Consider the following 195,427-nt stretch of genomic DNA (forward strand, 5'->3'; position numbering starts at 1 on the left):
CTTGTTCCTATCGTCGGTCTAGGCCAGATGCATTCTTTATCGGCGCTTGGGTGAAAGGAGGAGGGGTGAAATCTCCCACGGTCTGTACTGCGGCTAACAGTCAGAATCGAGCTTTGTCCCTCCTCCTCCCTTCAAGTCCTACCATACAAGCGAGCTTGCTCGCGATGAGGCCGGCACATCCAACATCACCGCAAACTGACACACCGCCTCCGCGAGCAAGCCCGCTCCCACAGGAAAAACACGGTCCCACCAAGAACCAGGTCGGCTCTAAGGCCGCCTCGCGGTGGACGTTGATCTCGGCGCCCCGTTAACCACGCTGGCCGAACGCAGGCATTGCGCAGTGGGCATCCCGGCATGGATGCCGGGATAGCCGCGCTGGGCCATGGATGGCCCTTCGCGGCGGCCCACGGAGCAATGCCGGAGTGAGGGCACACCGAGCCTAGGCGAGGTGCCAAGTGGTGGGGCAGAAGCGTTTTGGTTACTTTTGCGCTTCTCAAAAGTGACCCGCTGTAAGAGCGGAACCATAAGCAGCCGTTACCTAAATAACGGATATACACACCAAAGCAACAAAACCAAAAAAAAACGGCGCTTCCCATTTCTGAAAGAAGCGCCGTTTTTCCTAAGTGAACAGCATTACGTACAAGACAGGCCTCGAATTCAAATCGAGCAATCAACCCGCGATGGCGCGATCGACCGACAGCTTGCCCGCCCCTTCGATCAGCACGGCAATACTGCCCGCCAGCAACGCCAAGGCGAACTCATAACCGTTGTTGGCCATGAACAAGCCGTTACCGATGTGCACAGAGAAAATCGCTACCAGCGACAGGAACGCCAGGCCCAGTGCCGCAGGACGCGCCAGCAGGCCGATGACCAGCGCCAGTCCGGCGAAAAACTCCGTACCACCCGCCAGTGTCGCCATCACGTAGCCCGGGGTCAGGCCGATGCTTTCCATCCACTGCGCCGTGCCTGCCAGGCCGTAGCCACCGAATAGGCCGAAGAGTTTCTGTGAGCCGTGGGCGGCGAAAATAATGCCAACAACAACGCGCAGGACCGTCAGGCCGTAGCCTGCGCGGGTAAACAAGACTTTATTGATCAACGAGTTCATGCGGGTTCATCCCAAGGTGTGTGGTTGTTGGTCGCCATATTAATCAAAAAAATCTGTACAAAAAGCGCAAAAACCGCGAGATAAAAATCGAAATTATCGATTATTTTCGCTGGGCGACCTTCTGATTTCCAGGCTCCAGCGACTCTCGCTCACGATCAAAGGCCAAGTAGTACTTATTGACACTATTAACGTAGCTGACGGCGCCCATTCCCACCTGCTCCATGGCAATGCGCTCGACCTGGAAAAACCACTGGTTGGGGTTCAGTCCCCGCCGCCGGGCCTCGGCTCGCATACCTTGGACCCGCTCGGGGCCCATGTTGTAGGCGGCCAGGACGAAGGCCATGCGCTCACGCTCGTTGAGCTTGGGGCTGGCAAAGAACTTGCGGCGAATAAGGGCCAGGTACTTGGCGCCAGCCTGCACATTGGCATCCAGGTTCTGGATGTTATCGACTCCGACCCGCCGAGCCGCCGAGGGGGTTATCTGCATCAGGCCGGTGGGGCCTTTGCCACTGCGGGCGTTGGGTTGCAGGGCTGATTCCTTGAAAGCCAGCGCGGCCAGGTTGAGCCAGTCCATGCCTTGGGCATCGGCATGTTTTTGCAGCACTGGACGCAGTTTCTCCAGGCGCTTGCGATTGGCTCGGGCCAGCGGATAGTGGACCCGGTACAAACGCCGATAGATGCGCAGGAATGCCGCGTCCTGATTGGAAGGCACTTTGTAGGTCACCAGGAAACGGTCGATGCTCGCCCGCAGCATGGCGGCATCACGACGAACGAACCAATACTCATCACCCGGCTCGCCGATCAGCACCTGCCGGTCCAGACGCAACTTGGGCAAGATTTTGCCCCAGCGCTCGGCGATAGGCCGCTCGACGATGGTCAAATGAAAAATCCCGCCCTGGACCATTTCCAGGACATCCTCCACAGCCAGAGTGGGATCGACCCATTCGACCTTCACCGGCGGCAGTTTGAGCAGCGCCAGTTTCTGGTTGATCTGGCTCACGGCGTCCCCCGCCGCGCTGCCGTTGGGCAGGGCCAGGGTCTTGCCGGAAAGTTGCTCCACGCGGGTGTAACGCTTCTCGCCCTTGATTCCCACCAGCAGCAACGGCACGTCGGTACGGATCGGATCGCTGGCGCTGACCGCAAGGCCGGCCTTGGGCTCGAGCAATTCACCCGGCGCCACGAGGTCGCCCTCCCCGCGCTGCAAGGCGCCGAGCAGTTGGTCCTTGGCCATGGGGATGATCTTGAGGGTGATTTCCTGGCCATCCCGGGCGTGGCCGTTGAGGTATTGCTCGAAGGCTCGCAGCCGATGGTATTCGACGCCAATGGGTTGGCCCTGGACTTCACCGGAACTGTTGCGGCTCTGGTTGACCAAAACCTTCAACACGCGACTGCTGCGGATTTGCGCCAGGTCGCGCACCGTGCCCGGCGCCACCGCCTGCACCGGCCCAGGCAGCCGCGCCTCGGCCGGCATTGGCAACAACAGCGAACAACACAACAGTAGCAATACCTGGGGACGTGTCATCCACTCTCCGGAAGGAATACTGCGAACCGCCTCCCTTGAAAAACGAGGCTGAGTCCACAGAAACAGAGCGCCTGGGGCGCTGAAAAAGTGCGAAAGACTGGCACAGAGATGGCTTTTATACCAACCCGATGTGTCTCGCGGCCTTAACAGACAGCCTCAACTCGTTGTAGTTCTTGGCTTTTCTTATAAATCCACAGCTCTGATATGCTTTCCGGCCTTTGGGTCGAGGTAGCACCATGCAACTCATCGATATCGGCGTCAACCTGACCAACCCCAGTTTCGCCGACAAACATCAGGCGGTGCTTGAGCGCGCCTATGAGTCCGGGGTCTGCCAACTGGTCTTGACCGGCACCAGTCTTGAAGGCAGCGAACAGGCCCTGGAACTGTGCCAAAGCCTCGATGACACTGGCGAGCGATTGTTTTCCACCGCCGGTATTCACCCTCACAGCGCCAGCGAGTGGACCGCCGATAGCGCCCGGCACCTCAAGGATCTGCTGATGCACAGCCGCGTGCGCGCGGTGGGTGAATGCGGGCTGGATTTCAACCGGGATTTCTCCCCCCGACCGCAGCAGGAAAAAGTCCTTGAGGAACACCTCGCCCTGGCGGTCCAATTGCAATTGCCGGTGTTCCTGCATGAACGCGATGCCGACCAGCGCTTGCTGGACATCCTCCGGGATTTTCGCGATCAGTTGCCGGCGGCCGTGGTGCACTGCTTTACCGGTGAAAAAAAGGCGCTGTTCAGCTACCTCGACCTGGACCTGCACATCGGCATCACTGGCTGGATCTGTGACGAACGCCGGGGCACGCACCTGCACCCGTTGGTGCGCGAAATTCCCCGCGGTCGGCTGATGCTCGAAAGCGACGCGCCGTACCTGCTGCCCCGCACGCTGCGGCCCAAACCCAAAAATGGCCGCAACGAACCGGCCTACCTGACGGAAGTCTTGCGTGAAGTGGCCTTGCACCGGGGCGAAACCCAGGATGACCTGGCAGCCCACAGCACCGCGTGCGCCCGAGCGTTTTTCGGATTGCCCACCATTTCCGAATAAACACGCATCCCCCCTGTGGGAGCGGGCTTTCTCGCGAATGCGTTGGAGCAGTCACCGCTGTATTGCTGATCCACCGCATTCGCGAGCAAGCCCACACCAGGGATCTGGTGGCCTGTTGGTCTCTATCAAAATCCCCGGCACCGGTATTGCCTGTTGACCCACATCAAAATTCCGTCACCTGAATAGCGGCAAAATAATGGCACCTTGCCAATGTTGTTTCCGCTATCAGAGAAGACCTTCCATGGGTGCCTGGCTTAGCAATATCTCGCTGAAATACAAATTCTGGGCGGTCAATGCGGTCGCCTTTGTCACCACCTTGCTGCTGGTGCTCTACGCAGTGCACCTCGAACAGCAGTCGCGCAACCACGCGGCCCAGGCGAACGCCCAGGCCCAGGCACATCTGCTGGATGCCTGGCCGGCCGGAACGCCCCTGCCCAAGGTCGACTATCTCCTGGCATTGCAGCGCGACCAGGTCCCCGTTCTCAACGAGCAACCGTTGCCTTCGCTGGCCCAGGCCAACGGCTGGGTCGAACTCGACACCGGGCGGCTGTTTGGCGACGACCCGCTGCTGGGCGCCCAAGTGATCCGTCGAGGTGACGGCCAACAACTCGCCGTGTTGGCCCAAGGTGTGAGCCTGAGCCAAGTGTTCGGTGAACGCTTCAGCCAATATGCCGTGGCCGTGTTCGTGTTGATGCTGGCGATGCTGGGCGCATCCCAGTTGTTGATCCGTTTCTTGCTCAGCCAGCTCAATACGCTCAAAGACGTAATGCTGCACGTGGAAAAAACCGGCGACCTGGCCGCCCGCGTGCCCCTGGCCTGCAGGGACGAAGTGGGCCAGATGGCGGCGGCGTTCAACGCCATGCAGGCCGGTTATCAACGGGTCGTCGACACCGTTGCCAGCACCGCCCGGCAGTTGGACAGTGGTGCCGCGCGTCTGGCGTCGAGCATGAACGAGGTTCGCCATGGCATGCTCGGCCAGCAAAGCGAAACCGATCAGGCGGCCACGGCGATCAACGAAATGTCCGCCACGGTTTATCACATCGCCCAGCATGCCGGCGCCACCCGCGACCTGTCGAAAACCGCCGACACCCTGGCCGGCAACGGTCAGGAAGTGGTCGGTCGGGTGCAACAGTCGATCACCGGGTTGTCTTCGGGTGTGCAGCAGACCGCCGAAATGATCCAGCGCCTGGCCGAAGACAGCCAGAAGATCAATGGCGTGGTCAGTGTGATCCACAGCATCGCCGAGCAAACCAACCTGCTGGCCCTGAACGCGGCTATCGAAGCGGCGCGGGCCGGGGAAATGGGCCGGGGCTTTGCCGTGGTGGCCGACGAGGTGCGCAACCTGGCCAAGCGGGTACAGACCTCCACGGACGAAATCACCACCATGGTTTCGGCCCTGCAGGCCGGGACCCGGGACGCAGTGGACTTCATGCAGGAGAGTTCGCTCAAGGCCGACGATTGCGTGCAACAGGCCCGCGAGGCCGGCGACGCGTTGGCACAAATCACCGCAGCGGTGGCGCAAATGCGCGAGAGCAACACCCAGATCGCTGTCGCGGCCGAACAGCAAAGCCACGTCGCCGAGGAAATGAACCGGGCAGTGGTGAGCATTCGCGACGTGACTGAGAACACCGTACGCCAAACCGTCGACTCAGCCACCACCAGCGATGAACTGGCGACGTTGGCGGGCGAGTTGAGCAAGGCGATTGGGCAGTTGAAACTGTAGAAGGCTGGCTTGCCTGGGGCTTCTGTGGCCAGACTCCCGCTGGGCCGTGCTGTAGGAGCTGTCGAGTGCAACGAGGCTGCGATCTTGCCCCAGACACTTGAATCTCAAGCGAGAGATCAAAAGATCGCAGCCTTCGGCAGCGCCTACAGAGGCCAGCGGGAGCAAGCACCTTTGCACAACAGCAAAACTGTATGGCCACCTATCGCTTCGATAGCCAACCGCCATTCGCCGCCCCGCCCGCCCGGACCTATCCTTGGGTTATTCGGTTTTATTCAAGGAACAGCATCATGGGCAAGCGTCACCCCAATCTTCCGGCCTGGCAATGGCGTGTCTACCCAGACAATCATCGCCCCCCCACCCACCTGGTGTTGCACCTGATTGCCGTGCCGCTGTTCATCATCGCGTTTCTGCTGATTGTGTCGGGCGTGTTCAGCTTGAGCCTGGGCGATGTCGCCATCGGCACCATCGGCCTGCTCGCGGCACTCGGCTTGCAGCGTCACGGACACGTAGAGCCTTAACCGAAGATAGTGACCGTCTGCCGGCTCAGGGCGATCAAGCGGCCATCGGCGCTCCAGAACTTCGCGGCGACATGGCCGTAGCCGTCCTGGGCATGTTCGATCTCGGCCAGGTACTTGCACCAGTCCAGCGTCGTGAGCTCCAGCAACGGCTGGACGAACTCGATGGTCCACGTGAGCGTGCTGCCCGGGGCCATTTGCGGAAGGTGAGGCAACAAGGCCGGCGGCCAGGCGTCCACCAAGGCCAGGATATGACTTTCGTTCAGCGGCTCCTCCTGCACATCGCCGCGCAAGCGCACCCAGCCGCCCATGCTCCGGGACTTGTTGCCGCTGAACGGCAAGCCGCCAACGCTCCAGCGCATCGCCAGGTGCCGCATGAATTCCGGGGTCATGCCCTTGACGTAAGGCAGTTCCTGGCATTGTTCCACGCTTTTGAATTCTGGCGCGGGATCGGCCTGCACCGCCACCACGGATGAGCGCGATGCGCCGAAACTGCCTTGCACCACGGTTACCACCTGGCCGTTCTGCACCGCGCGCCCCAACACCTGGCTCACGGCCTTGCCTTCACGCAACACGTCGACTTCGAAACTGACAGGCACGTTGGGCTCGACCGGGCCGACAAAGGTGATCGCCAGCGAGCGCACCGGGCGGTCCGCCGGCACTTTGGCACGCATCGCCTCATATTGCAGCGCCGCCACCAACCCGCCAAAGCTGGCCCGCCCCTGGCCCCACTCAGGCACGATGGTCACCGCACCTGGCTGCCGGCGCACGGCATCGATCAAATCGGAAAAGCGCATGACGACCTCGAAAACAGGGAAAAAAGATGAAGGGATCTTAACCAGCCCGGGACGGCGGCACAGGGCTCATTCCGGCCAAAGAGGCTGACAGAAAAGCCGCGAGCCTGAATCCCACAAATATCTTATGTGGGAGCGAGCCTGCTCGCGATAGCGCTGGATCAGGTGATAAGTCTGCAAGCTGACCCACCGCTATCGCGAGCAGGCTCGCTCCCACAGGGATTATGGGTGAGGTCAGGATTATTTGAAGCAACTGGCAATCAGCTTGTCGAGCACCCTGTCGGACTTGGCCTCAGCCTTTTCCATCGCGGCGTGCCAGGTGGGCACACAAACGTGTAAATCGGTTTCTTGCTTGGCCCTGGCCAGCCATTGCCAGCAATCGTGCCAGTTGCCCAGCGCGGCCTGGGCGGACTTGAGCCGGGGCATGGCGGCTTCGGGCAGGCGGTCAAGCTCAGGGTAGGCTTCGATGGCGTAACGCACGCGCTTGATCAGCAAGCGCAATCGATGGCGGTCATGGGCCGGATCGCGCAGGGCTTCGCCGAGTTTCTTCCACTGTTTGTCCAGGCGCTTTTCGATACGTTTGCGCAAGCCCTTCAGCAGCCCCTCGCGCTGGGCGGCGCGAATGAAGCGCGGGAAGGCATCGAGGATCATCAACAACTGCGCCAGTTCAACACTCGCGGCCACGGCGGGATAGGCATGGGCCATTTGCACCTGGCGTCGCCGCGCCGCCTCGGCCTGACCATGCTGCTCCAAGTAAGCGGCCAACACTTCCCGATCGCGCAAGGGCGTGGTCAGGGTGCCGATCGCCGAAGCAGCCGATTCCAGCTGTTCGACGCCGGGCAACCCACGCAATGGACGCAGCAGGCTGCGCAAACGGCGTACCGTGGTGCGCAGGTCATGCAGCGCTTCGCTGTCGGTATGGGCATTCAAACGGGCCTGACAGGCCAACAGGCGGACTTCCAGGCCCAGTATCCGGGCCACCAGCCGATCAATCATGGACGTACTCCGTACACAGCGTTGAGCGTCAAGCCGCAAGCTACAAGTGGAAAACGATTTTGCATCCTTCCCTTGTAGCTTGCCGATGATTGCTTGTCGCTGCCTTTATCGTCCGGCGCGGGACTCGCGGATGTAGAAACGCGCCTTCTCGGCTTTCTTGGTGCAGCCTTCGAATGCTTCGAATTGCTGCTGGGTCTTGGCGCCCGTCAGCAGGGACAGGGCCTTGGAGTAGCTGACCGTGCCGGCAAAACCTTCGGCCTTGGCCAGGTCCAGTTCACGCCAAGCGCTGTCGAGCTGGCTGCCGCAACTGTCGCGGTAAGCGGTTTTGCCTGCGCAACCGGCCAGGGCCAGAACCATCAAAGATGCCACCAAGGGCAGGCGGATCCGGGCTTTCATTGATTACACCTCAAGTCAGGAAAACAGTCGTGCAGGTAAGACGGTTACGCCGGCAAAAAGTGCCAAGACCCGACCGTGTAAATTCAGTGTGGATGAGAATACGCAAATGCCACGCCGGCGTGTCAAATAACGACGCGTGCGCCACAACGATTGAGCCAAGCCGTCGATGGGTGCATTGTTGAAGTCTGTTCGACAAGAGGCCGGGTCATGACAAAACGTGTCGCATTGGTATTGGGCTCGGGTGGCGCCCGGGGCTATGCCCATATCGGGGTGATCGAAGAAATCGAACGACGTGGCTACGACATTGCCTGCATCGCCGGTTGTTCCATGGGCGCGGTCGTGGGTGGGATCTATGCGGCGGGCAAGCTCGAGGAGTACCGCAACTGGATCGAAAGCCTGGATTATCTGGACGTCCTGCGCCTGGTAGACGTCAGTTTTCGCCTGGGGGCGATCCGTGGCGAAAAGGTCTTCGGGCAGATCCGCAAGATCGTCGGCGAAATCAACATTGAACAATTGCGCATCCCCTACACCGCCGTCGCGACCGACCTGACCAACCAGCAGGAAATCTGGTTCCAGGAAGGTTGCCTGCATCAGGCAATGCGCGCCTCGGCGGCGATTCCCAGCCTGTTCACACCGGTGATGCAAGGCAACCGCATGCTGGTCGATGGCGGCCTGCTCAACCCGTTGCCGATCGTGCCGGTGGTGTCGAGCCACTGCGACCTGATCATCGCGGTCAACCTCAACGCCACCAACCAGAAACAATACCAATTACCGGTCATCCAGCGTCCCGCCGCGTTCCGGCGGCGCTTCGACACCCTGGTCAGCTCCCTGGGCTCGCGCCTGCCGTTTCGCCGCAAGCAGGCCGAGCAGTTGTTGCTGCTGGAACAGGAAGCCTTGAAGGCCGAGGCCGCCGACATCAACCCGTGGATCGGCTCGGCCGAGCCCGAAGGCCAACAACCGGCCGCCGCGCCAGAGAACGAAGGCGCACCGAAATCCGCCACCGGTTCGTTCATCATCGACAACGTCGGCCCGGCGTCGTTGCTGGACTTGATCAACCAGAGCTTCGAAGTGATGCAGACCTCGCTCGCCCAGTACAAGATCGCCGGTTACCCGCCGGATGTGCTGATCAACGTGCCGAAACGGGTGTGTCGGTTCTTCGAGTTCTACAAGGCGCCGGAGTTGATCGCGTTGGGACGGGAGATTGCCAGCGATACCTTGGATCGGTATGAGAATGAGCAGAACTGAATGTGATCACTGGCCTCCTGTGGGGAGGGGATTTAGCGAAACGTCGCACCGCACCGCTGGGCCGTAGGAGCTGACGAGTGCAACGAGGCTGCGATCTTTCCTCAGACGCTTGAGTCCCAAGTGAAAGATTAGAAGATCGCAGCCTTCGGCAGCTCCTACGGGGCGGGGCGACGTTTGACTCCCCCCTCATAGCAGTGCTTGGCTTGAAACTTTGTGGCTAAACAGCACCCTCCCCCAACAACCGATACCCCACCCCCGCCTCGGTCACAATGAACCGCGGCCGGGTTGGGTCGTCGGCCAGTTTCTGGCGCAGGTGGCCGACCACGATCCGCAGGTAGTGGCTGTCTTCCGTGTGGGTCGGGCCCCAGATGTCCTTGAGCAGTTGCTGCTGGGTAATGACCCGCCCCGGGTGCCGCGCCAGTTGCGCCAGTACCGCGTACTCCTTGCGGGTCAGGGCCACCTCGGTGCCGTCCAGCAGCACCCGTCGATACGCCAGGTCCACCGTCAACGGACCGAACATCAGCGCGGCTTCCTGTGGCTCGCCCGCCGGGGCCTGGCGCAACAAGGCGCGGATGCGGGCGAGAAACTCCTGGATGCCGAACGGCTTGGTCACGTAATCGTTGGCACCGTTGTCCAGCGCCTCGACCTTCTGCGCTTCGCTGGCCCGCACCGAGAGCACCAGCACCGGCACCGTCGACCATTGGCGAAACTCGCGCAACACTTGTTGGCCGTCCATGTCCGGCAGGCCCAGGTCGAGCACCAGCAGATCGGGTTTGTTCAGCGCCGCTTGGGCAAGGCCTTCAGCGCCGGTGCCGGCTTCCAGCACCTTGTAGCCTTGGGAGCTCAAGCTGATGCGCAGGAATTTGCGGATCTGCGGTTCGTCATCGATGACCAAAAGGGTCGCGGTCTGGCTCATGGCGCTCGTTCGTTGCAATCAGGTGAAAAGGCAAGCAGGTGGGACGAAAGAGTAACCCAGGGCCGCTCAGGCTTCATCGTCCATGCCCGGTTGTGCCTGTAAGGGCAGGTGCAACGTGAGGCAGGTGCCGCGCCCGTCGAGGCCATCGGCCACGCTGATTCGCCCGCCATGGGCACCGACCATGCCCTGGCAGATGGCTAATCCCAACCCCGTGCCCTGCCCGCCCCGATCACCGCGCGCAGCGGTATAGAACATGTCGAAGATTTTCTCTCGCTCTTGTTCAGGGATCCCGGGGCCCTCGTCGGCCACGGCGAAAAACACTTCGCCGTCCCTCGTACCCGCGCTCAGCAGCAGCCGCCCATGGGCCGGTGAAAAACGTGCGGCGTTTTCCAGCACGTTTACCAAGGCCTGCTCGATCAGCGCCGCGTGGACATATAGCAACGGCAGGTCAGCAGGCACCTCGACGCCGACCGCCAGGGGCGCCAACACCGCCCGCAAGCGGTTCAGCGCGCTGCCGACGATATCGGCCGGCGACACCCAGTCCCGCGCCAGCTTCAGGGCGCCGTGCCCCAGACGGGTCATGTCCAGCAGGTTCTGGATGTAGCGATCCAACCGCTCGGCTTCATCGCGGGTGCCTTCGAGCAGTTCGCGACGATCGGCCAGTGGGATCGCCTCCCCCAGCGCCAGCAAGCTGTCGATGCTGCCGCGCATGGACGTCAACGGTGTGCGCAGATCGTGGGACACTGACGCCAGCAAGGCGCTGCGCAGTTGCTCGGTTTCACCGTGCAGGCGCGCTGCTTCCAGGTCCTGGGCCAGTTGCGCCCGGGCTAACGCCTGGGCCAATGGTTGACTGAGGGCCGCCAGCAAACGCCGACGCTGGCCGCTCAACGGCTTGCCTTCGTTCGGGCACACACCCAGCAACCCCAGTGGTCCGCCTTCCGCCGACAGCGGCCACCACCACCAGCGCCCAGACGGCAACGTCCCGGTGCCGGCACCAGCGGGCTGGTCGTGCTGCCAGGCCCAGTCGGCCGCCGCACGTTCGGCTTCGGTAAACGTCAACGGCTCGCCGGTCTCGACCTTCCAATCGCTCTGGCCGTCGCGATTGAGCAGGCAAAGCTGCAAGTCGTGCTGGCCGTTGAGTTGCTGCGCAGCGGCGCTGACCACTGCCTGGCGGTCGGTGGCGGCAGTGAGTTTGCGCGACAGGTCGAGCAGTTCGCCGGTTTCCTGCTGGGTGTCGCGCAGGGCCTGCAACTGGCGACGCTGGCGAGCGGCAAGGTTGCCGGTCAGGGCTGCCATGAGCAGGAAAAACACCAGCGTCAGCACGTCTTCTTCGCGCTGGATGGTGAAGGAAAAATTCGGTGGAATGAACAGGAAGTCATAGGCCAGGAACGACAGCGCCGCGCAGGCCAGCGCCGGGCCGAGGCTGCTGCGTACCGCCACCAGCAACACTGCCATCAGGAACACCAGGGAGATATTGGGAAGCGCCAGCCACCCTGAAATACCCCAGGCCAACGCGCTGGCCGCCACGGTCGCCGCCAGCGCCAGCACGTAGTCGAACCCGGTCTGGACGGCGCTCGAACGCACGCGGGTGGCACGGGGCTGTTCATCGCTGTCCAGCACACTGATTTCCAGTCCCCGGGCATCGCGCAGCAAGCGTGAAGCCAAGCCACCGCCCAACAGCCGCCGTCGCAAACGCGGCCTGGACTGGCCCACCAGCAGCAGCGTGGCGCGACGCTCGGTGGCGTGCTGGATCAAGGTCTTGGCGACTTCGCCGGCCCGCAACAGCACCACTTCACCGCCGAGACGTTCAGCCAACTGCTGGGCATTTTGCAGAGACTGTCGCGACGACTCATCGTGCGCGACGCCACTGTCTACGTGGACCAGGCTCCACGGCAAATGCCGACGCTGGGCGACGCGACTGGCGTGGCGCACCAGACGTTCGGCCTGCACGTCGGCGCCCACCCCCACCAGCAGGCGTCCGCGCACCGCGGGCGCGGCCTGGCCCAGTTGTCGATAACCCTGGGCCAGGTCATTGTCGACCTGGGCAGCGGCGGTCTGCATGGCCAGCTCGCGCAACGCGGTCAGGTTGGTCTGGGTGAAGAACGCATCGATCGCCGCCCGAGCCTGTTCCGGCACGTAGACCTTGCCATCACGCAGGCGCTCCAACAGCTCACGCGATGGCAGATCGATCAGCAGCAGTTCATCGGCCTCCTGCAAGACCCAATCCGGCAACGTCTCGCGCACCTGCACACCGGTGATGCCGCGCACTTGATCGTTGAGGCTTTCCAGGTGCTGGACATTGACGGTGGTGTAGACATCGATGCCCGCCGCAAGCAGTTCCTGAATGTCCTGCCAGCGTTTGGCATGGCGACTGCCCGGCGCATTGCTATGGGCCAGTTCGTCCACCAGGACCAGGTTCGGCCGGGCGGCGAGCAAGCCGTCGAGGTCCATTTCCTCGAGCGTCACACCGCGATACGTCGAGCGCACCAAGGTCTGCTGCACCAGGCCGCCGAGCAGTGCTTCGGTTTCGGCACGACCGTGGGTTTCCACCACCCCGGCGACGACTTTCACGCCTTGACGCAGTTGGGTGTGGGCCGCTTGCAGCATGGCGTAGGTCTTGCCGACACCGGGCGCCGCCCCCAGGAAGACCTTGAGCCGGCCACGGTCATTGCGGGGCAGATTGGCTAACAATGCATCGGCGCGGCCGGAGTCGCTCATGGCGTGAAAATCTCTTTCAAATATTGATCAAACACCCTGCGCGAAGGCGGACCTGTGGGAGCAAAGCTTGCTCGCGATGAACGATAACGCGGCTCATCAGTTGAACCGTGTCGCCTTGATCGCAAGCAGGCTTTGCTCCCACAGGTCCGGCTCCCACAGGTTTGCTGCAGCAAGCCTCGCCCCCACAGGCGCCACTCCCACAGGTTTTACAGTTTTTCCAGGGCCAGGTTCAGCGCCAACACATTCACCACGGGCGGACCCACCAGGGGTTGCTCAGTGTTGTCATCGAGCAGTTGCTGCAAGGTCGAGGCCGGCAGGTTGCGCGCTGCGGCGACACGCGCCAGTTGATAGGCAATCGCCGCCGGAGGCAAGTGCGGATCCAGCCCGCTGGCGGAGGTGGTCAGCAACGCCAGCGGCACCGGGCCCTGGCCGGGCACCTGGCGTTTTTGGGCGTCATCGATCACCCGCGTGGCCAGGGCCGGGTTGCTCGGGGAAAAGTTGCTGGCGCCGCTGGCGACCGTGGCAAAGGCGCCGGCCGATGGCCGTGGATGAAACCAGGCATCGCCGGTGAAATCCTGGGCAATCAGCGTCGAGCCACGGACCTTGCCGGCCGCATCGACGATCAGGCTGCCATTGGCCTGGACGGGAAAGGCGACTTGCGCCACGCCGGTGACCACCAGTGGGTACGCGACACCGGTGATCAGGGCCATCAGAAATAACAGGCTCAAAGCCGGGCGAATCAGAGTGGACATTTCAAAATCCTCGAATAAGAAACAGCTAACTTCCAGGCAAGGAACTTGCTCCCGCTGGCTCTGTAGGAGCTGGCGAAGCCTGCGATCTTTTGATCTTGATCTTGATCTTTCGCTTGGGATTCAAGTGTCTGGGGAAAGATCGCAGCCTCGTTGCACTCGACAGCTCCTACACAGCTCCTACAGAGCTCGGCGGGTGCAATCTTCCTGCAACAAAAAATGGTTCACCGCACGTCAGGCTCAAACCAGGTGCAACGCCGTCAGCAACATATCGATCGCCTTGATCCCCACGAACGGCACGACGATCCCGCCCAGGCCATAGATCAACAGATTGCGTCGCAACAGCGCCGCCGCGCTTGCCGCTTGCACGCGCACACCGCGCAGGGCCAGGGGGATCAGTACGACGATGATCAAGGCGTTGAAGACAATGGCCGACAAGATCGCGCTCCGGGGGCTGCTCAGGTGCATCACATTCAACACGCCGAGCGGTGGATAAATCGAAGCGAACAGCGCCGGCAGGATCGCGAAATACTTGGCGATGTCGTTGGCAATGGAAAAGGTGGTCAGCGCCCCACGGGTCACCAGCAGTTCCTTGCCGATCTGCACCACGTCCAGCAGTTTGGTCGGGTCGCTGTCGAGGTCGACCATGTTGGCCGCCTCCCGCGCGGCCTGGGTGCCGTCGTTCATCGCCATGCCGACATCGGCCTGGGCCAGGGCCGGGGCGTCGTTGGCACCGTCGCCGCACATGGCCACCAGCCGACCGTCATTTTGCTCATGACGGATACGCGCCAGTTTTTTCTCCGGCGTGGCCTCTGCCAGCACGTCGTCGACACCGGCCTCGGCGGCAATCGCCGCGGCGGTCAACGGATTGTCGCCGGTGACCATCACCGTGCGAATCCCCAGCTTGCGCAGCTCGGCAAAGCGCTCGCGAATGCCGGGTTTGACCACGTCCTTGAGGTGGATAGCGCCGAGCAGCTTGCCGTCCACGCACACCAGCAGCGGCGTGCCGCCACTCTGGGCGATCTTGTCGACCTCCCGCGCCAGTGCCGACGGCAATTCATTGCGTGCAAAGCCGATGAAATCCAGCAACGAGTCCACGGCGCCCTTGCGGTAGATACGGCCCTGATAGTCGACCCCGGACAAACGGGTTTCAGCACTGAACGGCACCGCCGTCAGCGCTTCGACGCCGGGCTCAGACTGTGGATGCAAACCTCGCAGGTACTCGACGATGGACTTGCCCTCGGCGGTGTCGTCAGCCAACGAGGCGAACAGCGCGCCTTCGGCCAGTTCCTTGGCACTCACACCGGGGGCGGCATAGACCGCTGTACAGCGACGATTGCCAAAGGTGATGGTGCCGGTCTTGTCCAGCATCAGCACATGCACATCCCCCGCCGCCTCGACCGCGCGACCGGATTTGGCGATCACGTTCAGGCGCACCAACCGGTCCATCCCGGCAATGCCGATGGCCGACAGCAGGCCGCCGATGGTGGTGGGAATCAAGGTGACCAGCAGCGCCACCAGAAACACCAGCGGCAGGTTGGCGTTGGCGAAATGGGCGAACGGTTGCAGCGTCACCACCACCAACAGGAAGATCAGCGTCAGGCCGATCAACAGGATATCCAGCGCCACCTCGTTCGGTGTTTTCTGGCGCTTGGCGCCTTCAACCAAGGCGATCATGCGGTCCAGGGTGGATTCGCCGGGATTGCTGGTGATGCGTATCAGCAACCAGTCGGAGACCAGCCGTGTATTGCCAGTGACGGCCGAGCGATCGCCGCCGGACTCGCGGATGACCGGCGCCGATTCGCCGGTGATCGCCGCCTCATTGACCGCGGCGATGCCTTCGATCACTTCACCGTCGCCGGGGATCATGTCGCCGGCCTCGACACGCACCACATCGCCTTTACGCAGACGGGTGGCGGGGATGATTTCAAAGCCACTGGCGGTCTGGCGACGTGCGTTAAGGCCTTCGCTGCCGGCCTTGAGGCTGTCGGCCCGGGCCTTGCCGCGGCCTTCGGCCAACGCTTCGGCGAAGTTGGCGAACAGCACCGTGAACCACAACCACAACGCGATTTGCGCGGCGACAAAGGTCGGCACGGCGTTGTCGGGGATGAAGCACAACACAGTGGTGAGGATCGCAGTCAGCTCCACCACCAGCATCACTGGCGCGCGGCGCAACTGGCGTGGATCGAGCTTGATGAAGGCTTGCACCAACGCTGGCCGCCAGAGGGCCGACAGGTGGGTCTTCGGTTGTTCCGGTGCCTTGGCGGCGACGGTTTTGCTCATCGGCATATTCATCATCAGGTCCTCAGAAGCCCATGCTCAAGTGTTCGGCAATCGGCCCCAGCGCCAGGCTCGGCAGGAAGGTCAAGCCCCCCACCAGCAAGATGGTCACGGTCAACAACGTCACGAACAGCGGGCCATGGGTGGGAAAGCTGTTCTGGCCAATCGGCGCAGTTTTCTTCAAGGCCAGGCTGCCGGCCAATGCCAGCACCGGCAGGATGTAGCCGAACCGGCCGATCAACATGCCCAGGCCCAGCATCAGGTTGTGGAAAGGGGTGTTGGCGCCGAACCCGGCGAATGCCGAACCGTTGTTCGCTCCCGCCGAGGTGTAGGCGTACAACAACTGGCTGAAACCGTGGGCGCCCGGGTTGCTCACCGCTGCGGCCGGCCCGGGCAGGCTTGCGGCGACCGCCCCCAGCACCAGCACGCTGACAGGCATCACCAACAGAGTTGCCACCAACAGTTGCACCTCCCGGGCGCCCAGCTTCTTGCCCAGGTATTCCGGGGTGCGACCGATCATCAAACCAGCCAGGAACACCGCGATCAGCACGTTCAACAGCATCCCGTAGAGCCCGGCCCCGACGCCGCCGAAGATCACCTCGCCGACCATCATGTTCACCAGCGACACCATGCCGCTGAGTGGGTTGAGACTGTCGTGCATACCGTTGACCGAGCCGTTGGAGGCCGCCGTGGTGGTCACCGACCACAGCACCGTGGCGGTGGTGCCGAAGCGCGCCTCCTTGCCTTCCAGCGGTGCCGCTTGCTCGACGGCCGGGTTGTTCAGGGCCGGGTTGGGCTGGTATTCGGCCCACAGTGACGTGGCGCCGCCAATCAGGAATAGGGCAAGCATGCAGGCGATGATCGCCCGGCTCTGGCGCAGGTCCTTGACGTAATGGCCGAAAGTGAACACCAACGCGGCGGGAATCAGGATGATCGAAGCGACTTCGAACAGGTTGCTCCAGGCCGTCGGGTTTTCGAAGGGATGCGCCGAGTTGACGCCGAAGAAACCGCCACCATTGGTACCCAGTTGCTTGATCGCGATCTGGCTGGCGGCCGGCCCCAACGGAATGACCTGGTCGGCCCCCTGCAGCGTGACCCCGTGCACATAGTGCGCAAAGGTCTGCGGCACGCCCTGCCAGACCAGGAACAACGCCAGTAGCAGGCACAGCGGCAACAATCCATAAAGGGTGGCGCGGGTCATGTCGACCCAGAAATTACCCAGCGTCGCAGCGGACTTGCGCCCGATCCCGCGACACAGCGCCACCAGTACGGCCAGGCCGGTGGCGGCGCTGACAAAGTTCTGCACGGTCAGGCCGACCATCTGGCTCAGGTAGCTCAGGGACGCTTCACCACTGTAGGACTGCCAGTTGGTGTTGGTCGTGAAACTCACGGCCGTGTTGAACGCCTGGGTCCACTCCATGCCGGGCAGTTGCTCGGCATTGAGGGGCAGATATCCCTGCAACAGCAGAATCACAAACAGCAAGAAAAAACCCGCCAGATTGAACGCAAGCAAGGCCAGGGTGTATTTCTGCCAGCTCTGCTCAACCGTGGCGTCGATACCGGCCAGGCGATAGCAACCAAGTTCCACCGGGCCGAGGATCGGCGAAAGCCAGGTGCGTTGGCCTTCCATCACTCGGTAGTAAAACCGCCCCAGAAACGGCGCCGGAATCAGCACCAGGGCGAAAAAGGCGAGGATCAGCCCGAAATCATAACCGTGCATAACCGCTCCTAGTTCCGATCGGCGCGCAACAGCGCAACCAGCAAATAAATGAACAGCGCCCCTGCCAGCAGCAGCGACACCCCGTCCAGAACACTCATAGGATTTCTCCGTGGTACGGCGTCGTGCCGTGTGGGGAGTGATTGTCGGCAGGGAGGCTGTAAAGGAACGAGATCGAGAGCGGGGCTGGGGGGTAAAGAATCTGTAAAGAATGGGTTGTGGGTTGACTGGACTGGCGTCATCGCGAGCAGGCTCGCTCCCACAAAGGTTCTGTTGTGAATACGGAATCCGTGCCCACTGAGGATCTCCTGTGGGAGCGAGCCTGCTCGCGATGACGCCAAAACAGGCAACCTCGCCCTCAACTGGGGCACAAAACCCAGCCATCCGGCAGCGAACATCCCCGATACGACACGATTTCACCCATTACGACCGCCCTCGCCACACTGGCACGCCCACTGCACTGCCCCTCCCCAGCGCTTTTGCTATGGATCGAGGGGAGCCACCGATGAACACACAACTCAAACCCACCCTGGGCGCCCTGCATTTATGGGGCATTGCCGTCGGCCTGGTGATCTCCGGCGAGTACTTCGGCTGGAGCTACGGCTGGGGCGTGGCCGGAACGCTGGGCTTTTTGGTGACGTCATTCATGGTCGCGGCCATGTACACCTGCTTCATCTTCAGTTTCACCGAGCTGACCACCGCCATTCCCCACGCCGGCGGGCCGTTTGCCTACAGCCGTCGAGCCTTCGGCGAAAAAGGCGGGTTGATCGCCGGGCTGGCGACGCTGATCGAATTCGTCTTCGCCCCGCCGGCCATCGCCCTGGCCATCGGCGCCTACCTGAACGTGCAATTCCCGGCCCTGGACCCGAAACACGCGGCGGTCGGGGCCTATATCGTGTTCATGGGCCTGAACATCCTCGGGGTGAAACTGGCCGCGACGTTCGAGCTGATCGTCTGCGTCCTGGCGGTGGCCGAACTGCTGGTGTTCATGGGCGTCGTGGCCCCGGCGTTCAGTTTCAGCAATTTTGCCCTGAACGGCTGGGCCGGTTCCGATGTGTTTGGCGCACCGGCCATTGCCGGCATGTTTGCCGCGATTCCCTTCGCCATCTGGTTCTTCCTGGCCATCGAAGGCGCGGCCATGGCCGCCGAAGAAGCCAAGGACCCGAAACGCACGATTCCCAAGGCCTACATCAGCGGCATCCTGACTTTGGTGTTCCTGGCCATGGGCGTCATGTTCATGGCCGGCGGTGTCGGCGACTGGCGCACCCTGTCGAACATCAACGATCCCCTGCCCCAAGCCATGAAAACCGTGGTCGGCGAAAGCTCCGGCTGGCTGCACATGCTGGTGTGGATCGGCTTGTTCGGCCTGGTGGCGAGTTTCCACGGCATCATCCTTGGCTACTCGCGCCAGTTCTTCGCCCTGGCCCGCGCCGGCTACCTGCCCGCCTCCCTGGCCAAACTGTCACGCTTCCAGACGCCGCACCGGGCCATCATCGCCGGCGGACTGATCGGCATCGCGGCGATCTACAGCGACGGCCTGATCAACCTCGGCGGCATGACCCTGACCGCCGCCATGATCACCATGGCCGTGTTCGGCGCGATCGTCATGTACATCATGAGCATGCTCAGCCTGTTCAAATTGCGTAAAACCGAACCCAACCTGGAGCGCACCTTTCGCGCGCCGGGCTATCCGCTTGTACCCGGCATCGCCCTGGTATTGGCAGTGGTGTGCCTGGTGGCGATGGCGTGGTTCAACGCGCTGATCGGGCTGATCTTCCTCGGCTTCATGGCGGTGGGTTTCGTCTACTTCATCCTCACCGCACAACTGCGCGCGGACGCTCCCGCCGATGCGATGCTGACCGGGCTTTGAGGTGAAGCCAACCGAACGGGCGTAGTATGGAACCACTGCGAACAACCTTCGCTCATAAGTGGTAGGTGCGATGGATCGGCGAAACGTTCGCCCGTCCATCGCCCCCCCCTCAAGGAGAACCCTATGCCCTGGTATGCCTGGTTGATTCTGATCGTAGCAATCGGCTCGATCGTGGGTGGCCTGATGATGCTGCGCGACACCGCCCACAAGGTCGAGTTGACCGATGAGCAACGCAAGCGCGTTGCCGAACGCAATGCGGAAATGGATGCGAAGGAAGCCAAGGATCGTTGATCTGCTTGTGTGGCAAGGGAGCTTGCTCCCGCTGGGTCTGTAGGAGCTGTCGAGTGCAACGAGGCTGCGATCTTTCTCCTATCAATTGAGTCTGGAGCGAAGATCAAAAGATCGCAGGCTTCGCCAGCTCCTACAAAGCCAGCGCCTACTGCATCACCTTTCCCAATCCGCCTTGGCAATCTGCAAGCCATGCAGCCCCTTGTACGCCGCCCGCTCAGGCTGGCTCCAGCCCGCCAGCAATGAATCCTCCAACCGATAGATCTCCACCCCCAACGGACGACAGACACTCAGGGGATCCTGCGCATCCGGCCCCCACATCGCCAGCGACAGATCACCACCGGGGCAAGTGGACAAGGCACACAGCAAATCGATCTCGGCAAAAAACTCCAGGTAATCGCCCTTCTGCGCCGGACAGGCCTTCATGAAGTACATGTCGTCATGATTGAGTCCAGTACACTGGAAAATATTCAGCACATCGTGCACATCGAACTCGGTCAGGCCATGGGGTAATACCGCACGGGTCAGGTTCGAATGGCAATGATGGTGAAAATCCTCGCCGGTCAGCATCCTGTTCACGTACGGATCACAGCGCGTACCCAGCAGATCGTGCAACCGTCCACCATGCTCGTCGATGCCATAACCGGCCAGACTGTCATCGGTAATGGTCACCAACGGCCGCAAAAACGGCAGGTTCGACCACAACCGGTCATGGGTGCTGACGTGAGCACCCTGGAGCTGACGCGTGCGCGCCGCCCACAGACGCTCCCGTGGATCGTGGGCATTCCAGACGTTGAAGTCCCCCACCTGCGGGCCCACGGGGGTCGTGACGCGGAACACATGACCGGCAGGTACGTGCCAAGCGCGGCCGGTGCGGATGGGGACCTCGAACTGTTCGATCAGGGTGCGCTTGTCCTGCTGGGTGCGGATGCGGTCGTAGAAGGGTTTGTCCACTTGCAGGGCCGAGCCTTTGCTGACTTGGTAGGCGGCTGGGTAGTTTTTGTGCATGACAATGAACTCCTTGATCAGTGGCGAGATTGAGCAACTTGAATGTAGTTGCTCGGAGTCGTTGAGGTAGAGGCTCATCGCTTGGCATGCCAGGCGCTTGCCCTCTTGGTCAGCTAGCCATAGATTTGCCAGTCACGAATAGATCCGCTGTCAACGACCAGCCATGATGCTGGTGCATAGCTTTAATCGGCTGGTGGACAGGGAAGTTCTACTGCCCATGGTCCACGTCTTGTTCAGTAGTCAGTGCGCATCGGCCATTCAAATTTTACGTCCAGCCGCCCCTTTAATCTTCACGGCCTAGCACCACACTTCGAACGCCACTTTCTCAGCTTGATTCGCTATGGGCCACAAGCCTCGAAATCTGCGATACTACTGAGACAGGCAATTCCATGTCGTATGATAGCGCTATATTAACTTAAGTATAATTAACTCCGAGCAAGAAAACTCATGCATCGAATAGATTCCATTGACTACCTGAGAGGCATTCTTGCCTTGTGCGTAATGATTTATCATTTCATGAGTTGGAGCATAGGAACCCCCGACAGCAGTACCACTCTAGGTAGACTTGGGGTGTATGCCGTATCAACATTCTATATCATCAGCGGCATCTCTCTCTACATCGCTTATTTTGACCTAAAGCTATCCAATCAGAAATTACTTGACTACCTTATCAAACGAATACTAAGAATTGCTCCACTTTACTGGATAGCCACACTTCTAACAGGTTTTTATCTATACCTAGCAACACCAAATTTTGTTATTGATTGGGGTAAATACATATCTAATCTCACCCTTGCTTTTGGATTTTACTCACCCAAGAACTATATACCTGTAGGTGGCTGGTCAATCGGAAACGAAATGGTTTTTTATGCTTTATTTCCACTTCTCGTCATATTGGCAAAACGGAAAATTCTCTATCTCTGCGCAAGCTTGGTCCTTGGCCTCATGTACTTTTATATTTCAAGCTATTCACTCGTCACCACACAGACCTTAGCTCAACAATGGGGAACATATATAAATCCATTTAATCAAGCATTTCTTTTCTCTATAGGCGTTGGAATCGGAATTATTAGAAAATCACATACACCCGCAAACAATCTATACCCTCTGATCGCGCTCGTTGGTGCCTGCATAGCTTTTGCATATTGGCCCGTCGACGGCAACCAAATAAACATCGTCACAGGACTCAATAGAGCAGTCTTTACTTTGATATGCGGAATAGCTTGCTGGTCCGTCTTGAGTTTGGACAAAAAGCCACAAAAATATATTGCAAAAACACTGAAGCTCATGGGTGACATTTCATATTCAACCTACCTACTCCACGGCGCAGCAGTTTTTTATACTTCAAAATATGCTCTGCCTTTATTTTTTAGCGCGCCTTCGCCGCATGAAAAACTACAGTTCTTCTGTATTATCACCCTACCAATCACAATCATTTTAAGCTATTTCGTTCATAAGCTAGTTGAGATACCCTTCATTAATTTTGGGAAGCGCTTAACCACCCGATCGAAGCAGAATCTTTTCTCGCAAGGACGGCCACGGAGCGACGAGCTGTTAAGGAAATAGTCATACGAAAAAGGCCGATCATTTTGATCGGCCTTCTCTACTCATTACGGCTCAGTTAACTTCCAGCTTGTCACGATTCCTGTCGAGAATCGCCTTGCCAATCCCCTTGACCTCCAGCAACTCCTCCACCGAAGAGAAGGCTCCATTACTCTCGCGATATGCAACAATCGCTTCTGCCTTGGCCTTGCCTATCCCCGCCAGTTCGCGTTGCAGCATCGCGGCGTCCGCCACGTTCAGATCCACCTTGGCGCCTTGCGGTTTAGCCGAAAGTTCCAATGCCTGCGGCGCAGCCGTCGTCTCGGGCTTGACCGCGGGCGCAGCGATAACAGCTATAGAGGCGCTGGTCAGAAGGGCAAAAACCAGAGAGTAGAAATAGCCTGTACGCATAAGTGACGCTCCATGACATCGTTAAGAGAGAAGCAGCTTTTCCGAAGCTGCTCCTCAAACTTAGGCAATGATGGGGGGCTGTCAAAAGTGTGTACGTTACAGGGTGTGTAACAATCAGGGTTCCAGGCGACGTTGCTGGTAGATCCAGTCGACGATCTCGCCGTCCGGGGCGTAGCCACTGACGGTATCGCGCAGCAATTGACGGACTCTGGCGTAGTCATCGTGTTCGATGGCAGCCAGCAGCTCCGCCAGCCGGACCTTGAGCACATCCCATGGTAGGTGATCTTCGTTGGCGCTCATGATCATCGGATGCGGGGTCGCGACAACGTTATCGCCAATCAGCAACTCCTCGTAAAGCTTCTCGCCAGGACGCAGCCCCGTGAACTCGACTGAAATGTCGCCATGAGGGTTCTTTTCCGAGCGAACACTCAAGCCAGACAGGTGAATCATCTTCTCCGCCAGCTCGACAATCTTCACCGGTTCGCCCATGTCCAGTACAAACACATCTCCCCCCAAGCCCATGGAGCCGGCCTGAATCACCAACTGTGCGGCCTCAGGAATGGTCATGAAATAACGCGTGATCTTGGGATGCGTAACGGTTAACGGCCCGCCGGACTTGATCTGCTTATGGAACAACGGAATAACCGACCCTGACGAGCCCAGTACATTTCCGAACCGGACCATGGTGAAGCGGGTTTTATTAACGCGTGAGACATTGGCCGTATCGCCAAACAGTACTGGCGCCAGTTCACGGCTCAGGGCCTGCAAGGTCAGCTCTGCAAGGCGCTTGGTGCTGCCCATCACGTTGGTGGGGCGCACGGCTTTGTCGGTGGAAATCAATACAAAATTCGATACGCCCGCCTGCAATGCGGCTTGTGCGGTGTTCAACGTCCCGATTACGTTGTTCAAGACACCTTCGGCAATATTGTGCTCAACCATGGGCACATGCTTATAAGCGGCGGCGTGATAGACCGTGTCGACATTCCAAGTCTTCATCACGTCCAGTAACTTGTGCTGATCGCGCACCGAACCCAGGATAGGCAGCAAGCGGACAGACAACGATTCCCGAGCAATTCGCGGCTCAAGTTCAGACAGAATACTGTAGAGATTGAACTCACTATGCTCGAACAGCAGCAGCGTAGTGGGCTTGAGGGCGAGAATTTGTCGACAAAGCTCAGAACCAATCGAACCTCCCGCCCCCGTCACCAAAACCGACTGTCCGGCGATGCAATGCTCAAGCAAATCAGCTTGTGCAGGCACAGGATCGCGCCCAAGAAGATCCGCAATATCCACTTCCTGGATGTCATCAACCTTGACCCGGCCACTCGCCAGATCCATGAAGCCGGGAACACTGCGCACATGCAGCGGAAAACCTTCCAGCAACGTCAATATTTCACGCCGACGCCCCCGTGACGAAGACGGGATCGCCAGCAAAATCTCTTGCGCACCAGTCGCATCGATCATCTTTTGAATATGTTTAGGTTGGTAGACCTGCAGGCCGGCGATCACTCGGTCTGCGATGCTGCGATCATCATCGATGAACGCGACCGGACGCATCACCCGCCCCATACGCAAGGCGGCGACGAGCTGGTTACCAGCGGCACCGGCACCGTAAATAGCGACTTTGGGTAAGCCGTCGTCACGGTTGGTGAAGGGTACATGCTGGGCTGCGGTGAACCAGTCTCCCAGAAAGTATTGACGCATCATGAGGCGCAAGCCGCCGATCATGATCAGGCTCAGCCACCAATAGTTGAAGATGATGGAGCGCGGGACCACGTTGGTGTGGTTGCTGTACCAATACACTACCAGTGCCAATAGCAAAGCCGAGAGGCTGACTGCCTTGCAGATAGTGATCAACGCATCGTTACCAAAATAACGCATGACAGCGCGGTACATGCCAAAGCGGATGAAAATCGGGATAGCGATCAGGGGAGCGGATGCAAAAAGCCATAGATGCGTTTCGATCGGGCTCGCCAACGCCTCGACACCCAGTCGGACGACGAATGCCAGCCATAAGGCGGCCCAGACCAAAACCACATCTGTGGCTACCTGGATTGCGCGTTTGTGACGCCTTGGCAGCCCCAACAAAGCCGATCTTATTTTATCCATAACCCCTTCACGCACCTTGGCCAGCTCCTAAAACATATGCATTCCTAAAGCTCGCAATATATTTCCGTCTGTTAGACAACCAACAAACGGAAAAACGCGAACCTTACCCTGAAATCAGGCCTTCTCCAGCTCTCCAGCATGAAACCTGAGGGCAAGCAGCACCAACGGAACATAGGCGACTACCAACGCCAACGCGCCATCCAGATCCCACAATACGACACATGCCGCCAGCGGCAAAAGCCAGAACACGTTGATCGCCGCCACAGCCAATGTCACCGGCATATGCCGACCATACTGACGCGAAGCGAATTGGTACGCATGACTGCGATGGGCCTCATACACCTTATCGCCTCGTAGCAGGCGTCGTATCAAGGTGACGGTTGCATCGACGATGAAGACACCCAACAAAATCAGCCACACCCAAAACAATTTGGATGAAGCCCAGGCTGCCTGCAACGACAACAGACCGAGGAGAATGCCCAGAAACCCACTTCCTGCGTCTCCCATGAAAATTCGAGCGGGAGGGAAATTCCAATACAGGAAACCCGCTACCGCCATTGCCAGTACCAAGGGGACAACTATCAAGCTGTCAAAACCAGCCAGCCAGTACAACAGGCACGCACCAAGGCAGGCGCAAATGGCCTCGACACTTGCAATACCGTCGATGCCGTCCATGAAGTTGTAGAGGTTGAGCATCCAGACCAGGTAAAAAACGGCAAGGACGTGCCCTAGCCAAGCCAATTCAAGCTCCAGGCCGAAGAACGTAAGGGAGGGCAAGCCACCCAACCAATATAACGCCCATACCGACGCCGTAAAGTGCCCGAGCAAACGCCAGCGGGCCGCAATGTGTCCATGATCGTCAAGAAAACCGAGAACAGCGATGGCCGTGCCGGCTCCCAGCATGGCCCACATGGTCGGCCACGGTAGAAAATCGGCAAGTGCCAATAAGGGCAAGGCCAACAGAAAACTCAGGACTATTGCCAGGCCGCCACCGCGTGGGGTTGGGACCGTATGTGAGCTGCGGGCGTTGGGGACGTCGATGATGCTTCGGGCCAATGCATAACGGCGCAGCAGCCAAGTCGTCAAAAAAGATACCGCTACTATGACTACTAAACCTTGCCAGACCATTATTTACCCTGTTCCACAAAATGACTGATTGTCTTGGCCAGCCCTTGATCAACACTGATCTCTGGAGACCAGTTCAACAATGCGCGTGTTTTACTGATATCGACCTGAAGCGAACCACATAATCGCTTCGAAAAATCACCTTTACCCAACAAGCGCGCAACAAGGTTAAGCGCCCAAGAGGGAACCGGAATCAATCGGGAAGGTTTTTTCAGCGCTTGCGAAATACGAGCTAATAACTGAGTGGTCGATAGATCTTCCCCGTCGCTGACAAGAAAGACCTGATTGGCAGCCGCTGGATGGTCCACACACGTCACAATCAAACTAACCAGATTGTCTAAGGCAACCAGACTGCGTGCGTTATGAATGGCTCCCAATGGCAGCGGAACCCCTTTGTCAAGCCAGCGCATCATACTGAGGAAATTCGCTTTGACCCCAGGACCGTAAACCAGAACGGGTCGAATCACGACCACTTCCATTTGTACTTCTTCCGCCAGTTCAAGCAGCGCATTCTCGGCTTCCATTTTTGAAACGCCGTAAGGATCAAGCGGATGCGGGACATCATCCGGCTTGTAAGGTTTTCCCGGCTCGGTGCCCTCACCGTTTACCTTGATCGAACTCAGGAAAACAAAGCGCTGTACTCCAGAAGCGGCAGCTTGGCGAGCCAGATTCAGCGTTCCTTCGACGTTAACCTTTCTGAACTCGGTCAACGGATCGCTTGAAAAGTCGCGCATTACATGAACACGCGCAGCGGTGTGGACAACCACATCCATACCGTCAAGCGCCGTCGACCAAGAAGTTTCAGCGTCCAGACCCGGTACACGGTGGGTATGAATACCTGGCAATTGTCGTTCATCACGAACAGAGACGCTGACTTCAAACCGCCCATCGCGTTTGATTTTTTCAGCCAGCGCAGCCCCAACAAACCCGGTCCCCCCCGTCACTAGCACACGAGTCATTGGACGTAACCTTTTGGACGCCGGATATATTCAAACAACTTGAAGGGTATCTTGCTCAGCACCATCAAAATATTGGTATAAACGCCATTTCTGCGACAGGCCTGCACAATTTCCTTATTCAGGTGCAGGCTACTTCTGACACCCGAAGTACTGACGCCACCGGCGCGCATGCGAACCAATATCTTCTCAAGTCGGGCGAACTTGAACTTATGGACCAATAGCAAACGAACAAACATTTCATAATCCGCAGAAATCTTATATTCCACGGAATAAGGGCCTATTGCCTTGTAAGCGTCAGTTCGTACGAATGTTGCCGGATGTGGCGGCATCCAACCAAAACGAAGTTTCCAGGGACGAAAGTGCCCGGCACCATAAAAACGGGTCACGGTGTTCAGGTCATCAGCGTTTACAAACACAATGTCGCCGAAAACCAGTTGACTCTCTGGAGAAGAGTCAAACGTTTTTACAACAGAATCAATCACATCATTGGCTTCAAAGAAATCATCAGAATTAAGAATTCCGACCACATCCCCTGTAGCCAATGCAATACCCTTATTCATTGCATCATAGATGCCTTTATCGGGCTCACTGACGATTTTTGCAATCCTGTCGCTGTACTCGTTGACGATAGCCATGGTCGAATCTTTGGAGGCGCCATCCACTACAATATATTCAATATTCTTATAACTCTGAGATAAGACCGACTCAATAGTGTCACGTATTGTCGCCGCACTGTTATAAGACACGGTAATAATTGAAATCTTCAAGCCATCATTCCTTTACACGACCATATCTGTCTTCAAAGCGAACAATATCATCTTCGCCCAGGTAAGTGCCTGACTGCACTTCAATCAACTCCAAAGGAATGACGCCGGGGTTTTCCAGCGCATGGACCTGACCAATTGGTATATAAGTCGACTGATTTTCCGTCACCAAATAGGTTTTATCCCCATTTGTCACCCGCGCCGTTCCACTGACCACTATCCAGTGTTCCGCGCGATGATGATGCATCTGCACCGATAGCTTAGCACCTGGATTAACGGTAATGCGTTTGACTTGATAACGCAGGCCATTATCGACCGAGTCGTAAACACCCCATGGACGATAAACTTCACGATGGCTGGCATATTCAGAACGTTTACAGCTCTTCAGCTGTTCAACAATTTTCTTCACGTCCTGCACATGGTCCTTGCAGGCTACAAGCACCACATCCTTGGTTTCGACGATCACGAGATTATCAATCCCGATAGTCGCTACAAGCCGATGGGTGGCATGCACATAGCTGCTGCTCGTGCGTTCGGTGAGTACGTCGCCTTTAAGCACATTGCCATCTGCGTTCTTGTCGCCCGTGTCCCAAAGCGCCGACCATGACCCGACATCACTCCAGCCTGCATCGAGCGGCACCATGACGGCATCAGCGGTGTGCTCCATCACTGCGTAGTCAATGGAGTTCTCGGGACAGGCAGTAAAGGCTTCAAGATCGACCCGGGTAAAATGCATGTCCTGCTGTGCACCCTTAAAGGAAGCGCGGCAGGCACGGAGAATATCCGGTGCAAAACGCTCAAGCTCCTGCAGATAACGACTGGCCCGGAACATGAACATCCCGCTGTTCCAAAAATATTGGCCACTGTCGAGGTACATTTGCGCCGTGTCTGAGTCAGGCTTCTCCACAAACCGGCTGACGGCGAAACCGCCGTGGCCAAGCGCGTCGCCCTTTTCCAGATAACCAAAACCAACCTCAGGATGGGTTGGTACGATTGCAAACGTCACCAGCTTACCTTCTTCAGCCAGGGCCAACGCCCGACCGATACTGGCGTGGAAAGCTTCAACATCCTGAATAAGATGATCGGCGGCCAGTACCAGCAGGATCGGATCGTCGCCCAGGGCGGTGGCTTGCAATGCCGCCAAAGCAATCGCCGGGGCGGTGTTCCGCCCTACTGGCTCCAGCAAAATCCGGGCTTGCTCCATTTCCATCTGGCGTAACTGTTCAGCGGCTAGGAAGCGGTGTTGCTCGTTGCAGATCAGTATCGGCAGATGATGATCAAGCCCTTCCAGACGCGTGATTGTCGCCTGGAGCAATGATTGCTCGGAATCAACCAAAGGCAAAAATTGCTTGGGATTGAGCTGGCGAGACAACGGCCAGAGGCGAGACCCCGAGCCACCCGCCATGATTACTGGAAGAAACATACAAAATCGTCCTTTGCTGCTATCGATGTGGCCGTTAAGTTCTTTTTATTCATAGGCTTATTACATCAATAGCCTGATAAATCCAATCCGCAGTGCATTAATCCCTGGCTTCCAGCCGATGCTCTACAAACCAGCGATAAGCATCGCCCAGCCCTTCTTCCAGATCTATCGTCGCCTGCCAGCCCAGCGCACGAAGTCGCGAGACATCCATCAACTTGCGCGGAGAACCATCAGGCTTGCTTGCATCAAAAGACAGCAGCCCCTTGAAGCCGGTGACCTTGGCGATGGTCTGCGCAAGCTCACGGATCGTACAGTCTTTACCAGTCCCTACGTTGATGTGCGACAGCATTGGCTGGGTGTTGGCCTGATAGGTAGCACCATCAAGCTCCATCACATGCACACTGGCCGCTGCCATGTCATCGACATGCAGGAATTCACGCATCGGATTGCCGCTGCCCCAGATTACCACTTCGGCCTGATCGGCCTGCACGGCCTCATGGAAGCGGCGAAGCAATGCCGGAATCACGTGGCTGTTTTGTGGATGGTAATTGTCATGAGGCCCGTAAAGATTGGTCGGCATAACACTTCGGTAGTCACGTCCGTGTTGGCGATTATAGCTCTCGCACAACTTGATCCCGGCAATCTTGGCGATCGCATAGGGCTCGTTGGTTGGCTCCAGAATCCCCGTCAGCAACGCGTCTTCCTTCATAGGCTGAACCGCGTGCTTGGGGTAGATGCAGGAAGACCCAAGAAACAACAGCCGCTGAACGTCCGACGCGTGAGCCGCCTGGATCACGTTCGCCTGGATCATCAAGTTGTCGTAGATGAAGTCAGCGGGGAGCGTATTGTTAGCGTGAATCCCTCCCACCTTGGCCGCCGCCAGATACACTTGATCAATTCGGTGCTCGGCGAAGTAGGCGCGTACCGCCCGCTGGTCCAGCAGGTCCAGTTCGTCCCGCCCGGCACACAGAATGGAGCGATAACCCAGGGCCTGAAGACGACGCACGATGGCCGAGCCGACCATGCCGCGATGGCCGGCGACAAAAATGTTCTGGTTCAATTCGCGGGACATCATTAGTTCTCCACAGCAACCGGAACTTCATGACCGTGCTGCTTGAGCAAGGCATGACGCTGAGCGGCCTTGAGGTCTTCACGGACCATTTCGGCACACATCTCTTGCACAGTGATTTCCGGTACCCAACCAAGGTTCTTCTTGGCTTTGCTCGGATCACCCAGCAAGGTTTCAACCTCGGCAGGCCGGAAATAACGCGGGTCGACACGTACGATCACATCCCCGACATTCAACGCCGGTGCCAACTCGCCGTCAATGCGCTCGACCACAGCCCGTTCTTCTACCCCCTCACCTTCAAAACGCAAGGTAATCCCCAGCTCAGCTGCGGACCAGCGCACAAACTCACGTACCGAATATTGAACACCTGTGGCGATCACGTAGTCTTCCGGTTGATCCTGCTGCAGCATCATCCACTGCATGCGCACGTAGTCCTTGGCATGCCCCCAATCGCGCAATGCGTCCATATTGCCCAAGAACAGACACTGCTCCAGCCCTTGAGAAATGTTCGCCAGAGCCCGGGTGATCTTGCGTGTTACGAAAGTCTCGCCACGACGTGGGGACTCATGGTTGAACAAGATGCCGTTACAGGCATACATGCCGTAGGCCTCACGGTAGTTCACTGTGATCCAGTAGGCATACAGCTTTGCCACGGCATACGGGGAGCGCGGGTAGAAAGGAGTCGTTTCCTTCTGCGGCGTTTCTTGCACCAGGCCATACAGCTCAGAAGTCGATGCTTGATAAAAACGGGTTTTTTTCTCGAGCCCCAACAAACGAATGGCTTCAAGAATTCGCAAGGTGCCCATCGCATCGACATCAGCGGTGTATTCAGGAGACTCGAAACTCACGGCAACGTGAGACTGGGCACCTAGGTTGTAGACCTCATCCGGCTGAACCTCCTTGATGATTCGGGTGAGGTTCGAGGAGTCGCTCAGGTCGCCGTAATGGAGGACAAAATTGCGGTTATCGACATGTGGATCCTGATAGATATGATCTACACGCTGAGTATTGAAGGAGGAAGCTCGACGCTTGATGCCGTGGACTTCGTAACCTTTTTCGAGCAACAACTCTGCGAGGTAGGAGCCGTCCTGACCAGTAACTCCAGTAATTAGTGCTTTTTTCATAACCATGCCTCTATCAATTAAGATCCGTTACCAACTCACCATAAGAAGAAATTCTAGCGAGCTCTTTTAGGTGTAAGGCTTTATCTTCTTCGCGCTCAAATCGATAGCGAATGACCTCTGCAGGAATACCTGCAACGATCGCAAAAGGTGGGACATCACGTGTTACTATAGCTCCAGCCGCAACAATGGCTCCACATCCAATATTTACGCCAGCAATGACTTTCGCAGACATGCCTATCCATACATCATCGCCTATTACTGTCTCGGAAATAATTTCTCTACCAGAAAAACAGATAGGAGTTCCAATTTTTCGATACTCATGATCGCCACCCAAAATTGAAACCTCTGGTGCAATAAGTACAAACCTGCCGGCCTTCACCTTCGGGTAAATTGTACAATCCCGACCGACAAACCCATACTCACCAATACTAAAATCCTTGGCAATATATTTTTGCTTAGCGACTACCCAAGTGGTAACTGGCACACCAGTCCAACCATAGCGAATTTTTCGATAGCGCATTATTGCTTCGCGCACTTTCAAATAAAGCTCTCTATTAGACTTAATATAACGCTTAATATTCATAACCGTTCTTCCAACGAAGAAACCAAATAAAGTTCAGGCCTAAAGTAATTCACAAAAATCGCATAAAACAACAAAGGAAACAACAAGTAATCAAACAGCCCAAAAAGATAAATAATATCAAAAAAAGCTCGAAACAGAAACAACAACGCCACTACTAAAAGCATATACCGCCCATCAACAAACAACTTCAGAAGCGAAACAACAAATAGACACAACAACGGAAACACCGCCAACCCATAATATGAATGCAACAAAATGAAAGCATTGTGAGGATTTTTACCATATTCCAAAATAATAGGAACACGCCCAACATCCACACCAAAGAACAGACCCATCACATCAAGTGCATTAGCATATTGCTCCAACATTTCAGAACGCGGACTCTCTATACCTGCCGAAAAATTAGTTGCCCCATAAATATAACCTTCTATACTACCCAAACTAAATATCACACCAACGACTCCACACAACCCAAACAGCGCCGCCAACTTAATACTTTTATGACATAAAACAGCTAGCACTAAAGCAAAGGCCATAGCAATCCCACTGCGGCCATACAAAGGAAAGCTTGAGACAAGAACCAAGACTAACAACAACAGAGAAATTTTTTTATCCCTATACACCCTCGAAAAAATGTACCCTCCTGCAAAAGCCAATAAAATAGCGGAATATCCGTTTCGACTATAGCCACTCAGAACTGTATTAAATTCAGCAGGACCATACCCAAAGCCCAAAAAAAGAATTAAAGTCCCCCCTAAAACAAAATAAAAAGGAAGCTCATACAGATAAAAAGTAGAATAACTTGCAATTGAAAACCAACAAATACCAAGCGCCCCCAAAAAGACCAACACAGCAAATAGGCTACGCCCTTCTGTTGATTGCAAACTAAAAATTGAAAACGCAAAAATAACCAAAACAACAAAAACCAACATTTGCGCTAATCGAAGACCACCTATATCAGTCTTGGTAGTCATGTACAGTAAAACAGAACACCCTATAAAAGCTGCAACCGCTCTATAACCGAACGAACCATAAACCACACTTAAAATGGAAAAAACCAAATAAACAAATGCAACACCTATAAGAAAACTACGCACCCTCATAATTCATCAAACTCTTCAATTGTCGCTCGAGGAAAAGCATCAATATAAGTTTTACTGCTCAAATTATAAACGACCGCCCCCCTATAGCTCGCATATAGAGCCAGTATTTCATAGATTTTAAACACCTTCCCCCAGCGAATAAACAGATCACCTATTGTAAAAAACTCGCTCCCATCTTTATAAACTGGTTTCCGCTCCGCCTCATTATCATAAAAATGTTTCTGCGCAACCAAAACCCCCTCTCCATCTACAAAGCTCAACTCTTCATGCCAAGAGTGGTCGGCCCCCAAAACAAAAATTTTCTTATAGCCGTTAGCAATAGATAACGTTAATGCGGCTATCAGCACATTAAATGGAGGCGGCATCCCAACTCTATAGTCGAACAATCGAAACTTCATGCAATCGAACCCATCCACGGGGGTTCGATTATAAAACTCAAAAGCAACAAATTGTGATGTCGCATCATTTAACTTAAAAGTTTGCTTTGCTTCAACAGGCAACATCACCCGCATCGGCCAGGTCACCTTATTGACCAATATATCTATCAGTCGTTCTCGCCGAACATGCAGCTCCCCTATAACGCCCTCTTTCCAATAATTGGGATCAGCCAATACATAAAAACATGGACGAATCTTAAAAAAAGCGTCAGAAAAAGCGAAGTCATTGACAACACACACATCAATATAACTATTACTGCTCAGTTTAACGACAGCCTCAAGATCAGTCCGTAATGAAGGGCCATTCCCTAGAACAATAACTTTCTCGCTTCGGTTCGATTTTTTTTCAAAAACAGTTCTCCGAGAGAAAAACAATATAAAAACCAATGAAACAAACGTACTCAAACACTTCTCAAAAAAACGCAAGAGCATTTTTATTTTTTGCTTCAACTAGCCACCCCCATACGTATTTAACATCACTGACTTAATTCTACTCCCCATCTATATCAGCACTTCTAACCGGGCTATATTGCGAAACATCTCTCGCTACGGTTCTACCAATAAGATCGCCCAGATTCTTAGGTGCGAGTCCAAACCCAGGACGTACGCTTCTAATCGAGTCACTTGTGATCCTTTCGCCCGATTTCAAATCCTTTACAAAATACAATGACCGCCGAAACTGCACATTCCCTTGCTCGCTAGACTTCCGCCCATAATCAACCTTACCCAGCGCAGCCCATGCAGTCTTACTATCCCGACACAAGGCTACCAGTTCCGCAGGCTCAAGTGAGAAACTGTCATCGGGGCCACCCCCGCTCCGATCAAGAGTAAAATGTTTTTCAATGATTGAAGCCCCCAGCGCAACACTTGTTATTGCAGTAGTATTGTCCAATGTGTGATCCGATAAACCAGTCACCAGCCCATGACGCTGGATCATGTCGGGTATTGTACGCAGGTTGTAATCATGTGCTGGGGCAGGATAACCGCTTACACAATGAAGTATTGCCAGTTCCTTACACCCCCCCTCACGAGCAGCCTCAATAGCTTCTGCTATCTCTTCGGCGTCAGCCATCCCGGTGGAAATAATCATGGGTTTACCGGTACTGGCGACATACTTGATCAGAGGTAAGTCAATAGCCTCAAATGACGCAATCTTATAGGCTGGAGCATTTAACCCTTCCAGCAGATCGACTGCCGTACTGTCGAAGGGCGAACTAAAAATCGTAATATCTAATTTACGCGCATAATCAAAAAGCGGCGCATGCCATTCCCAAGGCATGTGAGCCTCTTGATAGAGTTCATAAAGCGTCCGTCCATCCCAGAGCCCGCCACTGATTTTGAAATCCGGAGAGTCACAATCCAGCGTAATGGTATCGGCAGTATAGGTTTGCAACTTGATCGCGTCAGCACCAGCCTTTTTTGCTTCTTCGATAATTCTCTTCGCGGTTTCATAGTTACCGTTATGATTAGCAGACAACTCGGCTATAATATACGGCGGCTCATCAGCCCCAATTTTTCGACCTGAAATAGTAATACTAGGATTCGGCATATTATTGATTCCCATCTTCTGGCTGCCATTCATTGCTCAATAAACCAAAGCAGATGACCGCATGATAATTTTCGCCATCGTAGTGCTGATCGCGCAGAGTACCTTCCTGCTGAAATCCCAAACCATGATGAAACTGAATTGATCGCTCATTGAACGCGAGTGACTGACCACAGACCTTATGCAGATTGAGGTTATTAAAAGCATACCCTAGAGCTGCTTTTCCCAACTGGCGACCAGTACCTTTAACAGCATCCGGTGCAATGTAGAACCCCCAGTCCGCCACTCCGTGCGAACTCAGCTCCGTAATATTCACAAAGCCTTGAGGTTTTTTATCTATCTCGAAAACCAGTAGGTGTTTGTGTGAATCTTGAGAAGCACGCTTAAACCACGTGCGATGCTCTTCGATTGAGATTTCATGTTGGGTGTACATATAACGACGAATGTCGGGATGATTACGCCATCCAAGGACAACATTCAGATCATCCGCTGTCATTTTACGTATCGATAAATGCACTGCCTGCGAATTATCCATTCGTATCACCCATTTGCTTGATAACTTTCTGAACCCCCAAGCCATCGCAGATTCTGCGTGCATTCTCACTCAGTTCTGTCAATGTTCTCTCGTTCGCCAAGGCACGTATGGCGGCTGGCAATTTCCTGGGAATATCCCGAACCTGTTCGATCAGCTCAACACATCCAGAACTTAACAGTGCCGCAGCGCCTGATTTTTGATTGTCTGCCAATACCACCATTATTGTGGGAACTCCCAGACAGCATCGCTCCCAAGAAGTAGCTCCGGCTGCCCCGATAACGAGGTCCGCCGATACCATTCGCTCGCCCATATCGGTAACATTAACCAGCACTTCGGTTAACCATGGCATATTGGTCGCAGCGTCAGCTACATCTGCCAAGTTAGGTGCTTTGAGACCCATCACAACGCTAATTCGGCAGTTCGCTGGCAAAGGACATGTTTTCAAGGCTTCCAACGTCACTCGAGTAGCATTCGCCTGATCAACTCCCCCCATAGTAATCAAAATATGTTGGAGCTCTGGGGAGTGTCGCCGCTCCAGACTTTGTTCGCGGAGTCTGGCGAATTCGGGTCGCAGCAGCGCGTATTGCGGACCGACCATCAACCGGCAATCATTAGGTACCAATGTCGAGTAATCCCGCTCCGTGTGTCCCAGATTCTGGTCAAGTAATAAATCACAGACATGTGTGCGATCAGCCAGATCGTCAATCACCAAAAGACGGGGAGCAAACGCTTGGAGCGACGTTTCCCATTGCGCATCCAAGGCATAATGATCGACCACTAGCCAGTCAGGTTTTAAGTCCTCAAGAATCTTACGACAGGCTTCCGCATCCTGTAATTGAGTGACACCTAACCAATGAGTATGTGCTGGCTCATCAGATTGTCGAACCGGACCGCCCGAGGAGCCAGTGCTGTCAACCGTGCTCAAACGATGGATATTGAATCCCTTGCCACGAATAAAATCCAGCAAGTGTCCTGGATGCTCACGGCAAATGAAGTGGCATTCAGCCCCCTCAAGCCGAAGAGCATCGGCCAACGTCAGACAACGCATGACGTGCCCGCTACCTATTAGCAGCGACGCGTCCACTCGGAAAGCCACGGTGGTCTTGTTCACCATGCCGTCCAACCACCGTCCACTACCACGTTAGTACCGTTTACAAAAGACGCCGCCGAGGAGGCAAGAAACAGGATCGGTCCCATTATCTCTCTGGCTTGGCCAATACGTCCCATAGGGACTTTCTGTGCGAGTTTGGCAATAAACTCCGGAGCGGCCTGTTGGACTTGGATTGACGGAAATGGACCAGGTGAAATTGAGTTGATACGGATACCCTCCTTACCAAACTCACATGCTGCGTATTTGCTCCAGTGGATCATTGCGGCCTTGGCTGCACCGTAAAAAGGAGGATTGGTTCCCGCAGCAGTGTCATAAATTCGAGCATCCGGGCTGACTACGCCATACATCGACCCGACATTGATGACCGATGCTTCGCCCGCGGAGCACACAGCTCGCCGCATCGCCGGCAGGGCGCACTTTAGGACGTTATGAGCAGCCACCACCGATACTTCATAAGCATCGAGATAATGCTCACCGCAGCTGGTTTCCACCGTTCCACCGCTCCCTGCATAGGCATTATTGATCAATACGTGCAGCTCACGCGGGGCAAATCCGTCCATAAACTCCCGCACTTGTATTTCGTCGCCCACATCGAATACCGCCAACTCAGCGGAAAAACCTTGGCTCGACAACTCCTCAACTAGCAAGGTACCACGCTCAAAGGAACGGGAATTAACCAATACATGCGCGCCTGCAGCAGCCACAGCGTTGCTCATCGCTGAGCCCAAGTACCCCGTCGCACCAGTTATCAGTACCGTTTTGCCCGTCAATGAAAACAGCTCTGTTCCTTTGCTCAATCTCACCCCCTCAACCAACATGCCGGATTCAATGCCTGCTCCGTCAACAGAGGGCGGGAAGCCAACAGCGTTGATATTTGCCAAGGCTCTAACGACGGTTGGCAGAACAGATCCAGATTTTCCAATAGCTGTTCAGTATTCTCCATTCCAACGGCAATTCCATCGACCCAAGTCAATGCACGCAAGTAGGCGAAACAAAGATCCACAATGCTGTTGCGCCCTAAAGTCGAAACCTGACTCTCCAACCATTCACGCACCGTTGCCGAATCATCCACATGAGCTGAGCGCCAACTAGCCTCATTGTCATTTACCAGTAGTCCCTGTAACAAGGCGCTACGCACATGGACGATGAGCGACCGGCCTTGTTTGGCTTCCTCAATGAGTGGTATCGAGTCGTCCCAACGCCAGTCCAGAAGGTTGCAGGGTAGCTGGATATGGCTGACCAGCGGCTCTACCAAAGCTCGGTGCAGCTCTGCCGGGTTCTGCACAGAAACACCTAATGCCGCGATGACGCCTTGCTGCCGTAACTCGCCGAGTCTTTCCCAAGCCGCCCCTTGCCATTGAACAAGCTGGGCAGCACGGTGCAGCATGACTACATTCAGCGTCTTTGTTTCCAAGTGGTGGCATGACTCGAAAATACTGGCATCTACAGCCGCTCGCACCCACAAGGGATCAGCATCATCTGGACAATCGGCCAAAGGACTGAGTTTGGTAATGACAGTGGCGCGCCCTTCCCACCCGCCCTTGAAAGCAGTCCCCACAACGGTCTCGCTAGAGCCATAAGCCCGCGCGGTATCGATATACTTGACGCCGTTGGTCACTGCTATACGAAGCATTTCACAAGCCTGGACGAGATCAGGACGACCGAATTTATTGCTCACTCCGTAATCCAGCCCTAGCTGCACGGTACCAAATACCAGCTTGTCAGGCGTTTGAACTACGATCGGCCGGTCCGGTGAAACCTCCAACCGTTGCATCAACTCTTCACAGGGTACGCTCACAGCGTCTGTAACCGAGCTGAACACCCTTTGGACCAGCAGATAATCGTCTAGGTTGTCGACTGTGCAGCGCAACAGTCCCAGTCTGCGAGATTTATAACGCTCAAAATAACGACGACCAAAACGTCTGATGATCAAAGGCGTTACATGCTCGGTATCAAAAGCATCAACGGCATTGTCCAACGCCCAGCGCAGGTGCCCGAGCCGCGTAACTTCGGCGCTGACTCCGTAAGGCAAGCCGGACTCTATACCGTTGCAACAGAGGTATTCACATCCGCCCTGAACGAAGGCCTCTTCGATTTCGTCTAGCAAGCGACCATCGGGAAAGACATTGTCTGCAGTCAAACGAAAAACAATGGCCTCATCATGGTAGGCGTCCAATGCTCGGACTATACGTTCCAGGGGGTTTTCCAGACTTCCCCGAAAGCAACTCAAGCCATGAGCCTTGAGCACGTCGACGAGCGCATCATCACTAGCCAAGCAGGAAGTTGCAACGATCACTTCCCGCCCGGTGTTAGCCGCGCGCTTCGCTGCCAATACCGCCAGCGGAATGCCATTAACAGGCAATAGCACTTTGCCAGGAAGGCGAGATGAGGTAGTCCTCGCCTGCAATACTGCAATGCTTGTCATGAAACGGCCTTTCGCAACGAAGCAACTACCTGATCCTGCTGTTCATCACTCATGGTCTGGAACATCGGGATGCTGATGGCTTCACGGTAGTAATCTTGCGCTGCCGGAAAGTCCTCGGGCTTGAAGCCCATCTGCGCATAGTAAGGCTGGGTGTGAACCGGAATGTAATGCAGGTTCACACCAATCCCTTGCTCACGCAGCGATTCAAACACCTGGCGATGAGTCTTGCTGATTTTATCCAGCTGCAGACGAATCACATAAAGATGCAGACCCGAGTAGCTGTCGGCATGTTGCCAAGGGATTGTGACTGGCAATGCCGCCAACAGATCGTTGTAGCGCGCAGCCAATTGATGGCGGCGAGCGATGTATTGATCCAGACGCTCCATCTGACTGACGCCCAAGGCAGCCTGCAGCTCGGTCATTCGGTAATTGAAACCCAAATCAATCTGCTGGTAATACCAGGGACCATCCGACTCATGGGTCATCTGTTGCGCATCGCGGGTAATGCCGTGGCTACGCAGCAGAGCCATTTTATTGGCCAGTTCGGCGTCGTTGGTCAAAACCATGCCGCCTTCAGCGGTGGTAATGATCTTTACCGGGTGAAAACTGAATACAGTAATGTCGCTGTATTTACCGCTACCAATAAACTCGCCTTGGTATTTGCCGCCGATGGCGTGAGAGGCGTCCTCGATTACTTTGAAGCCATAGCGCTGGGCCAATACGTGGATCGCCTGCATGTCGCAGGGCTGACCACAGAGGTGGACAGCCACAACAACCTTGGGCAACGCATCTTCTCGTTTGGCCTGCTCCAGCTTGCGCTCCAGCGCCAGCGGGCAAAGGTTGTAAGTGCGTGGATCGATATCAACGAAATCAACCTGCGCCCCGCAGTACAAACCGCAGTTGGCAGAAGCCACGAAGGTAATGGGGCTTGTCCACAAACGGTCACCTGGGCCGAGACCCAGTGCAAGACAAGCGATATGCAGCGCGGACGTCGCGCTGTTCACCGCTAAAGCATGGCTGGCACCCACATGCTGGGCAACCTGCTGTTCGAAGCGGGGCACCATAGGGCCTTGGGTGAGGAAGTCGGATTGCAACACCCCAATCACCGCATCGATGTCAGCTTGGGTTATGTCCTGGCGACCGTAGGGGATCATGTATCAGATACTCCCGATCTTGGCTTCGTTGAGGGTGATCCAGTTTTTCAGATCTTCATCGCTCATCCACTCAGTGTTGTTGTCACTGGCGTAAACGAAGCCTTCAGCGACCTTCTTGCCGTCTTTGATACGTTTAGGGCAGGTTGCCCATTCGTTGATAACAGGCAGGATCTTGAAGTGTTCAGGATACTCGTACGTGTAGTAAGAGTCTTCGGCGCTGATCATCTGCTCATGCAATTTTTCGCCAGGACGAATGCCGACGATCTTTTGGGTAGCGTCAGGTGCAACGACACGAGCGAGGTCTGTCACTTTCATCGACGGAATCTTCTTCACATAAATCTCGCCGCCTTCCATGTCTTCGAAGGCATGCCAGACCAGTTCGACGCCCTCTTCCAAGGAAATCATGAAACGGGTCATGCGTTCGTCGGTGATCGGTAATTCACCTTTGTCTTTGATCGACATGAAGAACGGAATTACCGATCCGCGCGACCCCATCACGTTGCCATAACGCACAACCGCCATGCGGGTTTCATGGCCGCCGGCGTAGGAGTTACCGGCAACAAACAGTTTATCGGACGCCAACTTGGTGGCGCCGTACAGGTTGATCGGGCTGCTGGCCTTGTCGGTGGACAACGCAACTACGCGCTTGATGCCTTTGTCGATGCAGGCATCGATCAGGTTCATCGCGCCATTGATGTTGGTCTTGATGCACTCGAAGGGGTTGTATTCCGCGGTTGGCACGATCTTGGTCGCCGCTGCGTGAACCACATAATCAACACCGTCCAGTGCCCGGTACAAGCGCTCCTTGTCGCGGACGTCGCCGATGAAAAATCGAACGCGGGAATCACCCTCGAATTTCTTCGCCATGTCCCATTGCTTCATTTCATCTCGGGAAAAGATGATGATCTTTTTCGGGTTGTATTTGGCCAGGGTCATCGGCACAAACGTGTTACCAAAAGAGCCGGTACCGCCGGTGATGAGAATGGTTTTATTGGTGAACATTGACGCGTCCCTTGGTTGCTTCCTGCACGAAGTCAGGATTGAAATAAACGGTAAGGTGCCGGGGTGAGGCGATAGAAGCTCCACGATTTCCAGCACAAAACGACAAAAAAGCTAACGCACAGCCCCTGCGGTACTGCGAGAAGAGGCCAAGCCTGCGCAAAAATCCAGGTCGCCAGAACGAAAATGATCAAACTGGCTATGTGGCTATGAATGATCGGCCTATCACGACCTTGGGCATATAACCCAAAGTGGGGAATCATGCCAATAGCGTAGAAAACAGTCGCAAGAAGGATCCAGACGAAAAGTCCTTGCTGCTCACTGTAAATCGGCTTGCCTAGCCAAGCCAGCAATGGGCCTATCGTCACCAGTGCGGTTACAGAAAAAAAGCCGCAAAGACCAACGGTCTGCAGCAATAATTTGCGTATACCTTGATGAAAACCGACTGGATTGTGCTGCTGGTAGGCGGTGATCAGCCCTGGATAAATAAATGCAAAGACACCTGCATCCAGAAATGATATCAACGCCATGCTGACGCCCATGAACAAAACATAGGCCCCCAGCACGTCCAATCCCGCCAGGTCCTGGAACCAGTAGCGATCCAGGGTGAAGACCCCCCGAATGGCCAAGGTCGCAATCAGCAACGCGGACGCTACCCTCAATCCCTTTATGATCCAGATCCAGTCAACAGCCTGCCGCCACCCAGATAAACCCATACATTTTACACGGTATATACCCAACAAAAGCGCTGTCGCCGACCCCAGTGTCCAGGCGCCAAATACCATGTCCAGGTTTCGCGTATCAGGTTCGAAGAACATCAATCCCGTGATCAGGACGGCCCAGACCCCCGAACGAAAAAACAATACCAGGCTCGCAAAGAGTTGATCCGAAACCGCGATCAGCAAACGACCCAACTCCTGAGTCAGATGCTCAAGTATCAGTAAGGCGAAGAACCAACCGACAACCTTCATTGGGAGCAAGCCTCTGATAAAAACAAGGCTGAGCAATGGCAAAAAAATGACGTAGAGCACCAAGGTCAGCGCTCCTTGGGCCTTGAGTAGCCCACCCCACTCACCACGCTCGCGTTTGAGCAGTTCACGAGTGCTATAGGTATAAAAATCGAACCCGAGCAAATACAGCGAATAGCCAATGGTCGCGGCCAGAAGACCATAGATGCCTAGCTCAGACGGCTCTAGAAAACGGGCAAGAAAGAAAATCAGCAGAAATTTGCTGACAAGCGTCAAACCACGAATTGCAATATTGGAAAGCTGTAAAAAATTTCGAGCTAGCATTAAGTTGGTCTATTCATGTTCATACCTGATTGCAGCTGCATAAAAAGCGCTTCTCATCCCTGTATTGGGTCTTTGGCACGCTACCGATCACCTGCTCCACTCAACCCATTCTGATTCAATGAAACAGCTGTCACTCTGCTCCTCCCTGCAATCACCGAGCAGCCCACCCTAAGCCAGCAACCACACGGGAGGCACATTCAGCCTACCCGTATTATGCCTGCTCTTGAGCAAAATGACTTTAAGGGTCATCCACGTAAAGGCCTGGCTTTCTGGCTATATCAATATCAATGACAGCCAGAACCCGTTTACGCTGAGCAGTTTATCTTTTTTGGCACAAGACATGACCACCGAGGCGACCAAACACATCGCTAAAGCGCAGAGTATTCCTTGCGCACCAAAAAGCCTGTCACAGGGAGAACACTCCTTATAGACAGGCTCGATGAAAACCGAACAGAGATCACTCACTATCAATGATTGACAACTATCAACCATGACTCCTGCGAATGAGATGTCACTCAGCCGCGACCGGCTTGCCTGCCTCGCTACTCTTCTAAATTACGATTCAATACAAACCGGATCAAAGCGATAAACCCGCCCAATAACAACCCAGCCAAAAACCCCAGCACTAGGATCAGGCCCTTTTTAGGTTTTATCGGACTCTCGGGCACCTCAACACTACCATCCTGCCGATAAACCGAAATACCTTCAGCGTCGATGTTCAATTTACGATAAAAGTTATATCTCATTTGCAACGATCGTAAATCTTTAATAAAAGCATCGTCAGAGGCCCTAGACTCCAGCGCATCAATCTCAGCCGCCAACGCCTTACTACCTCGCTGGTAGTCCATTTTATTTCCCGTTTCTACGGTGATATCTACTGCAGCGGTGGAGTTGATAGCAGGTGATGTTAGACCAATGGACTCAGCAACCTTCAACGCTTCCCGTAACTGCTGAATTCGATCCTCGCGTACACGCTGTGCATTCTCGCGCAAGCTGACAATTCGTTGCTCCAGGTTACGAGCCCTAACCGAAGCTTCAGCCCTGACGTTCTTGACCAACTCCGACTCAGCAGCCTCACTGGCACGCTGCACATAGCTCCTTGCCCATTCCGCGGTTTGAACAGGATCCACACCCTGAACAGTAATCGAAAAGCGATCAGGGGTATCCTTACCAGGCCCCTTTATCGCCAGCACTCGGGAAAAACGCTCGTATAAACGATCAAGCGCCCCCTTTCGCTCAGCCTCATCAAGCGAAGGCAGGTAGACATCATTAAAAAACTTCTGACGAAGAGACTCACCCTGAAGATTTCGCGCAAATACATCGTAAACATACTTGATCGAATAAATATCCAGCTCCGTACTTTTCCCACGACCATAATTCAACTCAGCAATATCATTCTGAGTAGGCGGCATGATAAAAAGCTTGGTTTCATAGACAGGCTTGCTAAGGAACGCGTAAAGGCCAGCGCCAACAGTAACTAGAAGAGTGACACCTAGAATCAGCCATTTCTGAGTCCACAGCCCCCGAACAAGTTCGACCAGATCAATTTCATCATCGGGACGCTCATTAATACGATCATTTTGCATGGGAAGCCTCGCTTGGCATCACGTTCGTGTACACACCAAACGCATCAAAAGGCAAGACGGGCAAGGCCACGTCGGGCACAGCGGCAAACTGAGCTAGATTAAATACGAACAAAACGCACCCAAAGTCAGAAAAATTGCAGATAGTGATCCTTACCAAGACTTCCGGGCCACACATCCATTTATTTAAAGCGCCTGCGCGCCCCCACAAACCACGCGAGTAACGGGCCAGCCATCATACCAGCGAGAAGCGCCAGAATCACGAAAACCGAGACAGGAAGCTGCGGAGCTGACCATCCCAGAAACAGGAGTGCCACCGGCTGGTTGTTTTCAAGCACGAACAAGACGATAGCTGAAGCCACGAGCAGCGCAAGTACGACAAGGGCTAGGCGTTTAAAGTTTCGCATGAGAACTCCTTTGTTTTGGGGCTCCGTCAGAGCTCATCCCCCTCCTCCTCCTCATTCACACGATCCCTAAGCTCTTTGCCTGGTTTGAAATGAGGGACGAACTTTCCGTCAAGGCTGACGGACTGACCCGTTTTGGGGTTGCGCCCAACCCGCGGAGCGCGGTAATGCAGGGAAAAGCTGCCGAAACCACGGATTTCGATACGATCTCCCGTAGCCAGGCACTGGGACATTTGTTCAAGCATGGTCTTGATGGCCAGTTCCACATCCTTGGATGAGAGTAGCCCTTGATGGGTGACAATTCGTTCGATCAACTCCGACTTCGTCATATTTTTCCCTTCTTTTTCAAGCAGCTAGGAAAATCGCTTGAAAAGGTTTTAGCATGACCGGAGGGATTTGAACAGCCCAAGTATTGACATTCTTCTTGACTCCCCTACTGCCTCTTTCCGCGCAAGCAGGGAGATACTATCGACAGATGACCAGCATCGTGCGAGTCAGATAGCCAGCCGGATTGAAGCCAAAGGGGTACCAATCTTCGTCCTTCGCGTCGTCGGATCGAGTAATCACCTTGTAACCCGCCCCTTTGCACTCTCTTGCCGCTCTCTTATGGCACTTCTCCCAGCCGGAACCCAACCCCGAGCAGTCGACCTCGATACCACTGACACCACGCACTGCGTGGGTCTTGGCGCTTGTGGTGCAGCCGGCTAATGCTAGTAGGGCCAGTATCAGGAAGAGTTTGTTCATTCGCATCCTTTGATTGAGGACTTTGCGGCGTTTGCGCTTCAAGTATGGGGCAGGAATTGGACGAGCGATGATTTGCTTAACAAAAGAGACAGCCAGGCTTGAAGGTTGGTTTCGTGGCAAAGCCGAAAAGATCGCAGCCTTCGGCAGCACCTACAAGGAATCGCAGCCACAAAAAAGGGCGACCGAAGTCGCCCTTTTTCTATGGTCTGACAGAACTCAGTTCTGTTTTTCCATTTGTGCACGCAGCAGGTCGCCCAGAGTGGTAGGACCAGCAGCAATGTCAGCGGCTGGCTTGTCGCGCAGGCTCTGGATTGCTTCTTTCTCTTCAGCATCGTCTTTCGACTTGATGGAGAGCTGGATTACGCGGCTCTTGCGGTCAACGCTGATGATCTTGGCTTCTACTTCTTCGCCTTCTTTCAGAACGTTGCGCGCGTCTTCAACGCGGTCACGGCTGATTTCGGAGGCTTTCAGAGTCGCTTCGATATCGTCGGCCAGGGTGATGATGGCGCCTTTGGCGTCAACTTCTTTCACGATGCCCTTAACGATTGCGCCTTTGTCGTTCTCTTGAACGTACTCGGAGAACGGATCGCTTTCCAGTTGCTTGATGCCCAGGGAGATGCGTTCGCGCTCTGGGTCAACCGACAGGATAACGGTGTCCAGCTCGTCGCCCTTCTTGAAACGACGTACGGCTTCTTCGCCCACTTCGTTCCAGGAGATGTCGGACAAGTGAACCAGGCCGTCGATGCCGCCGTCCAGACCAATGAAGATACCGAAATCGGTGATCGACTTGATGGTGCCGGAGATTTTATCGCCCTTGTTGAACTGGCCAGAGAAGTCTTCCCATGGGTTGGACTTGCACTGCTTGATGCCGAGGGAGATACGACGACGCTCTTCGTCGATGTCCAGAACCATGACTTCCACTTCGTCGCCGACTTGCACGACTTTCGAAGGGTGGATGTTCTTGTTGGTCCAGTCCATTTCGGAAACGTGTACCAGGCCTTCAACGCCTTCTTCCAGCTCAGCGAAGCAGCCGTAGTCGGTGAGGTTGGTAACACGAGCGGTGACGCGGGTGCTTTCTGGGTAACGGGCTTTGATAGCGACCCATGGATCTTCACCCAGTTGCTTGAGGCCCAGGGAAACACGATTGCGCTCGCGATCGTACTTCAGAACCTTGACATCGATCTCGTCGCCAACGTTGACGATTTCCGAAGGATGCTTGATACGCTTCCAGGCCATGTCGGTGATGTGCAGCAGGCCATCGACGCCACCCAGATCGACGAATGCGCCGTAATCGGTGAGGTTTTTGACAATACCTTTGACCTGCTGGCCTTCCTGCAGCGATTCCAGCAGAGCTTCACGCTCGGCGGAGTTCTCGGCTTCCAGGACACTGCGACGGGAAACGACAACGTTGTTGCGCTTCTGGTCCAGCTTGATGACCTTGAATTCCAGCTCTTTGCCTTCCAGGTGCGTGGTATCGCGCACTGGACGGACGTCAACCAGGGAACCTGGCAGGAACGCACGGATGCCGTTAACGTCGACAGTGAAGCCGCCTTTAACCTTACCGTTGATAACGCCCTTGACCACTTCCTCAGCTGCGAAAGCCGCTTCCAGAACGATCCAGCATTCAGCGCGCTTGGCTTTTTCACGGGACAGCTTGGTTTCACCAAAGCCATCTTCAACCGAGTCCAGCGCCACGTGAACTTCGTCACCGACGTTGATGTTCAGTTCGCCAGCGTCGTTGTAGAACTGCTCAAGCGGGATGAGTGCTTCAGACTTCAGACCAGCGTGAACGGTTACCCAGCGAGCTTGGTAATCGATATCAACGATAACACCGGTGATGATGGAGCCTGCCTGAAGGTTCAGGGTTTTCAGGCTTTCTTCAAAGAGTTCCGCAAAGCTTTCGCTCATTTTAATTCCTGTTGATTAGGGCGAAGAATACGCCCGCCTCCACATCCCAGACGATGTGGGTTAGTTTCATATAAAAGAAGCATCGCAGGACTATGACTGGTCCCCTACGAAGCTTCCTGGTCACCCGGCGATATCGCGAATGGCGATCTCGCTCATGATGCGTTGCAGCACCTGATCGATGGACAACTCCGTGGAATCCAGCTGTATCGCGTCGGCCGCCGGCTTGAGCGGGGCTACTGCGCGCTGGGTGTCACGCTCATCGCGTGCACGGATCTCATCTAGCAGACTCGACAGACTAACATCCTCGCCTTTGCCCTTCAACTGCAAATATCGGCGACGCGCCCTCTCCTCGGCACTGGCGGTGAGGAAGATCTTCAACGGCGCATCGGGGAAAACCACCGTGCCCATGTCGCGACCGTCCGCCACCAGCCCCGGCGGCTCCTGGAAGGCACGCTGGCGTTGCAGCAAGGCTTCGCGCACCGCTGGCAGCGCGGCGACCTGGGACGCCCCGGCACCCACGCTTTCGGTACGGATGACGTCGCTGACCTCATCGCCTTCCAGAATGATGCGCTGGAGCTGACCGTCGGTCGCCGCAATGAATTGCACGTCCAGATGAGCGGCCAGCGCCTTGAGCAGTTCTTCGTTGGTCAGGTCGACGCCGTGGTTGGCGGCGGCGAAGGCCAGCAGACGGTACAAGGCACCCGAATCGAGCAGGTTCCAACCCAACTGCCTGGCCAGGATTCCGGCGACAGTGCCCTTGCCCGAACCGCTCGGACCATCGATGGTGATGACCGGTGCCTTGATGTTCACGACTGTGCCTCTTGCGCTACTCGAATGCCGACCTGTGCGCACAGCGCCAGGAAGTTCGGGAACGACGTCGCGACGTTGGCGCAATCATGGATGCGAATCAGCGCACTGGCGCGCAAAGACGCCACACTGAAGGCCATGGCGATACGGTGGTCACCGTGACCATGAACTTCGCCGCCGCCGATCTGGCCGCCGTCGATGATGATGCCGTCCGGCGTTGGCTGGCACTTGACGCCCAGGGCAAGCAAGCCATCAGCCATCACCTGGATGCGATCCGATTCCTTGACCCGCAGCTCTTCGGCGCCCGTCAATACGGTGCGCCCTTCTGCACAGGCGGCCGCCACGAACAACACCGGGAACTCGTCGATGGCCAGCGGAACCAGCGCTTCCGGAATCTCGATACCCTTGAGTTTAGCTGCTCGTACGCGCAGGTCTGCCACGGGTTCGCCGCCCACTTCACGCTGGTTTTCCAAGGTGATGTCGGCGCCCATCAGGCGCAGGATGTCGATCACGCCGGTACGGGTCGGGTTAATGCCGACGTGCTCAAGCACCAGGTCAGAGCCTTCGGCGATCGAGGCTGCCACCAGGAAGAATGCCGATGACGAGATGTCGCCCGGCACTTCGATATGGGTAGCGGTCAGCTTGTTGCCAGACTCGACGGACGCCGTGGCACCATCGACCGTGACCGGGTAGCCGAAGCCGCGCAGCATGCGCTCGGTGTGGTCGCGGGTCGGGGCCGGTTCAGTGACGGTGGTCTTGCCCTCGGCATAGAGACCCGCCAGCAGCAGACAGGATTTCACCTGGGCGCTGGCCATCGGCATGGTGTAGGTCAGGCCCTTGAGCTTGTTGCCACCGCGAATGGTCATGGGTGGACGACCTTCGGTCGCCGTTTCGATCACCGCCCCCATTTCCCGCAGGGGGTTGGCGACGCGATTCATCGGCCGCTTGGACAGCGAAGCGTCACCGGTCAGGGTGCTGTCGAAGCTCTGAGCGGCCAGCAGGCCGGACAACAGGCGCATCGAGGTCCCGGAGTTACCCAGGTAGATCGGGCCCGGGGCCGGCTTGAGACCGTGCAGGCCAACACCGTGGATGGTCACGCGACCGTGGTGCGGGCCTTCGATGACCACGCCCATGTCGCGGAACGCTTGCAGCGTCGCCAGGGCGTCTTCACCTTCAAGAAAGCCTTCCACTTCGGTCACGCCTTCGGCCAGGGAGCCGAGCATGATCGAACGGTGGGAAATTGATTTATCGCCTGGTACACGAATACGCCCACTCAGGGAGCCACCAGGTTGTGCCAGGAAAATCAGATCGTTGGAGTTCATAGCGTCCACATAGGCCCGACGGGCCAGGATTTTACTGAAATGCTCGCGGGCCACCCTGGCGCGTGTGAAAACGCCCAGCAATTGGTGCCCGTCCCCTGCATCGACCGCGTCGCGCAAGGCGTCGAGGTCGCTGCGAAATGTATCGAGTGTGCGCAGGACAGCTTCGCGGTTGGCGAGGAAGATGTCGTGCCACATGACCGGGTCGCTTCCAGCGATTCTCGTGAAATCGCGGAAACCGCCGGCAGCGTAACGGAAGATCTCAAGATTTTCATTGCGTTTGGCCAACGAATCCACCAGGCCGAACGCCAACAGGTGCGGCAAGTGGCTGGTGGCCGCCAACACTTCATCGTGACGCTCGACCTGCATGTGCTCGACATCGGCGCCCAGCTCGCGCCACAAACGGTCCACCACCGCCAGCGCGGCTGGATCCGTCTGGTCCAGCGGCGTGAGGATCACTTTGTGGCGACGAAACAGCTCGGCGTTGGAGGCTTCCACCCCGCTCTGCTCGGAACCGGCAATTGGATGACCAGGCACGAAGCGCGCCGGCATCCCGCCGAAGGCCTCAGTGGCCGCACGCACGACGTTGCCCTTGGCGCTGCCGACGTCGGTCAGGATCGCTTGCCCCAGGTTCATGGTGGCCAGACGCGCCAGCAGTTTTTCCATGGCCAGGATCGGCACCGCCAATTGGATCACGTCCGCACCCTGGCAAGCGATCGCCAGGTCATCCTCGCAGCGATCGACCACCCCCAGCGCCACGGCCAGCTGGCGCGACTGCGGATCCAGGTCGACACCGACCACCTCGCGGCACAGGCCGCTTTCACGCAAGCCCTTGGCAAACGAACCGCCAATCAACCCCAGACCGACCACCACCAGGCGACCGATCATAGGGCCAACAGGTTGCAGCGAGGTGACATCAACCACGAGCCAGAACCTTGCTCAACGCCTCAAGGAAACGGCCGTTTTCCGCTGGCAGGCCGATGGTGATGCGCAGGTGGTTCGGCATGCCGTAATTGGCCACCGGACGCACGATCACCCCTTCGCACAACAACCCCTGGTACACCGGCGCGGCGACACGCCCCAGGTCGACGCAGATGAAGTTGCCTTTGGATGGAATCCAGCCCAGACCCAGCTCCCGGAACCCCGCTTCCAACTGCTGCATGCCGGCCGCGTTGAGGCGACGGCTTTCAGCCAGGTAGGCCTCATCCTGCAAGGCGGCGCAGGCGGCGGCCAGGGCGAAGCTGTTGACGTTGAACGGCTGGCGCACGCGGTTCAGCACATCGGCCACCACGGCGGTGGACAAGCCGTAGCCAACCCGCAGCGAGGCCAGGCCGTAGGCTTTCGAGAACGTGCGCGAAACCAGCAGGTTCGGGTAGGCCGCGAGGAAATCCAGGCCATCGGGCAAATCGCTGCCTTCGGCGTATTCGATGTAGGCCTCGTCCAACACCACGAGCACGTGCGCGGGCACGTCTTGCAGGAAGTCGTCCAGGGCCTGAGCGTCGAACCAGGTGCCGGTCGGGTTGTTTGGGTTGGCGATGAAAACCACGCGGGTGTTGGCGTCGATGGCAGCCAGCATGGCCGGCAGATCGTGCCCCCAGTTTTTGGCCGGAACCACGTGGGCATCGGCCCCGACGGCCTGGGTCGCGATCGGGTAGACCGCAAACGCGTGCTCGCTGAACACGGCGTTGAGACCTGGCGCCAGGTACGCGCGCGCCACCAACTCAAGAATGTCGTTGGAGCCGTTACCCAGCGTCACTTGGTCCAGCTCGACACCACAGCGCTCGGCCAGCAGGTTTTTCAATGCAAACCCATTGCCATCGGGGTAACGGGTCAGCTCGGCCAGTTCGTCGCGGATCGCCGCCAGTGCCTTGGGGCTCGCGCCCAACGGGTTTTCGTTGCTCGCCAACTTGACGATGCTGGCCGGATCCAGGTCCAGCTCGCGGGCCAGTTCGTCCACGGGCTTGCCCGGAACGTAAGGCGAGAGTTGTTGCACGCCTGGCTGAGCCAGAGCGAGAAAGTTGCCACTCATTTGCTATCCGCCCTTAAAGAACTGCCTTGGGGTAGGAACCCAGCACCTTGAGTGCCACTGCTTCCTGACTGATTTTCTCCAGCACACCTTTTACCAGCGGATCGCGGTGGTGGCCGACGAAATCGATGAAGAACACGTAGGTCCATTTACCGCTGCGCGACGGACGGGTCTCGATCCGCGTCAGGTCGATACCGTTGTCGTGGAACGGCACCAGCAGCTCATGGAGCGCGCCGGGCTTGTTGCTCATGGAAACGATGATCGAGGTCTTGTCGTCGCCGGTCGGCGGTACTTCCTGGCTGCCGATCATCAGGAACCGCGTGGAGTTGTCCGGGCGATCCTCGATTTTCTCGGCCAGGCGAGTCAGCCCGTAGAGGCCGGCCGCCATATCGCCAGCAATCGCCGCCGAGTTCCACTCACCCTTGACCCGCTTGGCCGCTTCGGCGTTGCTCGATACCGCTACGCGCTCGACGTTCGGGTAATGGGCGTCCAGCCACTTGCGGCACTGGGCCAACGACTGGGCGTGGGAGTAGATCCGGCTGATGCTGTCGGTCTTGGTGTTCTCGCCGACCAGCAGGTGATGGTGGATACGCAACTCAACTTCGCCGCAGATCACCATGTCATGTTCGAGGAAGCTGTCTAGCGTGTGGTTGACCGCGCCTTCGGTGGAGTTCTCCACCGGCACAACGCCGAAATTCACCGCGCCGGCCGCCACTTCACGGAAGACTTCGTCGATGGCCGCCATCGGCTTGCTGATCACGGCGTGACCGAAGTGCTTCATGGCTGCAGCCTGGGTGAAGGTCCCTTCCGGGCCCAGGTAGGCGACTTTCAGAGGCTGCTCGAGCGCCAGGCACGACGACATGATTTCGCGAAACAACCGCGCCATCTCTTCGTTGCCCAGCGGCCCCTTGTTGCGCTCCATGACACGCTTGAGCACCTGAGCTTCACGCTCAGGACGATAGAACACCGGCACTTCGCCTTCAGCCAGGGAGGCCATCTTCACCCGGGCGACTTCCTGGGCGCAGCGCGCACGCTCGCTGATCAGCTCCAGGACTTTTTCGTCCAGGGCATCGATGCGCAGGCGCAGCGCCTTGAGTTCTTGCTCAGACATCAGCCATGTTCCTTCTCGAACTCTGCCATGTAGGCGATCAACGCATTGACGGCGTTGATGTCGACGGCGTTGTAGATGGAGGCACGCATGCCACCGACCGAACGGTGGCCCTTGAGGTTCAACAGCCCACGCTCGTCGGCACCGACCAGGAACGGCTTGTCCAGGCGGTCGTCGGCCAGGCGGAACGGCACGTTCATCCACGAACGATCGGTCTTGTTGATCGGGTTGCTGTAGAGACCGCTGGCGTCGATGAAGTCATACAGCGTGCGCTGCTTCACTTCGTTGAGCTTGCCGATCGCCTCGACACCGCCCTGCTCCTTCAGCCATTCGAACACCAGGCCGGAGAGGTACCAGGCCAGGGTCGGCGGGGTGTTGTACATCGAGCCGTTGTCGGCCGCGACCTTGTAGTTGAGCATGGTCGGACACAGGGAACGGGCACGCCCTAGCAGGTCTTCCCGGATGATGCTGACCAGGATGCCGCTAGGGCCGATGTTTTTCTGGGCACCGGCGTAGATCATGCCGAAACGGGAGACATCCACAGGGCGCGAGAGGATGTCCGAAGACATGTCGGCCACCAATGGCACGTCGCCGGTTTCCGGGATCCAGTTGAATTCCAGGCCACCGATGGTTTCGTTCGGCGCGTAGTGAACGTAGGCCGCGTCCTTGGACAGGCTCCATTCGTTCTGGCCTGGGATCGCGAAATAGTCGTAGGGCTTGGCGGTGGCAGCCACGTTGACGTGACCGTAGCGCGAAGCTTCTTCGATGGCTTTCTGCGACCAGATACCGGTGTCGATGTAGTCGGCCTTGCCACTTTCCGGCAGCAGGTTCAACGGGATCTGGGCGAACTGCTGGCTGGCGCCGCCCTGCAGGAACAGCACCTTGTAATTGGACGGAATGTTCAGCAGATCACGCAGGTCCTGCTCGGTCTTGGTGGCAATGGACACGAACTCATCGCTGCGATGGCTCATTTCCATGACCGACAGGCCCTTGCCGTGCCAGTCGAGAAGTTCACCCTGAGCACGCTTCAGGACCGCCTCAGGAAGCGCCGCCGGGCCGGCACAGAAGTTATAGGCTCTCTTGCTCACATCCAATCTCACTCTGATCTGGTGGTCACATAAATCTTTGGGTCTGCACCGCACTAACGGTGGGAGCGAACTTGCTCGCGATAGCGGCGCAACAGTCAACATTGATGTTGAATGCCAGTCCGTCATCGCGAGCAAGCTCGCTCCCACAGGGGGCCGCTCACTCAAGGCATGAAACCTCAGGGGAGCAGCATCACCCCATAGGGGAATGTGCAGTGTCGCAAATTTTCAAACGGAACAAACAACAAGGGGGCGAATCTTCATTCGCCCCCTGCGTGTTCGCTTAGTCCTGCGGTTCTTCTTCGTCTGCGGCAGCGTCGAGTGGCTGGTCGCCGGTCACGTCGTCGACATCGGCACCCAGGGTGCCGTCGAACGCTACGCCGTTCTCACCTTCCTCGCCTTCCAGCTCCTCGTCTTCGACTTCCGATGGCTCCTGGACTCGCTCAAGCCCTACCAGCGTTTCATCACTGGCCAGCTTGATCAGCGTCACGCCCTGGGTGTTACGGCCCAGGCTCGACACTTCGGCGACTCGCGTGCGCACCAGGGTGCCCTGGTCGGAGATCAACATGATCTCCTCGCCATCGAGCACCTGGACAGCGCCGACCAGACGACCGTTACGGTCGTTGCTGACCATGGCGATCACACCCTGGCCGCCACGCTTGTACTCAGGGAACTCGCTGATGGCCGTGCGCTTGCCATAACCACGCGCCGAGGCAGTGAGGATCTGGCTGCCTTCTTCGGGAATCAGCATGGAAATCAGCTTCTGGCCTTCCGGCAGGCGCATGCCGCGCACACCGCGGGCGGTACGGCCCATGGCGCGCACGTCGGATTCCTTGAAGCGAGTGACCTTGCCACCGTCGGAGAACAGCATGACCTCACGCTCGCCGTCGGTGATGGCGGCGGAAATCAGCACGTCACCTTCGTCCAGCTCCAGGGCGATCAGGCCGACACTGCGCTGGCGGCTGAAAGATTCCAGCGGGGTCTTCTTCACGGTACCGTTGGCGGTAGCCATGAAGATGTAGTGACCTTCGGTGTATTCCTCCACCGGCAGCATGGTGGTGATGTACTCACCCTCGTCCAGCGGCAACAGGTTGACCAACGGACGGCCACGGGCGGCACGGGATGCTTCGGGGATTTCGTAGGTCTTGAGCCAGTACACCTTGCCTTTGCTGGAGAACAGCAGCAGCGTGGTGTGGCTGTTGGCGACCAGCAGGTGAGCGATGTAGTCCTCGTCCTTGACGCCTGTTGCCGACTTGCCTTTGCCGCCGCGACGCTGGGCCTGATAGGCGGCCAGCGGCTGGGTCTTGGCGTAGCCACCGTGGGAAATGGTCACCACGCGCTCTTCTTCCGGGATCATGTCACCCAGGGTCAGGTCCAGGCGCGCATCGAGAATCTCGGTGCGGCGCACGTCGCCGTATTCGGCGCGGATCACTTCCAGTTCTTCTCGGATCACTTCCATCAGGCGCGTGGCGCTGTTGAGGATGCGGATCAGCTCGCCGATCTGGTTGAGGATTTCCTGGTATTCGGCCAGCAGCTTCTCGTGCTCCAGCCCGGTCAGGCGGTGCAGGCGCAGTTCCAGGATGGCTTGCGCCTGTTCCGGGGACAGGAAGTACTTGCCTTCGCGCAGGCCGTATTGCGGGTCCAGGTTCTCCGGGCGGCACGAGTCGGCGCCAGCGCGCTCGACCATGGCCACCACCGCGGAGGACTCCCAAGGGGTGCTGATCAGCGCTTCCTTGGCTTCCGACGGCGTTGGCGAGGCTTTGATCAGGGCGATGACCGGGTCGATGTTCGACAGGGCAACGGCCTGGCCTTCGAGAATGTGGCCACGCTCGCGAGCCTTGCGCAGCTCGAACACGGTACGGCGGGTGACCACTTCGCGACGGTGACGCACGAAGGCTTCCAGCAGGTCCTTGAGGTTCAGGATCCGCGGGCGGCCGTCGATCAGCGCAACGATGTTGATGCCGAACACGCTTTGCAGTTGGGTCTGGGCGTAGAGATTGTTGAGGATCACCTCAGGCACTTCGCCACGACGCAGCTCGATCACGACACGCATGCCGTCCTTGTCGGACTCGTCACGCAGCTCGGTAATGCCTTCGAGCTTCTTCTCTTTCACCAGCTCGGCGATCTTCTCGATCAGGCGAGCCTTGTTCAACTGGTACGGCAGTTCGGTGATGACGATCTGCTGGCGACCACCCACCTTGTCGATGTCTTCGACGGTGGAGCGGGCGCGCATGTAAATGCGGCCACGGCCGGTGCGGTAGGCTTCGATGATGCCGGCACGACCGTTGATGATCGCGGCGGTCGGGAAGTCTGGACCGGGGATGTATTGCATCAGCTCATCGACGGTCAGCTCGGGGTTGTCGATGAGGGCCAGGCAACCGTCGATGACTTCACCGAGGTTGTGCGGCGGGATGTTGGTCGCCATGCCCACGGCGATACCGCTGGAGCCGTTGACGAGCAGGTTCGGGATACGGGTCGGCATCACCGCCGGGATCATTTCGGTGCCGTCGTAGTTCGGCACCCAGTCCACGGTTTCCTTGTGCAGGTCGGCCAGCAGCTCGTGGGCCAACTTGGTCATGCGCACTTCGGTGTATCGCATGGCCGCGGCGTTGTCGCCGTCCACGGAGCCGAAGTTGCCCTGACCATCTACCAGCAGGTAGCGCAGGGAGAATGGCTGGGCCATCCGGACGATGGTGTCGTACACGGCAGTGTCGCCGTGGGGGTGATACTTACCGATCACGTCGCCGACGACACGGGCAGATTTCTTGTACGGCTTGTTGAAGTCGTTGCCCAGCTCGCTCATCGCGAACAGCACACGCCGGTGCACGGGCTTCAAGCCATCGCGCGCATCCGGCAGCGCCCGCCCGACGATTACGCTCATTGCGTAGTCGAGGTAGGACTGTTTCAGCTCGTCTTCGATATTGACCGGGAGGATTTCTTTGGCCAGTTCGCCCATGAGAAGCCTGATTCCTTTTTCTGGTGAAACCTCGTCACATCCAGATGGGACGAACGAAGCTCGCCGCTGCAGAACAAGTGCCGTGCAGCGACTTACGACAAATCAACGAGTTATGCCATGGATCTGCGCAGTAAAGGCCACCTCGCGAGGCAGCCTTGGAAACCGCCGGATGTTATCACAAGAGCCGCCACGCACCTATCCCCCAGATGCGCATGGTGCATAGTTAGTTGACCGGTGACAGGCTGATATGGGACCAGAGAGGCTTAGAAGCGCTGCGGATGGAGATTCAGGGGCCAAATGCAAGGGATTTGTTGCCTTTAAGAGCCTCATCGCGAGCAGGCTCGCTCCCACAAGGATCTTTTGTGCCTGAAATTTCAGACACACCTCCCATCCACTGTGGGAGCGAGCCTGCTCGCGATGGCGCTGGATCAGACACCAAAAAGCCTTCAATGCAGCCGCTTGCGGCACATCAACTGCGCCAGCTTGGCGGTGTCCGGGCGCTCGATGATGCCCTTCTCGGTGACGATAACGTCGATCAAGTCCGCCGGGGTGACGTCAAACGTCGGGCTGAAGGCGTCCACCTCCGCGCCAAGCCTCTTGCCACCGACTTCCAGCAGTTCGCGCCCGTCGCGCTCCTCGACCGCAATGTCATCACCGCAGGCCAAGCTCATGTCGATGGTCGAACTCGGTGCCACGACCATGAAGCGCACGCCATGGTGCATGGCACAGACCGCCAGTTGATAGGTGCCGATCGTGTTCGCCACGTCGCCATTGGCGGTGATGCAGTCGGCGCCGACGATCACCCAGGTCACACCTTTCGTCTTCATGATGTGAGCCGCGGCGGAATCAGCGTTGAGGGTCACCGGGACGCCCTCACAGGCCAACTCCCACGCGGTCAGGCGCGAGCCTTGCAGCGATGGACGGGTTTCGTCGGCATAGACGCGCTCCACCATGCCTTCGATATACGCGCCACGGATAACGCCCAAGGCCGTGCCGAAGCCACCGGTCGCCAGGGCGCCGGTGTTGCCGTGGGTAAGGATGGCCTGGGCGTTGCCCTGGTGCTTGCGGATCAGGTCGACACCGAGCTGGGCCATGGTCAGGTTCGCTTCGCGATCACTCTCGTGGATCGCGATGGCTTCGGCCTCAAGGACCACCAGCGGCTCGGCGTGCTCTTTCAAGCGCCCCAACCGGTCGCGCATCCGATCCAGCGCCCAGAAGAGGTTCGCCGCCGTCGGCCGAGCCTCGGCCAGCAAGGTAAAATCAGCCGCCAGCGCCGCTTGCCAGTCACCGCCCTCGGCCACCCTGGCCCGCGCCGCCAGCACGACACCATAAGCCGCGCTGATGCCGATGGCCGGCGCGCCGCGCACCACCCTCGAGGCAATGGCCTCGGCCACATCCGCGGCACGGGTGCAGGCGATCCAGTTTTCCTCGAACGGCAAGACACGCAAGTCCAGCAGGTACAGGACGCCATCACGCCAATCGATGGCCTTCACCTTCTCCGCAGCCAATAGTCGATCGCGCATCCCTCACCCCGTACTCATGTACAAAAGCCGTCGATTATAGCGATCCCTCCGCGAAGACGCTCGGGTATACTTCGCCATCCTTTATACCCCATGGAACCGTTCCACGATGCCCAAGCCTGCCGTTGCGCTCGACTTATTATTGCTGCCGACCTGGTTGGTGCCTGTCGAACCCGCCGGTGTAGTGCTCAAGGACCATGGCCTGGGCATTCGCGATGGCTCTATCGTGTTCATCGGTCCACGGGCAGAAGCCCTCAAGTGTGACGCCACCCAGGTCCGTGAACTGCCCGGCCTGCTGCTCAGCCCCGGCCTGATCAATGCCCATGGCCATGCCGCCATGACCCTGTTCCGCGGCCTGGCCGACGACCTGCCCTTGATGACCTGGCTCGAACAGCACATCTGGCCGGCGGAAGCCAAATGGGTCGATGAAGATTTCGTGCGCGATGGCACCGACCTGGCAATCGCCGAGCAGATCAAGGGCGGCATCACCTGCTTCTCCGACATGTATTTCTACCCCAAGATCGCCAGCGAGTGTGTTCACGACAGCGGAATTCGTGCGCAAATCGCGATTCCGATCCTCGACTTCCCGATCCCCGGTGCCGCCAGCGCCGACGAAGCCATTCGTCAGGGCATCGCGTTGTTTGGCGACCTCAAGCACCATCCACGGATCAAAGTCGCATTCGGCCCGCACGCGCCCTACACCGTGGGCGACGAGAACCTGGAGAAAATCCGCGTGATCGCCGAGGAACTGGACGCTGCCATTCATATGCACGTTCACGAAACCGCCTTCGAAGTGCAGCAGGCTGTGGATAACACCGCGGAGCGACCGCTGGCGCGCCTGGGACGACTTGGCCTGCTGGGGCCACGCTTTCAAGCCGTACACATGACGCAAATCAGCGACGAAGACCAGGCCTTGCTGGTAGAAAGCAATTGCAGCGTGATCCACTGCCCGGAATCTAACCTGAAGCTGGCCAGCGGTTTCTGCCCGGTGGAACGCCTGTGGCAGGCCGGCGTCAACGTTGCCCTCGGCACCGACGGTGCGGCGAGCAACAACGATCTGGATCTGCTCGGCGAAACCCGCACCGCTGCCCTGCTGGCCAAGGCCGTCGCCGGTTCGGCCACGGCTCTGGATGCCCATCGGGCGCTGCGCATGGCCACGCTCAATGGTGCCCGGGCGCTGGGCATCGAAGCGACTGTCGGCTCGCTGGAAGTGGGCAAGGCCGCCGACCTGGTGGCCTTCGATCTGTCGGGCCTGGCCCAGCAGCCGATCTACGACCCGGTGTCGCAGTTGATCTATGCCACCGGTCGCGATTGCGTTAAACACCTGTGGGTGGGCGGCAAGCCCCTCTTGGAAGATGGCCGACTGACCCGTATGGACGAATCAAGACTGATCGCCACGGCCCAGGCCTGGGGTCGCCGCATCAGCGGCCACGACGAATAACCACGCCCCTTGAGCCACGGCTCGGGGCACCTGATTTTTCAAGCTTTTCGAGGATCTGCACATGAGCAACGTCGACCACGCCGAAATCGCCAAATTCGAAGCCCTGGCCCATCGCTGGTGGGACCGTGAAAGCGAATTCAAACCGCTGCACGACATCAACCCGCTGCGGGTCAACTGGATTGACGAACGGGTCAACCTGGCTGGCAAGAAGGTGCTCGACGTCGGTTGTGGCGGCGGCATCCTCAGCGAAGCCATGGCCCAGCGCGGCGCGACGGTGATGGGCATCGACATGGGCGAAGCGCCGCTGGCGGTCGCACAACTGCATCAACTGGAGTCGGGCGTCAGCGTGGAATACCGGCAGATCACCGCCGAAGGCCTGGCCGAAGAAATGCCCGGCCAATTCGACGTGGTCACCTGCCTCGAAATGCTCGAACACGTGCCGGACCCGTCGTCGGTCATCCGCGCCTGTTTTCGCATGGTCAAGCCGGGCGGCCAGGTGTTTTTTTCCACCATCAACCGTAATCCGAAGGCCTACCTGTTCGCCATCATCGGCGCCGAATACATCATGAAGCTGCTGCCGCGCGGCACTCACGATTTCAAGAAATTCATCCGCCCGTCCGAACTGGGCGCCTGGAGCCGTGTGGCCGGGCTGACCGTCAAGGACATCATTGGCCTGACCTACAACCCGCTGACCAAGCATTACAAGCTGGCCGCCGACGTTGACGTCAACTACATGATCCAGACCCTGCGCGAGGAGTAAGTCGATGCGTCTCAAAGCGGTTCTCTTTGACATGGATGGCACGCTGCTCGACACCGCGCCGGACTTCATCGCCATCTGCCAGGCCATGCGCGCCGACCGTGGCTTGCCACCGATGAACACGCAGCACATTCGCGACGAGATTTCCGGCGGTGCCCGGGCGATGGTCGCGGTGACCTTTTCCATGGACCCGGAGTCACCGGGGTTCGAGGAGCTGCGCCAGGAGTTTCTCGACCGCTACCTCAAGGATTGCGCGGTGCACAGCCATTTGTTCGACGGCATGGCCGAGGTGCTGGCCGATATCGAAGCGGCCAACCTGATCTGGGGTGTGGTCACCAACAAGCCGCTGCGTTTCGCCGAACCGATCATGCAGCAACTGGGCCTGGCCGAACGCTCGAAAGTGCTGATCTGCCCTGACCACGTGAAAAACAGCAAACCAGACCCGGAACCGCTGACCCTGGCGTGCAAACTGCTCGACCTGGACCCGGCCAGCGTGCTGTTCGTGGGTGATGACCTGCGGGACATCGAGTCCGGTCGCAGCGCCGGCACCAAGACCTGCGCGGTGACCTATGGCTACATCCACCCGGACGACAACCCCAGACACTGGGGCGCGGATGTGGTGATCGATCACCCATCGGCGCTGCGCGAGGTGCTCAATTGTGGGAGCAAGGCTTGCCCGCGCTGAAGGCGATGCGGTCTTTCAGAATCGAGTCGCCTGCTTCGCGAGCAAGCTTTGCTCCCACAGCCTGCTCCCACATAGCGGGGATCAATCCCCTCGCCACTACAGTTTCTGCCAACAGATTGATTTGTTGAGGTTTTTTAATGTTTGATTATTCCGCCCGCCCCGACCTGCTCAATGGCCGGGTGATTCTGGTCACCGGCGCCGGTCGTGGGATCGGCGCCGCTGCCGCGAAAGCCTACGCTGCCCATGGTGCCACCGTGCTGCTGCTGGGCAAGACCGAAGCCAACCTGACCCAGGTCTATGATGAAATCGAAGCGGCCGGTCATCCGCAGCCAGCGGTGATCCCGTTCAACCTCGAAACCGCGCTGCCTCATCAGTACGATGAACTGGCGGCCATGATCGAAACCGAGTTCGGTCATCTCGACGGCCTGCTGCACAACGCCTCGATCATCGGCCCGCGTACCCCGCTGGAACAGTTGTCCGGTGAGAACTTCATGCGGGTGATGCACGTCAACGTCAACGCGATGTTCATGCTCACCAGCACCTTGCTGCCGCTGCTCAAGCTGTCCAAGGATGCCTCCGTGGTGTTCACCTCCAGCAGCGTCGGGCGCAAGGGCCGAGCGTATTGGGGCGCCTACGGCGTGTCCAAATTCGCCACCGAGGGGCTGATGCAAACCTTGGCCGACGAAGTCGACACCGTCGCCGCCGTGCGCGCCAACAGCATCAACCCCGGCGCCACCCGCACCAGCATGCGCGCCCAGGCCTACCCGGGGGAAAACCCGCTCAACAATCCGACGCCCGAAGAAATCATGCCGGTCTACCTGTACCTCATGGGCCCGGACAGCACCGGCGTCAATGGCCAGGCGTTCAACGCGCAATAATGGCCTCGGCCTGCGTCGCGACGACTTACCGTCACGATGCAGGCTCTATTCGATGCCCAACCAGGCGAACCGCCAAACCCACGTCGCGGCAAATGTCGCGACTTGCCGTCAATACATTGATTCCTAAAGGGTTTTTATTTAAGTGAACCGAATGGCACGACTTTCGCTCTAAATATCCTCAAACACGCCATTGTTCGGCGGGTAACGGAGATCGAGACGAGATTTATGCCTGACAGGGAAAGCGGACTAAACTTAGCTCAATTGTCCTACGGGACTGAAGGACCAGTACGACGCGCAGCCCAAAGCCACCACACCCAACCTGCCAGGACAGCTTTAGCTTAGGGGCTAACGCCATATGAAAACGCCCACCCAGATCAACGCGATTGATTTCGACAGCGCCAAATTGCAGCGTCTGGGCCTTGACCAGCCATCGCCGCTCGCGACCCGCGCCGTCAATCTTTCGCAATTGCGCCAGCAACTGAGCCAGCAGTTGCAGACCAGCCTGGAGCCACAGCGAATCCTTGGTCTGTTTTTCCGGGAAGTTCAACGACTGGTGCCCCTGGATGCGCTGGCCTACCAGCACAAAGCCAGTGACCTGCGCCTGGAGTTCGGGCAACGCGGGCATCACACCCTCAGCTATAACCTCAGCCATGAAGGCGAACACCTGGGTGAACTGGTATTCCGTCGCAACCAGCGCTTCACCGAGACGGAACAGAGCGACCTTGAATCCATCATGTCGACGCTGCTCTATCCACTGCGCAATGCGCTGCTCTACCGCGCCGCCACCCAAAGCGCCCTGCGCGATCCGTTGACCGGTACCGGCAACCGCATTGCCATGGACCAGACACTGATGCGTGAGATCGACATGGCCAAGCGCCATTCGCAGCCCTTGTCGGTGCTGATGCTCGACATCGACCATTTCAAGCGCATCAACGATAGCCATGGTCACGGCGTTGGCGACGAAGTGCTCAAGGCCGTGGCCGAATCGATCAAGAACCAACTGCGCAACGTGGACATGGTGTTCAGGTTCGGCGGTGAAGAGTTTCTGATCCTGCTGGCCAATACCAGCCGGGACGCTGCGGCCATGGTCGGTGAACGGCTGCGTTACGCCGCCCAGGCCCAGGATTATTTCGCCGCAAGCACAAGGATCGAGCTGACCGTCAGCCTGGGTTGCGCCACCCTGCTACCGGGGGAATCATCGGAAAGCCTGCTGCGCAGGGCTGACAGCGCACTGTACGTGGCCAAGCGCGAAGGACGTAATCGACTGGCAATGGCAGGCTGAAACGACGAAAGTAAGTAAGAACACCGGCATTTTTGTGGGAGCGGGCTTGCTCGCGAAAGCGGTGGCTCAGCCTATTAATAGGCTGAATGCGCCGAAGTCTTCGCGAGCAAGCCCGCTCCCAGAAAACCTTGCGGCGATCACAAGCCAGCAGTCACCCAAAACAACTGTGGGAGCGAGTCTGCTCGCGATAGTGATCTGGCAGTCAACCTCCCCGTCGACTGTCAGAACGCTTCGCGAGCAGGCTCGCTCCCACATGGGTTGTGGCTATTGGGGTAGAAATCAGCTTTGCGCCAGTGCCAGGCGCTCGCGGGTGGATGAGGACTTGCTCACCGTCTCCGACTGTTCCAGTTGCATGCAACGCTCCAGGAACAGGTACATGTAGTCATAGCTCTTGCACACGGCCTGACGCAGCTCCGTTTGCAGGGCTTTACTTGGGTTCATCCCCGCCAGCGTACAGATGATTTCCAGAGCTTCCCAAGGATGGGCATCGTCGTACTGGGCATGCATCTTCAGCCATTTCATGGCCCGTTTGCGGTCTTCCTCGGCGAAAGCGGCCGCGTAGACACCACTGGAACACACCAGCGCCGACCACTCCCCCGTGGCCCCCTCAATCGCATAGTTGGTCGCGGCGATGGCCACGATCAGCGAATCCGAGGAACTGGTATGCCAGCACCAGTGGCTCAAGGCATGCAGCTCAGGCGGCACCTGCTGCGCTTGCAGGTCTTCCAGGGTCACGCCATGGGCGGCGCTCCAGTTGACCCAGTAGTCGGCATGGTTGAGTTCGACACGAATGTTACGCATCAGCCAGCGACGCGCCATGTCCTCGCCGGGGCGGCGGGCAAAACGGGTCTTGGTGAGGTTCTGTGCCATGTATAAAGCGAACTGTTCGACGACCGGCCAACCACCAATGAGGTAGTGACGCATGGTCCTGGCGCTGAGCTTGTTGTCACGCATGCGCTGGTACAGCTCGTGTTCGACAACCCGGCGCTTGCTCTCGCCGCAATCGGTAATGAGCTGCTGTGCCCATTTCGGATAGCTCGTGGCGTCCATGAGCGGGCCTGTTCGGTTGAATGTGTCGATCACTGTCGGGCTCCTTTTGATTGTGATTTTCCGGATCAACAAGAGGTTCAGCGGAACGTGCCGGGGGCCTTGAATAACAACGGCTGGGGCCGGGCCGGCCGACATTGCAATGTGTCGCAGGTAAACAATTGCGGGCGTTCGATCACATACCCCTGAGCATAATCCACCCCTATTTCCAGCAATGCCTGCTCGATCTGGGCGGTTTCAACAAACTCGGCAATCGTGCGCTTACCCATGACGTGGCCGATGTGATTGATCACTTCGACCATTGCACGGTTAATCGGGTCGTCCAGCATATCCTTTACGAAACTCCCGTCGATCTTCAGGAAGTCTACAGGTAAATGTTTCAGGTAAGCGAATGAAGACATTCCGGCGCAAAAATCATCCAGCGAGAAATAGCATCCCAAACCTTTGAGTTCATTGATAAAGCGGATCGCACTGCCCAAATTCGAAATAGCGCTGGTTTCTGTAATTTCAAAACAAATCATTTCTGGCGGAATCGAGTAGGCCGCGAACTGTTTACGCAGGAAGTCGAGGAACGCCTGATCTCCTATAGTCGTGCCTGACAGATTGATCGCACACATGGCCATGGGCCCCTGTCGCGAGTCATTCAGGCACTGGCGGATGATCTTGAAGACATTCTCCACCACCCAACGGTCCAGGGAGGTCATGAGCCCGTAGCGTTCCGCTGCGGGAATGAAGCTGTCCGGCAGGATCATCCGTCCGGCTTCGTCATGCAGGCGCAGCAGGACTTCAATGTGCCCGCCGCCATGGTCGCCCGGGCCCAGCGCGGCGATTTCCTGGGCGTAGAGGCAAAAGCGGTTTTCCTCCAAGGCCATGTGCAGGCGCTGGACCCAGGCCATCTCGCCAAAGCGCAGGGACAATTCCGAGTCGTCGGCATGATAGACCTGGACCCGGTTGCGCCCCTTTTCCTTGGCCATGTAGCAGGCCATGTCGGCAGCCCGCAAGGACGCCTCCAGGGTCGTCGGCGTCTGGGCGATATGCACCAGGCCGATGCTCACCGTGGTCACGAACGGCCGGCCCTTCCAGACAAAGTGCAGGTTCTGCACGGTCTGACGCAGCCCTTCGGCGATCTTTTCCGCCGCTTCCGGTGAACAGTTTTCCAGCAAGATCCCGAACTCATCCCCGCCCAGCCGCGCCAGGGTGTCGTTTTCCCGCAGCCCTGATTGCAACAAGGCGCAGATATGACGCAACAATTCGTCACCCGCTGCATGGCCGCAGGTGTCGTTGACCAGCTTGAACTGGTCCAGGTCGAGAAACATCAAGGCATGGCGCCCAACCTGGCGAGTGAGGCTGTGCAAGGCCTGCTCGAGGCGATACTCGAATTCCCGGCGGTTCGCCAGGCCAGTCAGGGCATCATGGGTGGCCTGCCACGACAGGTTGGCGATGTATTGGCGTTCCTGGGTCATGTCATGCAACACCAGCACGGCGCCGCTGACCTTGCCCGCATGACGGATTGGCGCGCCCACCAGGGTGACCGACACGGTGCTGCCATCCAAGCGCTGGATCAGCTTGGAATGTTCGCTGGCGCCGCTGAGCCGGCCGCTGAGGATGTGCTCGATCAGGGTCAGCCCCTCGGTCTGGGCATTGTCATCGAGCAAATTGAAAAGCGCGGCCAGGGGCAAGCCCGCGGCGTGCTCAGACTTCCAATGGGTCATCGCTTCAGCAGCAGGGTTCATGTAGGCGATGGCACCCTCAACGTCGGTGGTGATGACCCCGTCGCCGATGGATTGCAGGGTGATCTGCGCCCGCTCTTTCTCCATCTGCAGCGCATTGGCGAACACCTGCCGCTGGGCCAGCAATTTATGGGTCCGCAACAACGCCAGGACGATCAGCCCCAGGGCCGTGGCGAAGTTGGTCACCAGCAAGAGTCGCAGAATGAAACGCGAGCCCTCGCCCAGTGCGTCGCTGAATGCCTTGGCAGCCGGGGTGACGGAATCGTTGATCGCAAAGATCTGGGCCTTCCAGCCGCGGATATCCACCTCCAACGCCTGGCCTGCGGTAATGCGGCTGTGCATCTGCCGGGCGACGTTATCCAGCTCGATCAGGTAGCCGTCGCCCACCGTCCAAAGATCGATGGCTTCTTCCAGGTAACTGAAATGGCGAAAATTGAGGTACAACCAGATCACGCTGGACACGTCATCAGGATGGTTGCCACCTTGGAGAATCCCGGCCCGCGCGGCTTCGAGATCCGGCGGTTCGCGGTCCAGCGCCACCCGCAATTTATGGCCACCCTCGGGGACGGCGATGGCTTGCTGGTATTTGCGGAAAATCGCTTCGTCGCGGCTGTCGGCGTAGAGGTTGAGGTAATAGATGGCGTCTTTCTGCCCCTTGGACCAGAGACTCTCCCCTGCCACGTAGCCGCGAACAGCGGACAGCACGTAAAGGCTGACGCCGCCAAGCAATGCCTGAAATAGCACGACGGCGATAAAGGGCCAGACGATGCCCAGCAGCCGTGGTGTTCCGAGAGTCTGCTTTTGCTTCATGAGGTCCCTTGCACAGGTATTGCCGAACGAACACCCGCCAGAATTCCACTCCTGACTCAATAGCCTAGGCTAGTTTTCAACCCTTCGAATGAATGGTTGAACAGATCGACAGGCTTTGCGTGGAATTCGGAAAAATCGGCGTGTTTGCCTGCTTTTTTTCCGATACTAAGCGCAGAAAAGCGCTAGAAACTCAAGGCTGTTGAATCTGTTGCAAATGACCATAGAGTCGAGCATACAGGCCACCTTCGGCAATCAGTTGCAAATGGTCGCCGTCTTCGGCGATTTGCCCACCGTCGAACACCAATACCCGATCGGCCTGCTTCACCGCCGAGAGCCGGTGGGCGATGATCAGCGTGGTGCGTGCGCTCAAAAAGCGCGCCAGTGCCTGGTGAAGGTTGTACTCAGTGGCAGCGTCCAGTGCCGAGGTGGCCTCGTCGAGAATCACTACCCGTGGGTCGGCCAATACCATGCGGGCAATGGCCAACCGTTGACGCTGCCCGCCTGACAACCGCACCCCGGAACGCCCCACTACGCTATCCAGGCCCTGGGGCAGCGCCCGTACGGTAGCATCGAGCTGGGCGATTTCCAGCGCCCGCCAGCAGTCGTCGTCACTGCACTCACGGCCCATGGCGAGGTTGGCCCGCACCGTATCGTTGAACAACGCCGGATGTTGCAACACCACTGCAACATTTTCCCGGATGGTTTCCAGGCCGATCTCCTGTTGCGTGGCGCCACCGAAACGGATGCTGCCCGACTGCGGCGTGTACAGCCCCAGTAACAACTGCACCAGGGTGCTCTTGCCGCCGCCGCTGGCGCCGACGATGGCGACTTTCTCGCCCGGCGAGATGCACAGGTTCAACTGGTTGAGCACCAGCTCTTCACCGTAACCGAAACTCAACCCCTGAATCTCGATACCCACGGTGTCACGGCCCTTGAACGGATCGACGCTGCCCGTGTACTGAGGCTCATCGGCGCGGGCCAGCAGTTCATTGATCCGGCTCAAGGCGCCGCCGGCGGCGTAAAAAGCGTACTGCAAGTTCAACAGTTGCTCGACCGGGCCGATCATGAACCAGAGGTAGCTGAACACCGCCAGCATCTGGCCGATGGACAGGTCGGAAAACACCACGGTGAGCATGGCCGCTGCGCGAAAAATATCGATGCCGAACTGGAAGAGCAAACCACTGGCGCGGTTCGAGGCGTCGGTTTTCCACTGCGAACTCACGGCGTAATCACGGACCTCCTTGGCACGCATTCCCAAGCGGCCAAGGAAGTAACCCTGGCGGTTACCGGCGCGCACTTCCTGGATGGCATCCAGGGTTTCGGTCAGGGCCTGGGTGAACCGCGAGGTGCTGTCGTTCTCCAGTTTCTTGAGGTGCTTGACCCGCTTGCCCAACTGCACCGTGGCGTAGATCACCAGCGGGTTGAACAGCAGGATCAGCAGCGCCAGTTCCCAGTGCATCCACACCAGGATCCCAGCGGTGCCCACCAGGGTCAGCATCGCCACCAGGAAACGGCTGAGGGTTTCGCCGATGAATTTGTCGAGGGTGTCCAGGTCGGTGACCAGGTGAGCCGCCACCGTGCCACTGCCCAGGCTTTCGTATTCGCCCAGGGAAATGCGCTTGAGACGCTCGATCAAGCGGATGCGAATGCGATAGACGATGTCTTTGGCCAAGCGGGCGAACAAGCGCGCCTGCACCACGTTGAACAGCAATGCGCCACAGCGCAGGGCCAGGGTCACCATTAACATCAGCCCGATGTAGCCGGCAGCGCGCTGCCAACCCATGGGCAACGCCTGGTTCATGACTTTCAGGGCCGCATCGCCATGCCCCAGCAGAACTTCATCCACCAGCAATGGCAACAGCAATGGGATCGGTACGCTGCACAGCGTCGCCAGCACGGCCACGCCGTTGGCGATCCACAGGGCTTTTTTATGCTTGAGGGCCAGGCGACGGATTTCCGTCCAACTCAACCGGTCGATGCGCTGCGAGGCCGATGTATCTGGCGGCCGGTCAGGCACAGGCCGCGCGCTCCAGCCAGCGACCAAGCAAAGGCGACAGCTGGCTCAGGGGTTGGTAGCCGTTGGTCAGCAAGGCCAACTGGCCATCACGCTCGGCCAACAGTGTGGGGAACCCGGCAATGCCTAAGTCCTGCACCCAGGTGAAATCCGCAGCGGTGGCCGCATGCTGGTCGGCGCGGTCGAAGGCCGCGGCGAATTCGATGCGTGGCAGCCCGGCCTGTTCGGCCAGCTCCACCAGCACACTGGCGTGGGTCACGTCGCGGCCTTGCACATAAAAAGCCTGCTGGATCAGCTTCACCAACTTCCAGGCCAGGTCCGGGGCCAGGCTGCGAGCCGTCACCAGTGCCCGGCAGGCAGGCTCGGTGTCGTAGACGAAACCGTCCGGCAACGCGCCTTCGAGCTTGAAGGGCTGGCCGGTGGCCTGGGTGACCGCCTGCCAGTGTTCAAGAATGTAGCGCCGGGTGGTCGGCTCCAGCGCAGAACCGCTGCCAGTGCGCAAACCGCCCACCACCAGGTGCAACTCCACCCCCGCGGCCTGCGCCTGCTCTACCAACGCCTCGGCCACCGGCGCAAAGCCCCAGCACCAGGAACACATCGGGTCCATCACATAGAGCAGGCGTGACGCCATGGTTCAAGCCTCGGAAAATGATTGCTTGTAGTTGTAGCCGATCGGGTGCGGCATGTTACGAGCCTTGGCCAACTCAATCTGCTTTTGCCGGTCGATGGCGCTGCGACGGGTCTTCTCGCTCAGTTTATCCCAGCAGTGCGGGCAACTGATGCCAGGCACATAGTGCTCCGAGGCTCGGTCTTCTACGCTCACCGGGGTACGACAAGCGTGACATTGATCGTAGTCCCCTTCGCTGAGGTCGTGGCGAACGGTCACGCGGTTGTCGAACACGAAGCAGTCGCCGCGCCACTTGGTTTCTTCCTGAGGGACCTCTTCGAGGTATTTCAGGATGCCGCCCTTGAGATGATAGACCTCGTCGAAACCCTGGCCGAGCATGTAGCTGGAGGCTTTTTCACAACGAATGCCGCCCGTGCAGAACATCGCGACTTTCTTGTGCCTGGCCGGGTCGAAGTTGGCCTTGATGTACTCAGGGAACTCACGAAAGCTGGTGGTCCTGGGGTCGATGGCGCCTTCGAAGGTGCCGATGGACACTTCGTAATCGTTACGGGTGTCGATCAACAACACTTCCGGATCGCTGATCAGCGCGTTCCAGTCCTGCGGCTCGACATAGGTACCGACCTGCTTGTTCGGGTCCACGCCTTCGACGCCGAGGGTGACGATTTCTTTCTTGAGCTTGACCTTGGTGCGGTAGAACGGCTGCTCATCGCAGTAGGACTCTTTATGATCGATGTCGATCATGCGCGGATCGTTCTTGAGCCAGGCCAGCAGGCCGTCGATGCCTTCGCGAGTGCCGGAGACCGTGCCGTTGATGCCTTCTTCGGCGACCAGCAACGTGCCTTTGATGCCGTTGTCGAGCATGGCCTTGAGCAAGGGCTCACGCAGCTCGACGTAATCTTCAAGGGTGACGAACTTATACAGTGCCGCCACGACAATGGGTTGTGTCATGGGTGTTTCTCCAGGTGGCTACCCTCGTAAAGGGTGAACCGGATACGAAAAAAAACGCGCCGGGTAAGCGGCGCGTTGCGGATTCTAACAAAAACAATGTGGCTTTAGGAGCGAAGTGCCCTGGAGCGAAGCGCTTATCGTGGCGAGGGAGCTTGCTCCCGGCTGCTCTGTAGGAGCTGGCGAAGCCGGCGATCTTTTAATCTTTCGCTTGAGATTCAAGTGTGAGGAAAAAGATCGCAGCCTCGTTGCACTCGACAGCTCCTACAGCCCCCGCCACAAAAGCCTCACACCCTATCGATCAGTGCTTGCTGCCACCGGCACACGTCGGCGAAGCCGGGGCCGCGTCGATCCGGGCCCATTCTTCGGGGGTGTAGGTGTGCAGCGCCAACGCATGGAACTCCCCCATCAGCTCGCCCAGCGTGCCGTAGACCTTCTGGTGACGCTTGACGCGATTGAGCCCTTCGAACTGCTGGCTGACCACCACGGCCTTGAAGTGGGTCTGCAGGCCACGGCTGTGCATGTGGCTTTCATCCAGCACTTGCAAGTGCTCGGGCTGCAAGAGCCCGAGTGTCGATTCGATGCGTTGTTGCATGCTCATACTGGGCTCCGCTTACGGCTTTTTCTTGGCTGGGGCAGCTTTTGGCTCGAGCTCGGCCGTCATGTCCGCCAGCAGCTTGTTGACCACCGGCACCGCGCTTTCAAGCTTGGCCTGGGTCAGTTGAGCCGATTGCTGGGTCAACTGCGGCATTTTCTCGAGGACTTTCTTGCCTAATGGCGATTGGTAGAAAGCGACCAGATCCTTGAGCTCCGACTCGCTGAAGTTGCTGGTGTAGAGCTTGACCATGTCCGGCTTGAGCTTGTTCCAGCCGATAGCCCGGTCCAGCGCGGCATTGGCCTTGGCCTGGTAGGTTTCCAGGGTGGCTTTTTTCGACTCAGGTGCCTTGGTCTGTTCAAAGCGCTGGGCAAACATCTGCTGCACTTGCATGTAGACCGGCGTGCCCAATTTGTCAGCGTGTGCCAGGGTCAGGAACGCTTCGGCGCTGGCGCTGTGGCTGGCGGTATCGGCGAAAACAGGGCCGCTGGCACACACCAGAGCAACGGCGGTACAGATGGCACGAAGACGGGTCATCGAGTTTCCTTTATTACAGGCGAGGTTAAACCCCAAGGGCGACCATTCTGCGCCTAAAAAACGCCGGGCCTCAACCCCGACGCTTGGCAGCTCCGATTGGCGGGGCGAACCCGCCGCTCCTAGATTGAGGGAACCAGAGCCGCCCATCTGGGCCTAAACTGCGCATTCAGCCCTTTAAGGAGTTTGACCCGATGAGCCGTATCGAAACCGACAGTCTTGGCCAGGTTGAAGTCCCGGACGACGCCTACTGGGGCGCCCAGACGCAGCGTTCCATGATCAACTTTGCCATTGGCAACGAACGCATGCCGCTGTCGGTGTTGCACGCCTTGGCACTGATCAAGAAAGCCGCCGCGCGGGTCAATGATCGCAATGGCGACCTCCCGGCCGATATCGCTCGCCTGATCGAACAGGCCGCCGACGAAGTGCTGGCCGGCCAGCATGACGACCAGTTCCCATTGGTGGTCTGGCAGACCGGCAGCGGAACCCAGAGCAATATGAACGCAAACGAGGTGATCGCCGGGCGCGCCAACGAACTGGCCGGCAACCCCCGCGGCGGCAAGAGCCCGGTGCACCCCAACGACCACGTCAATCGCTCCCAGAGCTCCAATGACTGTTTCCCCACCGCGATGCATATTGCGGCCGCCCAGGCCGTCCACCAACAATTGCTCCCGGCCATCAGTGAGCTGTCCGGCGGCCTGGCGGAACTGGCCGCGCGCCACATGAAACTGGTCAAGACCGGTCGCACTCACCTGATGGATGCCACGCCCATCACCTTTGGCCAGGAACTGTCGGCGTTCATTGCCCAGCTCGATTACGCCGAACGGACGATCCGCGCCGCGCTACCGGCGGTCTGCGAACTGGCCCAGGGCGGCACGGCGGTGGGCACCGGACTCAATTCACCCCACGGTTTCGGCGAGGCGATGGCCGCTGAACTGGCGGCGCTGTCGGGCCTGCCGTTCGTCACTGCGCCGAACAAGTTTGCCGCGCTGGCCGGCCATGAGCCCCTGACCGCCCTGTCCGGCGCGCTGAAAACCCTGGCCGTGACCTTGATGAAGATCGCCAACGACCTGCGCCTGCTCGGCTCCGGGCCACGGGCCGGCTTCGCCGAGGTGAAATTGCCGGCCAATGAACCGGGCAGCTCCATCATGCCCGGCAAGGTCAACCCGACCCAATGCGAAGCCTTGTCGATGCTGGCCTGCCAGGTCATGGGCAACGACGTGACCATCGGTTTTGCCGCCAGCCAGGGGCATTTGCAGTTGAACGTGTTCAAACCGGTAATCATCCATAACCTGCTGCAATCGATTCGCCTGTTGGCCGATGGCTGCGGCAACTTCCAGCAGCACTGCATCGCCGGGCTCGAACCGGATGCCGAGCAGATGGCCGCACACCTGGAGCGTGGGTTGATGCTGGTGACCGCGCTGAACCCGCACATCGGCTACGACAAGTCAGCCGAAATCGCCAAGAAAGCCTACGGCGAAGGGCTGACCCTGCGTGAGGCGGCGCTGCAACTGGGGTATCTGACCGATCAAGAGTTCGATGCCTGGGTACGACCGGAAAATATGCTGGAGGCGGGTAGCCAGGGTTAACGCCCTACCCTGTGGGAGCGAGCAGCCTGCTCGCGATGGGGCCGGCAGGCTCGACATCTCTATTGCCTGTCAGGCCGCCATCGCGAGCAGGCTCGCTCCCACAGGGGGCTAACGCCCCACGCGCCGGGCCCTGAGCCCGGCGATCAGCGACGGGCCCAGGGCAACCAGCGCCGACCCCAGCACCACCAGCACCGCCCCGCCATACCCCAGCAAATTGATCTGTTCGGCATGGACATAGGCGGGCCACCACCAGGCCGCCATCGCCACCGCGGCGAACGTCACCAGTGGTGTGATCGCCAGGGTCGCGCTGACCCGCGACGCCTCCCAATGGGCCAAGGCTTCGGCAAACGCGCCATAGGCAATCAGCGTGTTGAGACAGCACGCGAGCAACAGCCAGCCTTGCAACGGGCTCAACTGCAGCGCCTCCAGCGGATGCACCCAGGGCGTGAGCAGCAACGCGCAGAACAGGTAGATCACCATCATCACCTGCAACGAATTCCACACCGTCAACAATTGCTTTTGGCCCAGGGCATAAAACGTCCAGACCGTCGACGCCAGCAACACCATCAACACCCCGGCGGTGTAGTCGCTCAGGGACGTCAGCAACTCGCCCAGGCGCTGGTTGAAAAACAGCGTAAAACCGATCAGCAACACCAGCAGGCCGATGCCCTGCCCCACGCTGAAGCGCTCCTTGAACACGAACAGGCTGGCGACCAGCAACATGATCGGCCCCATCTGCACCACCAGTTGCGCGGTGCCAGGGCTCAAGCGGCTCAGACCCATCAGGTACAACACGTAGTTGCCCACCAGCCCAAGCACCGCCATCGCCACCAGCCAGCCGCCGCGTGGGCCAAGGACCTTGCGACTGGGCAGGCGCCGGGAGGCCGCCAAATAGATGAACAGCAAACCGCCGGACACCAGCAAGCGAAACCAGGTCACGGTGACCGGGTCCATCACTTGCAGCACTTGCTTGAGCTTGATCGGCAGGATTCCCCATAGCAGGGCAGTCAGCAGGGCGAGGAACAGACCGTAGACCCAACGACCGGACGATATGTGCATGCAACCCTCGAAGCCCAAGACAAAAGACGTCCATTCTAGGCGTCTCTCGTCGAACGACACAGGAACAGTTGGCGATTAATAATCCAGGCACGGACATGGCACATGGCCGCCTATCGGCTCGCCGAGCAGCCTTCAACGCCAGCCCCTAAACTTCACTCAACTTGATACCTGCTTTCTTTGGAGCCTCCCATGCTTGGCAAACGCGCCCAGGACGTCACCCCTGTGATGGTCTTCCCCAGTGACCGGATTTGCCGGATAAACGGCGAGTTCTACTTCAACACCCGGGAAGACACCGAGGAAGGGCCGTTCGCCAGTCGCGAGGAGGCGTTGCGGGAGGTGGAGGCGTATATCCAGCAAGTGCTGCAACTGACTCAGGAAGCCAGCTAGCGCAGCTGGGCTCTGTAGGCGCTGGCGAAGCCTGCGATCTTTTGATCTTTTGATCTTTCGCTTGAGATTCAAGTGTCTTGGGAAAGATCGCAGCCTCGTTGCACTCGGCAGCTCCTACACAGCGGTTATCTCACCGCTTCAAACAACCCCGTAGCCCCCATCCCGCCGCCCACGCACATGGTCACGATGCCGTAGCGCAGGTTGCGTCGTTGCAGCTCACGCACCAGATGCCCCACTTGCCGCGAGCCGGTCATGCCGAACGGATGGCCGATGGAGATCGAGCCGCCGTTGACGTTGTATTTCTCGGGATCGATTTCCAGCCGGTTGCGGCTGTACAGGCACTGGGAAGCAAACGCCTCGTTGAGTTCCCACAGGTCGATATCGGCGATCTGCAAGCCCTTGGCCTTGAGCAGCTTGGGCACCGAAAACACCGGGCCGATGCCCATCTCGTCCGGCTCGCAACCGGCCACGGTGAAGCCGCGGAAAAACGCTTTGGGCTTGAGCCCCAGCGCCAGGGCTTTTTCCAGGCTCATCACCAAGGTCATCGACGCCCCGTCGGACAACTGCGACGAGTTACCCGCCGTTACCGAACCGTCTTCGGCGAACACCGGTTTCAGGCCGGCCAGACTTTCATAGGTGGTGTCCGGGCGGTTGCAATCATCGCGATCGACCATGCCCTCGAGCATCTGCACCGCACCGGTCTGCTTGTCCTCGACTCGGTACTTGACCGCCATCGGGACGATTTCATCATCGAACAACCCGGCCGCTTGGGCCTTGGCGGTGCGCTGCTGGCTCTGCAAGGCGTAGCGGTCCTGCTCCTCGCGACTGACCTGGTAACGGCGGGCGACGATCTCGGCCGTCTGGCCCATGGGGAAATAAATCCCGGGCACCTGCTCCTTGAGCAGCGGGTTGATCAGGTGGTCGGTGTTGACGCTTTTCATCGTCAGGCTGATGGATTCCACCCCGCCGGCAACGATGATGTCGCTGCAACCGGAAGCGATCTGGTTGGCGGCGATGGCAATGGCTTGCAGGCCCGAGGAACAGAAGCGGTTGAGGGTCATGCCGGCCGTGCCGGTGCCCAGTTGCGAGAGCACCGCCACGTTGCGCCCGATGTTGTAGCCCTGGGCGCCTTCATTGGACCCGGCCCCCACGATGCAATCCTCGACACTGGCCGGGTTGATGTCGTTGCGCGCCAGCAAGGCATCGACACAATGGGCCGCCAGGTCGTCTGGACGGGTCATGTTGAACTTGCCACGAAAGGACTTGGCCAGGCCGGTCCGTACGCTGTCGACGATCACCACTTCACGCATGGCTGTACCTCATTGTTGGAGTCGGTTGAGAGTGAATCGAGCATAAATCCACTGCACAACCGACTGCGACAATCATTCACCCCGCGTATGCGCCCCCATCGTTCTAGCGTTTCTTTTTCTTGCGAGCCTGCCTTGCGCTCCGCTCGAAAGCCGCCTCCAGCGCCTGGTTGAGGGTGCGCAACACCTTCACCCGCGCCCAGCGCTTGTCGTTGGCTTCCACCAATGTCCAAGGGGAAATCTCGGTGCTGGTGCGGTCGACCATGTCGCATACCGCGGCCCGGTAAGCGTCCCACTTGTCGCGGTTGCGCCAGTCATCCTCGGTGATCTTGAAGCGTTTGAACGGGATTTCCTCGCGCTCCTGGAAACGCTCCAGCTGGGTTTGCTTGTCGATGGCCAGCCAGAACTTGACCACCACCACGCCGGCATCGGCAATCTGCTCTTCGAAGTCGTTGATTTCTCCGTAGGCCCTCAGCCAGTCGGCCTGGCTGCAAAACCCTTCGACCCGCTCCACCAGCACCCGGCCGTACCAGGAGCGGTCGAACATGGTGAACTTGCCCCGCGCGGGAATATGCCGCCAGAACCGCCACATGTAGGGATGGGCGCGCTCCTCTTCAGTGGGCGCGGCAATCGGCACGATGTTGTATTGACGCGGGTCCAGGGCGGCCGCGACCCGCCGGATCGCCCCGCCCTTGCCTGCCGCGTCATTGCCTTCGAACACCGCCACCAAGGCATGCTGGCGCATGCGTTTGTCCCGCAGCAGGCCGGAGAACCGCGCCTGCTCGGTGATCAGTTGCTCTTCGTAATCGGCCTTGTCCAGGCGTCGGGTCATGTCCAGGCTGTCGAGCAGCGTGACCTGGCCGTCCAGCGCGGGCAGCGGCGCCACGCTAACCTTTTGCGGCTTGACCTTCTGCCGGTCCAGGGCCTGTCGCATGCCATCGAGCAGGATCCGCCCGACGGTGAGGCTGCGATAATAGCTGTCCATGCCTTCGATCACATGCCAGGGTGCATAATCGCGACTGGTGCGCCGCAGTATGCGCTCGCCGTATTTGACGAACTTGTCGTAGGTCTGGGACTGCTGCCAGTCCAGCGGGCTGATGCGCCAGCTGTGCAGCGGGTCGTCCTTGAGCCCCTTGAGCCGGGCCTTCATCTGCTTCTTGGACAAATGGAACCAGAACTTGAAGATCAGCGCGCCTTCGTCGCAGAGCATTTTTTCCAGGCGCTCGGCACCGGCAATCGCCTGGTCGAGCCGTGGGTCCTTGAACTCGCCATGGACCCGGCCTTGCAGCATCTGGCTGTACCAGTTGCCAAAAAAAATCCCCATGCGTCCCTTGGCCGGCAGCTTCCGCCAGTAGCGCCACGCCGGAGGCCGCGCCAGTTCCTCGTCAGTCTGTTGGTCGAAGGTGCGCACTTCGATCAGCCGCGGGTCCATCCACTCGTTGAGCAACTTCACCGTCTCGCCCTTGCCCGCGCCTTCGACACCATTGATCAGCACGATGACCGGAAACCGGCCCTGCTGCTGCAACTCGAACTGCGCCTCCAACAGCGCTTCACGCAGGGCCGGCACTTCGGCCTCGAAGGTGTCTTTATCAATGGCATGGCCGATTTCAGCGGATTCAAACATGAGCAGCTCCTTCCGGGGATGGGCCAAGATTAGCGGATTGGATGCGGCCCGTGTGCTTTGTGTAGGAGCTGCCGAGCGAAGCAAGACTGCGATCCTTTGATCTTGATCATTCGCTTTCGACTCAGTTGTTTGGGGCAAGATCGCAGCCTCGTTGCACTCGTCAGCTCCACTGGTGCGTATGCAGCGGCAATCGGCAAGCGATCGGCTAGAATGGCCGCTCAGTTTTGACCGAGCCTGCCATGACACCCATCCAGCAACACGCCCAACTCGACTGGGATGATCAGGGTCGCCCGCGTTCGCGGGTCTTCGACGATGTGTATTTTTCCGACCAGTCGGGGCTGGAAGAAACCCGGTATGTGTTCCTTGAGCAGAACAACCTGGCCGAGCGCTTCGCCGCCCTGGCCGATGACGGGCGGCTAGTGATCGGCGAAACCGGATTTGGCACCGGCTTGAATTTCCTCTGCGCCTGGCAACTGTTCGAACAGTGCGCACCGGCAGGCGCCCGGCTGCATTTTGTCAGTGTCGAGAAATACCCCTTGAGCCCCCAGGACCTGCGCCGGGCCCTGGCCCTGTGGCCGCAACTCAGCCTTCAAGCCGAGCCGTTGCTTGAGCAGTACGTGGCGATCCACCAGGGTTTCCAACGCCTGGTCTTGGCGAACGGACGGGTGACGCTGACCTTGTTGATCGGCGATGCCCTGCAGCAGCTACCGCAGCTGGACGGACAGATCGACGCCTGGTTCCTGGACGGCTTCGCGCCAGCCAGGAACCCCGAGATGTGGACCGCCGAGCTGTTCGCCGAACTGGCCCGGCTGGCGGCTCCCGGCGCCACCCTCAGCACCTTCACCAGCACCGGTTGGGTCCGGCGATTGCTGAACGCGGCAGGCTTCAAGATGAAGCGCACGCCGGGCATCGGCCATAAGTGGGAAATCCTGCGCGGTGTGTTTCTCGGCTGGCCGGAGCAGACACCAGCACCGTCCCCGGCAAAACCCTGGTACGCCCGCCCCATGCCGCAAACCGGCGAACGCCGGGCACTGGTGATCGGTGGCGGCCTGGCCGGTTGTGCCAGCGCTGCCAGCCTCGCCGCGCGTGGCTGGCAGGTGACGCTGCTGGAGCGTCATGCCCGGTTGGCCGAGGAAGCCTCCGGCAACCCGCAAGGCGTGCTGTACCTCAAGCTATCGGCCCATGGCACGGCGCTGTCGCAAATGATCCTCAGCGGTTTCGGTTACACCCGGCGTGTGTTGGAGCAACTGCAACGCGGCATTGATTGGGACGCCTGCGGGGTCTTGCAACTGGCCTTCAATAGCAAGGAAGCCGAGCGTCAGGCGCAACTGGCCGAGGCGTTCCCAAGGGATCTGCTGCACACCCTCGATCAGCCCGAGGCCCAGGTGCGGGCCGGCATCGACCTGGCCTGTGGTGGTCTGTTTTATCCCGAGGGCGGCTGGGTGCATCCGCCGGCATTGTGTCGCTGGCAAGCCTCGGGCACGACGATTGACGTCCAGCCCCATCATGACGTCTTGTCACTGCGCCGCGTGGACGGCCAGTGGCAGGCGTGGGACGGCGAACGATGCCTGGCCAGTGCGCCGGTGGTGATCCTGGCCAGCGCTGCCGAGATCAAGCGTTTCGAACCAGCCGCCGAATTACCGCTCAAGCGTATTCGCGGGCAAATCACCCGGTTGCCGCAAACCACCCGCAGCCAGAGCCTGGCGACCGTGGTTTGTGCCGAAGGCTATGTGGCCCCGCCGCGGCAGGGCGAGCACACCCTGGGCGCCAGTTTCGATTTCAACAGCGACGACCTCACCCCCACCGCCGCCGAACACGCCGGCAACCTGCAGATGCTCGAAGAAATCTCCCAAGACTTGGTGAACCGCCTGAACGCTGGCAGCCTGGACCCGGAACGCCTCGAAGGCCGTGCGGCATTCCGTTGCACCAGCCCGGATTACCTGCCGATTGTCGGCCCATTAGCGGACCGCCAGACCTTTGCCGAGGCCTATGCGGCCCTGGGCAAGGACGCCCGCCAGGTGCCAGACACTCCCTGCCCGTGGCTCGATGGCCTGTACATCAACAGCGGTCACGGCTCCCGCGGCCTGATCACCGCCCCCCTGTCGGGTGAACTGATCGCCGCCTGGCTGGACAACGAACCCCTGCCACTGCCCCGCAGCGTGGCCGAGGCCTGCCATCCGAACCGGTTTGCGTTGCGGGCATTGATTCGGGGTAAGGCCTGACACAGATGCCGGGCTCACCCCAAATCCTGTGGCAGGCCAGCCCCCCATCTCTCCGGCTTATAACGAATTGATCTAAAACTCACAGCAATCCCTTCGGTCAGTTTTAGGATACTCGCTCTTTCGGCGTGTATGCTTGTGACCCCTCCCCAACGGAAAAACCGGTAAGGACTTATGTGCGGATTAGCTGGAGAGTTACGTTTCGATCAACAACCTGCGGACCTTGCGGCCGTAGAGCGAATCACCCATCACCTGGCCCCTCGCGGCCCCGACGCCTGGGGCTTCCATAGCCAGGGCCCCATTGCCCTGGGCCATCGGCGCCTGAAAATCATGGACCTGTCGGACGGCTCGGCCCAGCCGATGATCGACAACCAACTGGGCCTGTCCCTGGCCTTCAACGGCGCGATCTACAACTACCCGGAACTGCGCAGCGAGCTCGAAGGCCTGGGCTACACCTTCTATTCCGGTGGCGACACCGAAGTGCTGCTCAAGGGCTACCACGCCTGGGGCGAAGCGCTGCTGCCCAAACTCAACGGCATGTTCGCCTTCGCCATCTGGGAACGCGATGCCAAGCGGCTGTTCATTGCCCGCGACCGCCTCGGCGTCAAGCCCCTGTACCTGTCGCGCACCGGCCAGCGGCTACGTTTTGCCTCGGCATTACCGGCGCTGCTCAAGGGCGGCGATATCAACCCGATGCTCGACCCGGTAGCCCTCAACCATTACCTGAATTTCCACGCCGTGGTCCCGGCGCCTCGCACCTTGCTGGCTGGCGTTGAAAAACTGCCGCCCGCCACCTGGATGCGCATCGAAGCCGACGGCAGCACCGAGCAGAAAACCTGGTGGACCCTGCCCTACGGTCCCCGGGCCGACGAACAGCACCTGAACCTGGAAGACTGGATCGACCGCGTGCTCGACAGCACCCGTGATGCGGTCGCCATTCGCCAACGCGCCGCCGTGGATGTCGGCGTGCTGCTTTCCGGCGGCGTGGACTCGAGCATGCTCGTGGGCCTGCTGCGGGAAGTCGGTGTAGAAGACCTGTCGACCTTCTCTATCGGTTTCCAGGATGCCGGCGGTGAGCGCGGTGACGAATTCCAGTATTCGGACCTGATCGCCAAGCACTACGGCACCCGCCACCACCAACTGCGCATCGACGAGAAAGAGATCATCGAGCAACTGCCGGCAGCGTTCCGTGCCATGAGCGAGCCGATGGTCAGCCACGACTGCATCGCCTTCTACCTGCTGTCGCGGGAAGTGGCCAAGCACTGCAAAGTGGTGCAAAGCGGCCAGGGCGCCGACGAGCTGTTCGCCGGTTATCACTGGTACCCGCAAGTCGATGGTGCCAGCGATCCGTACGCGGCCTATCGCGCCGCCTTCTTCGACCGCAGCTACGAAGAATATGCCGCCACCGTGCAGCCCAAATGGTTGACAGCCAATGATGCGGCCGGTGATTTCGTCAAAGAGCATTTCGCCCAGCCCGGGGCCGATGCGGCGGTAGACAAGGCCCTGCGCCTGGACAGCACCGTGATGCTGGTGGATGACCCGGTCAAGCGCGTCGACAACATGACCATGGCCTGGGGCCTGGAAGCGCGCACGCCCTTCCTGGACTACCGCCTGGTGGAACTTTCGGCCCGGGTCCCGGCGAAGTTCAAGCTGCCCGATGGCGGCAAGCAGGTGCTCAAGGAAGCCGCCCGGCGAGTGATCCCCAGCGAGGTGATCGACCGCAAGAAGGGCTATTTCCCGGTGCCAGGCCTCAAGCACCTGGAAGGCAACACCCTGGCCTGGGTCCGTGAATTGCTACTGGATCCGAGCCAGGACCGCGGCCTGTTCAACCCGGCCATGCTCGACCGTCTGCTGACCGACCCCAACGGCCAGCTCACACCCTTGCGCGGTTCCCGGCTGTGGCAACTGGCGGCACTGAACCTGTGGCTCAGCGAGCAAGGAATCTGATCGATGAAACCTCATGCAACGGTTCACAACCAACGCCTCTTGCGCGGCCAGGCGCCCTCCTACGAACGCCTGCAGGCGCGCCTGGCCGAAGACGGTAGCGAGTTGGGTGCCGACCCGATCGCAGTGCATTGCGGCTGGGGCCGACTTTTGATCGGCCACACCTTCCCGGACCCGGCAAGCCTGGCCCGGGAACTGCTCAACGAACAAACCGGCGAGCGCGACATTGCCTTGTACGTGGCCGCGCCCCAGCAAGTGCTGGGGCTGGAACCGGCACAACTGTTCCTCGATCCATCCGACACCTTGCGCCTTTGGTTCAGCGACTATCGCCAGTCCACCCGTGTGTTTCGCGGCTTTCGGATCCGTCGGGCCCAGAGCGAAACCGACTGGCAGGCCATCAACCAGCTCTACCAGGCCCGGGGCATGTTGCCCATCGACCCGCTGCGCCTGACCCCGCGTCATGAGGGTGGCCCGGTCTACTGGCTGGCCGAAGATGACGACACCGGCGCGGTGATCGGCAGCGTCATGGGCCTCAATCATCAGAAGGCCTTCAACGACCCGGAAAACGGCAGCAGCCTCTGGTGCCTGGCCGTCGATCCGCAATGCCCGCGGCCCGGGGTTGGCGAAGTGCTGGTGCGTCACCTCATCGAGCATTTCATGAGCCGTGGCTTGAGTTACCTCGACTTGTCGGTGTTGCACGACAACCGCCTGGCGAAAAACCTCTACGCCAAACTCGGTTTTCGCAATCTCTCGACCTTCGCCATCAAACGCAAGAACTGTATCAACCAGCCGTTGTTCCTGGGGCCAGGCCCCGAAGCGCAGTTCAATCCTTATGCGCGAATCATTGTCGAAGAAGCCCACCGTCGAGGCATCGACGTGCAGGTGGACGATGCCGAGGCCGGCTTGTTCACCCTGGTCCACGGCAGCCGCCGGGTGCGATGCCGCGAATCCCTGAGCGACCTGACCAGCGCCATCAGCATGACCCTGTGCCAGAACAAAAGCCTGACCCACAAGGTGCTGAAAAACGCCGGTCTGAACCTGCCGGCCCAACAGTTGGCGGGCAATGCCGATGACAACCTGGCGTTTCTCGATGAGCACGAACAGGTGGTGGTCAAGCCGCTGGACGGTGAACAGGGCCAAGGCGTGGCGGTGGATCTGCGCACCATCGAGGAGGTGCAGAGCGCCATCGAAACGGCTCGGCAGTTCGATAGCCAGGTCTTGCTGGAAAGTTTCCACGAGGGGCTGGACCTGCGCATCCTGGTGATCGGCTTTGAAGTGGCGGCGGCGGCGATCCGGCGCCCGGCGGAGGTGATCGGCGACGGCCGGCACACCATCGGCGCGTTGATCGAAGCCCAGAGCCGACGACGGCAAGCCGCCACGGGTGGCGAAAGCAAAATCCCGATGGATACCGAGACCCTGCGCACGCTCAGCGCGGCGGGGTTCGACTACGACAGCGTGCTGCCCGCAGGGGAGCACCTGTTCGTACGGCGTACGGCGAACCTTCATACCGGCGGCGTGCTGGAGGATGTCACCGGCATCCTGCATCCGACCCTTGTCGACGCGGCGGTGCGCGCCGCGCGGGCGCTGGACATCCCCATGGTCGGCCTCGACCTGCTGGTGCCGGCGGCCGATCAACCGGAGTACGTGTTCATCGAAGCCAACGAACGCGCAGGCCTGGCCAACCACGAACCACAACCCACCGCCGAACGCTTTGTGGACTTGTTATTTCCCCATAGCCAGGCGGTGGCTTAACCCTTTGCTCCCGCTAGGCCACAGAAGCCGCGCAGAAACCGCGCAGAAGCCGTGTAGGAGCTGTGTAGGAGCTGTCGAGTGCAACGAGGCTGCGATCTTTCCCCAAACACTTAAATCTCAAGCGAAAGATCAAAAGATCAAAAGATCGCAGGCTTCGCCAGCTCCTACAGAGCCCAGTGGGAGCAATCTCTGGCCACAAGGTTCCCCTACTTCAACTTATTGTTCCGTGAGGAGTTTCCATGATCAGTAAAATTCCCGAACCGGATCTCGAATACCTGCAAAAGGTCCTGCTGGAGATGCTCGCCATTCCCAGCCCTACCGGTTTTACCGACACCATCGTGCGTTATGTCGCCGAGCGGCTCGAAGAGCTGGGTATCGATTTTGAAATGACCCGCCGCGGCACGATCCGCGCCACCCTCAAGGGCCGCAAGAGCAGCCCCGACCGGGCCGTGTCGGCGCACCTGGATACCATCGGAGCCTCGGTGCGAGCCATCAAGGACAACGGCCGCCTGACACTGGCACCGGTGGGCTGCTGGTCCAGCCGATTTGCCGAAGGCAGCCGGGTCAGCCTGTTTACCGACACCGGCGTGATTCGTGGCAGCGTGCTGCCGTTGATGGCGTCCGGGCACGCGTTCAATACCGCCGTGGATGAACTGCCCATCAGTTGGGACCACATCGAGCTGCGCCTGGACGCCTACTGCGCCACTCGCGCCGATTGCGAAACCCTGGGGGTGGGCATCGGCGATTACGTCGCCTTCGATCCCCTGCCGGAATTCACCGAAAGCGGCCACATCAGCGCCCGGCACCTGGACGACAAGGCCGGGGTCGCGGCGCTGCTGGCAGCGCTCAAGGCGATTGTTGACAGCGGTGAAGAACTGCTGATCGATTGTCACCCGTTGTTCACCATCACCGAGGAAACCGGCAGCGGTGCAGCGGCCGCACTGCCTTGGGACGTCAGCGAATTCGTCGGCATCGACATCGCGCCCGTCGCCCCTGGCCAGCACTCAAGCGAACATTCGGTCAGCGTGGCCATGCAGGACTCCGGAGGCCCCTACGACTATCACCTGTCGCGGCATTTGTTGAAACTGGCCAAGGAGAACGAGGTACCCGCATGCCGTGACCTGTTCCGCTACTACTTCAGCGACGCTCATTCGGCCATCACCGCTGGCCACGATATCCGCACCGCCCTGCTCGCCTTCGGCTGCGACGCCACCCATGGCTACGAGCGCACCCACATTGACAGCCTGGCCGCCCTCAGTCGCCTGCTCGGCGCCTACATCCTCAGCCCACCGGTGTTCGCCAGCGACGCGCAACCAGCCCAAGGCTCACTGGACCGCTTCAGTCATCAGATCGAACACGATACTCAGATGGAAAGTGATACCCGAGTGCCATCGGTGGATAGCCTGCTGGGGCAACGCTCCGATAACTGACCCAGCATTTTCATTGCCAGGCATATCGCCATCGCGAGCAGGCTCGCTCCCACAGGTTGATCTTCATTGGACTTGAACTTTGCGCTCGACGCAGAACCAATGTGGGAGCGAGTCTGCTCGCGATGAGGTCTGAACAAACGCCGCAAAACCCAAGGCTAGCCGCAAAAGCCCATTGGCCGTAGCATCGCTCTATTGTCTAGCCGAGGTACCCCATGCTCATCCCCCACGACCAACTCGAAGTCGACACGCTCACCCGCCTGATCGAGGATTTCGTGACCCGCGACGGCACCGACAATGGTGACGACACGCCCCTGGAAACAAGGGTTCTACGGGTCAGGCAAGCCCTGACCAAAGGCCAGGCGTTGATTGTCTTCGACCCCGAAAGTGAACAGTGTCAACTGATGCTCAAGCACGACGTGCCCAAACACCTATTCGACTGAACAGGCCTTGCGAGTGGCATGGGCCTTTCTCTTCTGGATCTTCTCGTAGATTTCGGAGCGATGGACATCGACGTGTCGTGGCGCTTCCACGCCAAAACGCACCGTGCCACCGCTGATCGACAGCACACGGACGGAAATATCGTCACCGATGGAAATCAACTCACCTACAGCGCGGCTTAATACAAGCATGGTTCTTGTCCTTAAGAATGTCTGGACCCTGACCATGCCCGGCCTGTTTCCCGTTCTCAAGACACCCGCGAGAATTCAGTAAGGCCCTACAAGCAAAGTTCTTGTGACTGACGGAAACTTCCTGCAAAACCCTGTCGGACCGCCGGTTATTTCAGGGCGCCGAGAACCGCGGACCGAATAGAATCACACTCGCCCCCAACACGCAGAGCGCCACGCCAATCCAGTCGGACCCCAGTGGCCGCACTCGCTCAACCACCGTCAGCCAGCCGATCGAGGCAATGATATAGAGGCCGCCATAAGCGGCGTAGGCGCGCCCGGCGTACGTCGCTTCGACGCGGGTCAGCAACAAGGCGAACAACGTGAGGCTGAGCAACGCCGGGGCGATCCACCAGGCGCTTTTGCCCTGGCGCAACCACATCCAGAAGGCGTAGCAGCCCGCGATCTCAAACAGCGCGGCGAGAAAAAACCACAGGTAATTGAGCATGCAGATGTCCATCAGGAGGGTCGAATGGCGCCATCCTGAGGACATCGGGCATTCAGGTCAATTGGGGGTTTGCCGGGCCTTGGCGCGCATCTTGTCGGCCATGACGGTCATTTCGTCGTACAGCAGCTGTGGGTTCTTCTGCTTGAGGGCCCAAGCCATACGCCCCTGTTCGTGGGGCAGGATCATGAACTGACCCTGGGCGACCTGCTGGTAGATGTAGTCAGCAATATCCGTGGCGCTGATCGGTGAGCTTTCCAGCAACTTGCCAACCTGGGCTTTCATGGCCGGGGTCGGGCCGCGGAAGGAGTCCAGCAGATTGGTCTGGAAGAATGACGGGCACACCACGTGTACGCCAACTTCCTGCTGCGCCAGTTCCACCAGCAGACTTTCCGACAGCGCCACGACACCCGCCTTGGCCACGTTGTAGTTGCTCATGGCCGGGCCCTGCATCAGGGCTGCCATAGAAGCGATGTTGATGATCTTGCCGCGGCTTTTTTCCAGCAACGGCAGGAACGCCTTGCAGCCCTTGACCACGCCCATGAGGTTGATCGCGATCTGCCAGTCCCAATCCTCCAGGGAAAGCTCGCTGAAGAAGCCGCCCGAGGCCACGCCGGCATTGTTGACGATGATATCGATACCGCCGAACTTTTCTTCGCAGGCCTGGGCGAACGCAGTCAATTGGCTGTAGTCGCGTACATCGCAGCGCTGGATGAAGCCGTCGCCACCGGCACCACGTACAAGCTTGAGGGTTTGCACAAGGCCCGGCTCGCTGACATCCGATAAGGCCAGACGCCATCCTTCGCGGGCCCAGCGCAGCGCGATTTCGCGACCCAGGCCGGAGCCGGCACCAGTGATCATCATGCGATTTTGCATAGCAAACAGCCTTGTTGTTCCGGGAGAGATAGGCCGAGTGTAGCGAAGGTGTTCAACGGACCCACGCTCCATCAGATTGCTGAATGGCGAGGGCAAACTGTGGGCGCTGCCAGGGGCTGTCGAATGAAAGCCCCAGAAAAGATCGCAGCCTCGTTTCACTCGACAGCGCCTACGAGGGCCAACAAAAACTTTGAATTTTCTACAAGACGCTACGGTCGAAGTTATTAAGCCGCCCGGATTTAACGCATGCGCGCTGGTAGTTGGAAGTTGTATCACTCCAGAACTGACCAATAAGGAAATCTACAATGGGCACAATACTTATCATTATCCTGATCCTCCTGCTGATCGGTGGTCTCCCTGTCTTCCCGCACTCCAGAAGTTGGGGTTACGGCCCGTCCGGTATCATCGGTGTGGTGTTGGTGGTGCTGTTGGTCCTGCTACTACTGGGCAAGATATAAACCACTCAGTAAACGCAAAAAAAAAGAGGCCTTTGCAGGCCTCTTTTTTATGTGCGCCGTTTATCAGTCCGGCTTGCCGTCAACGACGCCAGCGGTGTTATCCACCAGGCTCTTGGTCGCGGTTTGCAGGAAAGCTTCGAGCTTGAGTTTCATCTCGGCAGTGTCCGGTGCATCCGGGATGACTTCCGCACGCGGATTGGCGCCCAGCTCATAGCGATACATCTTCGGCGCCATTTCCTTTTCCTTCGGTAGCATCAGGACCGCGTCACCCCGGATGATCGCGGTGGTTTGATCACTGCCCGACGGTTTGATCACACCAAAGCCGGGATCGCCTTGCGGCAGGTTCAACAGGTCCCGGCCCCAGCACTGGTTGCGTACTTGCCCACCGATCCGGCCCATGATGGTCGGCACGATGTCGACCTGGGTGCCCACGGTGTGGTTACGCTGGCCGAACTTTTCCTGGACGCCCGGGCCGATCAACAGCATCGGCACGTTGAAACGGCCCAGATCCATCTCGGTGATCTGGCGCTCGTTGCCAAAGCCATGATCGCCGACCACGACGAACAGGGTTTCCTTGAAGTAAGGCTCCTTGCGGGCCTTCTCGAAGAACTGGCCCAGCGCCCAGTCGGAGTAGCGCATGGCGGTCAGGTGTTCGTTCAGGCTGCCGCGGTCGGTGACCCGCTCGACCGGCAACGGCGTCGGCAACGCATAAGGAGTGTGGTTGGACAGGCTTTGCAGCAAGGCATAGAACGGCTTGCCGTTTTCCCGCGCCTTGAGCTCGATCAGGCCACGGTCGAACATGTCCTGGTCGGAGACACCCCAGGTCGGATCGGAGAACACCGGGTTCACAAAGTCGTTGCGCCCGATGAATGTAGTCATGCCCTGGCTGCTGAAGAAACCCGACTGGTTGTCCCAGGCGAAATCGCCGTTGTAGACGTACACGTCGTCGTAGTCACGGGCGCTGAGCAGTTGCGGCAGGCCCGACAGCTTGTGACTGCCCTCTGGCGTTTGCATCAGGTATTCGAAACCGGGCAGGTTCGGGAAGCACGCCATGGTGGCGAACATGCCTTGGTGGGTGTGGGTACCGTTGGAGAAGAAACGGTCGAACAACAGGCCTTCCTTGGACAGTTTGTCCAGGTAAGGCGTGATGTTGCCCGGCGCGCCCAAGGCGCCCACCGAGTGACCGGCCATGCTTTCCATGAGGATCACGACCACATTTTTGATCGGCAGGGTCTTGTCGGCCGGCGGCGTGTAGTCGCGGCGCACGGCGGCTGTCTCGGGGTCCACGAGTGTATCGTCGGGCATCACCAGCATGTCGCGCACGGTCTGCTGCGCCAGCGGTTGCTCGAGGGTGGCCTTCCAGATGTTGTCACGCTCTTCGGACATCCGGTTCTTGGCCGCGGCCACTAGCGACAGCGTGCCATTGAGGCCCAACTGGTTGGCGAAGTTCGAATCGGTGGTGTAGACGTCGCCCCAGCGCAGAGGCGGCCCTTGGCGCAAGGTACCGCGCGCGGCGGTCACGGCAACCAGCAGGCAAACGACAAACACCGCGACACGCCCATACCAGGGGGCGATCTGGCGGGTGCCGATGGTGCCGCCACTGAACGGCCCACGGGGACGCGTGGCGCGGTCGGCGCCCTTGAACGCCAGGCTGAGGATGAGGGTGCCACCGACCCAAGCCAGCAGGTAGCGCACCACCGGAAAACCGTACCAGAGCATGCTCATCACGGTTTTCGGGTCTTCCTTTACATACTGGAAGACCAGGCCATTGAGGCGCTGGTGGAATTCACGGTAGAAGTCCATCTCCATCAAGCCCAGGAACAGCGCGATGCTGGAAGTGACGGTCAACCAGAAACGAAAGAACCCACGGGCCGCCATGGCCCTTACGCTGAACAACGCCAGCAACAACGGGATGCAAAGGTAGACCACCAGGCGCAAGTCGAAACGCAGGCCGTTGACGAATGCTTCAACGAAGGTCGAGGCCGGGGTGTCGAGGATCATCTCGCGGTTATAGACCAGCAGCGCCACGCGCAGCAGGCTGAACATGACCATCATCACCAGGGCACAAAGCAACGTGTAGGACAGGTGCGATTTGACGGTCGGTTGCAGCAGGCGATGTGTAGCGCGCTGCTGACTCAGGGCGTCCGGGATTGCCATGTCGTTTAAGGACCCTATTGGAGTTGGAGTGACAAACAGAAACAACAGCGCGCCTCTGTTGACCAAAGCCTTGGCCTTGGGGCTTGCGCGAGTGCGCAGATCTTGCACGAACAGCTATGGCATAGCCATTAAATAACCGGCGGCGATATGAGCGCGGGAGATTGTCCGCAAGACTGGGTGAAAATTTCGTTCAAAGAGTATTCAGGAACACAAAAATCCCGGCCTGCCGATGCGGTTGAGCCGAACACTACGGTGGCGAGAGCGCTTACTCCCTCTATGCGGGAGCTGCGTAGGAACTGTGTAGGAGCTGCGTAGGAGCTGTCGAGTGGCAACGAGGCTGCGATCTTTCCCCAAACACTTGAATCCCAAGCGAAAGATCAAAAGATCAAAAGATCGCAGCCTTCGGCAGCTCCTACAGAGTCCCGCGGGGGCAAGGTCTTCCGCTGCTTAATGGAACTGGCGCCCCAAGCCCGCTGGCACGCCTTCGATGGTGGTGTCTTCCCATGGGCCATTCGGGCTGATGGAACGACTCCAACCGTTGTTCCAACGGTAATAGGTTCGCTGGCGATAGAACGTGTTCGTCTGGTTGTCCAGCACATAGACCCCAAGCTTGGCGTCCCAATGGCTGTTGCCACCCGGCGGTGGGGCGAAACTGGCGGAGGTGCGCGGCAGCGGCTTGGCCGGCTTGTTCGGGATGACAGGCTTGCCCGGCGGTGTGGATGGGGCCGGTTTGGTGGTCGGCGTCGACGCTGGGATCGGTGGCAGCGGCGCCGAGGGGCGCTGGACCGCACAAGCACTCAGGCCCATGACGAGCGTGAGCAGGGTGATACGAGCGATGGCGGTCATGGTGCGAATTCCTGTTATTTGTCCGGGCTGTCGATGGTCAGTTGTTGCTGCGCCGTGGTGCTGCTCGCCAGGGGTTGGCTGCGGCCGATCCACTCACCGGCGGTCGGCTGGCCGGCCCGGGAGATACGCGCCACCAGTTGGACTTCGTGGAAGTTCGACAGTTTCAACTGCGGCATCATGGCGTCCGCGTCACCCAGCTCTACTGTGACCGGCAGATCGGCGACCGTCAGGCGCTTGGCGGCCAGCGGCGCGGGAGGGCCGGAAACGGCGCGGGCGAAGATGAACACGCTGTCGCCCGGCTGCACCTTGGCCTTGAGTGCCGGCGCCAGGTCGACGCGCACCTTGAGCAGTGCCGCAGCCTTGGCCGCCGGAGCCTGGGCGACCTTGCCGCCACTGGCTTGCAGCTTCTCGGTGGCACGGGTAATGCCGCCCTGCAGCGCTTCACGGGACTGGTCGCCCACCGGCAGTTCCACCAGTAGGCGCCCCCAGTAATCGATCGCGTCCTGATAGCGTTCGCTCTCAAACGCGGCGATACCCAACAGGCCGAGGCTGGTGACCTCCTTCGGATCGAGCTTCAGCGCTTCGTCGGTCAGCGCCTGAAGCGTGTCCGACCATTTCTTGCCGTCGGCAAAATACTGCGCCTGGGCCCATTGGCCCAGCAGGTCGGGTTGTCGACCGGCCACTGCCACGGTGCGCTCGAAGATCTTCGCCGCCTCTGCGGGCCGGTCCTGCGCCATGTAGGTACGCCCGAGGAAATACAGGCCCTCGGCGTTATCCGGTTGCGCCGCCACCGCACGTTCCAGGCGCAGGGTCATCTCTTCCATCGACTGCGGCGCCTGGGCGAATTCACGGGTCAGTTCGACCTTGTCGCTGGCACCGAAATGCAGGTACAGCGCCAGGCCCAACACCGGCACCAGCACAGCGGCGAGCAACGGCAACGGCTTGCCCAACCGGGATTCGCGCGGCACATCGGCGCCCTCGGTGTCGGCGAGCAATTCACGGGCAGCTTCGGCGCGACCGGTGTCCAGTTGCGCCGAGTTGAGCACGCCCTCCTCCCGCTCGGTTTGTAGTTCGGCAACACGTTCCTGGTACAGCGCCACGTTGAGCGCGGTACGGTCCTCCTCGCGTTGAGCGCGACGACCACGCAGTACAGGGATCAACAGAAAACTCAGGGCAACCAGAAGAAGCAGACCTGCGGCGAGCCAGAAATCAATCATGCTTGGTTTTATCCAACAGTTGGTCGAGGCGCTGGCGCTCTTCGACAGAAAGCGTGTCCGGGGCGGCCGTGCGCAGGACCCGGCGGCGGCGCACGATCACTGCAATGACGACGAAACCACCGAACAACAGCCCGGCGGGGCCGAACCAGAGCAGCGCGGTCTTGGAGGACAGGGCGGGGTTGTAGCGCACGAACTCACCGTAGCGGTCGACCATGAAATCGATGATCTGCTGGTTGTCCTTGCCCTCGCCGAGCATACGGAAGATTTCCTTGCGCAGGTCGGCGGCAATCGGTGCGTTGGAGTCGGCGATGTCCTGGTTCTGGCACTTGGGGCAGCGCAGTTCCTTGGTCAGTTCGCGAAACCGTTCGCGCTCGCCGTCGTTGGCGAACTCGTAAGTGTCGATGGCGGCGTGGGCCACACCGGCAAGGCTCAGGCCGAGGATGGCGGCGGCTAACCAGCGCTTCATGGCTTGGCCTCGTCCACCAGAGCCTGATACTTGGCGGCCAGTTTCTCGCGCCAGACCTGTTCGTCGATCACGCCGACGAACTTGTCGCGGATCACGCCCTTGGCATCGATGAAGAACGTTTCCGGCGCGCCGTAGACCCCCAGGTTAAGGCCCAGGGAGCCGTCTTCGTCACGAATGTCCAGTTGATACGGGTTGTGAAACTCGGCCAGCCACTTCAAGGCGTCGGCATTGACGTCCTTGTAATTGACGCCGTAGATCACCACGCCGTTCTGGGCCAGTTTGTTCAACACCGGGTGCTCGACCCGGCAGGAGATGCACCAGGTGCCCCACACGTTGACCAGCGCCGGCTTGCCCAGCAGGTCGGCACGGGTCAGGGTCTTGTCGCCTTGAACCGATGGCAGGGAAAACTCCGGGAACGGCTTGCCGATCATCGCCGAGGGCAACTCGGTCGGATTCAGGTACAACCCCCGGTACAAAAACACCGCCATCAACAGGAACAGCGCCAGCGGCACCACCATCAACCAACGTTTCATGCAGTGGCTCCCGTCATGCCCAGGGTCTCACGCACCCGGGTTTTCACTTTGACTCGATAACGCCGATCCAGCGCCGCCAGCACCCCACCCAGGCCGGTGAGCAAGCCACCGAACCAGATCCAGCGCACGAACGGCTTGACGTGGACCCGTACCGCCCACGCGCCGTCGCCCAGGGACTCGCCCAGCGCCACGTAAAGATCGCGGGTGAAACCGGCGTCGATGCCGGCTTCGGTCATCACCGAATTCTGCACGGTGTAGAGACGTTTTTCCGGGTGCAACACGGCGATTTCCTGGCCGTGGCGAATGACCCGCACGGTGCCCTTGTCGGACGTGAAGTTCGGGCCCTCGAAATGTTTGGCGCCCTCGAACACGAACTGATAGCCAGCCAGGTCCATGGACTCACCCGGAGCCAGGCGCAGGTCACGCTCGGCGCTGTTCTGGCTGGACAGCACCACGCCCAGGGCGCAGACAGCGATACCCAGGTGGGCGACCTGCATGCCCCAGTAGCTGCGGGTCAAGGTTGGCAGCCCCTTGATCAGGCCTTTGTGCCGGGTCTTGTCGAAGATGTCCCGTACTCCCGCCAGCAACACCCAGGCCGCCAGCACGAACGTCGCCAGCACCGCCCAGTTGAAGTCGCCATAGGCCACGCCGGCCACCACGGCCAGGGCAGCCGTGCCCAGCAGTACCGGGGTCAACATGCCCAGCAGCCATTTGACCGGGGTGTCTTTCCAGCGCACCAGCACACCGACGGCCATCACCACCATCAGGATCGCCATCAGCGGAATGAACAGCGCATTGAAGTACGGCGGCCCGACCGACAACTTGGCCCCGGACAACGCATCGAGCACCAGCGGGTACAGCGTCCCCAGCAGGATCATCGACGCGGCCACCACCAGCACCAGGTTGTTGCCCAGCAACAGGGTTTCCCGTGACCAGAGGTTGAAGCCGACCTGGCTCTTGACCACCGGTGCACGCAGGGCGAACAGCGTCAGCGAACCGCCGACCACGAACAGCAGGAACATCAGGATGAACACGCCACGCTCAGGGTCCGAGGCGAAGGCATGCACCGACGTCAGCACGCCGGAGCGCACCAGGAACGTCCCCAGCAGGCTCAGCGAAAATGCCGCGATGGCCAGCAGCACGGTCCAGCTCTTGAACACACCGCGTTTTTCCGTGACCGCCAAGGAGTGGATCAGCGCCGTGCCCACCAACCAGGGCATGAACGAGGCGTTTTCCACCGGATCCCAGAACCACCAACCGCCCCAGCCGAGTTCGTAGTAGGCCCACCACGAGCCGAGGGTGATGCCGATGCCGAGGAAGGCCCAGGCAACGATGGTCCAGGGACGTGACCAGCGTGCCCACGCCGCATCGAGGCGCCCACCGAGCAACGCGGCGATGGCGAAGGCAAAGGCCACGGAGAAGCCGACGTAGCCCATGTAGAGCATCGGCGGGTGAACGATCAGGCCGATGTCTTGCAACAACGGGTTGAGGTCACGGCCATCCGTCGGCATCTGCGGCAGGATGCGCTCGAACGGGTTGGAGGTGACGATCAAAAACAGCAGGAAACCGGTGCTGATCATGCCCATCACCGCCAGCACCCTGGCCAGCATCACCTGGGGCAACTGCCGGGAGAACACCGAGACGGCGAAAGTCCAGCCGGCAAGGATCAACGCCCAGAGCAACAGCGAACCCTCATGGGCGCCCCACACCGCGCTGAACTTGTAGTACCAGGGCAAGGCGCTGTTGGAGTTGCTGGCGACGTATTCCACGGAAAAATCGTCGGCCATGAACGCATAGGTCAGGCAACCGAAGGCGAACAGCATAAAAGCAAACTGCCCCCATGCCGCCGGCTGGGCCAAGCTCATCCACAAACGGTCGCCGCGCCAGGCTCCCAGCAATGGCACCACGGCTTGCACCAGGGCAAAGCACAGGGCCAGGATCATCGCCAGGTGGCCCAATTCGGGAATAAAGATGCCGGTGGTCATCGATCAACCCTCCTTCACGGGAGTGGGCGCCGACTGGCCGCTGTCTTTCAGCGCCTTGGTCACTTCCGGCGGCATGTATTTTTCGTCGTGCTTGGCCAGCACTTCATCGGCCACCACCACGCCGTTGGCGTTGAGCTTGCCCAAGGCCACGATGCCCTGCCCTTCGCGGAACAGGTCCGGGAGGATGCCGCGATAGGTGATGGTCACGGTCTTGCTGAAGTCGGTGACGTTGAACTTCACGTCCAGCGAATCCCCGGAACGCACCAGCGAACCTTTTTCCACCATGCCGCCGGCACGGATTCGCGTGTCTTTCGGCGCTTCGCCGTTGGCAATCTGGGTTGGGGTGTAGAACAGGTTGATGTTCTGCTGCAGGGCGCTCAGGGCCAGGGCGACCGCGGCACCGACACCCACCAGGATCGCAAGAATGATGATAAGACGTTTTTTGCGCAGCGGATTCACTGACCGTTCTCCCGGCGCAGACGACGCGCCTCTTGTTGCAGATACCGCTTGCGGGCCAGGATCGGCACCGCCACGTTGAGGACCAGCACCAGCAGGCAGATGCCATAGGCTGACCAGACATACAGGCCATGATGGCCCATGGCGAGGAAATCGCCGAATGAAGCGAAACTCATCGAGCGGCCTCCAGACTGTTCTGTACTTCGGCTTTCACCCAACTGGCCCGGGACTCGCGCTTGAGCACTTCCAGGCGCATGCGCAGCAATAGCACCGCGCCGAAGAAACAGTAGAAACCCAGCACGGTCAGCAACAGCGGCAGCCACATTTCGACGGGCATTGCCGGTTTTTCGGTGAGGGTGAAGGTCGCGCCCTGGTGCAGGGTGTTCCACCACTCCACCGAGTACTTGATGATCGGGATGTTGATCACGCCGACAATCGCCAGTACCGCGCAAGCCTTGGCGGCACTGTCACGATTGCTGATGGCGTTGCCCAACGCAATAAGACCGAAGTACAGGAACAGCAGGATCAGCATCGACGTCAGTCGCGCATCCCAGACCCACCACGACCCCCAGGTCGGCTTGCCCCAGATCGCCCCGGTGACCAGCGCCACGGCGGTCATCCAGGCACCGATGGGCGCGGCGCATTGCAGGGCCACGTCGGCCAGCTTCATCTTCCACACCAGCCCGACCACACCGCACACCGCCAGCATCACGTAGACGGACTGGGCCAGCATCGCCGTGGGCACGTGGATGTAGATGATGCGAAAGCTGTTGCCTTGCTGGTAGTCCGGCGGTGCGAAGGCCAGGCCCCAGACCACGCCAAAACCAATCAACAACAGTGCAGAGATGCTCAACCAAGGGAGCAGTTTGCCGCTGATGCCGTAGAACCACTTGGGTGAGCCGAGCTTGTGAAACCAGGTCCAGTTCATTGCTGTTTCCATCACGGTTGCGGCTCGCCTTCACGAACCGCCGAGTCAGCCTTTACTTCCAAAGAAGTGGTCAGTTTTTGACCAGGCCTCGTTATTATTCGCCGACGCTGATTTTCAGGCCAGCGGCTATTGCAAAGGGTGTCAGGGTTATCGCCAGGGCGGTCAGGCTCCCAAGCCACAGCAGATAACCGGTCGCGGGCATGCCTTGCAACGCCGCTTGCAAGGCACCGCTGCCCAGGATCAAGACCGGGATATACAACGGCAGGATCAGCAGCGCCAGCAACAGGCCGCCGCGCTTCAACCCCACCGTCAACGCCGCCCCCACCGCACCGAGCAGGCTTAGCACCGGCGTGCCCAGCAGCAGCGACACCAGCAGCACCGGCACGCACGCGCCAGGCAGCCCCAGCATCATCGCCAGCAGTGGCGAGAGCAATACCAGCGCCAGCCCGGAAAAAACCCAGTGTGCCAGTACCTTGGCCAAAACCAGAAGGGCCAGGGGGTGCGACGAAAGGACCCACTGTTCCAGTGAACCGTCTTCGAAATCACTGCGGAAAAGCCCGTCCAGCGAGAGCAGGACCGATAAAAGCGCGGCGACCCAGACCAGTCCCGGAGACAAGGTTTGCAACAATTGAGTCTCCGGTCCGACCGCCAACGGGAACAATGCAATGACAATGGCGAAGAACACCAGCGGATTGGCCAATTCGGCCGGGCGACGGAACAGCAGGCGCGCCTCGCGGGCAAGCAACAGGCCAAACACACTCATGCGGCCCAGTTCCCCAGATCAATGTTGCGATAACCGGCCGGCATCCGCGCCAGCGTGTGGTGGGTGGTCAAGAGCACCATGCCACCGTTTTCACAGTGCCGGGCCAAGTGCTCTTCGAGCTGCGCGACGCCCTGCTTGTCCAGGGCGGTGAACGGTTCGTCTAGAATCCACAACGCAGGGCTGTCCAAGTACAGACGGGCCAGGGCCACGCGGCGTTGCTGGCCGGCGGACAAGGTGTGGCTCGGCACGTCCTCAAAGCCGCGCAGCCCCACCGCCGCCAACGCCTGCCAGATCGCTTCGCGGCCGACCGGCGTATGCAATGCGCAGAGCCAACTGAGGTTTTCTTCGGGGGTCAGCAAATCCTTGATACCGGCGGCATGGCCGATCCAGAGCAGGTTGCGGGCCAGTTCGCTGCGCTGGCTGTGCAAGGGCTGGCCATTGAGCAACACTTGGCCGGCGGTGGGTTGCATCAACCCGGCCAGCAGGCGCAGCAGGCTGGTCTTGCCACTGCCGTTGGGACCACTGATTTGCACCATATCGCCACGCGAGAGTCTCAATTCGAGATTTTCGAAAAGCAGTCGCAAGTCTCGCTCACAGGCGAGGCCGACGGTTTGCAGGAGAGGACTGGTCAAGGGATCGCGGGCCTTATACGGTTCAAGTCGGCGGTGCAGCGGCCGTTAAAGAGATGCAGCATAAATGCATTGACGGTCTGTTCCACAGAGCTGCGTCAAACAATTGCAAGGTTTTCGCCATGCCCTGGAAGACGGGCGGCATTATACATGCCCTAACCCACTCTCAAGAGAGCTTATTTCCCCAAGGTAAGACCGCAAATGACAGGCGACATGAACATCCTGCCGCTGCCCCAGCCCACGGCAACGACGCGCGCGCCAGTGGTCAGTGGCGAGCTGCTCAAACTGCTGGTGCCGACCGAAGGCCTGATCAGCTCGGGCCAGATCGCCCGGGCCGAAGTGCTGTCGCTCAAGCAGGCCGACCAGACTTTCCAGCTATTGCTCAAGGTCACGCTGGAGAGCGGCCGCCAGACCACCGTGCAGGCCACCAGCACCCAGCCGTTGCCCCAAGGCAGCAGCCTGGTCGTGACCCAGCCGTCGGCCAGCAATCTGGCGATTGCCGTGCAACAGGCCGTGGCCTCCAGCGTCGCCACCCTCACCCGAATCGACACCGCGCAGTTACCGATCGGCACCTTGCTGCAAGGTAAAGTGCTGACCAGTCAGGCGTTGCCGCAGTTGCCTGGGCAACCGGCGGTCTATCGGTCATTGGTGAGCCTGCTCAACACCGCCCAGGCTGGCAATACTCTGGACATCGACAGCCCGCAACCACTGCGCATCGGCACACTCTTGAGTGCCCAGGTGCAAGATTCCCAGACGCTGAAATTCGTTCCGCTGAGCAACCGCCAGGAGCAGCTGGCGGTGAGCCAGCAACTGGTCACCCAAGTGAGCCGCCAGGGCTCGCTGGACGGCCTGATCACGGCCCTGCAAAACCTGCCGGCCACCGACGACACCGGTGCCGAGCTGCGCGCCGCGGTGACACGCCTGTTGGCCGGCCTGCCGGATGTCCAGCAACTGAGCACGCCCAAGGGGCTGGCCCAAGCCATGGTCGCCAGCGGTGTGTTCCTGGAAAGCAAGTTGCTCGCCGGACAGCCACCGGGCCTGGCGCCAGACATCAAAGGCGACCTGCTGAAACTGATCGCCCAGTTGACACCGACCCTGCCCGCCTCCACCAACCTCAGCGCCATCATTGCCGCCAATACGCTGGCCCAGGCCCTGCCGAGCTTCGTACGCAGCGCCTTGGGGATGCTCGGGCAGGTCAGCGCCAAGCCGCCAGCCACCAGCTTCCCCCTGCCCTCGCGCCTGATGAAAGGCCAGGACGAAGAAGGCAGCCTGGAACACCTGCTGCGCCTGGCCGCTGCCGCCGTGTCACGCCTGCAAAGCCATCAGTTGTCGAGCCTGGAGCAGACCGGCCTGACCGACGACGGTCGGCTGATGAGCACTTGGCAACTGGAAATCCCGATGCGTAACCTGCAGGACATCGTGCCGTTGCAGGTCAAGTTCCAGCGCGAGGAAACCCCACCCCAGGAGCAACCACAGGAACGTCGGGAAGAACGCGAGCCGAAGCAGCAACTCTGGCGGGTGGAATTGGCGTTCGACATGGAACCGCTCGGTCCCTTACAGATTCAGGCCCAGTTGCTCAGCGGCAGTCTGTCCAGCCAACTGTGGGCCGAGCGGCCGTACACCGCAAACCTGATCGAAAGCAACCTGACAGCATTGCGTGAACGCCTGGTGACCTGTGGCCTGAACGTCGGCGACCTGGACTGCCACCTCGGCACCCCGCCCCAAGGCCCCAAGACTCGCCTGGAACAACGCTGGGTGGATGAAACCGCATGACAACCCACACCGAACCCCGCCAGGCCATCGCCCTCAAGTACGACGGCCACCACGCCCCGACCCTCACCGCCAAGGGCGACGAAGCCCTGGCCGAGGAAATCCTGCGCATCGCCCGCGAAAGCGAAGTACCGATCTATGAAAACGCCGAATTGGTGAAGCTGTTGGCGCGAATGGAGTTGGGGGACAGCATCCCGGAAGAGCTGTACCGCACGATTGCCGAGATCATTGCGTTCGCCTGGAACCTCAAGGGCAAGTTTCCCCAAGGCCATGACCCGAATGCGCCAAGTGTCGAAAAGGATGTGACCGAGCGCGGTGACGATTACTGAGCCCGACGACGATACCAAACGGAACCAAGCCCTCCGCTACCGAAAATCACTCATTTGATAATGACGCCACAGATTTAAAGTCTGCAAATCTTGTAGGAAATAACTGTCTATTGCGACGGAGCTTGGTCCCCCTGGAACGCGAAGTAAGCCAAATCTCACGCCCCCGTCTCATAAGACGTAGTGCAACACGCGGTTTTACCGGGTTTGCATCACAAGTCGAGGAAAATCACTCGCCAGATACGCCCCCTGGAATCCTACAGCCAGGTTGCGGCAACCAAAATCGCTGCCTAAAGTTGATCTGTCGCTGACATTGGTTGGCGAAGGGTTTCGCAGCCCTTAAGATTAATGCCTTATCCTGTCATGTACGGTCGGCTCTTGGTCGCACTCGTTCCATGGCGGTTGTGCGTGGGAGACCTTCGGGTCTGCCGGGTCTTGGTGTTAATCCTCCGGTCTGCGAACCCGCGCATAGCTGCCACCCATCCTGTTTCGCAGCAGAACGGTGGCAATTCAATTTTCATCAGGATTAACACCATGACGACTCGACACCCGCTCAACCACACCCCCATGTCTCACTTCGCCACCGAACATCCCGTCCTCCTCATTGACGCCGACGCGCCACTGGGTGAACTCCACAGCTGCCTCAACGAACGCCTTGACGCCGTCCTCAAATACCTCAATCTCATGGCCTGCACCACCCTGCCCGACTACGCCGAAAACGACATCAATACCGTAACTAACATTGCTCGGATCCTGGTTCAGGATGTAAGCGATATGTTTGGGGTGATTGAGCAACGGGGATTCGAGGTACCGGAGGGACAATAACGTTTTTCAACCACGCAACCCGCTTCGGCGGGTTGTTGCTTTCCTGACTCATAATTTCGAAGCGCTGAAACAACGCATTTTAAAATTGCCATAAAAAAGCAGGAACCACCGTCCTTGGTTCTTGAATGACCTCTGTCTCATGGCACTGACTCATTTTGTCTAGGGGCGCACGTTTCAAATTGTCTATAGAATCAGCGCCCTTGAGTAGAATACGTTGCGAAAAATGATTTCAAGCACCCGACCTCAAGAATTTCCGTGCTGAAACGGTGACTGAAGAACGCTGAGGATTTGCGATGAAAATTGAATACCTCGAAATCAAAGGCTTCAAGAGCGCAGCCAATATAGTCCTGAGGGATGTGCCGCCCTTTACGGCTTTTGCCGGCTCGAATGGCGCCGGTAAGAGCAATATCACTGATGCGCTGGCTTTTTTGGGAGCGGTAGTGAAACGAGGAGCGGCTCAGGCAATACGCGACTTCGGGGGGTTCCCGCAAATTCACTGCTTCAAGCATCGAAAGGAAAAGCGCACGACAATCTCTTTCGCCATCCGGATAAAGCTTAAGGGAGAGACTTTCGATTACAGCCTGAAAATATCGGACATAGACCGCGTACCTCGAATACTTGAGAGCTTAAAAGTCAACGACAAACAGGTCATTGACCGCAAGAGCAGCGATGAGACGCAGATTGTCTTGAGTAACACTCAGGGACTGCATCTCCTGCCTGAGTATGCACAGGACATGACTGCGCTAATGCTGCTCAGCCATTCGCCGCTGTATCGAATGCTTACCAATATCCAGGTATTTCGAATCGACCCGCTGGAAGCCAAGGAACCTGACAGTTCGACAGCAGACGCGACGACACTTGATAGCCACGGTCGGAACGTGGCAACCATGTTGTCAATTCTGGAGAAAAACGAGCGCTTTCGCGACCAAGTTCTTGAATGGATCGAATTGATAGTTCCAGGAATGGAAAATGTGTCTACCGAAAAGCAAAGGCTGGACGGCTCTACAGTAATAACCTTTAAGGAAGAAGGAACAAAAGCTCGATTCCCGGCACGGCTAATTTCAGACGGTACCATTTATGCTCTCTGCATCATGACCGCTGTGTTAAGCCGTTCAGACAAACCAGGCATAACAATCATAGAGGAGCCGGAGCGAGGCATTCATCCGAAAGCGATCGGCGAACTGGTTCAGTTGATGCGTGAAAATGCGTCTGTGGAGCATCCTGTTCTCATCACCACTCATAGCGAATCCGTTGTTCGCAATCTGGACCTTGAAGAGCTTCGGTTAGTGAATAAAGAGGATGGCAAGACCAAGATCAAGTGTGCTTCGGACTCGGCGGTGGATAAAAAAGATATTCCCTTGGATACGGCGTGGCTGACCAACCTTTTTGATGGAGGTCTGCCATGGTAAAAGTTGGGTTCATCGTGGAAGGCGATAGCGAAAAAATCGTCATCGAATCGGCCGACTTCAAAGCGTTTTTGCAGGCGAACGACTTTGAGTTGGTCAACCCCGTGGTCAATGCCAAGGGTGGCGGCAATCTACTGCCGCAAAATATCGATGCTTATCTGGCACGTCTGGATCAGCAAGAGGTAGATAGAATCGTGGTGCTGACCGACCTCGAAGACGAAGACTCAGTTGATACCGTTAAAGAACGTATCTCAAACGCACGAATAGATATCACATTTGTCGCTGTGAAAGCATTGGAAGGATGGTTCTTGGCTGACTCAAATGCCATAGGCAAATGGCTTGGTGTGCACAACTTTGATGAACCACAGCCCGAGCAAACACCGAACAAGCCATGGGACCGTCTCAAAGAAATATCAAATGGGCTTGGTAAACGGGGTCCGGGCAACAAAACCGCATTCGCAAAGAAAATGGTCAAGCATTATGGCTTCAGCATTCGCCAAGCGGCTTCGCACCCACAGTGCCCGAGTGCGAAGGAGATTGTTAGCTATTTTACAAAACAAGGAAGAGTCTAAGCGCGATATAGCTAACAAGGCTGCGATCTACTGTTTTCCTCACAGCCTGTAGCTTGAAACGTTCAGCCGCCCCGGTGCAGCTTGCTTATCAGCTCCGCCTCGGCCTGGAAATCCTGCGCATCGCCCGGGAGAGTGAAGTACCAATCTATGAAAATGCCGAGCTGGTGAAACTGCTGGCACGGATGGAATTGGGAGACAGCATCCCGGAAGAGCTGTACCGCACGATTGCCGAGATCATTGCGTTCGCCTGGAACCTCAAGGGCAAGTTTCCCCAAGGCCATGACCCGAATGCGCCGAGTGTCGAAAAGGATGTGACCGACCGCGGCGACGATTACTGAGCCTTCAGCGATTTGAAGGCCAGGCGCCGTGTAGGAGCTGCCTCGCGAAGCGAGGCTACGATCTTTCCCCAGGCAATTGAATCGCAAGCGAAAGATCAAGATCAAGATCAAAAGATCGCAGCCTCGCTTCGCTCGGCAGCTCCTACATGGCGATCAGCCGCCCTTGTGCAGCTTACTCATCAGCTCTGCCTCGGCCTGGGTCAGACCGCAGGCTTGGGTCAGTTCGTCGACACTGGCGCCCATGCCCACCAGGCGGGCGGCCTGGGCGAAGGACAGGCTGGAGGGGTCGCGCTGTTCCAACTGGGCGAGTTTATCCGGCAACGGCGCGAGCACGGCACGCAGCTCATGGAGCGCTTCGCCCATGCGCACGGTGCCGTTCTGGTAATCGTCGACGCGCTTGGCCAGGTCTTTGATGCGCTGGTCACGCAGCGCATCGCCCTGGGCCTGCTGAGCGGCGATCTGCCGCTGGCCACGTATATACGCCAAGAACATCCCCAGCGTGCCTGCCCAGAAAAGGAACAGGACAATGACTGCTACCTCAAGAATCAAATCAGATACTCTCCAGTTCCGACCACTCTTCTTCGCTCATCATCTTGTCCAGTTCAACCAGAATCAGCAACTCGTTGTTCTTGTTGCACACGCCTTGAATGAACTTGGCGGACTCTTCGTTACCCACGTTCGGCGCAGTCTCGATTTCCGACTGACGCAGGTAAACCACTTCGGCGACGCTGTCGACCATGATGCCAACCACTTGCTTGTCGGCTTCGATGATGACGATCCGTGTGTTGTCGCTGATCTCGGCATTCATCAGGCCGAAGCGCTGGCGGGTATCGATCACCGTCACCACGTTGCCACGCAGGTTGATGATGCCCAGCACGTAGCTCGGCGCACCCGGTACCGGGGCGATCTCGGTATAGCGCAGCACTTCCTGAACGCGCATCACGTTGATGCCGTAGGTTTCGTTATCGAGCTTGAAGGTTACCCATTGCAGAATCGGATCTTCAGAACCCTTTTGAGACGACGCCTTATCATTCATACCCTGACCCCTCGAAAAACCGCCTGTGGCGGCGTGTATTCTGTCCGGCGACGCGGTGCGCCGCCGGTTGTCTTATTTCGGTTTCTGGACCGGCTTCTTGCTGCCGCCCAGGTGTTTTGCCCCGCCGCTGGCGATCAGCTCCGCCAGCTCGGAAACGTCCAGCAAGGCGCACATATGCTCGATCACCGTACCGGCCAGCCATGGCCGTTGCCCTCGATGGCTGCGCCACTTGATCTCGTTCGGGTCCAGGCGCAGCGAGCGACTGACCTGATGCACCGCCAAACCCCACTCGTAACCCTGCACTGAAATCACGTACTGCAAGCCCTGGCGAAAGTCATCGCGATAACGGTCCGGCATGACCCAGCGCGCCGTATCCAGAACCTTCAGGTTGCCGGCCTGGCTCGGCAGGATTCCGAGGAACCATTGCGGCTGGCCAAACAACGGCGTCAATTCCTGCCCGGCCAGGGAATAAATCGACCCCAGGCATACCAGCGGCACCGCCAGGGTCAACCCGGCCACATCGAACAACAAACACTCGAACGGCTCGGCGGCCCAGTCCGGACGGTCGTCGCCCGGCACCGGTGGCGGCGGGTTGCTCGGCGGCAGGTGGATTTCCACCACTGGCGTCACCAGGCCCTGCAGCAACGGGGCAACGGTCGAGACCGGCGCCAGGATCGGCGCAGGCGCGTCCATGACCGCTAGCTGAGGCTTGATAAACGGTGCCTCGACCGCTGCAGCCACTACTGTTTTTTGTGCATCACGAGCCTGCTCTTCGAGCACGGCCGCCTGAAACTCATCCAGCACCCCCTTGGCTTCGACGTTCTCGGGCAACGCCTCGATCACGCTTGGCTGTGGTGGCAGTTCTTCGGTCGCTTCCTGCAACAGCCCGTCCAGATAGGATTGCAGGGCCATTTGTGGACGCGAGGTTGTCTTTATCGGGCGGCTCATAGGAACAGTGCGCCACTTGAAAAGGTTATCGGCATGAATGCGGTAGGACTTGAGCGTTCGCAAGCGAACACAATGCCAATGGAAAGCCTCGTCACCTTAAGCCACCTGCTGTGGAACGAGCTGCTGGGCCAACAGGTGCTTGAGCAGCGCCCGGTAGGCCAGCACGCCACGGCTCTTGCCATCGAATTGCGGAGGGGTCACACCCGCGCGGCTGGCGTCTCGCAAGCGGGTATCGACAGGGATGTAGCCTTGCCAGATGTCATCCGGGTACATGTCCCGCAACACCCGCAGGGTGCCCAGGGACGCCTGGGTGCGACGATCGAACAGGGTTGGCACGATGTTGAAGGCCAGCGTCTGCTTGCGCGAGCGGTTGACCATCGCCAGTGTATTGACCATGCGCTCCAGGCCCTTTACGGCCAAGTGCTCGGTTTGCACCGGGATCACCAATTGCTGGCTGGCTGCCAGGGCATTGACCATCAGCAGCCCCAACAACGGCGGGCTGTCGATGATCGCGTAATCGAAATCCTGCCACAGCTGCGCCAGACTCTTGGCGATCACCAGGCCCAGCCCGCTCTGCCCTGGCGACTGTCGCTCCAGGGTGGCGAGGGCGGTGCTCGATGGCAACAGGGAAATCCGCTCGTCGCTGGTGGACAACAGCAACTGCCCCGGCAGGCCCTCGGGCACAACGCCCTTGTGCAGGAACAGGTCGTAGTTGCTGTGCTCCAGGCTGTCGGGATCGTAGCCGAAATAGCTGGTCATCGAGCCATGGGGGTCCAGGTCGACGATGACCACACGCTTGCCCGCCTCGGCCAGCAACCCGGCTAAAGCGATGGAAGATGTGGTCTTGCCCACACCACCTTTTTGATTGGCGACTGCCCAGACTCTCATTCGGATCGTTCCTCCCGGCCGAAACAGGCTCGACCGAGAAATAGCTCGGTTATAAAGCGGGTGACGGAGAATTGACGGCACTCTGTCTTCCCGGCGACTTGACCGGAGCCGGTGCAGTTTGTGTGCCAGCCCGCTTCAATGCCGCATCCGGAGTTGCATTGGCCGTACCGGTACCGGTCAGGCTGCGACGCACATCGAGGTTGCGCGACACCACCAGCACCACCCGCCGGTTGCGCGCACGCCCCTCGGCCGTGGCGTTGTTGGCGACCGGCTGGAACTCGCCGTAGCCCACCGAGGCCAGGCGACCGGGGTTCACCCCCTGCATCGCCAGCATGCGCACGATGCTCGCCGAACGGGCCGAGGACAGCTCCCAGTTGGTCGGATACTGCGCGGTACGGATCGGCTGGTCGTCCGTGAAACCTTCGACATGGATCGGGTTGTCGAAGGGTTTGAGGATCGCCGCGACCCTATCGATGATGTTGAACGCCATGTCGCTGGGCATGGCGTCGCCGCTGCCGAACAACAGGCTGGAATTGAGTTCGATCTCGACCCACAACTCGTTGCCGCGCACGGTCATCTGGTTGGAGCTGATCAGGTCGCCGAACGCCGCGCTGATGTCGTCGGCGATGCTTTTCAACGGATCGCTACCACCGGCGATACCGGCATCGACCTGCTCGCTGTCCTTGATCAACGGCTTGGCCGGGGTCGTGGTCTTCGGCCGCTCCTCACCGATAGGGATAGGCTTGAGGGCACGGTCGGAGTCGGTAAAGACACCGATCAACGCCTCGGAAATGACTTTGTACTTGCCTTCGTTGACCGACGAGATCGAATACATGACCACGAAAAAAGCGAACAGCAACGTGATGAAGTCGGCGTAGGAAACCAGCCAGCGTTCATGGTTGACGTGTTCTTCACGATGCCTGCGACGTGCCATGCTCCATCTCCCCCATTAGTCCATGAAGCCTTGCAGCTTCAACTCAATGGAGCGTGGATTTTCACCTTCGGCAATCGACAGGATCCCTTCCAGCAGCATTTCGCGATAGCGCGACTGGCGCAACGCGATGGACTTGAGCTTGGCCGCGATCGGCAGCAGCACCAGGTTGGCACTCGCCACGCCGTAGATCGTGGCGACGAACGCCACGGCGATGCCGCTGCCCAGTTGCGATGGATCGGCCAGGTTGCCCATTACATGGATCAGGCCCATCACCGCACCGATGATGCCAATGGTCGGCGCGTAGCCGCCCATGCTTTCGAACACCTTGGCCGCTTCGATATCGCGGCTTTCCTGGGTATAGAAGTCCACCTCCAGGATGCTGCGAATGGCTTCCGGCTCGGCGCCGTCCACCAGCAATTGCAGGCCTTTGCGTGAGTAGTTGTCGGGCTCGGCGTCGGCCACCCCTTCCAGGCCCAGCAGGCCTTCCTTGCGAGCGGTCAGGCTCCAGTTCACCACCCGATCGATACCACCGGCCAAGTCGACACGGGGCGGGAACAGAATCCAGATCAGCACCTGCATGGCGCGCTTGAAAGCGCTCATGGGCGACTGCAACAGCGCTGCGCCAACGGTGCCACCGATCACGATCAACGCCGCAGGGCCGTTGGCCAGCGCACCCAGATGACCGCCTTCCAGATAATTGCCGCCAATGATGGCGACGAACGCCATGATGATGCCAATCAGGCTGAGCACATCCATTAAATGCAGGCCTCGACCAGGTGCCTACCGATGTCGTCCAATCCGTATACCGCATCGGCAAGATCGGCTTTTACGATGGCCATTGGCATGCCGTAGATCACGCAACTGGCTTCGTCCTGGGCCCAGATTGCACTGCCGCCCTGCTTGAGCAGGCGCGCGCCTTCGCGACCATCGGCGCCCATGCCGGTGAGCACCACCGCCAGAACTTTGTCACCGTAGGACTTGGCCGCAGAACCGAAGGTAATGTCCACGCAAGGCTTGTAGTTCAAACGCTCGTCACCCGGCAGGATTTTCACCGCGCCGCGGCCATCGATCATCATCTGCTTGCCACCGGGTGCCAGCAACGCCAGGCCTGGACGCAGGATGTCGCCATCCTCGGCTTCCTTGACGCTGATGTTGCACAGCTTGTCCAGACGCTCCGCGAAAGCCTTGGTGAACGCCGCCGGCATGTGCTGGATCAGCACGATGGGGGCCGGGAAGTTGGCCGGCAACTGGGTCAGGACCCGTTGCAGCGCCACTGGGCCACCCGTGGACGTGCCGATAGCGACCAGCTTGTAGGCTTTGCGCTTGGGTGCCGGTGACGAGGCACTGGCGGGCGCCGCCGAACGAGCCGGCGCAGGTGCCGGGGCGCTGCGTACCGGTGCCGACTTGAAGCTGCTCGAGGCAGTCGGCGTCGGGCTTGGGACCGCAACAGGGGCTGGCGCCGGTGCGCTGTAGGCACCGACACGGCGATTGCTGCGGGAAATGCTGTGGACTTTTTCGCACAGCAACTGCCGGACTTTGTCAGGGTTGCGCGAAATGTCTTCGAAATTCTTCGGCAGGAAATCCACCGCCCCGGCGTCCAGCGCATCGAGGGTCACTCGGGCGCCTTCGTGGGTCAGGGAGGAGAACATCAATACCGGGGTCGGGCAGCGCTGCATGATATGCCGCACGGCCGTGATGCCGTCCATCATTGGCATCTCGTAGTCCATGGTGATCACGTCCGGCTTGAGTGCCAGGGCCTGATCAATCGCCTCTTTGCCGTTGGTCGCGGTACCGACGACCTGAATACTCGTGTCCGCCGAAAGAATTTCCGAAACGCGGCGGCGGAAAAACCCCGAATCGTCCACCACCAGGACTTTAACTACCATAAACACTCCGTTAGACGAGGCGCGGCCCTGGGCCACGCCCCTCCAGAATCAAATACGCCGGGCGGCGTAACGCTTGAGCATGCTTGGTACATCGAGAATCAACGCGATGCGGCCGTCGCCGGTGATGGTGGCGCCGGACATGCCCGGAGTGCCCTGGAGCATCTTGCCCAACGGCTTGATGACCACTTCTTCCTGACCCACCAATTGGTCGACGACGAAGCCGATCCGCTGGGTGCCCACCGAAAGGATCACCACATGGCCCTCGCCTTGCTCCACATGAGCGGCGGAGCTGACCAGCCAGCGCTTGAGGTAGAACAGTGGCAGTGCCTTGTCCCGTACGATCACCACTTCCTGGCCGTCCACCACGTTGGTGCGCGACAGGTCGAGATGGAATATCTCGTTGACGTTGACCAGCGGGAAGGCGAAGGCCTGGTTGCCCAGCATCACCATCAGGGTCGGCATGATCGCCAGGGTCAACGGGACCTTGATGACGATCTTCGAGCCCTGGCCCTTGGTCGAGTAGATATTGATCGAACCGTTGAGCTGGGAAATCTTGGTTTTCACCACGTCCATGCCCACCCCACGGCCCGACACGTCGGAAATCTCGGTCTTGGTCGAGAAACCCGGGGCGAAGATCAGGTTGTAGCACTCGGTGTCGCTCAGGCGGTCGGCGGCATCCTTGTCCATCACGCCGCGTTTCACCGCGATGGAACGCAGCACGTTCGGGTCCATGCCTTTGCCGTCGTCGGAGATCGACAGCAGGATGTGGTCGCCTTCCTGCTCGGCGGCCAGGATCACCTTGCCGCTGCGGACCTTGCCCGAGTCTTCGCGCTCTTGCGGCGACTCGATGCCGTGGTCGACCGCGTTGCGCACCAAGTGGACCAGCGGGTCGGCCAGGGCCTCGACAAGGTTTTTGTCGAGGTCGGTCTCTTCACCCACCAGTTCCAGGTTGATTTCTTTCTTGAGCTGGCGAGCCAGGTCGCGAACCAGGCGCGGGAAGCGCCCGAAGACTTTCTTGATCGGCTGCATCCGGGTCTTCATGACCGCGGTCTGCAGGTCTGCCGTGACCACGTCGAGGTTCGACACGGCCTTGGACATGGCTTCGTCCTGGCTGTTGAGGCCCAGGCGCACCAGACGGTTACGCACCAGCACCAGTTCGCCGACCATGTTCATGATCTCATCCAGGCGTGCGGTATCGACCCGAACGGTGGTCTCGGCTTCGCTGGCCGGTTTGTCCGCTGGCGCAGCCGCTGGAGCACGGGCTGGCGCCGGAGCGGCAGCCGCAGGCTTGGCAGGCTCAGCCTTCGGCTCCGGTGCTTGGACCGCAGGTTTAGGCGCAGCCTTGGCCGCCGGTGCAGCCGCAGTAGCGGCAGCAGGCGCAGTAGCAACAGGCGCAGCAGAAGCGGTGCCGACTTCGCTGAACTTGCCCTTGCCATGCAGCTCGTCGAGCAGTGATTCGAATTCGTGATCGCTGATCAGGTCGCTGCCAGCGGCAGCGGCAGCGGGCTTGGCCGGTGTCGGCGCCGAAGCGATGGCTGAATCCAGCGCGTCAACGGCAAAGGTGCCCTTGCCGTGCAACTGATCTAGCAACGCTTCGAATTCGTCGTCGGTGATGTCCGAGCTGTCGCCCGCGGCGTTCGGCGCGGCCGGGGCCGGGGCTGCCGGCGGGACCACGGCATCAGCCGCGAACTGGCCCTTGCCATGGAGCTGGTCGAGCAGTGACTCGAACTCGGCATCGGTGATTTCATCGCTGGCAGCCCCATCGGCGGCCGGCGCAGTAGGTGCAACCGGAGCGGCCGGTGCCTCGGCCTGGGCCTTGACGGTATTCAGGGAATCGAGCAGTTGTTCGAATTCGTTATCGGTGACGTCGCCCGATTCCTCGGCGATCGGTTCTTCAACCAGGGCCTCGGCAACCGGGGCCGCTTCGTCAGCCGATTGCGGCTCGGCCAAGCGCGACAGCGCGGCGAGCAACTCGGGGGTGGCAGCCGTAATCGGCGAGCGCTCACGCACTTCGCTGAACATACTGTTGACTGCATCCAGCGCTTCAAGCACCACGTCCATCAACTCCGAATCAACGCGACGCTCACCCTTGCGCAGGATGTCGAACACGTTCTCGGCAATGTGACAGCACTCCACCAGCTCATTGAGCTGGAGGAAGCCGGCGCCTCCTTTTACAGTGTGGAAACCGCGAAAAATTGCATTGAGCAGATCCGCATCATCTGGTCGGCTTTCCAGCTCGACCAGCTGTTCGGACAGTTGCTCTAGAATCTCGCCGGCCTCAACCAGGAAATCCTGAAGGATCTCTTCATCGGCGCCGAAGCTCATTAGTGGCTGCTCCAAATAGGGCTAAAACTCAAAATCCAAGGCTGGACAGCAAATCGTCCACATCGTCCTGACCGGACATAACGTCTTCTCTTTTATCGGCATGAATTTGCGGACCTTCACCCTGAGAGAGATGTTTTTGTGGATCTTTTTCAGCAAGCATCGCTTCACGGTCGTGTTCGATGCCCGCAAAGCGGTCGACCTGGCTAGCCATCAACACCAGTTTGAGCAGGTTGCTTTCCACTTCGGTGACCAGTTGGGTCACACGCTTGATCACCTGGCCGGTCAGGTCCTGATAGTCCTGGGCCAGCAGAATGTCGTTGAGATTACTTGCCACGGCGCGGTTCTCGGTGCCGCTGCGCGTCAGGAAACCGTCGACCCGACGGGCCAGCTCCCGAAACTCTTCGGCGCCGACTTCGCGCCGCATGAACCGCCCCCAGTCGGTGCTCAAGGCCTGGGCTTCTTCGCTCAGGCCATTGACCAGCGGCGTTGCGCTCTCCACCAGGTCCATGGTGCGGTTGGCCGCAGCCTCGGTCAGTTTGACCACATAACCCAGACGCTCGGTGGCGTCGGTGATCTGCGAGACCTCCTCGGCCTGCGGCATATTCGGGTCGATCTGGAAATTGACAATCGCGCTGTGCAATTCACGCGTGAGCTTGCCCACCTCCTGATACAGACCGCGGTCACGGGTCTGGTTGAGCTCATGGATCATTTGAACCGCATCGCCAAAGCGACCTTTTTCAAGGCTGTCGACCAGTTCGCGGGCATGTTTTTTCAGGGTTGATTCGAAATCACCCATTGAAGATTCGTTGTCCATAGCTCCCCCGTGGCGCCGTTAACCGATGCGTTCGAAGATTTTTTCGATCTTCTCTTTCAACGCCTGGGCCGTGAAGGGTTTGACCACATAGCCGTTTACACCGGCCTGGGCCGCTTCGATGATCTGCTCGCGCTTGGCTTCGGCAGTGACCATCAGCACCGGAAGATGCTTAAGCTTTTCGTCGGCGCGCACATGACGCAGCAAGTCGATACCGGTCATGCCGGGCATGTTCCAGTCAGTCACTAGAAAGTCGATGCTCCCGCTGTTGAGGACCGGAATGGCTGTGATGCCATCATCCGCCTCGACCGTATTGGTGAACCCAAGGTCACGCAACAGGTTTTTTATGATCCGCCGCATCGTTGAGAAGTCATCAACGATGAGGATTTTCATGTTCTTGTCCAATTCGACCTCCAAGCAGTCTTAAACGCGCCCAGCACCTGGACGCGCCATTTCAATCAATCCGGCACAACACTCGACAACGGTCTGGAGCACAACAGATGGAGACTGGCACAGCACCTGCCAGGCCAGCCTCGTTCGCAGTGTCCCCACACTGCCCGTCAACGCGCTCGCCACTCCCCCAAACGCCCCCGCAAACGGGCCGCGCACTGGCTGTGTAACTGGCTGACCCGCGATTCGCTGACCCCCAACACCTCACCGATTTCCTTGAGGTTCAGCTCTTCGTCGTAGTACAGCGCCAAGACCAGTCGCTCACGCTCCGGCAAATTGGCAATCGCATCCGCCAGCGCACTCTGGAAACGTTCATCTTCCAGGTCACGCGACGGCTCCATGTGAGCACTCGCGTTATCCTCGTGCAGCCCTTCGTGTTCGCCGTCCTGTAACAGGTCGTCGAAACTGAACAGGCGGCTGCCCAAGGTATCGTTCAAAATCCCGTAATAATCGTCGAGACTTAACTGGAGTTCGGCCGCAACCTCGTGATCTTTAGCGTCACGCCCGGTTTTAGCTTCAATTGCACGAATTGCATCACTGACCATGCGGGTATTGCGGTGTACCGAACGCGGCGCCCAATCGCCCTTGCGGACTTCATCGAGCATGGCGCCGCGAATGCGAATACCGGCATACGTCTCGAAACTCGCGCCCTTGCTCGCGTCGTATTTGTTCGACACTTCGAGCAGGCCGATCATGCCCGCCTGGATCAAGTCTTCAACCTGGACACTGGCCGGCAACCGCGCCAGCAAGTGATAGGCGATACGCTTGACCAGTGGCGCGTAGCGCTCGATCAATTCGTATTGGGCGTCCCGTGCCGATTTCTTGTAGAGATGGTTGTAACCGCTGGCTGTCATAGCACGGGCCCTGCTGTTTGTTGCACAAGACGCTCGACGAAAAATTCCAAATGCCCGCGAGGGTTGGCCGGCAGTGGCCAGGTATCGACCTTCTGGGCGATGGCCTTGAACGCCAGCGCGCATTTGGAACGTGGAAAAGCTTCATAAACGGCACGTTGCTTCTGGACGGCCTTGCGTACGCTTTCGTCGTAAGGCACTGCGCCGACGTATTGTAGGGCGACGTCCAGGAAGCGATCCGTGACCTTTGTCAACTTGGCGAACAGGTTGCGTCCTTCCTGCGGGCTCTGGGCCATGTTGGCCAGGACGCGGAAGCGGTTCATGCCATAGTCGCGGTTAAGCAACTTGATCAGGGCGTAGGCGTCGGTGATGGACGTCGGTTCGTCGCAGACCACCAGCAGCACTTCCTGGGCCGCGCGCACGAAACTGACGACCGAGTCACCGATACCGGCCGCGGTGTCGATCACCAGCACATCGAGATTGTCGCCAATGTCGCTGAAAGCCTGGATCAGGCCCGCGTGCTGGGCCGGGGTCAGGTGAACCATGCTCTGGGTGCCTGAGGCAGCCGGCACGATGCGAATCCCGCCCGGCCCCTGCAACAACACGTCGCGCAGCTCACAGCGCCCTTCAATCACGTCCGCCAGCGTGCGTTTGGGTGTAAGCCCCAACAACACGTCGACGTTCGCCAGGCCCAGGTCGGCGTCCAGCAGCATGACCCGTCGGCCAAGCTCTGCCAGAGCCAGGGACAAATTCACTGACACGTTAGTCTTCCCGACGCCACCTTTGCCGCCGGTCACCGCGATCACCTGTACGGGATGCATGCTGCCCATGTTCGTTCTTTACCTTGTCTTACTTAGACGGAGGCCACATTACTGGCTGCGCGTTCGCATACGGAACAATGCATGGCAGACCATCGATGTAGGTACAAAAAATATTCATGATTACCTCAGCCGACCTGCTTGGTCGGGCTGTGGTAGATATCAGCGAACATATCAGCCATGGCTTCTTCGCTGGGTTCTTCCTGCATTTGCACACTCACGGCACGACTGACCAGTTGATGACGGCGCGGCAGATGCAAATCATCCGGGATCCGCGGCCCGTCGGTCAGGTAGGCCACCGGTAGTTCATGACCGATCGCCAGGCTCAACACCTCGCCCAGGCTTGCCGTTTCGTCCAGTTTAGTCAGGATGCAGCCGGCCAGCCCGCAGCGTTTGTAGCTGTGGTATGCGGCGGTTAGAACCTGTTTTTGGCTGGTGGTTGCCAACACGAGATAATTTTTTGACTTGATGCCTCGTCCGGCCAGACTTTCGAGCTGCATGCGCAGGGCCGGATCGCTGGCTTGCAGGCCTGCGGTATCGATCAGCACGACGCGTTTGCGCAGCAGCGGCTCCAACGCCTGGGCCAGGGACTGGCCCGGATCCACATGGGTCACGGACACATTGAGGATCCGGCCGAGGGTCTTGAGTTGCTCCTGGGCACCGATGCGAAAACTGTCCATGCTCACCAGGGCAATGCTCTGGGCGCCGTACTTGAGTACATAACGGGCGGCGAGCTTGGCCAGGGTGGTGGTCTTGCCCATGCCGGCAGGACCGACCATGGCAATCACCCCGCCTTCTTCCAGCGGCTCGACTTCCGGGGTCGCGATCATCCGCGCCAGGTGCGCCAGCAACATGCGCCAGGCCTGGCGTGGTTCTTCGATACCATTGATCAACGCCAGCAGGTCCCGGGACAATGGGCCGGACAGGCCGATGCGTTGCAGACGACGCCACAGGTTGGCCTGGGCTGGACGGCTGCCTTGCAGCTGGTTCCAGGCCAGGGAGCCGAGCTGGACTTCCATCAGCTCGCGCAGGCTGTTGAGTTCAAAGCGCATCGAGTCCAGGGCGCGCGGATCGACACCCCGGGCAGGCGCCGCGGGCGCCGGCTCAGGACGACGCGGTTCGGCGTGGGCCTGCTCGATCAGCGGTTCGGCAGCGGTCAACGGCAGGCCGGCCGTCAGCGGCTGACCGGCGAACAATTGACGATTGATACCTGCCCCGCCCTCGCCTTCGCTGCTGCGCAGGCTCAGTTCGGCCTGGGCGCTGGCGATGCGCGATTGGGTCTTGCGCAGCTCGTCTTCGAGCTCCATGTTCGGAACCCGTGGAGCCAGCGCCGACAATTTGTAATCCAGAGCCGCCGTCAGCTCGACACCGCCAGCGATCCGGCGATTACCGATGATGGCCGCTTCAGCGCCCAGCTCGTCACGAACCAGCTTCATGGCCTGACGCATATCGGCGGCGAAAAAACGCTTCACTTGCATAAACCACTACCTCAGCCGTTGGGCCCTACTGTCGCAACGATGGTCACTTGCTTGTTGTCCGGTATTTCCTGGTACGCCAGCACATGCAGCCCCGGGACCGCGAGGCGGCCGAATCGCGAGAGCATCGCGCGAATCGGACCGGCCACCAGCAGGATCACCGGCTGGCCTTGCATCTCTTGCCGCTGGGCTGCTTCGATCAGCGAACGCTGCAGCTTCTCGGCCATGCTTGGCTCCAGCAGAACACCCTCTTCCGAGCCTTGTCCTGCCTTCTGCAGACTATTGAGCAATATCTGTTCCAACCTTGGTTCCAAGGTGATCACAGGCAGCTCAGACTCAGTACCTACAATACTTTGGACGATTGCGCGGGACACCCCGACCCGAACCGCAGCCACCAGGGCGGCGGTATCTTGACTCTTGGAGGCGTTGTTGGCGATAGCCTCGGCAATACTGCGTATATCGCGCACGGGCACCTGTTCGGCCAACAGCGCCTGCAGCACCTTGAGCAACTGCGACAACGAAACCACACCCGGCACCAGCTCTTCAGCCAGCTTCGGCGAGCCTTTGGCCAGCACTTGCAGGAGTTGCTGGACTTCTTCGTGGCCGATCAGCTCGCTGGAGTGCTTGTACAGGATCTGGTTCAAGTGGGTCGCCACCACCGTACTGGCGTCCACCACGGTGTAGCCGAGGGACTGCGCCTGGGCCCGCTGGCTGACTTCGATCCACACCGCTTCCAGGCCGAAAGCCGGATCCTTGGCGGTGATGCCGTTGAGGCTGCCGTAGACCTGTCCGGGGTTGATCGCCAATTCGCGGTCGGGATAGATCTCGGCTTCGGCCAGGATCACCCCCATCAAGGTCAGGCGATAGGCGCTCGGCGCTAGGTCGAGGTTGTCGCGGATATGCACAGTAGGCATCAGAAAGCCCAGGTCTTGGGAGAGCTTCTTGCGCACCCCCTTGATCCGCGCCAGCAACTGACCACCCTGGTTGCGGTCGACCAATGGAATCAGGCGATAACCGACTTCCAGGCCGATCATGTCGATTGGTGTCACGTCATCCCAGCCCAGCTCCTTGGTTTCCATGGCGCGGGCCGGCGACGGCAGCAGTTCCTGCTGGCGCTTGACCTCTTGCAGGGCCTGGACTTTCTGCACGTTCTGTTTTTTCCAGAACAGGTAGGCGCCGCCAGCCGCCAGAGCAGCCATGCTCAGGAAGGAAAAGTGCGGCATGCCCGGCACCAGGCCCATCACCGCCATCAGACCGGCGGCAACCGCCAGGGCCTTGGGCGAGGCGAACATTTGCCGGCCGATCTGCTTGCCCATGTCTTCGGAACCCGAAGCACGGGTCACCATGATCGCCGCAGCTGTAGATAACAACAGTGATGGCAATTGCGCCACCAAACCGTCACCGATGGTCAACAAGGCGTAGACCTTGCCGGCGCCGCCGAACGTCATGTTGTGCTGGAAGATGCCGACAGCCATGCCACCGATCAGGTTGATGAACAGAATCAGCAAACCGGCGATGGCGTCACCGCGTACGAACTTGCTGGCACCGTCCATGGAACCGTAGAACTCGGCTTCCTGGGCCACTTCCTGACGACGCAGCTTGGCCTGGCTCTGGTCGATCAGCCCAGCGTTGAGGTCGGCGTCGATCGCCATTTGTTTGCCGGGCATCGCGTCGAGGGTAAAGCGCGCACTCACCTCGGAAATCCGCCCGGCGCCCTTGGTCACCACGACGAAGTTGATGATCATCAAGATGGCGAAGACCACGATGCCGACCACGTAGTTGCCGCCGATCACCACCTCACCGAAGGCTTGGATCACCTTACCGGCAGCCTCGTGGCCCTCATGACCATGGATCATCACAACGCGGGTGGACGCCACGTTCAGCGCCAGACGCATGAGCGTCGCCACCAGCAAAATGGTCGGGAACACCCCGAAGTCCAGTGGTCGCAGGGCGTAGACACACACCAGCAGCACGACGATCGACAAGGCGATGTTAAACGTGAAGAACACGTCCAGCAGGAACGGCGGCACCGGCAGCATCATCATGGCGAGCATGACCAGCAGCAACAGCGGCACGCCCACATTACCTCGGCTGAGGTCTGCTACGTTGTTGCGTGCGGTGCTGAATAACTGAGAGCGATCCACCAATATTCCCCGTTCCTGTGAAGCAAACTTTTGACGCCCGGAGGGGGCGCAGACGGGGTATTGCAAGAAGCCTTCCAACTTTTGCCAACGGCTGAAATAGAAGGGTCGAGGCGACTTTAACCCTGTGGGAGCGAGCCTGCTCGCGATAGCGGTTTGTCAGTCGACACCTGTATCGACCGGGTCACCGCATTCGCAAGCAGGCTCGCCCCCACAGGTACTTCATCCGGCATTCAGGAATCACGCCGCAAATCCGGCGGGATCGGCAGATCCTTGAGCGGTTCGGGGCGTTTGCCCTTGCCGGCGCGGTGTTGGCGGATCTGGTAGACGTAGGCCAGCACCTGGGCCACGGCCAGGTACAGGCCTCCGGGGATTTCCTGGTCGAGTTCGGTGGAGTAGTAAATCGATCGCGCCAGTGCTGGGGACTCGAGCAGCATCACCTCATTGGCCACGGCGATCTCACGGATCTTCAGCGCCAGGAAGTCGCTGCCCTTGGCCAACAACACGGGAGCGTTGCCTTTTTCGGGGTCGTACTTGAGGGCGACGGCGTAGTGAGTCGGGTTGGTGATGACCACATCAGCATCAGGGATTGCCGCCATCATCCGCCGCTGAGAGACCTCGCGCTGCAATTGACGAATGCGCTGCTTGACCTCCGGCTTGCCCTCCGCGTCCTTGTGCTCGTCGCGCACTTCCTGCTTGGTCATCAACAGCTTCTGCTTGCTCTGATACAGCTGGATCGGCACGTCGATGGCGGCGATCAGGATCAGGCCGCAAGCCATCCACAACGCACTCCAACCGACCAATTGCACGCTATGGATAATGGCTTGCTCGAGGGGCTCATGGGCGATGCGCAGCAGGTCGTCGATGTCGGCTTGTAAGACCGTTAACGCGACGAAGAGAATCAGCAAGAATTTCCCAAGAGCCTTGAGCAACTCCATCAAGGCATTCGTGGAAAACATCCGCTTAAGGCCGCTGGCCGGGTTCATCCGGCTGAATTTCGGCGCCAGGCTCTTCCCGGCGAACAACCAGCCCCCCAAAGAAATAGGGCCAATGATGGCGGCCAGCAGGAGGCAAATCAGCACCGGCTGTACCGCCAGAATCGCGATTTTGCCTGAATGCAGCAAATACAGACCCATCGCGCCCGGACTGAGCAGCACCTCACGGGGCAGGGAGAAGTTAAGGCGCATGATTTCCAGCAGGTCCAGGGCCAACCCGCCACCATAAATCAGCAACCCGCCCGCCCCGGCCAGCATCACCGCCAGCGTGTTGAGCTCCTTGGATCGGGCAATCTCACCCTTCTCCCGAGATTCGCGCAGACGCTTTTCCGTGGGGTCTTCTGTCTTGTCCTGACCACTCTCGCTCTCGGCCATGGTTCAGCGTGCCTGTGCCATGTCGCGTAAAAGCTGCAAGGCCTGGGTGGCCAGCGGCTGATACTGATTGAGGATATCCCCCAGGCTGACCCAGAAAATCACCATGCCCAGCACGAGGGTCAGCGGGAAGCCAATGGAAAAAATATTCAGTTGCGGCGCCGCACGGGTCATCACACCAAACGCGATGTTGACCACCAGCAACGCAGTGATCGCCGGCAATACCAGCACCATCGCCGCGCCCAGGACCCAGCCGAGCTTGCCGGCAATTTCCCAGAAATGATTGACCAGCAACGCACTGCCCACCGGCAGGGTGGTAAAGCTCTCGGTCAAGACCTCGAACACCACCAGATGCCCATTCATGGCGAGGAACAACAGGGTCACCAGCATCGTCAGGAACTGACCGATCACTGCCGTCGTCACGCCATTGGCAGGGTCGACCATGGACGCGAAGGCCATGCCCATCTGGATGGAAATGATTTGTCCCGCTACCACGAACGCCTGGAAAAACAACTGCAGCGAAAAGCCCATCAAGGCACCGATGAGAATCTGCTCGGCGATCAACATCATGGCGCTGAGATCCAAGGCATTGACCGGCGGCATCGGTGGCAATCCGGGCGCGATCACCACCGTGATCGCCAGCGCGAAATACAAGCGCACGCGCCGGGGCACCAGGGTCGTGCCGAAGACCGGCATGCTCATCAGCACCGCGGTGACGCGAAACAGTGGCAGGATGAACGATGCCACCCAGGAACTGATCTGGGTGTCCGTCAGCGCGAGCATCGACATGAGGTCAGCCGATCAACTGCGGAATACTGCCGTACAACTGCAGGATGTATTCCATGAAGGTTTGTACCAGCCAGGGACCGGCGACGATCAGCGTTACCAGCATCACCAGTAGGCGCGGCAAGAAGCTCAAGGTCTGCTCGTTGATCTGGGTCGCGGCCTGGAACATTGCCACCAGCAACCCCACCAGCAGGCTCGGGACCACCAGGATCGCGACCATCATGGTCGTCAGCCAGAGCGCTTCACGGAACAGGTCTACCGCTACTTCAGGCGTCATATCGTCCTACCTGCACAAAAGGCCTAAACACCACCGAAACTGCCCGCCAGGGTACCGATGATCAGCGCCCAGCCATCCACCAGCACAAACAGCATGATCTTGAACGGCAGGGAAATGATCAGCGGCGAGAGCATCATCATGCCCATGGCCATCAGGATACTGGCGACCACCAGGTCAATGATCAGGAACGGGATGAAAATCATGAAGCCGATCTGGAAAGCGGTCTTGAGCTCGGACGTCACGAACGCCGGCACCAGGATGGTCAGCGGCGCCTGATCGGCACTGGGGATATCGGTGCGCTTGGACAGGCGCATGAACAGCTCCAGGTCGCTGCTGCGGGTCTGGGCCAGCATGAAATCCTTGATCGGCACTTCAGCCTTGGCCACGGCATCCTGGGCGGTGATTTTTTCTGCCAGGTAAGGTTGCAGCGCATCCTGGTTCACCCGGTCGAACACTGGCGCCATGATGAACATGGTCAGGAACAGCGCCATGCCGGTGAGGATCTGGTTCGAGGGCGTCTGTTGCAGGCCCAGGGCCTGGCGCAGGATCGAAAAGACAATGATGATCCGAGTGAAGCTGGTCATCAGCATGACGAACGCCGGGATGAAACTCAGCGCGGTCATGATCAGCAGGATCTGCAGGCTGACCGAGTATTCCTGGGCCCCTTCGGCGTTGGTTCCGAGGGTGATCGCCGGGATCGACAGCGGATCGGCGGCGAACGTCAACGGTGCGGCCAGCATCAGGGCCAATGCCAACAGAATGCGCAACGGCATTACTTTTTATCCTTCTGATCTTTCCCCAGCAACTCCATGAGGCGCTGGGCAAATTCGGGGCTGGCCTGCTCGGCGGAGGGCACCTGCACCGGCTCCTTGAGGACGTGCAAGGCGGTAATAGTGCCCGGGCTCAGGCCCAGCAGGATCTGCTCGCTGCCAACCTGCACCAGCACCAACCGGTCTCGCGGCCCGAGCGCGCGGGAACCGACGATGTCGATGACCTGCCCCTTGCCAGTCGGCCCCGCCTGCTGCACGCGCCGCAACAGCCAGGCGAGAAAGAAAATCAAGCCCAGCACCAGCAGCAAGCCGAGCAGCAATTGGGCCAATTGCCCAGCGATACCACTGCCCGCAGCCGGCGAGGCGGCGGCCGTGGCAACCGGTTCGGCCGCCAGCACACTCAATGGCAGCATCGCGGCTGCTGCGAAGAAACCTCTCACTCAGCGCAACTTCTTGATGCGTTCGCTCGGGCTGATCACGTCCGTCAGGCGAATGCCAAACTTCTCGTTGACCACCACCACCTCTCCATGGGCGATCAAGGTGCCGTTGACCAGCACGTCGAGCGGCTCGCCGGCCAGCCGGTCCAGCTCGATCACCGAGCCCTGATTGAGCTGCAGCAGGTTGCGGATGTTGATGTCGGTGCTGCCCACTTCCATGGAGATCGACACTGGGATGTCAAGGATCACATCCAGGTTCGGGCCATCGAGCGTCACCGGCTCATGACTCTTCGGCACGCTGCCAAATTCTTCCATCTGCAGGCGGCTGGACGCATGGGCGTCAGTGTCGGCAGCCAGCAAGGCGTCGATGTCGGCTTGCCCCGCATCGCCGGTTTCTTCCAGGGCTGCAGCCCACTCATCAGCCAGCGCCTGGTCATCCTGGGTATTCATATCGTCAGCCATCATTTGTCCTCGGCGGGCAAAAATTCAGTTAGGAGCAAAAATCCGTTACACACTTAAGGGGTTCGACACCGCTCAGCGGCGTTCGATCGGCTCGATCACCTGCAACGCCAGGTTGCCTTTGTGAGAGCCCATCTTGACCTTGAAGGCCGGCACGCCATTGGCGCGCATGATCATGTCTTCCGGCATCTCGACGGGGATGATGTCCCCCGGCTGCATGTGCAGGATGTCCCGCAGACGCAGTTGACGCCGAGCAACTGTCGCGCCGATCGGTACGTCGACATCCAGCACGTCCTGGCGCAAAGCGTTGATCCAGCGCTCGTCCTGGTCGTCGAGGTCTGACTGGAAACCGGCGTCGAGCATTTCGCGCACCGGCTCGATCATCGAGTACGGCATGGTCACGTGCAGGTCACCGCCACCACCATCGAGTTCGATGTGGAAAGTCGAGACCACGATGGCTTCGCTCGGACCGACGATGTTGGCCATGGCCGGGTTCACTTCCGAGTTGATGTACTCGAAGTTCACTTCCATGATCGCCTGCCAGGCTTCCTTCAAGTCGACGAAGGCCTGCTCCAGCACCATCCGCACTACCCGCAGCTCGGTCGGGGTGAATTCACGACCTTCGATCTTGGCGTGACGACCGTCGCCACCGAAGAAGTTGTCCACCAGCTTGAACACCAACTTGGCATCAAGAATGAACAACGCGGTGCCGCGCAACGGCTTGATCTTCACCAGGTTGAGGCTGGTGGGCACGTACAGCGAGTGCACGTACTCACCAAACTTCATCACCTGCACGCCACCAACGGCCACATCGGCCGAGCGGCGCAACATGTTGAACATGCTGATGCGGGTGTAGCGGGCGAAACGTTCGTTGATCATTTCCAGGGTCGGCATGCGTCCGCGAACGATGCGATCTTGGCTGGTCAGGTCGTAGCTTTTGACGCTGCCCGGTTCAGCAGCGTTTTCGGTCTGCACCAGACCGTCGTCGACACCATGCAACAGCGCATCGATTTCGTCCTGGGACAGCAGGTCCTGCACGGCCATGTCGTGTTCCTACTGCAATACGAAGTTAGTGAAGAGCAACTGTTCGATCACCACTTTGCCGAGCTCTTTCTGAGCCACTTCCTGCACGCTGGCCGTGGCTTTTTGACGCAGCATTTCCTGGCCGACCGGAGTGGCCAGGGTGTCGAAACTCTGTCCGGAAAACAGCATCACCAGGTTATTGCGGATCAGGGGCATATGTGCCCGCAGCGCCTCCAGGTCAGCCTGGTTGCGACCCAACAGGGTAATGCTCACCTGCATGTAGCGTTGACGACCGTTCTGGGTGTAGTTGGCCACGAAGGCTGGCGCCATCGGTTCGAAAATCGCCGGTTGCTTGCCCACTGGCGCGGCTTCGGCCGCGACTGCCGGCTTGCTTTGAGCGCCGTGCATGAAATACCAGGTCGCGCCCACGGACACACCGACCGCCAGGAGAAAACCCACCACGATCATGATGATCAGCTTGAGTTTGCCTTTGGTTGCAGGGTCTTTTACAGCTGCTGCTTCACTCTTCGCCATGCCAATAATCCGTCACTAATCGGGGTTTTCACTGTTGCACGGCAAGGCTGGAGCAAGTGTTATGCCAGAAGTGTCGGTACTAAGGATGATGGGCAGATGCGATCTCCAATCCCCCATAAAACCAATGTGGGAGCGAGCTTGCTCGCGATAGCGGTGGATCAATCCCAGCAAATGGTGACTGACAAACCGCTATCGCGAGCAAGCTCGCTCCCACAGGGGGAAAACGTCGCTGGATCAGGCGTAGTAGTCGACCGCGCTGGTGCCGATGACGCTGGTGGTACTGGCCGTCACTTCCGCGAGGCTGGCCGGCGAGCTTTCATCCACCGAGTCCACTCGCCCACCAGACGACGTGGTGCGCCCGGCCTGAGCTTGTTGTTGGGCCTGCTGCTCCTGATTCTGCGAACCACGGGATTGATCGGATACGCTGACGTCGACCTGGCCCATGCCCTGCTGGGCGAAACCGTCCCGCAAGCGATGCAACTGGCCTTCGAGGGCTTCGCGAACGCCGGAGTGGGCACTCATGAACGTGACCTGCGTCTGCTGGTCCGGAACCATGCTCACCCGGATATCCAGGCGTCCGAGTTCGGCGGGTTGCAACTGGATGTCGGCCGCCTTCAGATTGACGCTAGACAGGTACATCACCCGGTTGACCACCTCTTCGGTCCAACCGCTCTGATTCATCGCGATAGGTTGGTTGACCGGCACCGCGTTGGCGGTCTTGGGCGTGGCGGCTTGGGTCAGTGCAGCCAGGCGATTGGCGAAATCGTCCACGCGCGTGTCACTGGAGGCAGCACCCAGATCCTTGAGACCTTCGCTGATCAAGCCACCGAATGCCTTGTCACCACCCTGGCTGCCGGACTCGGTACTGTTCTGATCGGCTTGCACGCTGAGCATGCTCGCCATGCCGGCGGCAAAGGTCTGCGCCGAAGTCGGTTCACCGTCGGGCGACGCCGGGGCAGCACTCTTGGGCTGGGCTTGGCTGGTGGCGGAAACATGACCGCCCTGCTCCATCGCCAAGCGCAACGCTGGCAATGCGTCGAGTGGGTCAGTTTGAGGGTCAAAGGCCGGATCGTCCACCGGGGCCGCAGCCTGGGCCGGCGTCGCCAGCGATGCAACGGGGGCCGCCAACGCAGTGGCTGGCGGAGCCTCAGTCGCGACCACAGGCGCAGGCTCCGACGCGGCTATCGCGATCGGCGCCGCCGTCATGTCCGGCAGCAGCCCTGGATCAAGACTCGGATCGACAGGTGCAGCCTCCGCCACAGTCGTTTCCGCCGGGTCGTCACTGGCAGCCTTGTCGTCGGCGCTGGCCGGTTTGTTCGCGGGCAAGGGTTTGCCGCTATCGGCAACCGCCGGCTCCGGGGCGGCAGGGGTTTCGTTGCCGGCGTCTTTTTTGACGGTGTTGTCGGCGGTCTTGTCGCGCACCGATTTCACCGTTGGCTCAGGGGCTGCCGACGTTTTGGCAGGCGCCTGCCTGGCGAAGACTTGAGCGAAGCTGGAGGCTCTATCCCCGAAATCCGGGGCCGCTGCCGGTGAATTGACGGCGACCTGGGGCTTGGCCTGGGCAGAGGCCTGAAGCAGTGTATTGGGGGTAACGGGCATAAAAAGGTCTCCGCTGCACTGGAATCATAGGTACAGTCGAGACTAGGCAATGCAAGGCACGGGCCAACGTCTACCCGGCCGTCAAATTTCAGCAGTGGAAGCCTTCACGCTCTTCCCTGCAAAGCTTGCGAACATGGGCAAATTCGCAGTCGATTTCGCTGACCAGTTGCTCAATACCGCCCAATGACGGTTGCTTGGCACGCTGCTCCAGTTCGCCGCACAGTTCGGCCAGGCGGATGGCGCCCATGTTGCTGCTGCTGCCCTTGAAGCTGTGGGCCGTGGCGCTCAGTTTTTCAGCGTCCCGTGCCTCATGCAGCACGCGCAGGCGAGCCTCGGAGTCGTTGAGAAACGTATCCAGCAACTCCAGATACCCCTCTTCCATGACTTCCTTCAACGTGCTGAGCACGTCGCGGTCCAGATGAATCTCGTTCACTTGTTCGCTCCCTGATCAAGAATGGCCCCGATTATGCCGGAGCCTCCCAGAAAAACTCCACACGCGCACTACGACCATCGTCTGACCAACTGGCTTGGTGGCTCAACTGGCGTACCAGGCTCACGCCGCGCCCCGACAACCGATCAGCGTCCACAGGACGCGCCAGCACCCTGGCGACATCAAAGCCCTCACCACTGTCCTCGACCTCTATGGCCAAGCGACCACCCTCGCCGCTTGGCGAGACATGCAAGTGAACCCGCACGTAGCCGTCGCTCAGCTCATCCAGGCGCGCATTGCGCGCCCTGTAATAGCGGGCAAAACCCGCCGCGTCACGCTTGAGGCTGGAGTCGAGCCCCAGCACCCCATGATCCAGGGCATTGGAATACAGCTCCGACATGACGCTGTAAAGGGCGCCACTCTGCGTCCTGAGCCCATGGACCTCAAGCAGCAATTGCAGCAAGTAGGGCATCGGGTTGAAGCGCTTGAGCGTTTGTGCCCGGAACTCGAAACTCACCGACCAATCCAGCGGGCTGGACTGGCCGCTATCGGAATAGACCGGTGGCGGCGGGTTGAGTTGCGTCGGTGCGACCAGTCGCAACTCGACCATGCTGAAGTCATCCCGCGACTCACCACGAAAATCTCGCAGGGCCTGCTGGATATCTTCAAACAATAGGTCAGGTTCAAGGTTGGCGGCGAACACCTGTTGCAACCGCTCCACACCGAACAGTTGCTCGTCTTCGTCGGCGGTATCGATCACGCCATCGGACAACAGGAACACCCGATCACCCAACGACATGGCATGCACTTCGGTGCGGTCATCGAATAATTGAGGAGTGAGCACGCCCAACGGCAAGTGCCGCGCCAGCAATGGCGTACGCACGCCACTGAGGCTGTCATGCAGGTATCCATCGGGCATGCCGCCGTTCCAGATCTCTACCGTGCAGCGCTGGAAGCTCAGGCATAACAACGTCGCGCAACAGAACATGTCCACGGGCAGGATGCGTTTGAGCTTGGCATTCATCTCTCGCAGGATTTGCGCCAGGCCATAGCCCTTGGCGGTCATCCCGTAGAACACTTCTGCCAGCGGCATCGCGCCGACCGCCGCCGGCAAACCGTGGCCGGTGAAATCCCCCAGCAGGACGTGCATGTCGCCGGCCGGATTGAACGCGGCCAACAGCAGGTCGCCGTTGAACAAGGCATAAGGCGATTGAAAGTAACGGATGTTCGGCGAGCTCAGGCAGCCGGAGTGGGCGATCTTGTCGAACACAGCCTTGGCGACCCGTTGCTCGTTGAGCAAGTAGTCATGGTGCCGGGCAATCTGGTCGCGCTGCTCCACCACCGTGGCCTGCAACCGACGCAAGCGGTCCATGGCCTTGATCTTGGCCGCCAGGATCACTTGGTTGTAGGGTTTGGCCAGGAAATCGTCACCGCCCGCCTCCACGCAACGGGCCAAGGCTTCGCCTTCAGTCAACGAGGTGAGGAAAATGATCGGGACCAACTGGTCCCCGGCCAACTGCTTGATTTTCTGCGCGGCTTCGAAGCCGTCCATCACCGGCATCATTGCGTCCATCAGCACCAGGTGCGGACGCTGCTCCAGATAGACCTCGACCGCTTCAGCGCCATCGGCCGCAGTGAGCACATGATGCCCCTGGCGACGGACGATGGTCGACAACAGCAGTCGATCAGCGGCACTGTCTTCGGCAATCAGGACCGTCAGCGACTCCGACGACGATTGCATGGCGATCAACTGATGTCGAACAGCTTGTCGAAATTGGAGATCGCGAGGATTTTCTTGACGTCATTGTTGCTGTTGATGACCCGGATATCTGACGCGTCGCCACCGGCATGGTCCCGCAACAGCAGGAGCATGCCCAAGGCGGAACTATCGAGATAAGTGGCGTCTTTCAAATCCACCACGATGGAGTCAGGTTTCTTGTTGAGCTGTTCATAGGACTGGCGAAACTCCTGATGCCGTCCGAAATCAAATCGACCTTTGATCGAGATCGTCAGCTTATGCCCATCGGGGGATACTTCGGTAACAACTGACATGCTCGGCTTCCTTGTCATGGACATACGTGTACAAGGTGTAGCATCTGGTAAAGGTCTGAGCAAGGGTTTGCCTCATTCATCCGAAAAAATCCAGGCTTCACATTAATAGGGATTCTGACGTGGCAGGCGTTGGGACAATTCATCGAGCAGTTTCTGTTCGCGCCTGTCTTCCAGTTGCCGTGCCTCATCAATATAACGCTGCACCAGTTTGCGCAGCCCTTCGACCCGGGCAAATGCCTCTTGCCAGCTCTGGCGGGCCTTCTCCAGGTTGTTCTGGTGCCAGACCAGGCTCTGGCGCTGCTGGTCGATAGCGGTACCCAACTGCGCGAGAAATCCCTGGTAACCCAACAACCACTGCCCGGAAACCCCGTGGGCACCACGGGCAATCCACTGCTCCTGGTATTCGAGCCGAAAGTTTTCGAGATCGGCCAGTTTACTTTCGGCGACTTTGACCTGGCCCTGGAAATACGCCAGTCGCTGGACGGCAGTCTTCTCGGCCTTTTCGGCCATCTCCACCACTGGCGCCAGGCGTGCCGCACGACTCGTGGCCATGGCCAGTTACGTGCCTGAGACCGGGGCGAAAAGCGTCTGCAAGTGCGCTTCACTGGCCCCCATGCCGATATTGTCGTTCAGGCTCTGGCGCAGGTAAACGGCCATGGCCGGGTAAAGACTGATGGCAGTGTCGGTCTCGCGGTCACCGCCGGGAACATAGGCGCCGACGCTGATCAGGTCGCGACTTTGCTGGTAGCGCGACCAGTACTGCTTGAACTGCTGGGCGCGCTTCATGTGTTCGACACTGATCACCGACGGCATGACCCGACTGATGGACGCCTCGATGTCGATGGCTGGGTAATGCCCTTCTTCGGCCAAGCGTCTGGACAGCACGATGTGGCCGTCGAGTACGCCCCGGGCCGAGTCGGCGATGGGGTCCTGTTGGTCGTCGCCTTCGGACAGCACGGTATAGAACGCGGTGATCGAACCACCGCCCTTTTCCGCATTGCCGGCGCGCTCCACCAGTTTCGGCAGCTTGGCGAATACCGAAGGCGGATAACCCTTGGTGGCCGGCGGCTCGCCGATGGCCAGGGCGATTTCCCGCTGGGCCTGGGCGAAACGGGTCAGCGAATCCATAAGCAACAGGACGTTCTTGCCCTTGTCGCGGAAGTATTCGGCAATGCGTGTGCAGTACATGGCTGCCCGCAGGCGCATCAATGGCGCATCGTCCGCTGGCGAAGCCACCACCACCGAACGCTTGAGCCCTTCCTCGCCGAGAATGTGCTCGATGAACTCCTTCACCTCACGACCCCGCTCGCCGATCAATCCCACCACGATGATGTCGGCTTCGGTGAAGCGGGTCATCATGCCCAGCAGCACACTCTTGCCCACCCCGGTACCGGCAAACAGGCCCAGGCGCTGGCCGCGTCCGACCGTCAATAAACCGTTGATGCAGCGGATACCCACGTCCAGCGGTACGCTGATGGGGTCGCGCTTGAGGGGGTTGATCGTCGGCCCGTCCATCGGCACCCAGTCTTCAGCCTTCATGCCGCCTTTGCCGTCCAGGGCGCGTCCGGCCCCGTCCAACACCCGCCCGAGCATGCTCATACCCATGGGCAGGCGGCCGTTGTCGGCCAGGGGCACCACGCGCGCACCCGGGGCGATGCCAGCGACGCTGCCCACTGGCATCAAGAAGACCTTGCTGCCGGAGAAGCCCATCACTTCGGCTTCGACTTGCACCGGGTGATAGCTGTCGTCGTTGATCACCATGCAGCGGCTGCCCATGGCGGCACGTAGGCCCTCGGCTTCGAGGGTCAGGCCGACCATGCGCAGCAGGCGGCCTTCCAGGATCGGTTGGCCGGCCAGCTCGCTGGCCTCGGCGTAGCTGCCCAGGCGCTTGCCGAAACTGGTTCGCTCAAGGCGCATCGCGGCTGTCCAGTGCAGAAGCGTCCAATTCAGGCATCTGCAACCCAGCATTCAACCCCGCATCGGCCGGCGCTGCATCAGCAGCCACCAGGGGCTCGTCCGGCAACTCCAGGCTCAGGTCGGGAGCGGCCGGGTGCAGGGCCTGTTCGTGCAACTGGTCGAACAATTTGGCCATGATCTGGCTGATGCGGGTTTCAACGGTTGCGTCGATGCGGCTGTGTTCGGTTTCCACACGGCAGCCGCCAGGCAGCAGCGAAGCGTCCTCGACGATGCGCCAGGTTTCTTCATGGCGTTCGCGCAGGGCTTTGACCAGCTCGAAGTCCTGGGGATTGATGTACAGCCGCACGTTACCCACGCCCAATGGCAACAACTTGAGCGCTTCGCGCATGACGTGTTCGATCTGAGTCGAATCGATGGCCAGTTCGCGCTGGATCACTTGCCGGGCAATGTGTTGCACCAGCCCCACCAGGGCTTTCTCGATCTGGGTGTCCTGCTCGGCAATAGGGTCGAACAGGTTGAGCATCAGCGATTCCAATGCACGGAGCTTGGCCGTCAGCGCCACGTCGGCTTCCTGGCGGACCTTGAGCGTGGTGCTGTGGAAGCCTTCCTTCTCACCCACGGCAAAGCCTTCGTTGTAGGCTTCCTGGCGAATGCTCTCGACTTCCTCGAGGGTCAGTGGCTGGACTTCTTCCAGCGGCACTTCCTCCGGCTCCGGCAACTCTTCCACCGGTTCCGGCTCAGGCTCGGGAACATGGGGGTCGAAGCTGGGCAGCGACCAGACGTCGAAACCACCGACGTCCCGGGCGCGGATCAGGTCGCTGGGTGCTTCATCACTCTTGGCAGACATAACGACCTTAAATCATCTCTTCGCCGCCCTTGCCACCGAGAACGATCTCCCCGGCTTCGGCCATGCGGCGGGCGATGGTGAGGATTTCCTTCTGTGCGGTTTCCACGTCGCTGACGCGTACCGGGCCCTTGGCCTCGAGATCGTCGCGCAACAGTTCGGCCGCCCGTTTGGACATGTTCTTGAAGATCTTTTCCTTGACGCCTTCGTCCGACCCCTTGAGCGCCAGCACCAGTACGTCGGACGACACTTCGCGCAACAGCGCCTGGATGCCACGATCGTCGACATCGGACAGGTTGTTGAACACGAACATGAGGTCTTCGATCTGACCGGACAGGTCTTCGTCGAACTCGCGGATCGAGTCCATCAACTGACCTTCGATCGAACTGTCGAGGAAGTTCATGATGTCCGCCGCGCGCTTGATGCCACCCAAGGTGGTGCGCGAGGCATTGGAGTTGCCCGAGAACTGTTTCTCGAGAATCTGGTTCAATTCTTTCAGGGCCGCCGGCTGCACGGTGTTGAGTGACGACACCCGCAGGATGATGTCCAGGCGCACCTTATGGTCGAAGTTGCCCAGCACTTCACCGGCCTGGTCCGGGTCGAGGTAAGCCACCACGATCGCCTGGATCTGCGGGTGCTCGTAACGGATCACGTCGGCAACCGCCCGCGGCTCCATCCACTTGAGGCTGTCCAGGCCGCTGGTGTTGCCGCCCAACAGGATCCGGTCGATCAGGCCGTTGGCCTTGTCCTCACCCAGTGCCTGGGTGAGCATCTTGCGCACATAGTCGTCGGAACCGACGCCCAGGCTGGTCTGATCGCCGACGATGTCGACGAACTCACTCATCACCTGCTCGACCTGCTCACGGTGCACGTTGCCCATTTGTGCCATGGCCACGCCCACACGCTGGACCTCTTTGGGGCCCATGTGGCGCAGCACCTGGGCAGCGTCGGTCGAACCCAGGGACAGCAGCAGGATCGCGGCTTTGTCGACCCGGGACAATTTGGCAACAGCGGCTCGATTATCACTCATCTGCGTTAATCCACTCTTTCACGACCTGGGCCACACGACCCGGATCTTCTGCCACCAGACTCTTGATGGCGTTCAACTGAGCGTCATAGCCTTCGCTCGGGCTTGGCAGCAGAATGCTCTGCGGCCCGCCGAGGCTGACGCGATCGTTGGCCAATTCGCCATCCAGGCCGCCCATGCCTCCCAACTCGACATCACCAAAACCTGCCAACTGCTTGCTCTTGCCGCCGCCAGTGATGTTGTTGAGCACCGGACGCAGCACGCCAAACACTAGTACCAGGATGAACAGCACACCCAATACTTGCTTGACCACATCCCAGAACCAGGGTTGCGAATAAAACGGAATATCGGCGACCACTTCACCGCGTTCCTGGGAGAACGGTACGTTGATCACGCTGACGCTGTCGCCGCGGCTGGCGTCGAAACCGACAGCGTCCTGCACCAGGCGAGTAAAACGCGCCAATTCGTCGGCAGTCCATGGCGCACGACTGGTTTCGCCGTTGGCCGGGTTGATCTTGACCTGATCGTCCACCACCACGGCGACCGACAGCCGATTCAAACGACCCTGCTGCTGCTTGGTGTGGCTGATGGAACGGTCAAGCTCGAAGTTCTTGGTCGACTGTTGACGCTTGTCGGCCGGGTACGGCGCCAGCATCGGCTGGCCGGTGGCCGGGTCCATGATCTGCTGGCCATTTGCATCGATCAGCGGCTGGCCTGGCTGCACCATGCCGGCCGCCGCCGCGGCGCCCCCGGTTGTTTGCGGCGCGCTGGCTGGCGACGGCGGCTGGTTGCTCAGGGCACCTGGTACGCCTTGCGGGCCATTGCTGGCGGTACGTTGTTCGTTGACCGACTGCTCGCTGCGTAGCGCCGGTTGGTCGGGGTTGAACTGCTCGGAAGTGGACTCGACGGCACTGAAGTCGACATCGGCAGACACTTCGGCCTTATAGCGATCGTTACCCAGGATCGGTTGCAGGATGTTGTGCACCCGCTGGGTCAGCATGCCTTCCATGCGACGGCTGTAATCGAATTGCTTGCCGGCCATGGTCAGTTCAGAGTTTTCCGCCAGATCGGACAACAGGTTGCCCTTCTGGTCGACCACCGTGATCTGCGATTTGCTCAGCTCAGGTACGCTGGTCGCCACCAGATTGACGATGGCAACGACCTGGCCTGGCTCCAGGGAGCGGCCCGAATACAACTCGACCAATACCGAAGCGCTAGGCTTGCGCTCATCACGGACGAACACCGAGCTTTTCGGAATCGCCAGGTGCACGCGGGCGCCCTTGACGTTGTTCAGACTGGAAATGGTCCGCGCCAGCTCACCTTCCAGGCCGCGACGATAACGGGTCGCTTCCATGAACTGGCTGGTACCCAGGCCTTGGTCCTTGTCGAGGATCTCGAAACCGATGTTGCCATCGGTAGGCGTCACGCCAGCCGCAGCAAGCTTGAGGCGCGCACGGGCAACGTCATCGGCCTTGACCAACAACGCCCCGGAGCTGGGTTCGACGGTGTAAGAAATGTCGGCGGAAGCCAGGGTTTCCATGACTTGCTTGGCGTCCATGCCCGCCAGGCTGCCATACAATGGACGGTAGTCCGGTTGCTGGGACCACAGCACCACGGCAAAACCAATCGCCACGCTGGCCGCCAGGCCGACCAACAGGCCTACCTGACGCAGCATGGTCATCTCGGAGAGATTTTCCAGGAAGGACAGACCGAACAACGGCGGTTTGCCGTCTACCGGAGTGGCCTTGGCCGGAACGTTATCAACGGCTGCTTCTGCCATGACTCAATAATTTCCTTAAACCGGCATCTGCATGATGTCTTGGTAGGCTTGAACCAGTTTGTTACGAACCTGGGTCAACGCCTGAAACGAGACACTGGCTTTCTGCGAGGAGATCATTACGTCCGTCAGGTCGACGCCACTTTTGCCAATCTCGAAAGCACTGGCCAACTGGTTCGACGCCTGCTGGGTATCGTTTACTTTATTGACGGCCTGACCGAGCATGTCGGAAAAGCTGCTGCCACCCACTTGGGGGACCGCGACCGATTTAGGCTGGGCCATGGCGTCCATTTGCATGGCCCGCATGTCCAACATCAACCGATTAAATTCAACACCTTGGCTCATGGTCTACTCTCTCTGGCGGCCCGCATTTTTTTGACACTTACGCAGCGGGTATTCGGGTATTAGCAACAAGGGTGCCAGCTCCATGGTCGCAGGAAACAAATGCATGTGGGAGCAGGTCTGCTCGCGAAGGCGGTGGTTCAGTCAATGCAACGGTGACTGACAAATTGCTTTCGCGAGCAAGCCCGCCCCCGCAAGAGAATATTCGGCGAATACTACTCAACTGGCGAACAGGCAAGCCTCGACGTCCATGCCAGCGTCGCGCATTTGCGCCAGCTTGTAGCGCAGGGTCCGGGGGCTGATCCCCAGGCGTTCTGCCGCCTCCTTGCGACGACCGCGTTCGGCACGCAGGGTGTCGATGATCATCTGGAACTCGCGACGACGCAGGTCATCTCCCAAGGCGCCGACCGACTCGCCCTCCACTTCCACCGGGGGCGCAAAGGCCGCTGCGGGTACCGGCGACAGTGCAGGTAATGGCGCGCAGGCCACAGGGCCCGCCAGGCAGAAATCCTCCGGCTGGATCAAGCCGCCCTGCTGCAGGATCAAGGCCCGCTGGATGGCGTTATCGAGCTCTCGGACATTGCCCGGCCACGGGTAGGCGATCAGGCAGGCCCGGGCGTCGGCTGAAAGCCGGGCAGCCGCATGCTTCATTTTATTGACGTGCTTGTTCAGCAGACGCTCGGCCAACGGCAGGATGTCGGCAGTGCGCTCGCGCAACGGACACCAGGCCAGCGGGAAGACCGACAGGCGATAATAGAGATCCTCACGAAAGCGTCCCGCCGCCACTTCGCCGGCCAGGTCGCGGTTGGTGGTTGCCACCACGCGGATGTCCAGGCTAATGGGCTTGCGCGCACCGACCCGCTCCACTTCCCGCTCCTGCAATACCCGCAGCAACTTGGCCTGCAAGCCCATCGGCATTTCGGAAATCTCATCGAGCAGGATCGTGCCGCCGTCGGCCTGCTCGAACTTACCGGCCTGGGCCGCGATGGCCCCCGTGAACGAGCCTTTTTCGTGACCGAACAGTGTCGCCTCGAGCATGTTGTCGGGAATCGCCGCGCAATTGATGGCAATGAACGGCTCGCTGGCACGCCGGGATTGTTGATGGATATAGCGCGCCAGCACTTCCTTACCCGTCCCCGACTCGCCGGAAATCAACACGGTTGAATCGCTGCGTGCCACCCGCGCGGCCAATTCCAGCAGTTGCGCACTGGCCGGCTCGATGGCCACCGGGCCTTCGCCCTCGACCGCGAGACTGCCCAAGGCATGACGCGCGACCAGGTCCAGCAGCGCCTTTGGCTCGAACGGCTTGACCAGGTAATCCGCTGCGCCCTGGCGCATGGCATCCACCGCTCGCTCGACGGCGCCGTGAGCGGTCATCAACAGCACCGGCAGTTGCGGCTGACGGGCGCGCAACAGGCCGAGCAATTGATGGCCGTCCATGCCCGGCATATTGACGTCACTGACCACCAGGCTGAATGCTTCGCGGCCCACCGCCAGCAGCGCTTCCTCCGCCGAGCCGACGTCAGTGTAGTCGTGCCCGGCCAGCATCAGCGTATCGGCCAGCGCCTCGCGCAGGGCCCGATCATCCTCAACCAGTAACACCTTGATCGCCATTGCTTTCACTCCACCCCCGGCGCATTGGAAAACAGCGGCAAGCACACCGTCGCACAGGTGCCACGGCCCAGCCGCGAGCGCAGTTGCAATTCTCCCTGATGGGCACGCGCCACAGCCTTGACCACGGTCAGACCCAAGCCGGTGCCAGTGGTCTTGGTGGTGAAAAATGGCTCGCCCAAGCGCGCCAGCACGACCGGTTCGATACCACTGCCGTTGTCGCTGACACACAGGCGCAAGGTGTTCTCGCGTGTATATAAGTGCACTTTCAGCCGGACGTCGCCGCCGCTGGCCTGGATCGCGTTTTCGATGAGGTTCAACACCGCCCCCACCAAAGTGTCGCGGTTACACAACACTTCACCTACATGGCTGTCGCACTGCCAGCGGATCGGCAGTGCCTGTACATGAGTCAATGCCGCGGCCTGCAGTGATTGCAGCAATGCCTTGGGGGTGACACGGTCGGTCAACGGCAGCTCGCCGCGAGCAAATACCAGCATGTCGCGCACCTGGTGCTCCAGTTCGTGCAAACGCTCTTTCAAGCGTCCGGCGAACCGCTGCTGGGTTTCCATCGGCAATTGCTGTTCAGTCAGATGACTGGCATAGAGCAGCGCGGCAGAAAGCGGCGTACGAATCTGATGGGCCAACGACGCCACCATCCGCCCCAGGGAAGACAGGCGCTCATGGCGAGCCAGTTGGTCTTGCAGGTGACGGGTTTCAGTCAAGTCATTGAGCAGCACCAACTGCCCCGGCTCGGCATCCAGCGAGCGCGTCGAGATGGACAGGCGCCGGCCATCCTTGAGGGACACCTCATGACCATCGTCTTCACGAGGCGAAAAGCAGCGGGCGATGACATGCCGCCACAGCTCGCCTTCCAACGGCAGGCCGAGCAACTCGCAAGCCGCCGGGTTGGCTTCGCGCACACGGCCGTGGGCGTCGATGACGATAACGCCACCGGGCAACAGGTCGAGGAGATTTTGCAGACGGTTAGCCAGGCGTTCCTTTTCCGCCAGCTCCTGCATGCGCTGGGCGCTGACCACGGCCAGCTCACCCTTGAGCTCGGTGACCCGAGCTTCGAGCAGGCTGTAGGAATCAGTCAGTTGATTGGACATCTGGTTGAACAGCGAAAATGCCTGCTCAAGTCCAAGCCGACTTGCCTGCTCGGCGGACGGCATGTGTCCCGGCTCGGGGACAGGCGACATCTGGGCGACTTGGGTCATCGTGCTCTCTCGCTTGGCTGACCGTCAGTTAAACGGAACGTTGCGAGGGCTATAGCAATACCCGTGCCGAAAAAAAACCGCCTGAAAATCAGGCGGTTGGAAAACAGGCGTCAATCATCCGCCTGTTCATCTCCTTCGCGACGACTCATGCCGTACTTGCGCATCTTCTCCACCAGGGTGGTGCGACGGATGCGCAGGCGTTCTGCCGCGCGGGCCACGATACCGTTGGCATCGTCCAGTGCCTGCTGGATCAGCCCCTGCTCCAGGCCTCCCAGGTAATCCTTGAGATCCAGGCCTTCCGGTGGCAACAAGGCATTGGCGGTGAAATCCGGCGTGTGACCGTTGATTGCCACCCGCTCCTCCAGATCGCTGCGCAAGCTGTCGACCATTTGCTCGTCTTCGTCGTCGACGTAGCGGAATTTCTTCGGCAATTCATTCACGCCGATCACCCCGTACGGGTGCATGATCGCCATGCGCTCCACCAGGTTGGCCAGCTCACGGACGTTGCCCGGCCAGCCATGGCGACACAGGGACATGATCGCCGCCGAGTTGAAGCGGATCGAACCGCGCTTTTCATGCTCCATGCGCGAGATCAGTTCGTTCATCAACAACGGAATGTCTTCGACGCGCTCGCGCAGTGGCGCCATTTCAATTGGGAAAACGTTGAGGCGGTAATAGAGGTCTTCGCGGAAACTGCCAACCTCGATCATGCTCTCGAGGTTCTTGTGCGTGGCGGCAATGATTCGCACATCGACGCTCTGGGTCTTGTTGCTGCCCACGCGTTCGAAGGTGCGCTCCTGCAGGACCCGCAGCAGCTTGACCTGCATCGGCAGCGGCATGTCGCCGATTTCGTCGAGAAACAGCGTGCCGCCATTGGCCAGCTCGAAACGCCCGGCGCGACTGGTGATCGCGCCGGTAAAGGCGCCCTTCTCATGGCCAAACAGCTCGCTCTCCAACAACTCGGCCGGGATCGCGCCACAGTTGACTGGCACGAACGGCGCTTCGCGGCGCTTGGAGTGATAATGCAGATTGCGCGCCACCACCTCCTTGCCGGTGCCCGACTCGCCCAGGATGAGTACGCTGGCGTCAGTATCGGCAACCTGCTGCATCATCTGGCGCACGTGCTGGATCGCCCGGCTGGTGCCGACAAGACTGCGGAAAAGGTTGGGTTCGCGATGCCTGCCGCGCTCACGGGCCTGGTCGTACATCTCGCGATAAACCTGCGCGCGATGCAGCGAATCAAGCAGCTTGCTGTAGCTGGGCGGCATTTCGAGCGTGGAAAGTACTCGGCGGCGCTGGTCTTCGGGCAAGTCTAGGGAGGAATTTTCGCCCATCAACAAAACCGGAAGGAACTCATCCCAGGTGGAGAGTGTCTTTAGCAAGCCCAAAAGCGTTGCAGGGGCATTCACGGTCCCGATCAGAACACAAATGACCTCGCGACTGGACGACAAAGAGCCGACGGCCTGCTGCCAGTCATGGCTTCCGCAGGGTAAATTTTCTTCGCCAAGAAAATTTAAGATCACCGCCAGGTCGCGGCGGCGGACGCTATCGTCATCGATCAGGAGAATTTTGGTTTCACGCCACATGCAATAACAACTTCCCTAGTCAACCCAATGCCCGAAATTTAGGGGGCAAGCTAGACGCTTGCAGACTTGTCATGCCTGTAGACGCCTTAAATCTGTAAACAGCTACTAGTTAAGTCAAAAAACCGTGCACAGTCAAATTTATGGCGCAACAGGCTCGGATTAACTGAGCATTAACCGAACAGATGGTAAACCTTTGCAGCGTTCTGTGCTTGATGGATCTGCTGCATCTCGTCGACGATCGCCTGACGCTCTCCTGTCGCCGCCTCCAGCAATTGCCGATACACCCCCAGCAACCCCTCAAGATTAATGCGCAACGCCGCCTCGTCCGCCTCTGACTCGCTCAGGACGTCTTCCATGCAGGAGCGGCAGGCCAGGTCCAACTGGCCGATTGCCTCCCAATTACGCTCGGCCAGGGCATCGACCAGGGCATTACGGGTTTGTTCGATTCGCTGCAGGACAAGACTCATGAGAGCACTCCTTAGAATTGCGGACCAGGTGCGGCGATGGCATCCCAGCCTTCCTTGACCGTGCCAAGCAGATCGGCGACTTCGTCGAGGATCTTCGGATCAGTCTTGGCGTTGGCTTCGGCCAGGCGCTTCATCATGTAGGTATAGAGGTTATCCAGCTCGGTTACCGACTCGGCCTGGTTTTCCAGGTCCAAGCCTTCACGCAAACCACCGACGATGCCGATGGCCTTGCTGATCAGTACGCCTTTGTTGGCAATATCCTTACGCTCCATCGCGCCCTTGGCCTGGGCAATGCGATCCAGCCCGCCCTCCATCAGCATCTGCACCAGACGATGGGGACTTGCCTCGGAGGTTTGCGCCTGGGCGCCAATCTTCTGGTATTGGCGAAGGGCTAACATCGGATTCATGTTCTACCTCATCAAAAAACTTCAGTTCGTATAAACAGCGTATCGACGCTGCGTCAAAAAACTTTAGGGCGAAAAGCCGAAAGCCCGGAATGCTGTCAAAACATTGCCGGGCTCTTTGCATCGGTCGAAAATCAGCTGTTTTTCTGTTGTGCCGTCATCGCTTCGAACATGGAGGTGATGTTGCTGGCGGTGGCTTTCAGCCTGCCGACTAGGGTGTCCATGTCGTTGTACTTTTTGGTCAGTACGGCGGTCAGCGTTTCGACCCGGCGATCGAGGGCCAACTGGTCTTCACTCAGCCTCGCCTTGAGAATTTCCAGGTTCTTGGATCGCGTCGTAAGGATGTTATCGACGGCCTTCCCATTGGAATCCTTCTGACTGGTCTCCGTGTAGGGATTGAGTGCATTCTGCATGCGCTCGATCAGGCCATTCTCCCCAGTGAACAGGGTCTGGATTTCTCCACCCAACTGTTTTTCGTTCACGGCAGTTGCGAACTTTGTACTGTCAAAATCCAGGGCGCCAGTCGTCTGGTTGGTCGTGATCCCCAACTGAGACAACACGGTCAGCTTATCGCCAGCACCGGTTTCGGACAAAGGCGCGCGAATGGCCGCCAAAAGCGAGCGAGGCAATGAGTCGCCCGTCAATGCTGCCGGAACCGAGTTACCTTCGGCATCTGTCGATGGCTTGGTCAGGGAAGTCACGGCCTTCGCGATGGCGTTATAAGCATCGACAAATTTCTGGATCGAGGCTTTCAGGCCATCGGTGTTAGCGGCTACGGTGACGGTCGTTGGGCCGGTGTCGGCAACAAGCAACGTCATACTCAAGCCGGAGACCACATTATCCAGCTTGTTGGTCGGACTGGTCATTTCCAAGCCGTCAACACTGAAAATGGCGTCCTTGGCAAACCCCAGCGAACCTGAAGAATTCGCAGTGGGTGGTGAAGCCATCGCTACGGAGCCGTCAGCTGCAAGGCTGGCAACGCCACTGAGGGAAATATCGTTACCCGCCCCGGTCTTAGTCGACCCCACCACAAGACGCGAACCGAAGCTATCAGTCACGATGTTGGCGGTCAGACCACTGGAGGAGTATTTACTATTGATAGCATCCCGAACCGATTGCAGCGTCGAATCAGCAGGGATATCAAGGGTGTAGTCCGTGCCTCCCTGACTAATGGTCAGCGTACCGGTCTCCACCGCACTGGAAGCGCCACCTGCGAAAGCAGCCGTCGCAACTTTCGAGGAGGTCGCCAGCTGAGTAACGTCTACTGAGTAAATACCACTAACTGCCGAATTTCCGGCCGTCACCGTCAACGCACTGGTATTGGCCGAAGTGGCTGCAACGCCGGTAAATTGAGGGGTGGTCGTGCTGCCCAGGCTTTCAAGCGCAGACTGGAAGGTAGCCAGCAGCGATTTCAGGGTGCCGATCCCCGAAATATTGGCCGTATTGGTCTTGGTGGCACGGTCAATCTGACCTTGCTTGGCTGCTTTGTCAGAATCCACCAATGCCTTGACGATCGCACCGGTATCAAGGCCAGAGCCTAGACCCAAGCCAGGTAGAATTGGACTTGCCATGTGGAACTCCCTTCAGTGTGTCGCCGGCCTTTTGACCATTACAACGCCCAAAAGAACTTAACAACAAAATTCGTGCCAGCAGTCAGGCTTGCGCGCTGAACAACAGGCTGCTTGCATCATTCAAACTGTTCGCCAGTTTAAGCACTTCTTCATTAGGGATCTGGCGAATCACTTCACCGGAACCACTGGCAATCACTTTGACAACTACTTTGCCTGAAGGCTCATCGATTGAGAACTCCAGGTTGCGCTTGACCGACTGAACGAAGGTTTCAATTTCCTGAACCGCCCTCTTCAGTTTCTCTTGTTCGGCCACAGCGTCTTTTGGCTCATCCTTGACCGGTACCACGGCGGCAGCATCGGCTCGAGGCTTCTCCACTGGTTTGTCGGCAAATGTCGTCGCCGGCTTCGCAGCTGGATAAGACAAGTTCAGCTTCACGCTCATATCCATGTCCATCACCTCTTGAACGGAAAAAGCGAGAGAGTACGCAAGCGCACTCCCCCGCTAAAACTCATCCGGCTATTACTGAAGCAGCTTCAGTACAGCGGATGGCAGTTGGTTGGCCTGGGCCAGAACCGAAGTGGAAGCCTGTTGCAGAGTCTGCTGCTTGGTCAGCTGGGCAGTTTCAGCAGCGAAGTCGGTGTCTTGTACGCGACCCAGTGCAGCGGCGGCGTTTTCGTTGACGTTCTGCAGGTTGGAGATGGTGCTGGTCAGACGGTTTTGTGCAGCACCGAGGTCAGCACGGCTGGCGTTGATGGTTGCCAGAGCTGCGTCGATTGCGTCGATTGCAGCAGAGGTACTTGCTTCAGCAGTGGTGCTGTCGCTACCGGTGATGGCGATGGCCGCAGAGTCTACGCTCAAGGTTGCAGCGTCGAAGCCACTGTCCAGAGTCAAAGTGATCTGGTTGGTAGCGCCGGTGTTGGAGCCTACCTGGAAGGTCATGGTGCCAGCGGAACCGTCGATCAGGTTCTTGCCGTTCAGGTTGGTCGACTCGGCGATACGGGTCAGTTCGTCCGACATCTGAGCAAATTCTTTGTTCAGCGCTTCACGGTCAGCAGTACCGTTGGAGTCGTTTCGAGCCTGGACAGCCAGTTCACGCATACGCTGCAGGATGTTGGTGGATTCCTGCAGAGCGCCTTCAGCGGTCTGGGCGATGGAGATACCGTCGTTGGCGTTCTTGATTGCAACAGTCTGACCGCGGATTTGCGAAGTCATACGGGTAGCGATCTGCAGGCCGGCGGCGTCATCTTTGGCGCTGTTGATTTTCAGGCCGGAAGACAGACGGGTCATCGAAGTGGAGAGAGCATCGGAAGCCCGGTTCAGGTTCTTCTGAACGTTCAACGATGTGACGTTGGTGTTTACTGTTAAAGCCATGACGAATTCCTCGTTGGTTGGGTACTGCGGCTTCCGGCCCTGGCAACCGCCGGGTGTGGCCTAGAGAACCTTCGTAATAGTTATCGTCGTAATCGGAACTTGCTTTAGCGGTTTTTTCAAAAAATTTGCCATCAGGGTGCCACCCCTCGTAAATCAAGGACTTGGCAACGCCCAGAAGGTAAAAAATGACGCCAGGGAAATGCCGGAGCCACCATTCAACCAAGCAGCGGCCCTAGCTGAGGGGAGAAAAGACTTAAACCGCCTGACCAGCGGTCAATAGGTCAACCAGCTCGTACTCAAGATAGTCCGCCAGCGAGAGCCAGTTCTGTGTCTGTTGATCGTTGAACATCAAACCCAGCAAGCCGCCCCACGATGACTGGACATCGCCTGGCATCCGCTCGACAAAAGGCTGCGCCGCCTCAATCACTGCAATCATCGCCAGCCCCGCCTCGACATCGCGGCCAAGACGAAACAGCCGAGCACACCCGCGCGCGTCTTCGACTACAACCTCAAGGCCGCTCATCGCACAAACTCCGGATGAAAAACTGCGCCCACGATCATTGCCCCGTCGCGACTGCTGTTATAAAAGCGCACCTGCGGATGCCCGGCGATAAAACGCTCCAGCTCACACAGATAGCTGCGGAAGTTGAGTTGGGTCTTGACCCGCTGGCCATGGCCATCCAGCACCCAGTGTCTGGATGCGTCCAGCGGTGGCCCCAGGTCACCGTCGCCCCAACCCGCATGGGTCTTGTCATGGGGAAAAGCGAAATCGGCTCCAAACAAGGTGACTTGCGCCGCTCCCATCCTGACGGCCAGGTCCACGGCCGGATGAATCACGCTCCCGCCCACATACAGTTCGCCCCGGTGCAGTTGCTGGCGCATTTGATGATAGACAGGACTGGCGGAATAACCGACATAACGCCGCCCCTGCCAAGCTTCAATCACTGATGGATCAGCCATCGGCAGGTAAACCAGTGCAATGTCGCTGGTGTCTTCGGGCGGAAGGTGGCGTATAGAAATACGCTGATCAATGCTGACCACGACATCCGGCCGAATGCCGTGGTTGATCAACGGCCGGTAGGCTGTATCGACACACATCAATAACGGCCGCTCGGCGCGGTCATTCAGACCGTGCAACCGCTCGAAGTGTTGTTCGAGGCTCGGCCCGGTGGCGATGACAAAAACTTCGCGCCCATTGAGAGTGCCAAACAGCTCGGCGACATCACGATCCCTTTGCACGAGACCGAAGGTGGATTGCAGACGCTCGATAATCTCCGGGCTCCGTGGGTCGAATTCCCGGTTGTTGAATGCCAGATGAATTTCACTGATCAGCCGATCGCGAATTTTTGCATTGAAATCATCGGCCAGCACCAACTCGGCGGGCAATGCAAAAAACGGCAGCTGGATTTCCGCCAAATCGCCTGCATAGCGCAATTCGACCCGCGAGTCGGCAAGCCATGGCGATTGATCCAGCAACTGCAACACCAAGGCAAACACTGAGCCATTGAGGATATGCACGTACAGACGTTCAACCCCTGTCCGCTCCAGCATATGATTTTGCAGATCCCCCAAGCCGGTGCCATAGACATGCACGACCGCGGCGTCCGGCGGTAGGCTGGCGGCTTGCAGGTGGGCCTCGGCGAGGCGGTCATGGCGGCTGGTCAACTGAATCCCATTGATGCTCAAGGTCGATCCAAGCCCCTCGACCAGATCTGCCTGCAACGCACCCGCATCCTCCAGCAGCAGCCGATCAGCCAGCGCCGGCCAACGTTGCTCGATCACCTGGAGATTGCGCTGAAAAAACTCGCTCATGGCGCCTCGCTTTTCGATCAGGCAAAAAAATAGCGTTCAAGGTTACACCTTGGACGCTATTTTTGTGCCCGGGTTTTAGTGGCTCACGGGCGATAGATGATCGCCGAGCCCCAGGACAGCCCTACGCCGAAACCACTCAAGGCCACGCGTTTCCAATCGGAATCGAGCACGTGCTTTTCCAGCAATAACGGAATGCTCGACGACACGGTGTTCCCGGTCTCGACCATATCCTTGATGAACTTCTCCGGCTCGCCCTCGAAACGCCGTGCCACGGCATCGACAATCGCCGCACTGCCCTGGTGAATGCAAAACGCATCAATGTCGCTGGCTTGCAGATCGGAATCGGCGAGCAACTCATGCAGATGGGCTGGCACCTTGAGCAAAGCGAAGTTGAACACCTGGCGGCCGTTCATGAAGAACACGCCGTCGCTGACCTTCAGGTGGGGCGCGCCGGAACCGTCGGTGCCGAACTTGGCCTTGCCCAGTTGCCACGGCGCATCTTCACCCATCCAGGTGGCGGTGGCGGCGTCGCCAAACAGCATCGTGGTGTTGCGGTCTTCCGGGTCGACGATTTTCGAATACGGATCGGCCGTCACCAACAGGCCATTCTTCAGGCCAGCGGCCTCCATGAAGCCCTTGATGGCGTAGATGCCATAGACATAACCCGAACACCCCAGGGAGATGTCGAACGCCGCCACGGTGGTCGGCAAGCCGAGTTTGTCCTGGACGATAGCCGCCGTGTGCGGCAAGCCTTCTTCATCGCCGTTCTGGGTGACAACGATCAGCACGTCGATGGATTCGCGTTTCAGGCCGGGATTGTTGGCAAACAGCGCATTGACCGCTTCGACACACAGGTCCGAGGTTTCCTGCCCGTCATCCTTGCGTGGCAAGAAGGCCGAACCGATCTTGCCCAGGATGAACTCTTCATCCTTTTCAAACTTCGCACCTTGTGCGTAATTGTCCACGCCGGCTACAGGAACGTAGCTCGCAATGCTTTTTATGCCAATCATTACGGCTTCCCAATCAAAAACAGCCCAATACCACCGCTCGCAAGGAATCGAGGGGCGCCGACAAACGGGAAGTGTAAAGGGCTATCACTGGGCCTGATAAGGGCCAGGCGCCATCTTCCCGGTCAATACAATACAGTGAAGATGCGCGTTATGACTCGCAGGTCACGCTATTTTGCCGATAAAGCCTTTTTTGAAAAGGCCATATCGGCAACAGCAGGAGCAAGCAGGCCTATGGAAGCAACCGCGCCCAATCCACCGCCGAGGCCTCGCCCAGCGCAAAGCCAGTGTCGGTCAAGGCCAGGTTGGGGTTACGAGCAGCGTCGTGTTCGAAGCGCGCCTGCCATTTATCGCGCAAGGCGCCTGCCGTCTGGGGCGCGTCGGCGAATGTGCCGGCGTGCAGCATTTGGGCCTGAGGCGTCCAGACCGTGAGATACCCCGCATCCGCCGCTTTCAAGCACAGGTCGACATCCGCGAAGGCGTCGGCGAAATGTGCCTCGTCCAGGCCTCCCACGGCTTCGAACAGATCCTTGCGGATCATCAGGCAAGCGCCGGACACCGCAGAGTAGTTCTGTTCCGACTGATGGCCGTTGAGATAGCCCTTGGCATCCTTGCGCTCGCCAACGAACACCGAGGCCACCTGCCCGTCGGGCTTGAGCACCAAGCCAGCCTGGGTGGTGATACCACGAATATTCATCTGTTTGCTGCCGACGATCCCCACTTCTGGTCGCTGGGCTTGGTTGAGCAGGCTATCGAGCCAGTTGGCATTGATCACTTGGGCCTCGGCAGACAACAGTACCAGGTATTCGCCCTTGGCCTCGGCGCTCGCCCAGTTGTTCAGGGCCGAAGCGCTGAGGCGCCGGTCGCTGCGCAGGATGCGGATCCGATCACCCTTCCCTTCAAGACTGTCGAGCCACTGAGCCAACGCTTCGGACTGGCTATGATTGTCCGCGATCAGAATTTCATGACGATGGTAACGCGTGCGCTGCAGCACGCTGACCAGCGCCTGCTGGACTTGTTCAAAGTTGTCCCGACTTTCGAGAATGATCGATACCAAGGACCGTTCGGCGTGCTGGTAGTCGATCTGGTACGTCAGCGGCTGTGCCGAGGTGACTTGGGCGCGATACCCTCGGGCAGCCAGGTGACGTGTCAGGACCTGACGCTCCTGGAGGTTTTCTTCCTGGACCGGGGCGTTGCAGATCAACAATGGCTCGGCCAGGTGCGCCAGGCCGGCCAACCCTGCGTCTTCAATCAGGCGCAACAACAGATCCAGCTCCAGGGCCTGAGTGTATTCAGCGGTAAAGCCGCGAGCCTGGGCCAGCACATCACGACGAATCAGCCAGTGACGCGCCATCAACGAGGGCACCGATTGCAGCAGATCGAGGTTGACGCCCGGACGGAACACGTCGGTGAGGCTGCCGTCAGCCTTGCGCTGGATTTCATCCATGGCCACGGCGCGCACACCTTCGGCACCGATCAATTCGAGGCTGGCGCGCAGCAGGCCGTTTTGGGTGAACTGGTCACCGGCCTCGACCAGCACCATCCAGTCGGCGGCGAACTGCTCGATGATCTGGTTGATGCGCTCGACATAATTAGTCGTGCTGACTTTGACGAAGTGCACGGTGTCATGTACCGAGGTGGTCGCTGGTAAGGCGCCGGTGGTGAATACCACCACATTGAACGCCTTGCAGTGGCCGTTGACCAGGCTGTCGAAGGTGGCCTGCAGCTTGAACATGTCAGCGTCCAGATCCAGCAAGAGGATGCCGAATCGCGGTCCACCTTGATGCTCAGCCAGGTGAGCCGCGATGGACTTGAGCTGCTGTGCATCTGGATTACGTGCCTCAAGCCAGTTCAACAGACGACCGGAGTGCATGTTTTCCAGCAACCGGCGATCCTGCTGACCCGGTAGCGCGTCCAGTCGCTCGGCCCAGGCTTGCAACTTCACCGCCTCCTCAGGCTCATCGCTGCTCTTCAACGATTCGGCCAAGCGCTTGACCACGGTACGGTTGAACGCATACAGGCCTTGGGCCTCCCATAAACGACTGCGCACCGTGCGCTCGTTGTCATTAGGGTGCACGCGCATCAGTTCATGCTGGCGCAGCAAAATACCTTCCAACTGCTGAAGCTGCAGGCGACCGGCCGGCATGGCGTGCAACAGGAATTCAAACTCGGTCAGGAGATCGAATACACGCTGGTTGTAAAAAGGCATCTCGACAAATTGTTGCGGGCCAAACGAACGAACCGGCTCGCCACCCGCCTCCAACCAGGCCGAACGAATGATCTGGGTGCCTTTGAGTGAGCGCCCCTGCAGCAAGCAGTCAGCCATGGCCGCGAAGCTGTCCAGGGCAATCTGTTTGACCCGCCCCGGAGCCTGCTCGCGCAGCGGTGTTGGAAGGGACGCCAGGAACTCGGCGAATTGCTCACGCTCGGCAACGCTTTTTGCGTCCTTGTAGCTGAGCACGGTCAACACGTTGGTGTTGTGTTCCGAACCGCCGTAGTTGAGTTCACGAACGGCGAATGGAATCGGCAGGATCCGCGCCTTGGCGCAGGCCAGCAGATAAAAGGTGTGGCCGATCTCCTGCCATTCGAAACTGGTGCCCGGCGGCAACAGGCCATACCACTGTTGCAGCAGATCAGTGCGGGTCACGGCATAAAATGGCGGCAGGAACTGGTCCATGAAGCGGATGACCCGGTCTTCGGCCAGCTCGCTGTTGTAATCCTCATGCACCTTGCGATCGCGACGGAAGTAATTCACTTCAGTCGCGCAGGACAGATACATGATCCCGTAGCCATGGCACAGGCCATAGTCGGGGTTGGCCTCGAGAAACTCCACCGATTCGGTCAACGCATCGTGCAGCAGGAAATCGTCATCGGCGGCAAACACCATGTACGGCGTCGTGACCTGATTGACGCCATACACCAGTTTGTCCTGCAGTCCCTTGTAGGTGAACTGAGGCAAGTGTCGGTAATCGACCGAGGGAAAATCCCGGGCGATTTGCTCATCGCGCTCAACCGACGAATCAAGCACCAGCACCGAACACGGATAGCTGCTGTAGTAATGCAATGTACGCCGCAGGAATGCGCTGCGGTTGTGGGAGATCACCACCACCGTGAACCGCTCGCTCAGCGGTGCCACGTTGTTTTGAATATTGTTTCGAACCTGCATATTTCCTGTCCCCACAACCTGCCAGACGCCAATGACTTGAAACGGATGGATTAACGAACCCGACGCAGATAACCGTCTGGAGCAACGGTGATCAGCAGCTTGTTCTGCAATTGCTGGTCAATTTCAAAATCAGCGTTTTCCTCAAGGTATTTCCATACGGCGGTTTTCGGGTTATCGCCAGGGCCCCATGGGCGATCCGGGAAAAAGTCCGCTGGCATGTCTTCGACCACGGTGTCCATCACCACGCAATAGCTCCCCACCGAGACCAGCGGCGCATACAGGCGCAGCTCTTCGAGCACATGATCATGGGTATGGTTGGAATCGAGCACCAGGATGACTTTCTTGCCTTTGGCCGCTGCATGGACTTGCTCGGCGATGGCCGGATCGATGCTCGACCCCTCGATCATCGAGATGCGTTTGCTCATCGGGTGGCTCTCGATGGCTTCGCGGTTATGAGGGCGGATATCCAGGTCGATGCCCAGCACTTCGCCATGCCCCTGCAGCTCCAGCAACGAGGCGTAATAAATGATCGAACCGCCGTGAGCGATGCCGCATTCGATGATCAGGTCAGGCTTGATCTGCCAGATCAACTCCTGCATCGCCATCATGTCCTGTGGCAGCTGGATGATCGGCCGACCCATCCATGAAAAATGGTAGCTGTACTTGTGGCGGGCCGATTCGTTGAAAAATTCCTTGGCCAGTGCAACGACTTTCTCGTCTTGGCCTTGAGCTGAGATTTCAGCTTGGCATTGGGCTTCAAAAGCTTTGTGAAGGGTATTGTCGGTCATGTTCGAATCTCGCGGTTATTGGAACGAAGCGCTGTCAACGGCGTGATAGACGTAGCGCCCACCGGTCATCCGTTTGATCTCTTCGAGGTAATTGGAATTCATCACAAACAGATTGGCGCCTTCGGGCAAGGTCTCCATCGCCTCTTGGGGCGAGGACACGCGCACACCACTCAGAGGCAAGTAGCGCCCCTGTTTGGCGGGATTGATATCCACCACTCGATCCACCGCAACGCCCGCGCGTTGCAGCGCCAATGAATAGATCACACCTTTGGACGACGCGCCCCAGATCGCCGAACCTTGCTCGGGCTCGCCCCGGATGATCTGCACGGCGCGGTCGAGGCTGGCGGTGAAATTTTCCGGCAACATCAGCGGCTGTGGTGCCTCGGCGGGCGTGCTGCGCAAAGTGGAAAGATCCGCAACGATGTAAAGGTATTGGCCGCCGAACAAATGCCCAGCCTCGTGCACCGTCCCGAACATTGCGCGCAAATCGGCAAGGCGGAAGTAATTCACATGCTCGTAGAACACGTCGAACCAGGCGCTGTGCTGAATAATCCAGTCAAAACACGGCACTTCGATATAAATCTGTCCGCCCTGGTTGGCGGCGGCGATTTCAGCCAGAAAACTGACCGGATTACTGATGTGCTCCAGCACATGGCGCAACACGATGGCGTCGGCCGCCATGCCCAACGCCCGACTGAACGGAGCCTTGATCACATCAGGGTTGTCACCTTCATAGGAAGGATCGATCCCGGTGATGGCGTAGCCGAGGCCTCGCAGCATTTCGAGGAAATAACCTTTGCCGCAGCCAACTTCAATCAGGCTTTTGTCTTTGAAATGTTGCGCCAGGATCGCTTCGACGTCATTCAGATGCTGTTGGAACTGCGCTGAATGGGCTTGCTCGTTTTGATAGTCAACGTCATAGCTGAGTTTGCTGGCGTCGAATGCCTGGTTGAAGACCAGACCGCTCTGGCTGTCCTGCACCAGCACGATATCCGCGCTGGCCGATGCCTGAGCCTGTTCGGCAGTGGCAAATGTACGGTTCTGCAGGATCGGCAGTCCGCTCGCTCGATACAGTTCATGCTGCATGTTCTTCTCTCCTGAGCTGCGAAATCCGCCGGGCATCGCCCCAAAACGCCATGGGCTCATGACCCGAGTAGCCGTAGTGCCCCAGGTTCAAGGCGATGGCCGACTGACGCTCGCGCACTCGCTGTTCAACCAGCGTCCGTACCGACACCGGATGGCCACTGCAACAATTGATTACCCCATCGACATCGCGCCGCGCAATCAGCGAGGCCAACTGAGAAGCGGCTTGTCCGATTTCCAGATAATCGCGTAATTGGTCGCCCGCAGACATGTTGAATTGCGCATCACCTTCGTCAATCGCCCGATCAAGACTGGCCAACAGACTATTAGGATTCTGTCCTGCACCATGCAGATAAAACAGGCGTGCCCACTGCAACGTAAATGCACGCTCTCGCTGCAAGGCTTCAAGGAACCGATGCAAAGTATGTTTCGCCAGACCATACGGCGTGCAGGGCTGTGCGATCACCGTCTCGCTCAATGGGCCACTTTGCAGTCCGTACTCGAAACAGGTACCGGTGACCAAAACATGGCTGACGCCGGCTTCGATCACGCGTTTGAGAAACGCGTAATCCAACGGCAAGGTTCGCTCAAAATGGAACAGTGCCTGATAGTTCGGCAGGCCAGGCCAAGCCAGATGGGCGATGGCATCGACCCCGTCGGTCAGAACACCCACATCGAGGTCTGGTGCGTGGATGTCCGCCACGCAGAATTCCACATCTTCAAACCATGGCATAGCGCGCGCGTTTTCGACGTTTCGGCATGAAGCTCGAACCTTGAAGCCTTTGGCGAGTAAAGCACTGACCAGATGCCGACCGACAAAGCCGGTGGCCCCCGTGACCAGCACGGTCGAGGAATGCCCCATTACAGCTCAACTCCACTGAAGTCTTTGTCCAGCAACGGATGACTCGCGTCTTTGGCCGACAGGTTTTTAACAGGCAGCGGCCAAGGTATAGACAGCGCAGGGTCAACGACTGAAAGGCCGGCTTCATGTTCCGGAGCGTAGTCAGCATCGGTCAGATACAGCACTTCAGCGTCATCGGTAAGGGCTTGGAAACCATGGGCGAAGCCGGCAGGAATCAGCAAACTGCGTCCGTCATCGGCTCGCAGTTCTTCGGCATGCCACTGCAGGTAGGTTGGAGATTGCGGTCTCAAATCGACCACCACATCCCACACCGCGCCACGTATGCAAGTAATCAGCTTGGACTCTGCATACCCGGCCTTTTGGTAGTGCAAGCCTCGTACGCTACCTTTTTCGACCGTACGTGAATGGTTGATCTGGCGAATAGCGAATGGACGCCCCTGAAGCGTGAGGCGGGACTGACAGAACAATCGGGCAAAACGCCCCCGATCATCGCAGAAGACTTTTTGCTGGATCAGATACAAGCCTTCCAGCGCTAACGCCTGAAGGGTGAAATCAGTCATAACCGACCCCTGTAGAGATTCAATTGATTCAGAGTTATCGCACGCATGTCTTCGCCGTTCTGCCAGGCCAAATGCCAATCGAGGGTCCGGGCCAGGCATTGCTGCAGCGACCAGCGCGGCTGCCAGCCGAGCAATTGTCGGGCGCGGCTGCTGTCCAGGCGCAGCAAGCCGGCTTCATGCAGATCACTCGGCTCGATGCGCAGGCCCGGCGCTTGCGGCCAGCGCTCAGCTAGCAACTGGACGACGTCACCGACACTGCACATGTCCGCTTCGCCGGGACCGAAGTTCCAGGCACCGGCAAATTCCGGCCCCTGCTCGTAGAGGCCTGCGGCCAACTGTAAATAACCGGCCAGCGGCTCCAGGGCGTGCTGCCATGGACGCACAGCTTGTGGATAACGCAGCGTCACCGGCTCGTCCGCCGACCAGGCCTTGAGCACATCCGGAATCAAACGTTCAGGCGCAAAATCCCCTCCGCCCAGCACATTACCAGCCCGCGCCGTGGCCAGCGCCAGGCCGTGTTCGGCGTAACGCCGCGTCGAGAAGAACGATGCGGCATAGGACTGCGCCAACAATTCGCAACAGGCCTTGCTGCTGCTGTAGGGGTCGTGACCGCCCAAGGGTTCATTCTCACGATAGGGCCACAGCCACTCCTGGTTGGCGTAGACCTTGTCGGTGGTCACCAATACACAGGCGCGCACGCCGCCAATCTGACGGATCGCCTCAAGCAGGTTCAGGGTGCCCATGACATTGCTGGAATAGGTCCCCAACGGGTCGCGATACCCCTCGCGCACCAACGGCTGGGCCGCCAGGTGCAGGACAATCTGCGGCTGCATCTCGGCAAGCACTTCCAGCAAGGCGCCGAGGTCACGTAGATCAGCACGCCGATCATCGATGCCCTCGCCTACCCGCGCCAGCTCGAACAGGTTCGGTTGGGTGGCCGGGTCTAGGGAAAAACCACTGACCTTGGCGCCCAGGCTTTGTAACCATAGCGTCAGCCAACTGCCCTTGAAACCGGTATGACCGGTGACCAGCACGCGCTTTCCGTGCCAGAACTCCGGGCTCAGTCCCATTGTTTCCATGGGGCCTCCCCGCTTTGCCACAGGGCTTCGAGGTGGTTTTTATCCCGCAGGGTGTCCATCGGGTGCCAGAAACCGTCGTGCTGAAACGCCTGCAGTTGCTGTTCCGTTGCCAATGCCGCCAGCGGCTCGGCCTCCCAGGAAGTCTGGTCGTCAGCGATATAAGGCAGGACCTTCGGCGAGAGTACAAAGAAACCACCGTTGATCCAGCCACCGTCGCCCCGGGGTTTTTCGGTAAAGCCCAGGACCGTATCGCCATTACGCTCCAGCGCGCCGTAGCGTCCCGGCGGCTGGACGGCCGTGACCGTAGCGAGCTTGCCGTGCGCCAAGTGAAAATCCACCAGCGCACCGATATTGAGGTCCGAGACGCCGTCGCCATAGGTAAAGCAAAACGCCTCTTCGTTTTCCAGATAACGCGCCGCCCGACGCAGCCGCCCGCCGGTCATGGTCTCTTCGCCCGTGTCGATCAGGGTCACGCGCCATGGCTCGCTGTAGTTCTGGTGAACATCCATGCGGTTATTACACATGTCGAAGGTGACGTCAGAAGTGTGCAGGAAGTAGTTAGCGAAGAAATCCTTGATGGCGTAACCCTTGTAGCCCAGGCAAATGACGAAGTCGTGGATCCCGTGGGCGGAATACTGCTTCATGATGTGCCAAAGAATTGGCTTGCCACCGATCTCGATCATCGGCTTGGGCTTGAGGTGCGACTCCTCGCTGATCCGCGTGCCGAGACCACCTGCCAAGATAACTGCCTTCATCGTCTCCCCTCTTGTTCATCCCCGGGCTCAGCCAAGCGTTGTTTCGCTTTGCTGGCGCGGGGATTACACCTTCAATGCCGATCCGGGCGCTGCGATGGGCCGCGAGCGCTCGTTTTATGGCGATAAGAGGGGGGCTTGCAGGAAACGCGCCAGCGAATGCTGATATCTAAGGCTCTGGCGTTTATAACCTCACCAGCCATTCAGAATGAAGAACTAGCCCTCTCTGAATGCTCGTTGGGCATGGTCGCTGATTGGTTTGAGCAGGTAAGACATGACGTTCCTGGAGCCGGTCTGGATCATCGACTCCACGGGCATTCCCGGCACCAGGGCAAGCCCTTGCAGTTTTGCCAATTCACTTTGAGGAATCTTGATACCTGCCCGATAAAACCCCACCCCGGTGCGCTCATCCTGAATCAGATCCGCTGACAACCGCACCACGGTGCCGGTCAGTTCCGGCGTGGTACTGCGATTGAACGCACTCAAGCGCAAGGTCGCGGATTGCCCGACCGTTAGTTGGTCGATGTCCTGGGCACTGATTTTCGCCTCCACCAGCAGTTCATCGTCGGCGGGTACGATCTGCATGAGCCCCTCGGCCGGTGAGATCACACCACCGATTGTGTGCACGGCCAATTGCTGCACGCGCCCGGCAATCGGCGAGGTGATGTCGATGCGTTTGAGCTGATCACTGGCCGTGATTTCCCGCTCGATCAACTCGCCCTGACGGGCCAGCAAATCCCTCAGCTCTTGAGACACTTCACTGCGGAAAGTCTGGTCAACCTGGAGTCGTTGCAGCTCGGTTTCGGCGATCTTGCCCCGCGCCTCGGCAATGGACGCCATCAACTGTCCCCGCTCTCCGCGCAAGCGGGCAATACCTCGAGCCAGGGCGTTAACCCGGTCGAGGGTCATCATGCCTTTGTCGAACAGCTTTTTGACGGCTTGGTATTCGCTATCAATCAGTTCGATTTCCTCAAGCTTGGTTTTTTGCTGGAGGTCGTGACCGGCAATGGTTTCGTTGAGTTGCTGAACACGCTCGCGCAGTTGCTTCTTCTGGCCTTCCCGGGAAGCGCGGCGGTCGATGAACAGTTGCTGCTCGCTGGCCATGACTGTCTTGGCCTCTTCCACGCTCATACGACTCAGCAGCTCTTTTGGCACCGTCACTTCGCTGGCATTGTCCCGCTCGGCCTCCAGGCGAGCCAGACGGGCCCAGGCCTGGTTCAATGATTTACTGACGATGGCCTGACTGGCGGCAGGCAATGTGGCATCGAGCCGCAACAACACGTCCCCTGCCGCGACTGTCTGCCCTTCCTTGACCAGCAGTTCGGCCACCACACCTCCGGTAGGATGCTGAATCGTCTTGACGCTGCCCTCCACGGCCACCACCCCCGTGGCGATGACAGCGCCGGACAGATTGGTGCACACCGCCCAAGTCAGGCTTCCGCCGAGCAGCACCACCAATGAGATCGCCCCCCAACGCAAATGACGGGACAAGGAATCGGTCAGGGTGATTTCTTGATCGGTATGCATCAGTTGGATACTCCCAGTTCCACAACATTGTTGGAGGGCCGGGGGGGCGTTGCCGGAGGTCGTTTAAGGACGACATCCCTGGGGCCGTAAGCCGCTTGCACACCGTTCTCGAGGATCAGTACCTGATCGATCACCGACAAGATATTGGTGCGATGGGCAATTACCACCACAATTGCGCCACGGGCCTTGAGCGCCAGGATGGCCTTGGCCAGCGCCTGTTCGCCCTCGGCATCGAGGTTTGAATTCGGCTCGTCCAACACCACCAGGAACGGATCACCAAACAATGCCCTGGCCAGGGCCACCCGCTGCCGTTGGCCGGCCGAGAGGTTGACCCCACCTTCTCCCACTTGGGTTTCATAGCCTTGGGGCAACTGCAGGATCAGCTCATGAACCCCAGCCAATTGTGCTGCGCTGACAATCGCACTGTCCGGTGCCGAAGGGTCTAGCCGGGCGATGTTCTGGGCGACGGTTCCGGTAAACAGCCCAACGCTTTGCGGCAGATAACCGATCAACTTGCCTCGAGCCTGTTCGGTCAGCAGATCCAGCGGCGCGCCATCGAGCCGGACATGCCCACGAGCCGGAGCCCAGGCGTTGACCAGCACCCGCGCCAATGACGACTTGCCCGATGCGCTCGGCCCCACCACCCCCACGGCAGTGCCCGCGGCGACCATGAAGTTGATATTTTGCAAGGTCAGGCGCTGCGCGCCGGGCGGCGCGGCGAAAACACTTTCGACCTGCAAGTTGCGATGGGCCGCGGGCAGCTCGGTCTTGCTCTGGGCATCCGGGAACAGCGAGAACACTTCCAGCAGCTTCTTCCAGGCGATCTGGGCACCCAACAGGCTGCGCCACGAGGCAATGACCTGCTCCGCCGGTGCCAGGGTCCGCGCCACAATAATCGAGGCCGCGATCATCGTGCCGCCGCTCAAGTCGCCCTGGATCACCAACCATGCCCCCAAGGCCAGGGCGGCCGACTGAACGACCTGGCGCAAGGTTTTGGAAATGCCACCGTAAAAACCGCCGATGTCGATCGAGCGTCGTTGCAGGGTGATGAAGGTGCTGTGATTCTTCTGCCAGATAGTCGACGTGTTGGCCAACATGCCCATGGCCATCAGCGCTTCGGCGTTCTGGTGTGCTTGCTGACCCAGGTGATTGCGCTTGTTCAACGCATCGGCCGACGCCTGCATCAGTTTGCGGGTTTGCCGGTCAGTGATCAGGGTCAGACCGATGAGGATGATCATCAGGCCGACGGTCAAAAGACCAAAGAGCGGGTGAATATAAAAGCAGACTGCGAGGTAAACCGGCATCCACGGCAAATCGAAAAAAGCCACAAGTCCCGGACCACCAATAAAACTGCGGATCTGGTCCAACTCCTGGGCCGGTTTCAAAGCGTCTCCGGTAATCGGCGTTTTCAGCGAAGCACCGGCAATCACGTTGAAGACTCTCGAAGAGAGCGTCAGATCCAGCGAGGAAGCAATTCGCACCATGACTCGGGAGCGAATGATATCCAGCAGGCCCGAAAGCGCATAAACCCCGAGCGCCAGCAGCCCCAGGGCGACCAGGGTCGGGACGCTCTGGCTGGGAATGACCCGGTCGTAGACTTCCAGCATGAACACCGGGCCAATCAGCGCCAGGATATTGATCACCCCGGAAAACAGCGCAGCGCCTATCAGCCCCCGACGCAGTGCCGATTTCAATGGAGGCGCGACAACAGGCGCACTGACAGCGTTAGGGGTTTTCAACTGCTTTCCATCCCTTGGTTTTTCATGACATCCATGTCACCAGTCAATACTGACTTGATGACAGAGCGCGTAAGGAAACTTGACGCTCTTCGAGCGCTTTGCGCTGGACTGCAAGTTCCGCACCAGACAGTCCGCCTACGGCAGGACTCGCCTGCGCAAGATTGTGCCCATGCTGCGGGCAAAAAAAACGCCTCTGGTCAATAAGACCCAGAGGCGCTCCTGTAGCCCTGCTCTTGATCAAGCGCCCCGGGCAAGGGGGAGCGCTCGCAGGTGTTATGCGGGGATCGTAAAGACATCTCCATTGGACGTATGGAACTGCTCGATGGTGTTGAAGCCCGCGTACCAGTCCTGCAGCTTCACGCCCATGTCCGAAAGAGGTTGGCCTGAATTGTAGCTGGAGGTGTTGAAGATATAGGCATCATTGCCACTTCGTACGGTCGTTATCGTGTCCATCGACTCCATTCCATTCAGCATCACCCGATCAAATCCTCCTGCGCCGTCATCCTTGATCGTGACCTGGCCGTAGGTATCAATGACGTAGGTATCGTCATCCTGGCCTCCATTGACGAACCCTTGACCACCTTCGGCGACAGTCAAAGTGTCATCGCCTGCCCCACCCAATAAGCGGAAACCATCCCCTTTGCCCAACAGAGTATCGTTGCCGGCCCCACCGTCAGCAGTGCCGCTGAACACCGCGATACCGTCGTTACCAGCCTCGCCATAAGCCACTGTTCCGGTGTCCAGGCTGGCCGTGGTGATCGCATCATTGCCGAGGCCGCCATAGAGCTGGTCGGCCTGGGCAACGTTGGTAGAGCTACCGGGGAGCATCGGGCCTGTAGCCGTGTACAAGCCGCCATAGATGTAATCGGCGCCATCGCCCCCGTAGATGGTGTCGCTGCCCAGCCCACCCTCCAGCCAGTTAGCCAGGCTGTCTCCTGTCATGGAGTCATTGAACTGGCTGCCCATGACCCGCTCGATGTTAGTCAGCACATCGCCCTCGGCGTCGCCGCCCTGGTGAATACCCGTCTGAAGGTTGATATTCACTGCGGCAGCACTGTTGATGTACCAGGCCTGATCCACACCATCGCGACCATCGATGACGTCGGCGCCCGCACCACCAATGAAAATGTCGGCTTTAGCAGAGCCCAACAGGGTGTCATCGAAGCTGGAGCCCTGATAGATCTCAATCGCGGTAAACGTATCGCCTGCCGCATCACCGGCATTCACATTGGTTGTCAGGTCGATAGTCACCGCGCTGGAGGACTGTTCATAGCTGGCCAGATCAGTTCCCAACGCGCCATCCACGCCCATCGCTTGCGAACCGCCTATGAAGGTGTCGTTAAAACCCGACCCACGCAGCGTTTCAATCTCTTGATAGGTATCGCCTGCTGCAATACCGGAATGGACGCCTGTGGTCATATTAAGAGTAACCGCTACCCGGCTATCGCCATAGCTGGCGACATCCACGCCTGCTCCACCAATGAGTTGATCTGCGCCAGCGGCGCCGAACAGTACGTCGTTGCCTGCGCCACCGATGATGATGTTATCGCCGGTATTGCCGTAGCCTGTGAATGCCGCCGTGCCAGTGTGGGTCATCTTCTCAATGAACGGGTCCATGGTGAAGATGGCCTGGCTAGTAAATACTTCGTCGAAGCCGCCATCGGCCAGCTCGACCGTCTTGTTCCCGCTGGTGTTGACGATGTAGACGTCGTCACCGAGCCCTCCTTCCAGCGTTACAGCACCCCAGGCACTGGTGAACGTGTCATTGAACACCGTACCGATGACCTTTTCGATCCCTTCCAGCGTGTCGCCCTCGGCATCACCGCCAATCCCAGGCAAGCCTTTATAGACCCGAATATCGACATTGATCGCTTCGGCCGAGGTCGAATAATCCACCGTGTCTATTCCCAGACCACCATCGAAGCCAATCGCCAGACCGTCCGCTACAAAGGTGTCGTTGTAACTTGAGCCGCGGATCACTTCGATGTCGGTAAAGGTATCACCAATTGCAATACCCGAATAAACTCCGGTTTTGAGGTTGATGTACATGGCCTCGCTACTGTCGGTATAACCGGCCACGTCCAGCCCCGAGCCACCGAAGAACTGGTCGGCTCCGTCACCGCCGAACAGCACGTCGTTGCCTGCGCCCCCGATAATGATATTTTCGCTAGCGTTGCCATAGGCGGTGAAAGCGGCCGTGCCGGTGTAGGTCAACTTCTCGATGAACGGGTTCAGGGTGAAGGTGGCCTGGTTGGTGCGCACTTCGTCGTAGCCACCATCGGCCAACTCGATCGTCTTGTTGCCGCTGGTATTGACGGTATAGAGATCGTCCCCTGCCCCGCCTTCCATCGTCACGGCGCCCCAGGCGCTGGTGAACGTGTCATTGAATGCCGTACCGATGACCTTTTCGATGCCCTCCAGCGTGTCGCCCTCGGCATCACCGCCAATTCCAGGCAGGCCTTTATAGACGCGAATATCGACATTGATCGCCTCGGCCGACGTCGAGTAATCCACCGTGTCGATGCCCGCGCCGCCGTCAAAACCGATCGCCCGGCCGTCCGCCACAAAGGTGTCGTTCAAATTCGAGCCACGGATCACTTCGATGTCGGTAAAGGTGTCGCCAGTGGCGATGCCCGAGTGAACACCCGTCTTGAGGTTGATGCTCACCGCCACCTTGCTGTCGGTATAACCGGCCACGTCCAGCCCCGCGCCGCCGAAGAGCTGATCGGCGCCGTCACCGCCGAACAGCACGTCGTTACCTGCGCCGCCGACGATGATGTTGTCGGTGACACTGCCGTAAGCAGTGAAAGCCGCTGTGCCGGTGTAGGTCAGTTTTTCGATGAACGGGTTCAGGGTGAAGGTGGCCTGATTAGTGCGTACTTCGTCGTAGCCGCCGTCAGCCAACTCGATCGTCTTGTTGCCGCTGGTATTGACGGTATAGAGATCGTCCCCTGCCCCGCCTTCCATCGTCACGGCTCCCCAGGCGCTGGTGAACGTGTCATTGAATGCCGTACCGATGACCTTTTCGATGCCCTCCAGCGTGTCGCCCTCGGCATCACCGCCAATTCCAGGCAGGCCTCTATAGATGCGAATATCGACATTGATCGCTTCGGTCGACGTCGAGTAATCAACCGTGTCGACACCCGCGCCGCCGTCAAAACCGATCGACCGGCCATCCGCCACGAAGGTGTCATTCAAATTCGAACCACGGATCACTTCGATGTCGGTAAAGGTATCTCCGGTGGCGATGCCGGAGTGAACACCGGTCTTAAGGTTAATATTCACCGCCACCTTGCTGTCGGTATAACCAGCCACATCCAGCCCCGCGCCACCAAAGAACTCGTCGGCGCCGTCACCACCGAACAGCACATCGTTGCCCACGCCGCCGGTGATGATGTTGTCGCTGGCGTTGCCGTAAGCGGTGAAGGCGGCCGTGCCGGTATAGGTCAGCTTCTCGATGAATGGGTTCAGAGTGAAGGTCGCTTGATTAGTGCGCACTTCGTCATAACCGCCATCGGCCAGCTCGATTGTCTTATTCCCGCTGGTGTTGACGGTATACAGATCGTCTCCAGCACCACCTTCCATGGTCACGGCTCCCCAGGCACTGGTGAACGTGTCATTGAATGCGGTACCGATGACTTTTTCGATCCCTTCCAGCGTGTCGCCCTCGGCATCACCGCCAATTCCAGGCAGGCCTTTATAGATGCGAATATCGACATTGATCGCTTCGGTCGACGTCGAGTAATCAACCGTGTCGACACCCGCGCCGCCGTCAAAACCGATCGACCGGCCATCCGCCACGAAGGTGTCATTCAAATTCGAACCACGGATCACTTCGATGTCGGTAAAGGTATCTCCGGTGGCGATGCCGGAGTGAACACCGGTCTTAAGGTTAATATTCACCGCCACCTTGCTGTCGGTATAACCAGCCACATCCAGCCCCGCGCCACCAAAGAACTGGTCGGCGCCGTCACCGCCGAACAGCACGTCATTGCCTGCGCCGCCGATAATGATGTTGTCGCTAGCGCTGCCGTAACCGGTAAAAGAGCCCGTGCCCGTGTACACCATTTTTTCGACGAATACGTCCATGGTGGTCGTTGCGGCGCTAGTACGCAGTTCGTCGAAGCCGCCATTGTCCTGCTCGATGATCTTCACGCCGGTGGTAGCAACGTTGTAGATATCGTTCCCAGCGCCCCCTTCAAATGTCACGTTACCGATCGCGCTGGTGAAAGTGTCATCGAAAGCCGTCCCGATCACCTTTTCCACCGCCGATAACGTATCGCCTTCCGCATCGCCACCGATGCCAGCCCTGCCGACACCGTTACGAAGATCAATGTTAATGGCAGCCGTCGATGCGGAATAATCCACTGTATCGACTCCTGTCCCCCCATCCAGTTTGTCCGCCCCAGCACTGCCCAGAAGAACATCATTCGAACCTAAACCATAAACCTCATCATCCCCGCTACTTCCGGCCAGCGTATCTACGCCGCTTGTCCCATTAATCACTGCCATTTGCTTCTTCCTTGCTCCGTTGTGAAAGCGGGCGCCTCCCAAGCGGCAGTGGAACACCACTTGTGATAAAAAAACCGTTTGCCGGTATCGGCCTATAAGCTTGGAGATTCAGATGAGACAAAAGGCGACTGATGTCGCCTTTTTCCCTCGGAGTCAATCCGGCAACCACCCCCACAACCAATGCTGCAAGTTCTTACCGTTGAGCATGTAATCCCGCAACACCGCTTCACGCAATTCATCGCCCATGCGGTAACTGGCATCAGGATCGGCCAGGTGCATGCGGATCGCCGCGATCCACTCTTCGGTGCTGTTGCTGCGCACCTTGGTACATGGCAGGAATCCGTCATAGGCCTTGGTGTCGGTGCAAATCACCGGGTAGCCACAGGCACCGTATTCCAGCAAGCGCAGGTTGCTCTTGCAGTCGTTGAAGATGTGGAACTCCAGCGGCGCCAGCGCCAGGTCAAGGTTCAGGCTGGCCAGTTTGAACGGGTAAGCGTGCAACCCGACGGAACCATGGAACTCATGGATATAGGGACGCAACGCGTCCGGACACATCCCGAAGAACACCCATTCCACCTCGTTGGCGAGCTGTTTAACCACGTTGGCAATGATTTCCAGATCACCGCTATGGCTGGTCCCGCCGCCCCATCCAACCCGGGGCTTGGATGACGTTCCGCGCCGGCTGGCCAACCGGGCCCAAGGTTCGGGCGGCAGCATGTTGGGTACCACCCGGATTTCGCTATGCATGCTGGACAAGGCGTCGGCCAGCGGCTGGGTCGTCACCACCACCCGGTCACACAGACCAATCCCCTCGCGCAGCATCTGCTCGGTGTTGACCGGTTTGTTACGGGCGTGGGTGTTTTTCTTAGGCGCGCTGACCACATAGTCGTCGAGTTCGAAAATTCTCAAGGCGCCGGAATATTTCTTCATCCGCAGGATGTCGCCTGCGGAACCTTCACTGTAGCGCCCCTGCAATACGATGGTATCTGGAGACAATCGCTCGATATCAACGGTCGTAGGTGACTCATAGGCCACCCGGGCGATCACCCTCCCCGCGGCTTCGAGCTCGGCCAATGGGGCCGTGACGCGATAATGACCAACCGCAGTAGCGTTGACCGGCAGGCCAAGTATCAGTGGCAAAGCACGAGAGCAGAAGGGATTCCAGTTGTGACGCAGAGAAGGTTCCAGGCTGAAACTGGATGCTCCCAGTGTCAGAGAAGGGCTGTAGGCAGGGTCACGGGCAATCTGGGGCAACCAATTGCGATAGAAAATTTCGCGTTCACGCTCCAACAGTGTCGTTTCTTCGGATTGATCCGATGATGACCGTGGAGCAACCACCTGCATGACACTCGCATAAGGCGTCCAGACCACCAAGTAGCCATCCTTGCCTGCACGCAAGCACAGATCGACATCGCTGAGGCCGAGAGTAAAGGTGGCGTCGTCCAGGCAGCCGAGGTCTTCGAACACCTGCTTGCGCACCATCAGGCAATCGCCACTGACTGCGCTCCAGTTCTGGGTGGTGTGCAAGCGCTGCATATAGCCGCGAGAAGCTGCCGACTCACCATAAAATGGCGTGCCCACCGGCCCGGCCAACCCGAGGACCTGCCCGCCGCCAACAATCGTGCCTTGGGGGCTGAGTATTCTCGCACCGACCACCGCAACTTCGGGACGCTGGGCATGATTGATCAGTTCGTCCAACCAGTCATTTTCACAAATGACTGTTTGCGGACTGAGCAATAGCAAGTATTCGCCCCGGGCCTGGCCCGCAGCAAAATTGTGCACCGCCGCATCGCTGTCATCGCCGGCGTATCGCAATACGCGCAGCATGTTCGCGCCCAGTTGCGCCATGTTCGCCAGCCAATCGAGCATGGCCAGGTCTCGGATGCCACTGTCCACGATCAGAATTTCATAGTGAGTATAGGCCGTACGTTCGATCAGGCTTTCGGTACAACGCTGCAATGCTGCAAGCGAGTGACCGGTGCGCAGGATGATCGACACTAAGGGGCGCGAGCCGTGTCGGTAGTCGATGCGATTGATCAACGGCAACGTATCCTGGCGAATCTCATGAACCGCCCCAATGCGGTCCAAGTGTGCCCCCACCATCGCGGCGTTGCCCTCGATGACCTCGGGCCTCGACAACCATTGGGCAAAGCTGAGGCTGGATTCCACCTGAATCTCGGCAATGTGCTCGATGGTCTGCGGGCCAGCCTCTTCTACCAACCGCCAGAGCAAATCGTGAGGTGCCAGCTCGCCATGGGCCGGGTCGAAACCGCCCACGGTCATGAAACGCTCACGCTCGAAGGCCAGGGCCCGGCCGACGTAGGGATAGGCGCGCATCAGGTCGAGGTTGAAATCAGGCTTGAATACCGGCTCGATGGACTCGCCGTTTACCAGTGCGCCCTCATCGCTGTAAGCGCAGAGGATTCCCGGTTTCCCGGCCACGCGTTCGGCCAGGATCAACAACGCTGAATCACGGAGGGTATCGCCAGCGCGCAGAAGATAGAACCAATGCGCGCCCTCCAACTGCGGGACAATGGCATTGAGTTGCCGCGCCCAATCGGGCTGATAGGGCAACTGCAACACCCGGTCATTGGCCTCGCAACGGGCGTCGGAAAGCACCACGACAGCCTGGGCCGGATAGAGCTGGCCGTCTATGCTGCGCAGCGTGGACGCCAATGCCACATCGTCACCAGCACCGTCGATGACAATGGGCACGATGTTCGGACGCAACGGCCAGCTGTCGATGCGCGCAGGCATGACACGCCGTTCGACCTCACTGAAACGACGAATCGACAGCCATTCACGGTAGAACTCGGCATAGCTCTCGCTCTGGGCGCCTACCCGACCATTGACGACGGTATTGCGGTTGCCCAGCACGCGGGTTACGCAGAGCTCCTGCCAGGCATGAGGCTGGTCAGTGATTTTATTCAAATCGATGCAGCGCACCCAACCCGAGGCTGGAGCCGCTTCACCGCTGCGCGCAACAAGCATCTGCGCCAGCCATTCCCATTCTAATCTGGCAGCCTTGAGCATTTCCGGGGTCTTGCTTAAACGCTCCGGGTAGAGACGCTCGATGCTCAATACGGTATTCAAGGCAATCAGATTGCCGCGCCGCATCAGACAGACAAACAAAGCAAAATCGAGCACCGCAACAAAACCGGCACCGTCCTGAATCAGGGCGGGCAACAATTCCAGCACATCGGCTCGACGCATCAGGGTCGAACTGAAATTGCCGATGAAGTTGGTTGGCGTGCTCTCGAAAATCGCCAGCATGTCATCGCCCTTGAGCAAGGCGTCATTCGGCGAGAAGCGGCAGTTATCCACCCGGGGTGGCAAGATGAAGTTGCCTGCGTCGCACAACAGCCGAAGCGCAAACACCACACTCACGTCAGCATGATCCATCAACGCCTGGGCCTGCATCGCAATGCTCGGTGCGAATAGACGGTCGTCATCGCACAAGACTTTGATGAACTCACCGCTGGCCTCTTCGACACAGCGCAACAGGTTGCCCTGAAGCCCCAGTCGCTGCGGGTTTCGCAGATAGCGGATCGGATGGGACGGCTCAGCGAAGGAATCGACGATCTGGCGAATCTCATCGCCAGGCGAATCATCGCAAACGATGATCTCGATGTGTTCGTAGGTTTGGGCCAGGGCACTGAGCAGTGCCTGGTCGAAGAACCGAGGGTTGTAGGCGGGGATAACGATACTGACGAGCGGAAGTGACTTCACGGTTAAAACTCTCGAGCGGCGGGCCCCGGCCTTTTCAGGTCGGAGCCCCGGAACCGCTTAAAAAAAAGACGGTTGGCGGCTCGGTCGATACCGGCTCAGATCTTGTTGAACAGACCCAACTGGGCGATCTTGCTGAACGCCAGTTGCGAGGCCTGCAACATGGTCTGCTGCAAGGTCAGGCGAGTCATCACTTCGGCCGCATCGGAATCACGAATCGACGATTGAGTCTGGTTATTGGCCAACAGCAGGCTCTGGTTCGTGTCGCTTTGGGTTTCCAGGGCCTGACCACGCCCACCTACCGAGCTCAAGGCGCTGGACAACTGATCGGTGCCGCTGGCCAGGTTGCCGATACCGGAGGCCAGCGATGCCTGCAACTTCTGCAACGCAATCGGATCGTTGTTGGTCGGTGTGCTCAACGCGGTTTTCAACTGGTTAACAGTGTCCAGAATATTCTGGGTCTCATGGGTGTTGACCGCGATGCTGAACTGATCGTCAGCGGCAGGCGTTCCGTCCAGGGTAAAGCTCACACCCGAGGCGGTGGCCACGTTGCCGGCCAGGGTACCGCTGGACACCGGCTGGCTGTTGGCGGTCAGCGGCGCGCTGTAGAGGTCGAAATCGGTGGCACTGGTGAACTTCAATACGGCCGAACCGGTAGGGAAACTGGCGTGATAGGCCACCGGGTCGGTGATTTCGCTGCCAGTGACCTGGACCGTGGTCGGGTTGCCCGCGCTGCGGGTCGTGACAAAAGTATCCGGCTTGGCGGCCAGGGTGAAGGTGTGGCCAGGCAACACAGTGCCCGCGGTATCACCGGTTTGCAGGTTGATGTTCAGGGTCAGTTCCAGACCACGGAACTGTACCGCCTGACCACTTTTGCTGTTGGGATCAAAAGCACCGCCCTGACTGGCTTCGGCGGTGACGTCGTTGCCGCCGGAGTCGGTGATTTTTAGTTGCGTACCGCTGGTGAATTCAACGGTGTACGGCTCGCCGCTGCGGAATTTACTGTTGTAGGTGACACTGGACGACACTTGGCCGTTGGACAGCACCACGCGGCCATCATCCACCGCAGGCGCGGTCAGGGTGACCTGGCTGCGGCTGGTGTTGACGGCCTGCTGGAACACTTCCCAGCCGGTGCTGTTGGTGGCCATCGACATGGTGTCGCCGACAGGCAGGTCGAGGGTCACCTGGTCACCGTTATAGCTGTAGCTGCCATCGTTGTTGCGGGTGAACGGAATGGTGTCGCCCTTGGAGCCGGCGAAAATGTACTTGCCGTTTTCGTCCTTGCTGTTCATCAAGCTCAGCAGCTGTTCTTCGATCTGCGCCAGCTCCGAGGCGTTGGCCTGGCGATCGGCGTCGGTGTAGCCGGCGTTGCCGGCACCGACGGCCAATTCCTTGGCGCGCTGCAGCACGTTGCCAATGCTGGTCATCACCGCTTCAGTGGTGCCCAGGGTCGCCTTGATGGTGTTGGTGTTGGTTTCGTACTGAGCCAGCATCGACGCTTGCGTGCCCAGTTGCAGCAGACGCGAAGCCCCCACCGGGTCATCGGCTGCGGTGTTCACCCGCACCAGGCTGCTGGCTTCTTCGCTGGTCTTGACCACGTTGGCGAAGTTTTTCTGGTAGTTCGCAGCCGTGCTTTCGTAAAACTGGGAGGTGGAAATGCGCATGGGCTACGGCTCCTTAAAGACTGTTGATCAGCGTGCTGAAGATTTGCTGCGCCGCCTTGATAATCTGCGAAGACGCGGTGTAGTACTGCTGGAACTTGACCAGATTGCCGGTTTCTTCATCCAGGTCCACGCCCGACAGCGAGTCGCGGGCGTTCTTGGCGTTGTCCAGGATCGCGCCAGTGGCGGCGCTGTCGAGCTTGCCCTGGGCGGCCTTGGAACCTACGCCTTCCACCAGCTTGCCGTAGGCATCGTTCAGGGAAATACCCTTGCTGGAGGAACCGGTGTCCACGGTCTTGGCAGTCTGCAAGCCGGCCAGGACAGTGCCGTTACGGTTGTCCAGGCTGCCGGCCTGGCTGAGGCTGACGTTGATGGAGGCACCGTTGGACGGGGCGCCGGCAATGGACATGTCGAACGTGACGGTGCGTTGCACCGCCGGCACGGACGAATCCATGATCGGGTTACCGCTGGCATCCTTGAGCGGAACACTCAGGCTCAAGGTGTTGCTTTCGCCGGGCTTGATCGTGCCATTGCTGATCTGGAGGCCTTGGGCATCGAGCAGCTGGTACGCCTGACTGGTGCCATCGGCGGACGTCGCGCCGAACACCACCTTGACCGGCATGGAGTTCTTGATGCCGTTCTGGACGATGGTCGTGGTGGCGGCGTCGTAGATGTCCAGCTTCGTGGTCATGCTCGGCTGGCCACTGGCCGGGATGGTCAGCGTACCGCTGCCGCCCGGCGTGATGGCGGCGCCCAACGGGGCAGCAATCGCAAGCCGCTTGGAGTCGGTCATCTCAGTCTTGATGTTGGCCGCCTCGTTGCGGGTCGGCGTAAGCTTGAACGAGTCGCCGGCGGCGGCGGTGCCGTTGGCGAAAGTCATCGAGAAACCGTCGATCACGGGCGGCGGCGTGGTCGCAGTGTTGAACGCGCCCATTGAGGTGCCGTCGGGCAGGCGCTGGACGGTGTAGTCCGTGCCACTGGTGAACGTCACCTTGTAATCGTTGGTGGTCAGCTTGCCGGTGTCTTCGATGGCGATGTTGAAGTTGCCGGAGCCCACACTGTTGTTCAACGACGCAACGCTGCGCTGACTCATCTGCGCAGTGCTGTTGATATTGCTGAACAGGTTGGAGCCGAAGGCCCCGTTCATGTCGATGCCTGACGCCTGGATGCTGTTCATCTGGTCGGCGACCACCAGGGCCACGCGACCCAGCTCGTTCATGGCCGGGTCGAGCACGGTGCTGCGGTAGCGCATCAGGCCACCGATCTCGCCGCCAGTGAGCACCGACGTCAGGTCCATGGAGCTGGAACCGCTGTTGAGCTGGATACCAATACGCCCCGGATCGTTCTTGTCCGGCACCGCTTCCAGGGTATTGACGATATTGCCCATCACCAGTGGTTGGCCGGAACCCAGGTAGATGTCCAGGCTGCTGCCGTTCTCGACGACCTGCGTGCCGGTGAACGCCGAGAGCTGGCGAATGGTTTCGCTGCGGGCATCGAGCAGGTCATTGGGGGCGCCACCGGAGTTGGAGACTTCGGCGATTTTCTTGTTCAACTGCGCAACGGTGGCCGCCAGGTTATTAACCTGGTCGACCATGTTCGACAAGTTGCCATTGATGTTCTGGCTCTGCTCCGTCAACTGGTTAGCAACCGAATTGAAACGGTTGCTCAGAGCCTGGGCATCGCTGAGCAGCAACTGACGGGATGCATCATCACCCGGCTTGGCGTTGACGTTCTGCACCGAGGCGAAAAACTTGGTCAGCGCCCCGTTGAGACCGGTGCCGCTGTCCGACAACAGGGAGTCGAGCGGCGTGATCTGCCCCTGATAGGCCGCCGCGTCACTGTTGAGCGACGTGGTGGTTTTCAGTTGTGCTTCAAGGAAGGCGTTATACACCCGACGCACATCGGCCAGGGTCGTGCCGGAACCGATGAACACGTTGCCGTATTGGTTCGAGGCCTTGGTGGTCTGCACGGTCTGCTGGCGCGAATAACCGGCGGTGTCGACGTTGGCAATGTTGTTACCCGTGGTCACCAACGCAGTCTGGCTTGCTGACAGACCCGACATCCCTATATTGAGCAAACTCATGGTTCAGACCTTATAAAGTCGTGGTGGCGCCTGCAGAAGCGTAGTTTTGGTAACTCGTCATCTGCCGGGCTATGTTCGAAATCTTGCTGGCGTAGTGCGGATCGGTGGCGTAACCGGCTTTCTGCAACTCGCGTACAAACTGTTCTGGGTTATCGGCCGACTTCAGTACATCTTGATAGCGACTGTTGCTTTGCAGCAGGTTGACCAAGTCATGGAAACTGTCGCGGTACGAGGCGTAGGAACGGAACTCGGCCGTCTCCTTGACCATCGCGCCATTGCGGAATTCGCTGGTGATCGCCCGGGCCGAATCGCCCTTCCAATTGGCGCTGGCCTTGATACCGAACAGGTTGTGACTGCTGCCGCCATCGGGCTGGCGCATGACCGATTTGCCCCAACCGGTTTCCAGGGCGGCCTGGGCCACCAGGTAACGCGGGTCGAGGCCAATGCGGTCGGCCGCTTCCTTGGCCATTGGCAACATGGCATTGATGAATTCATCGGCATCGCGGAAGGCTTTGCGCGCCGGCGCCAACGGTGGCTGTGCCACGGCGCGGCCATAGACCTGCATGTCGCCTTTCGGCTCGGCGGCCTTGAGTGCGGCCAACCAGTCGCCATTGGCCAGGTCGCCAGTGGCCGGTTTGACGGCGCCGATGGCGCGATCCGTCAGGACGTTCTGCGCAGGCACATCGGCATTGACCGCCGCCGAAGGCACCAGCCCGGCGAGCAGGCGGTCGGCCAGTTTCGGTGGCAGGGCCAAGCGGCGCTGGTTGAGCAATTCCATGTCGTTGCGGTGGACACCCTCGGCCCCTTGCGGCGCACTCACGGCCCGCGAAGCCCACAACGGCCGCTGGCCACTGATACGCGACAACGGGCCGTCGGTGGGCAGGGTCCCGGCACCCAGCGGTGTCGGCACTGGCGCCTTGGCGACCTTGTCCAGCGCCTCTTGTTGCTTGGCAGCCGACAAGGTTGCCGCCTCGCCGGGGGCCAGTGGCTTGTTCTTGGACATCTGGCGCAGCAGCACATCGGCCAGGCCAATACCACCGCCTTCGCGGGACATGGAAACGGCCAACTGCTGGTCGTACATCTCCTGGTACTGCTTGGCTTCTGGCGTGTTCATCGGATTGTCCTTGCCCAAGGCCTCGGTGGCCGAGCGCATGGACTTGAGCATTTCGCCGAGGAACAGCGACTCGAACTCCTGCGCCACTTTACGCAGGTTGCTGTCGCTGTTCTTGTCGCCGACCTTGAGCTGGTTCAAGCGGTTCAGGTCCGAGTAGGAACCCGAGTCCCCGCTGATCAAAGCGCCCTTGCGCATATCCATGGCTCGCCCCTCAAATCACGATGAGGTCGGCTTGCAACGCGCCGGCCTGCTTCAAGGCTTCGAGGATCGCCATCAAGTCGCCCGGCGCCGCGCCGACCTGGTTCACCGCCCGGACGATTTCATCCAGGGTAGTGCCCGGACCGAACTTGAACATCGGCTTGGCTTCCTGCTCGGCATTGACTCGCGAGCGCGGCACCACGGCGGTCTGGCCGTTGGACAGCGGCCCCGGCTGGCTGACGATCGGGTCTTCGGTGATGGTCACGGTCAGGCTGCCGTGGGTCACGGCGGCCGGAGACACCTTGACGTTCTGGCCGATCACGATGGTGCCGGTACGCGAGTTGATGATGACTTTCGCCACCGCCTGGCCCGGGTCGACCTCAAGGTTTTCCAGGATCGACAGGTAGTCGACCCGCTGGCTCGGATCCAGCGGCGCCGTGACGCGCACCGAACCACCGTCGAGGGCCTGGGCCACGCCTGGGCCGAGCATGTCGTTGATCTTGTCGACGATACGCTTGGCGGTGGTGAAGTCGGAACGGTTGAGGTTCAGCGTCAGGCTGTTGCCCTGGTTGAAACCGCTCGGCACCGCACGCTCCACCGACGCACCGCCAGGGATGCGACCGGCCGACGGAACGTTGACGGTGATCTTCGAACCGTCGCGCCCCTCGGCATCAAAACCGCCGACCACCAGGTTACCCTGGGCGATGGCGTAGACGTTGCCGTCGATCCCCTTGAGCGGCGTCAGCAGCAGGGTGCCGCCACGCAGGCTCTTGGAGTTACCGATGGACGAAACGGTGATATCCACCTGCTGGCCAGGCTTGGCGAACGCCGGCAGATCGGCACTGACCGACACCGCCGCGACGTTCTTCAACTGCACGTTGCCAGAGCCGGCCGGCACCTTGATACCGAACTGCGACAACATGTTGTTGAAGGTCTGCAAGGTGAACGGGGTCTGGGTGGTCTGGTCACCGGTGCCGTTCAGGCCCACGACCAGGCCGTAGCCGATCAACTGGTTGGAACGCACGCCGGAAATGCTGGCGATGTCCTTCAAACGCTCGGCCTGAGCGGTAAAGGCTGCGGACATCATCAGGGCACCGATCAACAGCTGCTTAAGATTCAACGGGGCCACCTAGAAAGGGAACTTCGGGCTGAGGAAGAAACGGTCGAACCAGCCTGGCTGACTCGCATCGGCAAAGGCACCGGTGCCCGAATAGGTGATGCGCGCATCGGCCACGCGGGTGGACGAAACGGTGTTGTCGGTGGCGATGTCGTCGGCGCGAACCATGCCAGCGATGCGCACCAGTTCGTCACCGGTGTTGAGGGTCAGCCACTTCTCGCCGCGCACGACAATGATGCCGTTGGGCAGCACATCGGCGACGGTCACGGTGATCGAGCCGGTCAGGCTATTGCTCTGCCCGGACTTGCTGTCGCCCTTGGTGGCCCGGTCGGAGCCGTAGCCGGCGTTGAGGCTCAGGTCGCCGCCACCGATCGGGTTGTTGGTGGTCAGGCTGGAGCCGAACAGCGAGGTCAGGCCGACGCTGGTTTCGCTGGTCTTGTCGATCTGCGAGTTGGCGTTCTTGCTGGCCTGGGTCCGCTCGTTCAGGGTGATAGTGATGATGTCACCGACCCGGAAGGCCTTGCGGTCGCTGTACAGGTTCTGCTCGAAACCGGCCTGGTAGATCGAGCCATTGTTGGCGGCAGCCGGCAACGGCGTGCGCGGCAACACCGGAGCGTAGTACGGGTCATTGGGCCTGGGTGTCGGCGCGACACAGCCCGCGAGCGCGGTGATCCCACTCAGTGCCAGAACAGATACGAAGCGTTTCATGACCCTACCTCTTGGTGTTGCAGGCGACCCTGGGGCCGCCCTGTCTACGTAATGACGGACGTTGCGACGTGATTACAGATTCTGCGTAACGAACGAGAGCATCTGGTCGGCGGTGGAGATCACCTTGGAGTTCATCTCGTAGGCGCGCTGGGTGGTGATCATGTTGACCATCTCCTCGACAGTGCTCACGTTGGACGTTTCCAGGGTGTTCTGCAGCGTGGTGCCGAAACCGTTCAGGCCCGGGGTGCCGACTTGCGGCGCGCCACTGGCGGCGGTTTCCAGGAACAGGTTGTTGCCCACCGCTTGCAGGCCGGCCGGGTTGATGAAGTCGGCGGTCTGCAGGTTGCCGATCACCTGAGCGGCCGGGTTGCCCGCCACGGTGATGGACACGGTGCCGTCACGGCCCACGGTAAAGGTCTGGGCATCGTTCGGAATGATGATGGCCGGCTCCAGGGCGAAACCGCTGGCGTTGACGATCTGGCCGTTGGAGTCGAGGTGGAACGTACCGTCACGGGTGTAAGACGTGGTGCCGTCCGGCTGCAGAATCTGGAAGAAACCGCGACCGTCGATGGCCATGTCCAGCGGCTGCTCGGTGGTTTGCAGGCTGCCGGCGTTGAAGTTTTTCTGCGTGCCGACGATGCGCACACCGGTACCCACTTGCAGGCCCGACGGCAATTCGCTGTCCTGGGTCGACTGGGCGCCAGGCTGGCGTTTTACCTGATACAGCAGGTCCTGGAACTCGGCCCGATCACGCTTGAAACCCGTGGTCGAAACGTTCGCCAGGTTGTTGGAAATGGTCGTCAGGTTGGTGTCCTGGGCGGACAGACCTGTTTTGGCAACCCATAGAGCCGGAAGCATTCGATTCTCCTCGTACGCCTGTTTTTCGGCGCGACGCTTTAGTTAATGGTTAGATCTGCAAGACCCGAGCCATGGCCTCGTCGCCTTCTTTGGCGGTGTTCATCATCTTGACGTGAAGCTCGAACTGCTTGGCCAGGGCCAGCACCGAGGTCATTTCATCCACGGCATTGACGTTGCTCGCTTCCTGGAAGCCCGACACCAACTGCACGTTGGCATCGATGGGCGCCGCCTGGCCGTCCTTGGTCCGGATCGAACCATCCAGGCCCTTGGTCATGTTCTTGAGGTCCGGGTTGACCAGCTTGATGCGGTCCACTTCAGCCATCACCCGCGGGCCTTCGCCCATGGCGCGGATGCTGATGGTGCCGTCCTGACCGATTTCTATTTTCTGCTCTGGCGGCACGGCGATCGGACCGCCGTTGCCCATCACCGGCATGCCGTTGCCGGCGCGCAGCACGCCCAGGGCATCAACATTGAGGCTGCCGGTGCGCACGTAGCTTTCACCGCCATCGGGGTTCTGCACGGCCATCCAGCCCGGCCCACTGACCGCCACGTCGAGGTCGCGGCCGGTTTCCACCAGTGCACCCGGAGTGAAATCAGTCGCCGGCCGTTCGGACAGGGCAAAGGCCCGCGCCGGAAAGCTGTCGCCGAACACTGGCATCGAACGTGCCTGCTCCAGGTCTTTCTGAAAACCATTGGTGGAGATGTTCGCCAGGTTGTTGGCATGGGCCCGCTGCGCCAGTGCGTTCTGGCTGGCGCCGGTCATTGCCACATATAGGTACTTGTCCACTGTCGTTCCTCTGCATGCCGGACGTTTGCCGCCCACTGCTGTGTTGCACAGCCTCAAGCAATTTGCAGACCAACTTTTTTCTGGCGCTGATGGGCCCGACAAACAAAGGGCTTGGAGGTTCTGGAAGGCGTTCTGCAAATGTATCGAAGACGAAAAACCGGCGGTGTCGTGCCGGTTGGTGGCAATGCTTGTCCTTGAATAATGGCCACTGCTCGCGATGAGGCCAGCAAAACACAATAGATAAATAGCTACGACTCAGTCTTACCGACCTCATACTCGCGCAACTTGTTGGCAATGGTCGTATGGGAAACCCCCAGCCGCTTGCCCAGTTGCCGGCTGCTGGGATGCTCGGAGTACAGGCGTTCCAACACTGCTTTCTCGAAGCGTCCGACGATCTCGTCCAACCCACCCTCAAGGGAAAAATCGCCAAGGGGTTGGCGCACGCCATAGTCCGGCAGGCGAATATGCTCGGCCTTGACCGTGCCGCCGTCGCACAGGGAAACGGCCTGGAACAGCACGTTTTCCAACTGCCGAACATTGCCCGGCCAATGGTAGTGACTGAGGCGGTCCATCGCCGCCGGAGCCAGCTTGGGCAACGCGCAGCCGATCTGGCGACTGGCCTGGTCGAGGAAATGTTCCACCAGCGGCGCCAAGCCATCGAGGCATTCGCGCAGCGGTGGGATGTGCAAGGAAAGGACGTTCAAGCGGTGGTACAAATCCTGACGGAACTCTCCCCGGGCGCAGAGTTCGGACAAATCGACCTGGGTGGCGCAGATGACCCTGACGTCCAGGTAGACCTCTTCATCGCTGCCGACACGCCGAAAGCAACCGTCTTGCAAAAAGCGCAGCAGTTTCACTTGCAGCCGCGGGCTCATTTCCCCTACCCCGTCGAGGAACAGCGTCCCCCCGGCAGTCAGCTCCAGCAGGCCGAGCTTACCTTCGGCCCGAGCACCTTCGAAGGCACCCGGGCCGTAGCCGAACAGCTCAGTCTCGGCCATGGACTCGGGCAGCCCGGCACAGTTGAGCGCCATCAAGGGTGATTGCCCGCGCGGGCTCGCCAAATGGCAAGCGCGAGCCAGCAGCTCCTTGCCAGTACCGGTTTCGCCTTCTATCAATAGCGGCGCGTCCAGCGGTGCCATGCGCCGGGCCTCACGGACCACCGCCGCCATCACTTTCGAGCTCTGGAAAATACTGTCGAAGCCGCGCAACTCCTGCTTGCGCACGTTATAGATACGTTCGCCCACCCGGTCGGCCCGGTGCAGCGTCAACACCGCACCGGCCATGGCTTCGCTGTCGTCGTGCTCCGATTGCAGTGGCGCGATGTCGGCCAGGAACACATCGCCCTTGACCTTGACCCGCAGGCCATTGATGCGCGACTGGTTGGCCCGCACCAGTTCCGGCAAGTCGAAATCCTCGGCGTAGCGGGACAAGGGAATCCCCGGCACCTCGTCCACTCGCACCCCTAGCAACTGCGCCGCCGCCCGGTTGGCCGCAACGATGGAGCCGCCCATGTCGATGGACAGCACCGGGAACTCCAAAGCGCCGAGCAAGGCGTTGAGTTCCATGTGCCGACGCTCACTGGGCATCAGCCCTACACGCTTGACGCCAAATACCCCGGCAATGCCCTCGAATTTCGGACGCAGCGCCTGGAACTGGATGTTGATCAGGTTTGGGCAGTGCAGGTAAATCGCGTTGCCCTGCTCGCCACCGACCTCCCCCCGGGCGACGTTGATGCCGTACTCCACCAACAGATTGAGGATGTCCCGCAGGATGCCGATGCGATTCTGGCAATGGACTTTGATGCGCATGAAAAGGCCCGATGTGTAGTAGAAATTCGTGGTAAGCGAGCTTGTTCCCGCTTGTTGGAGCTACCGAGCGAAGCGAGGCTGCGATCTTTTCCCTGGCAGTTGAATCTCGAGCGAAAGATCAAGATCAAAAGATCGCAGCCTTCGGCAGCTCCTACGGCGCAGCCCGGCGGGGAGCACACGCCCTCACCATCGTTTTTCTGCTGGATGGTACAAATAATCGTCAAGATTATGTGACAGATGCAGGCCTTTTCCCAGCTGAAAAACCCAACAACATCGTACCTCCCGCCAAAACGTAACGAAAACTTTACGAACTAACCCTTCGGTCGTCCGATCCATCGCCGCCAAGCCGATGCGCATACCGCTGCTTCGAGCTATCTCTAATACATCGCTGGACATAACAACAACACGTCTTCCCCCCGAGGGAAATCAGCAGGAGAGCAGCATGAAGCAGACGCAGTACGTGGCCCGCGAGCCCGATGCGCAAGGTTTTATCCACTACACCGTCGAAGAACATGCGGTGTGGAACACGCTGATCACCCGCCAGCTGAAAGTCATCGAAGGCCGTGCGTGCCAGGAATACCTGGACGGCATCGACAAGCTTGGCCTGCCCCACGACCGTATCCCGCAACTGGGCGAAATCAACCAGGTGCTGGGTGAGACCACGGGCTGGCAAGTCGCCCGGGTGCCGGCGTTGATCCCCTTCCAGACCTTCTTCGAATTGCTCGCCAGCAAGCAGTTCCCGGTGGCGACCTTCATTCGTACCCGGCAAGAGCTGGATTACCTGCAAGAGCCGGACATTTTCCACGAGATCTTCGGCCACTGCCCATTGCTGACCAACCCCTGGTTTGCCGAATTCACCCACACCTACGGCAAACTCGGCCTACAGGCGTCCAAGGAAGAACGCGTCTACTTGGCGCGCCTGTATTGGATGACCATCGAGTTCGGCCTGGTGCAGACCCCGCAGGGCCGGCGCATCTACGGTGGCGGCATCCTGTCTTCGCCCAAGGAAACCGTTTACTGCCTGTCGGACGAGCCGGAGCATCAAGCTTTCGACCCGCTGGAAGCCATGCGCACGCCGTATCGCATCGACATCCTGCAACCGGTGTATTTCGTACTCCCCGAGCTCAAGCGCCTGTTTGACCTGGCCCACGAAGACATCATGGGCATGGTCAAGCGCGGGCGGGAACTGGGCTTGCACGCCCCGAAATTCCCACCAAAGGCGGCGTGAACCGCGTCTTTTAATCTCAATTGAGTCTGTTGCACAGCGCAGCTTTGCTTTAGCGTGGGTGCATCGACGTTTTCAAATATTCGATTCAGGAACACACCATGAACACTCTGAACCAAGCCCATTGCGAAGCCTGCCGCGCCGATGCCCCACAAGTCAGCGACGAAGAACTGCCGGTGCTGATCAAGCAGATCCCCGACTGGAACATTGAAGTGCGCGACGGCGTGATGCAGCTGGAAAAAGTCTTCCTGTTCAAGAACTTCAAGCACGCCCTGGCGTTCACCAATGCCGTTGGTGAAATCTCCGAGGCCGAAGGCCACCACCCAGGCCTGCTCACCGAGTGGGGCAAAGTCACCGTGACCTGGTGGAGCCACTCCATCAAGGGCCTGCACCGCAACGACTTCATCATGGCCGCCCGCACCGATGACGTGGCCAAGACCGCCGAGGGCCGCAAGTAATGCATTTCGATGCCATCGGCCGGGTACCCGGCGACCCGATCCTCGGCCTGATGGAGGCCTACGGGGCGGACGCCAACCCGAGCAAGTTCGACCTGGGCGTGGGTGTCTACAAGGATGCCCAGGGCCTGACGCCGATTCTTCAGTCAGTGAAGCAAGCTGAACAACGGCTGGTGGATCGCCAGACCACCAAGACCTACATCGGCGGCCATGGCGACGCTGCATTCGGCCAATTGATCAACGAGCTGGTGCTGGGCGCCGACTCACCGCTGATCAGCGCAAAACGTGCCGGCGCCACCCAGACACCGGGTGGCACCGGGGCGCTGCGCCTGAGTGCCGACTTCATCGCCCAATGCCTGCCGGGGCGTGGCGTATGGCTGAGCAACCCGACCTGGCCGATCCATGAAACCATCTTTGCCGCGGCCGGGGTCAAGGCCAGTCATTACCCTTACGTGGGCGCTGATAATCGCCTGGATTTCGAAGCGATGCTGGCGACCCTGAACCAGGCGCCCAAAGGTGATGTGGTGCTGCTGCACGCCTGTTGCCACAACCCCACCGGGTTCGACCTGTCCCATGAGCAATGGCACCAGGTGTTGGAGGTGGTGCGCAACCGCGACCTGCTGCCACTGATCGACTTCGCCTACCAGGGCTTCGGCGATGGCTTGGAGCAGGACGCCTGGGCGGTCCGGCTGTTTGCCCAAGCCCTGCCGGAAGTGCTGGTCACCAGTTCCTGCTCGAAGAACTTCGGCCTCTACTGCGATCGTACCGGTGCGTTGATCGTCTGTGCCCGGGATGCCGAGAAGCTGGTGGACATCCGCAGCCAACTGGCAAACATCGCCCGCAACCTGTGGTCGACACCGCCGGATCATGGTGCGGCCGTGGTCGCGACCATTCTCGGCAACCCGGAACTCAAGAGCCTGTGGGCCGATGAAGTCCAGGCCATGCGCCTGCGCATCGCGCAATTGCGCAGCGGCTTGCTGGAGGCCCTCGAACCCCATGGCTTGCGCGAGCGCTTCGCCCATATCGGCGTACAACGCGGGATGTTCTCCTACACCGGCCTGACGCCAGAACAGGTCAAGCACCTGCGCGAGCGCCACAGTGTCTACATGGTCGGCACCGGCCGGGCCAACGTGGCCGGCATCGACGCCACGCGCCTGGACCTGCTGGCCGAGGCGATTGCGGATGCGTGTAAATAACACCACCGTAGGCTGTTGATGGTGTGGCGAGGGAGCTTGCTCCCGCTTGGTTCTGTAGGCGCTGGCGAAGCCTGCGATATTTTGATCTTTCGCTTGAGACTCAAGTGTCTGGGGAACGATCGCAGCCTCGCTTCGCTCGGCAGCTCCTACAGACCTGTCCACGCGCTGACAAATTCTGCGGTTTCCACCTGCGGTGCGGTACGTGCTTCTTTCTGCGGCGTGCCCAGGTAAAGGAAACCGATCACCTCTTCCCCGTCTTCAAGGCCAAGCCCCCTGGCCACATGCGGCGAATACACCAGTTCGCCGGTGCGCCACACGCCGCCAACCCCTTGGGCATATGCCGCCAACAAGATGCCATGGGCCGCGCAGCCAGCCGCCAACAGTTGCTCGGATTTTGGGATTTTGAAATGGTCCTGCAAACGGGCAATCACCACCACGACCAGGGGCGCACGCAATGGGCCGTTGAGGGCCTTTTCCACGACGGCTTCCGCTACCAGCGGGTCATTGAACCGCGCTGCTTCGGCCAGCAGTTCGCCCATGCGATGCCGCGCCTGCCCTTCGACCGTCAGAAACCGCCATGGCCGCAACTGGCCGTGATCCGGCGCCCGCATCGCTGCGGCGAACATGAGTTCGCGCTGTTCCGGCGTGGGGGCCGGGTCCACCAGGCGCGGAACGGAAACACGATTGAGCAAAGCGTCGAGAGCCTGCATCGGCCACCTCCTGAAAAAATGTCCGGCTATTCTAGTGGCTGTGCGGCGAGTTCGTTAGCGCAAATTCCACGACTCGGCGCCCACTCGGCGCCGGGTGCCGGTTTACAGGACGCTTGTCGCAGGTAGAATGGCGCCCTTCCCTTTCAGCCTGAGCGGACTTCATGGCGTTGCCGACCCTGCGGATCATTGGTTTCATCATCGGCATCTTCCTGATCACCCTGGCGATCTTCATGGTCGTGCCCATGGCCACCCTGATGGTCTTCGAGCGCACCGGCGACCTGCCGTCGTTCCTCTGGTCGAGCATGATCACCTTCCTCGCCGGCCTGGCCCTGGTGCTTCCCGGACGGCCGGAACACATCCACCTGCGCCCGCGCGACATGTACTTGCTGACCGTCAGCAGTTGGCTGGTGGTATGTATCTTTGCCGCGTTGCCATTCCTGCTGACCCAGAAGATCAGCTACACCGACTCGTTTTTCGAAAGCATGTCTGGCATCACCGCCACCGGCGCCACCGTCCTCAGTGGCCTGGACACCATGTCCCCGGGCATCCTGATGTGGCGCTCGCTGCTGCACTGGCTCGGCGGTATCGGCTTCATCGGCATGGCGGTGGCGATCCTGCCCTTGCTGCGTATTGGTGGCATGCGGCTGTTCCAGACCGAATCGTCGGACCGCTCGGAAAAAGTCATGCCCCGTTCCCACATGGTGGCGCGGCTGATCGTGGCGTCCTACGTGGGCATCACCATTCTCGGCACCCTGGCGCTCTGGTGGGCCGGGATGAGCCTGTTCGATGCCATCAACCATGCAATGTCGGCGATCTCCACCGGCGGTTTTTCCACCTCGGACCAATCCCTGGCCAAGTGGACCCAGCCGGCGGTGCACTGGGTCATTATCGTCATCATGATCCTCGGCAGCCTGCCGTTTGCCCTGTACGTTTCGATGTTGCGAGGCAATCACCGAGCGCTGATCAAGGACCAGCAGGTCCAGGGGCTCATCGGGGTGTTGCTGGTGACCTGGCTGGTGCTCGGCACCTGGTATTGGGCGACCACCGACCTGCATTGGCTGGAGGCGCTGCGGCACGTGGCACTGAACGTGACGTCCATCGTCACCACCAGCGGTTTCTCCCTAGGCGATTACAGCCTGTGGGGCAATTTTTCGCTGATGCTGTTTTTCTACCTGGGGTTCGTCGGCGGTTGTTCAGGCTCGACAGCCGGCGGCATCAAGATCTTCCGCTTCCAGGTCGCCTACATCCTGCTGCGGGCCAACCTTAATCAACTGATCCACCCCCGCGCGGTGATCAAGCAGAAATACAACGGTCATCGCCTCGACGAAGAGATCGTGCGCTCGATCCTTACGTTCTCGTTCTTCTTCGCCATCACCATCTGCGTGATCGCCCTGCTGCTGTCGCTGCTGGGTGTGGAATGGATGACGGCGCTGACCGGTGCGGCCAGTACCGTGTCCGGCGTCGGCCCGGGGTTGGGGGAAACCATCGGGCCGTCCGGCAACTTCGCACCGCTGCCGAACGCGGCCAAGTGGATTCTGTCAGGAGGCATGCTGCTGGGCCGACTGGAGATCATCACGGTGTTCGTGCTGTGTATCCCGGCGTTCTGGCGTCACTGACCGCTTCAGGCTGGCTCGCCAACCGTGCCCGGTATTCGCCAGGCGTGGTGTCGAACCAGCGGCGGAAAGCCCGGAAAAAATTGCTCGGGTCAGCAAACCCCAGCAGATAGGCGACTTCCAGCAGCGTCATGCCCGGCTGCGCCAGGTACTGCTCGGCCAGTTCGCGACGAGTGTCCTCAAGCAATCGCTGGAAACTGGTGCCCTCTTCCTGCAAGCGCCGCTGCAAGGTGCGCTGCGACAGGTGCAGCGTCTGCGCGACCATGTCACGCTTGGGCTCGCCTTGGGGCAACAGTCGGCACAACACTTGTCGCGCCTTGTGGGTCACACGGCTTTCCGAAAAACGCGCGAGGTACTCGCCGGCAAACCGGTCATGCAACTGCGCCATGGCTTCGTTCGCCGTCGGCAGCGGCGCCTCCATGTCGGCCTGTTCAAAAATCAGCGCGTCATAAGGCGCACCGAACACCAGCGGCGCGCAGAAGGCTCGCTGATAAGGCGTCTGGTCCAGGGGTTCGGTGCCTTGGAACAGCACTTTTACTGGCTGCAAGGTACGTCCGGTCAGCCAGTTGCACAGAGCCAACGCACAGGCCAGGGACGCTTCGGCACTTTGCCGAGTGGGGGGCAAATGGTCGCCATGCACCGTCAGGATCAGCCCGTAGCCCTCTTCCAATCGACGAAAACTCAAGTCGGCGCTTTCGGCAATAATCCGCTGGTATCGCACCAGTCGCTGGAAACCCTCCACCAGCGTGCGACTGGACATCAAGGCGTAGCCCGCCACATGGAACGAGGCCGGGCGCACCACTTTACCCATGTTCAAGCCAATGGCCGGGTTACCGGACAATTCCACCGCCCGTTGCCAGAGCCGCGTCATCGAGTCCTGGGGGAACCGTGCATCCGGATCGTCCAGCGCATCAAAGTCCAGCCCCAGTTGCTTGAACAGCATCCGACAATCCAGGCCGTCCATTTCCAACGCCTTGACAATCCCCATCGCCCAGCTCGAAGAAGTCGTTCGTTCGTTCATGACGATTTACTTGCATGACGAGCCGCAGGATACGGCTGGATTTGCGAAGGATACTAAAGTGGCGCTGATTGTCACTGGCCGCTGCAAATGATCACTCTAGACTTGAGTGAGAAGCCTGCTGCATCGATCGCCAGAACAACAACCACAGAGAGCGCCGTCGTGGAAAACACCAAACGATTCAATACGTTCGCGGAGTTCTACCCGTATTACCTCGGCGAGCACAGCAACAGCACCTGCCGACGATTGCATTTCATCGGCACCTCCCTGGTCATCCTGATTTTCGTCATGGCCCTCGTCGTGGGTAGCGGGTGGCTGTGGCTCGCCCTGCCCGTGGCCGGCTACGGCTTTGCCTGGGTCGGGCACTTCTTCTTCGAAAAGAACCGTCCGGCCACCTTCCAGCATCCGTTCTACAGTTTGCTCGGCGATTTCGTCATGTACCGCGACATGCTGCGGGGCAAGGTTGCGTTCTAGCCAAAGGAGTGCCCATGAACCCTCATGCACGCTTTGCCCACATGCGGGACGGCACCCAGGAAGACTGGGCGATCATCGCAGCCGATTTCAGCACCTACGCCCGGCAATTACCGGAGCGGATCCTGGCCCATTTGAAACTGCTGGACGGCGATTTCGGTGGGTTCCCGGTGGATCGCCTGACCCACTCCCTGCAAACCGCCACGCGTGCCTACCGTGACGGGCGGGACGAGGAATACGTGGTCTGCGCCCTGCTCCATGATATCGGTGACACCCTCGGCTCGTATAACCACCCGGACATCGCGGCGGCAATCCTCAAGCCCTTCGTCAGCGCCGAAAACCTGTGGATGGTGGAAAAACACGGGATTTTCCAGGGCTATTACTTCTTCCATCACCTGGGCATGGATCGGCACCTGCGCGAGCAGTTTTTCGAACATCCGCAGCACCAGGCGACGATCGACTTTTGTGCGAAATATGACGCGGCGGCGTTCGATCCCGAGTACGACACTTTGCCGCTAAGCTTCTTCGAGCCGATGCTGGGAAGGGTGTTTGCCACGCCGAAGCAGTCGATCTACAAGGCGGCGATGACGCAGGCACCGGCCCTGTAGGAGCTGCCGAAGGCGGCGATCTTTTGATCTTGATCTTTCGCTTGAAATTCAATCGTCAGGGGAAAGATCGCAGCCTCGTTGCACTCGTCAGCGCCTACGGTTTCAAGCCGGTTCGGCGACTTTCAGTGCCTTCAACTGCGCTTCGCGTGCCTGGGCCTCCGCCAACCGATACAACTCGATCGACCCGTCCCAGTGCTCGATCAGCGCCGTGCAGGATTCGACCCAATCACCACAATTGAGGTATTCCACCTCACCCACTTTGCGAATCTCGGCATGGTGGATATGCCCACAGACCACCCCATGCAGTTCGCGCTTCACACACTCGTGGGCGATGGCTTCTTCAAAATCGCTGATGAAGCTGACGGCGGTCTTGACCTTGTGCTTGAGGTACGCCGACAACGACCAGTAGCCGTAGCCGTAACGGGCCCGCCAATGGTTGAGCCAGCGGTTCAGCGTGAGGGTGAACTCGTAGGCCGAATCCCCGAGGAACGCCAGCCAACGGTGGTACCGGGTGATGACATCGAACTGGTCGCCATGGATCACCAACAGGTGCCGACCATCGGCAGTGACGTGCACCGCTTCGTCCACCAATTGGATATTGCCCAGGATCAGCTTCGAATAGCGCCGCAGGAATTCGTCATGATTGCCGGTGACGTAGATCACTTCAGTGCCGCGCTTGCTCATGGTCAGCAAGCGACGAATGACGTTGGTGTGAGCCTGGGGCCAATACATGCCACCGCGCAGTTTCCAACCATCGATAATGTCACCCACCAGGTAGATCTTGTCGGCGTGGTAGCCCTTGAGAAACTGCGACAGGTGCTCGGCCTGGCAATCCCGGGTACCCAGGTGCACATCGGAAATCCACAGGGTGCGAACACGCTGTTTGCGGCTGGGTTTGGCGAGCTCGGCGCTGGTCATTGGGCAACCCTCTGATCGTTTTTGCCACTGTGCACGCCAGCGGTTAATGGCCCATGACAAACACAAGTCCATTGCATGACAGCGCCGGGCGTTGCGCCCTCGGTGTATGCTGGCGGCCTGACACGGGAGACCGCGATGAGACCGATCCTCACCCTACGCCACTACAGCCACGACTTGATCGTCCACAGCCATGAACATGCCCAACTGGTGTTCGGGCTGTCTGGCGCGCTGGATTTCGAGGTCGAAGGTCACGGCAGCCAGGTGGTGCAACAAAGCTTCGTGGTGATACCCGCCGGCGCACATCACGCCTGCGGCAGCCCCCACGGCAGCCGTTGCCTGGTGCTGGATGTGCCCAGTGATGACTGGGTCGGGCAATGCCTGGGGGATCACGCCAACGCCAGCCGCCGCTTGCTCGACGACACCGCTCGCCTGCCCCTGGATGCGGGGCAGAGCCAGTTGGTCAGCTGGTTGGCGGGCAGCCCGGTGGACGATCCGGTGATCGCCCAGCAAGGCGCGGTGCTGCTGCTGGCGAGTCTCAATAACGCTCGCCAGGCAACCCTCGGCGGCCGGCGCCTGCCCTACGCCGCACTCAACGCCCACATCGACCAGAACGCCGCCTATCCGCTGCAAGTGGCGGACCTGGCGCGAGTCGCCGGCCTTTCCAGCGCCCGCTTGCACGCGCGCTTCGTCGCCGAGTGCGGACAAACCCCGATGGATTACATCCGTAGCCGTCGCTTGCACAAGGCCGTGGCGTTGTTGCGTGATTCGCAGCTGCCCATCGGTGAGATTGCCCACCGTGTCGGTTACAGCTCGCAAAGTGCCTTCGCCGCGGCGGTGCTGCGCGAATTCGGCGCCTCGCCGGGCAAGCTGCGGCGTCAGCGCTAGATACGCGCTAAAAATCGCTAGGATCGCGACAGACGCCACCCTCTCCCAAACGCTTAAATGCCCTGTAGGAACTGAGTAGGAGCTGACGAGTGCAACGAGGCTGCGATCCTCCCCCAGACACTTGAATCTCAAGCGAAAGATCAAAAGATCAAAAGATCGCAGCCTCGTTGCACTCGTCAGCTCCTACGCGAGATTGATGTATCCACCGGTTTTATTGAAAGGATTGAAATGACACCCCGTACCGCCCTCGGCGCCCTGCACATTGGCGCACTCATGTTTGGCCTGACCGGTGTATTCGGCAAACTCGCCGCAGCCTCGCCGGCGGTCATTGTGTTTGGTCGCGCCATCTTCGCCGTGCTTGCCCTTGCGGTGTTCGCCCGGTTCGCCAGCAGCAGCCGCTGGCAGAAACTGCGGGCCCAGGATGACCGGCGATTGCTGCTCGGGGGACTGTTGCTGGCCGGGCACTGGGTGAGTTTCTTCATCGCCGTGAAGGTTGCCGGCGTGGCAATCGCCACGCTGGGGTTCGCCAGTTTTCCGGCCTTCACGGTGTTGCTTGAAGGGCTGATCTTCCGCGAGCGGATTCGCGCCAATGAAATCTGGCTGGTGGTGTTGGTGAGCATCGGCCTGGTGTTGGTCACGCCGAACTTCGACCTGGCCAGCGGCGCCACCACTGGCCTGCTGTGGGCCGTGGCCTCGGGGCTGCTGTTTTCCCTGCTGTCATTGACCAACCGTGCCGGGTCGGCACACGTGCCGCCGGTGCAGGCCGCGCTGTGCCAGAACGTGGTAGTCGGGTTGTGCCTGCTGCCGATGGCCGCGCCGCAATTGAGCGAAGTGCGCCCCATCGACTGGCTGTGGATCGGCTTGCTCGGCGTGTTCTGCACCGGCCTGGCCCACAGCCTGTTCGTCGCCAGCCTGGCGGTGATCAAGGCCCGCACGGCGGCAGTGGTGTTCGCCATGGAGCCGGTCTACGGCATCGCCATGGCCTGGTGGCTGTTCGATGAGAGCCCGACCCTGCGCATGCTGCTGGGCGGCGTGGTGATCATCGTGGCCATCGTGATCTCAAGCCAACTGGGCGGTTCGAAGAAACCGGAGGTCGGCGCCCAAGTCGCGTCTCACTGACCCCGATCGTTGTGGCCCAGGTCCCGCTCCGGGTCGATCCGGTCGCGGACCCGCTGCTTGAGGACCTTGGCTTCGGGAAAACCGCCATCGGCCTTGCGCTCCCAGATCTGCATGCCGTCGCAGCTGATGTGGAACACACCGCCGGTGCCCGGCACCAGCGACACCTTGCCCAGGTCATCGCCAAAGGTGCTGAGCAGTTCCTGGGCCAGCCAGGCAGCGCGCAACAGCCATTGGCACTGGGTGCAATACGTGATGACGACTTCCGGTTTACGTTCGGTCATTGCGGGTGGACTCTTGGGTTCGAAGGCGTCGTTATAATACCCGCCTTTGATCGCCCCCGAGATTGACGATGCGCCGCCTCTTGCCCCTCCTGTTGCTGTTGCTGTTGCTGTTGCCCTTGCTCGGCCATGCCAAAGAGCCCACCGTCGAAACGCCACGCCCGAAAATCGGCCTGGTGCTGTCCGGCGGTGCCGCACGGGGGCTGGCCCACATCGGTGTGCTCAAGGCTCTGGAAGAGCAAGGCATCAAGATCGATGCCATCGCCGGCACCAGCATGGGCGCGGTAATCGGCGGGCTGTATGCCTCGGGCTACAAGATCGACGAACTGGAAAAGCTCGCCCTGGGCATCGACTGGCAACAGGCCTTGTCCGATGCGCCGCCACGCAAGGACGTGCCATTCCGACGCAAGCAGGATGACCGGGACTTCCTGGTAAAACAGAAACTGAGCTTTCGCGACGACGGCAGCCTCGGCCTGCCCTTGGGGGTCATCCAGGGCCAGAACCTGGCCCTGCTGCTCGAAAGCCTGCTGGCCCACGCCAGCGACACCCGGGACTTCGACCAACTGCCGATCCCATTTCGCGCAGTCGCCACTGACATTGCCACGGGCGAAAAGGTCGTGTTTCGCAAAGGCCATCTGCCCAAAGTCATTCGCGCCAGCATGTCGATCCCGGCGGTGTTCGCCCCGGTGGAACTGGACGGCCGGCTGCTGGTGGACGGCGGCATGTCCGACAACATCCCGCTGGACGTGGCCCGGGAAATGGGCGTGGACGTGGCTATCGTGGTCGACATCGGTACCCCCCTGCGCAATCGCAAGCAACTGGTCACGGTGCTCGACGTGCTGAACCAATCGACCACCCTGATGACCCGACGCAACTCCGAAGAGCAACTGGCAACCCTGAAAAAAGACGACGTGCTGATCCAGCCGGCGCTGGCGAGCTTCGGCGCCACCGATTTCGGCCAGGCCCAGGACATGATCGATGCCGGTTATCGTGCCACGCGGATACTCGATGCACGCCTGGTTCCCCTACGCCCATCCGAGGCGCCCGACGCCGAGCTCATGGCCGCGCGCACCCCAAGCGAGCGCACGCCGGTCATCACCGCCATTCGTGTGGAGAACGACTCGAAAGTCGGTGATGACGTGATCCGCTATTACGTTCGCCAGAAGATCGGTGAGCCGCTGGACCTGGGCCGCCTGCAGACCGACATGGGCACGCTGTACGGCCTGGATTACTTCGAGCAGGTGCAATACCGCGTGGTCCGCAAGGGCCCGGATCACACGCTGCTGATCAACGCCCGAGGCAAACGCACTGGCACCGACTACCTGCGGCTGGGCCTGAGCCTGTCGGACGACATGCGCGGCGACAGTGCTTTCAACCTGGGGGCCAGCTATCGGGTCAACGGCATCAATCGCCTCGGTGCCGAATGGCTGACCCGGGCACAAATCGGCGACAAGCAGGAGCTGTACAGCGAGTTCTACCAGCCATTGGATGTCGGCTCACGCTACTTCATCGCCCCCTACGGGCAATTCGAATCCCGCAACGTGGAGTCCATCCTGAACAACGATCCGGTGGCCCAGTATCGCGTCGAGCGCTATGGCTTCGGGCTGAACCTGGGCCGCCAGATCAGCAACAACGGCGAAATCCGCTTCGGTGTCGGCCAGGCCTGGGGCAAGGCGGATGTGCGCATTGGCGACCATGACCAGCCCAGCGAAAACTTCAATGAAGGTTTTTATGAGCTGAAGTACTCCTTCGACTCCTTCGACAACGTGTATTTCCCCCACGAAGGGGAAGACATCGGCCTGACCTGGCGCCAATACGAACCGGGGCTGGGTTCCGACCAGCGTTACCGCCAGTGGGAGTTCAAACTGGACAAGGCCCTGAGCCGCGGCCCGGACACCTTTATCCTGGGCGGTCGCTACGGCCGCACACTGGACACTGCCGAGGTCGTGACGTCCAGCTTTGTGCTCGGTGGCGCGCGGCAACTGTCAGGCTTTCGCGAAGACGGGGTATCCGGGCAGAACATCAGCTTGATGCGCGCCGTGTATTACCGTCGCCTCACACCGCGGGCCTACCTGCCACTGGACTTTCCGCTGTACATCGGTGGCTCATTGGAACGCGGCCGGGCCTGGAACAACGACAACGAATTCGACAGCGGCTACATCAACGCCGCCAGCGTTTTCCTCGGTTTCGATACACCGCTGGGACCTCTGAACTTCAGCTATGGCTTTAACGACGAAGATGAACAGGCGGTGTATCTGAACCTGGGGCAGACGTTTTGAGGGGCTGCCTGGACAGGATTTGACAGCCTGATAGGCCGGTGATGTTGGCTGTGCTGCCGTCATCGCGAGCAGGCTCGCTCCCACATGGGGGGCGGAGTGTTCGCGGGATGACTGTTCACCCAAGATCCCTGTGGGAGCGAGCTTGCTCGCGAAGAGGCCGGTTGACTCAACATCCATTCATAGCTTCAGCGAATCCCGGCCAGCAGCACCCGGGCGGTCTGCTTGAGGGGTTCGTCGCCCTCTTCGAGCAGTTCTTCAAGCAAGGAAGCGGCAGCTTTCAGGTCTCCATCGTCGATGCAATTCTGTGCCTGTTCCAGCTTGACCGAGGGTTCCGGGGCCTGAGGTTCGAGGGGCATGGTGTCCAGAGAAACAGGTTCAAGGGCCTGCGGCTCGAGCGCCAGCGCCTGTTCTTCATCGGCAAAGCTATCGAGGAAAGCATCGTCCAGCGACTCGGTTTCCAGCGGCGCTTCCCATTGCAGGTCCAGCTCATCGCCCCCTGAAAGCGAAAAGCTCTCGGCGGCATGGGGTGAAACAGCCTCTTTTTCAGCCGTGTGGTCCTGGGCATCGGCGAGGTCCCAGCTGGTTTCCATGGACAGTGCATCCAGGTCCAACTCGAACTCGTCACCAGGCACCGGCTCACGTTCAGGAACAGGTATCGGTGCCAGAGCAGGTACAAGAACCGGTGCCTGAGGTTGTACCGATGCCACTGTCGGCGCGGCGATCATGGCAACCTTGGGGTAGCGCCCGCGGATCTCCTCCAACGTCCCGGCATCGATACCCTGTGCCAGTAGATGATGTTCCTGAGCCTGGAAACCGATGACATCGCCCTGCTTGCCCAGTACCTCCAGCAATTTAAGGCCCAGGTCGGTACGTTCCGGCTCCGCCAGCAACGCAGCGCGCAACAATCCGGCGGCCTCGGTGAATCGACCGTAGGTCAGGTAGATTCCGACGCCCTCCAGCACATCCCCCTGGGGCGTATCCCCGTTATGGAACGATGCCGCGGTCTCGGACGACCGCGTATCGGGGATTGATGCAAAGGTTTCGTCATCCTCCAGCATCGGCTCGGGACGCCCGACCATCGGTTCCAATTCGGCCTGCTGCTGCCGACGCCGAACGAACAGTAACAACGCCAGCAACCCCAACAGGCCCACCAGCCCCGCCACCCATGACCAATTAGTGCCCTCTGGCTCTGCAAGCGGTTCTGTCGCGGGTTGCGCGTCTGGAGCCGGTTCCGATGCAGGAAGCGCCGGTTGCGGTTGCGGTTGCGTCGATGCAACAGGGGCTGGCGCAACCTCGGCCAGCCGGGTCTGCAATTCGCTGATCTGCTTGCGCTGGCCAGCGAGTTCCTCGTCCTGGGCCTGGAGCCGGGCCTGCAGTTCATCGATAGTCTGCTGTTGCTGCTGGTTTTGCAGCGCGCTGGCGGCCAATTGCTCATCGGACGCGGCGGGGGGCAGGTCGACAGGGGTTGCAGCCGACGTCGGCAGCACGGCCGAATCGGGCAACAACAAGCGCTGGCCGATGGAAAGCCGGTCGCTGCCGGGGTTCAAGGCCTGGATTGCTTGCGTCAACTCATTGACCGACGCGTTGCTGCCAGCATCATGCAGGCGCTTGGCGATGAGCCAGGGGTTGTCTCCCGGCACGACGGTGTAACGTTTGCCCTGTACCGCCGGGGGCGGCTTGATGACCGGCATCGCGGCCTGCGGGGCCTCGGAAGGTTCGTCACCGGCCGGCACGATACCCGGTGTACCCGGCGGGTCGATCAGCACGGTGTACTCGCGCAGTAGACGCCCGTTGGGCTGATTGAGCTGTACCAGGAAATTGAGAAAGGGTTCCTCCACCGGTTTGCTGGAGGTCACCCGAATGAAGCTGCGCTCCCCGCGCAGTACCGGCGTGAAGCGCAGGTTATTGAGAAAGAACACCCGTTCCACACCCGCACGACTGAAATCGTCCGGGCTCGCCAGGCTGGCCGACAGATCGCCCTCACCGATCCCGGCCACATCGACCAGGGCGATATCGGCGCGCAACGGCTGGTTCAGGGCGGAATGAAGCGTGATCTCGCCAAACCCCAGTGCCGACGCCAAGGTCGAATACCCCAGGGCACCCACGACGACCGACACGTTGACCCAACTGCGCAACGTGGACTGCAAACTTTCAAGCATGGGTATCCCTTTCGACTACCAGACTGAGCGTAAACGCATCCAATACGATCACTTAGTACTGGTTATAGTTCGCTAATCGCCGAATCTCAAAAGTCTGACGCCAGGGATATGCCTCAGGATTTTTCCAGGTTGGCCAGGATCGTACCGTGGACCCGCATGCACACGCGCATGTCCGCTTCGTCGACACCTTCGAACAGCTCACGACGCAGTTGCGTGGCAATGGTTTCGATTTGTTCGATCAACGGTAGCGCCGCTGCGCAAAGCACGATTTTCTTGGCCCGACGGTCCTCGGCTACGGCTTGGCGCTGCACCAGCCCCTGGGTTTCCAGGCTGTCGAGCAACCGGGCCAGGGTCGGGCCTTCGACGGCGACACTTTGGGCCAGTTCACGCTGGGTCGGCGCCTGTTCGAAACGGGCCAGGTGCAACAGCACCAGCCAACGTGCCTGGGACAGGCCCAGGCCGGCCAAGCGACGATCCAGTTCGGCACGCCAGCCTCGAGACATTTGCGCCAACTGCATGCCAAAACGGTGTTGATCGGTTAACGGCATAAAAAACTCATCAGATCTGAAATAGAGAAAAACTAATTATTAGTCAGCTAAGCATGAGCTTTGGATTCAAGCAAGGCTCGCCTTGTACTGAATCGTTAAAGGACCGCAACTCACTGATCAGACTTCAAATTCCGACTGCAACGCAGCCCTGACGCAATACAGCACACCTTCGGGAACCCGTCCTACAAACAGTGCGGCAACTTCGGACACTGGCGGCAACTCGCCTTCGCCATCCAGGAAGGCATCCTGCACCTCCCCCATTAGTTCTTCGGGTAGATCCAGCGCCTGCTCCAGCGACAACTGCTGTTTGCTGATGGCCTCGGCCAGCATCGTATAGACGTTCTTTTCCGAGCACTGCAGTTGCCCGGCGATCTGCAATGGCGTCATGCCGGCCCGGGCCAGCGTGATGAGCTCGTGGCGCACATCGGCCACCGCTTTCGGTGCTTCGGCCTCGCCGCCCAGGACCTGGAGGAAGGCCTCGCCATAACGCTCCAGCTTGCGCGCCCCCACGCCACTGACCCGGGCCATTTCCGCCAAAGAGGTGGGCTGGCTGCGGAGCATTTCCAGCAGCGTCGAGTCGGGGAAGATGACGTACGGCGGGACGCCGTGCTCCTCGGCCAGCTTGCGCCGCAAAGCACGCAAGGCTTCCCATTGATCGCGTTCTTCGCCACGCACCAGTTGGCTGGCCTGGCTCTTGCTGCTCTTGACCGCCGTTGCCGGCTTGAGGTCGCGACGCAGTTCGAGGCTGACCTCGCCTTTGAGCAAGGGCCGGCAGCTTGCGGACAAACGCAGGCCGCCGTAGCCCTCCAGGTCGATGTCGGCCAGACCGCGGGCCACCAGCTGTCGGAATAATGAACGCCACTCACTCTCGGTGCGCGCCTTGCCCACGCCAAACACCGACAGGTGCTGGTGGCCAAAGCTGCGAACCTTCTCGTTGTCCTTGCCCAGTAACACGTCCACCAGATGCCCGACACCGTAGCGCTGGCCGGTGCGGAAAATGGCCGACAAGGCCTGGCGGGCCGGCTCGGTGGCGTCCCAGGTTTCCACGCCATCGACGCAGTTGTCGCAATGCCCGCAAGGCTGGGGCATGTCTTCGTCAAAATAGGCCAACAGGGTCTGGCGACGGCAGCGGGTTTCTTCGCACAGCGAGAGCATTGCGTCGAGCTTGTGCTGCTCCAGGCGTTTGTGGCGCTCATCGCCTTCGGAGTTCTGCAACATCTGCTTGAGCATCACCACGTCTTGCAGGCCGTAGGCCATCCAGGCATCGGCCGGCAAGCCGTCACGGCCGGCACGCCCGGTTTCCTGGTAATACGCCTCGAGGGACTTGGGCAGGTCCAGGTGCGCGACAAAACGCACGTTAGGCTTATCGATGCCCATGCCGAACGCAATGGTGGCCACCATGATCAAACCTTCCTCGTTGAGGAAGCGCTTCTGGTGATAGGCCCGCAGGTCGTTGGGCAGCCCGGCGTGATACGGCAACGCCGGGAACCCCTGCTCACACAGGAACGCGGCCACTTCATCGACCTTCTTGCGTGACAGGCAATAGACAATGCCGGCATCACTGCGGCGTTCGGCGAGAAACGCCAGCAACTGCTTGCGCGGCTGCTCCTTGGGCACGATGCGGTAGAAAATATTGGGGCGGTCGAAGCTGGACAGGAACCGCTCGGCATCCTGCAAGTGCAGGCGCTCGACGATTTCCTCGCGGGTGCGCTTGTCGGCGGTGGCGGTCAGGGCGATGCGCGGCACGTCGGGGAACAGTTCCGCCAACTGCCCCAGTTGCAGGTATTCGCGACGGAAGTCGTGGCCCCATTGGGACACGCAGTGGGCTTCGTCGATAGCGAACAGGGCGATTTCCAGGCTCTGCAGGAACGCCAGCATGCGCGGCTGCACCAGGCGCTCCGGGGCCAGGTACAACATCTTCACTTCGCCGCGCTTGATGCGTGTCGCCAGGTCCCGCTGTTGCTCGGCACTGAGGGTGGAGTTCAGCGAAGCAGCGGCAACCCCCAGCTCCTCCAGGGTTGCGACCTGGTCGTCCATCAATGCGATCAGCGGCGAGACCACCACGGCCAGGCCGTTGCGCAACAGCGCCGGGACCTGGAAGCACAAGGATTTGCCGCCGCCGGTGGGCATGAGCACCAGGGCATCGCCACCGCTGGCCACGCGCTCAATAATGGCACCCTGACGGCCACGGAAACTGTCGTAGCCGAAGATGTCCTTGAGGACGCGTTGAGCCTGTTCGAGCATAAAAACTCCAAAAATCACCGAAACATCCCTGCAAGGCTGGTTCAGAATCACAAACGCTGCACCGGCAAATCGTAAGTGTGCGTTTCGAACCGGCAGGACGCCGCAGGGCATCACAAAACGCGGCAGTATACCCGAGGCCTTCGTTGCAAAGGGGGCTGCTGACAGGAGGTGATCAAGTAGGCGATTGCACGCCATGCGCCCTGTAGGAGCTGCCGAGTGCAACGAGGCTGCGATCTTTCCTCTGCCAATTGCATCTAAAGCGAACAACCAACAGAGCAGGGTCAGGATCAAAAGATCGTCCGAACGCGGCCCGAGCCTTCGGCAGCGCCTACAGGGGTCGCGGTCCACCCGTGCGCCCATGTAGAGGCAAATACGCCGGGCGGCTGGCCTGGGCGCTCAAGAAGGCCTAGAATTCCCGCATTGTTTATTCCCCAAGGTAGCCCGTAATGTCCTTCGCTGAGCAACTGACCCGCCTGCAAGTCTTCCTCGACGCTGATGAGCTGCACGAAGAGGCGCTGGACTACGTGGCCGCTCACGGCTATCTGACCGCCCTGTCCATCTGCGCAGAAACGGTGCCGGACCGTGAGTGGATCGACGCCCTGTTTGCCGAAGAGCCGCATTACAGCGACGAAGCCCAGCGTGCCGAAATCGAAGCCACGCTGGTCGGCCTCAAGGCCCACATCGCCCGCCAACTGGCTTCCGACGAAGAATTCGAACTGCCATGCGACCTGGACCTGGGCGATGACCCGGACGATTCGGAGCTGCGTGGCTGGTGCATCGGTTTCATGGAAGGCGTGTTCCTGCGCGAAGCCGCCTGGTTCGAAACCGCCGAAGAAGAAGTCAGCGAAATGCTGCTGCCGATCATGGTGGGTTCCGGCCTGTTCGACGAGCAACCGGAATTTTCCGACATCGCCGCCGACGCCAACCTGATGGACGACATGATCGTCCAGATCCCCGAAGCCCTCACGGCCCTGTACCTGCTGTGCAACGCACCGGACGAGAAACCGGCGATCCTCAAGCCTCGCCACCACTGAGTGACTGGGTGCCCTCGCCTGTCGGCAATCGCCCGCTGATCCTGCGTTACGTTCTATTGGCCATTGGCTGGCTGAGCGTAGCGCTAGGGGTCATCGGCATCTTCGTTCCCGTATTGCCCACCACCCCTTTCCTGCTCCTGGCGGCGGCCTGCTTCGCCCGCAGCTCGCCGCGCTTCTACCAATGGCTGGTAGAACATCCACGCCTCGGCCCGTGGATCCGTGACTACCTCAGTGGCAACGGCATCCCGCTCAAGGGTAAGGTCTATGCCATCGGGCTGATGTGGGCGAGCATCCTCTTTTCCTGCTACCTGGTGCCCCTGCCGTGGGCCCGGGGGTTCATGCTCACCAGTGCGGTGCTGGTGACGGTTTATATTCTCAGGCAGAAAACGCTGCGCAAGCCTTAAATCGTGAAGAGGCAGCGAGCAGGTATTCAGCTGTTTTCATTCACAGTAGAATTCGTCTCACATCCATTCGCTGGAACATCACCACTGCCGTAGCCTGGCATCGGTCCACATCGAGGAGAGTCTGTGAAACTGATCAGGCTGGAACTGGAAAACTACCGTTGTTTCCCTACATTAACTCTTGAATTGGACCCCCAATTGACCTTGCTGGTCGCACGCAACGGTCAAGGCAAGACGAGCCTCCTGGATGCCATTAAGGTCGCGTTGTGGCCCTATGTTCGCGGTTTTGATCTCGGTAGCACCACCAACGACACTACCGGCATCCACCCAGAGGACGTTTTCTTACGCCCTCTCGCAGCGCATCAAATGGAACCATCTCTTCCCGCACGGCTAACTGCCCACGCCCTTTTTCTGAACATGCCTTGGAAATGGTCACGGCGTCGGGAGAGCATCCGCAAAGGCACGCAAACCCGCGGGGATGCAGCAGCCACCTTGCTGGAAACTACCGCCGAGACGCTTGAAGTGCGGATTTTTGACGGAGCAACGGCTGGCCATCAAGACCCCTTCGACTTGCCAGTCCTAGCGTACTACGGCACAGGCCGGCTCTGGAGTCAGAAGAAGCTGACTGCTGCTCATGAAAAAGCTGAAAACGCCGAGTTCTCAAGAACTTATGCCTATCGCGACTGCCTTGATCCGGCCTCAAGCTATAAACACTTTGCCAAGTGGTACACTCGAATCTTTCGCAGCTATCGCGAGGAGCAGATTCGCAGTATTGAACGTGGGAAGCTAAGCGTTGATGTAAAGGACGAATTCGCACATCCGGTATTGGCTGTACAGAATGCAGTGAATGCCGTCCTCGCTACCCGGACGGGATGGCGAGATCTGGCATATAGCAGTGAATTTTCCGACTTGGTGCTGGAACATCCATTTCATGGTGTGTTGAAGGTCAGTCAGCTCAGCGATGGGATCCGCAATATTGTCGCCTTGGCTGCGGACATCGCTTATCGCTGCGTAAAACTCAATCCGCATCTGGGCATCATGGCTCCGAGTAGAAGCACAGGTGTGGTTTTGATAGATGAAGTCGACATGCACCTGCACCCGGCGTGGCAGCAAACCGTCGTACCTGATCTCCTCGATGCTTTCCCCCATATCCAGTTCATCGTGACAACCCATAGCCCTCAGGTGATCACCTCCGTACCAGCGCACTGCATCCGTGTTCTCCAAACCGAAACCGACGAAAACGGGCGACGGGTAACAGTGAGCAATGTGGATCAACAAACTCAGGGGGTCGCCAGTTCCCAAGTGTTGGCGTACGTCATGGACATCGATCCGACACCCGACAATGAGCCAGCTCAAAAAATGAGCGAATACATGGGATTGATTCAGCAGAACCTTCATGAAACAGCACAGGGCCAGGAACTGCGCAGTTATCTGGATGAGCATTTCGGTAGTCAGCATCCGAATATGCTCGATTGCCATCGACTGATCCGGTTGGAAACGTTCAAACGCAAGCAGCTGATAAAACAGTAAGACAAGGAAACTGGGTACATGCGAAAGCTTGTTCGAGGTGAAGGGCCCCACTGTCTTACCCGCTACAGACACGGATTGCACAAGTGGTCGTTACAATCTCCGACCTCGGAGGAACGTGATCAGCTCTGGGAAAGTCTCCAAGCCATGCAAGATACTCGTTGCGCTTATTGCGAGGCTGATATCAGAAAACCCGGCCACGCACACATTGAGCACTTTCGACAACGAGACAGATACCCACAAGGCACATTCGATTGGAGCAACTTATTTGGCTCCTGCTGCCGGGAAGATGCGTGCGGTAAGTTCAAGGACAGTTGCGACCCGTATGATCACAGTGTCTTGCTCAAGCCTGACGTGGACGACCCGGATGACTACTTCGTTTTCGTCAGCGACGGCACCATCGTCCCACGGGCTGATCTGGACGATAGGTCACGGCAAAGGGCGATTGATACCTTGCGGATATTCAACCTGGATGCTCAAAACGGAGCGCTACGTGAAATGAGGCGCGAGGCCATACGTCCTCATCGGGATACGGCACAAGCCCTCATGGAAATGTCTGAGGATTGTCCTGAAATCGATTTTCTTAAGTTCCTTGAAGAGGAAGTTCAGACAATCGCGAGCTTGCCCTTCTCTACTGCGATCCGGCACACGCTATCGAACAGGTGTTGACCGAAACCACTACGCAAAAAGGTGCTTTGCTGGCGAAGCGTACGCTGGATTACGCCAGCCAGAACAGCATACCCTTCTGTGGCGAGGGAGCTTGCTCGCGCTGGGTGGCGAAGCCGCCTGCAATGGACCTGACGTGCTCTTAAAGACAAACCGCAGCAGCCGGTTTCACGACTGCTGCGCAGCCGAGCGGGAGCAAGCTCTCATCAAACAAAATCCATCCCCTTGTTCTTTAAGCTTTTTTAAGCCGCAACCAATCGGACACCCAGCTTTGTAGCCTTGCGCTGCAAAGCTCTAAGCTGACGATCACGGCTTTT

175 protein-coding genes and 1 pseudogene are annotated in these 195,427 nt (G+C 59.3%); 40 read left to right on the top strand and 136 right to left on the bottom strand.

Annotation, left to right across the window (positions count from 1 at the left end; genetic code table 11):
• Nucleotides 1–670: 670 nt before the first annotated feature.
• Both AACY31_RS13550 and AACY31_RS13555 read right to left on the bottom strand, forming a co-directional pair.
• The gene (locus AACY31_RS13550; RefSeq protein WP_339483607.1) at nucleotides 671–1,105 is read right to left on the bottom strand and encodes a DoxX family protein; all 435 of its coding nucleotides are present in this window, start codon (nucleotides 1,103–1,105) and stop codon (nucleotides 671–673) included.
• A gap of 100 nt (nucleotides 1,106–1,205) precedes the next feature.
• The gene (locus AACY31_RS13555; protein ID WP_339483609.1) at nucleotides 1,206–2,627 is read right to left on the bottom strand and encodes a transglycosylase SLT domain-containing protein; all 1,422 of its coding nucleotides are present in this window, start codon (nucleotides 2,625–2,627) and stop codon (nucleotides 1,206–1,208) included.
• A 236-nt stretch (nucleotides 2,628–2,863) separates the two neighbouring features.
• Here AACY31_RS13555 and AACY31_RS13560 point away from each other — a divergent pair, with 236 nt between their 5' ends.
• The 3 genes and pseudogenes from AACY31_RS13560 to AACY31_RS13570 all read left to right on the top strand — a co-directional run.
• Nucleotides 2,864–3,673 carry a TatD family hydrolase gene (locus AACY31_RS13560; protein WP_339483610.1) on the top strand — a complete coding sequence of 270 codons (810 nt, stop codon included), beginning with the start codon at nucleotides 2,864–2,866 and terminating at the stop codon, nucleotides 3,671–3,673.
• 241 nt (nucleotides 3,674–3,914) lie between these two features.
• On the top strand, nucleotides 3,915–5,396 hold the full coding sequence (locus AACY31_RS13565; protein WP_339504568.1) for a methyl-accepting chemotaxis protein: 1,482 nt from the start codon (nucleotides 3,915–3,917) through the stop codon (nucleotides 5,394–5,396).
• A 287-nt stretch (nucleotides 5,397–5,683) separates the two neighbouring features.
• Nucleotides 5,684–5,902, top strand: a pseudogene (locus AACY31_RS13570) (terminase); the annotation flags it as partial.
• Nucleotides 5,903–5,910: 8 nt separating this feature from the next.
• Here AACY31_RS13570 and AACY31_RS13575 read toward each other — a convergent pair.
• The 3 genes from AACY31_RS13575 to AACY31_RS13585 all read right to left on the bottom strand — a co-directional run bounded on the left by AACY31_RS13575 (nucleotide 5,911) and on the right by AACY31_RS13585 (nucleotide 8,097).
• Nucleotides 5,911–6,708, bottom strand: coding sequence for an acyl-CoA thioesterase (locus AACY31_RS13575; protein ID WP_339483612.1), 798 nt, complete (start codon nucleotides 6,706–6,708; stop codon nucleotides 5,911–5,913).
• A gap of 237 nt (nucleotides 6,709–6,945) precedes the next feature.
• The gene (locus AACY31_RS13580) at nucleotides 6,946–7,701 is read right to left on the bottom strand and encodes a CHAD domain-containing protein (protein ID WP_339483613.1); all 756 of its coding nucleotides are present in this window, start codon (nucleotides 7,699–7,701) and stop codon (nucleotides 6,946–6,948) included.
• 105 nt (nucleotides 7,702–7,806) lie between these two features.
• Complete coding sequence (locus tag AACY31_RS13585) at nucleotides 7,807–8,097, bottom strand: hypothetical protein (protein ID WP_339483615.1); 291 nt, start codon at nucleotides 8,095–8,097, stop codon at nucleotides 7,807–7,809.
• 207 nt (nucleotides 8,098–8,304) lie between these two features.
• Between AACY31_RS13585 and AACY31_RS13590 the strand changes: the two genes are divergently transcribed.
• Nucleotides 8,305–9,342 carry a patatin-like phospholipase family protein gene (locus tag AACY31_RS13590; protein ID WP_339504569.1) on the top strand — a complete coding sequence of 346 codons (1,038 nt, stop codon included), beginning with the start codon at nucleotides 8,305–8,307 and terminating at the stop codon, nucleotides 9,340–9,342.
• Between the two features lie 217 nt (nucleotides 9,343–9,559).
• Here the strand turns inward: AACY31_RS13590 and AACY31_RS13595 are convergent, their stop codons facing one another.
• The 6 genes from AACY31_RS13595 to kdpF form a co-directional block, all read right to left on the bottom strand.
• Nucleotides 9,560–10,258 carry a response regulator gene (locus tag AACY31_RS13595; RefSeq protein WP_339483617.1) on the bottom strand — a complete coding sequence of 233 codons (699 nt, stop codon included), beginning with the start codon at nucleotides 10,256–10,258 and terminating at the stop codon, nucleotides 9,560–9,562.
• 66 nt (nucleotides 10,259–10,324) lie between these two features.
• Nucleotides 10,325–12,976 (bottom strand): sensor histidine kinase KdpD, encoded by a 2,652-nt coding sequence (locus AACY31_RS13600; RefSeq protein WP_339504570.1) that lies wholly within the window; start codon nucleotides 12,974–12,976, stop codon nucleotides 10,325–10,327.
• 206 nt (nucleotides 12,977–13,182) lie between these two features.
• Entirely contained in the window at nucleotides 13,183–13,728 is a 546-nt protein-coding gene (gene kdpC, locus AACY31_RS13605; protein ID WP_339483619.1) for a potassium-transporting ATPase subunit KdpC, read from the bottom strand.
• Nucleotides 13,729–13,965: 237 nt separating this feature from the next.
• Complete coding sequence (gene kdpB, locus AACY31_RS13610; RefSeq protein ID WP_339504572.1) at nucleotides 13,966–16,020, bottom strand: potassium-transporting ATPase subunit KdpB; 2,055 nt, start codon at nucleotides 16,018–16,020, stop codon at nucleotides 13,966–13,968.
• A 10-nt stretch (nucleotides 16,021–16,030) separates the two neighbouring features.
• A complete protein-coding gene (gene kdpA, locus AACY31_RS13615; RefSeq protein ID WP_339504574.1) occupies nucleotides 16,031–17,725 on the bottom strand; it encodes a potassium-transporting ATPase subunit KdpA in 1,695 nt (564 codons plus the stop codon).
• An 8-nt stretch (nucleotides 17,726–17,733) separates the two neighbouring features.
• Entirely contained in the window at nucleotides 17,734–17,823 is a 90-nt protein-coding gene (kdpF, locus tag AACY31_RS13620) for a K(+)-transporting ATPase subunit F (RefSeq protein WP_032833236.1), read from the bottom strand.
• Between the two features lie 404 nt (nucleotides 17,824–18,227).
• Between kdpF and eat the strand changes: the two genes are divergently transcribed.
• Complete coding sequence (gene eat, locus AACY31_RS13625) at nucleotides 18,228–19,592, top strand: ethanolamine permease (protein WP_339480189.1); 1,365 nt, start codon at nucleotides 18,228–18,230, stop codon at nucleotides 19,590–19,592.
• Between the two features lie 123 nt (nucleotides 19,593–19,715).
• A complete protein-coding gene (locus AACY31_RS13630) occupies nucleotides 19,716–19,883 on the top strand; it encodes a DUF2897 family protein (RefSeq protein WP_014337248.1) in 168 nt (55 codons plus the stop codon).
• 153 nt (nucleotides 19,884–20,036) lie between these two features.
• On the opposite strand, the gene AACY31_RS13635 is transcribed toward AACY31_RS13630, so the two are convergent.
• Nucleotides 20,037–20,888, bottom strand: coding sequence for an urea carboxylase-associated family protein (locus tag AACY31_RS13635; RefSeq protein WP_339504576.1), 852 nt, complete (start codon nucleotides 20,886–20,888; stop codon nucleotides 20,037–20,039).
• A 447-nt stretch (nucleotides 20,889–21,335) separates the two neighbouring features.
• Here AACY31_RS13635 and AACY31_RS13640 point away from each other — a divergent pair, with 447 nt between their 5' ends.
• Complete coding sequence (locus tag AACY31_RS13640) at nucleotides 21,336–22,454, top strand: acyltransferase family protein (RefSeq protein WP_339504577.1); 1,119 nt, start codon at nucleotides 21,336–21,338, stop codon at nucleotides 22,452–22,454.
• A 51-nt stretch (nucleotides 22,455–22,505) separates the two neighbouring features.
• Here AACY31_RS13640 and AACY31_RS13645 read toward each other — a convergent pair whose 3' ends face one another.
• From AACY31_RS13645 to mtnA, 31 genes are all read right to left on the bottom strand, one after another.
• Nucleotides 22,506–22,841, bottom strand: coding sequence for a ComEA family DNA-binding protein (locus AACY31_RS13645; RefSeq protein ID WP_339480193.1), 336 nt, complete (start codon nucleotides 22,839–22,841; stop codon nucleotides 22,506–22,508).
• A gap of 114 nt (nucleotides 22,842–22,955) precedes the next feature.
• A complete protein-coding gene (locus AACY31_RS13650) occupies nucleotides 22,956–24,950 on the bottom strand; it encodes a polysaccharide biosynthesis protein (RefSeq protein ID WP_339504657.1) in 1,995 nt (664 codons plus the stop codon).
• Between the two features lie 114 nt (nucleotides 24,951–25,064).
• Entirely contained in the window at nucleotides 25,065–26,078 is a 1,014-nt protein-coding gene (locus AACY31_RS13655) for an MraY family glycosyltransferase (RefSeq protein ID WP_339504579.1), read from the bottom strand.
• On the bottom strand, nucleotides 26,078–27,034 hold the full coding sequence (locus AACY31_RS13660; protein ID WP_339504581.1) for a UDP-glucose 4-epimerase family protein: 957 nt from the start codon (nucleotides 27,032–27,034) through the stop codon (nucleotides 26,078–26,080). Before AACY31_RS13660 ends, AACY31_RS13655 begins: the two co-directional genes overlap by 1 nt.
• Nucleotides 27,031–27,801 (bottom strand): glycosyltransferase family 2 protein, encoded by a 771-nt coding sequence (locus AACY31_RS13665; RefSeq protein ID WP_339504583.1) that lies wholly within the window; start codon nucleotides 27,799–27,801, stop codon nucleotides 27,031–27,033. Before AACY31_RS13665 ends, AACY31_RS13660 begins: the two co-directional genes overlap by 4 nt.
• 4 nt (nucleotides 27,802–27,805) lie before the next feature.
• Nucleotides 27,806–29,221 carry a mannose-1-phosphate guanylyltransferase/mannose-6-phosphate isomerase gene (locus tag AACY31_RS13670; protein ID WP_339504585.1) on the bottom strand — a complete coding sequence of 472 codons (1,416 nt, stop codon included), beginning with the start codon at nucleotides 29,219–29,221 and terminating at the stop codon, nucleotides 27,806–27,808.
• A gap of 97 nt (nucleotides 29,222–29,318) precedes the next feature.
• Nucleotides 29,319–30,293 (bottom strand): GDP-L-fucose synthase, encoded by a 975-nt coding sequence (gene fcl / locus AACY31_RS13675; RefSeq protein ID WP_053187288.1) that lies wholly within the window; start codon nucleotides 30,291–30,293, stop codon nucleotides 29,319–29,321.
• A gap of 2 nt (nucleotides 30,294–30,295) precedes the next feature.
• The gene (gmd, locus tag AACY31_RS13680) at nucleotides 30,296–31,420 is read right to left on the bottom strand and encodes a GDP-mannose 4,6-dehydratase (RefSeq protein WP_053186662.1); all 1,125 of its coding nucleotides are present in this window, start codon (nucleotides 31,418–31,420) and stop codon (nucleotides 30,296–30,298) included.
• A gap of 7 nt (nucleotides 31,421–31,427) precedes the next feature.
• On the bottom strand, nucleotides 31,428–31,997 hold the full coding sequence (locus tag AACY31_RS13685; protein ID WP_082308737.1) for a hypothetical protein: 570 nt from the start codon (nucleotides 31,995–31,997) through the stop codon (nucleotides 31,428–31,430).
• Nucleotides 31,994–33,100 carry a hypothetical protein gene (locus AACY31_RS13690; protein ID WP_339504588.1) on the bottom strand — a complete coding sequence of 369 codons (1,107 nt, stop codon included), beginning with the start codon at nucleotides 33,098–33,100 and terminating at the stop codon, nucleotides 31,994–31,996. Before AACY31_RS13690 ends, AACY31_RS13685 begins: the two co-directional genes overlap by 4 nt.
• The gene (locus AACY31_RS13695; RefSeq protein WP_339504589.1) at nucleotides 33,097–33,987 is read right to left on the bottom strand and encodes a hypothetical protein; all 891 of its coding nucleotides are present in this window, start codon (nucleotides 33,985–33,987) and stop codon (nucleotides 33,097–33,099) included. The genes AACY31_RS13690 and AACY31_RS13695 overlap by 4 nt, the downstream gene beginning before the upstream one ends.
• A 40-nt stretch (nucleotides 33,988–34,027) precedes the next feature.
• A complete protein-coding gene (gene pseI / locus AACY31_RS13700) occupies nucleotides 34,028–35,086 on the bottom strand; it encodes a pseudaminic acid synthase (RefSeq protein ID WP_339504659.1) in 1,059 nt (352 codons plus the stop codon).
• A gap of 1 nt (nucleotide 35,087) precedes the next feature.
• The gene (pseH, locus tag AACY31_RS13705; protein ID WP_339504591.1) at nucleotides 35,088–35,618 is read right to left on the bottom strand and encodes a UDP-4-amino-4,6-dideoxy-N-acetyl-beta-L-altrosamine N-acetyltransferase; all 531 of its coding nucleotides are present in this window, start codon (nucleotides 35,616–35,618) and stop codon (nucleotides 35,088–35,090) included.
• Nucleotides 35,611–36,732: a UDP-2,4-diacetamido-2,4,6-trideoxy-beta-L-altropyranose hydrolase gene (pseG, locus tag AACY31_RS13710; protein ID WP_339504593.1), complete on the bottom strand. Its 1,122-nt coding sequence runs from the start codon at nucleotides 36,730–36,732 to the stop codon at nucleotides 35,611–35,613. Before pseG ends, pseH begins: the two co-directional genes overlap by 8 nt.
• A complete protein-coding gene (locus AACY31_RS13715) occupies nucleotides 36,726–37,526 on the bottom strand; it encodes an SDR family NAD(P)-dependent oxidoreductase (RefSeq protein ID WP_339504594.1) in 801 nt (266 codons plus the stop codon). Before AACY31_RS13715 ends, pseG begins: the two co-directional genes overlap by 7 nt.
• A 2-nt stretch (nucleotides 37,527–37,528) precedes the next feature.
• Nucleotides 37,529–39,154, bottom strand: coding sequence for an aldo/keto reductase (locus tag AACY31_RS13720; RefSeq protein ID WP_339504596.1), 1,626 nt, complete (start codon nucleotides 39,152–39,154; stop codon nucleotides 37,529–37,531).
• On the bottom strand, nucleotides 39,151–40,308 hold the full coding sequence (pseC, locus tag AACY31_RS13725) for a UDP-4-amino-4,6-dideoxy-N-acetyl-beta-L-altrosamine transaminase (RefSeq protein WP_339504597.1): 1,158 nt from the start codon (nucleotides 40,306–40,308) through the stop codon (nucleotides 39,151–39,153). The genes AACY31_RS13720 and pseC overlap by 4 nt, the downstream gene beginning before the upstream one ends.
• Nucleotides 40,309–40,311: 3 nt before the next feature.
• Nucleotides 40,312–41,310, bottom strand: coding sequence for a UDP-N-acetylglucosamine 4,6-dehydratase (inverting) (gene pseB / locus AACY31_RS13730; RefSeq protein ID WP_053186640.1), 999 nt, complete (start codon nucleotides 41,308–41,310; stop codon nucleotides 40,312–40,314).
• 32 nt (nucleotides 41,311–41,342) lie between these two features.
• Nucleotides 41,343–42,599, bottom strand: a complete 1,257-nt coding sequence (locus tag AACY31_RS13735) for a lipopolysaccharide biosynthesis protein (RefSeq protein WP_339504601.1) — start codon at nucleotides 42,597–42,599, stop codon at nucleotides 41,343–41,345.
• A 542-nt stretch (nucleotides 42,600–43,141) separates the two neighbouring features.
• Nucleotides 43,142–44,185, bottom strand: a complete 1,044-nt coding sequence (locus tag AACY31_RS13740; RefSeq protein ID WP_339504603.1) for an LPS O-antigen chain length determinant protein WzzB — start codon at nucleotides 44,183–44,185, stop codon at nucleotides 43,142–43,144.
• A 179-nt stretch (nucleotides 44,186–44,364) separates the two neighbouring features.
• On the bottom strand, nucleotides 44,365–44,589 hold the full coding sequence (locus AACY31_RS13745) for a lipopolysaccharide assembly protein LapA domain-containing protein (protein WP_339504605.1): 225 nt from the start codon (nucleotides 44,587–44,589) through the stop codon (nucleotides 44,365–44,367).
• Between the two features lie 26 nt (nucleotides 44,590–44,615).
• Nucleotides 44,616–44,915, bottom strand: coding sequence for an integration host factor subunit beta (ihfB, locus tag AACY31_RS13750; RefSeq protein ID WP_339491441.1), 300 nt, complete (start codon nucleotides 44,913–44,915; stop codon nucleotides 44,616–44,618).
• A gap of 136 nt (nucleotides 44,916–45,051) precedes the next feature.
• Nucleotides 45,052–45,330 carry a hypothetical protein gene (locus AACY31_RS13755; RefSeq protein ID WP_339491440.1) on the bottom strand — a complete coding sequence of 93 codons (279 nt, stop codon included), beginning with the start codon at nucleotides 45,328–45,330 and terminating at the stop codon, nucleotides 45,052–45,054.
• Between the two features lie 216 nt (nucleotides 45,331–45,546).
• A complete protein-coding gene (gene rpsA / locus AACY31_RS13760; protein WP_058543229.1) occupies nucleotides 45,547–47,238 on the bottom strand; it encodes a 30S ribosomal protein S1 in 1,692 nt (563 codons plus the stop codon).
• Nucleotides 47,239–47,358: 120 nt separating this feature from the next.
• Nucleotides 47,359–48,048, bottom strand: a complete 690-nt coding sequence (gene cmk, locus AACY31_RS13765; protein WP_014337227.1) for a (d)CMP kinase — start codon at nucleotides 48,046–48,048, stop codon at nucleotides 47,359–47,361.
• On the bottom strand, nucleotides 48,045–50,252 hold the full coding sequence (locus AACY31_RS13770) for a bifunctional prephenate dehydrogenase/3-phosphoshikimate 1-carboxyvinyltransferase (RefSeq protein ID WP_339504661.1): 2,208 nt from the start codon (nucleotides 50,250–50,252) through the stop codon (nucleotides 48,045–48,047). The genes cmk and AACY31_RS13770 overlap by 4 nt, the downstream gene beginning before the upstream one ends.
• 28 nt (nucleotides 50,253–50,280) lie before the next feature.
• On the bottom strand, nucleotides 50,281–51,393 hold the full coding sequence (gene hisC / locus AACY31_RS13775) for a histidinol-phosphate transaminase (RefSeq protein ID WP_339504607.1): 1,113 nt from the start codon (nucleotides 51,391–51,393) through the stop codon (nucleotides 50,281–50,283).
• Between the two features lie 13 nt (nucleotides 51,394–51,406).
• On the bottom strand, nucleotides 51,407–52,501 hold the full coding sequence (pheA, locus tag AACY31_RS13780; RefSeq protein WP_003199233.1) for a prephenate dehydratase: 1,095 nt from the start codon (nucleotides 52,499–52,501) through the stop codon (nucleotides 51,407–51,409).
• Nucleotides 52,501–53,586: a 3-phosphoserine/phosphohydroxythreonine transaminase gene (gene serC, locus AACY31_RS13785; protein ID WP_339504609.1), complete on the bottom strand. Its 1,086-nt coding sequence runs from the start codon at nucleotides 53,584–53,586 to the stop codon at nucleotides 52,501–52,503. Before serC ends, pheA begins: the two co-directional genes overlap by 1 nt.
• Nucleotides 53,587–53,866: 280 nt before the next feature.
• A complete protein-coding gene (gyrA, locus tag AACY31_RS13790) occupies nucleotides 53,867–56,539 on the bottom strand; it encodes a DNA gyrase subunit A (protein WP_339480238.1) in 2,673 nt (890 codons plus the stop codon).
• 446 nt (nucleotides 56,540–56,985) lie between these two features.
• Complete coding sequence (gene mtnA, locus AACY31_RS13795; protein WP_339504611.1) at nucleotides 56,986–58,062, bottom strand: S-methyl-5-thioribose-1-phosphate isomerase; 1,077 nt, start codon at nucleotides 58,060–58,062, stop codon at nucleotides 56,986–56,988.
• Between the two features lie 106 nt (nucleotides 58,063–58,168).
• On the opposite strand from mtnA, the gene AACY31_RS13800 reads away from it, so the two are divergent.
• The 5 genes from AACY31_RS13800 to AACY31_RS13820 all read left to right on the top strand — a co-directional run bounded on the left by AACY31_RS13800 (nucleotide 58,169) and on the right by AACY31_RS13820 (nucleotide 63,102).
• Nucleotides 58,169–59,500, top strand: a complete 1,332-nt coding sequence (locus AACY31_RS13800; protein WP_339480242.1) for a TRZ/ATZ family hydrolase — start codon at nucleotides 58,169–58,171, stop codon at nucleotides 59,498–59,500.
• 61 nt (nucleotides 59,501–59,561) lie between these two features.
• Entirely contained in the window at nucleotides 59,562–60,260 is a 699-nt protein-coding gene (gene ubiG / locus AACY31_RS13805) for a bifunctional 2-polyprenyl-6-hydroxyphenol methylase/3-demethylubiquinol 3-O-methyltransferase UbiG (RefSeq protein ID WP_339480245.1), read from the top strand.
• A gap of 4 nt (nucleotides 60,261–60,264) precedes the next feature.
• On the top strand, nucleotides 60,265–60,942 hold the full coding sequence (gene mupP / locus AACY31_RS13810; protein WP_339480247.1) for an N-acetylmuramic acid 6-phosphate phosphatase MupP: 678 nt from the start codon (nucleotides 60,265–60,267) through the stop codon (nucleotides 60,940–60,942).
• A gap of 137 nt (nucleotides 60,943–61,079) precedes the next feature.
• The gene (locus tag AACY31_RS13815) at nucleotides 61,080–61,820 is read left to right on the top strand and encodes a YciK family oxidoreductase (RefSeq protein ID WP_014337217.1); all 741 of its coding nucleotides are present in this window, start codon (nucleotides 61,080–61,082) and stop codon (nucleotides 61,818–61,820) included.
• Between the two features lie 355 nt (nucleotides 61,821–62,175).
• Nucleotides 62,176–63,102, top strand: coding sequence for a GGDEF domain-containing protein (locus AACY31_RS13820; protein ID WP_339480251.1), 927 nt, complete (start codon nucleotides 62,176–62,178; stop codon nucleotides 63,100–63,102).
• 279 nt (nucleotides 63,103–63,381) lie between these two features.
• Here the strand turns inward: AACY31_RS13820 and AACY31_RS13825 are convergent, their stop codons facing one another.
• The 7 genes from AACY31_RS13825 to AACY31_RS13855 all read right to left on the bottom strand — a co-directional run bounded on the left by AACY31_RS13825 (nucleotide 63,382) and on the right by AACY31_RS13855 (nucleotide 71,408).
• Complete coding sequence (locus AACY31_RS13825; RefSeq protein WP_445261544.1) at nucleotides 63,382–64,152, bottom strand: TenA family transcriptional regulator; 771 nt, start codon at nucleotides 64,150–64,152, stop codon at nucleotides 63,382–63,384.
• Nucleotides 64,153–64,229: 77 nt separating this feature from the next.
• Nucleotides 64,230–66,689, bottom strand: a complete 2,460-nt coding sequence (locus tag AACY31_RS13830) for an EAL domain-containing protein (RefSeq protein WP_339480256.1) — start codon at nucleotides 66,687–66,689, stop codon at nucleotides 64,230–64,232.
• A 190-nt stretch (nucleotides 66,690–66,879) separates the two neighbouring features.
• A complete protein-coding gene (locus AACY31_RS13835) occupies nucleotides 66,880–68,706 on the bottom strand; it encodes an ABC transporter ATP-binding protein (protein ID WP_339480258.1) in 1,827 nt (608 codons plus the stop codon).
• On the bottom strand, nucleotides 68,699–69,301 hold the full coding sequence (locus tag AACY31_RS13840) for a DsbA family protein (protein WP_174553541.1): 603 nt from the start codon (nucleotides 69,299–69,301) through the stop codon (nucleotides 68,699–68,701). Before AACY31_RS13840 ends, AACY31_RS13835 begins: the two co-directional genes overlap by 8 nt.
• A 36-nt stretch (nucleotides 69,302–69,337) precedes the next feature.
• Nucleotides 69,338–70,279 (bottom strand): oxygen-dependent tRNA uridine(34) hydroxylase TrhO, encoded by a 942-nt coding sequence (gene trhO / locus AACY31_RS13845; protein ID WP_339480261.1) that lies wholly within the window; start codon nucleotides 70,277–70,279, stop codon nucleotides 69,338–69,340.
• Nucleotides 70,280–70,577: 298 nt separating this feature from the next.
• Nucleotides 70,578–70,877 carry a BolA family protein gene (locus AACY31_RS13850; protein WP_060738604.1) on the bottom strand — a complete coding sequence of 100 codons (300 nt, stop codon included), beginning with the start codon at nucleotides 70,875–70,877 and terminating at the stop codon, nucleotides 70,578–70,580.
• A 12-nt stretch (nucleotides 70,878–70,889) separates the two neighbouring features.
• The gene (locus AACY31_RS13855; protein ID WP_339480263.1) at nucleotides 70,890–71,408 is read right to left on the bottom strand and encodes a DUF2059 domain-containing protein; all 519 of its coding nucleotides are present in this window, start codon (nucleotides 71,406–71,408) and stop codon (nucleotides 70,890–70,892) included.
• A gap of 191 nt (nucleotides 71,409–71,599) precedes the next feature.
• On the opposite strand from AACY31_RS13855, the gene AACY31_RS13860 reads away from it, so the two are divergent.
• Nucleotides 71,600–72,994 carry a class II fumarate hydratase gene (locus AACY31_RS13860; protein WP_339480266.1) on the top strand — a complete coding sequence of 465 codons (1,395 nt, stop codon included), beginning with the start codon at nucleotides 71,600–71,602 and terminating at the stop codon, nucleotides 72,992–72,994.
• A gap of 108 nt (nucleotides 72,995–73,102) precedes the next feature.
• On the opposite strand, the gene AACY31_RS13865 is transcribed toward AACY31_RS13860, so the two are convergent.
• The gene (locus tag AACY31_RS13865) at nucleotides 73,103–74,053 is read right to left on the bottom strand and encodes a DMT family transporter (protein ID WP_339480269.1); all 951 of its coding nucleotides are present in this window, start codon (nucleotides 74,051–74,053) and stop codon (nucleotides 73,103–73,105) included.
• 189 nt (nucleotides 74,054–74,242) lie between these two features.
• On the opposite strand from AACY31_RS13865, the gene AACY31_RS13870 reads away from it, so the two are divergent.
• The gene (locus AACY31_RS13870; RefSeq protein WP_339480271.1) at nucleotides 74,243–74,440 is read left to right on the top strand and encodes a DUF6316 family protein; all 198 of its coding nucleotides are present in this window, start codon (nucleotides 74,243–74,245) and stop codon (nucleotides 74,438–74,440) included.
• A gap of 125 nt (nucleotides 74,441–74,565) precedes the next feature.
• Here AACY31_RS13870 and AACY31_RS13875 read toward each other — a convergent pair whose 3' ends face one another.
• Entirely contained in the window at nucleotides 74,566–75,750 is a 1,185-nt protein-coding gene (locus AACY31_RS13875; RefSeq protein WP_339480272.1) for a thiolase family protein, read from the bottom strand.
• 103 nt (nucleotides 75,751–75,853) lie between these two features.
• Nucleotides 75,854–77,371 (bottom strand): polyphosphate:AMP phosphotransferase, encoded by a 1,518-nt coding sequence (gene pap / locus AACY31_RS13880; RefSeq protein ID WP_339480273.1) that lies wholly within the window; start codon nucleotides 77,369–77,371, stop codon nucleotides 75,854–75,856.
• A 239-nt stretch (nucleotides 77,372–77,610) separates the two neighbouring features.
• On the opposite strand from pap, the gene mnmC reads away from it, so the two are divergent.
• The 5 genes from mnmC to AACY31_RS13905 all read left to right on the top strand — a co-directional run bounded on the left by mnmC (nucleotide 77,611) and on the right by AACY31_RS13905 (nucleotide 85,156).
• On the top strand, nucleotides 77,611–79,593 hold the full coding sequence (mnmC, locus tag AACY31_RS13885; RefSeq protein WP_339480275.1) for a bifunctional tRNA (5-methylaminomethyl-2-thiouridine)(34)-methyltransferase MnmD/FAD-dependent 5-carboxymethylaminomethyl-2-thiouridine(34) oxidoreductase MnmC: 1,983 nt from the start codon (nucleotides 77,611–77,613) through the stop codon (nucleotides 79,591–79,593).
• Nucleotides 79,594–79,764: 171 nt separating this feature from the next.
• Entirely contained in the window at nucleotides 79,765–81,537 is a 1,773-nt protein-coding gene (locus AACY31_RS13890; protein WP_339480276.1) for an N-acetylglutaminylglutamine amidotransferase, read from the top strand.
• 3 nt (nucleotides 81,538–81,540) lie between these two features.
• Complete coding sequence (gene ngg, locus AACY31_RS13895; protein WP_339480277.1) at nucleotides 81,541–83,286, top strand: N-acetylglutaminylglutamine synthetase; 1,746 nt, start codon at nucleotides 81,541–81,543, stop codon at nucleotides 83,284–83,286.
• A gap of 239 nt (nucleotides 83,287–83,525) precedes the next feature.
• On the top strand, nucleotides 83,526–84,716 hold the full coding sequence (locus tag AACY31_RS13900) for an osmoprotectant NAGGN system M42 family peptidase (protein ID WP_445261541.1): 1,191 nt from the start codon (nucleotides 83,526–83,528) through the stop codon (nucleotides 84,714–84,716).
• Between the two features lie 212 nt (nucleotides 84,717–84,928).
• Complete coding sequence (locus tag AACY31_RS13905) at nucleotides 84,929–85,156, top strand: YheU family protein (protein ID WP_003199186.1); 228 nt, start codon at nucleotides 84,929–84,931, stop codon at nucleotides 85,154–85,156.
• Here AACY31_RS13905 and csrA read toward each other — a convergent pair.
• From csrA to AACY31_RS13920, 3 genes are all read right to left on the bottom strand, one after another.
• Nucleotides 85,145–85,345 carry a carbon storage regulator CsrA gene (gene csrA, locus AACY31_RS13910; protein ID WP_339480278.1) on the bottom strand — a complete coding sequence of 67 codons (201 nt, stop codon included), beginning with the start codon at nucleotides 85,343–85,345 and terminating at the stop codon, nucleotides 85,145–85,147. The genes AACY31_RS13905 and csrA overlap by 12 nt on opposite strands.
• A 151-nt stretch (nucleotides 85,346–85,496) precedes the next feature.
• On the bottom strand, nucleotides 85,497–85,829 hold the full coding sequence (locus AACY31_RS13915) for a YnfA family protein (protein WP_339480488.1): 333 nt from the start codon (nucleotides 85,827–85,829) through the stop codon (nucleotides 85,497–85,499).
• Nucleotides 85,830–85,886: 57 nt separating this feature from the next.
• On the bottom strand, nucleotides 85,887–86,702 hold the full coding sequence (locus AACY31_RS13920; RefSeq protein WP_339480280.1) for an SDR family oxidoreductase: 816 nt from the start codon (nucleotides 86,700–86,702) through the stop codon (nucleotides 85,887–85,889).
• 305 nt (nucleotides 86,703–87,007) lie between these two features.
• Between AACY31_RS13920 and AACY31_RS13925 the strand changes: the two genes are divergently transcribed.
• Nucleotides 87,008–87,160 (top strand): DUF3309 family protein, encoded by a 153-nt coding sequence (locus AACY31_RS13925; protein ID WP_003183939.1) that lies wholly within the window; start codon nucleotides 87,008–87,010, stop codon nucleotides 87,158–87,160.
• A gap of 63 nt (nucleotides 87,161–87,223) precedes the next feature.
• On the opposite strand, the gene AACY31_RS13930 is transcribed toward AACY31_RS13925, so the two are convergent.
• The 11 genes from AACY31_RS13930 to ccmA all read right to left on the bottom strand — a co-directional run bounded on the left by AACY31_RS13930 (nucleotide 87,224) and on the right by ccmA (nucleotide 97,143).
• Nucleotides 87,224–89,317, bottom strand: coding sequence for an LTA synthase family protein (locus AACY31_RS13930; RefSeq protein WP_339491432.1), 2,094 nt, complete (start codon nucleotides 89,315–89,317; stop codon nucleotides 87,224–87,226).
• A 447-nt stretch (nucleotides 89,318–89,764) separates the two neighbouring features.
• Complete coding sequence (locus tag AACY31_RS13935; RefSeq protein ID WP_339480285.1) at nucleotides 89,765–90,163, bottom strand: hypothetical protein; 399 nt, start codon at nucleotides 90,161–90,163, stop codon at nucleotides 89,765–89,767.
• 14 nt (nucleotides 90,164–90,177) lie between these two features.
• On the bottom strand, nucleotides 90,178–91,380 hold the full coding sequence (ccmI, locus tag AACY31_RS13940; protein WP_339480287.1) for a c-type cytochrome biogenesis protein CcmI: 1,203 nt from the start codon (nucleotides 91,378–91,380) through the stop codon (nucleotides 90,178–90,180).
• On the bottom strand, nucleotides 91,373–91,846 hold the full coding sequence (locus AACY31_RS13945; protein WP_339480289.1) for a cytochrome c-type biogenesis protein: 474 nt from the start codon (nucleotides 91,844–91,846) through the stop codon (nucleotides 91,373–91,375). Before AACY31_RS13945 ends, ccmI begins: the two co-directional genes overlap by 8 nt.
• Nucleotides 91,843–92,379, bottom strand: coding sequence for a DsbE family thiol:disulfide interchange protein (locus tag AACY31_RS13950; RefSeq protein WP_339480290.1), 537 nt, complete (start codon nucleotides 92,377–92,379; stop codon nucleotides 91,843–91,845). The genes AACY31_RS13945 and AACY31_RS13950 overlap by 4 nt, the downstream gene beginning before the upstream one ends.
• Nucleotides 92,376–94,364, bottom strand: coding sequence for a heme lyase CcmF/NrfE family subunit (locus tag AACY31_RS13955; RefSeq protein ID WP_339480292.1), 1,989 nt, complete (start codon nucleotides 94,362–94,364; stop codon nucleotides 92,376–92,378). Before AACY31_RS13955 ends, AACY31_RS13950 begins: the two co-directional genes overlap by 4 nt.
• Nucleotides 94,365–94,367: 3 nt before the next feature.
• A complete protein-coding gene (gene ccmE / locus AACY31_RS13960; protein WP_339480294.1) occupies nucleotides 94,368–94,823 on the bottom strand; it encodes a cytochrome c maturation protein CcmE in 456 nt (151 codons plus the stop codon).
• A complete protein-coding gene (ccmD, locus tag AACY31_RS13965; protein WP_339480296.1) occupies nucleotides 94,820–94,996 on the bottom strand; it encodes a heme exporter protein CcmD in 177 nt (58 codons plus the stop codon). The genes ccmE and ccmD overlap by 4 nt, the downstream gene beginning before the upstream one ends.
• Nucleotides 94,993–95,748, bottom strand: coding sequence for a heme ABC transporter permease (locus AACY31_RS13970; RefSeq protein ID WP_339480297.1), 756 nt, complete (start codon nucleotides 95,746–95,748; stop codon nucleotides 94,993–94,995). Before AACY31_RS13970 ends, ccmD begins: the two co-directional genes overlap by 4 nt.
• Before the next feature lie 94 nt (nucleotides 95,749–95,842).
• Nucleotides 95,843–96,511, bottom strand: coding sequence for a heme exporter protein CcmB (gene ccmB / locus AACY31_RS13975; RefSeq protein ID WP_339480300.1), 669 nt, complete (start codon nucleotides 96,509–96,511; stop codon nucleotides 95,843–95,845).
• On the bottom strand, nucleotides 96,508–97,143 hold the full coding sequence (gene ccmA, locus AACY31_RS13980) for a cytochrome c biogenesis heme-transporting ATPase CcmA (RefSeq protein ID WP_339480303.1): 636 nt from the start codon (nucleotides 97,141–97,143) through the stop codon (nucleotides 96,508–96,510). Before ccmA ends, ccmB begins: the two co-directional genes overlap by 4 nt.
• 198 nt (nucleotides 97,144–97,341) lie before the next feature.
• Between ccmA and fliK the strand changes: the two genes are divergently transcribed.
• From fliK to AACY31_RS14010, 6 genes are all read left to right on the top strand, one after another.
• The gene (gene fliK, locus AACY31_RS13985; RefSeq protein ID WP_339504614.1) at nucleotides 97,342–98,913 is read left to right on the top strand and encodes a flagellar hook-length control protein FliK; all 1,572 of its coding nucleotides are present in this window, start codon (nucleotides 97,342–97,344) and stop codon (nucleotides 98,911–98,913) included.
• A complete protein-coding gene (locus AACY31_RS13990) occupies nucleotides 98,910–99,239 on the top strand; it encodes an EscU/YscU/HrcU family type III secretion system export apparatus switch protein (RefSeq protein WP_339491427.1) in 330 nt (109 codons plus the stop codon). The genes fliK and AACY31_RS13990 overlap by 4 nt, the downstream gene beginning before the upstream one ends.
• Before the next feature lie 531 nt (nucleotides 99,240–99,770).
• Nucleotides 99,771–100,061 (top strand): fructose-bisphosphate aldolase, encoded by a 291-nt coding sequence (locus AACY31_RS13995; protein WP_339480308.1) that lies wholly within the window; start codon nucleotides 99,771–99,773, stop codon nucleotides 100,059–100,061.
• A 293-nt stretch (nucleotides 100,062–100,354) separates the two neighbouring features.
• Nucleotides 100,355–101,470, top strand: a complete 1,116-nt coding sequence (locus AACY31_RS14000) for an AAA family ATPase (protein ID WP_339480309.1) — start codon at nucleotides 100,355–100,357, stop codon at nucleotides 101,468–101,470.
• Entirely contained in the window at nucleotides 101,464–102,039 is a 576-nt protein-coding gene (locus AACY31_RS14005) for a DUF4276 family protein (protein WP_339491425.1), read from the top strand. The genes AACY31_RS14000 and AACY31_RS14005 overlap by 7 nt, the downstream gene beginning before the upstream one ends.
• Before the next feature lie 53 nt (nucleotides 102,040–102,092).
• On the top strand, nucleotides 102,093–102,377 hold the full coding sequence (locus AACY31_RS14010; protein ID WP_445261542.1) for an EscU/YscU/HrcU family type III secretion system export apparatus switch protein: 285 nt from the start codon (nucleotides 102,093–102,095) through the stop codon (nucleotides 102,375–102,377).
• Nucleotides 102,378–102,530: 153 nt separating this feature from the next.
• On the opposite strand, the gene AACY31_RS14015 is transcribed toward AACY31_RS14010, so the two are convergent.
• The 62 genes from AACY31_RS14015 to AACY31_RS14320 form a co-directional block, all read right to left on the bottom strand.
• On the bottom strand, nucleotides 102,531–102,926 hold the full coding sequence (locus AACY31_RS14015) for a DUF2802 domain-containing protein (protein WP_339480315.1): 396 nt from the start codon (nucleotides 102,924–102,926) through the stop codon (nucleotides 102,531–102,533).
• Nucleotide 102,927: 1 nt separating this feature from the next.
• Nucleotides 102,928–103,413, bottom strand: a complete 486-nt coding sequence (locus AACY31_RS14020) for a chemotaxis protein CheW (protein ID WP_003199144.1) — start codon at nucleotides 103,411–103,413, stop codon at nucleotides 102,928–102,930.
• Between the two features lie 72 nt (nucleotides 103,414–103,485).
• On the bottom strand, nucleotides 103,486–104,361 hold the full coding sequence (locus tag AACY31_RS14025; RefSeq protein ID WP_339480324.1) for a CheW domain-containing protein: 876 nt from the start codon (nucleotides 104,359–104,361) through the stop codon (nucleotides 103,486–103,488).
• A gap of 96 nt (nucleotides 104,362–104,457) precedes the next feature.
• Nucleotides 104,458–105,249 carry a ParA family protein gene (locus AACY31_RS14030; RefSeq protein WP_339480325.1) on the bottom strand — a complete coding sequence of 264 codons (792 nt, stop codon included), beginning with the start codon at nucleotides 105,247–105,249 and terminating at the stop codon, nucleotides 104,458–104,460.
• A gap of 49 nt (nucleotides 105,250–105,298) precedes the next feature.
• Nucleotides 105,299–106,183, bottom strand: a complete 885-nt coding sequence (gene motD / locus AACY31_RS14035) for a flagellar motor protein MotD (RefSeq protein WP_339480327.1) — start codon at nucleotides 106,181–106,183, stop codon at nucleotides 105,299–105,301.
• A gap of 15 nt (nucleotides 106,184–106,198) precedes the next feature.
• A complete protein-coding gene (locus AACY31_RS14040; protein WP_018606553.1) occupies nucleotides 106,199–106,939 on the bottom strand; it encodes a flagellar motor protein in 741 nt (246 codons plus the stop codon).
• Entirely contained in the window at nucleotides 106,939–108,069 is a 1,131-nt protein-coding gene (locus AACY31_RS14045) for a protein-glutamate methylesterase/protein-glutamine glutaminase (RefSeq protein WP_339480330.1), read from the bottom strand. The genes AACY31_RS14040 and AACY31_RS14045 overlap by 1 nt, the downstream gene beginning before the upstream one ends.
• Before the next feature lie 48 nt (nucleotides 108,070–108,117).
• On the bottom strand, nucleotides 108,118–110,394 hold the full coding sequence (locus AACY31_RS14050; RefSeq protein WP_339480333.1) for a chemotaxis protein CheA: 2,277 nt from the start codon (nucleotides 110,392–110,394) through the stop codon (nucleotides 108,118–108,120).
• Nucleotides 110,395–110,422: 28 nt separating this feature from the next.
• Nucleotides 110,423–111,208 carry a protein phosphatase CheZ gene (locus AACY31_RS14055; protein WP_339480335.1) on the bottom strand — a complete coding sequence of 262 codons (786 nt, stop codon included), beginning with the start codon at nucleotides 111,206–111,208 and terminating at the stop codon, nucleotides 110,423–110,425.
• Between the two features lie 18 nt (nucleotides 111,209–111,226).
• Nucleotides 111,227–111,598, bottom strand: coding sequence for a chemotaxis response regulator CheY (locus AACY31_RS14060; RefSeq protein WP_008006721.1), 372 nt, complete (start codon nucleotides 111,596–111,598; stop codon nucleotides 111,227–111,229).
• Nucleotides 111,599–111,765: 167 nt separating this feature from the next.
• Entirely contained in the window at nucleotides 111,766–112,509 is a 744-nt protein-coding gene (gene fliA, locus AACY31_RS14065) for an RNA polymerase sigma factor FliA (RefSeq protein ID WP_014337177.1), read from the bottom strand.
• Nucleotides 112,506–113,336, bottom strand: coding sequence for a flagellar synthesis regulator FleN (gene fleN / locus AACY31_RS14070; RefSeq protein ID WP_003184001.1), 831 nt, complete (start codon nucleotides 113,334–113,336; stop codon nucleotides 112,506–112,508). The genes fliA and fleN overlap by 4 nt, the downstream gene beginning before the upstream one ends.
• 116 nt (nucleotides 113,337–113,452) lie before the next feature.
• Nucleotides 113,453–114,802: a flagellar biosynthesis protein FlhF gene (flhF, locus tag AACY31_RS14075; protein WP_339480338.1), complete on the bottom strand. Its 1,350-nt coding sequence runs from the start codon at nucleotides 114,800–114,802 to the stop codon at nucleotides 113,453–113,455.
• A gap of 11 nt (nucleotides 114,803–114,813) precedes the next feature.
• Nucleotides 114,814–116,943, bottom strand: a complete 2,130-nt coding sequence (flhA, locus tag AACY31_RS14080) for a flagellar biosynthesis protein FlhA (protein WP_339480340.1) — start codon at nucleotides 116,941–116,943, stop codon at nucleotides 114,814–114,816.
• A 230-nt stretch (nucleotides 116,944–117,173) separates the two neighbouring features.
• On the bottom strand, nucleotides 117,174–118,310 hold the full coding sequence (flhB, locus tag AACY31_RS14085) for a flagellar biosynthesis protein FlhB (protein WP_339480342.1): 1,137 nt from the start codon (nucleotides 118,308–118,310) through the stop codon (nucleotides 117,174–117,176).
• A 3-nt stretch (nucleotides 118,311–118,313) separates the two neighbouring features.
• A complete protein-coding gene (fliR, locus tag AACY31_RS14090) occupies nucleotides 118,314–119,096 on the bottom strand; it encodes a flagellar biosynthetic protein FliR (protein WP_339491416.1) in 783 nt (260 codons plus the stop codon).
• Nucleotides 119,097–119,100: 4 nt separating this feature from the next.
• Nucleotides 119,101–119,370 carry a flagellar biosynthesis protein FliQ gene (gene fliQ, locus AACY31_RS14095; RefSeq protein WP_075118572.1) on the bottom strand — a complete coding sequence of 90 codons (270 nt, stop codon included), beginning with the start codon at nucleotides 119,368–119,370 and terminating at the stop codon, nucleotides 119,101–119,103.
• A 23-nt stretch (nucleotides 119,371–119,393) separates the two neighbouring features.
• The gene (gene fliP / locus AACY31_RS14100) at nucleotides 119,394–120,143 is read right to left on the bottom strand and encodes a flagellar type III secretion system pore protein FliP (RefSeq protein ID WP_339491415.1); all 750 of its coding nucleotides are present in this window, start codon (nucleotides 120,141–120,143) and stop codon (nucleotides 119,394–119,396) included.
• Entirely contained in the window at nucleotides 120,143–120,553 is a 411-nt protein-coding gene (gene fliO / locus AACY31_RS14105; RefSeq protein WP_339491414.1) for a flagellar biosynthetic protein FliO, read from the bottom strand. The genes fliP and fliO overlap by 1 nt, the downstream gene beginning before the upstream one ends.
• A 27-nt stretch (nucleotides 120,554–120,580) precedes the next feature.
• Nucleotides 120,581–121,039 carry a flagellar motor switch protein FliN gene (gene fliN / locus AACY31_RS14110; protein WP_339480352.1) on the bottom strand — a complete coding sequence of 153 codons (459 nt, stop codon included), beginning with the start codon at nucleotides 121,037–121,039 and terminating at the stop codon, nucleotides 120,581–120,583.
• A gap of 72 nt (nucleotides 121,040–121,111) precedes the next feature.
• Entirely contained in the window at nucleotides 121,112–122,080 is a 969-nt protein-coding gene (gene fliM / locus AACY31_RS14115) for a flagellar motor switch protein FliM (RefSeq protein WP_003184019.1), read from the bottom strand.
• A 9-nt stretch (nucleotides 122,081–122,089) separates the two neighbouring features.
• Nucleotides 122,090–122,593 carry a flagellar basal body-associated protein FliL gene (gene fliL, locus AACY31_RS14120; protein WP_339480353.1) on the bottom strand — a complete coding sequence of 168 codons (504 nt, stop codon included), beginning with the start codon at nucleotides 122,591–122,593 and terminating at the stop codon, nucleotides 122,090–122,092.
• 234 nt (nucleotides 122,594–122,827) lie between these two features.
• On the bottom strand, nucleotides 122,828–124,192 hold the full coding sequence (locus AACY31_RS14125) for a flagellar hook-length control protein FliK (protein WP_339480354.1): 1,365 nt from the start codon (nucleotides 124,190–124,192) through the stop codon (nucleotides 122,828–122,830).
• 88 nt (nucleotides 124,193–124,280) lie between these two features.
• On the bottom strand, nucleotides 124,281–124,625 hold the full coding sequence (locus AACY31_RS14130; protein WP_339480356.1) for an Hpt domain-containing protein: 345 nt from the start codon (nucleotides 124,623–124,625) through the stop codon (nucleotides 124,281–124,283).
• Between the two features lie 31 nt (nucleotides 124,626–124,656).
• Entirely contained in the window at nucleotides 124,657–126,363 is a 1,707-nt protein-coding gene (locus tag AACY31_RS14135) for a fused response regulator/phosphatase (protein ID WP_339480359.1), read from the bottom strand.
• 5 nt (nucleotides 126,364–126,368) lie between these two features.
• The gene (locus AACY31_RS14140; RefSeq protein ID WP_339504616.1) at nucleotides 126,369–126,674 is read right to left on the bottom strand and encodes an STAS domain-containing protein; all 306 of its coding nucleotides are present in this window, start codon (nucleotides 126,672–126,674) and stop codon (nucleotides 126,369–126,371) included.
• 102 nt (nucleotides 126,675–126,776) lie between these two features.
• Nucleotides 126,777–127,226 carry a flagellar export protein FliJ gene (gene fliJ / locus AACY31_RS14145; RefSeq protein ID WP_339480362.1) on the bottom strand — a complete coding sequence of 150 codons (450 nt, stop codon included), beginning with the start codon at nucleotides 127,224–127,226 and terminating at the stop codon, nucleotides 126,777–126,779.
• 6 nt (nucleotides 127,227–127,232) lie between these two features.
• Nucleotides 127,233–128,591: a flagellar protein export ATPase FliI gene (gene fliI, locus AACY31_RS14150; protein ID WP_339504618.1), complete on the bottom strand. Its 1,359-nt coding sequence runs from the start codon at nucleotides 128,589–128,591 to the stop codon at nucleotides 127,233–127,235.
• A complete protein-coding gene (gene fliH, locus AACY31_RS14155) occupies nucleotides 128,581–129,438 on the bottom strand; it encodes a flagellar assembly protein FliH (protein WP_339480365.1) in 858 nt (285 codons plus the stop codon). The genes fliI and fliH overlap by 11 nt, the downstream gene beginning before the upstream one ends.
• 7 nt (nucleotides 129,439–129,445) lie before the next feature.
• On the bottom strand, nucleotides 129,446–130,465 hold the full coding sequence (gene fliG, locus AACY31_RS14160; RefSeq protein ID WP_003199086.1) for a flagellar motor switch protein FliG: 1,020 nt from the start codon (nucleotides 130,463–130,465) through the stop codon (nucleotides 129,446–129,448).
• Nucleotides 130,458–132,242, bottom strand: a complete 1,785-nt coding sequence (gene fliF / locus AACY31_RS14165) for a flagellar basal-body MS-ring/collar protein FliF (protein WP_339480367.1) — start codon at nucleotides 132,240–132,242, stop codon at nucleotides 130,458–130,460. Before fliF ends, fliG begins: the two co-directional genes overlap by 8 nt.
• A gap of 15 nt (nucleotides 132,243–132,257) precedes the next feature.
• Nucleotides 132,258–132,584, bottom strand: a complete 327-nt coding sequence (gene fliE / locus AACY31_RS14170) for a flagellar hook-basal body complex protein FliE (protein WP_339480369.1) — start codon at nucleotides 132,582–132,584, stop codon at nucleotides 132,258–132,260.
• A gap of 216 nt (nucleotides 132,585–132,800) precedes the next feature.
• Entirely contained in the window at nucleotides 132,801–134,195 is a 1,395-nt protein-coding gene (locus AACY31_RS14175) for a sigma-54-dependent transcriptional regulator (protein WP_339480370.1), read from the bottom strand.
• 5 nt (nucleotides 134,196–134,200) lie between these two features.
• Nucleotides 134,201–135,409: a sensor histidine kinase gene (locus AACY31_RS14180; RefSeq protein ID WP_445261543.1), complete on the bottom strand. Its 1,209-nt coding sequence runs from the start codon at nucleotides 135,407–135,409 to the stop codon at nucleotides 134,201–134,203.
• Nucleotides 135,410–135,519: 110 nt separating this feature from the next.
• Complete coding sequence (locus AACY31_RS14185) at nucleotides 135,520–136,995, bottom strand: sigma-54 dependent transcriptional regulator (protein ID WP_003199076.1); 1,476 nt, start codon at nucleotides 136,993–136,995, stop codon at nucleotides 135,520–135,522.
• 170 nt (nucleotides 136,996–137,165) lie between these two features.
• Nucleotides 137,166–137,462, bottom strand: coding sequence for a flagellar protein FliT (locus AACY31_RS14190; RefSeq protein ID WP_339480374.1), 297 nt, complete (start codon nucleotides 137,460–137,462; stop codon nucleotides 137,166–137,168).
• A gap of 11 nt (nucleotides 137,463–137,473) precedes the next feature.
• A complete protein-coding gene (fliS, locus tag AACY31_RS14195; RefSeq protein ID WP_339480377.1) occupies nucleotides 137,474–137,869 on the bottom strand; it encodes a flagellar export chaperone FliS in 396 nt (131 codons plus the stop codon).
• A gap of 131 nt (nucleotides 137,870–138,000) precedes the next feature.
• Nucleotides 138,001–139,437, bottom strand: coding sequence for a flagellar filament capping protein FliD (fliD, locus tag AACY31_RS14200; protein ID WP_339504619.1), 1,437 nt, complete (start codon nucleotides 139,435–139,437; stop codon nucleotides 138,001–138,003).
• An 82-nt stretch (nucleotides 139,438–139,519) separates the two neighbouring features.
• Complete coding sequence (locus tag AACY31_RS14205) at nucleotides 139,520–139,885, bottom strand: flagellar protein FlaG (protein ID WP_204127039.1); 366 nt, start codon at nucleotides 139,883–139,885, stop codon at nucleotides 139,520–139,522.
• 72 nt (nucleotides 139,886–139,957) lie between these two features.
• Nucleotides 139,958–140,809, bottom strand: coding sequence for a flagellin domain-containing protein (locus AACY31_RS14210; RefSeq protein ID WP_204127040.1), 852 nt, complete (start codon nucleotides 140,807–140,809; stop codon nucleotides 139,958–139,960).
• A gap of 253 nt (nucleotides 140,810–141,062) precedes the next feature.
• Nucleotides 141,063–141,332, bottom strand: coding sequence for a hypothetical protein (locus AACY31_RS14215; RefSeq protein WP_204127041.1), 270 nt, complete (start codon nucleotides 141,330–141,332; stop codon nucleotides 141,063–141,065).
• Nucleotides 141,329–142,621 carry a motility associated factor glycosyltransferase family protein gene (locus AACY31_RS14220; protein ID WP_339504623.1) on the bottom strand — a complete coding sequence of 431 codons (1,293 nt, stop codon included), beginning with the start codon at nucleotides 142,619–142,621 and terminating at the stop codon, nucleotides 141,329–141,331. Before AACY31_RS14220 ends, AACY31_RS14215 begins: the two co-directional genes overlap by 4 nt.
• 83 nt (nucleotides 142,622–142,704) lie before the next feature.
• Entirely contained in the window at nucleotides 142,705–143,631 is a 927-nt protein-coding gene (locus AACY31_RS14225; RefSeq protein ID WP_018611808.1) for a ketoacyl-ACP synthase III, read from the bottom strand.
• Between the two features lie 229 nt (nucleotides 143,632–143,860).
• Nucleotides 143,861–146,794, bottom strand: coding sequence for a TIGR00180 family glycosyltransferase (locus tag AACY31_RS14230; RefSeq protein WP_339504626.1), 2,934 nt, complete (start codon nucleotides 146,792–146,794; stop codon nucleotides 143,861–143,863).
• 50 nt (nucleotides 146,795–146,844) lie between these two features.
• Complete coding sequence (locus AACY31_RS14235) at nucleotides 146,845–147,582, bottom strand: cephalosporin hydroxylase family protein (protein WP_014337143.1); 738 nt, start codon at nucleotides 147,580–147,582, stop codon at nucleotides 146,845–146,847.
• A gap of 15 nt (nucleotides 147,583–147,597) precedes the next feature.
• Complete coding sequence (locus AACY31_RS14240; protein WP_014337142.1) at nucleotides 147,598–148,668, bottom strand: class I SAM-dependent methyltransferase; 1,071 nt, start codon at nucleotides 148,666–148,668, stop codon at nucleotides 147,598–147,600.
• On the bottom strand, nucleotides 148,658–149,527 hold the full coding sequence (locus AACY31_RS14245; protein WP_339504629.1) for an NAD-dependent epimerase/dehydratase family protein: 870 nt from the start codon (nucleotides 149,525–149,527) through the stop codon (nucleotides 148,658–148,660). Before AACY31_RS14245 ends, AACY31_RS14240 begins: the two co-directional genes overlap by 11 nt.
• Nucleotides 149,527–150,087 carry a dTDP-4-dehydrorhamnose 3,5-epimerase gene (rfbC, locus tag AACY31_RS14250; protein WP_339504631.1) on the bottom strand — a complete coding sequence of 187 codons (561 nt, stop codon included), beginning with the start codon at nucleotides 150,085–150,087 and terminating at the stop codon, nucleotides 149,527–149,529. Before rfbC ends, AACY31_RS14245 begins: the two co-directional genes overlap by 1 nt.
• Entirely contained in the window at nucleotides 150,084–151,166 is a 1,083-nt protein-coding gene (gene rfbG / locus AACY31_RS14255; protein ID WP_339504633.1) for a CDP-glucose 4,6-dehydratase, read from the bottom strand. Before rfbG ends, rfbC begins: the two co-directional genes overlap by 4 nt.
• On the bottom strand, nucleotides 151,148–151,921 hold the full coding sequence (gene rfbF, locus AACY31_RS14260) for a glucose-1-phosphate cytidylyltransferase (protein WP_058545679.1): 774 nt from the start codon (nucleotides 151,919–151,921) through the stop codon (nucleotides 151,148–151,150). Before rfbF ends, rfbG begins: the two co-directional genes overlap by 19 nt.
• A 213-nt stretch (nucleotides 151,922–152,134) precedes the next feature.
• Complete coding sequence (locus AACY31_RS14265; RefSeq protein WP_339504636.1) at nucleotides 152,135–153,445, bottom strand: HlyD family type I secretion periplasmic adaptor subunit; 1,311 nt, start codon at nucleotides 153,443–153,445, stop codon at nucleotides 152,135–152,137.
• A complete protein-coding gene (locus AACY31_RS14270) occupies nucleotides 153,445–155,184 on the bottom strand; it encodes a type I secretion system permease/ATPase (protein WP_339504638.1) in 1,740 nt (579 codons plus the stop codon). Before AACY31_RS14270 ends, AACY31_RS14265 begins: the two co-directional genes overlap by 1 nt.
• A gap of 273 nt (nucleotides 155,185–155,457) precedes the next feature.
• Nucleotides 155,458–159,696 (bottom strand): beta strand repeat-containing protein, encoded by a 4,239-nt coding sequence (locus AACY31_RS14275; protein ID WP_339504640.1) that lies wholly within the window; start codon nucleotides 159,694–159,696, stop codon nucleotides 155,458–155,460.
• A 153-nt stretch (nucleotides 159,697–159,849) separates the two neighbouring features.
• Nucleotides 159,850–163,425, bottom strand: coding sequence for a glycosyltransferase (locus tag AACY31_RS14280; protein WP_339504642.1), 3,576 nt, complete (start codon nucleotides 163,423–163,425; stop codon nucleotides 159,850–159,852).
• Between the two features lie 95 nt (nucleotides 163,426–163,520).
• The gene (locus AACY31_RS14285; RefSeq protein WP_339480422.1) at nucleotides 163,521–165,086 is read right to left on the bottom strand and encodes a flagellar hook-associated protein 3; all 1,566 of its coding nucleotides are present in this window, start codon (nucleotides 165,084–165,086) and stop codon (nucleotides 163,521–163,523) included.
• Between the two features lie 13 nt (nucleotides 165,087–165,099).
• Nucleotides 165,100–167,166 (bottom strand): flagellar hook-associated protein FlgK, encoded by a 2,067-nt coding sequence (gene flgK / locus AACY31_RS14290; protein ID WP_339504644.1) that lies wholly within the window; start codon nucleotides 167,164–167,166, stop codon nucleotides 165,100–165,102.
• A gap of 10 nt (nucleotides 167,167–167,176) precedes the next feature.
• Nucleotides 167,177–168,481 carry a flagellar assembly peptidoglycan hydrolase FlgJ gene (gene flgJ, locus AACY31_RS14295; RefSeq protein WP_339504646.1) on the bottom strand — a complete coding sequence of 435 codons (1,305 nt, stop codon included), beginning with the start codon at nucleotides 168,479–168,481 and terminating at the stop codon, nucleotides 167,177–167,179.
• 10 nt (nucleotides 168,482–168,491) lie between these two features.
• Complete coding sequence (locus AACY31_RS14300) at nucleotides 168,492–169,565, bottom strand: flagellar basal body P-ring protein FlgI (protein ID WP_339480493.1); 1,074 nt, start codon at nucleotides 169,563–169,565, stop codon at nucleotides 168,492–168,494.
• A 42-nt stretch (nucleotides 169,566–169,607) separates the two neighbouring features.
• Nucleotides 169,608–170,303, bottom strand: a complete 696-nt coding sequence (gene flgH, locus AACY31_RS14305; protein ID WP_207966010.1) for a flagellar basal body L-ring protein FlgH — start codon at nucleotides 170,301–170,303, stop codon at nucleotides 169,608–169,610.
• Between the two features lie 72 nt (nucleotides 170,304–170,375).
• Nucleotides 170,376–171,161: a flagellar basal-body rod protein FlgG gene (flgG, locus tag AACY31_RS14310; protein WP_053146447.1), complete on the bottom strand. Its 786-nt coding sequence runs from the start codon at nucleotides 171,159–171,161 to the stop codon at nucleotides 170,376–170,378.
• A gap of 49 nt (nucleotides 171,162–171,210) precedes the next feature.
• Entirely contained in the window at nucleotides 171,211–171,948 is a 738-nt protein-coding gene (locus AACY31_RS14315; RefSeq protein WP_253472393.1) for a flagellar basal body rod protein FlgF, read from the bottom strand.
• 248 nt (nucleotides 171,949–172,196) lie between these two features.
• Nucleotides 172,197–173,756 (bottom strand): sigma-54-dependent transcriptional regulator, encoded by a 1,560-nt coding sequence (locus AACY31_RS14320; RefSeq protein ID WP_339480439.1) that lies wholly within the window; start codon nucleotides 173,754–173,756, stop codon nucleotides 172,197–172,199.
• A 41-nt stretch (nucleotides 173,757–173,797) separates the two neighbouring features.
• Between AACY31_RS14320 and AACY31_RS14325 the strand changes: the two genes are divergently transcribed.
• The 4 genes from AACY31_RS14325 (at nucleotide 173,798) to AACY31_RS14340 (ending at nucleotide 176,632) form a co-directional block, all read left to right on the top strand.
• Nucleotides 173,798–174,052 (top strand): hypothetical protein, encoded by a 255-nt coding sequence (locus AACY31_RS14325; RefSeq protein WP_339504648.1) that lies wholly within the window; start codon nucleotides 173,798–173,800, stop codon nucleotides 174,050–174,052.
• A 146-nt stretch (nucleotides 174,053–174,198) separates the two neighbouring features.
• Nucleotides 174,199–174,984 carry a phenylalanine 4-monooxygenase gene (phhA, locus tag AACY31_RS14330; RefSeq protein WP_339480444.1) on the top strand — a complete coding sequence of 262 codons (786 nt, stop codon included), beginning with the start codon at nucleotides 174,199–174,201 and terminating at the stop codon, nucleotides 174,982–174,984.
• Between the two features lie 98 nt (nucleotides 174,985–175,082).
• On the top strand, nucleotides 175,083–175,439 hold the full coding sequence (locus AACY31_RS14335) for a 4a-hydroxytetrahydrobiopterin dehydratase (RefSeq protein WP_003184087.1): 357 nt from the start codon (nucleotides 175,083–175,085) through the stop codon (nucleotides 175,437–175,439).
• Nucleotides 175,439–176,632, top strand: a complete 1,194-nt coding sequence (locus AACY31_RS14340) for an amino acid aminotransferase (RefSeq protein WP_339480446.1) — start codon at nucleotides 175,439–175,441, stop codon at nucleotides 176,630–176,632. Before AACY31_RS14335 ends, AACY31_RS14340 begins: the two co-directional genes overlap by 1 nt.
• Nucleotides 176,633–176,778: 146 nt before the next feature.
• Here the strand turns inward: AACY31_RS14340 and AACY31_RS14345 are convergent, their stop codons facing one another.
• Nucleotides 176,779–177,342 carry an NAD(P)H nitroreductase gene (locus AACY31_RS14345; protein ID WP_339480448.1) on the bottom strand — a complete coding sequence of 188 codons (564 nt, stop codon included), beginning with the start codon at nucleotides 177,340–177,342 and terminating at the stop codon, nucleotides 176,779–176,781.
• 161 nt (nucleotides 177,343–177,503) lie between these two features.
• Between AACY31_RS14345 and AACY31_RS14350 the strand changes: the two genes are divergently transcribed.
• Entirely contained in the window at nucleotides 177,504–178,958 is a 1,455-nt protein-coding gene (locus AACY31_RS14350) for a TrkH family potassium uptake protein (RefSeq protein WP_339480450.1), read from the top strand.
• Here AACY31_RS14350 and AACY31_RS14355 read toward each other — a convergent pair.
• The gene (locus tag AACY31_RS14355; protein ID WP_339480451.1) at nucleotides 178,915–179,976 is read right to left on the bottom strand and encodes an AraC family transcriptional regulator; all 1,062 of its coding nucleotides are present in this window, start codon (nucleotides 179,974–179,976) and stop codon (nucleotides 178,915–178,917) included. The genes AACY31_RS14350 and AACY31_RS14355 overlap by 44 nt on opposite strands.
• Before the next feature lie 159 nt (nucleotides 179,977–180,135).
• Between AACY31_RS14355 and AACY31_RS14360 the strand changes: the two genes are divergently transcribed.
• Entirely contained in the window at nucleotides 180,136–180,447 is a 312-nt protein-coding gene (locus AACY31_RS14360) for a DUF962 domain-containing protein (protein ID WP_339480453.1), read from the top strand.
• 14 nt (nucleotides 180,448–180,461) lie between these two features.
• A complete protein-coding gene (locus AACY31_RS14365) occupies nucleotides 180,462–181,052 on the top strand; it encodes an HD domain-containing protein (RefSeq protein ID WP_339504650.1) in 591 nt (196 codons plus the stop codon).
• 102 nt (nucleotides 181,053–181,154) lie between these two features.
• On the opposite strand, the gene AACY31_RS14370 is transcribed toward AACY31_RS14365, so the two are convergent.
• Nucleotides 181,155–181,970 carry a UDP-2,3-diacylglucosamine diphosphatase gene (locus AACY31_RS14370; RefSeq protein WP_339480457.1) on the bottom strand — a complete coding sequence of 272 codons (816 nt, stop codon included), beginning with the start codon at nucleotides 181,968–181,970 and terminating at the stop codon, nucleotides 181,155–181,157.
• 135 nt (nucleotides 181,971–182,105) lie between these two features.
• On the opposite strand from AACY31_RS14370, the gene AACY31_RS14375 reads away from it, so the two are divergent.
• Nucleotides 182,106–182,855: a helix-turn-helix transcriptional regulator gene (locus AACY31_RS14375; RefSeq protein WP_339480459.1), complete on the top strand. Its 750-nt coding sequence runs from the start codon at nucleotides 182,106–182,108 to the stop codon at nucleotides 182,853–182,855.
• 228 nt (nucleotides 182,856–183,083) lie between these two features.
• Nucleotides 183,084–183,974, top strand: a complete 891-nt coding sequence (locus AACY31_RS14380) for a DMT family transporter (RefSeq protein ID WP_339491393.1) — start codon at nucleotides 183,084–183,086, stop codon at nucleotides 183,972–183,974.
• Here AACY31_RS14380 and AACY31_RS14385 read toward each other — a convergent pair.
• Nucleotides 183,968–184,255: a SelT/SelW/SelH family protein gene (locus AACY31_RS14385; RefSeq protein ID WP_339480463.1), complete on the bottom strand. Its 288-nt coding sequence runs from the start codon at nucleotides 184,253–184,255 to the stop codon at nucleotides 183,968–183,970. The two genes, AACY31_RS14380 and AACY31_RS14385, sit on opposite strands and share 7 nt — an antisense overlap.
• Before the next feature lie 68 nt (nucleotides 184,256–184,323).
• On the opposite strand from AACY31_RS14385, the gene AACY31_RS14390 reads away from it, so the two are divergent.
• A complete protein-coding gene (locus AACY31_RS14390) occupies nucleotides 184,324–186,531 on the top strand; it encodes a patatin-like phospholipase family protein (RefSeq protein WP_339504652.1) in 2,208 nt (735 codons plus the stop codon).
• Nucleotides 186,532–186,716: 185 nt separating this feature from the next.
• On the opposite strand, the gene AACY31_RS14395 is transcribed toward AACY31_RS14390, so the two are convergent.
• From AACY31_RS14395 to recQ, 3 genes are all read right to left on the bottom strand, one after another.
• Nucleotides 186,717–188,690 (bottom strand): FimV/HubP family polar landmark protein, encoded by a 1,974-nt coding sequence (locus tag AACY31_RS14395; protein ID WP_339491391.1) that lies wholly within the window; start codon nucleotides 188,688–188,690, stop codon nucleotides 186,717–186,719.
• A 113-nt stretch (nucleotides 188,691–188,803) separates the two neighbouring features.
• Nucleotides 188,804–189,238 carry a MarR family transcriptional regulator gene (locus AACY31_RS14400; protein ID WP_339480470.1) on the bottom strand — a complete coding sequence of 145 codons (435 nt, stop codon included), beginning with the start codon at nucleotides 189,236–189,238 and terminating at the stop codon, nucleotides 188,804–188,806.
• Between the two features lie 117 nt (nucleotides 189,239–189,355).
• Entirely contained in the window at nucleotides 189,356–191,482 is a 2,127-nt protein-coding gene (recQ, locus tag AACY31_RS14405) for a DNA helicase RecQ (protein WP_339480472.1), read from the bottom strand.
• 446 nt (nucleotides 191,483–191,928) lie between these two features.
• On the opposite strand from recQ, the gene AACY31_RS14410 reads away from it, so the two are divergent.
• The 4 genes from AACY31_RS14410 (at nucleotide 191,929) to ptuB (ending at nucleotide 195,113) form a co-directional block, all read left to right on the top strand.
• Nucleotides 191,929–192,516 carry a UPF0149 family protein gene (locus tag AACY31_RS14410; RefSeq protein ID WP_003198997.1) on the top strand — a complete coding sequence of 196 codons (588 nt, stop codon included), beginning with the start codon at nucleotides 191,929–191,931 and terminating at the stop codon, nucleotides 192,514–192,516.
• Between the two features lie 8 nt (nucleotides 192,517–192,524).
• Complete coding sequence (locus AACY31_RS14415; RefSeq protein WP_046062963.1) at nucleotides 192,525–192,920, top strand: YbaN family protein; 396 nt, start codon at nucleotides 192,525–192,527, stop codon at nucleotides 192,918–192,920.
• 123 nt (nucleotides 192,921–193,043) lie between these two features.
• Nucleotides 193,044–194,447, top strand: a complete 1,404-nt coding sequence (locus tag AACY31_RS14420) for an AAA family ATPase (protein ID WP_339504654.1) — start codon at nucleotides 193,044–193,046, stop codon at nucleotides 194,445–194,447.
• A gap of 18 nt (nucleotides 194,448–194,465) precedes the next feature.
• Nucleotides 194,466–195,113: a retron Ec78 anti-phage system effector HNH endonuclease PtuB gene (gene ptuB / locus AACY31_RS14425; protein WP_339480479.1), complete on the top strand. Its 648-nt coding sequence runs from the start codon at nucleotides 194,466–194,468 to the stop codon at nucleotides 195,111–195,113.
• Nucleotides 195,114–195,427: the final 314 nt, after the last annotated feature.

Origin of the sequence: Pseudomonas sp. RL_105y_Pfl2_101 (assembly GCF_963970585.1) — a bacterium.
Classification (GTDB): domain Bacteria; phylum Pseudomonadota; class Gammaproteobacteria; order Pseudomonadales; family Pseudomonadaceae; genus Aquipseudomonas.

Bases quoted from the DNA above. Each gene is read 5' to 3' on its own strand.
- AACY31_RS13550 (WP_339483607.1), bottom strand. From the start codon at position 1,105: ATGAACTCGTTGATCAATAAAGTCTTGTTTACCCGCGCAGGCTACGGC.
- AACY31_RS13555 (WP_339483609.1), bottom strand. From the start codon at position 2,627: ATGACACGTCCCCAGGTATTGCTACTGTTGTGTTGTTCGCTGTTGTTG.
- AACY31_RS13560 (WP_339483610.1), top strand. From the start codon at position 2,864: ATGCAACTCATCGATATCGGCGTCAACCTGACCAACCCCAGTTTCGCC.
- AACY31_RS13565 (WP_339504568.1), top strand. From the start codon at position 3,915: ATGGGTGCCTGGCTTAGCAATATCTCGCTGAAATACAAATTCTGGGCG.
- AACY31_RS13575 (WP_339483612.1), bottom strand. From the start codon at position 6,708: ATGCGCTTTTCCGATTTGATCGATGCCGTGCGCCGGCAGCCAGGTGCG.
- AACY31_RS13580 (WP_339483613.1), bottom strand. From the start codon at position 7,701: ATGATTGATCGGCTGGTGGCCCGGATACTGGGCCTGGAAGTCCGCCTG.
- AACY31_RS13585 (WP_339483615.1), bottom strand. From the start codon at position 8,097: ATGAAAGCCCGGATCCGCCTGCCCTTGGTGGCATCTTTGATGGTTCTG.
- AACY31_RS13590 (WP_339504569.1), top strand. From the start codon at position 8,305: ATGACAAAACGTGTCGCATTGGTATTGGGCTCGGGTGGCGCCCGGGGC.
- AACY31_RS13595 (WP_339483617.1), bottom strand. From the start codon at position 10,258: ATGAGCCAGACCGCGACCCTTTTGGTCATCGATGACGAACCGCAGATC.
- AACY31_RS13600 (WP_339504570.1), bottom strand. From the start codon at position 12,976: ATGAGCGACTCCGGCCGCGCCGATGCATTGTTAGCCAATCTGCCCCGC.
- kdpC (WP_339483619.1), bottom strand. From the start codon at position 13,728: ATGTCCACTCTGATTCGCCCGGCTTTGAGCCTGTTATTTCTGATGGCC.
- kdpB (WP_339504572.1), bottom strand. From the start codon at position 16,020: ATGAATATGCCGATGAGCAAAACCGTCGCCGCCAAGGCACCGGAACAA.
- kdpA (WP_339504574.1), bottom strand. From the start codon at position 17,725: ATGCACGGTTATGATTTCGGGCTGATCCTCGCCTTTTTCGCCCTGGTG.
- kdpF (WP_032833236.1), bottom strand. From the start codon at position 17,823: ATGAGTGTTCTGGACGGGGTGTCGCTGCTGCTGGCAGGGGCGCTGTTC.
- eat (WP_339480189.1), top strand. From the start codon at position 18,228: ATGAACACACAACTCAAACCCACCCTGGGCGCCCTGCATTTATGGGGC.
- AACY31_RS13630 (WP_014337248.1), top strand. From the start codon at position 19,716: ATGCCCTGGTATGCCTGGTTGATTCTGATCGTAGCAATCGGCTCGATC.
- AACY31_RS13635 (WP_339504576.1), bottom strand. From the start codon at position 20,888: ATGCACAAAAACTACCCAGCCGCCTACCAAGTCAGCAAAGGCTCGGCC.
- AACY31_RS13640 (WP_339504577.1), top strand. From the start codon at position 21,336: ATGCATCGAATAGATTCCATTGACTACCTGAGAGGCATTCTTGCCTTG.
- AACY31_RS13645 (WP_339480193.1), bottom strand. From the start codon at position 22,841: ATGCGTACAGGCTATTTCTACTCTCTGGTTTTTGCCCTTCTGACCAGC.
- AACY31_RS13650 (WP_339504657.1), bottom strand. From the start codon at position 24,950: ATGGATAAAATAAGATCGGCTTTGTTGGGGCTGCCAAGGCGTCACAAA.
- AACY31_RS13655 (WP_339504579.1), bottom strand. From the start codon at position 26,078: ATGGTCTGGCAAGGTTTAGTAGTCATAGTAGCGGTATCTTTTTTGACG.
- AACY31_RS13660 (WP_339504581.1), bottom strand. From the start codon at position 27,034: ATGACTCGTGTGCTAGTGACGGGGGGGACCGGGTTTGTTGGGGCTGCG.
- AACY31_RS13670 (WP_339504585.1), bottom strand. From the start codon at position 29,221: ATGTTTCTTCCAGTAATCATGGCGGGTGGCTCGGGGTCTCGCCTCTGG.
- fcl (WP_053187288.1), bottom strand. From the start codon at position 30,293: ATGTCCCGCGAATTGAACCAGAACATTTTTGTCGCCGGCCATCGCGGC.
- gmd (WP_053186662.1), bottom strand. From the start codon at position 31,420: ATGGTTATGAAAAAAGCACTAATTACTGGAGTTACTGGTCAGGACGGC.
- AACY31_RS13685 (WP_082308737.1), bottom strand. From the start codon at position 31,997: ATGAATATTAAGCGTTATATTAAGTCTAATAGAGAGCTTTATTTGAAA.
- AACY31_RS13690 (WP_339504588.1), bottom strand. From the start codon at position 33,100: ATGAGGGTGCGTAGTTTTCTTATAGGTGTTGCATTTGTTTATTTGGTT.
- pseI (WP_339504659.1), bottom strand. From the start codon at position 35,086: ATGCCGAATCCTAGTATTACTATTTCAGGTCGAAAAATTGGGGCTGAT.
- pseH (WP_339504591.1), bottom strand. From the start codon at position 35,618: ATGGATAATTCGCAGGCAGTGCATTTATCGATACGTAAAATGACAGCG.
- pseG (WP_339504593.1), bottom strand. From the start codon at position 36,732: ATGGTGAACAAGACCACCGTGGCTTTCCGAGTGGACGCGTCGCTGCTA.
- AACY31_RS13720 (WP_339504596.1), bottom strand. From the start codon at position 39,154: ATGACAAGCATTGCAGTATTGCAGGCGAGGACTACCTCATCTCGCCTT.
- pseC (WP_339504597.1), bottom strand. From the start codon at position 40,308: ATGATCCCCTACGGTCGCCAGGACATAACCCAAGCTGACATCGATGCG.
- pseB (WP_053186640.1), bottom strand. From the start codon at position 41,310: ATGTTCACCAATAAAACCATTCTCATCACCGGCGGTACCGGCTCTTTT.
- AACY31_RS13735 (WP_339504601.1), bottom strand. From the start codon at position 42,599: ATGCTAGCTCGAAATTTTTTACAGCTTTCCAATATTGCAATTCGTGGT.
- AACY31_RS13740 (WP_339504603.1), bottom strand. From the start codon at position 44,185: ATGCAAAATGATCGTATTAATGAGCGTCCCGATGATGAAATTGATCTG.
- AACY31_RS13745 (WP_339504605.1), bottom strand. From the start codon at position 44,589: ATGCGAAACTTTAAACGCCTAGCCCTTGTCGTACTTGCGCTGCTCGTG.
- ihfB (WP_339491441.1), bottom strand. From the start codon at position 44,915: ATGACGAAGTCGGAGTTGATCGAACGAATTGTCACCCATCAAGGGCTA.
- AACY31_RS13755 (WP_339491440.1), bottom strand. From the start codon at position 45,330: ATGAACAAACTCTTCCTGATACTGGCCCTACTAGCATTAGCCGGCTGC.
- rpsA (WP_058543229.1), bottom strand. From the start codon at position 47,238: ATGAGCGAAAGCTTTGCGGAACTCTTTGAAGAAAGCCTGAAAACCCTG.
- AACY31_RS13770 (WP_339504661.1), bottom strand. From the start codon at position 50,252: ATGATCGGTCGCCTGGTGGTGGTCGGTCTGGGGTTGATTGGCGGTTCG.
- hisC (WP_339504607.1), bottom strand. From the start codon at position 51,393: ATGAGTGGCAACTTTCTCGCTCTGGCTCAGCCAGGCGTGCAACAACTC.
- pheA (WP_003199233.1), bottom strand. From the start codon at position 52,501: ATGTCTGAGCAAGAACTCAAGGCGCTGCGCCTGCGCATCGATGCCCTG.
- gyrA (WP_339480238.1), bottom strand. From the start codon at position 56,539: ATGGGCGAACTGGCCAAAGAAATCCTCCCGGTCAATATCGAAGACGAG.
- mtnA (WP_339504611.1), bottom strand. From the start codon at position 58,062: ATGCGCGATCGACTATTGGCTGCGGAGAAGGTGAAGGCCATCGATTGG.
- AACY31_RS13800 (WP_339480242.1), top strand. From the start codon at position 58,169: ATGCCCAAGCCTGCCGTTGCGCTCGACTTATTATTGCTGCCGACCTGG.
- ubiG (WP_339480245.1), top strand. From the start codon at position 59,562: ATGAGCAACGTCGACCACGCCGAAATCGCCAAATTCGAAGCCCTGGCC.
- mupP (WP_339480247.1), top strand. From the start codon at position 60,265: ATGCGTCTCAAAGCGGTTCTCTTTGACATGGATGGCACGCTGCTCGAC.
- AACY31_RS13815 (WP_014337217.1), top strand. From the start codon at position 61,080: ATGTTTGATTATTCCGCCCGCCCCGACCTGCTCAATGGCCGGGTGATT.
- AACY31_RS13820 (WP_339480251.1), top strand. From the start codon at position 62,176: ATGAAAACGCCCACCCAGATCAACGCGATTGATTTCGACAGCGCCAAA.
- AACY31_RS13825 (WP_445261544.1), bottom strand. From the start codon at position 64,152: ATGGACGCCACGAGCTATCCGAAATGGGCACAGCAGCTCATTACCGAT.
- AACY31_RS13830 (WP_339480256.1), bottom strand. From the start codon at position 66,689: ATGAAGCAAAAGCAGACTCTCGGAACACCACGGCTGCTGGGCATCGTC.
- AACY31_RS13840 (WP_174553541.1), bottom strand. From the start codon at position 69,301: ATGTGTTCCTGGTGCTGGGGCTTTGCGCCGGTGGCCGAGGCGTTGGTA.
- trhO (WP_339480261.1), bottom strand. From the start codon at position 70,279: ATGACACAACCCATTGTCGTGGCGGCACTGTATAAGTTCGTCACCCTT.
- AACY31_RS13850 (WP_060738604.1), bottom strand. From the start codon at position 70,877: ATGAGCATGCAACAACGCATCGAATCGACACTCGGGCTCTTGCAGCCC.
- AACY31_RS13855 (WP_339480263.1), bottom strand. From the start codon at position 71,408: ATGACCCGTCTTCGTGCCATCTGTACCGCCGTTGCTCTGGTGTGTGCC.
- AACY31_RS13860 (WP_339480266.1), top strand. From the start codon at position 71,600: ATGAGCCGTATCGAAACCGACAGTCTTGGCCAGGTTGAAGTCCCGGAC.
- AACY31_RS13865 (WP_339480269.1), bottom strand. From the start codon at position 74,053: ATGCACATATCGTCCGGTCGTTGGGTCTACGGTCTGTTCCTCGCCCTG.
- AACY31_RS13870 (WP_339480271.1), top strand. From the start codon at position 74,243: ATGCTTGGCAAACGCGCCCAGGACGTCACCCCTGTGATGGTCTTCCCC.
- AACY31_RS13875 (WP_339480272.1), bottom strand. From the start codon at position 75,750: ATGCGTGAAGTGGTGATCGTCGACAGCGTACGGACCGGCCTGGCCAAG.
- pap (WP_339480273.1), bottom strand. From the start codon at position 77,371: ATGTTTGAATCCGCTGAAATCGGCCATGCCATTGATAAAGACACCTTC.
- mnmC (WP_339480275.1), top strand. From the start codon at position 77,611: ATGACACCCATCCAGCAACACGCCCAACTCGACTGGGATGATCAGGGT.
- AACY31_RS13890 (WP_339480276.1), top strand. From the start codon at position 79,765: ATGTGCGGATTAGCTGGAGAGTTACGTTTCGATCAACAACCTGCGGAC.
- ngg (WP_339480277.1), top strand. From the start codon at position 81,541: ATGAAACCTCATGCAACGGTTCACAACCAACGCCTCTTGCGCGGCCAG.
- AACY31_RS13900 (WP_445261541.1), top strand. From the start codon at position 83,526: ATGATCAGTAAAATTCCCGAACCGGATCTCGAATACCTGCAAAAGGTC.
- AACY31_RS13905 (WP_003199186.1), top strand. From the start codon at position 84,929: ATGCTCATCCCCCACGACCAACTCGAAGTCGACACGCTCACCCGCCTG.
- csrA (WP_339480278.1), bottom strand. From the start codon at position 85,345: ATGCTTGTATTAAGCCGCGCTGTAGGTGAGTTGATTTCCATCGGTGAC.
- AACY31_RS13915 (WP_339480488.1), bottom strand. From the start codon at position 85,829: ATGCTCAATTACCTGTGGTTTTTTCTCGCCGCGCTGTTTGAGATCGCG.
- AACY31_RS13920 (WP_339480280.1), bottom strand. From the start codon at position 86,702: ATGCAAAATCGCATGATGATCACTGGTGCCGGCTCCGGCCTGGGTCGC.
- AACY31_RS13925 (WP_003183939.1), top strand. From the start codon at position 87,008: ATGGGCACAATACTTATCATTATCCTGATCCTCCTGCTGATCGGTGGT.
- AACY31_RS13930 (WP_339491432.1), bottom strand. From the start codon at position 89,317: ATGGCAATCCCGGACGCCCTGAGTCAGCAGCGCGCTACACATCGCCTG.
- AACY31_RS13935 (WP_339480285.1), bottom strand. From the start codon at position 90,163: ATGACCGCCATCGCTCGTATCACCCTGCTCACGCTCGTCATGGGCCTG.
- ccmI (WP_339480287.1), bottom strand. From the start codon at position 91,380: ATGATTGATTTCTGGCTCGCCGCAGGTCTGCTTCTTCTGGTTGCCCTG.
- AACY31_RS13945 (WP_339480289.1), bottom strand. From the start codon at position 91,846: ATGAAGCGCTGGTTAGCCGCCGCCATCCTCGGCCTGAGCCTTGCCGGT.
- AACY31_RS13950 (WP_339480290.1), bottom strand. From the start codon at position 92,379: ATGAAACGTTGGTTGATGGTGGTGCCGCTGGCGCTGTTCCTGTTGATG.
- AACY31_RS13955 (WP_339480292.1), bottom strand. From the start codon at position 94,364: ATGACCACCGGCATCTTTATTCCCGAATTGGGCCACCTGGCGATGATC.
- ccmD (WP_339480296.1), bottom strand. From the start codon at position 94,996: ATGAGTTTCGCTTCATTCGGCGATTTCCTCGCCATGGGCCATCATGGC.
- AACY31_RS13970 (WP_339480297.1), bottom strand. From the start codon at position 95,748: ATGAACTGGACCTGGTTTCACAAGCTCGGCTCACCCAAGTGGTTCTAC.
- ccmB (WP_339480300.1), bottom strand. From the start codon at position 96,511: ATGAGTGTGTTTGGCCTGTTGCTTGCCCGCGAGGCGCGCCTGCTGTTC.
- fliK (WP_339504614.1), top strand. From the start codon at position 97,342: ATGACAGGCGACATGAACATCCTGCCGCTGCCCCAGCCCACGGCAACG.
- AACY31_RS13990 (WP_339491427.1), top strand. From the start codon at position 98,910: ATGACAACCCACACCGAACCCCGCCAGGCCATCGCCCTCAAGTACGAC.
- AACY31_RS13995 (WP_339480308.1), top strand. From the start codon at position 99,771: ATGACGACTCGACACCCGCTCAACCACACCCCCATGTCTCACTTCGCC.
- AACY31_RS14000 (WP_339480309.1), top strand. From the start codon at position 100,355: ATGAAAATTGAATACCTCGAAATCAAAGGCTTCAAGAGCGCAGCCAAT.
- AACY31_RS14005 (WP_339491425.1), top strand. From the start codon at position 101,464: ATGGTAAAAGTTGGGTTCATCGTGGAAGGCGATAGCGAAAAAATCGTC.
- AACY31_RS14020 (WP_003199144.1), bottom strand. From the start codon at position 103,413: ATGAATGATAAGGCGTCGTCTCAAAAGGGTTCTGAAGATCCGATTCTG.
- AACY31_RS14025 (WP_339480324.1), bottom strand. From the start codon at position 104,361: ATGAGCCGCCCGATAAAGACAACCTCGCGTCCACAAATGGCCCTGCAA.
- AACY31_RS14030 (WP_339480325.1), bottom strand. From the start codon at position 105,249: ATGAGAGTCTGGGCAGTCGCCAATCAAAAAGGTGGTGTGGGCAAGACC.
- motD (WP_339480327.1), bottom strand. From the start codon at position 106,183: ATGGCACGTCGCAGGCATCGTGAAGAACACGTCAACCATGAACGCTGG.
- AACY31_RS14040 (WP_018606553.1), bottom strand. From the start codon at position 106,939: ATGGATGTGCTCAGCCTGATTGGCATCATCATGGCGTTCGTCGCCATC.
- AACY31_RS14045 (WP_339480330.1), bottom strand. From the start codon at position 108,069: ATGGTAGTTAAAGTCCTGGTGGTGGACGATTCGGGGTTTTTCCGCCGC.
- AACY31_RS14050 (WP_339480333.1), bottom strand. From the start codon at position 110,394: ATGAGCTTCGGCGCCGATGAAGAGATCCTTCAGGATTTCCTGGTTGAG.
- AACY31_RS14055 (WP_339480335.1), bottom strand. From the start codon at position 111,208: ATGGACAACGAATCTTCAATGGGTGATTTCGAATCAACCCTGAAAAAA.
- AACY31_RS14060 (WP_008006721.1), bottom strand. From the start codon at position 111,598: ATGAAAATCCTCATCGTTGATGACTTCTCAACGATGCGGCGGATCATA.
- fliA (WP_014337177.1), bottom strand. From the start codon at position 112,509: ATGACAGCCAGCGGTTACAACCATCTCTACAAGAAATCGGCACGGGAC.
- fleN (WP_003184001.1), bottom strand. From the start codon at position 113,336: ATGGGCAGCATGCATCCCGTACAGGTGATCGCGGTGACCGGCGGCAAA.
- flhF (WP_339480338.1), bottom strand. From the start codon at position 114,802: ATGCAAGTGAAGCGTTTTTTCGCCGCCGATATGCGTCAGGCCATGAAG.
- flhB (WP_339480342.1), bottom strand. From the start codon at position 118,310: ATGGCCGAGAGCGAGAGTGGTCAGGACAAGACAGAAGACCCCACGGAA.
- fliR (WP_339491416.1), bottom strand. From the start codon at position 119,096: ATGTCGATGCTCGCGCTGACGGACACCCAGATCAGTTCCTGGGTGGCA.
- fliQ (WP_075118572.1), bottom strand. From the start codon at position 119,370: ATGACGCCTGAAGTAGCGGTAGACCTGTTCCGTGAAGCGCTCTGGCTG.
- fliP (WP_339491415.1), bottom strand. From the start codon at position 120,143: ATGCCGTTGCGCATTCTGTTGGCATTGGCCCTGATGCTGGCCGCACCG.
- fliO (WP_339491414.1), bottom strand. From the start codon at position 120,553: ATGCTGCCATTGAGTGTGCTGGCGGCCGAACCGGTTGCCACGGCCGCC.
- fliN (WP_339480352.1), bottom strand. From the start codon at position 121,039: ATGGCTGACGATATGAATACCCAGGATGACCAGGCGCTGGCTGATGAG.
- fliM (WP_003184019.1), bottom strand. From the start codon at position 122,080: ATGGCCGTGCAGGACCTGCTGTCCCAGGACGAAATCGATGCGCTGTTG.
- fliL (WP_339480353.1), bottom strand. From the start codon at position 122,593: ATGGCGAAGAGTGAAGCAGCAGCTGTAAAAGACCCTGCAACCAAAGGC.
- AACY31_RS14125 (WP_339480354.1), bottom strand. From the start codon at position 124,192: ATGCCCGTTACCCCCAATACACTGCTTCAGGCCTCTGCCCAGGCCAAG.
- AACY31_RS14135 (WP_339480359.1), bottom strand. From the start codon at position 126,363: ATGCAATCGTCGTCGGAGTCGCTGACGGTCCTGATTGCCGAAGACAGT.
- AACY31_RS14140 (WP_339504616.1), bottom strand. From the start codon at position 126,674: ATGTCAGTTGTTACCGAAGTATCCCCCGATGGGCATAAGCTGACGATC.
- fliJ (WP_339480362.1), bottom strand. From the start codon at position 127,226: ATGGCCACGAGTCGTGCGGCACGCCTGGCGCCAGTGGTGGAGATGGCC.
- fliI (WP_339504618.1), bottom strand. From the start codon at position 128,591: ATGCGCCTTGAGCGAACCAGTTTCGGCAAGCGCCTGGGCAGCTACGCC.
- fliH (WP_339480365.1), bottom strand. From the start codon at position 129,438: ATGTCTGCCAAGAGTGATGAAGCACCCAGCGACCTGATCCGCGCCCGG.
- fliG (WP_003199086.1), bottom strand. From the start codon at position 130,465: ATGAGTGATAATCGAGCCGCTGTTGCCAAATTGTCCCGGGTCGACAAA.
- fliF (WP_339480367.1), bottom strand. From the start codon at position 132,242: ATGGCAGAAGCAGCCGTTGATAACGTTCCGGCCAAGGCCACTCCGGTA.
- fliE (WP_339480369.1), bottom strand. From the start codon at position 132,584: ATGAGCCAAGGTGTTGAATTTAATCGGTTGATGTTGGACATGCGGGCC.
- AACY31_RS14175 (WP_339480370.1), bottom strand. From the start codon at position 134,195: ATGGCGATCAAGGTGTTACTGGTTGAGGATGATCGGGCCCTGCGCGAG.
- AACY31_RS14180 (WP_445261543.1), bottom strand. From the start codon at position 135,409: ATGACCCAAGTCGCCCAGATGTCGCCTGTCCCCGAGCCGGGACACATG.
- AACY31_RS14185 (WP_003199076.1), bottom strand. From the start codon at position 136,995: ATGTGGCGTGAAACCAAAATTCTCCTGATCGATGACGATAGCGTCCGC.
- AACY31_RS14190 (WP_339480374.1), bottom strand. From the start codon at position 137,462: ATGAGTCTTGTCCTGCAGCGAATCGAACAAACCCGTAATGCCCTGGTC.
- fliS (WP_339480377.1), bottom strand. From the start codon at position 137,869: ATGAATCCGATGTTAGCCCTTCGCCAATACCAGAAGATTGGCGCCCAG.
- fliD (WP_339504619.1), bottom strand. From the start codon at position 139,437: ATGGCAAGTCCAATTCTACCTGGCTTGGGTCTAGGCTCTGGCCTTGAT.
- AACY31_RS14205 (WP_204127039.1), bottom strand. From the start codon at position 139,885: ATGGATATGAGCGTGAAGCTGAACTTGTCTTATCCAGCTGCGAAGCCG.
- AACY31_RS14210 (WP_204127040.1), bottom strand. From the start codon at position 140,809: ATGGCTTTAACAGTAAACACCAACGTCACATCGTTGAACGTTCAGAAG.
- AACY31_RS14215 (WP_204127041.1), bottom strand. From the start codon at position 141,332: ATGAGCGGCCTTGAGGTTGTAGTCGAAGACGCGCGCGGGTGTGCTCGG.
- AACY31_RS14220 (WP_339504623.1), bottom strand. From the start codon at position 142,621: ATGAGCGAGTTTTTTCAGCGCAATCTCCAGGTGATCGAGCAACGTTGG.
- AACY31_RS14225 (WP_018611808.1), bottom strand. From the start codon at position 143,631: ATGATTGGCATAAAAAGCATTGCGAGCTACGTTCCTGTAGCCGGCGTG.
- AACY31_RS14230 (WP_339504626.1), bottom strand. From the start codon at position 146,794: ATGCAGGTTCGAAACAATATTCAAAACAACGTGGCACCGCTGAGCGAG.
- AACY31_RS14235 (WP_014337143.1), bottom strand. From the start codon at position 147,582: ATGACCGACAATACCCTTCACAAAGCTTTTGAAGCCCAATGCCAAGCT.
- AACY31_RS14240 (WP_014337142.1), bottom strand. From the start codon at position 148,668: ATGCAGCATGAACTGTATCGAGCGAGCGGACTGCCGATCCTGCAGAAC.
- AACY31_RS14245 (WP_339504629.1), bottom strand. From the start codon at position 149,527: ATGGGGCATTCCTCGACCGTGCTGGTCACGGGGGCCACCGGCTTTGTC.
- rfbC (WP_339504631.1), bottom strand. From the start codon at position 150,087: ATGACTGATTTCACCCTTCAGGCGTTAGCGCTGGAAGGCTTGTATCTG.
- rfbG (WP_339504633.1), bottom strand. From the start codon at position 151,166: ATGGAAACAATGGGACTGAGCCCGGAGTTCTGGCACGGAAAGCGCGTG.
- rfbF (WP_058545679.1), bottom strand. From the start codon at position 151,921: ATGAAGGCAGTTATCTTGGCAGGTGGTCTCGGCACGCGGATCAGCGAG.
- AACY31_RS14265 (WP_339504636.1), bottom strand. From the start codon at position 153,445: ATGCATACCGATCAAGAAATCACCCTGACCGATTCCTTGTCCCGTCAT.
- AACY31_RS14275 (WP_339504640.1), bottom strand. From the start codon at position 159,696: ATGGCAGTGATTAATGGGACAAGCGGCGTAGATACGCTGGCCGGAAGT.
- AACY31_RS14285 (WP_339480422.1), bottom strand. From the start codon at position 165,086: ATGCGCATTTCCACCTCCCAGTTTTACGAAAGCACGGCTGCGAACTAC.
- flgK (WP_339504644.1), bottom strand. From the start codon at position 167,166: ATGAGTTTGCTCAATATAGGGATGTCGGGTCTGTCAGCAAGCCAGACT.
- flgJ (WP_339504646.1), bottom strand. From the start codon at position 168,481: ATGGATATGCGCAAGGGCGCTTTGATCAGCGGGGACTCGGGTTCCTAC.
- AACY31_RS14300 (WP_339480493.1), bottom strand. From the start codon at position 169,565: ATGATGTCCGCAGCCTTTACCGCTCAGGCCGAGCGTTTGAAGGACATC.
- flgH (WP_207966010.1), bottom strand. From the start codon at position 170,303: ATGAAACGCTTCGTATCTGTTCTGGCACTGAGTGGGATCACCGCGCTC.
- flgG (WP_053146447.1), bottom strand. From the start codon at position 171,161: ATGCTTCCGGCTCTATGGGTTGCCAAAACAGGTCTGTCCGCCCAGGAC.
- AACY31_RS14320 (WP_339480439.1), bottom strand. From the start codon at position 173,756: ATGCGCATCAAAGTCCATTGCCAGAATCGCATCGGCATCCTGCGGGAC.
- phhA (WP_339480444.1), top strand. From the start codon at position 174,199: ATGAAGCAGACGCAGTACGTGGCCCGCGAGCCCGATGCGCAAGGTTTT.
- AACY31_RS14335 (WP_003184087.1), top strand. From the start codon at position 175,083: ATGAACACTCTGAACCAAGCCCATTGCGAAGCCTGCCGCGCCGATGCC.
- AACY31_RS14340 (WP_339480446.1), top strand. From the start codon at position 175,439: ATGCATTTCGATGCCATCGGCCGGGTACCCGGCGACCCGATCCTCGGC.
- AACY31_RS14345 (WP_339480448.1), bottom strand. From the start codon at position 177,342: ATGCAGGCTCTCGACGCTTTGCTCAATCGTGTTTCCGTTCCGCGCCTG.
- AACY31_RS14350 (WP_339480450.1), top strand. From the start codon at position 177,504: ATGGCGTTGCCGACCCTGCGGATCATTGGTTTCATCATCGGCATCTTC.
- AACY31_RS14355 (WP_339480451.1), bottom strand. From the start codon at position 179,976: ATGAACGAACGAACGACTTCTTCGAGCTGGGCGATGGGGATTGTCAAG.
- AACY31_RS14365 (WP_339504650.1), top strand. From the start codon at position 180,462: ATGAACCCTCATGCACGCTTTGCCCACATGCGGGACGGCACCCAGGAA.
- AACY31_RS14370 (WP_339480457.1), bottom strand. From the start codon at position 181,970: ATGACCAGCGCCGAGCTCGCCAAACCCAGCCGCAAACAGCGTGTTCGC.
- AACY31_RS14375 (WP_339480459.1), top strand. From the start codon at position 182,106: ATGAGACCGATCCTCACCCTACGCCACTACAGCCACGACTTGATCGTC.
- AACY31_RS14380 (WP_339491393.1), top strand. From the start codon at position 183,084: ATGACACCCCGTACCGCCCTCGGCGCCCTGCACATTGGCGCACTCATG.
- AACY31_RS14385 (WP_339480463.1), bottom strand. From the start codon at position 184,255: ATGACCGAACGTAAACCGGAAGTCGTCATCACGTATTGCACCCAGTGC.
- AACY31_RS14390 (WP_339504652.1), top strand. From the start codon at position 184,324: ATGCGCCGCCTCTTGCCCCTCCTGTTGCTGTTGCTGTTGCTGTTGCCC.
- AACY31_RS14395 (WP_339491391.1), bottom strand. From the start codon at position 188,690: ATGCTTGAAAGTTTGCAGTCCACGTTGCGCAGTTGGGTCAACGTGTCG.
- AACY31_RS14400 (WP_339480470.1), bottom strand. From the start codon at position 189,238: ATGCCGTTAACCGATCAACACCGTTTTGGCATGCAGTTGGCGCAAATG.
- recQ (WP_339480472.1), bottom strand. From the start codon at position 191,482: ATGCTCGAACAGGCTCAACGCGTCCTCAAGGACATCTTCGGCTACGAC.
- AACY31_RS14410 (WP_003198997.1), top strand. From the start codon at position 191,929: ATGTCCTTCGCTGAGCAACTGACCCGCCTGCAAGTCTTCCTCGACGCT.
- ptuB (WP_339480479.1), top strand. From the start codon at position 194,466: ATGCGAAAGCTTGTTCGAGGTGAAGGGCCCCACTGTCTTACCCGCTAC.